This is a genomic window from Mycobacterium sp. Panama NTM2 (assembly GCF_054355555.1).
Map to the genome: position 1 here is coordinate 57,672 of NZ_CM135953.1, position 225,015 is coordinate 282,686.

At 69.0% G+C, this 225,015-nt stretch carries 210 protein-coding genes and 4 pseudogenes (1 of these 214 cut by a window edge); 118 read left to right on the forward strand and 96 right to left on the reverse strand.

Annotated features, from left to right (window positions below):
• Positions 1-6 precede the first annotated feature (6 nt).
• The gene (locus tag ACXYX3_RS00295; RefSeq protein WP_241204325.1) at positions 7-516 is read left to right on the forward strand and encodes a hypothetical protein; all 510 of its coding nucleotides are present in this window, start codon (positions 7-9) and stop codon (positions 514-516) included.
• Positions 517-527: 11 nt separating this feature from the next.
• Positions 528-1,694, forward strand: coding sequence for a zinc-dependent alcohol dehydrogenase (locus ACXYX3_RS00300; RefSeq protein WP_241204324.1), 1,167 nt, complete (start codon positions 528-530; stop codon positions 1,692-1,694).
• 1 nt (position 1,695) lies between these two features.
• On the opposite strand, the gene ACXYX3_RS00305 is transcribed toward ACXYX3_RS00300, so the two are convergent.
• Positions 1,696-2,412 carry a cutinase family protein gene (locus tag ACXYX3_RS00305; protein ID WP_458612250.1) on the reverse strand — a complete coding sequence of 239 codons (717 nt, stop codon included), beginning with the start codon at positions 2,410-2,412 and terminating at the stop codon, positions 1,696-1,698.
• Positions 2,413-2,477: 65 nt separating this feature from the next.
• Here ACXYX3_RS00305 and ACXYX3_RS00310 point away from each other — a divergent pair, with 65 nt between their 5' ends.
• Positions 2,478-3,086 carry a hypothetical protein gene (locus ACXYX3_RS00310; protein WP_458609689.1) on the forward strand — a complete coding sequence of 203 codons (609 nt, stop codon included), beginning with the start codon at positions 2,478-2,480 and terminating at the stop codon, positions 3,084-3,086.
• Positions 3,087-3,093: 7 nt separating this feature from the next.
• Here ACXYX3_RS00310 and ACXYX3_RS00315 read toward each other — a convergent pair whose 3' ends face one another.
• Positions 3,094-3,300 carry a DUF3072 domain-containing protein gene (locus ACXYX3_RS00315; protein WP_241204321.1) on the reverse strand — a complete coding sequence of 69 codons (207 nt, stop codon included), beginning with the start codon at positions 3,298-3,300 and terminating at the stop codon, positions 3,094-3,096.
• A 188-nt stretch (positions 3,301-3,488) separates the two neighbouring features.
• On the opposite strand from ACXYX3_RS00315, the gene ACXYX3_RS00320 reads away from it, so the two are divergent.
• Positions 3,489-3,986: a pyridoxamine 5'-phosphate oxidase family protein gene (locus tag ACXYX3_RS00320; protein ID WP_458609690.1), complete on the forward strand. Its 498-nt coding sequence runs from the start codon at positions 3,489-3,491 to the stop codon at positions 3,984-3,986.
• Between the two features lie 2 nt (positions 3,987-3,988).
• Here the strand turns inward: ACXYX3_RS00320 and ACXYX3_RS00325 are convergent, their stop codons facing one another.
• The 4 genes from ACXYX3_RS00325 to ACXYX3_RS00340 are packed head-to-tail and all read right to left on the reverse strand — an operon-like array spanning position 3,989 to position 6,042.
• Positions 3,989-4,321: a GNAT family N-acetyltransferase gene (locus ACXYX3_RS00325; RefSeq protein WP_458609691.1), complete on the reverse strand. Its 333-nt coding sequence runs from the start codon at positions 4,319-4,321 to the stop codon at positions 3,989-3,991.
• On the reverse strand, positions 4,318-4,620 hold the full coding sequence (locus tag ACXYX3_RS00330) for a GNAT family N-acetyltransferase (protein WP_241204318.1): 303 nt from the start codon (positions 4,618-4,620) through the stop codon (positions 4,318-4,320). Before ACXYX3_RS00330 ends, ACXYX3_RS00325 begins: the two co-directional genes overlap by 4 nt.
• A 7-nt stretch (positions 4,621-4,627) precedes the next feature.
• Positions 4,628-5,602 (reverse strand): pirin family protein, encoded by a 975-nt coding sequence (locus ACXYX3_RS00335; protein ID WP_458609692.1) that lies wholly within the window; start codon positions 5,600-5,602, stop codon positions 4,628-4,630.
• Entirely contained in the window at positions 5,602-6,042 is a 441-nt protein-coding gene (locus ACXYX3_RS00340; protein ID WP_458609693.1) for an EVE domain-containing protein, read from the reverse strand. Before ACXYX3_RS00340 ends, ACXYX3_RS00335 begins: the two co-directional genes overlap by 1 nt.
• 80 nt (positions 6,043-6,122) lie before the next feature.
• Here ACXYX3_RS00340 and ACXYX3_RS00345 point away from each other — a divergent pair, with 80 nt between their 5' ends.
• Together ACXYX3_RS00345 and ACXYX3_RS00350 are read left to right on the forward strand one after the other, a co-directional pair.
• Positions 6,123-6,266 (forward strand): DivIVA domain-containing protein, encoded by a 144-nt coding sequence (locus ACXYX3_RS00345; RefSeq protein WP_458609694.1) that lies wholly within the window; start codon positions 6,123-6,125, stop codon positions 6,264-6,266.
• Positions 6,259-7,803 (forward strand): acyl-CoA carboxylase subunit beta, encoded by a 1,545-nt coding sequence (locus ACXYX3_RS00350; RefSeq protein ID WP_458609695.1) that lies wholly within the window; start codon positions 6,259-6,261, stop codon positions 7,801-7,803. Before ACXYX3_RS00345 ends, ACXYX3_RS00350 begins: the two co-directional genes overlap by 8 nt.
• Positions 7,804-7,954: 151 nt before the next feature.
• Here the strand turns inward: ACXYX3_RS00350 and ACXYX3_RS00355 are convergent, their stop codons facing one another.
• Positions 7,955-8,248, reverse strand: coding sequence for a WhiB family transcriptional regulator (locus ACXYX3_RS00355; RefSeq protein ID WP_458609696.1), 294 nt, complete (start codon positions 8,246-8,248; stop codon positions 7,955-7,957).
• Positions 8,249-8,562: 314 nt separating this feature from the next.
• Here ACXYX3_RS00355 and ACXYX3_RS00360 point away from each other — a divergent pair, with 314 nt between their 5' ends.
• Positions 8,563-9,291 (forward strand): transcriptional regulator, encoded by a 729-nt coding sequence (locus ACXYX3_RS00360; RefSeq protein ID WP_458609697.1) that lies wholly within the window; start codon positions 8,563-8,565, stop codon positions 9,289-9,291.
• A 264-nt stretch (positions 9,292-9,555) separates the two neighbouring features.
• On the opposite strand, the gene ACXYX3_RS00365 is transcribed toward ACXYX3_RS00360, so the two are convergent.
• The gene (locus ACXYX3_RS00365) at positions 9,556-10,053 is read right to left on the reverse strand and encodes a transposase (protein WP_458609698.1); all 498 of its coding nucleotides are present in this window, start codon (positions 10,051-10,053) and stop codon (positions 9,556-9,558) included.
• Positions 10,054-10,173: 120 nt separating this feature from the next.
• On the opposite strand from ACXYX3_RS00365, the gene ACXYX3_RS00370 reads away from it, so the two are divergent.
• Complete coding sequence (locus ACXYX3_RS00370; RefSeq protein WP_458612251.1) at positions 10,174-11,484, forward strand: IS256 family transposase; 1,311 nt, start codon at positions 10,174-10,176, stop codon at positions 11,482-11,484.
• A 456-nt stretch (positions 11,485-11,940) separates the two neighbouring features.
• On the opposite strand, the gene ACXYX3_RS00375 is transcribed toward ACXYX3_RS00370, so the two are convergent.
• Positions 11,941-12,249 (reverse strand): hypothetical protein, encoded by a 309-nt coding sequence (locus tag ACXYX3_RS00375; protein ID WP_458609699.1) that lies wholly within the window; start codon positions 12,247-12,249, stop codon positions 11,941-11,943.
• Positions 12,250-12,502: 253 nt separating this feature from the next.
• Here ACXYX3_RS00375 and ACXYX3_RS00380 point away from each other — a divergent pair, with 253 nt between their 5' ends.
• Both ACXYX3_RS00380 and ACXYX3_RS00385 read left to right on the forward strand, forming a co-directional pair.
• Positions 12,503-13,513 (forward strand): methylenetetrahydrofolate reductase, encoded by a 1,011-nt coding sequence (locus ACXYX3_RS00380; protein WP_458609700.1) that lies wholly within the window; start codon positions 12,503-12,505, stop codon positions 13,511-13,513.
• A 4-nt stretch (positions 13,514-13,517) separates the two neighbouring features.
• On the forward strand, positions 13,518-14,285 hold the full coding sequence (locus ACXYX3_RS00385; protein WP_241204557.1) for a class I SAM-dependent methyltransferase: 768 nt from the start codon (positions 13,518-13,520) through the stop codon (positions 14,283-14,285).
• Here the strand turns inward: ACXYX3_RS00385 and ACXYX3_RS00390 are convergent.
• The gene (locus ACXYX3_RS00390) at positions 14,267-15,412 is read right to left on the reverse strand and encodes a MinD/ParA family ATP-binding protein (protein ID WP_458609701.1); all 1,146 of its coding nucleotides are present in this window, start codon (positions 15,410-15,412) and stop codon (positions 14,267-14,269) included. The genes ACXYX3_RS00385 and ACXYX3_RS00390 overlap by 19 nt on opposite strands.
• A gap of 289 nt (positions 15,413-15,701) precedes the next feature.
• Between ACXYX3_RS00390 and ACXYX3_RS00395 the strand changes: the two genes are divergently transcribed.
• The 3 genes and pseudogenes from ACXYX3_RS00395 to ACXYX3_RS00405 all read left to right on the forward strand — a co-directional run.
• Positions 15,702-16,805 carry an EspA/EspE family type VII secretion system effector gene (locus ACXYX3_RS00395; protein WP_458609702.1) on the forward strand — a complete coding sequence of 368 codons (1,104 nt, stop codon included), beginning with the start codon at positions 15,702-15,704 and terminating at the stop codon, positions 16,803-16,805.
• Between the two features lie 23 nt (positions 16,806-16,828).
• Complete coding sequence (locus ACXYX3_RS00400; RefSeq protein ID WP_241204309.1) at positions 16,829-17,131, forward strand: type VII secretion target; 303 nt, start codon at positions 16,829-16,831, stop codon at positions 17,129-17,131.
• A pseudogene (locus ACXYX3_RS00405) lies at positions 17,131-17,481 on the forward strand (ESX secretion-associated protein EspG); the annotation flags it as partial. The gene ACXYX3_RS00400 and the pseudogene ACXYX3_RS00405, both read left to right, overlap by 1 nt.
• On the opposite strand, the pseudogene ACXYX3_RS00410 reads toward ACXYX3_RS00405, so the two are convergent.
• From ACXYX3_RS00410 to ACXYX3_RS00430, 5 genes and pseudogenes are all read right to left on the reverse strand, one after another.
• A pseudogene (locus tag ACXYX3_RS00410) lies at positions 17,477-18,088 on the reverse strand (S8 family serine peptidase); the annotation flags it as partial. The pseudogenes ACXYX3_RS00405 and ACXYX3_RS00410 overlap by 5 nt on opposite strands.
• A 191-nt stretch (positions 18,089-18,279) precedes the next feature.
• On the reverse strand, positions 18,280-18,537 hold the full coding sequence (locus ACXYX3_RS00415; RefSeq protein WP_241204308.1) for an HPr family phosphocarrier protein: 258 nt from the start codon (positions 18,535-18,537) through the stop codon (positions 18,280-18,282).
• A 41-nt stretch (positions 18,538-18,578) separates the two neighbouring features.
• Positions 18,579-20,609 (reverse strand): PTS fructose transporter subunit IIABC, encoded by a 2,031-nt coding sequence (locus ACXYX3_RS00420; protein WP_458609703.1) that lies wholly within the window; start codon positions 20,607-20,609, stop codon positions 18,579-18,581.
• Positions 20,610-20,632: 23 nt separating this feature from the next.
• Positions 20,633-21,610: a 1-phosphofructokinase family hexose kinase gene (locus ACXYX3_RS00425; RefSeq protein WP_458609704.1), complete on the reverse strand. Its 978-nt coding sequence runs from the start codon at positions 21,608-21,610 to the stop codon at positions 20,633-20,635.
• A complete protein-coding gene (locus tag ACXYX3_RS00430; protein WP_458609705.1) occupies positions 21,607-22,386 on the reverse strand; it encodes a DeoR/GlpR family DNA-binding transcription regulator in 780 nt (259 codons plus the stop codon). Before ACXYX3_RS00430 ends, ACXYX3_RS00425 begins: the two co-directional genes overlap by 4 nt.
• A 42-nt stretch (positions 22,387-22,428) precedes the next feature.
• On the opposite strand from ACXYX3_RS00430, the gene ptsP reads away from it, so the two are divergent.
• Positions 22,429-24,198, forward strand: coding sequence for a phosphoenolpyruvate--protein phosphotransferase (gene ptsP, locus ACXYX3_RS00435; RefSeq protein ID WP_458612252.1), 1,770 nt, complete (start codon positions 22,429-22,431; stop codon positions 24,196-24,198).
• On the opposite strand, the gene ACXYX3_RS00440 is transcribed toward ptsP, so the two are convergent.
• Positions 24,195-24,419, reverse strand: coding sequence for a hypothetical protein (locus tag ACXYX3_RS00440; RefSeq protein ID WP_241204303.1), 225 nt, complete (start codon positions 24,417-24,419; stop codon positions 24,195-24,197). The genes ptsP and ACXYX3_RS00440 overlap by 4 nt on opposite strands.
• Positions 24,420-24,544: 125 nt before the next feature.
• Between ACXYX3_RS00440 and ACXYX3_RS00445 the strand changes: the two genes are divergently transcribed.
• Positions 24,545-25,519 carry a pirin family protein gene (locus ACXYX3_RS00445; RefSeq protein WP_241204302.1) on the forward strand — a complete coding sequence of 325 codons (975 nt, stop codon included), beginning with the start codon at positions 24,545-24,547 and terminating at the stop codon, positions 25,517-25,519.
• On the opposite strand, the gene ACXYX3_RS00450 is transcribed toward ACXYX3_RS00445, so the two are convergent.
• The 3 genes from ACXYX3_RS00450 to ACXYX3_RS00460 form a co-directional block, all read right to left on the reverse strand.
• Positions 25,508-27,631, reverse strand: coding sequence for an FUSC family protein (locus ACXYX3_RS00450; protein ID WP_458612253.1), 2,124 nt, complete (start codon positions 27,629-27,631; stop codon positions 25,508-25,510). The two genes, ACXYX3_RS00445 and ACXYX3_RS00450, sit on opposite strands and share 12 nt — an antisense overlap.
• Before the next feature lie 44 nt (positions 27,632-27,675).
• Positions 27,676-28,140 carry a hypothetical protein gene (locus ACXYX3_RS00455; protein WP_458612254.1) on the reverse strand — a complete coding sequence of 155 codons (465 nt, stop codon included), beginning with the start codon at positions 28,138-28,140 and terminating at the stop codon, positions 27,676-27,678.
• A gap of 69 nt (positions 28,141-28,209) precedes the next feature.
• Positions 28,210-28,773 carry a TetR/AcrR family transcriptional regulator gene (locus tag ACXYX3_RS00460; protein WP_458609706.1) on the reverse strand — a complete coding sequence of 188 codons (564 nt, stop codon included), beginning with the start codon at positions 28,771-28,773 and terminating at the stop codon, positions 28,210-28,212.
• Between the two features lie 141 nt (positions 28,774-28,914).
• On the opposite strand from ACXYX3_RS00460, the gene ACXYX3_RS00465 reads away from it, so the two are divergent.
• From ACXYX3_RS00465 to ACXYX3_RS00505, 9 genes are all read left to right on the forward strand, one after another.
• Positions 28,915-29,547 (forward strand): TetR/AcrR family transcriptional regulator, encoded by a 633-nt coding sequence (locus tag ACXYX3_RS00465; RefSeq protein WP_458609707.1) that lies wholly within the window; start codon positions 28,915-28,917, stop codon positions 29,545-29,547.
• A 15-nt stretch (positions 29,548-29,562) separates the two neighbouring features.
• The gene (locus tag ACXYX3_RS00470; RefSeq protein WP_458609708.1) at positions 29,563-30,492 is read left to right on the forward strand and encodes a class I SAM-dependent methyltransferase; all 930 of its coding nucleotides are present in this window, start codon (positions 29,563-29,565) and stop codon (positions 30,490-30,492) included.
• A gap of 76 nt (positions 30,493-30,568) precedes the next feature.
• Complete coding sequence (locus tag ACXYX3_RS00475) at positions 30,569-31,987, forward strand: aldehyde dehydrogenase family protein (RefSeq protein ID WP_458609709.1); 1,419 nt, start codon at positions 30,569-30,571, stop codon at positions 31,985-31,987.
• Between the two features lie 19 nt (positions 31,988-32,006).
• On the forward strand, positions 32,007-32,870 hold the full coding sequence (locus ACXYX3_RS00480) for an SDR family oxidoreductase (RefSeq protein WP_458609710.1): 864 nt from the start codon (positions 32,007-32,009) through the stop codon (positions 32,868-32,870).
• Between the two features lie 7 nt (positions 32,871-32,877).
• Entirely contained in the window at positions 32,878-33,840 is a 963-nt protein-coding gene (locus tag ACXYX3_RS00485) for an NADPH:quinone oxidoreductase family protein (RefSeq protein WP_458609711.1), read from the forward strand.
• Positions 33,841-33,865: 25 nt separating this feature from the next.
• Positions 33,866-34,567, forward strand: a complete 702-nt coding sequence (locus ACXYX3_RS00490; RefSeq protein ID WP_458609712.1) for a haloacid dehalogenase type II — start codon at positions 33,866-33,868, stop codon at positions 34,565-34,567.
• A 12-nt stretch (positions 34,568-34,579) separates the two neighbouring features.
• The gene (locus ACXYX3_RS00495) at positions 34,580-34,987 is read left to right on the forward strand and encodes a PPOX class F420-dependent oxidoreductase (protein WP_458609713.1); all 408 of its coding nucleotides are present in this window, start codon (positions 34,580-34,582) and stop codon (positions 34,985-34,987) included.
• Positions 34,988-34,993: 6 nt separating this feature from the next.
• On the forward strand, positions 34,994-35,479 hold the full coding sequence (locus tag ACXYX3_RS00500) for a DUF456 domain-containing protein (RefSeq protein ID WP_458609714.1): 486 nt from the start codon (positions 34,994-34,996) through the stop codon (positions 35,477-35,479).
• Between the two features lie 158 nt (positions 35,480-35,637).
• Entirely contained in the window at positions 35,638-35,985 is a 348-nt protein-coding gene (locus ACXYX3_RS00505; RefSeq protein WP_458609715.1) for a hypothetical protein, read from the forward strand.
• On the opposite strand, the gene ACXYX3_RS00510 is transcribed toward ACXYX3_RS00505, so the two are convergent.
• The 3 genes from ACXYX3_RS00510 to ACXYX3_RS00520 form a co-directional block, all read right to left on the reverse strand.
• The gene (locus tag ACXYX3_RS00510; protein WP_458609716.1) at positions 35,982-36,782 is read right to left on the reverse strand and encodes a tyrosine-protein phosphatase; all 801 of its coding nucleotides are present in this window, start codon (positions 36,780-36,782) and stop codon (positions 35,982-35,984) included. The genes ACXYX3_RS00505 and ACXYX3_RS00510 overlap by 4 nt on opposite strands.
• On the reverse strand, positions 36,782-38,005 hold the full coding sequence (locus tag ACXYX3_RS00515; RefSeq protein WP_458612255.1) for an acyl-CoA dehydrogenase family protein: 1,224 nt from the start codon (positions 38,003-38,005) through the stop codon (positions 36,782-36,784). The genes ACXYX3_RS00510 and ACXYX3_RS00515 overlap by 1 nt, the downstream gene beginning before the upstream one ends.
• A gap of 72 nt (positions 38,006-38,077) precedes the next feature.
• The gene (locus ACXYX3_RS00520) at positions 38,078-38,746 is read right to left on the reverse strand and encodes a phosphodiesterase (protein WP_458609717.1); all 669 of its coding nucleotides are present in this window, start codon (positions 38,744-38,746) and stop codon (positions 38,078-38,080) included.
• A 78-nt stretch (positions 38,747-38,824) separates the two neighbouring features.
• On the opposite strand from ACXYX3_RS00520, the gene ACXYX3_RS00525 reads away from it, so the two are divergent.
• Positions 38,825-40,342, forward strand: a complete 1,518-nt coding sequence (locus tag ACXYX3_RS00525) for an FAD-dependent oxidoreductase (RefSeq protein ID WP_458609718.1) — start codon at positions 38,825-38,827, stop codon at positions 40,340-40,342.
• Position 40,343: 1 nt separating this feature from the next.
• Here the strand turns inward: ACXYX3_RS00525 and ACXYX3_RS00530 are convergent, their stop codons facing one another.
• A complete protein-coding gene (locus ACXYX3_RS00530) occupies positions 40,344-41,300 on the reverse strand; it encodes an AraC family transcriptional regulator (protein WP_458609719.1) in 957 nt (318 codons plus the stop codon).
• Between the two features lie 125 nt (positions 41,301-41,425).
• On the opposite strand from ACXYX3_RS00530, the gene ACXYX3_RS00535 reads away from it, so the two are divergent.
• Both ACXYX3_RS00535 and ACXYX3_RS00540 read left to right on the forward strand, forming a co-directional pair.
• Entirely contained in the window at positions 41,426-42,076 is a 651-nt protein-coding gene (locus ACXYX3_RS00535) for a response regulator (protein WP_458609720.1), read from the forward strand.
• Positions 42,077-42,083: 7 nt separating this feature from the next.
• Positions 42,084-43,280 carry a sensor histidine kinase gene (locus ACXYX3_RS00540; RefSeq protein WP_458609721.1) on the forward strand — a complete coding sequence of 399 codons (1,197 nt, stop codon included), beginning with the start codon at positions 42,084-42,086 and terminating at the stop codon, positions 43,278-43,280.
• 46 nt (positions 43,281-43,326) lie between these two features.
• Here the strand turns inward: ACXYX3_RS00540 and pntB are convergent, their stop codons facing one another.
• Both pntB and ACXYX3_RS00550 read right to left on the reverse strand, forming a co-directional pair.
• A complete protein-coding gene (gene pntB, locus ACXYX3_RS00545) occupies positions 43,327-44,766 on the reverse strand; it encodes a Re/Si-specific NAD(P)(+) transhydrogenase subunit beta (RefSeq protein WP_458609722.1) in 1,440 nt (479 codons plus the stop codon).
• A 5-nt stretch (positions 44,767-44,771) separates the two neighbouring features.
• Positions 44,772-46,295, reverse strand: coding sequence for a Re/Si-specific NAD(P)(+) transhydrogenase subunit alpha (locus tag ACXYX3_RS00550; RefSeq protein ID WP_458612256.1), 1,524 nt, complete (start codon positions 46,293-46,295; stop codon positions 44,772-44,774).
• A gap of 201 nt (positions 46,296-46,496) precedes the next feature.
• On the opposite strand from ACXYX3_RS00550, the gene ACXYX3_RS00555 reads away from it, so the two are divergent.
• From ACXYX3_RS00555 to ACXYX3_RS00575, 5 genes are all read left to right on the forward strand, one after another.
• Positions 46,497-47,585, forward strand: coding sequence for a zinc-binding dehydrogenase (locus ACXYX3_RS00555; RefSeq protein WP_458609723.1), 1,089 nt, complete (start codon positions 46,497-46,499; stop codon positions 47,583-47,585).
• 66 nt (positions 47,586-47,651) lie between these two features.
• Entirely contained in the window at positions 47,652-48,521 is an 870-nt protein-coding gene (locus ACXYX3_RS00560; protein WP_458609724.1) for an ABC transporter permease, read from the forward strand.
• Complete coding sequence (locus ACXYX3_RS00565; protein WP_458609725.1) at positions 48,518-49,555, forward strand: taurine ABC transporter substrate-binding protein; 1,038 nt, start codon at positions 48,518-48,520, stop codon at positions 49,553-49,555. The genes ACXYX3_RS00560 and ACXYX3_RS00565 overlap by 4 nt, the downstream gene beginning before the upstream one ends.
• Positions 49,539-50,315 (forward strand): ABC transporter ATP-binding protein, encoded by a 777-nt coding sequence (locus tag ACXYX3_RS00570; protein WP_458609726.1) that lies wholly within the window; start codon positions 49,539-49,541, stop codon positions 50,313-50,315. The genes ACXYX3_RS00565 and ACXYX3_RS00570 overlap by 17 nt, the downstream gene beginning before the upstream one ends.
• Before the next feature lie 94 nt (positions 50,316-50,409).
• Positions 50,410-50,763, forward strand: coding sequence for a hypothetical protein (locus ACXYX3_RS00575; RefSeq protein WP_458612257.1), 354 nt, complete (start codon positions 50,410-50,412; stop codon positions 50,761-50,763).
• Here the strand turns inward: ACXYX3_RS00575 and ACXYX3_RS00580 are convergent.
• A pseudogene (locus tag ACXYX3_RS00580) lies at positions 50,760-50,876 on the reverse strand (CAP domain-containing protein); the annotation flags it as partial. The gene ACXYX3_RS00575 and the pseudogene ACXYX3_RS00580 sit on opposite strands and share 4 nt — an antisense overlap.
• Positions 50,877-51,026: 150 nt before the next feature.
• Between ACXYX3_RS00580 and ACXYX3_RS00585 the strand changes: the two are divergent.
• From ACXYX3_RS00585 to ACXYX3_RS00600, 4 genes are all read left to right on the forward strand, one after another.
• Positions 51,027-51,677, forward strand: a complete 651-nt coding sequence (locus tag ACXYX3_RS00585; RefSeq protein WP_458612258.1) for a TetR/AcrR family transcriptional regulator — start codon at positions 51,027-51,029, stop codon at positions 51,675-51,677.
• 41 nt (positions 51,678-51,718) lie between these two features.
• Entirely contained in the window at positions 51,719-52,474 is a 756-nt protein-coding gene (locus tag ACXYX3_RS00590; RefSeq protein ID WP_458609727.1) for a DUF72 domain-containing protein, read from the forward strand.
• A gap of 11 nt (positions 52,475-52,485) precedes the next feature.
• Complete coding sequence (locus ACXYX3_RS00595) at positions 52,486-52,617, forward strand: hypothetical protein (protein WP_458609728.1); 132 nt, start codon at positions 52,486-52,488, stop codon at positions 52,615-52,617.
• Positions 52,618-52,681: 64 nt separating this feature from the next.
• Positions 52,682-53,122 (forward strand): SRPBCC family protein, encoded by a 441-nt coding sequence (locus ACXYX3_RS00600; protein WP_221353008.1) that lies wholly within the window; start codon positions 52,682-52,684, stop codon positions 53,120-53,122.
• Here ACXYX3_RS00600 and ACXYX3_RS00605 read toward each other — a convergent pair.
• Positions 53,088-53,837: a GntR family transcriptional regulator gene (locus ACXYX3_RS00605; protein ID WP_458609729.1), complete on the reverse strand. Its 750-nt coding sequence runs from the start codon at positions 53,835-53,837 to the stop codon at positions 53,088-53,090. The genes ACXYX3_RS00600 and ACXYX3_RS00605 overlap by 35 nt on opposite strands.
• A gap of 141 nt (positions 53,838-53,978) precedes the next feature.
• On the opposite strand from ACXYX3_RS00605, the gene fadD5 reads away from it, so the two are divergent.
• The 14 genes from fadD5 to ACXYX3_RS00675 all read left to right on the forward strand — a co-directional run bounded on the left by fadD5 (position 53,979) and on the right by ACXYX3_RS00675 (position 69,513).
• Positions 53,979-55,616, forward strand: a complete 1,638-nt coding sequence (fadD5, locus tag ACXYX3_RS00610) for a fatty-acid--CoA ligase FadD5 (protein WP_458609730.1) — start codon at positions 53,979-53,981, stop codon at positions 55,614-55,616.
• 218 nt (positions 55,617-55,834) lie between these two features.
• On the forward strand, positions 55,835-56,632 hold the full coding sequence (locus ACXYX3_RS00615; protein ID WP_221353011.1) for an MlaE family ABC transporter permease: 798 nt from the start codon (positions 55,835-55,837) through the stop codon (positions 56,630-56,632).
• A gap of 1 nt (position 56,633) precedes the next feature.
• Positions 56,634-57,503: an ABC transporter permease gene (locus ACXYX3_RS00620; RefSeq protein ID WP_221353013.1), complete on the forward strand. Its 870-nt coding sequence runs from the start codon at positions 56,634-56,636 to the stop codon at positions 57,501-57,503.
• A gap of 2 nt (positions 57,504-57,505) precedes the next feature.
• Positions 57,506-58,723, forward strand: coding sequence for an MCE family protein (locus ACXYX3_RS00625; protein ID WP_221353015.1), 1,218 nt, complete (start codon positions 57,506-57,508; stop codon positions 58,721-58,723).
• Positions 58,720-59,751 (forward strand): virulence factor Mce family protein, encoded by a 1,032-nt coding sequence (locus tag ACXYX3_RS00630; protein ID WP_221353017.1) that lies wholly within the window; start codon positions 58,720-58,722, stop codon positions 59,749-59,751. The genes ACXYX3_RS00625 and ACXYX3_RS00630 overlap by 4 nt, the downstream gene beginning before the upstream one ends.
• Entirely contained in the window at positions 59,748-61,331 is a 1,584-nt protein-coding gene (locus ACXYX3_RS00635) for a virulence factor Mce family protein (RefSeq protein WP_221353019.1), read from the forward strand. The genes ACXYX3_RS00630 and ACXYX3_RS00635 overlap by 4 nt, the downstream gene beginning before the upstream one ends.
• A gap of 16 nt (positions 61,332-61,347) precedes the next feature.
• On the forward strand, positions 61,348-62,982 hold the full coding sequence (locus ACXYX3_RS00640) for a virulence factor Mce family protein (protein WP_458609731.1): 1,635 nt from the start codon (positions 61,348-61,350) through the stop codon (positions 62,980-62,982).
• Positions 62,983-62,993: 11 nt separating this feature from the next.
• Positions 62,994-64,130 carry a virulence factor Mce family protein gene (locus tag ACXYX3_RS00645; RefSeq protein WP_221353023.1) on the forward strand — a complete coding sequence of 379 codons (1,137 nt, stop codon included), beginning with the start codon at positions 62,994-62,996 and terminating at the stop codon, positions 64,128-64,130.
• Between the two features lie 3 nt (positions 64,131-64,133).
• Positions 64,134-65,696, forward strand: a complete 1,563-nt coding sequence (locus ACXYX3_RS00650) for an MCE family protein (RefSeq protein WP_221353025.1) — start codon at positions 64,134-64,136, stop codon at positions 65,694-65,696.
• The gene (locus ACXYX3_RS00655) at positions 65,666-66,313 is read left to right on the forward strand and encodes a hypothetical protein (protein WP_221353027.1); all 648 of its coding nucleotides are present in this window, start codon (positions 65,666-65,668) and stop codon (positions 66,311-66,313) included. The genes ACXYX3_RS00650 and ACXYX3_RS00655 overlap by 31 nt, the downstream gene beginning before the upstream one ends.
• Positions 66,310-67,317, forward strand: coding sequence for an RDD family protein (locus tag ACXYX3_RS00660; RefSeq protein WP_458609732.1), 1,008 nt, complete (start codon positions 66,310-66,312; stop codon positions 67,315-67,317). The genes ACXYX3_RS00655 and ACXYX3_RS00660 overlap by 4 nt, the downstream gene beginning before the upstream one ends.
• Complete coding sequence (locus ACXYX3_RS00665) at positions 67,314-67,865, forward strand: mammalian cell entry protein (protein ID WP_458609733.1); 552 nt, start codon at positions 67,314-67,316, stop codon at positions 67,863-67,865. Before ACXYX3_RS00660 ends, ACXYX3_RS00665 begins: the two co-directional genes overlap by 4 nt.
• Entirely contained in the window at positions 67,832-68,740 is a 909-nt protein-coding gene (locus ACXYX3_RS00670; RefSeq protein WP_458609734.1) for a mammalian cell entry protein, read from the forward strand. The genes ACXYX3_RS00665 and ACXYX3_RS00670 overlap by 34 nt, the downstream gene beginning before the upstream one ends.
• A 5-nt stretch (positions 68,741-68,745) precedes the next feature.
• Positions 68,746-69,513: a fructosamine kinase family protein gene (locus tag ACXYX3_RS00675; protein WP_458609735.1), complete on the forward strand. Its 768-nt coding sequence runs from the start codon at positions 68,746-68,748 to the stop codon at positions 69,511-69,513.
• Here ACXYX3_RS00675 and ACXYX3_RS00680 read toward each other — a convergent pair.
• Positions 69,506-70,588 (reverse strand): phosphodiester glycosidase family protein, encoded by a 1,083-nt coding sequence (locus ACXYX3_RS00680; protein ID WP_458609736.1) that lies wholly within the window; start codon positions 70,586-70,588, stop codon positions 69,506-69,508. The two genes, ACXYX3_RS00675 and ACXYX3_RS00680, sit on opposite strands and share 8 nt — an antisense overlap.
• Positions 70,589-70,748: 160 nt before the next feature.
• Entirely contained in the window at positions 70,749-75,980 is a 5,232-nt protein-coding gene (locus ACXYX3_RS00685; RefSeq protein ID WP_458609737.1) for an Ig-like domain-containing protein, read from the reverse strand.
• Positions 75,981-76,986: 1,006 nt separating this feature from the next.
• Here ACXYX3_RS00685 and ACXYX3_RS00690 point away from each other — a divergent pair.
• On the forward strand, positions 76,987-77,442 hold the full coding sequence (locus tag ACXYX3_RS00690) for an SRPBCC family protein (RefSeq protein ID WP_458609738.1): 456 nt from the start codon (positions 76,987-76,989) through the stop codon (positions 77,440-77,442).
• Here the strand turns inward: ACXYX3_RS00690 and ACXYX3_RS00695 are convergent.
• Both ACXYX3_RS00695 and ACXYX3_RS00700 read right to left on the reverse strand, forming a co-directional pair.
• On the reverse strand, positions 77,418-78,728 hold the full coding sequence (locus ACXYX3_RS00695) for a PQQ-dependent sugar dehydrogenase (protein ID WP_458609739.1): 1,311 nt from the start codon (positions 78,726-78,728) through the stop codon (positions 77,418-77,420). The genes ACXYX3_RS00690 and ACXYX3_RS00695 overlap by 25 nt on opposite strands.
• A complete protein-coding gene (locus ACXYX3_RS00700) occupies positions 78,706-79,473 on the reverse strand; it encodes a pirin family protein (protein WP_458609740.1) in 768 nt (255 codons plus the stop codon). Before ACXYX3_RS00700 ends, ACXYX3_RS00695 begins: the two co-directional genes overlap by 23 nt.
• Before the next feature lie 93 nt (positions 79,474-79,566).
• Between ACXYX3_RS00700 and ACXYX3_RS00705 the strand changes: the two genes are divergently transcribed.
• Positions 79,567-80,007: a MarR family winged helix-turn-helix transcriptional regulator gene (locus ACXYX3_RS00705; protein WP_458609741.1), complete on the forward strand. Its 441-nt coding sequence runs from the start codon at positions 79,567-79,569 to the stop codon at positions 80,005-80,007.
• 33 nt (positions 80,008-80,040) lie between these two features.
• On the opposite strand, the gene ACXYX3_RS00710 is transcribed toward ACXYX3_RS00705, so the two are convergent.
• The 3 genes from ACXYX3_RS00710 to ACXYX3_RS00720 all read right to left on the reverse strand — a co-directional run bounded on the left by ACXYX3_RS00710 (position 80,041) and on the right by ACXYX3_RS00720 (position 81,939).
• On the reverse strand, positions 80,041-80,328 hold the full coding sequence (locus ACXYX3_RS00710; RefSeq protein WP_458612259.1) for an ArsR/SmtB family transcription factor: 288 nt from the start codon (positions 80,326-80,328) through the stop codon (positions 80,041-80,043).
• 68 nt (positions 80,329-80,396) lie between these two features.
• The gene (locus ACXYX3_RS00715) at positions 80,397-80,876 is read right to left on the reverse strand and encodes an SRPBCC family protein (protein WP_458609742.1); all 480 of its coding nucleotides are present in this window, start codon (positions 80,874-80,876) and stop codon (positions 80,397-80,399) included.
• 70 nt (positions 80,877-80,946) lie between these two features.
• Entirely contained in the window at positions 80,947-81,939 is a 993-nt protein-coding gene (locus ACXYX3_RS00720; RefSeq protein WP_458609743.1) for a sigma-70 family RNA polymerase sigma factor, read from the reverse strand.
• Between the two features lie 83 nt (positions 81,940-82,022).
• On the opposite strand from ACXYX3_RS00720, the gene ACXYX3_RS00725 reads away from it, so the two are divergent.
• The 5 genes from ACXYX3_RS00725 to ACXYX3_RS00745 all read left to right on the forward strand — a co-directional run bounded on the left by ACXYX3_RS00725 (position 82,023) and on the right by ACXYX3_RS00745 (position 85,868).
• Positions 82,023-82,862: an alpha/beta hydrolase gene (locus ACXYX3_RS00725; protein WP_241204258.1), complete on the forward strand. Its 840-nt coding sequence runs from the start codon at positions 82,023-82,025 to the stop codon at positions 82,860-82,862.
• Positions 82,859-83,857, forward strand: a complete 999-nt coding sequence (locus tag ACXYX3_RS00730; RefSeq protein WP_458609744.1) for an alpha/beta hydrolase family protein — start codon at positions 82,859-82,861, stop codon at positions 83,855-83,857. The genes ACXYX3_RS00725 and ACXYX3_RS00730 overlap by 4 nt, the downstream gene beginning before the upstream one ends.
• A gap of 79 nt (positions 83,858-83,936) precedes the next feature.
• The gene (locus ACXYX3_RS00735; protein WP_458609745.1) at positions 83,937-84,689 is read left to right on the forward strand and encodes a DUF2786 domain-containing protein; all 753 of its coding nucleotides are present in this window, start codon (positions 83,937-83,939) and stop codon (positions 84,687-84,689) included.
• Positions 84,686-85,174 carry a TIGR04338 family metallohydrolase gene (locus ACXYX3_RS00740; protein WP_458609746.1) on the forward strand — a complete coding sequence of 163 codons (489 nt, stop codon included), beginning with the start codon at positions 84,686-84,688 and terminating at the stop codon, positions 85,172-85,174. Before ACXYX3_RS00735 ends, ACXYX3_RS00740 begins: the two co-directional genes overlap by 4 nt.
• 34 nt (positions 85,175-85,208) lie before the next feature.
• Complete coding sequence (locus ACXYX3_RS00745; protein WP_458609747.1) at positions 85,209-85,868, forward strand: O-methyltransferase; 660 nt, start codon at positions 85,209-85,211, stop codon at positions 85,866-85,868.
• A gap of 52 nt (positions 85,869-85,920) precedes the next feature.
• Here the strand turns inward: ACXYX3_RS00745 and ACXYX3_RS00750 are convergent, their stop codons facing one another.
• From ACXYX3_RS00750 to ACXYX3_RS00775, 6 genes are read right to left on the reverse strand one after another with little or no spacing between them, the layout of a single operon-like run.
• A complete protein-coding gene (locus ACXYX3_RS00750; protein ID WP_241204253.1) occupies positions 85,921-86,706 on the reverse strand; it encodes a TauD/TfdA dioxygenase family protein in 786 nt (261 codons plus the stop codon).
• Positions 86,703-87,710: a D-alanine--D-alanine ligase family protein gene (locus ACXYX3_RS00755; protein WP_458609748.1), complete on the reverse strand. Its 1,008-nt coding sequence runs from the start codon at positions 87,708-87,710 to the stop codon at positions 86,703-86,705. Before ACXYX3_RS00755 ends, ACXYX3_RS00750 begins: the two co-directional genes overlap by 4 nt.
• A gap of 1 nt (position 87,711) precedes the next feature.
• Complete coding sequence (locus ACXYX3_RS00760) at positions 87,712-89,073, reverse strand: ATP-grasp domain-containing protein (RefSeq protein ID WP_458609749.1); 1,362 nt, start codon at positions 89,071-89,073, stop codon at positions 87,712-87,714.
• Between the two features lie 7 nt (positions 89,074-89,080).
• On the reverse strand, positions 89,081-89,878 hold the full coding sequence (locus tag ACXYX3_RS00765; RefSeq protein WP_458609750.1) for an O-methyltransferase: 798 nt from the start codon (positions 89,876-89,878) through the stop codon (positions 89,081-89,083).
• Complete coding sequence (locus tag ACXYX3_RS00770; RefSeq protein ID WP_458609751.1) at positions 89,871-91,088, reverse strand: sedoheptulose 7-phosphate cyclase; 1,218 nt, start codon at positions 91,086-91,088, stop codon at positions 89,871-89,873. Before ACXYX3_RS00770 ends, ACXYX3_RS00765 begins: the two co-directional genes overlap by 8 nt.
• 20 nt (positions 91,089-91,108) lie before the next feature.
• Complete coding sequence (locus tag ACXYX3_RS00775) at positions 91,109-91,774, reverse strand: HAD family hydrolase (protein WP_458609752.1); 666 nt, start codon at positions 91,772-91,774, stop codon at positions 91,109-91,111.
• Positions 91,775-91,975: 201 nt separating this feature from the next.
• Between ACXYX3_RS00775 and ACXYX3_RS00780 the strand changes: the two genes are divergently transcribed.
• A complete protein-coding gene (locus ACXYX3_RS00780; protein WP_458609753.1) occupies positions 91,976-92,536 on the forward strand; it encodes a TetR/AcrR family transcriptional regulator in 561 nt (186 codons plus the stop codon).
• A gap of 3 nt (positions 92,537-92,539) precedes the next feature.
• Here the strand turns inward: ACXYX3_RS00780 and ACXYX3_RS00785 are convergent, their stop codons facing one another.
• Positions 92,540-93,253, reverse strand: a complete 714-nt coding sequence (locus ACXYX3_RS00785; RefSeq protein ID WP_458609754.1) for an IclR family transcriptional regulator — start codon at positions 93,251-93,253, stop codon at positions 92,540-92,542.
• Between the two features lie 71 nt (positions 93,254-93,324).
• On the opposite strand from ACXYX3_RS00785, the gene ACXYX3_RS00790 reads away from it, so the two are divergent.
• From ACXYX3_RS00790 to ACXYX3_RS00840, 11 genes are all read left to right on the forward strand, one after another.
• On the forward strand, positions 93,325-94,665 hold the full coding sequence (locus ACXYX3_RS00790) for an FAD-binding oxidoreductase (RefSeq protein WP_458609755.1): 1,341 nt from the start codon (positions 93,325-93,327) through the stop codon (positions 94,663-94,665).
• Positions 94,665-95,435 (forward strand): DAPG hydrolase family protein, encoded by a 771-nt coding sequence (locus ACXYX3_RS00795; protein WP_458612260.1) that lies wholly within the window; start codon positions 94,665-94,667, stop codon positions 95,433-95,435. Before ACXYX3_RS00790 ends, ACXYX3_RS00795 begins: the two co-directional genes overlap by 1 nt.
• A gap of 25 nt (positions 95,436-95,460) precedes the next feature.
• Complete coding sequence (locus ACXYX3_RS00800; RefSeq protein ID WP_241204244.1) at positions 95,461-95,844, forward strand: SRPBCC family protein; 384 nt, start codon at positions 95,461-95,463, stop codon at positions 95,842-95,844.
• A 41-nt stretch (positions 95,845-95,885) separates the two neighbouring features.
• On the forward strand, positions 95,886-96,170 hold the full coding sequence (locus ACXYX3_RS00805) for a GlsB/YeaQ/YmgE family stress response membrane protein (protein WP_221353068.1): 285 nt from the start codon (positions 95,886-95,888) through the stop codon (positions 96,168-96,170).
• Positions 96,171-96,611, forward strand: coding sequence for an SRPBCC family protein (locus tag ACXYX3_RS00810; protein WP_458609756.1), 441 nt, complete (start codon positions 96,171-96,173; stop codon positions 96,609-96,611).
• Between the two features lie 120 nt (positions 96,612-96,731).
• Positions 96,732-97,754 (forward strand): substrate-binding domain-containing protein, encoded by a 1,023-nt coding sequence (locus ACXYX3_RS00815; protein ID WP_458609757.1) that lies wholly within the window; start codon positions 96,732-96,734, stop codon positions 97,752-97,754.
• Positions 97,751-98,761, forward strand: a complete 1,011-nt coding sequence (locus ACXYX3_RS00820; protein ID WP_458609758.1) for an ABC transporter permease — start codon at positions 97,751-97,753, stop codon at positions 98,759-98,761. Before ACXYX3_RS00815 ends, ACXYX3_RS00820 begins: the two co-directional genes overlap by 4 nt.
• Positions 98,758-99,546 carry an ATP-binding cassette domain-containing protein gene (locus tag ACXYX3_RS00825; protein ID WP_458609759.1) on the forward strand — a complete coding sequence of 263 codons (789 nt, stop codon included), beginning with the start codon at positions 98,758-98,760 and terminating at the stop codon, positions 99,544-99,546. Before ACXYX3_RS00820 ends, ACXYX3_RS00825 begins: the two co-directional genes overlap by 4 nt.
• Positions 99,524-100,426 (forward strand): PfkB family carbohydrate kinase, encoded by a 903-nt coding sequence (locus ACXYX3_RS00830; RefSeq protein WP_458609760.1) that lies wholly within the window; start codon positions 99,524-99,526, stop codon positions 100,424-100,426. The genes ACXYX3_RS00825 and ACXYX3_RS00830 overlap by 23 nt, the downstream gene beginning before the upstream one ends.
• Positions 100,426-101,079, forward strand: a complete 654-nt coding sequence (locus tag ACXYX3_RS00835; RefSeq protein WP_458609761.1) for a nucleoside/nucleotide kinase family protein — start codon at positions 100,426-100,428, stop codon at positions 101,077-101,079. Before ACXYX3_RS00830 ends, ACXYX3_RS00835 begins: the two co-directional genes overlap by 1 nt.
• A gap of 5 nt (positions 101,080-101,084) precedes the next feature.
• Entirely contained in the window at positions 101,085-102,077 is a 993-nt protein-coding gene (locus tag ACXYX3_RS00840) for a LacI family DNA-binding transcriptional regulator (protein ID WP_458609762.1), read from the forward strand.
• On the opposite strand, the gene ilvD is transcribed toward ACXYX3_RS00840, so the two are convergent.
• Positions 102,074-103,786, reverse strand: a complete 1,713-nt coding sequence (gene ilvD / locus ACXYX3_RS00845) for a dihydroxy-acid dehydratase (RefSeq protein WP_458609763.1) — start codon at positions 103,784-103,786, stop codon at positions 102,074-102,076. The genes ACXYX3_RS00840 and ilvD overlap by 4 nt on opposite strands.
• 78 nt (positions 103,787-103,864) lie before the next feature.
• Here ilvD and ACXYX3_RS00850 point away from each other — a divergent pair, with 78 nt between their 5' ends.
• Both ACXYX3_RS00850 and ricR read left to right on the forward strand, forming a co-directional pair.
• A complete protein-coding gene (locus tag ACXYX3_RS00850; protein WP_458609764.1) occupies positions 103,865-104,443 on the forward strand; it encodes a DUF305 domain-containing protein in 579 nt (192 codons plus the stop codon).
• A complete protein-coding gene (gene ricR / locus ACXYX3_RS00855) occupies positions 104,440-104,754 on the forward strand; it encodes a copper-sensing transcriptional repressor RicR (RefSeq protein WP_458609765.1) in 315 nt (104 codons plus the stop codon). The genes ACXYX3_RS00850 and ricR overlap by 4 nt, the downstream gene beginning before the upstream one ends.
• Here ricR and ACXYX3_RS00860 read toward each other — a convergent pair.
• From ACXYX3_RS00860 to ACXYX3_RS00875, 4 genes are all read right to left on the reverse strand, one after another.
• Positions 104,751-105,950 carry an HNH endonuclease signature motif containing protein gene (locus tag ACXYX3_RS00860; RefSeq protein WP_458612261.1) on the reverse strand — a complete coding sequence of 400 codons (1,200 nt, stop codon included), beginning with the start codon at positions 105,948-105,950 and terminating at the stop codon, positions 104,751-104,753. The two genes, ricR and ACXYX3_RS00860, sit on opposite strands and share 4 nt — an antisense overlap.
• Positions 105,951-106,071: 121 nt before the next feature.
• A complete protein-coding gene (locus ACXYX3_RS00865; RefSeq protein WP_458609766.1) occupies positions 106,072-106,377 on the reverse strand; it encodes a protein UsfY in 306 nt (101 codons plus the stop codon).
• 68 nt (positions 106,378-106,445) lie between these two features.
• Positions 106,446-107,669 (reverse strand): esterase/lipase family protein, encoded by a 1,224-nt coding sequence (locus tag ACXYX3_RS00870; RefSeq protein ID WP_458609767.1) that lies wholly within the window; start codon positions 107,667-107,669, stop codon positions 106,446-106,448.
• An 80-nt stretch (positions 107,670-107,749) separates the two neighbouring features.
• Positions 107,750-108,049, reverse strand: a complete 300-nt coding sequence (locus tag ACXYX3_RS00875; protein ID WP_458609768.1) for an MTH1187 family thiamine-binding protein — start codon at positions 108,047-108,049, stop codon at positions 107,750-107,752.
• Between the two features lie 174 nt (positions 108,050-108,223).
• On the opposite strand from ACXYX3_RS00875, the gene ACXYX3_RS00880 reads away from it, so the two are divergent.
• The 7 genes and pseudogenes from ACXYX3_RS00880 to ACXYX3_RS00910 all read left to right on the forward strand — a co-directional run bounded on the left by ACXYX3_RS00880 (position 108,224) and on the right by ACXYX3_RS00910 (position 114,254).
• On the forward strand, positions 108,224-109,243 hold the full coding sequence (locus ACXYX3_RS00880; protein WP_458609769.1) for a L,D-transpeptidase: 1,020 nt from the start codon (positions 108,224-108,226) through the stop codon (positions 109,241-109,243).
• A gap of 70 nt (positions 109,244-109,313) precedes the next feature.
• On the forward strand, positions 109,314-110,246 hold the full coding sequence (locus tag ACXYX3_RS00885; protein ID WP_458609770.1) for a DUF4129 domain-containing protein: 933 nt from the start codon (positions 109,314-109,316) through the stop codon (positions 110,244-110,246).
• A complete protein-coding gene (locus tag ACXYX3_RS00890) occupies positions 110,243-110,725 on the forward strand; it encodes a hypothetical protein (protein WP_458609771.1) in 483 nt (160 codons plus the stop codon). The genes ACXYX3_RS00885 and ACXYX3_RS00890 overlap by 4 nt, the downstream gene beginning before the upstream one ends.
• Complete coding sequence (locus ACXYX3_RS00895; protein ID WP_458609772.1) at positions 110,722-111,687, forward strand: AAA family ATPase; 966 nt, start codon at positions 110,722-110,724, stop codon at positions 111,685-111,687. The genes ACXYX3_RS00890 and ACXYX3_RS00895 overlap by 4 nt, the downstream gene beginning before the upstream one ends.
• Complete coding sequence (locus ACXYX3_RS00900; RefSeq protein ID WP_458609773.1) at positions 111,684-112,895, forward strand: DUF58 domain-containing protein; 1,212 nt, start codon at positions 111,684-111,686, stop codon at positions 112,893-112,895. Before ACXYX3_RS00895 ends, ACXYX3_RS00900 begins: the two co-directional genes overlap by 4 nt.
• Before the next feature lie 5 nt (positions 112,896-112,900).
• Positions 112,901-113,332, forward strand: a complete 432-nt coding sequence (locus ACXYX3_RS00905; RefSeq protein WP_458609774.1) for a hypothetical protein — start codon at positions 112,901-112,903, stop codon at positions 113,330-113,332.
• A gap of 71 nt (positions 113,333-113,403) precedes the next feature.
• Positions 113,404-114,254: pseudogene (locus ACXYX3_RS00910) on the forward strand (Vgb family protein).
• Between the two features lies 1 nt (position 114,255).
• On the opposite strand, the gene ACXYX3_RS00915 reads toward ACXYX3_RS00910, so the two are convergent.
• Positions 114,256-116,229, reverse strand: coding sequence for a M13 family metallopeptidase (locus ACXYX3_RS00915; protein ID WP_458609775.1), 1,974 nt, complete (start codon positions 116,227-116,229; stop codon positions 114,256-114,258).
• Between the two features lie 40 nt (positions 116,230-116,269).
• Here ACXYX3_RS00915 and ACXYX3_RS00920 point away from each other — a divergent pair, with 40 nt between their 5' ends.
• Together ACXYX3_RS00920 and ACXYX3_RS00925 are read left to right on the forward strand one after the other, a co-directional pair.
• Positions 116,270-116,881, forward strand: coding sequence for a hypothetical protein (locus tag ACXYX3_RS00920; protein ID WP_458609776.1), 612 nt, complete (start codon positions 116,270-116,272; stop codon positions 116,879-116,881).
• Complete coding sequence (locus ACXYX3_RS00925) at positions 116,878-117,567, forward strand: hypothetical protein (protein WP_458609777.1); 690 nt, start codon at positions 116,878-116,880, stop codon at positions 117,565-117,567. The genes ACXYX3_RS00920 and ACXYX3_RS00925 overlap by 4 nt, the downstream gene beginning before the upstream one ends.
• Positions 117,568-117,941: 374 nt before the next feature.
• On the opposite strand, the gene ACXYX3_RS00930 is transcribed toward ACXYX3_RS00925, so the two are convergent.
• The 3 genes from ACXYX3_RS00930 to ACXYX3_RS00940 form a co-directional block, all read right to left on the reverse strand.
• Positions 117,942-119,021, reverse strand: a complete 1,080-nt coding sequence (locus ACXYX3_RS00930; RefSeq protein WP_458609779.1) for an IS110 family RNA-guided transposase — start codon at positions 119,019-119,021, stop codon at positions 117,942-117,944.
• A gap of 117 nt (positions 119,022-119,138) precedes the next feature.
• The gene (locus ACXYX3_RS00935; protein ID WP_458609780.1) at positions 119,139-119,624 is read right to left on the reverse strand and encodes an XRE family transcriptional regulator; all 486 of its coding nucleotides are present in this window, start codon (positions 119,622-119,624) and stop codon (positions 119,139-119,141) included.
• Entirely contained in the window at positions 119,621-122,536 is a 2,916-nt protein-coding gene (locus ACXYX3_RS00940; protein WP_458609781.1) for an MMPL family transporter, read from the reverse strand. The genes ACXYX3_RS00935 and ACXYX3_RS00940 overlap by 4 nt, the downstream gene beginning before the upstream one ends.
• Before the next feature lie 280 nt (positions 122,537-122,816).
• On the opposite strand from ACXYX3_RS00940, the gene ACXYX3_RS00945 reads away from it, so the two are divergent.
• From ACXYX3_RS00945 to ACXYX3_RS00960, 4 genes are all read left to right on the forward strand, one after another.
• On the forward strand, positions 122,817-123,332 hold the full coding sequence (locus ACXYX3_RS00945; RefSeq protein WP_458609782.1) for a hemophore: 516 nt from the start codon (positions 122,817-122,819) through the stop codon (positions 123,330-123,332).
• Between the two features lie 124 nt (positions 123,333-123,456).
• Positions 123,457-123,846 (forward strand): heme-binding protein, encoded by a 390-nt coding sequence (locus ACXYX3_RS00950; RefSeq protein ID WP_241206830.1) that lies wholly within the window; start codon positions 123,457-123,459, stop codon positions 123,844-123,846.
• A gap of 5 nt (positions 123,847-123,851) precedes the next feature.
• Entirely contained in the window at positions 123,852-124,598 is a 747-nt protein-coding gene (locus tag ACXYX3_RS00955; protein WP_304654338.1) for a response regulator transcription factor, read from the forward strand.
• A 22-nt stretch (positions 124,599-124,620) separates the two neighbouring features.
• On the forward strand, positions 124,621-125,973 hold the full coding sequence (locus ACXYX3_RS00960) for a sensor histidine kinase (protein WP_458609783.1): 1,353 nt from the start codon (positions 124,621-124,623) through the stop codon (positions 125,971-125,973).
• On the opposite strand, the gene ACXYX3_RS00965 is transcribed toward ACXYX3_RS00960, so the two are convergent.
• Genes ACXYX3_RS00965 through ACXYX3_RS00975 form a run of 3 tightly spaced genes read right to left on the reverse strand, consistent with a single transcriptional unit; the run spans position 125,962 to position 128,748 of the window.
• The gene (locus tag ACXYX3_RS00965) at positions 125,962-126,318 is read right to left on the reverse strand and encodes a DUF3054 domain-containing protein (protein ID WP_458609784.1); all 357 of its coding nucleotides are present in this window, start codon (positions 126,316-126,318) and stop codon (positions 125,962-125,964) included. The genes ACXYX3_RS00960 and ACXYX3_RS00965 overlap by 12 nt on opposite strands.
• On the reverse strand, positions 126,305-127,570 hold the full coding sequence (locus tag ACXYX3_RS00970; protein WP_458609785.1) for a M23 family metallopeptidase: 1,266 nt from the start codon (positions 127,568-127,570) through the stop codon (positions 126,305-126,307). The genes ACXYX3_RS00965 and ACXYX3_RS00970 overlap by 14 nt, the downstream gene beginning before the upstream one ends.
• On the reverse strand, positions 127,567-128,748 hold the full coding sequence (locus ACXYX3_RS00975) for a lysylphosphatidylglycerol synthase transmembrane domain-containing protein (protein ID WP_458609786.1): 1,182 nt from the start codon (positions 128,746-128,748) through the stop codon (positions 127,567-127,569). Before ACXYX3_RS00975 ends, ACXYX3_RS00970 begins: the two co-directional genes overlap by 4 nt.
• 77 nt (positions 128,749-128,825) lie before the next feature.
• Between ACXYX3_RS00975 and ACXYX3_RS00980 the strand changes: the two genes are divergently transcribed.
• Positions 128,826-129,974 carry an AI-2E family transporter gene (locus tag ACXYX3_RS00980; RefSeq protein WP_458609787.1) on the forward strand — a complete coding sequence of 383 codons (1,149 nt, stop codon included), beginning with the start codon at positions 128,826-128,828 and terminating at the stop codon, positions 129,972-129,974.
• On the opposite strand, the gene mmpL3 is transcribed toward ACXYX3_RS00980, so the two are convergent.
• From mmpL3 to trmB, 3 genes are all read right to left on the reverse strand, one after another.
• Positions 129,975-132,956 carry a trehalose monomycolate exporter MmpL3 gene (mmpL3, locus tag ACXYX3_RS00985; RefSeq protein WP_458609788.1) on the reverse strand — a complete coding sequence of 994 codons (2,982 nt, stop codon included), beginning with the start codon at positions 132,954-132,956 and terminating at the stop codon, positions 129,975-129,977.
• A 75-nt stretch (positions 132,957-133,031) separates the two neighbouring features.
• On the reverse strand, positions 133,032-133,718 hold the full coding sequence (locus tag ACXYX3_RS00990; RefSeq protein WP_241206836.1) for an NYN domain-containing protein: 687 nt from the start codon (positions 133,716-133,718) through the stop codon (positions 133,032-133,034).
• Entirely contained in the window at positions 133,715-134,503 is a 789-nt protein-coding gene (gene trmB / locus ACXYX3_RS00995) for a tRNA (guanosine(46)-N7)-methyltransferase TrmB (protein WP_458609789.1), read from the reverse strand. The genes ACXYX3_RS00990 and trmB overlap by 4 nt, the downstream gene beginning before the upstream one ends.
• 160 nt (positions 134,504-134,663) lie before the next feature.
• Here trmB and ACXYX3_RS01000 point away from each other — a divergent pair, with 160 nt between their 5' ends.
• The 4 genes from ACXYX3_RS01000 (at position 134,664) to fadD4 (ending at position 140,423) form a co-directional block, all read left to right on the forward strand.
• Entirely contained in the window at positions 134,664-135,638 is a 975-nt protein-coding gene (locus tag ACXYX3_RS01000; protein ID WP_458609790.1) for a hypothetical protein, read from the forward strand.
• Complete coding sequence (locus ACXYX3_RS01005; RefSeq protein WP_458609791.1) at positions 135,631-136,722, forward strand: hypothetical protein; 1,092 nt, start codon at positions 135,631-135,633, stop codon at positions 136,720-136,722. The genes ACXYX3_RS01000 and ACXYX3_RS01005 overlap by 8 nt, the downstream gene beginning before the upstream one ends.
• A 208-nt stretch (positions 136,723-136,930) precedes the next feature.
• Positions 136,931-138,760, forward strand: a complete 1,830-nt coding sequence (locus tag ACXYX3_RS01010; RefSeq protein ID WP_241206840.1) for a phosphoenolpyruvate carboxykinase (GTP) — start codon at positions 136,931-136,933, stop codon at positions 138,758-138,760.
• 142 nt (positions 138,761-138,902) lie between these two features.
• On the forward strand, positions 138,903-140,423 hold the full coding sequence (fadD4, locus tag ACXYX3_RS01015; RefSeq protein ID WP_458609792.1) for a fatty-acid--CoA ligase FadD4: 1,521 nt from the start codon (positions 138,903-138,905) through the stop codon (positions 140,421-140,423).
• A 4-nt stretch (positions 140,424-140,427) separates the two neighbouring features.
• On the opposite strand, the gene ACXYX3_RS01020 is transcribed toward fadD4, so the two are convergent.
• From ACXYX3_RS01020 to ACXYX3_RS01030, 3 genes are read right to left on the reverse strand one after another with little or no spacing between them, the layout of a single operon-like run.
• Positions 140,428-141,156, reverse strand: coding sequence for an SDR family oxidoreductase (locus ACXYX3_RS01020; protein WP_458609793.1), 729 nt, complete (start codon positions 141,154-141,156; stop codon positions 140,428-140,430).
• Between the two features lie 56 nt (positions 141,157-141,212).
• A complete protein-coding gene (locus ACXYX3_RS01025) occupies positions 141,213-141,941 on the reverse strand; it encodes a GntR family transcriptional regulator (protein ID WP_241206843.1) in 729 nt (242 codons plus the stop codon).
• A complete protein-coding gene (locus ACXYX3_RS01030) occupies positions 141,942-143,102 on the reverse strand; it encodes an acyl-CoA dehydrogenase family protein (protein WP_458609794.1) in 1,161 nt (386 codons plus the stop codon).
• A gap of 38 nt (positions 143,103-143,140) precedes the next feature.
• Between ACXYX3_RS01030 and ACXYX3_RS01035 the strand changes: the two genes are divergently transcribed.
• Positions 143,141-144,160: a MaoC family dehydratase gene (locus tag ACXYX3_RS01035; protein WP_458609795.1), complete on the forward strand. Its 1,020-nt coding sequence runs from the start codon at positions 143,141-143,143 to the stop codon at positions 144,158-144,160.
• Positions 144,161-144,163: 3 nt separating this feature from the next.
• Here ACXYX3_RS01035 and ACXYX3_RS01040 read toward each other — a convergent pair whose 3' ends face one another.
• Positions 144,164-145,078, reverse strand: a complete 915-nt coding sequence (locus ACXYX3_RS01040) for an alpha/beta hydrolase (RefSeq protein WP_458609796.1) — start codon at positions 145,076-145,078, stop codon at positions 144,164-144,166.
• Positions 145,079-145,237: 159 nt separating this feature from the next.
• Here ACXYX3_RS01040 and ACXYX3_RS01045 point away from each other — a divergent pair, with 159 nt between their 5' ends.
• Both ACXYX3_RS01045 and ACXYX3_RS01050 read left to right on the forward strand, forming a co-directional pair.
• Positions 145,238-146,461 (forward strand): alpha/beta hydrolase, encoded by a 1,224-nt coding sequence (locus ACXYX3_RS01045; protein WP_241206847.1) that lies wholly within the window; start codon positions 145,238-145,240, stop codon positions 146,459-146,461.
• A gap of 27 nt (positions 146,462-146,488) precedes the next feature.
• Positions 146,489-147,904, forward strand: coding sequence for a WS/DGAT/MGAT family O-acyltransferase (locus ACXYX3_RS01050; RefSeq protein WP_458609797.1), 1,416 nt, complete (start codon positions 146,489-146,491; stop codon positions 147,902-147,904).
• Positions 147,905-147,907: 3 nt separating this feature from the next.
• Here ACXYX3_RS01050 and ACXYX3_RS01055 read toward each other — a convergent pair whose 3' ends face one another.
• The 4 genes from ACXYX3_RS01055 to ACXYX3_RS01070 all read right to left on the reverse strand — a co-directional run bounded on the left by ACXYX3_RS01055 (position 147,908) and on the right by ACXYX3_RS01070 (position 152,362).
• Positions 147,908-149,143, reverse strand: a complete 1,236-nt coding sequence (locus ACXYX3_RS01055; RefSeq protein ID WP_458609798.1) for an alpha/beta hydrolase — start codon at positions 149,141-149,143, stop codon at positions 147,908-147,910.
• The gene (gene fadD12 / locus ACXYX3_RS01060) at positions 149,136-150,770 is read right to left on the reverse strand and encodes an acyl-CoA ligase FadD12 (RefSeq protein ID WP_458609799.1); all 1,635 of its coding nucleotides are present in this window, start codon (positions 150,768-150,770) and stop codon (positions 149,136-149,138) included. The genes ACXYX3_RS01055 and fadD12 overlap by 8 nt, the downstream gene beginning before the upstream one ends.
• On the reverse strand, positions 150,770-151,513 hold the full coding sequence (locus tag ACXYX3_RS01065) for a 1-acyl-sn-glycerol-3-phosphate acyltransferase (RefSeq protein ID WP_458612262.1): 744 nt from the start codon (positions 151,511-151,513) through the stop codon (positions 150,770-150,772). Before ACXYX3_RS01065 ends, fadD12 begins: the two co-directional genes overlap by 1 nt.
• 168 nt (positions 151,514-151,681) lie before the next feature.
• Positions 151,682-152,362 carry an SDR family oxidoreductase gene (locus ACXYX3_RS01070; RefSeq protein WP_241206851.1) on the reverse strand — a complete coding sequence of 227 codons (681 nt, stop codon included), beginning with the start codon at positions 152,360-152,362 and terminating at the stop codon, positions 151,682-151,684.
• 233 nt (positions 152,363-152,595) lie between these two features.
• Here ACXYX3_RS01070 and ACXYX3_RS01075 point away from each other — a divergent pair, with 233 nt between their 5' ends.
• The 4 genes from ACXYX3_RS01075 (at position 152,596) to ACXYX3_RS01090 (ending at position 156,434) form a co-directional block, all read left to right on the forward strand.
• Entirely contained in the window at positions 152,596-153,507 is a 912-nt protein-coding gene (locus ACXYX3_RS01075; RefSeq protein WP_458609800.1) for a helix-turn-helix domain-containing protein, read from the forward strand.
• A 1-nt stretch (position 153,508) separates the two neighbouring features.
• On the forward strand, positions 153,509-154,030 hold the full coding sequence (locus tag ACXYX3_RS01080) for a dihydrofolate reductase family protein (protein WP_458609801.1): 522 nt from the start codon (positions 153,509-153,511) through the stop codon (positions 154,028-154,030).
• 33 nt (positions 154,031-154,063) lie between these two features.
• The gene (locus ACXYX3_RS01085) at positions 154,064-155,899 is read left to right on the forward strand and encodes an acyl-CoA dehydrogenase (protein WP_458609802.1); all 1,836 of its coding nucleotides are present in this window, start codon (positions 154,064-154,066) and stop codon (positions 155,897-155,899) included.
• Between the two features lie 139 nt (positions 155,900-156,038).
• The gene (locus ACXYX3_RS01090; RefSeq protein ID WP_458609803.1) at positions 156,039-156,434 is read left to right on the forward strand and encodes a YybH family protein; all 396 of its coding nucleotides are present in this window, start codon (positions 156,039-156,041) and stop codon (positions 156,432-156,434) included.
• A 68-nt stretch (positions 156,435-156,502) separates the two neighbouring features.
• Here the strand turns inward: ACXYX3_RS01090 and ACXYX3_RS01095 are convergent, their stop codons facing one another.
• Together ACXYX3_RS01095 and ACXYX3_RS01100 are read right to left on the reverse strand one after the other, a co-directional pair.
• Positions 156,503-157,975 carry an aldehyde dehydrogenase gene (locus ACXYX3_RS01095; protein WP_458609804.1) on the reverse strand — a complete coding sequence of 491 codons (1,473 nt, stop codon included), beginning with the start codon at positions 157,973-157,975 and terminating at the stop codon, positions 156,503-156,505.
• Positions 157,976-158,030: 55 nt separating this feature from the next.
• Positions 158,031-158,798 (reverse strand): class I SAM-dependent methyltransferase, encoded by a 768-nt coding sequence (locus ACXYX3_RS01100; protein ID WP_241206857.1) that lies wholly within the window; start codon positions 158,796-158,798, stop codon positions 158,031-158,033.
• A 36-nt stretch (positions 158,799-158,834) separates the two neighbouring features.
• Between ACXYX3_RS01100 and ACXYX3_RS01105 the strand changes: the two genes are divergently transcribed.
• Positions 158,835-159,992, forward strand: a complete 1,158-nt coding sequence (locus ACXYX3_RS01105) for a glycosyltransferase family 4 protein (protein ID WP_458609805.1) — start codon at positions 158,835-158,837, stop codon at positions 159,990-159,992.
• Here the strand turns inward: ACXYX3_RS01105 and ACXYX3_RS01110 are convergent.
• Both ACXYX3_RS01110 and pgfA read right to left on the reverse strand, forming a co-directional pair.
• Positions 159,976-161,613: an MmpA family trehalose lipid delivery protein gene (locus ACXYX3_RS01110; protein ID WP_458609806.1), complete on the reverse strand. Its 1,638-nt coding sequence runs from the start codon at positions 161,611-161,613 to the stop codon at positions 159,976-159,978. The two genes, ACXYX3_RS01105 and ACXYX3_RS01110, sit on opposite strands and share 17 nt — an antisense overlap.
• A 41-nt stretch (positions 161,614-161,654) precedes the next feature.
• Entirely contained in the window at positions 161,655-162,860 is a 1,206-nt protein-coding gene (gene pgfA, locus ACXYX3_RS01115) for a cell envelope lipid trafficking protein PgfA (RefSeq protein ID WP_241206867.1), read from the reverse strand.
• Between the two features lie 226 nt (positions 162,861-163,086).
• Between pgfA and ACXYX3_RS01120 the strand changes: the two genes are divergently transcribed.
• From ACXYX3_RS01120 to ACXYX3_RS01135, 4 genes are read left to right on the forward strand one after another with little or no spacing between them, the layout of a single operon-like run.
• The gene (locus ACXYX3_RS01120) at positions 163,087-164,229 is read left to right on the forward strand and encodes a VOC family protein (RefSeq protein WP_458609807.1); all 1,143 of its coding nucleotides are present in this window, start codon (positions 163,087-163,089) and stop codon (positions 164,227-164,229) included.
• Complete coding sequence (locus ACXYX3_RS01125) at positions 164,226-165,170, forward strand: fumarylacetoacetate hydrolase family protein (protein WP_458609808.1); 945 nt, start codon at positions 164,226-164,228, stop codon at positions 165,168-165,170. The genes ACXYX3_RS01120 and ACXYX3_RS01125 overlap by 4 nt, the downstream gene beginning before the upstream one ends.
• Entirely contained in the window at positions 165,167-166,705 is a 1,539-nt protein-coding gene (gene mhpA, locus ACXYX3_RS01130) for a bifunctional 3-(3-hydroxy-phenyl)propionate/3-hydroxycinnamic acid hydroxylase MhpA (protein WP_458609809.1), read from the forward strand. The genes ACXYX3_RS01125 and mhpA overlap by 4 nt, the downstream gene beginning before the upstream one ends.
• Positions 166,706-166,727: 22 nt before the next feature.
• A complete protein-coding gene (locus ACXYX3_RS01135; RefSeq protein WP_458609810.1) occupies positions 166,728-167,900 on the forward strand; it encodes an acyltransferase family protein in 1,173 nt (390 codons plus the stop codon).
• A gap of 21 nt (positions 167,901-167,921) precedes the next feature.
• On the opposite strand, the gene ACXYX3_RS01140 is transcribed toward ACXYX3_RS01135, so the two are convergent.
• Genes ACXYX3_RS01140 through ACXYX3_RS01150 form a run of 3 tightly spaced genes read right to left on the reverse strand, consistent with a single transcriptional unit; the run spans position 167,922 to position 173,746 of the window.
• Positions 167,922-169,379, reverse strand: coding sequence for an AMP-binding protein (locus tag ACXYX3_RS01140; protein ID WP_458609811.1), 1,458 nt, complete (start codon positions 169,377-169,379; stop codon positions 167,922-167,924).
• Position 169,380: 1 nt separating this feature from the next.
• Entirely contained in the window at positions 169,381-173,535 is a 4,155-nt protein-coding gene (locus ACXYX3_RS01145; RefSeq protein WP_458609812.1) for an alpha-(1->3)-arabinofuranosyltransferase domain-containing protein, read from the reverse strand.
• A gap of 37 nt (positions 173,536-173,572) precedes the next feature.
• A complete protein-coding gene (locus tag ACXYX3_RS01150) occupies positions 173,573-173,746 on the reverse strand; it encodes a DUF2613 domain-containing protein (RefSeq protein WP_143816679.1) in 174 nt (57 codons plus the stop codon).
• A 148-nt stretch (positions 173,747-173,894) separates the two neighbouring features.
• Between ACXYX3_RS01150 and ACXYX3_RS01155 the strand changes: the two genes are divergently transcribed.
• Both ACXYX3_RS01155 and ACXYX3_RS01160 read left to right on the forward strand, forming a co-directional pair.
• Entirely contained in the window at positions 173,895-175,091 is a 1,197-nt protein-coding gene (locus ACXYX3_RS01155) for a glycoside hydrolase family 3 N-terminal domain-containing protein (protein ID WP_458609813.1), read from the forward strand.
• 58 nt (positions 175,092-175,149) lie between these two features.
• Positions 175,150-175,785 carry a TetR/AcrR family transcriptional regulator gene (locus ACXYX3_RS01160; protein ID WP_458609814.1) on the forward strand — a complete coding sequence of 212 codons (636 nt, stop codon included), beginning with the start codon at positions 175,150-175,152 and terminating at the stop codon, positions 175,783-175,785.
• Between the two features lie 5 nt (positions 175,786-175,790).
• Here ACXYX3_RS01160 and ACXYX3_RS01165 read toward each other — a convergent pair whose 3' ends face one another.
• A complete protein-coding gene (locus ACXYX3_RS01165; protein ID WP_241206876.1) occupies positions 175,791-176,642 on the reverse strand; it encodes a MaoC/PaaZ C-terminal domain-containing protein in 852 nt (283 codons plus the stop codon).
• Position 176,643: 1 nt separating this feature from the next.
• On the reverse strand, positions 176,644-177,996 hold the full coding sequence (locus ACXYX3_RS01170) for a 3-oxoacyl-ACP reductase (protein WP_458609815.1): 1,353 nt from the start codon (positions 177,994-177,996) through the stop codon (positions 176,644-176,646).
• A 150-nt stretch (positions 177,997-178,146) separates the two neighbouring features.
• Between ACXYX3_RS01170 and ACXYX3_RS01175 the strand changes: the two genes are divergently transcribed.
• On the forward strand, positions 178,147-179,448 hold the full coding sequence (locus ACXYX3_RS01175) for an acetyl-CoA C-acetyltransferase (protein WP_458609816.1): 1,302 nt from the start codon (positions 178,147-178,149) through the stop codon (positions 179,446-179,448).
• 71 nt (positions 179,449-179,519) lie between these two features.
• Here ACXYX3_RS01175 and ACXYX3_RS01180 read toward each other — a convergent pair whose 3' ends face one another.
• A complete protein-coding gene (locus tag ACXYX3_RS01180) occupies positions 179,520-180,476 on the reverse strand; it encodes a D-2-hydroxyacid dehydrogenase family protein (protein ID WP_458609817.1) in 957 nt (318 codons plus the stop codon).
• A gap of 139 nt (positions 180,477-180,615) precedes the next feature.
• Here ACXYX3_RS01180 and ACXYX3_RS01185 point away from each other — a divergent pair, with 139 nt between their 5' ends.
• Positions 180,616-181,551, forward strand: a complete 936-nt coding sequence (locus tag ACXYX3_RS01185) for a TIGR03564 family F420-dependent LLM class oxidoreductase (protein WP_458609818.1) — start codon at positions 180,616-180,618, stop codon at positions 181,549-181,551.
• Between the two features lie 123 nt (positions 181,552-181,674).
• Here the strand turns inward: ACXYX3_RS01185 and ACXYX3_RS01190 are convergent, their stop codons facing one another.
• Entirely contained in the window at positions 181,675-183,510 is a 1,836-nt protein-coding gene (locus ACXYX3_RS01190) for an acyl-CoA dehydrogenase (protein WP_458609819.1), read from the reverse strand.
• A gap of 280 nt (positions 183,511-183,790) precedes the next feature.
• Between ACXYX3_RS01190 and ACXYX3_RS01195 the strand changes: the two genes are divergently transcribed.
• On the forward strand, positions 183,791-184,837 hold the full coding sequence (locus ACXYX3_RS01195; protein WP_458612263.1) for an NAD(P)H-dependent amine dehydrogenase family protein: 1,047 nt from the start codon (positions 183,791-183,793) through the stop codon (positions 184,835-184,837).
• Here ACXYX3_RS01195 and ACXYX3_RS01200 read toward each other — a convergent pair.
• The 3 genes from ACXYX3_RS01200 to ACXYX3_RS01210 all read right to left on the reverse strand — a co-directional run bounded on the left by ACXYX3_RS01200 (position 184,834) and on the right by ACXYX3_RS01210 (position 197,131).
• Positions 184,834-185,625 carry an SDR family oxidoreductase gene (locus tag ACXYX3_RS01200; protein WP_458609820.1) on the reverse strand — a complete coding sequence of 264 codons (792 nt, stop codon included), beginning with the start codon at positions 185,623-185,625 and terminating at the stop codon, positions 184,834-184,836. The two genes, ACXYX3_RS01195 and ACXYX3_RS01200, sit on opposite strands and share 4 nt — an antisense overlap.
• Before the next feature lie 12 nt (positions 185,626-185,637).
• Positions 185,638-186,132, reverse strand: coding sequence for a TspO/MBR family protein (locus ACXYX3_RS01205; protein WP_458609821.1), 495 nt, complete (start codon positions 186,130-186,132; stop codon positions 185,638-185,640).
• Positions 186,133-186,202: 70 nt separating this feature from the next.
• Positions 186,203-197,131 carry an SDR family NAD(P)-dependent oxidoreductase gene (locus tag ACXYX3_RS01210; RefSeq protein ID WP_458609822.1) on the reverse strand — a complete coding sequence of 3,643 codons (10,929 nt, stop codon included), beginning with the start codon at positions 197,129-197,131 and terminating at the stop codon, positions 186,203-186,205.
• Positions 197,132-197,248: 117 nt separating this feature from the next.
• Here ACXYX3_RS01210 and ACXYX3_RS01215 point away from each other — a divergent pair, with 117 nt between their 5' ends.
• The 4 genes from ACXYX3_RS01215 to pe all read left to right on the forward strand — a co-directional run bounded on the left by ACXYX3_RS01215 (position 197,249) and on the right by pe (position 204,652).
• Complete coding sequence (locus ACXYX3_RS01215; RefSeq protein WP_458609823.1) at positions 197,249-198,670, forward strand: condensation domain-containing protein; 1,422 nt, start codon at positions 197,249-197,251, stop codon at positions 198,668-198,670.
• A 30-nt stretch (positions 198,671-198,700) separates the two neighbouring features.
• The gene (locus tag ACXYX3_RS01220; RefSeq protein WP_458609824.1) at positions 198,701-201,700 is read left to right on the forward strand and encodes an MMPL/RND family transporter; all 3,000 of its coding nucleotides are present in this window, start codon (positions 198,701-198,703) and stop codon (positions 201,698-201,700) included.
• Between the two features lie 78 nt (positions 201,701-201,778).
• Positions 201,779-203,503, forward strand: a complete 1,725-nt coding sequence (locus ACXYX3_RS01225; RefSeq protein ID WP_458609825.1) for an AMP-binding protein — start codon at positions 201,779-201,781, stop codon at positions 203,501-203,503.
• A 30-nt stretch (positions 203,504-203,533) separates the two neighbouring features.
• Positions 203,534-204,652, forward strand: coding sequence for an acyltransferase PE (gene pe, locus ACXYX3_RS01230; RefSeq protein WP_458612264.1), 1,119 nt, complete (start codon positions 203,534-203,536; stop codon positions 204,650-204,652).
• On the opposite strand, the gene ACXYX3_RS01235 is transcribed toward pe, so the two are convergent.
• Positions 204,649-205,296, reverse strand: a complete 648-nt coding sequence (locus ACXYX3_RS01235) for a GAP family protein (protein ID WP_458609826.1) — start codon at positions 205,294-205,296, stop codon at positions 204,649-204,651. The genes pe and ACXYX3_RS01235 overlap by 4 nt on opposite strands.
• Positions 205,297-205,379: 83 nt before the next feature.
• Here ACXYX3_RS01235 and ACXYX3_RS01240 point away from each other — a divergent pair, with 83 nt between their 5' ends.
• Positions 205,380-205,877 carry a flavin reductase family protein gene (locus tag ACXYX3_RS01240; RefSeq protein ID WP_458609827.1) on the forward strand — a complete coding sequence of 166 codons (498 nt, stop codon included), beginning with the start codon at positions 205,380-205,382 and terminating at the stop codon, positions 205,875-205,877.
• 8 nt (positions 205,878-205,885) lie between these two features.
• Here ACXYX3_RS01240 and ACXYX3_RS01245 read toward each other — a convergent pair whose 3' ends face one another.
• The 7 genes from ACXYX3_RS01245 to ACXYX3_RS01275 form a co-directional block, all read right to left on the reverse strand.
• Positions 205,886-206,029, reverse strand: coding sequence for a hypothetical protein (locus tag ACXYX3_RS01245; protein WP_458612279.1), 144 nt, complete (start codon positions 206,027-206,029; stop codon positions 205,886-205,888).
• A 93-nt stretch (positions 206,030-206,122) separates the two neighbouring features.
• Positions 206,123-207,859: an acyl-CoA dehydrogenase family protein gene (locus tag ACXYX3_RS01250; RefSeq protein ID WP_458609828.1), complete on the reverse strand. Its 1,737-nt coding sequence runs from the start codon at positions 207,857-207,859 to the stop codon at positions 206,123-206,125.
• Between the two features lie 30 nt (positions 207,860-207,889).
• On the reverse strand, positions 207,890-208,267 hold the full coding sequence (locus ACXYX3_RS01255) for a hypothetical protein (RefSeq protein ID WP_458612265.1): 378 nt from the start codon (positions 208,265-208,267) through the stop codon (positions 207,890-207,892).
• 52 nt (positions 208,268-208,319) lie between these two features.
• Positions 208,320-209,075: a succinate dehydrogenase/fumarate reductase iron-sulfur subunit gene (locus tag ACXYX3_RS01260; RefSeq protein WP_046361589.1), complete on the reverse strand. Its 756-nt coding sequence runs from the start codon at positions 209,073-209,075 to the stop codon at positions 208,320-208,322.
• Between the two features lie 3 nt (positions 209,076-209,078).
• The gene (locus tag ACXYX3_RS01265; RefSeq protein WP_241206893.1) at positions 209,079-211,010 is read right to left on the reverse strand and encodes a fumarate reductase/succinate dehydrogenase flavoprotein subunit; all 1,932 of its coding nucleotides are present in this window, start codon (positions 211,008-211,010) and stop codon (positions 209,079-209,081) included.
• A gap of 50 nt (positions 211,011-211,060) precedes the next feature.
• Positions 211,061-211,897, reverse strand: coding sequence for a hypothetical protein (locus ACXYX3_RS01270; protein ID WP_241206894.1), 837 nt, complete (start codon positions 211,895-211,897; stop codon positions 211,061-211,063).
• A gap of 50 nt (positions 211,898-211,947) precedes the next feature.
• The gene (locus ACXYX3_RS01275; RefSeq protein WP_046361586.1) at positions 211,948-212,244 is read right to left on the reverse strand and encodes a hypothetical protein; all 297 of its coding nucleotides are present in this window, start codon (positions 212,242-212,244) and stop codon (positions 211,948-211,950) included.
• Between the two features lie 109 nt (positions 212,245-212,353).
• On the opposite strand from ACXYX3_RS01275, the gene ACXYX3_RS01280 reads away from it, so the two are divergent.
• Positions 212,354-213,112, forward strand: coding sequence for an isocitrate lyase/PEP mutase family protein (locus ACXYX3_RS01280; RefSeq protein ID WP_241206895.1), 759 nt, complete (start codon positions 212,354-212,356; stop codon positions 213,110-213,112).
• Positions 213,113-213,123: 11 nt separating this feature from the next.
• On the opposite strand, the gene ACXYX3_RS01285 is transcribed toward ACXYX3_RS01280, so the two are convergent.
• From ACXYX3_RS01285 to ACXYX3_RS01295, 3 genes are all read right to left on the reverse strand, one after another.
• Positions 213,124-213,573, reverse strand: a complete 450-nt coding sequence (locus ACXYX3_RS01285; protein WP_241206896.1) for a universal stress protein — start codon at positions 213,571-213,573, stop codon at positions 213,124-213,126.
• An 82-nt stretch (positions 213,574-213,655) separates the two neighbouring features.
• Positions 213,656-214,093, reverse strand: coding sequence for a hypothetical protein (locus ACXYX3_RS01290; protein WP_241206897.1), 438 nt, complete (start codon positions 214,091-214,093; stop codon positions 213,656-213,658).
• Positions 214,084-214,653, reverse strand: a complete 570-nt coding sequence (locus tag ACXYX3_RS01295) for an RNA polymerase sigma factor (protein WP_458609829.1) — start codon at positions 214,651-214,653, stop codon at positions 214,084-214,086. The genes ACXYX3_RS01290 and ACXYX3_RS01295 overlap by 10 nt, the downstream gene beginning before the upstream one ends.
• Positions 214,654-214,789: 136 nt before the next feature.
• On the opposite strand from ACXYX3_RS01295, the gene ACXYX3_RS01300 reads away from it, so the two are divergent.
• From ACXYX3_RS01300 to fdxA, 5 genes are all read left to right on the forward strand, one after another.
• A complete protein-coding gene (locus tag ACXYX3_RS01300) occupies positions 214,790-215,221 on the forward strand; it encodes an Asp23/Gls24 family envelope stress response protein (RefSeq protein ID WP_458609830.1) in 432 nt (143 codons plus the stop codon).
• Entirely contained in the window at positions 215,218-215,514 is a 297-nt protein-coding gene (locus tag ACXYX3_RS01305; protein WP_458609831.1) for an Asp23/Gls24 family envelope stress response protein, read from the forward strand. Before ACXYX3_RS01300 ends, ACXYX3_RS01305 begins: the two co-directional genes overlap by 4 nt.
• Positions 215,515-215,609: 95 nt before the next feature.
• Entirely contained in the window at positions 215,610-218,129 is a 2,520-nt protein-coding gene (gene nirB, locus ACXYX3_RS01310) for a nitrite reductase large subunit NirB (RefSeq protein WP_458609832.1), read from the forward strand.
• On the forward strand, positions 218,126-218,494 hold the full coding sequence (gene nirD, locus ACXYX3_RS01315; protein ID WP_458609833.1) for a nitrite reductase small subunit NirD: 369 nt from the start codon (positions 218,126-218,128) through the stop codon (positions 218,492-218,494). The genes nirB and nirD overlap by 4 nt, the downstream gene beginning before the upstream one ends.
• A gap of 110 nt (positions 218,495-218,604) precedes the next feature.
• The gene (gene fdxA, locus ACXYX3_RS01320) at positions 218,605-218,958 is read left to right on the forward strand and encodes a ferredoxin (RefSeq protein ID WP_458609834.1); all 354 of its coding nucleotides are present in this window, start codon (positions 218,605-218,607) and stop codon (positions 218,956-218,958) included.
• On the opposite strand, the gene ACXYX3_RS01325 is transcribed toward fdxA, so the two are convergent.
• The 5 genes from ACXYX3_RS01325 to ACXYX3_RS01345 form a co-directional block, all read right to left on the reverse strand.
• On the reverse strand, positions 218,955-219,638 hold the full coding sequence (locus ACXYX3_RS01325; RefSeq protein ID WP_458609835.1) for a sirohydrochlorin chelatase: 684 nt from the start codon (positions 219,636-219,638) through the stop codon (positions 218,955-218,957). The two genes, fdxA and ACXYX3_RS01325, sit on opposite strands and share 4 nt — an antisense overlap.
• On the reverse strand, positions 219,635-220,777 hold the full coding sequence (locus tag ACXYX3_RS01330) for a uroporphyrinogen-III synthase (RefSeq protein WP_458609836.1): 1,143 nt from the start codon (positions 220,775-220,777) through the stop codon (positions 219,635-219,637). The genes ACXYX3_RS01325 and ACXYX3_RS01330 overlap by 4 nt, the downstream gene beginning before the upstream one ends.
• A 117-nt stretch (positions 220,778-220,894) precedes the next feature.
• Positions 220,895-221,431: a GNAT family N-acetyltransferase gene (locus tag ACXYX3_RS01335; RefSeq protein ID WP_458609837.1), complete on the reverse strand. Its 537-nt coding sequence runs from the start codon at positions 221,429-221,431 to the stop codon at positions 220,895-220,897.
• A 10-nt stretch (positions 221,432-221,441) separates the two neighbouring features.
• A complete protein-coding gene (locus ACXYX3_RS01340) occupies positions 221,442-222,350 on the reverse strand; it encodes a 5-oxoprolinase/urea amidolyase family protein (RefSeq protein WP_458609838.1) in 909 nt (302 codons plus the stop codon).
• Complete coding sequence (locus ACXYX3_RS01345; protein ID WP_241207435.1) at positions 222,347-222,994, reverse strand: 5-oxoprolinase subunit B family protein; 648 nt, start codon at positions 222,992-222,994, stop codon at positions 222,347-222,349. The genes ACXYX3_RS01340 and ACXYX3_RS01345 overlap by 4 nt, the downstream gene beginning before the upstream one ends.
• A gap of 39 nt (positions 222,995-223,033) precedes the next feature.
• Here ACXYX3_RS01345 and ACXYX3_RS01350 point away from each other — a divergent pair, with 39 nt between their 5' ends.
• Positions 223,034-223,900: an EamA family transporter gene (locus ACXYX3_RS01350; protein ID WP_241207436.1), complete on the forward strand. Its 867-nt coding sequence runs from the start codon at positions 223,034-223,036 to the stop codon at positions 223,898-223,900.
• Positions 223,901-223,923: 23 nt separating this feature from the next.
• On the opposite strand, the gene ACXYX3_RS01355 is transcribed toward ACXYX3_RS01350, so the two are convergent.
• The gene (locus ACXYX3_RS01355) at positions 223,924-224,607 is read right to left on the reverse strand and encodes a queuosine precursor transporter (RefSeq protein ID WP_458609839.1); all 684 of its coding nucleotides are present in this window, start codon (positions 224,605-224,607) and stop codon (positions 223,924-223,926) included.
• 12 nt (positions 224,608-224,619) lie between these two features.
• Positions 224,620-225,015, reverse strand: the 3' end of a protein-coding gene (locus tag ACXYX3_RS01360) for an ABC transporter substrate-binding protein (protein ID WP_458609840.1). It continues 567 nt past the right edge of the window; 396 of the gene's 963 nt are visible here — the last part of the coding sequence; its start codon lies beyond the right edge, outside the window; it ends in the stop codon at positions 224,620-224,622.

Here is a 225,015-nt window from a genome sequence, read left to right on the forward strand (position 1 = left end):
GAGCGCATGAGCGTTGTCGACAAGGCCCGAGAGCAGGCCAAGCATCTCGTCACCAAAGTCACCGACCGGGTGGCCGAGGTCATCAGCACGGATTCACCCGTCCAAGCCGTCACCATCGGGCGCCCGCGGCAGGAAGTCGTGCGGGTGTTCACCGATCCCGGCCTGCTCTCCGTCGTGTTCGGCGACGTCGCCGACGTCGAGAGCGTCGGCGCGGACCGGCTGCGTTTCGCGTTCGGCACCGACGGCCCCGCGTGGGAGTGCGTGGTCGATGTGCACGACGACCAGGTGAGGTTCGTCGATGTGCATCCGGACGGCGCGACGCAGATGGTGCTGATGTTCCGCGACGCTCCGGGGGAGCGGGGCACGGAGGTGATCGCCCGGCTCAGTAGCCCCGGCCCGGGAACGCTGACCGGCGCGCTGACCTTCAAGGCGCTCTACCGGGCTCGCGCCCTCCTGACGACCGGCGAGGTACCCACCATCGCCCGCAACCCGAGCGCTCGCCCGTCGGCGCGCTGAGAGGACATGACATGAAGGCACTCGTATGGAACGGCGTCAACGACCTCGCGGTCGAGACCGTCGACGACCCCGAGATTCTCAACCCGCACGACGTCATCGTCGCGGTGACATTGAGCACCACGTGCGGATCGGACCTGCACTTCATCGACGGCTACCTCCCCGGGATGCGCGAGGGCGACGTGTTCGGCCACGAGTTCATGGGGGAGGTGGTCGAAGTGGGGCGTGAGGTCACCGGGATCAGCGTGGGCACCCGGGTGGTGGTGCCGTCGTTCATCGCGTGCAACAGCTGCTGGTACTGCGACCACGACCTGTACTCGTTGTGCGACACCACGAACCCCAACGCCGAACTACAGGCCCCGCTGCTCGGGGCGCCCACAGCGGGCATCTATGGCTACACCCACGAGTTCGGTGGTTACGCGGGCAGCCACGCACAGTTCGTCCGGGTCCCGTTCGGCGACGTCAACTGCTTCGCCGTACCCGAGTACGTCACCGACGAGCAAGCGCTGTTCATGTCCGATGCGGTCCCGACCGGCTACATGGGAGCTGACTTCTGCGACATCTCCGCCGGTGACGTGGTTGCGGTGTGGGGAGCCGGCGGAGTGGGCCTGATGGCGGCACGCAGCGCGGTGCTCAACGGAGCAGGTCGCGTCATCTCCATCGATCGCATACCTGAAAGGCTCACTCTGGCAGAGCAATTGGGTGCCGAGACGATCAACTACGCCGAGGTGCACAGCGTGGCAGAGGTGCTGCGCGAGAAGACGGGTGGCCGCGGCCCCGACTCGGTGATCGAGGCGGTGGGTATGGAAGGCCACAGCACCGGCATCCAACAGATCTACGACCGCACCAAGCAGGCACTGCGGTTGGAGACCGATCGCGCGGCGAGTCTGCGGGAGGCGATCCTGGCATGCCGCAAGGGCGGTGTGGTCTCCGTTCTCGGCGTCTACGGTGTCACCGACAAGTTCCCGATGGGCGCGCTGATGAACAAGGGCCTGACGTTGCGTTCGGCTCAGCAGCACGGGCAGCGCTACATCCCTCAGTTCTTCGACTACGTCGAGCAGGGCGACCTCGATCCGTCGGTGCTCATCACCCACGATCTACCGCTGTCCGACGGTGTGCGCGCCTACGAGATGTTCAAGAACAAGACCGACGGGTGCATCCGAGTGGCTCTGCGACCCTGAGTCAGCGCGCGGGCTCGGACTCCGGATGTTCGGCGACCTTGCTGGCCGCGAAGTCGGCGGCCTGATCCACCAGACCGTCGGAGATGTATCGGGCGTGGGCGCCGATGTCGTTGCCGGGTGAGCAGACGAAGTCTCCGGGCACGCACAGCTCGACGGTCTTCGGTTGATACAGCGAGCCGATCTTGATGGTGGGCTGGTTGATGACGCCCATGAAACGGTCCGATGGCGTGCCGAGCAGCGCGACCGCGGCGATGTGGTCGGCGACGGCCGGCGGCATCACCGGCGGCACATCCGCTGCGGTCACGCCGTCGGGGATCACCTCGGAGGTCACGAAACCCATGACAGCCGCGCCCTGCGAGTACCCGCCGAGCACCATCGAGGTCTTCGGGCAGGCGTTCGCGGTGTTCTGGATCTGGGTGCTGGCGTCGACGACACCCTGCAGTGCGGTCGGGAAGTCCGGACTCGCCGGATAGTTCACCGGGTAGACGGCGACCGACTTCGGCGCGACGCGCGACTTCAGATCGTCGACGAAGGCATCGCCGACCGCCCCGAGTCCTGGCGGCTCCGTTGTCCCGCGCGCGAACAACACCTGCACATCGGGACACCCCGGCGGCGGGGGAGCGGGCGGTACGCCGGGTTCGGCGGTCGCCGATGCGGCGGGACCGAGGATGACGCAGGCGGCGATCGTGACGGCAACGCGGAACACGTGAACGGAGATCACCTAACAATCGTGGCACGGATGGCGCCGCTTCGCGCCCGCTACGGCCCGGGTATGAAGGGACCATGGGTATCGCCGAACCACCCGACCTGATCGCCGGCGCCCGCGCCGTGCGCGACACGGCAACGGCAGCGGTCGGTTTCGCCGGAGAGGTCTTCGGTGTCGACGGTGAATACTTCACCGCGACGTTGACCATCGACCACGACGCTGCCGTACCGGCTGTGGAGGTGCTGCGCCCGGGCGCGGCGCATGACGCAGTCGTGCAGGCGGGTCCCGATGATCGCGGACAGGCGGCGAGAAAGTTGTGTATCTCGCTGCCGGATGTCTATGGGCCCGGGCGCAACCAGGACTTCCTGCTGGCGTCCTCCGCGGACGGCGCGCCGCTGCACCACGCAGTGGTGCCGGGCGATCCGGTGGCATCGCTCTACTCGTCGCTGTGGTTGTATCTCGCCGGGCTGCAACCAGTTCTGTTCGGCGCGCGCCCACGGACCACCGGTCGGGATCTACGGTTCGCCCCGGGCAGCGAGCTCAGCTTCATGATCAGTGCACCCGTCGGACGCTTCCGTCCCATCGGCACACTGACGCTGACGGGACCGTTCCGTGGCACGGTCCGCTTCGCCGGGAGCCACAGTGGCGGTGGCATCCGCCCGCTGCCGCCGGTGGCGTTCTACTGAGCCGCCCTCACGTGCCGCGGCCGGTCTTGTGCTGCAGCTGGTCGATCATCTCCGAGGCCTGCGCCTTGGTGGCGTCCTCGGGGATCTCGGTGTCGGCCTCCTGGGCCAGTGTGTGCAGATAGCTGCGTTGCGCTCCCGTCATGGGCTCATCGCCCGTCACCCACTGCGACGGTTCTTTCTCGGGATTCTCCTGTGGCGCTTGGTTGTCACTCATGCACGCGGAATGCCCATCGCACAGACGTTCGAAACCTGCTGAAATGGAGGCGGCCCCACGGGCTGCTGCTCAACCCGCGAGGCCTTGGGACTACGGCCGCCCCGTAGCTACCCCGCAATTTCGGTACCACCTCCGCACTGGATCAAACCCGGCCGTCGGCGTCCCGGGTGAGGTGGAAGTATGCGAGCGTGGGCAAGAACGAACGCGCGAAGATCGTGATGAGCGACGACGAGATCACCGAATTCATCGACCACAGTCGCACAGCCACGCTGGCGACGGTGTTGCCGAGCGGCCGTCCGCATCTGGTGGCTATGTGGTACGCCGTGATCGACGGCGAAATCTGGTTCGAGACCAAGGCCAAGTCGCAGAAGGCGGTCAACATCCGCCGCGACCCGACCGTCACGGTGATGATCGAGGACGGGCTGACCTACGACACGCTGCGCGGGGTGTCGATCGACGGGACCGCGGAGATCCACGACGATCCGGACACGAACCTACGGATCGGGATCAGCGTGTGGGAGCGCTACACCGGGCCCTACACCGAGGACATGCGCCCGTTCGTCGATCAGATGATGAACAACCGGGTCAGCGTGCGGGTGGTGCCGTCCCGGATGCGCAGCTGGGATCATCGCAAGCTCGGTATGGGGGCCATGCCGGTCGCCGGCAGCACCGCGCAGTACCTCTGAGGTCACCGGCGCGACAGCACTCGCTTCACGTCGGTCGTGATCGGGTCGACGATGTCGTTGAACTCCGGATTCTTTTCGATGAATCCGGCGACCATCGAACACACCGGCACGATGCGGAGTCCCGCGTCGCGGGTGGATTCCAGGGCCTCGCGAACCAGGATGGTCGCCAGGCCGCGCCCGGAGAACTCGTCGTCGACGACGGTGTGCGGGAAGATGCGTTGACCGTCGTGGTCGATGAACTCGGTGAAGCCGGCCGTGCGCCCGTCGACGGAGATGGTGAAGCGATCCTGCTCGGCCGCGACCTCTGTGGGTGCGCCCGTCTTGTCGGTGGTCACGAAGCGTCTCCTGTCATGTCGGCGAATTCGGGGTTCTTCTCGATGAATTCGGCGACCATCCAGCACTGCGGGACGACGCGCAGCCCCGCTGCGCGCGTGGCCGTCAGCGCTTCCCGCACCAGGATGGTCGCGAGTCCGCGGCCCTGATAGCGCGGGTCTACCTCGGTGTGTGGGAACACCCGTGCGCCGTCGCGGTCGTAGAAGTCGGCCAGACCGACTTGGTGGCCGTCGACGGAGATCGTGAAGCGATCCTGCTCGGCGACGACCTCTGTCGGTGCGCCGGTTCTGTCCTGGGTCATGACCCCTCTATACCCCGGGTCGGGGCCGTGGCTTCAAGGTGGCGTGCGGCAAGGGTGGCGCCGGCAACCGGGTCCCGGCACCGTCGTACCCGGCCACCGCGCCGAACCGGACGTCGTGGCTCTGCCACTGCTCCCGGTAGTCGGCGATCTCGTCGTGGCTGCGGCCGACGAAGTTCCACCACATCACCAGCTCTTCGGTGAAGGGCACGCCGCCGAGTAGCACGACCCGGGCGGGCTCGTCGCCGCGGTTGGTCAGGTGGAGGGTGTCGTGCCCGGTGCCCTGGAATCCGAGATCGGCGACGGCGAGCTCCGCACCACAGGCGTCGACCCGGCCCTGGTCGACGAGGACACCGTGTTCGAAGGCCGCATCCACGTCGAGCGCCACCCGCGCACCGGGCTCCAGATCGAGCTGAGCGCCGACCAACGCGGTGAAGGTGTGCACCGGCGACCGATCGCCCTCGAGTTCACCGAGGAAGACCCGCGCCGTGACCCCGCCGCGGCTGCGGGGGCGAGGTACATGATGGGCGAAATCGCGGGCGGTGTCCCGGTCGGAGTCGGGCAGCGCCACCCACAGCTGCACGCCGTGCAGGATCGGACTGCTGGGCACCGACACCTCGGAGTGGCAGATCCCCGCTCCAGCTGTCATCAGGTTCAGCTCGCCGGGCCGCACCATCGCGTACACACCGGCGCTGTCCCGGTGTTCGATCAACCCGCTGAACAGCCAGCTCACGGTCTGCAGCCCGGTGTGGGGATGCGGCGGGACGTCCATCCCCTGCCCGCCGCGCAGATCATGCGGGCCGTAGTGGTCGGCGAAGCACCATGCCCCGATCAGCGACCGTTCCCGCTGCGGAAGCGTTCGGCGCACCCGGATGGCACGCGGACCGCCAAGAGGCACATCGCGCGGGTGCAGCACCCCGAATCCGGCACCCAATGCCGAAGGGACGCAATCCACTTCGGCGGGCGCCGCGTCGGTGTTGCTCATCAGTTCACCGTAGTCTCCTCCCGCAGCGGCTGGACCATCGCCGAACGGATGACCTCGAGGTCGTGATCCTCGATACGGAACACCCCGAACCGGAACTTGTAGCCCCACCGCGACTTGTCCTCGATGAAATCCAGGTGCTCGATCAGAGGCCGGATGGGGACCTCGCTGCAGTCGAGGAAGTCGACATTGCGCCGCCACGGTGTGAAGCCCTCAGGCAGCTCCACCTGGTAAGGCTCGTCGTCGGCGATCTGACCGATGGCCGTGAACGCCTGAAGCGGCGGGCCATCGGGATAGACCGTCCTGGGCGAGTAGAACACCAGCCAATCGCCCCGAGCCATCTTGCGCAGCATGTGCGGTTTGCCGTGGTTGGCCTGCGTGAAGCGCCCGCGCACCCCGCGCTCGACGTGGTCACGGCTGACCGTGTTGATCCAGTTCGTCATGGGGCCAACCTAAGGACACCCACCGACGGCCGACGGGTTTGTGCACAGTCCCTGTGGATAACTCGCTAGAGTCGGACGCCATGGGCGAGCAAGGCCTGACGGCCGACGAACTCCGCAACGTCACCTTTAGCAAACCACCCTGGGGTAAGCGCGGGTACGACGAGAAGGCGGTCGACGCGCTGCTCGACGAGATCGCCTCGGCACTCGCCCATCTCGATGGCTGACCCCGGCGAGATTCGGCCCGATCTGGCGGAGATGTTGCGTCGGCGTGCGCTGACCGAAGACGCGGCCCGCCCCGATGCCGTCGCACGGCGGCACGCGCGCGGGGGCCGCACCGCGCGGGAGAACGTCGCCGACTTGGTCGATGCGGGGTCGTTCGTCGAATACGGGCGCTTCGCCGTCGCCCCGCAGCGCATGCGGCGCGATCTCGACGATCTGATCACCCGGACCCCGGCCGACGGCCTGATCGGCGGCACCGCGCGCGTCGCGGGCAGCCCATGCGCTGTGCTCTCCTACGACTACACGGTTCTCGCGGGAACCCAAGGGGCACTGGGGCATCGGAAGAAAGACCGGTTGTTCGAGCTCATCGAGCGGATGCGGTTGCCGACAGTGCTCTTCGCCGAGGGCGGCGGCGGCAGGCCCGGCGATACCGACTACCCCGTGGTTTCCGCGCTGGACACGCGCGCATTCGCGTTGTGGGCACGGCTGTCAGGGATCGTCCCGCGGATCGCCGTGGTGAAGGGACGCTGCTTCGCCGGCAACGCGGTGCTCGCCGGGACGTCGGACTTGATCGTGGCGACGCGTGACGCGTCGTTGGGGATGGGCGGGCCGGCGATGATCGCCGGTGGTGGCCTCGGCGACGTGGCACCCGATGACGTCGGCCCGATGAGCGTCCAGGAACCCAACGGCAACGTCGACGTCCTCGTCAACGACGAAGCGGCAGCCGTCGACGTGACCAAGCAACTGCTCAGCTACTTCCGGCCGGGCCGCACCGAATGGACCGCCTCCGATCAGACCGGGCTGCGCACCGCCGTCCCGGAGCGGGAGCGCCGCGCCTACGACGTGGCTCCCATCATCGAGACGCTCGCCGACACCGCCTCCGTGACATTCCTGCGCCCGCGGTTCGCACGCGAATTGGTCACCGCGCTGGCCCGGATCGAGGGTCGCGCAGTCGGGATCCTGGCCAACGACACCAGGTTCATGGCCGGCGCCATCACCGCGGCCGCTTCCGACAAGGCTGCTCGATTCCTCCAGCTGTGCAACGCTTTCGCGCTCCCGGTCGTCTCGCTGATCGACTGCCCCGGATACATGGTGGGTCCGGCCGCGGAGGCGGAGTCGCTGGTACGCCGCGCTTCGCGCATGCTCGTCGCGGGGGCAGCCCTGCAGGTGCCGATGATCTCGGTGGTGCTGCGCCGGGGATATGGCCTCGGTGCTCAAGCGATGGCGGGCGGGAGCCTGCACGAACCGGTGTTGACGGTGGCATGGCCGGGGGCGCATCTGGGCCCGATGGGTCTGGAAGGGGCGGTGCGTCTCGGGTTGCGCAAGGAACTCGAGGCGATTGCCGACGAGACAGAACGGGAGAATCGCGTCCGCGAGGCGACTGCCGCGGCCCAGGACAACGCCAAGGCGCTCAACGCGGCGATGCTGTTCGAGATCGACGATGTGATCGATCCCGCCGAGACCCGATCAGTGATCGCCTCGACCCTCACCGCCGCCGAAACGCCGCACCGCATCAGTGGGCGGTTCGTCGACACGTGGTGAGCGCGGGGCGAAGAAGAAGGGGCGGTACCGGCATGGCGCCTCTCGGCGAGTGGTCGCTCGAAGCGACGAAAGTGGTTGGTGCCCGGGGGCATGTCCGGCACCGCCGAAGTCCTCAACGGGTGGGAAGGCCGGGCTATTCCCCGGCCGATGGTCACGCGATGTCGGCGTAGTAGACGCGGCGTTCGCCGACGGGGTGACCGTTCAGTTCGGCCAGCGATTTGAGCTGGCGGAGCGCGAAAGTGCGGCCCCGGCCCGCCTCGGGCACATAGATTCCCGCCCACAGCCCTTCGGCTCGTGGAGACTCGCACGCCTCCTTCGCGCACAGCCACCGCCGGGGGCAGGACCGGCAGATCGCCTTCGCGTCGTCGTCGGCCGTCGTGGTCCACCGGTCCGGATCCCGGGTGCATTCGCCGATCGGGGTGTCGTCCCATGGTGTTGCGGTCATCGGGTAGCTCCTTGTGCCTGGGCGGCGCTTCCGCCGCGATGCAAGGAAAGCTAACGGACAAACCGTAGCATCGCAACAGTTTGGTCATCGGAACTGTGGCGGGAAGGTGTTGCGCCACCCCGGAGTGGCAATAAAAGGCCATGTCACGTGCCCAATAGGGCAAAGTCAGATGTCACATGAATTCTGTCGCAATGATGCGGTTGGGCGGTTGGAGAAGGTGTAGTTTTACGGGGAAACCGTTGCAGTACCCGCATCAGCCGTAGCGCTGGGCGTCTGCGACATCGAGCTCCAACGACATCGAGGATCGCCGGTACATGACCAACACGGAGTCGGTCGGTGCGCACGCCGATGCGGCCGACACCGGAATGGTCAGGGCGGGCGCCGCGGCGGCCGCGCGCCGACGCGAGCTCGACATCAGTCAGCGTCGGCTGGCGGCCGAGGGCATCATCAACGCGGGCGCGCTGATCGCCTTCGAGAAGGGACGCAGCTGGCCACGTGAGCGCACCCGCGCCAAGCTCGAGGAGGTGCTGCAATGGCCGCCCGGCACGATCGAGCGACTGCGCACCGGTGCACCGGACCGCCGCAGAGAACCGGTCCCTCCTCCCGGCGGCGACGAGTCCTCGCTGATCGCCCAGGCGGTTCTCGCGGCGGTGGGCACGATGGCGGGCACCGTGTCGGCACTGCCCGCCGACGACGATCCGACGTTTCCCATCCGGATCGAGGCGACGCTCGCCGATCTGCGGCAGCTCGAAGCTGTGGCGGCGAGGGCAGCACGCATCGGCAGGGTCACCCCGCCCCTGATCAAGGCGTTGGGCAGGGTGCGCAGCCTCTACGACGATCTGATGCTGCGCGCTGCCCGTGCGCCCGGTGCTGCGCTGGGTCCACGCCTCTACGCCGCGCGCCGTGGGGCCAACCTGACCGTTGCCGAGACGGCGCAGGCCGCCGGCGTCGCCGAGCAGGTGGTGTCCCAGGCGGAGGCCGGTGAACCGGTCGCGCCCAGCGCGGTGGAAGCGCTCGAAACGCTGATCGCGGGGATTGTCTGAGGTCGGCGAGAACAGGGCCGTCGCTGCTGCTTAGCTTTCGCGCTGGCGGTCAAGGGTGAGGGTGGGCGTGGTTGATCGGCCGGGCGGGATGCTCGGCTTTTGGCGCGATACACAGTGCGTCGTTGTTGGTTGGTGGGCCGTCGTGTTCCGGCAGGCTGATTAGTCGCCGTGTGCGGCAGGCTTTCGTGTGCGCCGTGATGGCGGCCCAGGGCGAACGGGCGGCAAGCTAAGTTGCGCCGTCGTGCGGCATAGCGGTCGCAGCCGTCACCGTTCGCCGCTGAACCTTCCTTGACGATAGCGCTGTTCATCGAAGGGTTGTTGGGTTCGAAGTAGTCGGTATGCCAGTCGGCATGCGTGGCGGGCCAGCGCGACGCGGGCCTGGATCGGTGCCATGCCGCGGGCGCGCAGTTGCGCGTTGCGCTCGGCGAATGATGGTGAGGATTGGGATAGTCCCCAGGCGATCCCCATCAGCGCATCGCGGTGTTCGGCCAGCCCCTGTCGAGAGATCCGCCCTCGACGGTTCAGCGTCGCTGACTTGTAGAGGGCTGGCGCCAAACCCGTTGCGGAGTAGAGATGTTGAGCATCAGGGAAGCGTTCGATGGGGAGGCTGTGTGCGGCGAAGGCCGCCGCGCGGATCGAGGCGACGCCGGGAAGGCTGGTCAGGATCTGACCGTCGGTCTCGGCGAGCAACGCCACGATCTCGACGTCAAGAGCATCAATGTCTGTTCGGAGCTGACGGTATCGGCCCAGGTCGCGGTTCAACCGTTGAGCACGTTGGTCGGAGGTGTCAGATGGTTTGTGTAAGGGGTGTGGTGTCCTGACAGGAAGTCGACACTGATGTCTGTGATTGATCCCGAAGCGCGTGAGCGTCGTCGTGAAGAGATGAAGAACGCGACGGAGAAGTTGAAGGCGAGCGGTGCTCTGGATGAGCTGTTCGCCAAGATCGATGCCGGAGAGGTCAAACTCGACGGCCATGACGGCCTCATCCAGCAGCTGATCAAGGCCGGCCTCGAGCGCGGTTTGCAGGCCGAGCTGACCGATCACCTCGGCTACGAACGCGGTGATCCCGAGGCCAGTCTGCTGCCGAACTCGCGCAACGGCTCATACCCCAAGACGGTGGCCACTCAGGTCGGCGAGGTCGACCTGGCCATCCCGCGAGACCGTGACGGTACGTTCTCGCCCACGTTGGTGCCCAAAGGTTCTCGCCGCCTCGGCGGCCTCGACGAGATGATCATCTCGCTCTACGCCGGCGGAATGACACTCCGCGACATCGAACATCACCTGGCAACGACGATCGGCACCGAGATCAGCCGGGAAACTCTGTCCAAGATCGTCGACGAGATCAGCGACGAGGTGATGGCCTGGCAGCGTCGGCCGCTAGAGGCGTTCTACCCGGTCGTCTACCTCGACGCCCTGGTGGTCAAGGTCCGCGACGGCGCCCACGTCCGCAATAAGGCCGCTCACATCGCTGTGGGCGTCGACATGGAGGGCATCAAACACGTCCTGGGCATCTGGGTGCAGACCACCGAGGGCGCGAAGTTCTGGGCGGGGGTATGCGCGGAGCTAGCCAACCGCGGGGTGCGCGACGTGCTCATCGTGTGCTGTGACGGGCTGACCGGTTTCCCGGAGGCGATCGAGGCGACCTGGCCGCAGGCGACCGTGCAGACCTGCGTGGTGCATCTGATCCGTACCGCGATGCGGTTCGTGTCTTACAGCCAGCGCAAGAAGGTCGCGGCCGCGCTCAAGCCGATCTATCAGGCTCCCGACGCCGAGACAGCTCTTGTCGAACTAGATGATTTCGCGAAATCAGAGCTAGGGCAGCAGAATCCGCACACCGTCGCGGCGTTCCGCAACGCGTGGGAGCGGTTCGTGCCGTTCCTGGCGTTCCCGCCGATGCTGCGTCGGGTCATCTACACCACCAATTCCATCGAGTCGCTGAACTACCAGTTGCGCAAAATCATCAAGAACCGCGGACACTTCCCCAGCGACGAATCGGTGGTCAAGCTGCTGTGGCTAGCGATCTGCACTATCGAGGACAAGCGCGCCCGAGAACGCGAAAAGCAGCGAGGCAAACCCGCCAACGAACGCACCGCCCCCAGCCGCCTCATCGAGGGCCAAGTCACGACCAACTGGAAGCAAGCACTCGGCCAGCTCGCCATCGCCTACCCCGACCGAATCAACCCCCACCTCTAACCAACCGAGCACCTGCTTACACAAACAACTTGACAGGCTCCGTTGGTCGGCATCGGCCGGCGGAGGCAGACACTCGCGCCACCGCTGCAGCCAGTAGTGGGCGGTGTTCGTCGTCAAGCGCCCCGGCGCCCGGCACATCAGCGACCGCAGTTGCGGGGGTCGTCCGGAAAACGCGGCCGCGCACGCTAGCACAGCCAGGCCCGTGGGCGTCTCCAGCGCCAGGGATCGCCCAAGACCAGCCGGTGCTGACAACCCCGGACATAGTGCGTTGAGCTGGTCGTGTAACCGCTGCTGAGCGACTTTGCGGTCGGCCACCAACCCGCGACGATGCCGGACCGCGGCACGCAGCGCCTCTACCGAGGCCTGCTCACCATAGCGTCGACCGCCGCCTTGGCGGGCCATGTACGTCAACGCCGCACAGTCACGATCGTCAGTCTTGAACCTGCCCGAACCCAATTACATACGAGCTGATTTCGTCTCCGACGGCGCGAACAGCCGTATTGAACCGGGATGACGACGTTCCAGTTCGGCGACCCAGGATCGATGCAGGCCGCCCGTCGCCTCGATCGCAATCACCGGGGCATCAGGACCATGCTTGTTCAAGGCCAACTCCAGCTGGAAAATGCCTTCTCGCGAGACCGACAACGACATCGGATCAACCAGCGTTCCTGAACCGTTGCTGATCCACACCCGATGGAACGCCTTGCCCGGATCTATCGCAACGATCACCGTCGCCGGATCCAGCGCAATTCCCAACACTGACATGAGTAGCCTCCTCCGAACCGGACCTCCTAAAAGAATCCGCCCAGCGACTACCCATGGCCTATCAGCGGCGGAGTTGCCTCCGGTCGTCGCCTGACGCCGGACTGGAGGCAACCGTCCGTCCTGCGCTTCCTCCCACGGTAGGCAGCGCTGTCGCGGCTCGAAGGGGCCAAAAGTCCCTCCCGCCCCGCCAGAGGACATCACCGGGTTTCGTCCGCGCCAAGGTGGGCACGATGCGAACCGAGACGGAGGTTCGATGGCGGCAGCACGGACAGAGGGCCTCGGCGTGGACGACTGCCCGAAGCACATGCACTATGGCCCGTGCGGGGGTGTGCGCGCCGACGGCCAGTGCGAGATGCGGGCAGGTCCGTGCGCGTTCCCGGCGGCCGTGCCGTGGGACGGGGTGGTGACACATCCGCCCCGCGCGGCGACAGCCCCGCTGGTTCTCACCGATTTCAGCTGCACTCCCTTCGACCCGGTCGATCTGGCCGCCACCGCCGCGGCGCTGGCGGGGTCCTGCGATGCGGTCCTCGTGGGGGAACACCAGAACCGTCCGGATTACCCGCCCGCAGTGATGGCCGCGCTCCTGCAAGAGGCGGGTGCGTCCCCCTGGATCACGCTGTCGTGTCGGGACCGAAATCGGGTGGTCCTCGAACAGGAGCTGCGCGGGTTGTCGCTGCTGGACGTTACGACGGTGCTGTGTGTGACCGGAGACGGGCGCGCGTACGACGTCCGCCCCGACGTCACGCAGACCTTCGACCTGGACGGCCCGCGGCTGGTCGCCCTGGCCGCCTCGTTGGGCATCACCGCGGCCGTCCCCGAAACGGTCACCGCGCCACCGGTTTCGGGTCGGCCTGCGCGCCTGGTCGCCAAGCAGCACGCGGGAGCGGCCCTCGCGGTGCTGAACCACACGCCGACCCCGGGTGTGGTGGGGGACTTCATGGCTGCGGCTCGGGCACAGGGCCTGACCATCCCGGTGCTGGCAGCGGTCGCGGTGGTCACCGACGACGTGTCGGCCGCGGTCCTGCGCGGATTGCCGGGCCTCGAGCTCGACCCCGCCGTCGTCGCCACCATCCTGGACGCATCGGATCCGGTGCAGGCCGGCATCGATGCCGCTGTCGCCGAGGCACGTGCCCTGCTGGCCATCGACGGTGTGGACGGCGTGAACATCTCCGGGTTGGCCTCGGCTGCAGGCACCCGTGCGGGTGCGGAGATCAAGGCCGAGGTCGGTCGACGCGTGCTCGAGGAGGCCGGCCGTGGGCGATGACGCGATGTCGGCGGAGTTCGACACCGTCGCCGAGTGGACCGCGGAGGTCGCCAGGGACCTGGGACCGGATTACCACGTTCCCGCCGGGTGCCGCGGTAGCGGCAATCCCGCCGCGCTCGACTGGCTGATCGAGCGTCTAGGGTTGCGCGCGGGTGAGACGCTGCTGGACTGCGGTGCCGGAGTGGGTGGGCCGGCGGCATACGCCGTTGAGCGACGGGCGCTCCGACCCGTGCTCGTGGAACCGGAGGCGGGCGCGTGCCGGGCCGCCGTGTCGCTGTTCGGCTATCCGACGCTGCAGGGCAGCGCCGACGCCCTGCCGCTGGCTGACGAATCCGTCGATGCCGCTTGGTGTCTCGGCGTGCTGTGCACCATGCGGGCGCACACCGCTGTGCTGGCCGAATTGCGCCGCGTGGTCCGCGCGCCGGGCCGCATCGGGTTGCTGGTCTTCGTCGCGCAGAAGCAACTTGCCGCCGCAGACCGGCCGGAAGGCAATCACTTTCCGACGCAGGCATCTCTGCGCGGCGCGCTGACGGCGGCAGGGCTGGTCGTCGATGCGCGGTTGCAGACGCCGGACCTGCCGGCCATTCCCGACCACTGGCAGACGCGGGTGACCCGCGTCGAGGAGGAACTCGCCCACCGCCACGGCGGAGACCCCGCGTGGGAGACGGCGGAGCGCCAGTCGGCTCAGATGGGTGATCTGCTCTCCGCCCACCGCATCACCGGGGAGGTGTTGAGTCTGCGGCGGGCCGAGGCTCAGCGCGGAGGGAAGTGAGCGGCGAGCGCGGCGCAGATCTCGACGAACTTGACGCGCGCGGCGGCCGACATGTCAGCCGTGCCGTCGATGATGCCGCCGGGCCGTAGATTCCCATCGAAGGGCACCTCGACCACCAGCTGGCCGTGCCCCGAGAATTGTTGAGCGAGAATGGTTCTCGTTCGCTTACCGGCGTGACCGTCGGAGTCGTTGAGCACCACCACGGTGCGCTGCAGCAGGCCGTTCATCCCGCGCGCGGCCAGCCAATCCAGCGTCTGACCCGCCGCGGCGGCGCCGTCCACCCACGGAGAGGACACGACCACGAGCGCGTCCAGATCGCGCAGCGCTTCCTGGGTGACCGGGGCGTCCATCGTGGAGCTGCAGTCGACGACCGCGATCGTGAAGTACCGGTCGAGCCGGGACACCGCCTCGCGGTACAGAGGTGGGTCGAGCACGCGGCGCCGCGCCGGAGTCGCCTCGCCCGCGAGGACGAACAATCCTGCGGCATTGCTGCCGACGCGGTTGCGGACGTCGGCGAAGGTCTCGAGATGCCGATCGGTGGCCAGCTCCCAGAACGAGCCCTGCACACGCGGATCGATCCGGCTGCCCAACTTGCCGAACGCGGTGTCGGCATCGACGGCCACCACCCTGTCGTCCTGCCGGAGTTCGGCGAAGACCGAGCCGATGCAGGCCGAAACCGTGGTCTTTCCGACGCCGCCTTTGCCGAGTACGCCCACTTTGAAGTGGCCGCGCAGCGGCGCGCGGATCGCCGCCTCGAGAGCCGCGATACGTCGCTCGGCCGGTGATGGACCCACGTTGACGGCACCGAAGGTGGCTTTGTAGAGCCATCGCCGCCAGCCCCGTGCCGGCACGCTCTTGCGCGTCGGCAAAAGATCGGCCGGCCGGATTCGTTCGGCGTAGGAATTGGGCTGCGCGGGCAGCACGGTGGTGTCGGGCTCGGGCGGTGCGGCCGGCCACGGCGGGGGCGGCGGGCCCTGGGGGCCCTGCGGTGGCCGCAGAGGAGTGTGAAGTCGCGGCACCGGTCCGGTGTTGCCCTCGTGCGGAGGCTGCGACCCGAAGACGGGCGGCTGGGGCGTCGGCGGTGTGTCGTCGTGTTCTCGGCGCACCACCTCGTCGCGGTCAGTCACAGCGGGTCTCCTCCTCGATGCGGTCCGCGGCAGCTTCTCAGAGTACGGGTCGGCCGCACGAGCAAAGAAGTCCGCGACCGCCGGCCGCTCCGCTGATCGACAGCGCTGCCATCGGCGGCCAGGCCGCCCGCGACGGCCCGGTGTGCCCATGACATCAGGCGGCGAGCGCAGTGTTCTGGCTGGTGGACAGGCTGCCAGTGTAGTGCTGCTGCGCTGTCGCTGGAGAAAATTGGTGTCCGGTCAGGGGGTTGAGCGCTGGTAGGCTCCCCGTGGGAAGGGGTGGTCGAGCATGGTTGTGTCCGATGCCGCCGGTGCGCCGGGCAAATTCACGGATGGCGCGTGCGGCGCGGTTGCCGTTGCCGACATCCTCGGTGCCGGGCAACGCGTGATCGCCGGGATGCGTTCGACGACGGGACACGGCCGGCCCGACGCCGGTGAATCTTTCCGGTACGGCGCGACCGGCTTCCTCGCTGCGGCACGGACGGTGGAATGCGCCTATCCGCGCGACGAGTGGGAGGGCGGCGCCGCTCAGTCGTACACCGTGGCCACCCGTCGCCTGGCCGGCGCCGCCGAGGCGCTCGCAGTGCTGGATCGGGACGTGCACACCGTCATCGACCGGGAGGCCACCCAGATCATCCGCCGCCGCGAGACGTTGGACGATCACGCCCACCAGCTCTCATCGCTGCGCCGCGTGACGGGCTCGCTCGCCGCGATTCCCGGTGTCGGGCCTGCGATGAAGTCATCCATCGAGCTCGCGGCGGTGACCGCGGCCGTGGGCGTGTGCAGTACCGAACTGGGCGATCTGGCAGCAGAGACCGCAGACAACGCGAGTCGGTTGCGACGGATCGCCGGCGAGTACGAAGCGCTCGTCGACGAGGCCGGGCCCATCGACTCGCCTGACAGCGAGGCCGCGTCGATCGACACCGAATCGACCGACGTGCCAGCAGCTCCTGATGACCTTCCCGAGCCGGGTTCAGGGACATCGGCCCCGCTCCTCCCGTCGCCGACGTGCCCGGCCCCCGGTCCGGTCACCACCTCCGAGCAGTCACCGATGCAAGGGGACATGCTGTCGGGGCTGACATCGGCGTTCGGGGCGGTGGGCGGGATGATCGGCACCGCCGTGGCACCCCTAGCCGCGGCATTGGGCGCAGTGGTCACTGCCGTCGGGCAGCTCCCGTCGCCGGCCTCGCAGGCAGCCGCGCCGCAGGCACCCCCGGTGGACGTGCGGGCAGAAGAGAAGGAGAGCCCCGACGACACGGGTGATCCTGCGGCGGAGGCCGAGACCGAACCGGCCGACTCCGAGGACGCGGTGGTGCCTGAGACACCGCCGGAACAGGTGCCGAGTCCGCCACCGTCGCCACCGGCGCCGGCCGCCACCCGCCCACCCCAGTGACTACAGCAGGAGACGAACCGGTCATGTCCCACGTCGAACTCGGAGTGACCCCGGCGCACCTGCATGAGCTGGCCATCCACCAGCAGCGGGTCGCCGCGGAGGTCGTGTCGGCCGGTGGCCGCGTGCGCGACGGCGCCGCCGGGGTTCTGACGTCCCACGGCCCGATCGCATCCGGTACGGCCGGGGCGCTGCAGATCGTGCAGCGTGCCCGCGCCGCCGCCGTCGCGGCGCTCGCCGCCCGGTCGGAATCGTTGGGTGAGCACCTGGTCGGCGCCGCGTACCGCTACGAAGCCACCGACTACGTGTCGGCCCGGCGGCTGAAGTGATGGCCAGCCCCCTCTTCGGCGATGCCGAACCCACCCACTACGACGACGTGGTGGGTGTCGAAGTGACCATCGACGGCATGCTCGTCATCGCGGACCTGCTGCACCTGGTGGACTTCCCGCTGGCGCTCGGGATCCGGCCCAACATTCCCTACGAGGACCAGCGCCGCATCGTCGCCGAGCAGGTCACCCGTGACCTCACCGCCCAGGGCATCCTCACCGCGTTCGGCGATCCGCACCCCGAGGTGGCGGCCATGGCGGACGTACTGAGCCGGCCCGACCGCACACTCGACTGCCGGTGGTGGCGCCGGGACCTCGGCGGAAAGATGGTGCGGTTCGTGGTCTGTCGCAAGCGGCCTCACTGATGTTGATGACCTGCGCACCCAGGTTGGCCGCATGCACGATCGCCCGGGCCAGGCTCCGCAACGACCCCGCGGTCTGGGTCGCGTTGGGATCGTTGGGGTCGGTCCGGGCACCCACCGGCTGGAAGCTGTCGGAGGTCTGGCGCAGCGACAGGAGGCGGGCGTCCGGCGCGACACCGACGAACGCGTCGGTGGGGGCCGGCCGGCCCGCGATCACTGCGGCGGTCAGAGTGCCGTGCGCATCACAGTCGGACATTCCGTTCCCGGCCTGGTCGACGAAGTCACCGCCCGGCTCGGCGGGCACGCGCGGCGACCCGTTGACCCCCGTGTCGATGACAGCAACAGTTATCCCGGCGCCCGTCGCGAACCGCTGCGCATCGGCCAGCCGGAGGTAGTCGCTGGCCCAGGGCCGATCAGCGAAGTTGGAGTTCGGGAACACCGTAGGCGCGGCACACACCCGCCGCTGCTCCATCGGCTGATCCGGACCCGTCTCATCAGGAGGGATCGCGCCCGGGTCGATGACCGGTGGTTCGATCGCCCCTGCCGTGGGCGGAGCGAGCAAAACAACCAGCAGCAAAGCAGCAAACAGAGAAGCCAGTCGCCGCACTACTGGACACCCCCCGTTCGACGGTTACTGACCGGCGCGGTCCGCGCCGACGTCAGCAAACATAGCGCCGCCTCGTTCACGGCGCAAAAGGTCACGTCAAACGGCTGCGGTGCGGACACATGGGCAAGCCTAAGGGCCCGCGGAGGGAGGTCGTTCCGCTTTCTTTTCGGCCCTGGCGCCCCTCAGGCGTCGAGGTCCTTCTGCACCAGCTCGGCGATCGTGTTCACCGCGGATTCGTCGTCGGAGGCGACGGTGACCTGCGCGCCGTTGCCCGCACCCAGCGTCATGATCATCAGCGCCGAACCGGCGTCCACCGGCTCACCGCCCTCGACCGAGAGCGTGACGGGTACACCGGCGTTTACCACGGCCTCGGCGATGATCGCGGCGGGCCGGGCGTGCAGTCCGATGGACGAGCCGACGATGACGGTCTTGGTGGGCATGAACTCTCCTCTTTCGGTGGGTGATGACGGGACGGACTAAATCAGGCCGCGACGAGCTCGCGCTCGGCCTTCGCGGCGCTGGGCTTGATGAACTGCTTGGCGGCGACGACGGCGATGGCGGCCGCGACGGTGCCGGCCAGCAGGGCGATCATGAAGCCGAGCTTGTTGTCGATCGCGAACAGCACGAAGATGCCGCCGTGCGGGGCTCGCGATGTGGCACCGAACGCCATGGACAGCGCGCCGGTGATGGCGCCGCCGAACATCATCGACGGGATGACGCGCAGCGGGTCGGCCGCGGCGAACGGGATCGCCCCCTCCGAGATGAACGAGGCGCCGAGAAGCCATGCGGCGCGGCCGTTCTCCCGCTCGGGCTCGCTGAATAGTCCGGGCCGGACCGTGGTGGCCAGTGCCATCGCCAACGGCGGCACCATGCCGGCGGCCATCACCGCGGCCATGATCTGGAACGAGGCGGTGGTCGAGGCGGCAAGCCCTGCGGTGGCGAATGCGTAGGCGGCCTTGTTGACCGGGCCGCCGAGGTCGAAGCACATCATCAGACCGAGGATGACGCCGAGCAGGATCGCCGAGGTGCCGGACATGCTGCTCAGCCAGTTGGTGAGGCCGGTGTTGATCAGCGCCAGCGGGCGGCCGACGAGGAAGAACATGATCAGGCCGACCACCAGGGACGCGCCGAGTGGCGTGATGACGACCGGCATCAGCCCGCGGAACCATTGCGGCACCTTGATATTGCTGATCCACAGCGCGGCGAACCCGGCGATGACACCGCCGACGATGCCACCGATGAAGCCGCCGCCGACGAATCCGGCGAGCGCACCCGCGGTGAAACCGGGTGCGAGGCCGGGCCGGTCGGCGATCGCGAAGGCGATGTAGCCGGCCAGGGCGGGGATCAGGAAGCTGAACGCCAGACCGCCGAGGCTGAACAGAATGGCGCCCAGGTACTGGGTGAAGCCACCGCTGGGCAGATTGGTCAGCGAGTTGTTCAGCGCGATGATGTTGCCCAGCGACTGTGTCTCGCCCTCGGGCTTGTTCGCGATCTCGTATCCCGCGAACAGGAAGCCGAGCGCGATCAGCAGACCGCCTGCGGCGACGAACGGGATCATGTAGCTCACGCCGGTCAGCAGGATCTGCCGGGTGCGGGTGCCCCACCCGACGTTGCCGCCGGGTGCGGACCCTGCCGATGCCGTCGCCGCGGACCCCTCAACCCGCGGCGCGTTCGGATTATCAGCTGCGGCAACGGCTTCGGCGACCATCTTGGCCGGCTCGTTGATCGCACGCTTGACCCCGGAGGCGATCACCGGTTTGCCGGCGAAGCGGCCGCGGTCCTTGACGCCCACGTCGGTGGCGAAAATGACGGCGTCGGCCTTGGCGATGGTCTCCGCGGGCACCGGGGTGCTGCCGGACGATCCCTGCGTCTCGACCACCATCGTCACGCCCGCCTCCTTGGCCGCGGCGGCGAGCGCATCGGCGGCCATGTAGGTGTGGGCGATGCCGGTGGGGCAGGCGGTGATCGCGATCAGCGTCTTGGCGGACTGCTTCTCGGCGGGCGCCGGTGCCGGTGCGGGCGTGGCCGGGGCGCCGGCGGGCGCCGGGTTCACCACCCCGTCGACCAGGCTCACGACCTCGTCGGCCGACGACGCGCTGCGCAGCGACTCGACGAAGTCCTTGCGCACCAACGCCCGTGCCAGGCTGGACAGCAGCTTCATGTGCTCCTGGCCGCCGGAATCCGGTGCGGCGATGAGGAACGCCAGATCGGCCGGGCCGTCGGGGGCGCCGAAATCGACTGCGGGGCTGAGGCGGGCGAACCCGATGGTCGGGGTGTCGACGTAGGGCGAGCGGCAGTGCGGGATCGCGATGCCGCCCGGCAGACCGGTGGCCGATTGCTGCTCGCGGGCCATCGCCGCCCCCACGAGGCCGTCGGTGTCGGTCGCGCGACCGGCTGCGCCCAGGGCGCCGGCCATCCGCTCGATGACGGCCTGCTTGTCGCCGTCGACGGCGACATCGAGGAGGACCAGATCGGAGGTGATGATCGGCGGAGACGTGGTGGAGCTTGTCATGGGACTACTTTCGTCGTCGAGTGTTACTGAGTGGCGGGAATCGGGGAGATCGGCGCGACGTGTACGGCGGCCAGGTCGATCTGGGACGGCGAGGGCAGGGTGGTTCCGGGCAGGGCCGCGGCGGCGCTGCCGTAGGCGACGGCCATCTGCAGCCGCTGCGGGGCGACGGCGCCACCGACTTCTGCGCGGATGTAGCCGGCCAGCGAGGAGTCGCCTGCGCCGACCGTACTGCGCGGCACGATGGGCGGCGGGGTCGCCATCCACGCGCCGTTGGCGTCGACCAGCACGGCACCTTCGGCGCCCAGCGTGGCGAGCACCGCGCCGACACCACGGTCGACGAGCTGGCGCGCGGCCACCACCACGGGCTCGTAATCCCCCTGTGCGACAGCCTGTTCGAGAACTTCGGGGGAGAGGCCCAGCACGCTGGCCAGCTCTTCCGTGTTCGGCTTGATCAGATCCGGTGCGCCGCGCTCGAGCGATCCCACGAGCGCGGCCAGCGGCGCGTCCGAGGTGTCGACGGCGACGCGGCACCGACGCGAGGCGAGCATCGCCACGACGTCGCCGTACCAGGACGCCGCCATGCCCGGCGGCAGCGAACCGGACATCACCACCCAGTCGGCGTCCTCGGCGGCGGCCAGCACGGCGTCGGTCAGTGCGCTCACCGTCGCCTCGTCGAGCGTTGCGCCCGGTTCGTTGATCTTGGAGGTGGTGCCGTCGGGTTCGGTGATCGTCAAGTTGGTCCGGGCGGGTTCGGCGGAGGGGACGACACGGAAGGACACGGCCGCTGTCTGCAACGCGGTGATCAACGGGTCGTTGGCGGCGGCGGGCAGGACGGCGAGGGCGTCGAGCCCGGCCAGTGTCAGCGCCCGGGCGACGTTGACGCCCTTGCCGCCGGCCTGATCGGTCACCGACGTGACCCGGTGCACCGCGCCGCGGGTCAGCGGCGAGGGCAGCGACGCCGTCCGGTCGATGCTCGGGTTCGGGGTGACGGTGACGATCACAGCTGGTCTCCTGCGCAGACGATTTCGATGCCCTGATCGGTCAGCGCGGACCGGTCGGCGGCGCTGATCTCCGGGTCGGTGATGAGGGTGTCGACACTGGTGATGGGTGCGAAGCTGACGAAGTCTTCCCGGCCCACCTTGGACGAATCGGCTGCGACGACAACGTAATTGGCGGCCCGAACCATGGCGCGCTTGACGGCGGCCTCGTCGCTGTCGGGAGTCGACAGCCCGTGCCGCACGCTGATGGCGTTGGTGCCGATGAACGCGATGTCCACGCGCAAGGTGTCGAGCACCCGCAGCGTCTGCTCACCGACGGCCGCCTGCGTGACACCGCGGACTCGCCCGCCCAGCAGCTGCAGCGAGACCGTCGGCATCGTGGCCAGGCGTGCGGCGATCGGCACGGAGTTGGTGACGACGACGAGCTCGCGATCGGTGGGCAGGTGAGCGGCGATCCGCATCGTGGTGGTGCCGGCGTCGAGCAGCACGGTCGCGCCGCTGAGCGGGAAGAACTCGGCGGCCGCGGCGGCGATCGCATCCTTGTGTTCGGAGCGGGTCACGTCGCGCTCTCCGACCCCGGGTTCCACGAGGTGCAGCGCCCGCACCGGCACGGCGCCGCCGTGCACCCGCCGGACGATGCCGGCTTTGTCCAAGACGGCGAGATCGCGGCGGACGGTTTCGGTGGTCACGTCGTAGGCGGCGGCGAGCTCCGTGACCGAGGCGCGGCCCCTGGCCATCACCAGCGAGGCGATGGCCTGCTGCCGCTCTTCGGGGTACATGGAGCTCCGTTTGTGTGGGGATTCGTGCGATTGGTTGTTGATATGTTTGGTTTTACTCCTGAACGTGTTGACTTGTCAATGGATTCTTGTAACCTGGTTCACATGACCGCGACGTCTCTGTCTAGCTCACAGGCCACCGAAGCGCCGGCAGCCGGCACCGTTCTGCATGGCGTTCCCGTCGTGACCGGGGTGGCCTACGCGCCCGTGATCCGCCCCGGGCGACTGCCCGAGGTGGACGTCTCCGCCCTGCCCGAGATCGCGGAGGGCGACCGGCCGGCTGAGAAAGACCGCTTCGCTGCGGCAGCGGCCACCGTGGCCACCCGGCTGCGCGAGCGCGCCGCCCACGCGACCGGTGCGGCATCGGAGGTTCTCGCCGCGACGGCCACGCTCGCGCAGGATCGCGGGTGGCTCGGCGCCGCCGAGAAGCGCATCACCGACGGTGCGCCCGCTGTCCGCGCCGTCAGCGGAGCGATCGATCAGTTCGTCGAGATGTTCACCAAGATGGGCGGCCTGATGGCCGAGCGGGTGACCGACCTGCGTGACATCCGCGACCGCGTGATCGCCGAGCTCAACGGCCTACCGGAACCCGGCGTGCCGCTGCCCGACGAGCCGTCGGTGCTGTGTGCCGAGGACCTCGCCCCCGCCGACACCGCCGGCCTGGACCCGGCGCTGATCGTGGCGCTGGCCACGACGCTGGGTGGCCCGACCAGCCACACCGCGATCATCGCCCGGCAGTTGGGCATTCCGTGTGTGGTCGCCGTCGCGGGACTGGACGACGTGCCCGCCGCGACGACGGTCCTGGTCGACGGCACCCGCGGCACCGTGACCGTGACGCCCGACGACGCCGAGGCGCGGGCTGCTGTGGACGACGCCGCGCGCGTGGCGGCCGCGGCGGCGGGGTGGACCGGGCCGGGCGCGACGGCCGACGGACACCAGGTCGCGGTGCTGGCCAACGTGCAGGACGGCGCAGCCGCCCGCGCCGCGCGGGAGACACCCGCCGAGGGCGTCGGCCTGTTCCGCACCGAACTGTGCTTCCTCAACACCGACGCCGAGCCCACGGTCGACGAGCAGGCGCACATCTACGGCGAGGTGCTCGAGGCGTTCGCCGGGCGCAAGGTCGTGATCCGCACGCTCGACGCCGGATCGGACAAGCCGCTCAAGTTCGCGGGTCACCCGGACGAGGCCAACCCGGCGCTCGGCGTGCGCGGCATCCGCATCGCCGAGAACAACCCCGGGCTACTGGCCCATCAGCTTGACGCGATCGCGGCGGCCGCGGAGCGCACCGGTCAGCAGCCGTGGGTCATGGCGCCGATGATCGCGACGGCGTCCGAGGCCCAGGACTTCGCGGCCGAGGTCCGAGCGCGCGGGCTGACTCCCGGCGTCATGATCGAGGTGCCTGCCGCCGCGCTGCTCGCCGAACGCATCCTCGAGCACGTCGACTTCCTGTCGATCGGCACCAACGATCTGGCGCAGTACACGATGGCCGCCGATCGGATGTCAGCCGACCTGGCCACTCTCACTGACCCGTGGCAGCCGGCCGTCGTGGCGCTGGTGGCGATGACCGTGCGCGCCGGGACCGCCGCGGGCAAGCCCGTCGGGGTGTGCGGTGAGGCCGCCGCCGATCCGCTGCTGGCCTGCGTGCTCACCGGACTGGGGGTGACCTCCCTGTCGGCGGCCGCTGCGGCAGTCCAGGGTGTCGGTGCGAAACTCGCGCAGGTGACGCTGCAGCAGTGCCGCGAAGCGGCCGACGCCGTGCTGGCCACCGCGAGCGCCGCCGACGCCCGCGCCGCCGCGCTCGAGATCCTCGGTTAGACGGTCCAGCCGGTGGCCTGCGGCCAGGACTCCACCTCGACGCCGCCGCGCGTGAGCGTCACCGCGGAGTAGCCGTGCTCGTCGGCCGAGGAGATCGTGTCGGCGTACACCCGCCGGGCTTCGGCTTCGGTCCCACTCATCACCGTGCTCTGCCGGGTCGCGTGCTCCGGGTCGGCCCGGTCGTACGGTGTCGCGGCGATGACCTGCCAGTGCTCTGTCATGGCCGCCGAGTACCCACGGCGCGAGGGTCTAGTGTGCAGCCAGCGCGCCAGTCCGGCCGACTGCGCGATCTGGTTGCACACCAGGAGTCCGGAATGAATCGGACCGCGGTCCGGTTCAATGAGACATGCCCGCAATCACCGCAGACACCCTGACCCTGCCCCGGCTGTCAGCGCCCTCGCCCGCCGACACCGAACGCCCCGTGCGCTCGGTGACCACCGGCCCCCGCGGTTACGAAGGGGAGGGCTTCCCCGTCGTCCGCGCCTTCGCCGGCGTCAACGCCCGCGACCTCGACCCGTTCGTCCACATGGACCAGATGGGTGAGGTGGAATACCAGCCCGGCGAACCGCGCGGCACCGACTGGCACCCGCACCGCGGCTTCGAGACCGTGACCTACATGATCGACGGCCGCTTCGCCCACCAGGACTCGCACGGCGGCGGCGGCATGATCACCGACGGCGCCACGCAGTGGATGACCGCCGGCTCCGGCATCCTCCACATCGAGACCCCGCCGGCCGAACTGGTTGACAGCGGTGGCCTCTTCCACGGCATCCAGCTCTGGGTGAACCTTCCGCGCAGTGACAAGTTCGCCGCGCCCAAGTACCAGTCGATCGAGGGCCCCCAGGTCGGCCTGGTCGCCTCCCAGGACGGCGGCGCCCTGCTCCGGGTGATCGCCGGCGACATCGGTGGGCACGCCGGCCCCGGCGCCACCCACACCCCGATCACACTGGCCCACGCCACCATCCAGCCCGGCGCCCGGCTCGACGTGCCGTGGAACCGCGACTTCAACGCGCTGGTCTACGTGCTGTCCGGCCGCGGGTCCGTCGGCCCCGTCGGTCACCCGATCGAACAGGGCCAGCTGGCCGTTCTCGGCCCGGGCGACCGCATCGGCGTCGCCGCGGCACCCACCCAGGAGTCGCACCGTCCCGCGCTGGAAGTGCTGCTGCTCGGCGGGCAACCGCTGCGGGAACCGGTGTTCCAGTACGGCCCCTTCGTGATGAACTCCAAGTCGGAGCTCATCGAGGCGGTCGAGGACTTCAACGCCGGCCGGTTCGGCACCATCCCGCCCGGCGCGTTGATGCCGCACCGGTCAGGACGCTGACGCCGGGTAGATCAGCTCCAGCTCGCCCAGCAGCGCCGCGACCGTCAGCAGCGGCAGCGCGGCCGAGATGCCGAGATCGCTGGCGGTGGCCTTCTCGCGCATCTCGGCGCGCCGCTCGCTCCGCAGTGCCAGCACGAAGTCGTCGCTGATCGGCGCGGTCGCGCGCCCGGCGTCGATGCTGCCGACCACCCGCTCACGGATCGCCTCGGCGTGGGATTCCACGACGGCGCGCACCGTCGGGTAGGCCGCCAGCGGCGGTGGAGTCGGGATGTCGGCGATCAGATCGGCCGCGGCGCGCAGCCGGATCGCCCGGTTGAACGAGCGCACCACCGGCGCCCGGAAGTCGGAATCACCGCTGCTCTCCGAAAGGTATTGGCGGACAGCATCATCGATGACACGGGAGGCCGCCAGCGCCTGATGGCTCAGTATCGCCACCTCGTCGTTGCGTTCCTCGAATGCGCCGCGGGTGATGCGCAGCACCGCCGTCCACAGATAGGCGGCGAAGATCGCGCGCGCCGAGTCGATCGCCCGGGTCACCGACGCCGTCGCACCCCGAGGCCAGAGCAGCACCGAGACCACGACCCCGACCAGCGCGCCGACGATCACGTCCTCGACCCGGATCAACCCCACCTGCCAGCCCGTGGGCACGATCAGGTTGAAGAAGATCAGCACCATCATCGTGAACGCGGCTTGTGCCGCGGTGAACGACGCGATCTCGGGAACGTAGGCCGAGCCGAACACCGCCAACGGCATCAGCACCCACAACACGACCGGATCCACCCCGACCAAGCCGATCAACAGGGCGCCCAGCACGAACCCGATCGTCGTCCCCATCACCGCGCGCCACACCCGGGTCCCGGTGGACAACGCGCTGCTGCGCAACACCGACAAAGCGCCCAGCACCACCCAGAACCCGTGCTCGACAGGGAAGATGTGCGTCACGGCCACCGCGATGGCCAGCCCGAGGCCGGTACGCACGCTGTTGCGCACCGCCACCGCGCGATTCGCGACGAAGCCCGACGTGATCTGCGCTGCGGCAACGGCTTCGGGGAGCAATCGGTCCGACGCACCGGTCGGCGGCAGGCGCAACCCCAGGGCGCGGGCCCACACCGGGCGGGCGTCCGCGGCCGCTGCCGCGGCGATGATGCGCCCCGTCGCGCCGATCATCGCGGCGATGGTGCGACGACGCAGTAACTCACGGCCCAACGCGACGGCGCGGTCGTCGTCTGGGGCACTGAGGATCTCGTCCAGGTCCTCCCGCCACCGGCCCCGCGCGGTGGCGCGCAACGTCTCGAGCGCCGCGTCCAGATCCATGCGGGCCACGTCCCTGTCGGTCGGCCGCGAGATCCGGAGCACGGCGGCAGCGCAGCGCAACACACGCACCACCGCATTCCGGTCGCGCAGCGTGACCCCGGTGTCCTGTCCGACCCGATCGGCCACCCACTCCAGGTCGTCGACCACCCGGACCAGTGCCCTGCTCCCCGCGGTCAGCCCCACCGGCCGGAAATCGGCCCCCAGGAACGTCGCCCGCAGTCCGTCCATCGCCCGGCGCACGTCGTCCGCACTCGCCGAGCCGTCGATGCGGTCGGCCAGCGTGCGGCACGCCCGGGCGGCGCGCCGGCGCAACTCACCGTGGTGCCGCGGCGGCAGCACGAACAGCGCGGCAGGTACACACACGGCCAACGCGATCGCCCAACCGGCCAGCCGCTCACCGATCGGACCGGCCGGCGTGCAGGCCGGCAACACGAACGTCAGCAGCGTCGCTCGCTGTCCGGCGGCGATCGTCTCGCTCAACACCCCGGAAAACGTCACCGTCACACCGAGGGCGAACATCAGCGCAACCGCCGGCCACGGATAGGGCGCGATCAGCGTTCCCACGGTGATCAACACGAAGCCGTTGACGCCCAGACCGGCGTAGGCAACCGCACGGTTCTGCCGATTGCCCGGGAAATCGGAGAACACCAGCAGCGCGACGGAACCGAACAACGTGAACAGCGAGGTCTGGGGATTACCGCCGCCGAGCAGGAAGCTCGTGCCTGCCGCGATCGGCACCACGGTCGCCGCCCGCACGGCGCGGCGCAGCGCGTCGTTGTCCGGGTCGCGCTGATGCATCCGCCGGACGATGCGCGCGCGCACGTCGAGGGTCGGTGCGGTCGTCAATGCGCGAGCACCTTCACGGCGATGACGAGCAATCCCACCGTGACCAGGGTGGCGACGGTGGCGATTTGCTGCCACCACGGCAACCGGGTACGGCGCACCGCCAGTAATGCGATCAGGCCGAGCTCACCGACGAGGATCCATTTGGCGACCCACATCGCGGTATCGGTGTCGAGCAGGCCGAGACCGGCGGTCGCCAGCGCCGCCAGCGGCAGCACAGCGGCCTGCAGGATCTGACCCGATGCCTGCATGATCCGCCAGCGCTCCACCCCTTGCGGCGCCTGCTCGTGCACGGCCAGATGGGCCACCCAGTCGGCCAGCAGGCTGGCGGCCCACAGCCCGCCCATGGTCACCGCCACATCGAGCATCCGGGCCCAGCCGCTGGTGTCGTCTTCGGTGTAGCGCGTCAGGACCACCAGCGTGGCCAGACACGAGATGGCCCCGTAGAGGCGCTCCCGCAGCATCGCCACGACGTGCTCGACGGGCGCCGCCTCGGCCTCGCTCCCCGCCGTGTCAGTCACTGTCAGTCACCGTCAGTCACCGTCTGGCACCGACGCGAACCGCCCGGCGTCCAGACTGTCGAGCAATTGGGTCACCAGCCACTCCAATCCGTCCGGGTTGCGCGGCAACAGCGCCTGCTCGTACCCGACGAGCAGGTAGATCGACCACGACGCGAACATCTCAGCCTGCCGTCTGTTCCCCAATACTTGCAAAGCCGCCGCGAACACCGCGTCGAAACGGTGCCGGTCGACCGCCGCCTGCGCGTCCCGCACGTGCGGATCGATCGAGCCCCAGACGCGGATGGCCGCCTCGGCCCCGTGCGGCAGTGCCAGCCCACCCTTGATGATCTGGTCCAGCCGGCGCCTCGGGTCGGGTTCCTCGCCCACCTCCTCGACCCGCGCCGTCATCTGGACCTGCCAGTGTGTGACGAGCTGGCGCGTGTACTCCGACCAGCTCGCGAAGTGGTGGTAGAACGATCCACTCGTGACGCCGAGCCGACCGCACACCGACGCGAGCTTGAGCCCGCCGTATCCGGCTTCGGCCAGCACATCGAACCCCGCCTGAAAAAACAACTCCCGTGACCCCACAGCCCCCATGTCGAAACTGTAATTCGGCGGGCCCGCGCGCGACTGCCGTGCTCCCTGGGAATTCGGTCCGAGGTTTGCTCGAATCCACGCCTCGGAGGTCGGAAACGACAGCGTGCAGGAGCTCCCGGTGACGTGTGGCACAATTTCGGGGTGCCGTACACGGCGAGTAGAGGCCCAGGTCGACCCCCCGCGGCGAAGGCTGCCGAGACGCGGGAGCGCATTTTGCTCGCTGCGCGCGAGGTGTTCAGCGAATTGGGGTACGACGCCGCGACGTTCCAGGCGATCGCCGTGCGGGCCGATCTGACCCGCCCCGCCATCAATCATTACTTTGCCAGCAAGCGTGTGCTGTGGGGTGAAGTCGTCGAGCAGACGAACACGACGATCATCAGCACCGGCGTGTCCCGCGCCCGGGAGCGAACCGGACTGGTCGACCGGCTGGCGACCTTCCTGGCGGCCACCACACAGGTCGACACCGACGACCGCTCCGCGGCGGCGTTCCTGGTCACGTCGGTGCTGGAGACCCAGCGGCATCCCGAGCTGGTCAGCGACGAGCACGATCCGCTGAAGAACTCCCGCACCTTCGTCGCGTGGGCGGTCAACGATGCGATTGCTCGCGGTGAGCTCAGTTCGGACACCGATGTCGACCATCTGGTCGAGATGCTGGTCGCGGTGCTGTGGGGGATGGGCTTCTACGCCGGGTTCGTCGGGGATCGCGCCGCGCTGGGCGCCGTGGTCCACAAACTCGAGCTGCTGCTGGCCAACAAGCTGTGGCACCTCGGTTAGTTAGACTCCCGAAGTATGAGCTCTTCGCGCACGGATGACGACACGTGGGACATCAGCACCAGTGTGGGCAGCACGGCCGTCATGGTCGCCGCCGCCCGGGCGGCCGAGAGCAATCGCGACGACGCTCTCATTCAGGATCCCTACGCCAAGATCCTGATCGCCGACGCCGGGACCGGGGTGTGGGAGTTGATGCTCGACGACGGGTTCCTCGACACCGTGGCCGCCTCAGACCCCGAGGTCGCGGCGATGTTCGAGAACATGAACAACTACCAGGCGGTGCGTACGCGATTCTTCGACGCCTTCTTCGCCGAGGCGGTCGACGCCGGTATCCGACAGGTGGTGATCCTCGCCTCGGGTCTGGACTCGCGGGCCTTCCGGTTGGCCTGGCCGGCGGGCACCACCGTCTACGAGCTCGACCAGCCGAAGGTGCTCGAATACAAGGCGCACACGCTGGCAGCGCACCAGGTCGAGCCGAGCGCTGACCGGCGCGCGGTGCCGATCGATCTGCGGCAGGACTGGCCCGCCGCGCTGCGTGACGCCGGTTTCGACTCCAACCAGCCCACAGCGTGGCTGGCCGAAGGACTGCTGATGTATCTGCCGTCCGAGGCGCAGGACCTGCTGTTCGAGCGCCTCACCGAGCTCAGCGCCCCCGGCAGCCGCGTCGCGGCCGAATCGATGGGCCTGCACGCGGCCGACCGGCGTGAGCGGATGCAGGAACGGTTCTCTCGCATCATCGCCCAGTTCGGTAAGCAGCCGGCCGACATCACCGACCTCACCTATGAGGATCCTGACCGGGCCGAGGTCGCCGAGTGGCTCGGCGCGCACGGCTGGCGCGCACAGGCGATTCCCTCGCAGGACGAGATGAAGCGGCTCAACCGGTACGTCGAACTCGAGGACAGCGACGAGGAGTCGTTCTCCACGTTCACCACCGCCGTGCGGGACTGACCGGAGCGCCTGTTCACCAACTGGATGGTTGGCTACCATTCGGGGTACTCCGCCGGTCAGAACAAGGAGACCCTTCATGACCACCGATTCCGCCGTACCCGTCGCCGTCGGCGATGACGTCGCCGGTTCCCCCGACATCGCCGCGACCGTCCGCCGGCTCCGGGAGACCTTCGCCAGCGGCCGCACGCGCAACATCGAATGGCGCAAGCAGCAGCTGCGTGCCCTCGAACGGCTGATGTTGGAGAACGAGGCCGCGATCGCCGACGCGCTCGCGAAAGACCTCGACCGCACCCCGTTCGAAGCGTGGCTCGCCGACGTCGCGAGCACCGCGGGCGAAGCCAAGTCCGCAGCCAAGAGCGTCGGCCGATGGATGAAGCGCAGCTACCGGATGCTGGAGCTCTCGCAACTGCCCGGCCGCGGGTGGGTGGAGTACGAGCCCTACGGGACCGTTCTCATCATCGGCGCGTGGAACTTCCCGTTCGCCCTGACGCTGGGCCCCGCCGTCGGCGCGATCGCCGCCGGAAACACCATGGTGCTCAAGCCGTCTGAGGTGGCTCCGGCATCGTCGGCGTTGATGGCCGAGCTCGTCCCGCGCTATCTCGACAGCGACGCCATCGCCGTGATCGAGGGGGACGCCGCGGTCAGCCAGGAATTGATCGACCAGGGCTTCGACTACCTGCTCTTCACCGGCGGCACCGAAGTCGGCCGCAAGGTCTACGAGAGCGCAGCCGCCCACCTGACCCCGGTCACGCTCGAGCTCGGTGGCAAGAGCCCGGTGATCGTGTCGGCAGACGCCGACATCGAGGTCGCCGCCAAGCGCATCGCGTGGACCAAGCTGATCAACTCCGGGCAGATCTGCATCGCTCCCGACTACGTGCTGGCCGAGGCCCCGATCCGCGACCAGCTCGTCGACAAGCTGCGCGACGCCGTGGCCGAGTTCGAGGCGAACAACCCGAGCGGTAAGCGCATCGTCAACGAACGGCATTTCAACCGGCTGGCCAATGCGCTGGCGGCCACCAAAGGCACAGTCGCCGTCGGCGGTGACTCCGATGCGGTGAACATCAGGATCCAACCCACCGTCGTCGTCGACCCCGACCCGGCCGAACCACTGATGACCGACGAGATCTTCGGCCCGATCCTGCCGGTGGTGACCGTCGAGAACCTCGACGAGGCAATCCGTTTCGTCAACGCACGGCCCAAGCCGCTGGCCGCCTACCTGTTCACCAAGACCAAAGCGGTGCGTGAGCGCGTGGTCCGCGACATCTCCTCCGGCGGCATGGTGATCAACCACCTGCTCTTCCACTTCGCCACGCACAAGCTGCCTTTCGGCGGGGTGGGCCCGTCCGGCATGGGCGCCTATCACGGCAAGTTCGGCTTCGAGACGTTCAGCCACAAGAAGAGCGTGATGACGAAGTCGACCCGACCCGACGTCGGCGGCTTCATCTACCCCCCGTATACAGAGAAGGCGTGGAAGCTCGCCAGACGGCTTTTCTGAACAACGGGAAGGGATAGTCATGCCAGGAGTGCAGGATCGGGTCATCGTCGTCACCGGTGCCGGAGGGGGTCTCGGTCGCGAATACGCGCTGACGCTGGCCCGCGAGGGCGCCAGCGTGGTCGTCAACGATCTCGGCGGGGCGCGTGACGGCACCGGTGCGGGCCACAACATGGCCGACGAGGTGGTCAAGGAGATCACCGACGCCGGCGGCCGGGCAGTGGCGAACTACGACTCCGTCGCCGAGCCCGAGGGTGCGGCCAACATCATCAAGACCGCGGTCGACGAGTTCGGCAAGGTCGACGGCGTGGTCAGCAACGCGGGCATCTTGCGTGACGGCACCTTCCACAAGATGGAGTTCGCCAACTGGGACGCCGTGCTGAAGGTGCACCTGTACGGCGGCTACAACGTGGTCCGCGCGGCGTGGCCGCACTTCCGCGAGAACGGTTTCGGCCGCGTCGTGGTCGCGACCTCGACGAGCGGTCTGTTCGGCAACTTCGGTCAGGCCAACTACGGCGCGGCCAAGCTCGGTCTCGTCGGCATGATCAACACGCTGGCCCAGGAAGGCGCGAAGTACAACATCAAGACCAACGCGATCGCCCCGATCGCAGCCACCCGCATGACGCAGGACATCCTGCCGCCGGAGGTCTTCGAGAAGCTCACCCCCGAGTACGTGGCACCCGTGGTCGCCTACCTGTGCACCGAGGAGGTGCCCGACACCGCGTCGGTGTTCATCGTCGGCGGCGGCAAGGTGCAGCGCGTGGCCCTGTTCCAGAACAAGGGTGTGACGTTCACCGAGGTGCCGTCGGTCGACGACGTCGCGGGTAAGTGGGGCGAGATCACCGACCTGTCGGCCGCCGAGCGCGCGTCGTTCAACCTCGGCTGACCACTGCATGAAAGCGCTTGCCGCGCAGGAGTTGTCCGGGCCCGCGGGGTTGTCCTACATGGACATGCCCGATCCCGCGGGTAACGGGCAGGTGGTGATCGACGTGCGTGCCGCCGGGGTGTGCTTCCCGGATCTGCTCCTGCTGCGCGGGGAATACCAGCTGCGGCTCGATCCGCCGTTCGTACCCGGCATGGAGGTCGCGGGCACGGTGAGGTCCGCGCCTGCGGGGTCACCGTTCGATGTGGGACAACGGGTTTCGGCGTTCACGATGCTCGGTGGGTACGCCGAGCAGGTGGCGGTCGACCCGGGCAGCGTGGTGTCCACGCCGCCTGACGTGGACGATGCGTCCGCGGCGGCACTGCTCGGCAACTACTACACCATGTATTTCGCGCTGCAGCGGCGGGCGGCCCTACGCCCCGGCGAGACGGTACTGGTGCTCGGCTCGGGCGGTGGAGTCGGCACCGCAGCGGTGCAGATCGCCAAAGGCCTCGGCGCGCGCGTGATCGCGATGGTGCACCGGCCCTCGGCGGTCGAGTTCGTCGAATCCCTCGGTGCCGACGCGGTTCTACCGTTGTCCGACGGGTGGCTGGATGCGGTCAGAGAGCACACCGATGGCCGCGGCGTCGACGTCGTGGTGGACCCGATCGGCGGATCGGCGTTCGACGACGCGATCCGCGCGCTGGCGACCGAGGGGCGGCTGCTGGTGATCGGGTTCGCCGCCGGTGGCATTCCGACCGTGAAGGTGAATCGGCTGCTGCTGCGCAACGTGAGCGTCGTCGGGGTCGGCTGGGGCGAGTTCGTCAGGCGCACTCCCAGCGCTCAGGCCGAGGTCGGCGCCGGGCTCGGCGAATTGGTGAGGCAGGGTCTGAGACCCCCTGAGCCGGTGCGGTTCCCGCTCTCGAACGGGGCCGAGGCACTGCAGAAGCTCGCCGACGGTGAGATCAAAGGGAAGCTGGTCCTCGAAACGTGATGAGCGCTCGCGCGAAGAACAGCCGATGACGATCCGGGCGCTGGCGTTCGACGTGTTCGGCACCGTCGTCGACTGGCGCTCCAGCGTGACCCGCGACCTCGCGGCATTCGGCGCGCGGCACGGAATCGAGCGGGATTGGCCTGCGTTCGCCGACGATTGGCGGGCCGGGTACGTCCCGGCGATGGACCGTGTTCGACGCGGCGACCTGCCGTGGACTCGTCTCGACGATCTGCACCGCGGGCGACTCGTCGAGCTCCTCGATGACCGCGGAATCACCGTCGACGACGCAGAGATCGACGACCTGAACCGGGCATGGCATCGCCTCGATCCGTGGCCGGACGCCGTCGCCGGGCTGACGCGGCTCAAAGAGCGGTTCGTCATCACCACGCTGTCCAACGGCAACGTCTCGCTGCTGACGAACATGGCCAAATACGCGAGTCTGCCGTGGGATTGCGTCCTCTCCGCTGAGATCTTCCGGCACTACAAACCCGATCCCGAGGCGTACCTCGGTTGCGCGGACATCCTCGACGTCGCTCCCGACGAGCTGATGCTGGTGGCCGCGCATCCATCCGACCTGCGCGCCGCGCGCGACGCCGGCCTGCGGACCGGGTTCGTGTTCCGGCCCACCGAGTACGGCCCGGAGCGTACCCGCCACCGACCTGCCGAGTCCGAATTCGACGTCATGGCAGATGATTTCGGCGATCTCGCCGAGCAACTGGGCTGCTGAGAGGATTGACCCATGGCTGTTGCGCTACCCGATGATCTGATCGAGCTGCTGAACAAGCCGAGCCCGTGCTTCGTGGCGACGCTGATGGCCGACGGGTCGCCCCAACTCACCGAGACGTGGGTGACGACCGATGGCACCAACGTCGTCCTCAACATCGTCGGCGGCATGCAGAAGGAGAAGAACCTGCGCCGCGACCCGCGCATCGCGGTCAACATCGCCGACGCTGACAACGTCGCGCGCTTCTACGAGGTGCGTGGCCGGGTGACGTCGATGAGCAGCGAGGGCGGCAAAGAGCACATCGACGAGCTCTCGCAGAAGTACCTGGGTATCCCGTATCCCTACTTCAGCGGCAACCCTGACGAAACCCGGCTCATCGTCACGATCGAGGCGGACAAGGTCAACACCCCGATGGCGGGCTGATCGGGGGTGAGCAGCGCCGGCATCGTCCTGGTCGGGCTCGTGATCGCGGTGGGCCTGGTGGGCATCCTGGTGCCGATCCTGCCCGGTGGGATCCTGGTGATCGCGGCGATCGGTGTGTGGGCGTTCATCGAAGGCGGCGCGACCGCGTGGGTGACGTTCGGTGTTGCGGCGGCGTTCTTCGGGGCGGCTGCGGTGGTCAAATACACCTGGCCGGCGCGGCGAATGCGGGATGCGCAGGTGCGCACGTCGGTTCTGGTGGTCGGCGCGCTGGCGGGCATCGTCGGGTTCTTCGTGATCCCGGTGGTCGGGCTGGTGATCGGATTCGTCGGTGGGGTGTTCGTCGCTGAATTGGCGTCGCGGGGGGATCTGAAGCGCGCGTGGGCGTCGACGGTGCACGCGGTCAAGGGGGTCGCGCTGTCGGTGGGCGTCGAGTTGACGGGAGCGCTGCTCGCGACGGTGGCGTGGGCGGTGGGGGTGTATCTGACGATCTGAGCGCCATGTGCGGCAGCGGCCCACCATGAGCGACTCTGTCGGCGTCCGGGTAGCGGGGCTAAGCAACCGCCGACTGTGTCGCTGGGGGTGGGCCGGTGAGCAATGCAATCCCGCGTCCGGCGCGGCGCGATGTCGGTGCGCCGTGCGAGCCTTCCGTCATGTCCGAGCTCTACGAGATCCGAGGGATCGGTCTGCGATCCGTGATCACCGACCACCTGTTCCGCGTCGGCCCCCAGACCATCCCCGATCTCCTCGACGCGCTCGAGCACCAGGGCTTCACCGTCACCGGCCGGCCGGCCAAGACGGTCTCCGATGCGCTGCGGTGGGAGCGCGAACGCGGCCGCGTTCGCCGACTTCGCCGCGGTAAGTACGGTCCCGCGGAGATGCCGCGCACCACCGAGCAGCGCATCCGTCGTCGCGCCATGGAACTAAGGGCCCGCGCCGGAATCGCCGCCGGCCGCGACGATGAACACTTCTGGGACCGAGTGGCGCTCTATTTCGACTAGTCCGTCAGCTGAGCGCGCAACCGATCCAGATCCGCCGCGGTGAGCCCGCTGGCCTCCAAATAGCCTGTCAGAGAACCGTAGTGCTCATCCACCGTGCGCAGCGCTGCGGCCAGATACTGCTCCCGTACCCCCAGCACCGAATCGGTGAGTCGTGCCTCGGCGAGCTCGAGCACCTCCGGTGCCTCCGCCGCCCGCTGCCGCAGGTTGGCCAGGATGCTCTCCCGCAGCCGCGGCACCGCGTCGTTGCTGCGCAGGTAGTCGGCCATCACCGCGTCACGGTCCACCCCGGCCGCCTCCAGCACCACCGCCGTGGTGAACCCCGTACGGTCCTTCCCGGCGAAGCAGTGCGCCAACACCCGTCGTCCCGAACCCAGCAGCGTGACCACCTCGCGTACCACCCGCTGCGCGAGTGGCGCGCTCGCGATCCGCCCGTACTCCTCGGTCATGTACCGCGCCGCCGCCTCGGCGACCGACTCACCGTCCGGCTTGTCGGTCATCATCCGCTGGAATGCGTGTTCGTGCGGCGCCTCGCCATCCGATGCCGCCGTCTCGACGAACGGCAGATGGTGGATGTCCACCCCGTCAGGCACGAGCCCCGGACCATGCCGCTCCACTTCGCGCAGCGTCCGCAGATCGGCGACATCTGTCACTCCGAATCCACGCAACGCGGTGCGTCCCGCGTCGTCGAGCTTGGACAGCTCACTGGCACGGAAGAACCGGCCGGGCACGATCGGCGTCTGCTCGGCGACATCGCGGAAGTTCCAGGCGCCCGACAGCTCGTCGCCGGAAAACGCCACTAGCCGGCCACCGCCGCCGCGGCCAGAGCTGATTTCTCCCTGCCGAGCTCGGCGCGGGCGATGGTCCGCATGTGCACCTCATCGGGTCCGTCGAACAGCCGCATCGCGCGGTGCCAGCCGTACATGCGGGCCAACGGGAAATCGTCCGAGATGCCCGCGCCGCCGTGCACCTGAATCGCCCGATCCAGGACGTCGCACGCCATCTTCGGTGCCACCGCCTTGATCTGCGCCACCAGCACCTGCGCGTCCTTGTGCTTGTTACCGTGCTGATCGATGGTCCACGCTGCCTTGTGGCACAACAGGCGTGTTTGATCGATCTGATTGCGAGACAACGCAATCGACTCCCGGACCACGCCCTGCTCGGCGAGCGGCTTGCCGAACGCGACACGCGTCTGCACCCGGTCGACCATCAGAGCCAGCGCCCGTTCGGCCACGCCGATCGCCCGCATGCAGTGGTGGATGCGGCCCGGGCCCAGACGAGCCTGGGCGATCGCGAACCCGCTGCCCTCGGAATCGAGCAGGTTCGACGACGGCACCCGCACGTTGTCGAACGTGACCTCGCAGTGGCCGTGCTGGTCCTGCCAGCCGAACACCGGCAGGGACCGCTCGATCGACACCCCGGGAGTGTCGACCGGCACCAGGATCATCGACTGCTGCTGATGGCTGGCCGCATCGGGGTTGGTGCGGCCCATCACGATCAGGAGCTTGCAGCGCGGATCGGCGGCCCCGGAGATCCACCACTTGCGACCGTTGATGACGTAGTCGTCCCCGTCGCGCAGCATCGTGGTCTCGATGTTGCGCGCGTCGCTCGAGGCCACCGCGGGCTCTGTCATCGCGAACGCACTGCGAATCTCGCCGGCGAGCAACGGCTCGAGCCACTGCGTGCGCTGCTCCGGCGTCGCGAACAGATGCAGCGTCTCCATGTTGCCGGTGTCGGGAGCCGCGCAGTTGGTGACCTCTGGACCGATCTCCATGCTCCAGCCCGTCAACTCCGCCAGGGGCGCGTACTCCAGGTTGGTCAACCCGGATTCGTCGGGCAGGAAGAGGTTCCACAGCCCACGGCTCTTGGCTTCGGCTTTCAGCTCCTCGATCACCGGCGGCACAGTGTGGTCGTCGGGGCCCGCCTCATGCCGGTACCGCTCGTAGGACTCCTCGGCCGGGATGACGCGCTCGACCATGAAATCGGTCAACCGCTGGTGATAATCGGCCGCCTTGGCAGACATCGCGAAGTCCATGCCCGCCACGATATGACACCTGTAAAAGCAGGCAGCGTCGAGGCGGTCAGGACCTGCCGGTCACTGCGCGCCGCGGCCCTCCCGGCTGTTGCGGTATGCGGCCTTGCGAAGCGAGGTCAGCCAATGCGGCAAGAGCACCACCTCGGCCCCGCTGCGTTGCGTCGGGTCGAACGGCTGATCGCACTCGGGCTCGTCGCCGCACAGCGCGCGATCGAACCGCAGCGTCGCCAACGGCGTGAAGGCGCCGCCACCGCGGGCCTGCTCGACGCTGAATTCAATCGGCCCCGAGGCCAGCCGGGTGCGCACCGCGTCCACGGACAGGCCGTCGTCGTCGAGCGGGGTGACCATGTGGGCCCGCAACCAGAACACGCCGCCGCGGTAGCCCAACGGCATCAGCGTGGAGTACTGCGCGGCCGGCCACGTCCGGATGGGCCGCAGCACGATCCGTGCCGTCGACGACACCATCAGCACGTCCCACGGCACCTGTGCGTCGGCGTCGCGTTGCATGCGCCAGGCCAGACCGGCGAAGTCAGGCAGCGAGCCGGGGGTGCCCGCGCCCTTGGAGATCCGGCCGACCACATCGCCGGACACCAGCGGCAGGCCCTGACCGTCGGGGGCGACCCGCGTGACCGTCCCGGCGCACAGCACCCCGGTGGGGTGGAAGACGCGTCGGTCGCGTAGGGCCGATCCGGCCTTGAGGGGAAGCGTGGTCAGGTCGGAAATGCTCACCTGACGATGTCTGCCCAGATCCGGGGCGTCCAAACGCGGCATCGTTTGACCGGAAGGGCCGCGGGTATCCGGCGCGCCATGCCTTCTCTGTGGACCGACGGGCGTCTGGAAGCCCCCACCTCGGCCAGCGTGATCGACGACGTCTCCACCGCGGACGTGCTCGTTGTGGGTGCCGGCATCACCGGCCTCACCACCGCCGCACTGCTCGCACGAGCCGGCAAGTCGGTCGTCGTCGTGGAAGCCCGCCACGTGGGCGCCGCGACCACCGGCAACACCACCGGCAAGGTCAGTGTCCTGCAGGGCAGCAAGCTGGCCAGCATCGCAGGCAAGCACGGCAGCGACACGCTGCGCGCCTACGTCACCGGCAACACCGAGGGCCGGGATTGGCTGGTGCGGCACTGCGAGGAGCACGGGCTGAGCTTCCAGCGCGAAGACGACCATGCGTATGCGCAGAACGCGCAGGGCCTCGGTACGGCGCGGGATGTGATGTCCGCCTGCCGGGAGGCCGGACTGGATGCGCAGTGGGTCGACGAGGCCGACGTGCCGTTTCCGTTCGCGGGCGGCGTGCGGCTGCGCAACCAGGCGCAGATCGATCCGATTCCGTACCTGTCCAGCCTGGTCACCGAAATCGAACGCTACGGCGGCACACTGCTGCAGGGGGTGCGCGCCACCTCGGTTTCCGGCACCGGGCCCCTGCGGGTGAGCCTGCGGCGCACCGCCGACGAGCAGGACACCCGCGCCGCCGAGCACACCGTCACCGCGCAGCGCGTGGTGCTGGCCACCGGGATCCCCGTGCTCGATCGAGGCTTCTTCTTCGCCCGCATGGAACCGAAACGCTCCTACTGCATGGCTTTCGACGTGCCGGGGGACATCACCCGGTCGATGTACCTGTCGGTCGACTCGCCGAGCCGCTCGGTGCGTTACGCACCCAGCGACGCCGGTGACAAACTCATCGTCGGCGGCGCGGGCCACACTGTCGGGCGGTCCTCCCATCCGAAGGACGCGGTCTCGGAGTTGGCCCGCTGGGCGGGGCTGCACTACCCCGGCGCGGTGCAGACCCACTACTGGTCGGCGCAGGACTACCACCCCATCGGCGAACTGCCCTATGTCGGCCCGCTGCTGCCCAAGATGGAGAACATCCTCGTGGCAACGGGATTCGACAAGTGGGGCATGACCAACGGCGTGGCCGCGGCGCTCGCCCTGTCCTCCCGCATCCTGGGCGGACGCATGGACTGGGCGGCGGCCTTCGCCAGCTGGAGCCCGCACGAACTGACGGGCATCCCCACCGCGCTGCAGCTGAACATGGAAGTGGGCTTCCACCTGGCCAAGGGGTGGATCACCCCGGTCACCGCGTCGTCGCAGGTTCCCGAAGAGGGGCAGGGCGTGGTCAGCGGCGTGCCGTGGCGGATGACCGCGACCAGCGTCGTTGACGGCGTGACCCGCACCGTGTCCCCGGTGTGCCCGCACCTCGGCGGCGTCGTCACCTGGAACGACTCCGATCTCGCGTGGGAATGCCCACTGCACGGATCGAGATTCGCCCCCGACGGCGCGCTCCTCGAAGGGCCCGCGACCCGGGGGCTGACCGCATCCGGATAGGTCAGTCCCGCAACGTGTCCGAAGGATTCGTTCCGTAGGTTCGGCGGTACATCGCCGCGAACCGGCCGGTGTGGGCGAATCCCCAGCGGGCCGCGATGATGCCCACCGACGTGTCCGCGGGATCGGAGCGGCGCAGCTCCCGGTGGGCGTGGTCGAGCCGCGCGCGGCGTAGGTACTGCATCGGGGTCATGTCCAGGTGTTTGCGGAACATGTATTGCAGCGCCCGCGGTGTCACGTGGACACTCTCGGCGATATCGGTCACGGCGATGTCGCTTTCCACGCTGCTGTCGATGAAAGCGATTGCGCGCCGCAGGATCTCGGGTTTCGCGTCGAGCCGGTCCGCAGCGGTGGGCTCGAGGACCGCGGTCGTCGGGAACGTGTCGAGGACGACCGCGGCGAGCATCGACTCCGTCGTCGAGGCGACCAGCGGGGTGACCGTCACACCGTCGGATGTCATCACGCCGCGGACGTAGGCGAGCACCCGATCCAGGCGCTGCCGCGCGTCGGCGGACACCGGACGATGACCGGTGAACCGCACGCTCGTGCCCTCGCGGGGTGCCGAGGCGACCCGGTCGAGCAGCGTGGTGTCGAACATCGTCAGGTCGTATCGCGCGCTCAGCACGCGGCCCGAATACGGCAGCTCGGGCGGGGAGAGCAGCGTGACGTCGCCGGGGACGAACACGTCGGTCGGCTCGCCGATGAAGTTCTCCTCGATGCGCCCGTCCCGCATCCGGCACAGACAGATGCGTCCCAACGGATCTGCGTCGTACGACATCGAGAAACCTATGTCGAGTTCGTCGTAACTGATCTCGCCGAGCCAGTGACGTTCGATGCGGGTCGACGCCGTTTCACCGCTACCGGCACCGATCGACATCTTGGTGTAGGCACGGACCAGGAAATCCTCGGTGGCCGCGAGATCCCGGCTCTCGAAGTCCAGATCCTCATGCGCAGCGGTCAACACAGCCTCCCGCCAACAGACAGCGGTGCCGCGGGGCGAATGGCTTTGCCCCCTTAACGTCGCGACAGCCTACTCGGCGCCGGACCCGGGCGGGGAAACAAGGCGCGCAGACCTTTTGCTGTGGAATGCTGATCGCCATGGCGGAGCGGGTCAGTGTGGTGGTCGGCGACGACCACCCGATGTTCCGTGACGGTGTGGTGCGGGCCCTGCAGTCCAGCGGCTCCATCGAGGTGGTCGCCGAAGCCGACGACGGGACTGCCGCGCTGGCCGCCATCCGCGAGCATCGGCCCCAGGTCGCGCTGCTCGACTACCGCATGCCCGGAATGGACGGCGCCGCGGTCGCCGCGGCGGTGGTCCGCGACGCGCTGCCCACCCGGGTGCTGCTGATCTCCGCGCACGACGAGTCCGCGATCGTGTACCGCGCGCTCCAGGACGGCGCGGCCGGGTTCCTGCCCAAGGAGTCGACGCGCAGCGAGCTGGTCACCGCGGTGCTGGACTGCGCGAAGGGTCGCGACGTGGTCGCGCCGAGCCTGGCAGCGGGGCTGGCCGGCGAGATTCGGCGGCGCGCCGAACCGGACGCCCCGACGCTGAGCCCCCGCGAGCGTGAGGTACTGGTGCTCATCGCCGGCGGGGCCAGCATCCCCGCGATGGCCAAGGAGCTGTTTCTGGCCCCGTCCACGGTGAAGACGCATGTGCAGCGGCTCTACGAGAAGCTCGGCGTCAGCGACCGGGCCGCCGCGGTGGCCGAGGCGATGCGTCGCAAGCTGCTGGACTGACCCGGACATGGAGCGGTTGCGCCTCTGGCGAGACTTCCTCGCCGCCGAACCGGTGCGCGTCTCGGCGCTGCTGCGCCTCCCCCTGATCGCCCTGATCGGCGTGCTGGTGTGGATCTGGGACGTCGACCACTGGCTGCCGCAGCTCTACGCCGCGATCCTGGGCTGCTACGCGATCGGCGCCGTGGTGTGGCTGATCGCGGTGGTGCGCGGGCCGGTGCCGCGCTGGGCGGACTGGACGTCGACCGTCATCGACCTGACGGTCATCATCGCGCTCTGCCTCGTCTCCGGTGGAGCAACAGCCGCGCTGCTGCCGGTGTTCTTCCTGCTCCCGATCACTGTCGCGTTCCAGGACCGACCCGGGTTGTCGGCGCTCTTCGGCGGGGTGACGGCGCTCGGCTACCTGACGGTGTGGATCTTCTACTCCAAGCGCGACGATCGCGTCGGGCTACCGAACATGGTCTACACCCACTTCGGCTTCATGGTGTGGATGGCGGTGGCGACCACCGCGCTGAGCCTCGTGCTGGCCTGGCGCGCCGCCCGGCTGACCGCGCTGCAGGAGGTGCGCAGGCAGCTCGTGTCCGAGGCCATGCAGTCCGACGAGCGGCACAGCCGCGAGGTGGCCGAGCACCTCCACGACGGGCCTCTGCAGACGCTGCTCGCCGCCCGGTTGGAACTCGACGAGGCCCGCGAGCGGCACCCCGACCCCGCGCTGGACCTCGTCTATTCCGCGCTGCAGGAGACGGCGGCCGGCCTGCGCTCGACGGTGTCCGAGCTGCACCCGCAGGTGCTCGCGCAGCTCGGCCTCACCGCCGGGGTCCGAGAGTTGCTGCGGCAGTTCCAGACTCGTCACGACATCGACGTGATCGCCGACCTCGAAGAGGTGGGCCACCCGGCGTCGCAGTCACTGCTGTACCGCGCGGCCCGGGAGCTGCTCACCAACGTCGGCAAGCACGCGGCCGCCACGACCGTGCACGTCGATCTGGTGCGTCGCGACGACCGCGTCGTCCTCACCGTTGCCGACGACGGCCGCGGGTTCGACCCCGGGGTGGTCGGCAGGTCCCTGGCTGCGGGCCACATCGGGCTCGGCTCGTTGCAGGCCCGCTTCGACGCCATGGGCGGGTCGATGCGCATCGAGTCCGCAGCCGGACGCGGCAGCCGCATCGTCGCCACGTCCCCGATTGATCGTCGTCAGACGAGGTCTTGATTGTCCGACTCCTCAACGCGGCTCGTCCCTCGCCGCTTGATCGTCGTCAGACGGTCTGAGTGGCTCCCAAAGCCGCGTTGATCGCGTCGACCCGGTCCTTGGCGTCACCGAACAGCATCTGCGTGTTCTCGCGGAAGAACAGCGGATTCTGCACGCCGGCGTAGCCGGAGGCCATGGATCGCTTGAACACGATCACGTTGTCGGCGTTCCACACCGTCAGCACCGGCATGCCGGCGATCGGTGAGCCCGGGTCCTCGGAGGCGGCCGGGTTGACGGTGTCGTTGGCGCCGATCACGAGCACGACGGAGGTGCCGTCGAAGTCGTCGTTGATCTCGTCCATCTCGAGCACGATGTCGTAGGGCACCTTCGCCTCGGCCAGCAGCACGTTCATGTGGCCGGGCAAGCGGCCGGCGACGGGGTGGATGCCGAAGCGGACCTCGACGCCGCGCTCGCGCAGCTTGCGGGTCAGCTCGGCCACGCCGTACTGCGCCTGCGCGACGGCCATGCCGTAGCCGGGCGTGATGATCACCGACGTCGCGTTGGCCAGCAGTTCGGCCGCGCCCTCGGCGTTGATCTCGCGGTGCTCGCCGTAGTCCTTGTCGTCGGCCGGGCCGGCCTCAATGCCGAAACCGCCGGCGATCACCGAGATGAATGACCGGTTCATCGCCTTGCACATGATGTAGGACAGGTAGGCACCCGAGGAGCCGACCAGCGCGCCGGTGATGATGAGCAGGTCGTTACCGAGCAGGAAGCCCGACGCCGCGGCCGCCCAGCCCGAGTAGCTGTTGAGCATCGACACCACGACGGGCATGTCGCCGCCGCCGATCGAGGCGACCAGATGCCAGCCCAACAGCAGCGCCAGCACTGTGACGACGACGAGCAGCCACAGCTGCGGGTCGATGACGAACCACACGGTCAGCGCCGCGAAGAGCACCAGCGCGCCTACGTTGAGGGCGTTCTTGCCGGGCAGCATCATCGGCGCGCTCTTGATGCGGGCCGAGAGCTTCAGGTTGGCCACGATCGAGCCGGTGAACGTCACCGCGCCGATGAACACGCCGATCACGACCTCCGCGGAGTGGATGCCGAGCATGCCCTCGCTGCCGAGCTGCACCGCCTCGGCGCCGGCGAGGTCCCGTTCGACGTGCAGGTAGCCGTTCCAGCCGACCAGCACGGCGGCCAGGCCGACGAAGCTGTGCAGCAGGGCGATCAGCTCCGGCATGCCCGTCATCTCGACGACCTTGGCGCGCCACAGCCCGATCGCGGCGCCGATGGCCATCGCGACCACGAGCAGCGCCAGCCCGAGCGGCTCGATGTGACGGGCCAGCGCCAGCACGATCGTCGCGACGAGCGCGATCGCCATGCCGGCGATGCCGAACGAGTTCCCCGCGCGCGAGGTCTCGTGTTTGGACAGGCCGGCCAGCGCGAGGATGAACAGCAGCGCGGCGACGACATAGGCGGCAGTAGCCGCGGTTTCGAGAGTGAACATGGCCTTTAGCTCCTCGAGAACATGGCCAGCATGCGGCGGGTCACCGCGAAGCCGCCGAAGACGTTGATGCTGGCGAGCAGGATCGCGGCGAAGGCCACCGCGGTGATGACGGGATTGCCGTGCCCGATCTGCAGCAGGGCGCCGACGACGATGATGCCGGAGATCGCGTTGGTCACCGACATGAGCGGGGTGTGCAGCGCGTGGTGCACATTTCCGATCACGTAGTAGCCGATCACGATCGCGAGTGCGAACACCGTGAGGTGGACCTGCAGCGCGGCGGGGGAGAGAGCGATCAGCGCGAACAGCACGGCTGCGGCGGCGAACGTGATGCCCAGCCGTCGGCCCATCGTCATCGGTTGCTTGGCGGGCTTCTGAGCGACCGGCTCGGCCGCCTTCGCCGCGGGTGCGGCCGAGACCTGCACCGGTGGGGGCGGCCAGGTGACCTCACCGTCGCGCACGACGGTCACCGACCGCTGCACCACGTCGTCGAAGTCCAGGGTGAGCTGGCCGTCCTTCTCGGGGGTGACCAGCTTGAGCAGGTTGACCAGGTTGGTGCCGTAGAGCTGCGACGCGGTCGCGGGCAGCCTTCCGGCGAGGTCGGTGTAGCCGATGATCGTGACGCCGTTGTCGGTGACGACGGCCTGGTCCTTGACGGTGCCCTCGACGTTGCCGCCGTTGGCGGCGGCCATGTCGACGATCACGCTGCCCGGCTTCATCGAGGCGACCATGTCGGCGGTGATGATCCGGGGTGCGGGCCGTCCGGGGATGAGCGCCGTGGTGATGATGATGTCGACGTCCTTGGCCTGCTCGGCGTAGAGCTCGGCCTCGCGTGCCTTGTAGTCGTCGCCCATCTCCTTGGCGTATCCGGTCGCCGAGACTTCGGCCGCGGCCGGATCGACCGCCAGGTACTCACCGCCCAGGGATTTCACCTGATCGGCGACCTCGGGCCGCGGGTCGGTGGCGCGCACGATGGCGCCCAGGCTGCCCGCCGCGCCGATCGCGGCGAGGCCGGCCACGCCGGCGCCGACGACGAGGACCTTGGCCGGCGGCACCTTGCCCGCCGCGGTGACCTGGCCGGTGAAGAACCGGCCGAAGCGGTGCGCAGCCTCGACCACCGCGCGGTAGCCGGCGATGTTGGCCATCGAGGACAGCACGTCGAGCGACTGCGCCCGCGAGATGCGGGGCACCGCGTCCATCGCCAGCACCGTGACGGGCCGTGCGGACAGCTTCTCCACCAGCTCGGGCTTCAGGGCCGGGGAGATCAGGCTGATCAGGGTGGCGCCGTCGCGCAGCAGGGCGATCTCGTAGTCGTTCGGCGCATTGACCTTGAGCACGATGTCGGCGGCCCACGGGTCACCGATCGTCGCGCCGGCCTCGGTGTAGGCCGCGTCGGAGAAGCTCGCTGCGGCGCCCGCGCCTGATTCGACGGCTACCTCATAGCCGAGTTTGAGCAGCTGGGCCACGGTCTGCGGGGTCGCGGCGACGCGCGTCTCCCCGGGCAGGGACTCTCTCGGTATCCCGATGATCATCGATGTCGATCCGATCTTGGCTTCGCGCACCGTGCCGCCGAAGGGCACGTCGCTGGACGTGGAGGATGTCAGTGTAAAGAGACTCCCCGCGCTGCTCACAACCCGATGCGGGGTATCCCCCGGACGGGGGAGGGGCGGGGGATACCCTCGCGCGGTGACGCGTCGTGGCTCCGTTCCCCCTGTTCGACGGACGATGGGCTGATGCCGACGACCACTGCGGCACTGTCCCATGACGCGGCCGATCCCTTCGTCCTGACCGAGGTTCGCATCGACGAACCCCGCGGCGACGAGATCCTCGTTCGCATCGAGGCGTCGGGCATCTGTCACACCGATCTGGTCAATCGGGCTGCCGGAGCGGCGGATCGGCCGGTGCTGCTCGGCCACGAGGGTGCCGGCATCGTCGAGGCGGTCGGTGACTCGGTCGAGGGGATACGGACCGGCGACCGGGTGGTGCTGACGTTCCGGTGCTGCGGCCGGTGCCGCAACTGCCTTGCGCACAGGCCGGCCTACTGTCGTGACGCGTTGCACCTCAATGGTTTCGGACAACGCACGGACGGGTCAGCGCGCGTGACGGCGGGTGAGACCCGGGTGCTCGACGGCTTCTTCGGCCAGTCCAGCTTTGCGGGATACGCGCTGAGCGCGCCCGACAACACGGTGGTGGTCGCCGCCGACGTCGACCCCGTGGTCGCGGCGCCGCTCGGGTGCGGATTCCAGACCGGCGCCGGGGCGGTGCTCAACCTGATGCGACCGCGACCGGGCAGCTCGGTGGTCGTATTCGGCGGGGGCGCAGTCGGTCTCGCGGGGATGCTCGCCGCGCTGACCGTCGATCCGGAGATCGTGGCGGTGGTCGAACCGTCCCCGCACCGCCGCGCTCTGGCCGAGAGCCTGGGAGCGCACGTGAGCCTGGCGCCCGGCGACGACGTGGTGGCCGCCGTGCGCGAGCTCACGGGCGGCGGGGCCGACCACGCCCTGGACACCACCGGCCGGGCCGACGTCCTCGCCGACGCCGTCGCCGCGCTGGCGGTCGGGGGATCGGCGGTGGCCGTCGGACTGGGTGCGGGCGTGCCCGCGATCGATCTGCGGGATCTTGTGCTGCGCGGCAAGACGGTGCACGGGTGCCTCGAGGGCGACTCGGTGCCCGCCACGTTCATCCCGCAGCTGCTCGAGCTCCACGCGCAGGGCCGGCTGCCGATCGACCGGCTGGTCACCGCGTTTCCGCACACGGACGTGAACGAAGCGCTCGCGGCGCAGCGCAGCGGCGCTGTCGTCAAACCCGTCCTCACCTGGTGAGCGGCACTAAAATTCGCGGTGAGTACAGCACTTTCGCAGCCCTGACGTGTCCGTCAGCATCTGCCGGTGTCCGTTTTCGTCGACATCACGCCCGAAGACGCCGCCACCGCGGCGCCCGTCGCTGACGCGCGTCCGCGCGCGGGCCGGTGGCGTTCCGGGCTGAGGCGGGCGGTGCTGCCGCCGCTGTCGGTCGTCGTCTTCGGTGTGGTGTGGCAGCTCGCGGCCGCCAGCGGCATCTGGAACCAGACGTTCGTGCCCTACCCCGCCACGGTGTGGCGGGCCTTCCTCGATGTCTCCACCACCCACGACGGCGCCCGCGGCTATGCCGGATACCTGCTGTGGGAGCACCTCTACATGACGCTGCGCCGGGTGCTCGCCGGCGTCGTGATCGGCGTCGCGCTGGGCGTCGTGCTCGGGCTGCTGATGGGCTCGGTGAGCTGGCTGCGTTCGGTGCTGGAACCGTGGCTGACGTTCCTGCGCGCACTGCCGCCCCTGGCCTACTTCTTTCTGCTCATCATCTGGCTGGGCATCGACGAGGCACCCAAGATCACACTGCTGGCGCTGGCCGCTCTGCCGCCCGCCGCGGTCGCCACCACTGCCGCCGTCGTCGCCGCGCCCGTCGCGCTGCAGGAAGCCGCCCGCGCGCTCGGCGCGACACGGGGACAGGTGATTCGCGATGTCGTCATCCCCTCGGCGCTGCCCGAGACGTTCACCGGTATCCGGCTGGCCGTCGGGATGGCGTACTCGTCCGTGGTCGCCGCGGAGCTGTTCAACGGCATCCCCGGCATCGGCGGCCTGGTCAAAGACGCGAGCAACTACAACAACACCCCCGTCGTGCTGGTCGGCATCTTCGCGATCGGTATCTCAGGCCTGGTCATCGACGGTCTGCTGCGCGCCGCCGAACGGCGCGCGGTCCCCTGGAGAGGAAAGATATGAATCGGAAATGGTCTGTGGCCGTGCTGGTTTCGGCACTCGTTGCGGTGCTGACGCTGAGCGGCTGCTCGGTCGGTAGCAGCGGTCAGGACAGCGCGAAGGAGACGATTCGCATCGGCTACCAGGCCTTCCCCAGCGGGGATCTCATCGTCAAGAACAACAAGTGGCTCGAGGAGGCACTGCCGGACTACACCATCAAGTGGACGAAGTTCGACTCCGGCGCCGACGTGAACACCGCGTTCATCGCCAACGAACTCGACTTCGGTGCCCTGGGGTCGAGCCCGGTGGCGCGTGGCCTGTCGGCTCCGCTGAACATCCCGTACAAGGTCGCGTTCGTGCTCGACGTCGCGGGCGACAACGAAGCACTGGTGGCCCGCAACGGGACCGGCATCGACACCATCGCGCAGCTGAAGGGCAAGCGCATCGGCACGCCGTTCGCGTCCACCGCGCACTACAGTCTGCTCGCTGCGTTGAGTCAGAACGGATTGTCGCCCAACGATGTTCAGTTGATCGACCTGCAGCCGCAGGCCATCCTCGCGGCGTGGGAGCGTGGTGACATCGACGCGGCCTACACCTGGCTGCCGACGCTGGACCAGTTGCGCAAGACCGGCAAGGATCTGATCACGAGCCGGCAGCTGGCCAAGAACGGGAAGCCGACGCTGGACCTGGGTGCAGTGTCCGACGATTTCGCCGCACGTCATCCCGATGTCGTCGACATCTGGCGTCAGCAACAGGCCCGTGCGCTCGCGCAGATCCACCAGGATCCGTCGGCCGCCGCCAAGGCCATCGCCGCCGAGATCGGCTTGAGCCCCGAGGATGTCGCCGGCCAACTCGAGCAGGGCGTCTACCTGACACCCGAACAGGTGACGTCGCCGGAATGGCTTGGCACAGAGGGCAAACCGGGCAACATCGCGGTGAACCTGCAGAGTGCATCGCAGTTCCTGGCCGAGCAGAAGCAGATCCCGGAGGCCGCGCCGCTACAGACGTTCACCGAGGCGATCTACACGAAAGGCCTGCCGGGTGTCCTCGCGCAGTGATGTGATTGCGCTGCAATCGGTGTCGCACCGATACGGCAGTGGGCGCGATGCCGTGACCGCGGTCGGCCCGGTGGACCTGACCGTCGAGCCGGGTTCGTTCGTGGTGCTCGTCGGCGCGTCGGGGTGCGGAAAATCCACGCTGCTGCGACTGCTCGCCGGATTCGAGTCGCCGACCGAGGGTTCCGTCGAGATCGGCGGTGCACCACCGACTCCCGGCGTCAGTGCGGGTGTGGTGTTCCAACAACCGCGGCTGTTCCCGTGGCGGACCGTGGGCGGCAACGTGGAGCTGGCGCTGACCTATGCCAAGGTGGCGCGGGAGCGGCGGGCCGAGCGACGCGACGAACTGCTGGACAGGGTGGGCCTGGCGGGGTTGGCGAAACGCCGCATCTGGGAGATCAGTGGTGGCCAGCAGCAGCGGGTGGCGATCGCCCGGGCCCTCGCGGCCGAGACACCGCTGTTCCTGCTCGACGAGCCGTTCGCTGCGCTTGATGCACTGACCCGCGAGCGGCTGCAGGAGGACGTGCGGGCGGTGAGCGCCGAATCCGGGCGCACCACCGTGTTCGTCACGCACAGCGCCGACGAAGCGGCATTCCTGGGTTCGCGGATCATCGTGCTCAGCCGCCGGCCGGGGCAGGTGGCGCTGGACCTCCCCGTCGACCTCCCGCGCTCGGGCGTCGACCCCGATGAGCTGCGACGCTCCCCGGAGTACGGCCGGTTGCGGGCCGAGGTCGGCCGGGCGGTCAAAGCCGCTGCGGCCTGAGGTCGGTGGGTCTCGAAACGGCACCGAAACCGCATCGAGTGGGACCGTACCGGTGCGCCCGCTGGGCTGTGAGTCGCACGATAACCGCGTGAGCATGGTGGTCGAGCGGGGTCTGGCGAGGTGCCCGCGGTGCGTGTCGATGGCCGATTACGTCTTCATCGAATCCGCACCGCACGGAATGCGATACGAGGTGCGGTGCCGCAAATGCGGGGAGCGCTACTCCGAGGACATGTGGCCGGCGCCGGGTGCGGATCTGGTGCACGTCGAGCCCCGGCTGCTCTGGCCGCCCGACTGTGAGCCGGTGCCGCCGAGGGACTGGGCCGCCGAGATCCGCGGCCACGTGTCCGCCGCGGTGGTGTGGAGCCGTGCCGAGATCGACGAAATGGTGCGTCGCACTCGCACAATCGCGCCCAAACGTCGGTTTGGGCGGATGCTGGCCGCGGACTAGACCGGCGGGTAGGCCGGCGGCGGGTACACCCCGCGCAGGATCCAGGCGAACCAGTTGATGCCGTACTCGAGTTCGTCACTCGCGTCGTAATCGGGATTCGGGTCCACCGCAATACCTCCGTCGGGCCGGGCGTGCACGCTGGTGCCGAGTCTAGACCGGACGCGACCGCGGTCACAGAACAACCACCTAGACTGAACCAACCAGTTAGTGGAGCGCGGACCTGCCGGTCCCTTCTAGAGTGGGGCACCATGTCCGAGACCGCTGTGCCGCCCGCCACGGGCAACGGGATGTCCCGTCGCGAGGAGTTGTTGGCCGTCGCCACCAGGCTGTTCGCCGCCCGCGGTTATCACGGCACCCGGATGGACGACGTCGCCGACGCGGTCGGGCTGAACAAGGCGACCGTCTACCACTACTACGCGAGCAAGGCGCTGATCCTCTACGACATCTACAAAGGGGCGGCGGACTTCACCGTCGACGCACTGCACGACGACCCGTCGGCGTCGGCCCGCGAGACGATCTACCACTTCACCCGGCGCCTGCTGGTCGGGATCGCCAGCAACATCGAACGCGCGGCGGTCTACTTCCAGGAGGGCCCGTACATCACCGAGTGGTTCACCGAGGAGCAGGTGGCCTACATCCGGGAGAAGGAGACCCAGGTCTACGAGCACGTGCGCGACGTCATCGACCGCGGCATCGCCAGCGGCGAGTTCTACGACTGCGATTCCCACGTGCTCGCGCTCGGCTACATCGGCATGACCCTGGGCTCCTACCGCTGGCTGCGCCCGCACGGCCGCCGCACCGCCCAGGAGATCGCGGTCGAGTTCTCCACCGCGCTGCTGCGCGGCCTGATCCGTGACGAGGCCGTGCGGGAGACCACCCCGCTCGGCGTGGACCAGGCCAGCTCCGGCGCCTAGGACTTGCACTGCACGTCACGCGGCGGGGTACTCGGTGCGGTATGGCAACCCACATCGGCACCTCGGGGTGGTCCTACAACCACTGGATCGGGGTGCTCTACGAACGGGGACTGCCGGCCGGGCAGCGCCTGGCCCGGTACGCCGCCGAGTTCGACACCGTCGAACTCAACGGCAGCTTCTACCGGTGGCCGCCGGACGCCTGGTTCGCCCGCTGGGGCGAGCAGGTGCCGCCGGGATTCTCGATGGCCGTCAAGGCGCCACGCGGCCTGACGCATGCGCGTCGGCTGCGCTCAGCCGAGGTGTGGGTCGAGCGTCTGCACCGCGGGTGGAGTGAGCTCGCAGCGCACGCCGGACCGCTGCTGGTGCAGCTGCCGCCGACGTTGGAGCGCGACACGGCGACGCTCGAGCGGCTCGACCATTTCCTCGGCGGCCTGCCCGCCGCGATTCCCGTCGCCGTGGAGTTCCGGCACCCGTCGTGGCACGACGCGGCCGCGTTCGACCTGCTGGAACGCCACGGTGCGGCGTACGTGGTGATGAGCGGTTCGGGCCTGCCGTGTGTGCTGCGCGCCACGACGTCGTTCGTCTACGTGCGGTTGCACGGTCCCGATCCCGATGCGCTCTACGGCGGCTCCTACAGCGACGACGACCTGCGCTGGTGGGCCGACCGGGTTCGCGAATGGGACGACCAGGGCCGCGACGTGCTCGTGTACTTCAACAACGACCTCGGTGGACATGCCGTGCGCAACGCCCGGACCCTCAAGGCCGCCCTGGGTTTGGCGGCGTCGACGTCGGGGTAGTCCCCCAGGCTGTGACGGCCCCGAAGATCCTCGCCCGGATGCGCACCTTCGTGCGCACCGGCTACCCGGCCGCAGCACCGCGGCAGGGCCATATCGCCGCACTCGCGTTACTGCCGCCGGCGACCAGGGGCACTCGGCACTGAGCCGCCCGGCGAGCGAGCAGCCGCGACGGCGGGAGGCCCCACGCGAACTCGCTATGCTTCCCCGATGCCGCTGGTGAGTAAGACCGTGGAGGTCGCAGCCCCCGCCGAGTCGATCATGGCGATCGTCGCCGACTTCGAGGCCTACCCGCAGTGGAACGAGGAGATCAAGGGCTGCTGGATTCTGGCCCGCTATCCCGACGGCAGACCGAGCCAGCTGCGGCTCGACGTGGTGGTGCAGGGCCAGGCGGGCACGTTCATCACCGCGGTGTACTACCCGGGAGAGAACCAGATCTTCACGATGCTGCAGCAAGGCGACCACTTCGAGAAGCAGGAACAGAAGTTCTCCGTGGTCGCCATGGGTCCGACGTCCCTGCTGACCGTCGACCTCGACGTCGAGACGACGCTTCCGCTGCCCAAACCGATGGTCAAGAAAGCCATCGGCGACACGTTGGACTACCTCGCCGACAACCTCAAGGCGCGCGCCGAGCAGCTCGCTGCGACCTAGGTTCGACCTGGGTGGACGGCCCCCACAGACCGATCCGGTCGAGATACTCCAGAAGCCGTGCCAACCCGTCGGCGAACTGACCTTCGGTCAGCCGCACCACGGTTGCGACGTCGCGCCGGCGCAGCGCGTCGATCAGCACCACGTGACCGGCCACCGCGTCGGCACCCCAGCTCGGGTCCGAGGCGAACACGTGCGGCGGTAGGTAGCGGCTGGCGTGCAGCAGAAACCAGGCCAGCTTGATCCGTCCGGAGGCCCGGTTGACGGCGCGGTGGAACGCGAACTCGGCCCGCGCGGCCCCGTCGGCGTCGTCGCGGTGCACGGCATCGGCCAGTGCGGCGTTGAGCTCCACCAGCTCGTCGATCTGGGTGTCGGTGATGCGCCCGGTGGCGGTGGCGGCCAGTTCCTGCGCGATCGTCGACTGCATCCAGAAGATGTCTTCGATGTCGGTGCGCGACAGCGGCATCACGCGGTGGCCCCGATGAGGTTCGAGCTCGACCATGCCCTCGCCGCGCAGCGTCCGCAGGGCTTCGCGCACCGGGGTGATGCTCACGCCGAGGCGGGCAGCGGTCTCGTCGAGCCGGATGAAGCTGTCCGGCCGCAGTGCGCCGGTCATGATCTCGGTGCGCAGCCGGCCGGCCACCTCGTCGGACAGTTGCTCCCGCCGAACCCTGCCGGACGGCTTACCCGTTGACAGCGGCCTGGCCGGAGCTGACATGGCGATGACGCCCTTCCCCCTGCGGGTGCGACGGGTTGTCCCGACGCCACCTGGGCCATAGTGTGACCGCGGCAACACAATGTTTGATCAAATATCAGCACCGCGCAACTCACGACCGCAGACGATGACGGAGCGATCCTGGTGACAACCGAGCTGGAGCAGCCGTACCTGGCCCGGCGGCAGAACTGGGCCAATCAGCTCTCCCGGCACGCGCTGATGCAGCCGCAGAACACCGCGCTGCGGTTCAGCGGCGCCACCACCACGTGGGCCGAGCTCGAACGCCGCGTGTCCGCCCTGGCCGGGGCCCTGCATCAGCGGGGCGTCGGTGCCGGCGACCGCGTGCTGATCCTGATGCTCAACCGGCCCGAGTTCATCGAGACGACGATCGCGGTCAACAAGCTCGGCGCGATCGCCGTTCCGGTGAACTTCCGGATGACCCCGCCGGAGATCGCCTTCCTCGTCTCGGATTGCGGTGCGGCGATCGTCGTGACCGAACCTGTCCTGGCCGGCGTGGCCACCGCGGTGCGCGACCTGGACGCCACGCTGCAGACGGTCGTCGTCGCCGGGACCGAGACGGGCGACGGGGCGCTCGGCTACGAGGATCTGATCGCCGAGAACGCGCCGTGCCCGCCCGTCGACGTTCCCGACGATGCGCCCGCGCTGATCATGTACACCTCCGGCACCACCGGCCGACCCAAGGGTGCGGTGCTCACGCACAACAATCTGGCCGGTCAGGCGATGACCCACCTGTTCACCAACGGGGCCGACCTCAACCACGACATCGGCTTCGTCGGCGTGCCCCTGTTCCACATCGCAGGTGTCGGCAACACGATCGTCGGACTGCTGCTCGGCCGGCCGACCGTCATCTATCCGCTCGGCGCCTTCGATCCGGACCAGCTGCTCGATGTGCTCGCCGCGGAGAAGGTGACCGGCATCTTTCTGGTGCCGGCGCAGTGGCAGGCGGTGTGCGCAGCGCAGCGCGCCCATCCCCGAGAGCTGTCGCTGCGGGTGCTGTCCTGGGGCGCCGCGCCCGCCTCGGACACATTGCTCCGCGAGATGGCCGACACATTCCCGGGCGCGGCGATCCTCGCTGCCTTCGGCCAGACGGAGATGTCGCCGGTGACCTGCATGTTGTTGGGCGAGGACGCCCTGCGCAAGCTCGGTTCGGTCGGCAAGGTCATCCCGACGGTGTCGGCGCGCATCGTCGACGACGACATGAACGACGTGCCGGTGGGTCAGGTCGGCGAGATCGTCTACCGGGCTCCGACGCTGATGGCCGGCTACTGGAACAACCCTGCGGCCACCGCGGAAGCCTTCGCCGGCGGGTGGTTCCACTCCGGTGATCTGGTTCGGCAGGACGGCGACGGTTACATCTGGGTCGTCGACCGCAAGAAGGACATGATCATCTCGGGCGGGGAGAACATCTATTGCGCCGAGGTGGAGAACGCGCTCGCCGCGCACCCCGACATCGCCGAGGCCGCCGTGATCGGCCGCCCGGATCCGAAGTGGGGTGAGGTGCCGGTTGCTGTGATAGCCCTGCGAACTTCGCTGACATCGGCTGGGAACGCGCCGCTGTCGCTCGCCGATCTCGACGCGTTCCTCACCGAGCGGCTGGCCCGCTACAAGCATCCGCGCGCCCTCGAAATCGTCGAGGCGCTGCCCCGAAACCCGGCAGGCAAGGTGCTCAAGACGGAGCTGCGGATCCGGTTCGCCCCCGAGCCGGGGATTGACGCCCGCGAAAGTTCCACGCGGACAACGGTTTCGACGGGGCAGCGGTGACGCGGCGCGGAGGGGGAGCCAGTGCTAACGGTTGAGTGCGCAATACCGCCGATGCGGTACGAAGCGTCGCCACCATCGGGTACAGTCCGGTGGTCCGTCTTACTACCGACCGGTAGTAAGACGTGTCTCACACGTCTGGGGTTGGGGCTGGAAGGGAGCGTGCGACAGGTGCTGCCGGTGCGCTACATCTCCGACGGTTGCGTCGCGGAGACTTCGCGGTGACGACGACTTCCAACCTGACGGGCTACGTGCGCGATCAGGTCAGGCCCGCGCTGACCGCGGTCGGCGGATTCGTGCGCATGTGCGCCCTCGTCGGTAAAGCCCTGCTGCGGCCGCCGTTCCAATGGCGCGAATTCATCCTGCAGAGCTGGTTCCTGCTGCGCGTCGCCTTCCTGCCCACCGTCGCGGTGTCCATCCCGCTGACCGTGCTCCTCATCTTCACGCTGAACATCCTGCTCACCGAGTTCGGCGCGGCCGACATCTCCGGCGCCGGCGCGGCGCTGGGCGCGGTCACCCAGCTGGGTCCGCTCGTGACGGTGCTGGTGGTCGCCGGCGCCGGCTCCACCGCGATCTGCGCCGACTTGGGCGCCCGCACCATCCGCGAGGAGATCGACGCCCTCGAGGTGCTCGGCATCGACCCCATCCACCGCCTGGTGGTACCCCGCGTGGTCGCCTCCACGTTCGTCGCGATGCTGCTCAACGGCGCGGTCATCACGATCGGTCTGGTCGGCGGCTTCATCTTCGGCGTGTACCTGCAGAACGTCTCCGCGGGTGCCTACGTGTCGACGCTGACCCTGGTCACCGGGTTGCCCGAGGTACTCATCTCGCTGATCAAGGCCCTCACGTTCGGTCTGATCGCCGGCCTGGTCGGCTGCTACCGCGGGCTGACGTGCGCCGGCGGTGCCAAGGGCGTGGGAACCGCCGTGAACGAGACCCTGGTGCTGTGCGTGATCGCGTTGTTCGCGGTCAACGTCGTGCTGACCACCATCGGCGTCAAATTCGGAACGGGGAGCTGACATGTCCACTGGCGCCGTCCTACGCTCCCGGTTCCCCCGCGGAGTCGCCACAGCGCAGAAGGTGGCCGGCGCGCCCGCCCGCGGTCTGGATTCTCTCGGACACGTCGCCTGGTTCGTGGTCACCGCGGTCGGTTCCATCGGGCACGCCGTGCGTCACTACCGCAAGGAAATGCTGCGCCTGGTCGCCGAGATCGGCATGGGCACCGGAGCGATGGCCGTCATCGGCGGCACCGTCGCCATCGTCGGCTTCGTCACGCTGTCGGGGTCATCGCTGGTCGCCATCCAGGGCTTCGCATCGCTGGGCAACATCGGTGTCGAGGCGTTCACCGGATTCTTCGCGGCGCTGATCAACGTGCGCATCGCCGCTCCGGTCGTCGCCGGACAGGCGCTGGCCGCCACGGTCGGCGCCGGCGCCACCGCCGAGCTGGGCGCCATGCGCATCAGCGAGGAGATCGACGCTCTCGAGGTGATGGGCATCAAGTCCATCTCGTACCTGGTGTCCACGCGCATCGTGGCGGGCTTCGTGGTCATCATCCCGCTGTACGCGATGGCGATCATCATGAGCTTCCTGTCCGCGCAGGTCACGACGACGCTGATCTACGGGCAGTCGACGGGAACCTACGAGCACTACTTCCGCACTTTCCTGCGGCCTGATGACGTGTTCTGGTCGTTCGTGCAGGCCGTGATCATCTCCGTCATCGTCATGCTCAACCACTGCTATTACGGCTTCTACGCCAGCGGCGGTCCCGTCGGCGTCGGCGAGGCCGTCGGTCGCTCGATGCGCGCCTCGCTGATCGCCATCGTCTGTGTGGTCCTGTTCGCCTCGTTGGCGCTCTACGGCGTCGACCCGAACTTCAACCTGACGGTGTAGCCATGACCGCACCCGTGAACAGCAAGCGCACCCCGCCCTACAAGCTGGCGGGACTCGTCCTGGCCCTGGTGGCGATCGTCGTCCTGGTGTTGGTCTTCCTGCAGTTCCGTGGCGATTTCCTGCCCAGGACGCAGCTGACCATGATGGCGGCGCGCTCCGGGCTCTCGATGGATCCGGGCGCCAAGGTCACCTACAACGGCGTGGAGATCGGCCGGGTCGGCGAGGTCGAACAGGTCACCGTCGGTGACGAACCCCGGGCCAAGATCATTCTCGAGGTCAACCCCAAGTACCTCGACCTGATCCCGCAGAACGTCAACGCCGACATCAGCGCCACCACCGTGTTCGGCAACAAATACGTGTCGTTCTCCTCGCCGAAGGACCCGTCGCCCCAGCGGATCAACAGCTCCGACGTCATCGACGTCACCAAGGTGACCACCGAGTTCAACACCCTGTTCGAGACCGTCGTGTCGGTCGCCGGTCAGGTGGACCCGATCAAGCTGAACCAGACGCTGACCGCGACGGCACAGGCGCTCGACGGACTCGGCGACCGGTTCGGGCAGTCGATCGTCAACGGCAACCAGATCCTCGACGAGATCAACCCGCAGATGCCGCAGCTGCGCCGGGACAACCAGCTGCTCGCCCAGCTCGCGGACGTGTACGCCGACGCCTCGCCCGACCTGTTCGACGGACTGCAGAACGCGGTTACCACCGCGCGCACGCTCAACGAGCAGCAGGGCAACGTCGACCAGGCGCTGATGGCGGCGGTCGGATTCGGCAACACCGGCGGCGACATCTTCGAGCGCGGCGGGCCCTACCTGCAGCGGGGCCTCAAGGATCTGGTGCCCACGTCGGCGCTGCTGGACAAGTACAGCCCCGAGCTGTTCTGCACGATCCGCAACTACCACGACGTCGAGCCGAAGGTCGCCGCGTCGCTGGGCGGCAACGGCTACTCACTGCGCACGCACTCCGAGCTGGTCGGGTTGGGCGCCGGAAACGCCTACGTCTATCCCGACAACCTGCCGCGGGTCAACGCCAGGGGCGGACCCGAGGGCCGCCCCGGCTGCTGGCAACCCATCACCCGCGATCTGTGGCCGTCGCCGTACCTGGTGATGGACACCGGAGCGTCGATCGCGCCGTACAACCACCTGGAACTGGGCCAGCCGCTGCTCACCGAGTACGTCTGGGGCCGCCAAGTCGGGGAGCACACGATCAACCCATGAAAATCACCGGAACCGCGATCAAGCTCGGGGCCTTCTCCCTGGTCCTGCTGCTGTTCACCGCGCTCATCATCGTGGTGTTCGGCCAGATGCGCTTCGACCGCACCAACAGCTACTCGGCGGTCTTCACCAACACCAGTGGCCTGCGCTCCGGGCAGTTCGTCCGTGCGTCGGGTGTGGAGGTGGGCAAGGTCAAGGACGTCAAGCTGATCGACGGCGGCACGAAGGCCCGGGTCGACTTCGACGTGGACCGCTCGCTCGACCTGTTCGACGAGACCACCGCGTCGATCCGCTACCTGAACCTGATCGGCGACCGCTACCTGGAGCTCAAGCGGGGGGACAGCAACACCCGCCTGCAGCCCGGCGGCACCATCCCGGTCGAACGCACCGAGCCCGCCCTCGACCTCGACGCGCTGATCGGCGGCTTCCGCCCGGTATTCCAGTCGCTGGATCCCGACAAGGTCAACACCATCGCGCAGTCGATCGTGACGGTCTTCCAGGGCCAGGGCGGAACCATCAACGACATCCTGGATCAGACGGCGTCGCTGACGTCCGCGCTGGCCGATCGTGACCAGGCGATCGGAGAGGTGATCAACAACCTCAACACCGTGCTGGCCACGACCGTCAAGCACCAGCAGCAGTTCGACGACACGGTCAAGAACTTCGAGACCCTGATCACCGGGCTCAAGAACCGCGCCGATCCGATCGCCAAGTCGGTGGCCGACATCAGTGACGCCGCCGGCACGATCGCCGACCTGCTGGCCGACAACCGGCCGCTGCTGCAGCAGACCACGAGCAAGCTCGAGATCCTGCAGCAGCCGCTGGTCGATCAGAAGGATCAGCTCAATGACCTGCTGGTTCGCGTGCCGACCGCGCTGAAGATCATCGGCCGCGCGGGTGGCATCTACGGTGACTTCTTCAACTTCTACGCCTGCGACGTGACGCTCAAGCTCAACGGGCTCCAGCCCGGCGGGCCGGTGCGCACGGTCAAGGTGTGGAGCCAGCCCTCGGGTAGGTGCACACCGCAATGAGAGTCCTCGAGGGTTCCAACCGCGTCCGCGGCGGTTTGCTCGGCATCATCCTGCTGGTCATCGTGATCGGCGTGGGCCAGAGCTTCACCAGCGTGCCGGTGCTCTTCGCGACGCCGACGTACTACGCGGAGTTCTCCGACACCGGCGGCATCAACGCCGGCGACAAGGTCCGGATCGCGGGTGTCGACGTCGGCCTCGTGCGCTCGACCGAGATCTCCGGCGACAAGGTCGTCATCGGCTTCGGGCTCGGCGGGACCGAGATCGGCACCAAGAGCCGTGCCGCGATCCGCACCGACACGATCCTGGGCCGGCGCAACATCGAGATCGAGCCGCGCGGCGACGAGCCGCTTCGCGCCAACGGCACGCTCCCGCTGGGCCAGACCTCGACGCCGTACCAGATCTACGACGCGTTCTTCGACCTGAGCAACTCGGCGTCGAACTGGGACACCAAGACGGTGCGCGACTCGCTAAACGTGCTGTCGGAGACGATCGACCAGACCTATCCCCACCTGAGCGCCGCGCTGGACGGGGTGGCCCGGTTCTCCGACACGATCGGCAAGCGCGACGACCAGGTCAAGCAGTTGTTGAACAACGCCAACCGGGTCGCCGGCGTGCTGGGCAACCGCAGCGAGCAGATCAACGCGCTGTTCGTGAACGCGCAGACGCTGCTCGCGGCGGTCAACGAGCGCAACTACGCGGTCAGCCAGCTGTTGGAGCGGGTGGGCAAGTTCTCCACCCAGGTCAAGGGCTTCATCGACGACAACCCGAACCTCAACCATGTGCTCGAGCAGCTGCGCACCATCAGCGACGTGCTCAACGAGCGCAAGTTCGACCTCGTCGACGTGCTGACCACGCTGTCGAAGTTCACCGCGTCGCTGGGCGAGGCGGTCGCCTCGGGCCCCTACTTCAAGGTGATGCTGGCCAACCTGGCGCCGTACTGGATTCTGCAGCCCTACGTCGACGCGGCGTTCAAGAAGCGCGGCATCGACCCCGAGCAGTTCTGGCGCAACGCCGGCCTGCCCGCCTTCCGGTTCCCGGACCCCAACGGCACCGGCTTCCCGAATGGCGCCCCGCCGCCGTCGCCGACCCCGCTTGAAGGCACCCCGGACAATCCGGGACCGGCCGTCGTGCCCGGCTCGCCGTGCTCCTACACCCCGCCCGCGGACGGGCTGCCCCGGCCGGGGAACCCGCTGCCGTGCGCCGGTCTGTCGGTCGGCCCCTACGGTGACAACCCGTATGGCCCGAACTACGCAGGCCAGGGACCGAACGTGGCAACGTCGGCACCGAACCCGAACGGCCCGCAGCCGGCTCCGGGTGTGCCTGCCGCCGCGATTCCGGGTCAGCTCTCGCCGAACGTGCCGGGTGCGATGCCTCCGCTGCCGCCCGCCCCGCCCGGGGCGCGCACGGTGCCGCTGTCGCCGCAGCCGTCGCCGCCGGACTTCACGCCCGGTATCGCACCGCTGCCGCCGGCACTCGACGGGCCGCCGCCTCCGCCCGGTCCGGGTCCGCAGCCGGCCCCGGCGGGCCAGCCGCTGCTGCCGGGTAATCCACCGTTCCTGCCGCCGGGCTCGCAAGGTTAAGGGGGTGCAGAGCTAGATGTCGACGATCTTCAACGCACGAAACCTGAAGGTGCCGGGCGTGTCCCGAACGGCACTGGTGATCGGCACCGTGGTGCTGATCGCCGCGATCGTGGCCGCGTTCTTCGGATACAAGGCCTACCAGCGGTTGACGAAGAACACCGTGACCGCGTACTTCACCCAGACCCTTGCGCTGTATCCGGGCGACAAGGTGCAGATCGTGGGTGTGCAGGTCGGCAAGATCGAGAAGATCGAGCCCGACGGCGACAAGATGAAGGTGACCTTCAACTACGACAAGAAGTTCAAGGTCCCCGCCAACGCCACCGCCTCGATTCTGAACCCGAGCCTGGTCGCCTCGCGCACCATCCAGCTCGCCCCGCCCTACACGGGTGGGCCGGTGATGGAGAACGGCGCCGTCATCAATCTGGACCGCACCCAGGTGCCGGTCGAGTACGACGATCTGCGCGACTCCCTGGACAAGCTGCTCACCGATCTCGGTCCCACGCCCGCGCAGCCCAAGGGTCCGTTCGGCGACATCATCGAGTCCGCGGCCGACGGTTTCGCCGGCAAGGGCGAGCAGCTGAACAAGACGCTCAAGGGTCTGTCGGACGCGCTGTTCGCCCTCAACGAGGGCCGCGGCGACCTGTTCAGCGTCGTCAAGAGCCTCGCGTTGTTCGTCAACGCGCTGTACAAGAGCGATCAGCAGTTCGTGGCGCTCAACAACGACCTCGCCAAGTTCACCAACGCGTTCACCAACACCGACCGCGAGGTAGCCGACGCGCTGCAGGACCTCAACCAGTTGCTCACCACCACAAGGGATTTCATCGGCAAGAACGGCGAGGTGCTCGCCCACGATGTCGACAACCTCGCCGACGTGACGAACGCGATCCTGCAGCCGGAACCCCGGGACGGCCTGGAGACCGGTCTGCATGTCTTCCCGAACCTGGGCGCCAACGTGGTCAACATCGCCGCGCCCAACCAGGGCGGCATCATGAGCGTGCCGGTGATCAACAACTTCGCGAACCCGATGCAGTTCATCTGCAGCGCGATCCAGGCCGGCAGCCGGCTGGGCTACCAGGAATCGTCGGAGCTGTGCGCGCAGTACCTGGGCCCGATCCTGGACGCGATCAAGTTCAACTACCTGCCGTTCGGTGCGAACCAGCTGCAGGCGGCGATGACGTTGCCCAAGCAGATCGCGTACTCCGAGCCCCGGCTGCAGCCGCCGCCGGGATACAAGGACACGACCGTGCCCGGCATCTTCTCCAGGGACACCCTGTTCTCCCACGGCAATCACGAGCCCGGCTGGGTCGTCGCGCCCGGCATGCAGGGCGTCGAGGTGCAGCCGTTCACCCAGAACATGCTCACGCCGGAATCCCTGTCGGAGCTGATGGGTGGCCCCGACATCGTCGCTCCGCCGGCTCCGCCCGCCTTCGGTGTGAACAACGGCCGGCTGCCCGGCCCGCCGAATGCCTACAACGAGAACAATCCGCTGCCCCCGCCGTGGTATCCGCAGCCGGGTCCCCCGCCGGCACCCGCACCGGGTGTCATCCCGGGTGATCCTTTGGGGGCGATCTCGCCGGCGGCGTCTGGCCCCGCGCCTGCGCCTGCGGCGGCACCGTCGGGACCATTGCTGCCGGCTGAGTCGGGAGGCTGACCGTGGGACGTATGGCGACTTTGAGCCGGCGCGCTGTGGCGCTGGGCGCGGCAGCCGTGGTGCTGACATCGTGCGGTTCGTGGAAGGGCATCGCGAACGTGCCGCTGCCCGGCGGTCCCGGGACCGGGCCCGACCACACCACGATCTACGTGCAGATGCCGGATACGTTGGCGCTCAACGTCAACAGCCGGGTACGGGTGGCCGACGTGTACGTCGGCCGGGTGCGGTCCATCGAGTTGAAGAACTGGGTCGCGACGCTCACGCTGGACCTGGACAACACGGTGCAGCTGCCGAAGAACACGCTGGCCAAGATCGGCCAGACGAGCCTTCTCGGTTCGCAGCACGTGCAGCTCGATGCACCGCCGGACCCGTCCCCGGAGAAACTCGAGACCGGCGACACCATTCCGCTGAAGAACGCGTCGGCATTCCCGACGACGGAACGCGTGCTGGCGAGCATCGCGTCGATCCTGACCGGTGGCGGTGTGTCGAATCTGGAGACCATCCAGACCGAGATCTTCAACGTCCTCAACGGCCGGTCCGACCAGATCCGGGAGTTCCTGGGCAAGCTGGACACGTTTACCGACGAGCTGAATCAGCAGCGCAACGACATCACCCGCGCGATCGATTCGACGAACCGGTTGCTCTCGATCGTCGAGCAGCGCAACGACACGCTCGATCAGGTGTTGACCGAGTTCCCGCCGCTGATCAAGCATTTCGCCGATACGCGCGATCTGTTCGCCGACGCGGTGGAGGCTCTGGGCCGGATCAGCAACGCCGCCGACGATGCGCTGTCCCCGGCCAGCGGTGACCTGAACACCAACCTGGCCAACCTGCAGCGTCCGCTGCGGGAGCTGGGCAAGGCCGGGCCGTACCTGCTCGGCGCGCTGAAGCTGATCTTCACCGCACCGTTCAGCGTCGAGAACGTGCCGAAGGTTATCCGCGGTGACTACCTCAACGTCTCGATCCTGGTGGATCTGACGCTGTCGGCCATCGACAACGGCATCTTCAGCGGTACAGGCATCTCCGGATTCCTGCGGGCCCTCGAGCAGTCGTGGGGCCGCGACCCGGCCACGATGATCCCGGATGTGCGGTTCACGCCGAACCCGCATGACGCACCCGGCGGACCGCTGGTGGAAAGGGGTGAGTGAGCGATGCTGACCCGCTTCATCAAGATCCAGTTGGTCATCTTCACGGTGCTCACCGTGGCGGCGGTTGCCGTGCTGGGCCTGTACTACCTGCGCCTGCCGAGCCTGGCCGGGGTGGGGCAGTACACGCTCTACACGGAGCTGCCGCGCTCGGGCGGCCTGTACGCCACGGGCAACGTGACCTATCGAGGTACTCAGATCGGCAAGGTCACCGAGGTCGAGCCGACCGAGAAGGGTGCCCGGGCGACGTTGAGCATCAGCAACGACGTCAAGATCCCGGTCGACGTGACGGCCGAGGTGCACTCCGTCTCAGCGATCGGCGAGCAGTACCTCGATCTGGTGCCGGCCGCGGATACCAAGCAGTACCTCAGCCCGGGCCAGACGATCACGAAGAGCACCGTGCCGGCGGAGGTCGGGCCGGCGCTCGACGCGGCCAACCGTGGGTTGGCCGTGCTGCCCAAGGAGAAGATCGATTCGCTGCTGACCGAGACCTCGGCCGCGGTAGGCGGTCTCGGGCCGTCGCTGCAGCGTCTGGTCGAGTCGACGACGAACCTGGCCCAGGGGTTTCGTGACAACCTGCCGCAGGTCAACGACATCATCGCCAACTCCGCGCCGATCCTGAACAGTCAGGTGCAATCGGGTGATGCGATCCAGCAGTGGTCGCGGAACCTGAACATCATCGCGGGCCAGACCGCCGAGCAGGACGGCGCGCTGCGCAGCGGCCTGCAGCAGGCGGCGCCCACGCTGGATCAGGTGGACGCGTTGTTCTCCGACGTCCGGGACTCGTTGCCGCAGACGCTGGCCAACCTGTCGGTGGTCACCGACATGCTCAAGCGTTACAACAAGGGCCTCGAGCAGGCGCTGGTGGTCCTGCCGCAGGGGGCATCGGTGACGCAGGCGGGCACGATCTTCGAGAACGAGGGTCTGATTCACTTCGCCCTGTCGGTCAATCTGCCGCCGCCGTGTATGACCGGCTTCCTACCGGCCTCGGAGTGGCGCTCACCGGCCGACACGTCGATGGCTCCGCTGCCGACGGGTACCTACTGCAAGATCCCGAAGGACTATCAGGGTAACGTGGTTCGCGGCGCGCGCAACTACCCGTGCGCGGACGTGCCGGGCAAGCGCGCGGCATCGCCGAGGGAATGCCACAGCAACGAGCCGTATGTGCCGCTGGGCACCAACCCCTGGTACGGCGACCCGAACCAGATACTGTCCTGCCCCGCTCCGGGCGCCCGGTGTGACCAGGGTGTCGATCCGGGTCGGGTGATCCCGGCGCCGTCGGTGAACAACGGCATGAACCCGTTGCCCGCCGACAAGCTGCCCCCACCGCTGAGCACCTCACCGGTCAGTGATCCGATCAGCCGACCGGGCTCGGGTACCGTCAGCTGCAGCGGGCAACAGCCCAACCCGTGTATCTACACTCCCGCGCAGGGCCCGCCCGGCAGCACCGCCGCGTACAGCCCACAGAGCGGCGAGGTGGTCGGGCCCGACGGGGTGAGATACAACGTGAAGAATTCGAGCAACCCAGGAGATGACGGATGGAAGGAGATGCTGGCACCAGCCGGCTGAACCCCCCCATCGACACCCCCGAGGACGGCGCCGCCGACGAGGAGATGACGGTCGCCGACGAGACGACGGTCGCCGCCGAGGATTCCGTCGGCGAGGTTCCGGCGGATCCGCGCCGACCGTCGCGGCTCGGCACCCGTTGGGTCGCCGGCCTGACCGCGGGGCTGGTCCTGCTGGCCGGTGGTGCTGCGGCAGGCGGCTACTTCGCGTGGAAGGCCAACCAGCGTGCCGCGGCGATCGCCCGCAGTGACGACGCGGCGCTGGCCGCCGCCAAGGACTGTGTCGCGGCCACCAACGCGCCCGACACCGCGGCGATGACGGTGGCGCAGTCGAAGATCCTGGAGTGCTCGACCGGTGACTTCGGGGTGCAGGCCGGCCTGTTCGGCAGCGTGATCGCCGAGGCGTACCAGGCCGCCAACGCCAAGGTCGCGGTCGACGATCTGCGTGCCGCGGTGGAGCGGCACAACCCGGACGGGTCGATCAACGTGCTCGTCGCCGTGCGGGTGAAGATCACCAACTCCCAAGCAGCGAACCAGCAGGTGGGCTACCGGTTGCGCGCCACCATGGCGTTCGACGAGGGCCGCTACCGCATCGCCAAGCTCGACCAGGTCACGTCGTGACGGCAGTCCTGCCGATCGCCGACTCGACTGCGGACACCGACGTGCCGGAGCCCAACCGGGCCCCGTGGTCGTCGCGCGCCGGCGCTCTGCTGGTCGATGTCCTGCCGGGTGCGGCGGTGATCGTGACGACGGCGCTGCTGGCTCTCGCCTCGCCGGCCGACGGGTGGGCGCGCTGGGCGTTCACCGGTGCGGCTGCGGTGGCGTTGTTCGCCATGGCGGTCAACCGGCTGGTCCTTCCGGTCGCGACGGGCTGGACGCTGGGCCGCGCGCTGTGCGGGATCGCGGTGCGCGACCGCGCCGGAACGGGCCGTGCTGCAACGGGCGGCGGCGGGACCGTCGGCCTCGGCCGGTTGATCGTCCGCGAACTCGCGCATCTGCTCGACACCCTGGCCGTCTTCGTCGGGTGGCTGTGGCCGCTCTGGGATCGCCGGCGGCGCACGTTCGCCGACATGCTGGCCCGCACCGAGGTGCTCGTCGTCGAGCGGCCCGCTCGGAACATGCGGCGGGTGGTCGCGCTGGTGCTGATCGCCGCGGCCCTGGTTTGCGCGGCCGCGGCGGGGCTCGGCTATCTCACGGTCTACCGACACGAGCGCGCGGTCGACGCGGCGCGGGCCCAGATCGACGAGCAGGGGCCGCGGATCGTCGAGCAGATGCTCAGCTACAGCGCCGACACGATGCCCGCCGACTTCGCCCGGGCGCAGGCACTGACCACCGACACCTACCGGGAACAGCTGATCGCGCAGCAGCAGGCCGCCCAGAAGGCGGGTGTCACCTCCAACGAGTACTGGGCTGTCAGCCACGCGGTGCTCACCGATCCGCCGGTGACCCCCGATCAGGCGTCCATGCTGCTGGCGATGCAAGGGCAGCGCGGGGACGATCCGAAGACCCTGAAGTTCATCACGGCCACGGTGCGCGTCGACTTCGACCGGGCGCCGAACGGCCAGTGGCAGGTGGCGAACCTGACCGTGCTGAAGAAGCCGCAGATGAATCCGGCGGGCCAATGAGTCCGCGGCGCAAGGTCGACGACACCGCGGCCGACTACTTCGGCAGCCGTCCGCGGCGGCCGCGACGCTGGGGTCTGCCGGTGGTCGCGACCGTGGTGGCGCTGGTGGTCGCCGCGGCGATCACCGCGAGCACGCTGATGCTGATCCGACACGAGCAGGATCGCACCGAGGCGGTGCGGGAGGCGTCAGCGCTGGGGTATGCCCGCGAGTTCATGACCGAGTACATGACTCTCGACCCGTTCCACGCCAACGCCTACGCCGACCGGATCGCCGCCCAGGCCACCGGGGAGTTCGCCAAGACCTTCAAGGAGAAGCAGAACGAGATCCTGCTGCAGGTGGCCCGCGGAGAACCGACCACCGGCACGGTGCTCGCCGCGGGGGTGCAGCGCTGGAACGACGACGGCAGCGCCGACGTGCTCGTCGCCACGAAGGTGACGTCGACGTCACCCGACGGCAAGACGACGGTCGAAAGTGGCAGCCGCTGGATCGCCACGACGATCAAGGAAGGACAGCAGTGGAAGATCAGCAACCTGATTCAGGTGATCTGACCACCGACGAGTCGGCAGCCCCCAGCGATCCTGCCAGCCCGCCACGTCGCCGCCGGTTCTTCCGGCGCTCCCGCGCGGCTGAACCCGCCGCGGAGGATCCCGAGGTGACGGTCGATCGGGTCGAGCCCGAGTCGTCGGCAGTCGAGCAGTCGCCGGATCAGCCGAAGAAGCCGGTCGGCAAGGCGGCTCGGACGCCCACGCCCACACCCGCCGCCGCCGACGTCGTGGTCGACGAGCCGGACGCCGACCACACGTCGGACCTCGAATCCGAGCCTGCGGCCGACTCCGAGGAACCCTCTGAGGAGGACGTGTCCGCTCCGGATGAGATCCGGATGGTCGAGCATCGCCCCGCAGGGCGCGGGCTGGTCATAGCGGCACTCGTTGCCTCGGTGCTGTTCGTCGGTGGGGGCGCATTCGCCGGCGCGATGGTGCAGCCCTATCTGGCGCAGCGGGCGCTGAACACCACCAAGCTCGAGATCGCCCGGACCGCCACCGCAGCGATCACCGCGCTGTGGACCTACACCCCCGACGACATGCCCGCCCTGGCGGACCGGGCGTCGCGGTACCTCGGCGGCGACTTCGCCAACGACTACCGCAAGTACATCGATGCGATCATCGAGCCGAACAAGCAGGCCCAGGTCACCAACACGACCGAGGTGGTCGGTGCGGCCGTCGAGAGTGTGTCGCCGGCGATCGCCCCGACCGACGCCACCGCGATCGTCTACACGAACTCCATTTCGACCAGCCCCGTCACAAAGAACATCCCGTCGCTGCGCTACCTGTCCTACCGCCTGACGATGAAGCGCGACGGCGGGGAGTGGCTGATCACCCGCATGTCGACGGTCACGTCGTTCGATCTGACCCCGCAGCTGTAACTCCGTTGTTCCACGTGAAACGTCACGCGCATGCGCCTGACGGGTTCTTTCGCTGCGAAGCCGTTGGGCTGCAATGGCTTTCGGCTGCGGACGGGGGTGCGCCGGTGGTCCGGGTGGTCGCGGTGGACGAGCACTCGTTGACGCTGGAGCATCTGGCGACGGTGGCACCCGAGCGGGCGGCAGCACGGACGTTCGGCGCTCGGCTGGCCCACACCCATGCGGCCGGCGCGGACGGCTTCGGTGCGCCACCGCCGCAGTGGAACGCGCCGTCGGGGTTCTTCGGCCCACTCGAGCAGCCATTGCCGATGAGCTACAGCCGAGTCGGGTCGTGGGGGCGCTTCTACGCCGAGCACCGGCTGACGCCGATGCTGGCACGTGCACGGGTGACGCCGGACACCCGTGAGGCGGTCGAGGCCGTCATATCCCGTTGTGCAGCAGGTGTTTTCGACGACCCCGCCGAACAACCGTGCCGGCTGCACGGGGACCTGTGGAGCGGCAACGTGATGTGGACCGCCGACGGGGTGGTGCTGATCGACCCCGCTGCGCACGGCGGGCATCGGGAGACCGACCTCGCGATGCTGGCGCTCTTCGGCTGCCCGCACCGGGACGCGGTGCTCGAGGGTTATCAGGAGGTGCGGCCGTTGACCGCAGGCTGGCACGACAGGCTCGGTCTGCATCAGCTCTACCCGCTGCTGGCCCACGTCGTGCTGTTCGGCTCCGGTTACGAGCGGCAGACGCTGGCGGCGGCTCGGAGCGCTCTGGCGATCAGTTGAACGCCAGCCAGGCCGGTTGTGCCCGCTCATGCGAATCGCACAGTACGGCCAGTGTGTCGCAGGACCCCTGCGGCGAGCCCGCGCCCGCCCACATGCCGCCGGTGTCGCGGCGCAGCACGATGGCCGTCGATCCGCCGCCGTCGAGCAGGACCGCAGTGTCGCTGCCCAGCCCGCGGAACAGGTCCTGGATCTGGTCGGGGGTGTAGCTGCCGCCGGAGAACACGTACATCTCGTCGCGGTCGCGCACGTAGGCGAGCGCGGTGCGCGCCGCGCTCGGACCGGGATCGTTCATCTGGCCGGTGTCTCCGGGAGCGAGCAGGTGCATGCCGGCCACGGCGACGAACCGGGTGCCTTTGTCGAGCAGATCGGCGATCACCGGCGAGGCCGCGTCGTAATCGGTGTCGCTCGTGGGCGCTACGACGAACGGCGCGCCCTGCACCGGCAGGATCATCGTCGAGAGCGCCATCCAGTTCTCGTCACCGCCCGAGAGTCCCTGCTTTCCCGCGTACGCCGGCGTCCCGGTGACCGCGGCGTTGGTCCGGCCCAGGCCGCGGGTGTTGTCGACGTAGGCGCCCAGCGGCGAGCTGCATCCGGTCTGTTTCCACGAGGCGCCCTGTTGCCCGCGCACGTCGAAGAAGTTCGCGTTGATCGCGATCGTCGGCTGTCCCAACACCTGCCACGCCTGCAGCGGTGAGTAGGTCTCCGATGCCTGCAGGAGTCCCTCGGAGGTGCGGGCCCGTGGGTCGCGTTCGCAACGGGCCTGGAACCCGGTGTGGGAGTCGGCCAGCAGCCGCGGAGCCAACCTCGACGAGGCAGCCTTGATGATCATCAGCCGGCCGCCGCTGGTCATCTCGTAGGAGCGGCCGGACGCGTCGAGCATGGGCGCGGGGAAGCCGGGACCGAAGTTGTAGACGAGATAGGAGCCCTTGGTGGTGGCGATCGCGGCGGCGAGGAGCTCGCGGGCACTGGCTGCCGCGGCACCCGGCGCACTGATCCCGGCCGCTACCAGGGTGCATGCGACGGCCGCCGCGACACCGCGAAGGCGCCGCCGCATGTTTGCGGCAGGAGTCGGCATCGGCGGCTCCTTCGAACGTGACTTCGACCGGAATGGTCAGGACGTTAACAATAATCGCAGGAGAAACGGTGTCAACTTTCGTCACAGCAGTATCACAGGATGATCCCGCAGAGGTCGCTGCCCCGTTTGCTGTTGCGTCCCGGCAGTTGTGCGAGTGGGCTCAGAGGCTCGTCTGCGCGGGCACGACGTGCACCACCGTGGAGATCCGGCCGTTCTCGTCGCGGGTGCCGACGGTGACATAGAGGGTCCCGTCCGGCGCGAGCGACACCGCGCCCGTCGAGAACTGGTCCAGGATCATCGGAGGTGCACCCTCGGTCACGAACACTTGCCGAGTGCCGTCCGGGCCGGCCGCGAAGACGCGCGTCGTCTGCTGGAAACCGGACGGTCCGTCGTAGCTCTCCTCGTACAGGGTGTAGTAGAACGTGCCGTCGGGTCCGATCTCGACGGGCCCGCTCGGCTGGTAGCCGTCGGAGGGGAAGAACTTGTCGAAGATCGGCGTACCGTCACTGCCTATCGAGAGCAGTTGGGTGCCGTCCGGAGTCTGGCCGACGATGTGCGCGGTGTTGCCGATGACCTCGACCTGGAACGGCGTCACATCCGTCTCGTACAGGGTCTCGGTGATGACGCCAGAGGACGGGATTGCGATTCTGTGTTCTTGGCCGTCGTCGAGGACTGCGAAAAGGGTTCCGTCAGCGGCGAACCGGAGTGAGGCAGTGCTGAACGATGTCCCCAGTTCTGACACCTCGGCCACGCCGTCGGTGACGGCGATGAGTCGGCCGCCGGCACCATCGAACACATACACCGTTGCGCCCCGGCCCGCGAAGATCTCGCCGCCGTATGAACCGACGTCGACAGTCCTGACCGCCCCTGCTGCGTTGACGTACAGGAGTCCGCTTCCGTCGATCGCTAGGTAAGCGCCGCTGCCGTCGGCCGTCGAGACCGGGCCGCCCTGCCATCCTGTGACGAGATGATCGACCCGGTGTCCTTCTGCGTCGACGACCGCGACCCATGCGCTGTCCCTGTCGAACCAGGTGACGACGGCTGAGTTACCGGCGGTCGCGATGCTGTCTGCGCCAGACGGCGTCGGCAGGAACGTGCGATGGACGGACCCGTCGGCAGCCACGACGAGCACGCCGGCCGACTGGTTGAGCCGTCCGTCGGGTTCCACACCAATCGTGTCGGCCAGGACATATGCCGTCCCGTCTGGGGTCAACACCACCGACGTCGCGTAGCTTCGGTCGGTGATGGCGGTGCCGTCAAGCGGGGTCAGCGCGACAACCGATTCGTCTCCCGCCGACGAGATGCGCCACAGCGATGCGCGTTCGGTGTTGTCTGCGCCCAACTGTGATACTGCCACGTAAAGGGTTCCGTCCGGTCCGGCGACGCCTCCGACGGGGTATGCGTTGGCTGCATAACCGCGTGCATGGCTTGAGACCTGCCCTGTGGCAGTGACGCGCCACACGACCACCGTTTCGTCGGTGCTGTCGAGTCCGACGTAGTAGTTCGTGCCCTCGGCTGACCGTATCCACTGCCCGTATACAGGCACCTGCATCGAGGTCAGGTCTGCATCTGGCGTCACGACCACCAGACTCGCGAACCCATCGTCGACATCGGATTGACCTACAGGAACGAATGCGATCCCGCCGTCAGCCAGCGTGACGACGTCGGACGTCACCCGCCTGGACGCCGGACCCGTCACCATGGCGCCGGCCACGGTTCCGGCCACGTCGACGCGCCCATCCGGTGAGGCGACGAGAACCGTTGTGGTGTCTGTGTTCTCGTCGTACACGAACTGATACCCGCGATCACTCGTCCCCACCACAGCCGAGATCTGTGGTACTCCGAACACAGGTGGCTGCGGAACAGCGTTGAGGCTGAGCAGATGGGTCCCGCTCTGATCTGTCACCGAGTACACCCGTGACTGGTCCGGGCTGATCGCCAGTGCATCAATCGAAATGCCGGGCAGGACAACCGATTGCACGGCCTCGGTGATCGTGTCGACCGCCACGAAGGACACCCCGTCGTCCGTGGTGACTGTGCCGAACACCCGTGTGCCGTCCGAGCTGAGGCTCAACCCGCTCAACGAGCCGGGGACCAGGATGTCGTAGGTCGAGTTGTCGTTGTCGTCGATCACCGTCAGGTAGTGCTCGCTGCCATCCTCGAGCTCCGTGCCGACAAAGAACCGACCGTCGTCGGAAACGAGCAGGTCGCTCGTCACCACGTTGCCGAACGCACCCGTCCCTCTGTCGAAGTCCGGGCCCGCGATCCTGATGTAATGCTCCAGGCGCTGCTTTATCGGGTTGTACTGGTTTTCGATGAGGTAGCCCGTGGCGCCGTCACGGCTCAGCTGGATGGAGCCGAGGAAGCCATCGGCGGAACCGCTTCCGCCGCCTGCCGCTTCGTCAGTGTCCAACCTGATGAAGTAGTCCAGGGCGGCGCCTCCTTGTTCATCGGGTATCCGGACCACGAAGTAGGCAGCCTTGCTGTCGGCGCTGTAGCGGACCGGGGTGAGCAACTCACCGCCCTCGTACCACGACCGAGGGACCGATTCGCCGGTGGTCAGATCGATCACCGTGAACGCCGCGGCAGGTTCACCGTACGCCGAGGCCGTCATCACGAAGGCTTGCAACCCATCCGGTGTGACATGGATGGCATCGGTCATGTCGTCGGGAAGGTCGACAGTCCGCACGGCATCCGTGGTCGTGTCGACGATGGCCAGTGCGTAGTCCCCGGACGGATCACTGGTGGTGACGTAGACGCGGTCGCCGATCGCGGAGAACGTCAGGTCGCCGAGGGTGCGTCCAGGCAGCGCGATCGTCCGCGTCGTTGCGCTCGCCGTGTCGATCAGCAGTACATCGGCGCCGCTCGTGGCATAGGCCCGTGCGCCGTCGGCGCTCAGGACGATCGGCCCATCGACCGGGCCGTCCAGCGGCACCAGATACCCGGTGCGGGCCGCCGTGTCGATGACCGCCAATAAGTAGTTGGGCGAGCCGTTTTCGCCGACCTCGACGGTGGACAGATAGGCGCGGCCGCCATTGGCGCTGACAACGATCGGCTGGGTGGTCTTCCCGTTGATTGCGATGTGGCCGTCCGCAGTCGTCGAAAACAGGATCGGAACAGTGATGTCGACGGTCGCGAGACCTCCGTGGCCGTCGTCGACGGAGATCGTGAAGGAGTCCAATCGATCGGCGGCGCCGGCCGTTGCGGCGGACGCGGCAGCGCGCACGGCTGCTGTCGGCGTGTAGGTCCACTGGCCGGTGGACTCGTCGAACGTCACGTCGACGCCCTCGGCTGACGTGCCCACCGAGTAGGTCGGCGGATCACCGTCGGGATCGGTGACTGCGATTGTGCCGATGACGGTTCCGGTCACCGCCGCTGGTGCGCCGCCGGAGACGGATGTGATCGCGGGTTGCTCGTTGGCGGGGCTGATCTGAACGTCGATGACGGTGGTCTGCACTCCGCCGTACCCGTCGCGGAAGGTGAACGTCACCGTGGCGACCGTCGGATCCGTCGCCGCCAGCGCCGCGAAGCGCTTCATCCGCGCTGTCCCGCCGCCCGCCAACGCTGCCGCGGCAGCGTGTCGGGCTTCCGGAGTGGCTTCGAATGTCCAGACACCCGTGGTGATGTCGTACTCGACGGTGCCTTGGGCAGGGTCTACCTCGATGACGGCGTCGACCGGATCGCCGTCGGCGTCGGTGACGATGATGACCCCCGTGGTGACGCCCGTGTCGGCGTCGACCTCTTGCTCGGGTTGCTCGGTGACCACGGGCACCTCGTTGGCGCCGATGATCGACACCGTGATCGGGACGACGGTGGTGTTGCCGTCGGAGTCGGTGACCGTGACGGTGAAGGTGTGCAGCTTGTCCGCGGTGCCGGCATTGTCGGCCGCCGCCTGGTGGCGCGCCGCCGGGGTAGGCGTGTACGTCCATATGCCCCCGTCATCCACGGTGGCTTCGCCGAGCTCGCTGTCGTCGCTCACTTCGTACTCCAGCGGGCCGCCCGACGGGTTGGGCACCGTGATCACGCCGGTGGCCGGCTCGTCGCCGGAGGCGGCCAACGGGCTGACCGCAACGGTGACCTCGAATGTGTCGCCTCCACCGTGGCCGTCGGTGACCGTCACGGTGAACGTGTCGGTGAGGTCGGACTCCGTCGCCTCTTGACGCGCGGAAACCGTTGGGGTGTAGATGAACCCACCATCAGCCGCAATGACGACCCTGCCCTTGGCGGTGGTGGCGGATCCACTGAAGGTGAGCGGGTCGCCGTCGTCATCGCTGGCGGTCAGCGTGCCGCTCACCGCACCGGTGGTGGAATCGGCGTCCCCGGATGTCGCCGACCCACCGACGGGGACGGCGTTCGCAGGGCTGATGGAGACGGTCACCGGAACCGTCAGGGTCCCGCCCTTCCCGTCGCCCACTGTGACCGAGAAGTTGTCGCTGCGTAGTTCGGCACCCACATTCGCTGCCGCGGCGGCGTGTCGCGCCGCTGCGGTCGGGTGGTAGACGAAGCCGCCGGTCGACGTGACGACGACGGTGCCTCGGCTGGGTGGGTCTGCCAACGCGTAGGTGAGGGTGTCGCCATTGGGATCCGCGGCGGTGACGGCCCCGGTGACGAGCCCGTCGCTGTCGGGGTCGTTGACCGTTGCGGCGCCGTCGGTGGGAGCGGCGTTGGGTGGCGGCGGAGCGATCCGGACGTAAACCGTCGTCGTGGCGATACCACCGTGGCCGTCGTCCACGGTCACGATGAAGCTGTCGAGGCGCCGGAAGATGTTGCGGGCGTCCTGGCGCGCCTGCTCGGTGGGTGTGTAGGTGAAACGCCCGTCGGCGTCCACCGTGACGGTGCCGCGCGCGGTGCTGGCCGGCGCGGTGAAGGTGAGTGGATCACCGTCCTTGTCCTTGACCACCACGCTGCCCCGCACCACGCCCGACGTCGGGTCGGGTGCGGCGACTGTGTTCGTAGCCGAAGGTTTTGCGTTGACGGGCCGGATCGCCACGGTGATCGGCACCACGGCGGTGCCGCCGGCGCCGTCGGACACGGTGATCGTGAAGGTATCGGTCCGATTCCCGTCCGGTGCCGCTGCGGCATGCCGGGCAGTGGCGTCGGGGGTGTAGGTGAAAGTGCCGTAGCGGTTGACGGTCACGCTTCCGGCGAGCGGAGTCGATGCGATGTAGGTCAGCCGGTCGCGATCGGCGTCTGAGGCGCGGATATCGCCGACCACCTTGCCGCTGATCGGACTCGGGCTCCTCTGGTAGGCCACACTCGCGGTGGGCGCCGAGTTCGTCGCTGCGGAGTCCCGACGGGACGCGGCAGCGAGCAGCCACATCGCGGGCGCGATGATCGGCGCGCCAGCTGGATCAGGTACGGCGGGTAGCGCGAGGGTTGCGAGGCTCCTCATCGCGGTGACGACGGGGGCGGGCCTCGCAGCGATCTCGACGGGCGCGGCGACCGGCGCGGCAATGTCGGCCGATACGACAGGTGTCGACAGGCCATGTCCCTCGCGTTCGTCGGCGGCCGCGGGGGCGGATCTCGTCCGGCGCAAGGGTGCCGGTTGCGCGCGCTCGCCCTGACCCGCGGTGACGGCATCGGACTCGTCGGCCCTCCGCGCGCGTTTCGTAACGGAGCCTGGGTCGCGTCGCATCGGGCGGTGATGGCCGGAGGTCCTGGGCTGGTCGCGCTCGGCGTCCACCTCGGATGGCTCGGTCTCGGGCTCGCCGACGCCACCGTCATTGTCCGAGACCCGATCGGGCGCTGTGTCGTCCTTCGCCGGTTTTCTGCGTTTCGGTGGTTCGGCGGTGTCTGGGCCTGGCGCCGACCCCTGGGCCGGGCCCTCCGATGACGTCGTCGACGACGCTGTGTCATCCGCAGCGGCAATGGCTGTCGGCGCGGCCAGTCCCACCCCGAGCAAGACCGCCAGAGCCCCGACCCGTCCCACGCATGTTGATGCCTTCATGATCCCCCCTACGACCCGCGAGCACTCGCACATCGGTCCCCGTGTGTGATTCTGGCGAATGTTTTCTGAAATGGTCAGACTTTGGCTGCATCGGTCTCATGGCAGTTCCGGATGGTCATGAAGTGGTTCGAAGTCGATTGAAGGCGTGGCAGCGTCTTTCGCGTAGACGACAGATGTCCTTCACGACAGCAAATTTGCGTGCGCAAACAGACGCACCGACCCCACTACAGGACGAGGGCGGCGGACGCGGCCGGCCGCACTCGCTGCCGAATGTTTGCGGTGGGAATCAACAGTGGCCGGCCGGATGATGCCAGAGCTGAACTGGCTGGTCGGGACGACAGCAGCAATCGCAGCTGAAACGGATGAACGGGCGTAGCAGCAGCACCGTGCGATCACTTCGTCGCGATCACTGAACGGTTTGCTGCGACGAGTCCAGCGGGTACCCACCACCATGCCCACCGTGTCCCGAACCTTCATCGTCAGTCCGCCGCCCACGGTCGTCGTCGACTACCTCAAGGACTTCGCGCACGCCGAGCAGTGGGATCCGGGCACCCAGCGCTGCGAACGCATCGACAGCGGTCCAGTCACCGAAGGCGCGTACTGGCACAACGTCTCGAAGATCCTGGGGGTGACGGCCGAGCTGACCTACACCCTCGACGAACTCACCGACCGCAAGGTCGTCTTCGTGGGGGAGAACGGGTCATCCACCTCGGTCGACACCATCACGGTCGAGGCGGAGGGCGAGGGTTCGGTGATCACCTACGAAGCGGAGCTGCACATGCATGGCAGCGCGCGGCTGCTCAACCCGGTGATGAAGCTGGCCTTCGAGAAAATGGCCGGCGACACCGAGAAGCAGTTGGCGGCCGTGCTGAACGGGCTGGATCAGCGGGGCGGGGTCAGCCGGTAGATCGCGTCGGCGGCGTCGTCGGTGATGTACACCGCGCCGTCCGGGCCGACGACCGCGGCGACGGGTCGGCCCCACCGTGACCCGTTCTCGCCCTGGAAACCGCCGACCAGCGTCTGCTGGTTTTCCAGCCGCCCGTCGCGCCAGGGATAGAACGACACCTCGGGCTCGCGGGGCGGCTGACGGTTCCACGAGCCGTGCACACCGATCAGCGCCCCCTGCCCGTACGGCGCCGGTAACGCCCCGAAGCTCAGTCCGAGCGGCGCCGAGTGCGCGCCCATGCTCTGCTCGACGGGAGGCAGCGCCGCACAGTCCAGCTTGTCGCCGTTCGGATTGGTCTGGACATCCCTGATGAACGGCATGTCAGCGGGTCCACCATCGGGATTGCAATAGGGCCAACCCAATTCGCGGCCCGGTGTCAGGCGGGCGATCTGCTCGCGGGGGTGCTCACCGACGTAGGCGGGATCGACCTGACCGGTGCTCGGGTCGGCGACGTTGTCGCGGCCGTTGTTGGCCGTCCACACCGAGCCGTCGGGTGCGACGGCCAGCCCGGTGCCGTTGCGCACGCCCGTCGCGAACGGTGCGGCGGGCCCTCCGCCGGGCGGGACACGCATGATCGTGGCGCGCGGCGGCGTGGCGGTGCGGTCGGCAGCCGAGATGTTGCCGGTGGAGCCGATCGAGAAGTACACCGCGCCGTCCGGTCCGACCGCCACGCTCTTGAGTGCGTGCGCATAGGCGCCCCGCAGGTCAGGGCTCTTGGCGTCGGGCAAGTCGCCCGCGACCACGCGCGGGTTCGTCGCGGCGCCGTTGGCGTAGTCGTAGGCATCGATCTGATCACTCTGCGCGACGTAGAGCGTCGAGCCGGCCATCGCCAGACCGTGCGGTTGATCCAGGCCGTCGAGCAGCACCGACTCCGTCGCCCCGGCCTCACCCGGGGTGAACCGCAGCACCGTGCCCGCGCTGGGCACCGATACCAGCAGTGTGCCGTCGGGCGCCCACAGCGCCAACCGCGGCCGCGGCGTGCGTGCCCACACCGAGAGCTGCCATCCCGTCGGTACCCGGACCTGTCGCGGCTGGTCGAACGGCGCCTGCGTCATGTCGGGCGGCACGGTGACGTCGACGGTGCTCATCCCTGTTGCGGGCGGTGCCGAGGTCGCTGTCCCCGGCGACGACGGAGACGACGACGGCGACGACGAGGGAGCGGGTTCGGACGCGCCACTGCATCCGGCGACGAGAGCGGCCGCGACGAGCAGCGCGCTGAGGTGGCTAGGCCGCGGCGAGACCGGCATGCATCTCCCAGACGAGGATCTCGGCGGCGTCGGTCGCGGTGACTCGTTGACCACCCGAGGCGGTGAACCGCACGGCATCTCCTTCGCGCAGCGGGCCGGCGCCTTCGAGCACCACCTCGCCGCGCGGGACGAACAGGTGCAGGTAGGGCGCGTCGGGCAGTTCCACGCTCTGTCCCGGCTGCAGCCGCGCGCCGTGCAGTGCGGCGTAGCGGTTGCTGATCGTGATGGCCGCGGCGTCACTGTGTTCGGGCATGCCCGAGGCGATCGTCACGAGACCACCGCGCAGCAGCTCGTCGTCGATTTCGAGTTGCTGGTAGCCCGGCGTGATGCCCGATTCGTCGGGCACCACCCACATCTGCACGAAATGTACGGGCTCACTGTGGGTTTGGTCGCCGGTCAGGGTCCACGAGTCGTTCTTCTCGGAGTGCAGGATGCCGCGGCCTGCCGACATGCGCTGCGCCAGGCCGGGGTAGATCACCCCCGAGTGGCCGGTGGAGTCCTGGTGCACCAGCGAGCCGCGCAGCACCCAGGTCACGATCTCCATGTCGCGGTGCGGGTGGGTGTCAAAACCGGTGCCGGGCTTGACGATGTCGTCGTTGTTGACCAGCAGCAGCCCGTGGTGGGTGTTGTCGGGCTCGTAATGGCCGCCGAACGAGAACGAATGCTTCGAGTCCAACCATGCGATCTTCGTGGTGGCGCGGTCGGCGGCACGGCGAATGTCGATGACGCTGCGGGCGGTGCTCATGGGAATCACTCCTCGGGAGTCCTGGCCAGCCTAGGCGGCTGCTCTGCGTCCGACAACATGTATGACACGTCATGTATTCCGTACAGTGGGGTGATGGAATGGCTCACCCCTGAGCAGCAGCGCATCTGGCGCGACTATCTCGCGATGGCCAGCCGGCTGCACACCGCGATGCACCGGCAGCTGCAGTCCGACTGTGAGCTCTCGCTGTCGGACTACGACGTGCTGGTCGCCCTGTCCGAACGCGGCCCGTTGCGGATCACCGAACTGGGGGAGCTCATCGGATGGGAGCAGAGCCGGCTCTCCCACCAACTGCGCCGTATGCGCGGGCGCGGACTGGTCGAACGCCAGGGCGACGACGACGACCGCCGCGCGGCCACCGTCGCGATCACCCCCGAGGGCCGATCGGCTCTGGAGGTCGCCGCGCCCGGGCACGTCGACCTGGTGCGCAGCGTCGTGTTCGACGGGCTCTCGCCCGCCCAGCAGCGCGCGTTCGGGGCCGCGATCGGCCGGGTGCTCGAGCGGCTCGGTCGCTGAGCTACTCCTCTCTAGCCCTTCTGGTCGGACTCCTCAACGCGACTCGTGCCTCGCCGCTTGATCGTCGTCCTCGACGAAGGCCCGCAAGCGGTCGATGCGGCGGTCCCACCGCTGCGACAGCGTGGCCAGAAGATCCTGCGCCGCGGCGAGTGATGAGGTCTGCACCGTCCAGATGCGTTCGCGCCCACGCTTCTCGCTGCGCACCACCCCCGCTGACTCCAGCAGCGTCAGGTGCTTGGTCGCGGCTTGTCGAGTCACCGGAACCGACTGCGTCACCGCCGACGTCGAACACGGTCCGGTGTCGCAGAGCCAGATCACCATCCGCAGCCGGTGCGGATCCCCCAGCGCATCGAACAGCGGGGCCGCCTTCTCGGGCCTTGCAAGCGCGGTCACGCCCACTGCGGCGCCGCCAGGTACTGCCCGATGAGGCGGAGCTGGGTGGCCCAGCCGCCGCTGTTGTCGGTGAAGGCCGCGGCGCGGCGGGATTCGGGCAGCGCGTCGAAACCCGATTCCACGATCTCGAGCAGCACGCCGCCGTCCGCCTCGCTGAGGGTGAACTCCACCAGCGTGATCAGATCGGCGAACTCGGGCTCGGACAGCGGATTCCACCGGAACGCGAAGTAGCGTGGCGGCGTCACCGACACCACGTGCAGCGGGAACGTCACCCCTGCGAAATCCTCCTGCTGCGCGGCCACCTCGTCGTCGACCGCGGTCGGCGTCATCACCCCGGTCACTGTTTCGCCCGCGACGAACGGACCGTCGACGGTCATGCCGAACCACTTGCCGAACTGATCGGATTCGCTGATGGCCCGCCACACCCTGTCCAACGGGGCTCGCAGCAGGGCACTCTTCTCGATACGGTCTGTCATGATGTGCAACCTCCTGGTTGCCCATCACGCTAGACCGACTCCCGGCATCAGGCAACCTTTGAGTTGCGTTTTACAGGTGTGCCGGCAGACCGAAACGCTCGAACAGATCGTCTTCTTTGAATGCGACCACGTGGACGATGCCCGTGGACCGGATGTCGAGAACGTGCAACTGGAACGCCTCGTGGACACCGGTCTGCGGGTTGCGCATGTACAGCGCGGCGACCGGTTGGCCGTTGGCGGTGGCCCGCAGGAAGCGCATGTCTCCCGGCCCCTCGGCGGGGCAGTGGAACTTCGACAGCGCGATGATGGCGGCCGGACCGTCGTACCAGCCGTCGAAGGGCGGCATCTCCCACACCGCGTCGGCGGTGAAAAGCTCCGCCAGCCGGTCGATGTCGTAGGTCTCGAACGCCGAGATGTAGCGATCGAGCAGGTCGGCCGTCTGGGGCGAGTCGGGTGCCAGCGCCGCGTCGTCCCGCGCGGGGGCCACCTCATCGAGCTGGGCCCGGGCGCGCTGGAGCAGGCTGTTGACCGCCGCGGTGGACACCCCGATCGCCTCGGCGACCTCGGCGGCCCGCCACTGCAGCACCTCCCGTAGCACCAGGACCGCACGCTGTCGCGCCGGCAGATGCTGCAGCGCCGCGATGAATGCCAACCGCACCGACTCGCGGGACTCGACGATCACCGACGGGTCCGACGGATCCGCATGGGGCGCGTCCGGCAGCGGCTCGAGCCATGCGATCTCGTGTCGCTCGTGCAGCTCACCGACCGGATCGGATGCCGGCTGGCCCAACCCGCTGGGCAGCGGCCGGCGGTTCCGGCCCTCGAGGGCCGTCAGGCAGGTGTTGGTCGCGATGCGGTACAGCCAGGTGCGCACCGACGACTTGCCCTCGAAGCCCTTGTAGGCCTTCCACGCCCGCAGATACGTCTCCTGGACCAGGTCCTCGGCGTCGTGCAGCGAGCCGGTCATCCGGTAGCAGTGCGCGAGCAGTTCACGCCGATAACGCTGCGCATCGGCGAGGAACGCGTTCTCGGCGCTGCTGTCATCGACAGCCAACACGGTCACGGTCCCCGAGCTTAACGAGCACCACCGACGAAGTCAGCCATGCTCGGCTGCCGGTCCGGCGGCCGCTCGCTACTCTGCCGTGCATGCCCGTGACGCGAACCGAACGCAGCTTCGACGGAGTCGGCGGCGTGCGCATCGTCTACGACACATGGACTCCGCAGCAGCAGCCCCGCGGCGTGGTGATCATCGCCCACGGCTACGGCGAGCACGCCCGCCGCTACGCCCACGTGGCGGACCGCTTCGGTGACGCGGGTCTGGTGACCTACGCCCTGGACCACCGGGGCCACGGCCGCTCCGGCGGGAAGCGGGTACTGCTGCGCGACATCTCCGAGTACACGGGCGACTTCCACACGCTGGTCGGGATCGCCGGTGACGAACATCCGGAGCTGCCGCGCATCGTGCTCGGCCACAGCATGGGCGGGGCGGTCGTGTTCACCTACGGCGTCGAGCATCCGGACGACTACGCCGCGATGGTGTTGTCCGGACCGGCCGTCGCCGCCCAGTCCTCGGTTCCGGCGGTCAAGGTGGCGGCGGCCAAGCTGCTGGGCCGGATCGCACCCGGCCTGCCGGTGGAGAACCTGCCCGCCAGCGCCGTCTCCCGCGACCCCGAGGTGGTCGCCGCCTACGAGGCCGACCCGTTGGTGCACCACGGCCGGCTCCCCGCCGGCATCGGCCGGGCGCTGATCGGCGTCGGCGAGACGATGCCGCGCCGGGCCGCGGCGATCACCGCGCCGCTGCTGGTGGTGCACGGCGACGCCGACCGCCTCATCCCGGTGCAGGGCAGCCGGACGTTGGTCGAGTGCGTGGGCTCGGTCGATGTGCACCTCAAGGAGTACCCGGGCCTCTACCACGAGGTGTTCAACGAGCCGGAGCGCGCACTGGTGCTCGACGACGTGACGTCCTGGATGGAGTCGCAGCTGTGAAGCGGTTCGTCGCGCTGCTCCTGGGCGTGCTGCTGCTGTGCGTTCCCGCCTGCTCCTCGAAGGCTGCCGAGCCGGCACCGTCGTGGGTCGACGAGGACGTCTCGTTCGACGCCGACGGGTTGACGATCTACGGCACCTACCGGCACCGCAGCGATGACGAGCGAGGGCCCGCGGCGCTGCTGATCTCCGAGAGCGGGAACACCGACCGCAACGGCGACAACCAGGTGGCCGGCCCCATCGGCAACATGCGTCAGCTGGCCGAGCTGCTCTCCGAGCGCGGCGTGGCGAGCTTGCGCTACGACAAGGTCGGCACCGGCAGGACCGGGATCGGGCCGTACCGGGACCATCCCGACGACGTCGTCAGCGCCGTCTACACCGCCGGCGCCAAGGCGGCGCTGCGGTATCTGGCCGGGCGGCCGGACGCCGATCCGGATCGACTGTCGATCTACGCGGTGGGGGAAGGCACCATCCACGCGTTGACGCTGGCGGGGGACACGGCGCCCGAGGCGCCGAAGGTGCACTCGCTGGGCCTGCTGCAGCCGCTGCCGGGGCGCTATCTCGACATCATCACCAGCCGCGTGACGGCGGGCGGTTCGCCGGAGACGGTCGCGGCGTGGAAGGCCGCGGTCCAGCAGATCCGCACGCAGGGCACCGTGCCCGCCACCCTTCCCGACGGGCTGAACGCGATCGTGAACCCGGGCAACATCAAGGCCGTGATCGACGCCGACCGGATCGATCCGCTGGCGCTGGCCGCGAACGTTCCCGCCGGCACTCCGGTGCTGTTGACCTGCTCCGATTCCGACAAACAGGCGACGTGCGCCAACGCCCGACCGTTGATCGACGCGCTCGGCCGCACCGCGCTGACGGTCGTCGAGCTCAAGGGTGTCAACCACGTCCTGCGTGACGACCCGACCGACGACATCGCCAACTACGCGAAGAAGGATCCGCTCTCGCCGCAGTTGGTGTCCGCGCTCGACGGCTTCGTGACGCGCTAGCTGTGGATGAAATCGATTGTGGGGATGGGCGATACTGGTCGGCGATGACGTGTCTGCCACCCGGCCTAGGTTTCTGGGCATGAGTACCGACGAGAAGATGCTGGCCCGGATCGCAGCACTGCTGCGCCAGGCCGAGGGCACCGACAACACCCACGAGGCAGATGCCTTCATGGCCGCCGCACAGCGGCTGGCCACCGCCGCATCGATCGACCTGGCGGTCGCGCGGTCGCACAGCGCCGAGCGCACCGCGGCGCAGGTACCGGTGCAGCGCACCATCACGATCGGCGAGCCCGGCGCCCGCGGGCTGCGCACCTATGTGCAGCTGTTCGTGCTGATCGCCGCCGCGAACGACGTCAAGTGCGACATCGCCTCGAACTCGACGTTCGTCTACGCCTACGGGTTCGCCGAGGACATCGACGCCACCCACGCGCTCTACACCAGCCTGGTGCTGCAGATGGTGCGCGCGTCGACGGACTACATCGCCTCCGGCGCCCACCGGCCGACGCCCACCATCACCGCGCGCATCAACTTCCAGCTGGCGTTCGGGGCGCGCGTGGGCCAGCGCCTGGCCGAGGCGCGCGAGCAAGCCCAGCAGGAGGCCACCCGCGGTCCGGCGAGCCAGCCGGGTACCGCGATCGCGTTGCGCAACAAGGATCTCGAGCTGAAGGACTACTACCGGCAGACGTCGCGGGCGCGGGGTACCTGGCGCGCCACCAGCGCGACGGCGGGCTACTCGTCGGCGGCGCGGCGCGCCGGTGACCGGGCCGGACGGCGGGCGCGACTGGGTGGGGAGACCGAGCTGGCGGGAGCGCGCACGGCGCTGGAGCGGTGAGCCGGGACACCCAACGCGCGAAAGTGTATGCGGCAGAACAGTTCGTGCGGACGATGTTCGACCGGGCGGCCGAGCGCAACACCCGGGTGGTCGACTTCTTCGGTACCCAGCTGACGCTGCCGCCCGAGGCGCGGTTCGCATCCGTGGAGTCGGTCCAGTCTTACGTCGACGGCGTGCTGTCGCTACCCGCCGTTCGCGCGGCGTGGCCGCACGCCGGCACGGTGCGGGTTCGCCCCCGCCGCGGCGCGACCGCGGCGCACTTCGAACGCGAGAGCGCGACCATTGCGGTGCCTGAAGACCGGAGCCGTTGGGCGCTGCGGGAATTGGTGGTGCTGCACGAGATCGCCCACCACCTGTGCGACGCCGAGCCCGCGCACGGCCCGGCGTTCGTCTCGACGCTGCGTGAGCTGGCCGCCGCGGTGATGGGGCCCGAGGTCGCTCACGTGCTGCGGGTGGTCGGCGCCACCGAGGGTGTGCAGGGCTGACCTGTCCATCGGGCGCGCGAGTACCGTCGCGGGCGTGACCGATCCAGACTGGGTGTCTCTCGACGACCTGTTCACCGAGCTGCTGCACAGCGAGGACGATGCGCTGCGGTCGGCGCGCGAGGCCGGCGTCGCGGCGGGCATGCCGGCGATCGAGGTCTCCGCGCAGCACGCGCGCCTGCTGTCGTTGTGGGCACAGGTGGCCCAGGCCCGGCGCGTGCTCGAGATCGGCACTCTCGCGGGCTACAGCACGATCGCGCTGGCCCGTGGCGTCGGCAACGACGGCACCGTGGTCAGCCTGGAGTTCGCGGCCGCGCACGCCGAGGTGGCGCGGGCGAACCTGGAGCGCGCGGGGGTTTCCGACCGCGTCGAGGTGATCGTGGGCGCTGCGCTGGACACGCTGCCCACGCTGACCGACCGCGTACCGTTCGATCTGGTCTTCATCGACGCCGACAAGGAGAACAACGTCGCCTACGTCGAGTGGGCGATCCGCCTCGGCAGGCCCGGAACGGTGATCATCGTCGACAACATCGCGCGGTCAGGCCGGGTGCTGAACCCCCGACCGGACGACGAACAGGCCCGCGCCGTGCGGAACATGCTGGCGATGATGGGAGAACACCCGCGGCTGGACAGCGCCGCTATCCAGACCGTCGGCACCAAGGGCTGGGACGGCTTCGCCGTCGCCATCGTGCGCTGACCATCGTGCGCTGACCGTGGTGCGCTGACCGTGGTGCGATGACCGTGGTGAGCTAAGCCCAGCTCGCCCGATCCAGCACGGTGCCCCGGTGCATCACCCGGTCACCGACCACGCCGCTGTGGTCGGCCTTGTGCATCACGCACCGGTTGTCCCAGATCACCACGTCGTGCGGACGCCACGAGTGCCGAAACACGTTGTCCGGCCGCGTGGAATGCTCCAGCAGCTCGTCGATCAGCTGCGCCGCTGCGTCGGGCGCCATTCCGCTGACCGCGCGGCAGCGCTCCCGCGTCGACAGGTACAGCGCCGTCCGGCCCGTCAGCGGGTGCCGCAGCGCCAGCGGGTGCCGCGCCTCGGTCTCGGCGTCCCCGTCGAGATCCAGACCGGTGACCACGTGGGTGACCACCCGGTTGCGGATCTGCGCCTGCATCTGACGCGGCAGCGTGGCGTAGGCGGCGTACTGGTTGGTGAACAGCGTCTGTCCGCCGCGCTCAGGCACCGTCACCGCCCGCAGCGCCGTGTACGCGGGCGGGTTCCGCAGATAGCTGGTGTCGACGTGGAACGACGAGCGAGGTGTGCGCGTACGGCCCACGTTGGTGATGACGTTGAGCAACGGCGCTTCGGGGACGGGTGTCTCGCCGGTGGTGAACACCACGGTGCCGAAGCTCTCCAGGAACTGGACGAACGCGTCGTCGTCGACACGCTGGTCGGGCAGCACGAGCACGCCGTGCACGGCCAGCAGCGCACGCAGATGCGAAACCACGGTGGGGTTCAACGGGCCCACCTCGACGCCGCGTACCTGTGCGCCGACCGGGTCGCGGGTACTGACCTCCATACTCATGCCGCGGCGATCCTCGCCTCGCTGCACAGGGTGTCGAACAGCTCGAGCACTGAATAGCCCTGTGCGGCAGCCATCTTCGCGATCACACTCGAGGGCGCGAACGAGCAGTAGGGGCCTGCCTCGAGGAACCACGGCCGTCCGGCGGGGTCGATGCGGAAATCGAAGAGGCCGTAGTGGCGGCAGCCCAGCGCCGCGAAGCACGTGCGCGCCGCGTCGAACACGGCCTCCTCGATCGGGTCGCCGGGCGCCACGATCCACGCCCGGCCTCCGTCGCCCGCGGTCAGGCGCAGCTCGCCACCGCCGGCGCGACCCAGCTTGTCGGCGGGTAACCGGATCGGGGCCGCGAGCGCGTACTCCTCCAGCGGCAGGCACACCAGCTCGCCGTCGACATCGAGGACGCCGCAGCGCACTTCGCGTCCGAGAGGCACGAAGGTTTCGACCAGTACGCCGGGACCGTGGTCGGCGGCCCGCGCGATGGCGGCGGGCAACTCGCCCTGATCGGTCACCAGCGACACCCCTACCGAGTTGTCGGAGCGCGCGGGTTTGACGACGAGCGGCAACGGCAGATCCACCTGATCGGGCCCTGTCACCAGTCGGCCCTCGGGCACCGCGACACCCCGGGCCGCGACGAGGGCGCGGGCGACCGCCTTGTCTGCGGTGTTGGCCATCACCTCGGCGGTGTTGCCGAGGAACGGCAGTCCGAGCACGTCGAGCAAGCCCCGGTAGGAGGTCATCCCGGGCAGGCAGAACATCTGCGGCAGCACCACATCCGGCCGCATCTGCGCCATTTGCGCGATACCGGCTGTGGCCGGCATCGGCTCCGCGGCGGCCAGACTGCCGGCATCCAGCCCCCCGGGGAACTGCCAGGTGCCGCCCGGGGCGACGTAGGCGAACCGCACGTCGTGCTGCGGCGCGAGCGCCTCGGCACTGGCCCGCGCATACAGCCGCGACAGTTCGGCGTGGAACTCATCGACGGGCGAGCCCACCAGTTGGACGAGACGCACGTCAATCCCCACCGTTCTCGACGAGCTTGCCGATGTTGAAGTCGATGCGGCGCCAACCCCGGCGCTTACGCAGGTTGCTGATGAGCAGCGCGGGGATCTGCAGGTGGTAGACGCCGAGGTAGGGCAGCGGATCCCACGCCGCGAAGATCGCGTCACGTCCCCGGGCGATCACCCGCAGCCGCCGCAGCCGGTCGGGGCCACGCAGCAGCCGCCACAGTTCGTGATAGATCCAGTAGGTCGGCGTCGCACCGGGCCGCGGCGTGATCGTCGGGTGCCCGTCGGTGAGGTAGGCGCGTGCCACCTCAGCGTGGTCGTGGAACATCGTGATCGCGCTGTGGGTGCGCGGGTTGCACTCGATGGCGTAGGGCGTGCCGTCAGCGCCTTCGATGAAGTCGAACGAGATCTGCCCCGTCACGCCGGTTTGGGCGGCGAATCGCTCTACCCACGAACGGATCTCGGGCTTGTCGACGAATCGGTAGTTCAACTGCACCGCCGAGGACTCGCAGCAGCCGTACACGGTGACGACACCGCCCCGCAGCGTCGCGTGCGTGCAGTACTCCTGACCGTCCACGTACTGCTGCAGCAGCCACGGATCACTCGGTGTGATGTCGAGCGAGCGCGCGAATGCGGCATTGTGTTCCGGCGTTTCGCGGCGAAGCCGGGTCAGGTCGGTGCGTCCGACCGGGTTGTAGGCGAGCCGCTTGAGCACATAGGAGCGGCCGGGGACGAAGTCGAAACGCTCGACGTCGACCGGGTCGGTGATCAGCTGACACTCCGGCACCGAGAGACCGAGTGAGGCGCACAGCGTGCTGAAGTCCCGTTTGTCGTCCAATGTCGCGATCAGCGCCGCCGACCCGTGCAGCACCTCGCAGCGATCGCCGACGAGGTCGTGCAAGGCCGCCTCGGGCACGCTGGCCGCCGGGCTGGACACCGGCACGAAGACGTCCACGTTCTCGCGAAGGATGATGTCTGTCAACGCCTGTGGGTAGCGCGGGTCGGTCGCTTCCGGCGTGCAGTGGAACGCGTCGACGGCGCGGGAGAACCGATGCCCGGTGAAGCGGTACTTGGCGGATTCGGTGAGCACCACCCGGTGTCCGGCCAGATGGAACGCTCGCGCCAGGTGCAGCGCCTTGGTCATCTTGCCGCCGGTGACGAGCACGGTCTTCGGCGTGTCGGCGGCGCGCACGGCCGGGCGCGGTGCCGGGCGCAGTAGCGCTCCGGCGGTGATCGCGAGGTCGACGGGCAGGGTGGCCGTCAGGCCGGCGAGGACGGAGAGGGTGCGGGCGGCGTCCCGTGTCGGGGTGGGACGCCGCACCGCACCCGCCGGGGCGGCCCGGTCTGTGAGATGCGCAGTCAGCGTCATCAGGGCATCATCGGCTCAGTGGCCGGATCAGGGTCAGCCCGTCGCGCACGGGGATCAGCACCTGCTCGGTCCGCGGGTCTGCGGCCAGCGCCCGATTGAAAGCGGCTATGGCCGCGCCGTTCTCGGTCTGCACGCCGGTCCACGGTTGGCCCTGCATGAGCGTGTTGTCGACCGCGATCACGGCGTCGGGGGCCAGCAGAGGGGAGTCGAGGAGTAGATCCACATACGCCTGGTATCCGCCTTTGTCGGCGTCGATGAACACGAAGTCGAACGATTCCTCGCCGGCTGCGGCCAGTCGCCGCAGTGTCTCGAGCGCGGGCCCGGGCTCGATGCGGATGCGGTGTCCGACGTCGGATCGGTCGAATGCCGCACGCGCCACTGCTGCTGCGCCCGCGTCGATCTCGCACGCCACCACCGTGCCGAAGGCGGGCAGCGCCTCGGCCATCGCCAGCGCCGAGTAGCCGGTGAACATGCCGATCTCGAGAACCCGCACCGCCGAGGACATGCGGACCAGGAACTTCAGCAGCTGTCCCTCGACGTGCCCGGAGAGCATCTCCTGTTCCAGCCCGTCGTGCCACGGCTGCGTGCTGGTGTCGCGGGCCAGTTCGGCCAGCGCCGAGGACTCGCCGGTGGTGGCGGCGGCCACGTACGGGTCCAGTCCGGCCGCCAGATCGCGGGCCTCTGAAAGCCGTTGCAGGACGTCGTGATCCACCACGTCGGCCAGCTGGTCGCAGAGCTCGGTGAGCCGCGCCGCGAGGATCGAGGTGGGTGTGACCGGCCGGGGTGCGGCGACGGTGTCAGGCATCGACGGTGGCGTAGGTGAAGGCGTCGACGCCGTCACCGCCGCGGTCGAACTCGGCGCACAGCTTCTTGTGGAGTGTGAGCGTGTCGACCAACTCGTCGACTGTCACGTCGTTGAGGAAGCGGCAGCTGCCGATCGGGTCCGGAACCGCGGCGCGCAGGATTCCGTCACGGGTGCGCAGAATCGCCGCCGTCGCCGTCTCCAACAATTCGGGCGTCAGATACTCCGAGTCCAGCGACAACCCCAGCGCGCTCATCGTCGCGAGAACGCGGTCGCGCTCGCCTGCGGTCAGCAAGCCGCGCCGCTCGGCCAGCGTGACCGACAGGGCCATGTCGATGTTGATCGCGTGGCCGTGGAAGAACGGTGTCGCCGGGGTCAGCTCCAGCGTGGGGCTCCAGGTGTGCCCGAACGCGATCACCCGGTCGAGGTCGATCTCGTGCAGGTTGGGCGCCTCGAGCTCCAGCATCGTCGCGATCGCTTCATAGGTCAGCCGGTGCGCGACCGCGCGCAGTCGCTCGTCGCCGCCGAGGTGGCCGAAGCGGGTGGCGAGCAGTTCCGGGCCGAAACGTTCGAGCATGTCGAAGATCTCGGCGTTGCCGACCACGGAGATCTTGATCAGCTCCGCCATGCCGTTGCGGATCTGGTCCTCGGGCAGAGTCTTGAGGAACGAGAAGTCCAGGAACACCTGTCGCGACGCGTGGTAGGCGCCGAGGCGGTTCTTGTGGTGGCCGTGGTTGACCGCGACCTTGATCGACACGCTCGCGTCGATCAGCCCGATCAGGGTGGTCGGGATGCGCAGGTACGGGGTGTTGCGCCGGTAGCTCGCGCAGGCGAATCCCGCGACGTCGGTGGTCAACCCGCCGCCGACGACCAGCACCGGTTCGGTACGTACCAAACCGAATTCGTCGAACGCGCTGACGATCCGCTCGAACGTCTCCAGCGACTTCGCGGTCTCGTGGATGTGCACCCCGATGACCGTCAGCGCGATCCCGTAGTGGGCGAAGTAGGCGTCGATGCTGTCGCGGTAGAGGTCGTAGACCACCTCGTCGATCACCATCAGCGTGCGGCCGTAGGGCAGGTAGGCCTCGGCCAGTTCGCGGTTGGCCACGTCGAAGACGCCGTCGACGTAGGTGAGGTCATAGGAGATGCGTTCGTAGCCTTCGACGTGGAAGTTGCGCTCGGAGGCGGTGACTCGGGCGGTGAGGTCGCTCATGGAATGTCCGTTCAGGGTGCTCAGGCGGCGGCCAGGGAGACGACGCGGTCGGCGTCGAGCTGGTCGGCGATGTCGGTGGCGTCGGCGAATTCGGCGCCGGCGGTGTTGGCGTTGGGGAAGGCGATGCAGCGCAGTCCGGCGGCACGGGCGGCGCGCACGCCGCCGACGTTGTCTTCGATGGCGACGGCGTCGGCAGGGGTGAGGCCCAGCCAGTCGAGCGCCAGAACGTAGGCCGCGGGTGCGGGCTTGGGCTCCTCGACGTGGTCGTCGTAGACGATGACGTCGAATGTGGAGGCGTCGATCTGCGGATCTAGCGCCGCGAGCAGCGCGTCGACGTTCGCCTTGGAGGTGGTGGTGACGAACCCGAGCTTGTGGCCGGCGGCCTTGGCGTGCTCGATGGTCTCGCGCACACCGGGCCGGAGGATCACCGAGACCTCACCCAGCAGCTGCTGGAACAGTTGCGACTTCGTGGCGTGCACGGCGTCGGCGTCGACGTCCTGGCCGCGCTCGGCTGCGAAGTCGGCGATGCGCTGAGCCCCCCCGTTGCCGCCGAGCATGCTGCGGTAGTCGTCCTGCGACCAGTTCCAGTCCAGCCCGTGCTGGACGAATGCGTCGTTGAATGCCTGACGCTGCAACTCCGAGGTGTCGGCAAGTGTGCTGATCGATCCGAAAAGAATGGCGGGCATGAGAATTCCCTTCTCGCAGAGAGAGTTTCGAGCATGGCTCCCCGGGCGCCCGGTGCTGGACGCGGATCGGAGGAAAGACTGTCGATCGACCGTTTCTGGATCTACAGTTCATTAGTACACAGGCCAGTCACTAATGAAAACCCTGTTCATCGATTCAGATTCTGACGCGTTGGTGACACACCCAGAACGGAAGGTGGCACCGTGCCCAGTAGTGCGGACACGCCCGGAGAGGACGCGCGGGTGGCCCGGACGCGGGCCGATGTGTCGCGCGCGGCGCTGCAGGTGTTGCGGGCAGAAGGTTTCGACGATCTGACCCATGCCCGGGTCGCCGCGCGGGCCGGTTACTCCAAGACCACGCTGTACGCGCACTGGCCGTCGCGCCTGGATCTGCTGCGGCTTGCGCTCGACGCGCTGGGCCGGCTGCCGCACCACCGGCCCACCGGGGATCTGCGCGCCGATCTGGTCGCCGAGCTGACGGCGTTCCGACGTTCCCTGGCCGAGCTGCGCCTGGACCGGGTGCTGTGCGGTCTGGCGGACGAATCCGGCGGCGAGCAGGCCGGCGAGCTGCGTCACCGGATCACCGGCGAGGCTCAGCTCGGACTGCGTGCCCTGCTCGCGCAGCGGTTCGCCGGCACCCAGCTGGACGCGGCCCTGTCGATGCTCACCGGAGTCGTGGCGTGCCCGTCGTTGATGGTCGGGGCCCTGCCTGACGACGCGACCGTCGCCGCGGCGGTGGACCTGGTTCTCCCCGGCGCACGGTGACGCTCAGTCGACCGTGTCCCACAGCGGGGAGTCCGCCGCGGAGCGCAGCGCCGCCACGATAGTGGTTTCCTGCGACCGGAAACGTTCCGTCGGCGCCGGCACGGAGATCGCCAGGACGTGTCCGCCGGCGACCCGCTTGGCGATCCCGGCGGCCGAGATGCCCGCTGTGTGCTCGTCGCGGTCGTAGGCGATGCCGGCGCGGCGTACCTCGCCGATCTCCTCGGACAGGGCCGCCGGTACCTGGTCGTCGTCGAGCAGCGCCAAGGCAGCCTTGCCGTTTGCGGTGTCGGACAGGGGGAATCGAGCTCCGACGGCCGACACCGCCCGCAATCTGTGCCGCGACTCGATCTGGTCGATGAACCACATCTGCCTCCCACGCAGCACCGAGAGGTCGACGGTCTCTCCGGTCGCCGAGGCCACCTGCTCGAGCACCGGGCGCAGGGCGGTCGCCAGGTGCGAACCGTCGGCACTGGCCAGGCCGAGCAGCCGGTCGCCGAGGCGGTACCGGCCCGCGTCGTCGACCCCCGCGAAGCCGACGTCGACGAGCGCAATGAGGAGACGGCGGGCCGTCGATTTCGCGAGACCGAGGTTGGTGGCGATGTCGCCGGGCCGCAGCCGGCCGGGCGCGGTGGCGATCTCGTCGAGCGCCGCGGCCGCCCGGCGCAGCGCCTGCAGGCCGTCGTCGCGGGTTCGGTGATTTCCCTCGTCCGCTGCCATGCCCAGCACTATAGTGATCCGCTGAACGGACCACGCTGATCCGCTGTACGGATCACGGCGGAGGAGGCGGTATGACAGATCTTCCCGGCGGACGGCACTTCTTTCGCGGTGACGACGGCTACGAGCAGGCTCGTGCGCAGACGGTGTGGAACGCGCGCACCCCCGAGCGTTTCCCCGACGTCGTCGTGCAGGCTGCGGACGTCGACGACGTCGTGGCGGCCGTCCGGTTCGCCGCGCGACACGACCTGCGCATCGGGGTGCGGTCGGGCGGTCACAGCTGGGCCGGCAATCACGTGCGTGACGGCGGCATGCTCCTCGACGTCAGCCGTCTGGACGCGTTCGCGGTCGACCCCGACGCCCGGACCGCCGTCGTCGGCCCGGGGATGGGCGGCAGTGTGCTCGCCGCCCGGCTGGACGCGATGGGGCTCTTCTTCCCGGCAGGTCACTGCAAGGGCGTGCGGATCGGCGGGTATCTGCTGCAGGGCGGCTACGGCTGGAACAGCCGGGTGCTCGGTCCGGCGTGTGAGAGCGTGCTCGGCCTCGACGTCGTGACGGCCGACGGGGAGCGGCTTTTCATCGACGCCGACCACCATCCCGAGCTGTATTGGGCCGCACGCGGATCCGGTCCCGGATTCTTCGCCGTCGTCGTCGCCTTCCATCTGCGGCTGTACCCACGTCCGGCGGTGTGCGGCAGCAGCCTCTACGTCTATCCGCTCGGGTGCGCCGAGGAGATCTATCCGTGGGCGCGGACGATCAGCGCCGAGGTCGACCGCCGAGTGGAGCTGCAGATCGTGGCGTCGCGCGCGGTCCCCGGCGCCGGCATCGACACCCCGTCGATCGTCATGGCGTCACCGGTGTTCGCCGATTCCGACGCGGAGGCCGAAAGCGCACTGGCCCTGCTGGAGACGTGTCCGGCGCGCGAGGACGCCACTATCGCCGTGCCGTACGCCCCCTCGGACCTGGAGACCTGGTACGCGGGCGTGATGAGCAACTACCCGACCGGCTACCGGTACGGCACCGACAACATGTGGACCTCGGCGAGCGCGGAGGAGTTGATGCCGGGTATCCGCCGAATTCTCGAGACGATGCCGCCGCACCCGGCACATTTCCTGTGGTTGAACTGGGGCCCGTCCCCGCAACGGCAGAACATGGCGTACAGCCTGGAAGACGAGATCTACCTGGCCCTGTACGGCGTGTGGCAGGACGCCGCCGACGACGACACCTACGGTGACTGGGCGCGGTCGAACCTCGCAGCGATGGAGCATCTGCAGACGGGCATCCAGTTGGCCGACGAGAACCTCGGCCGCCGCCCCGCTCCGTTCGCGACCGACGCCGCGATGGCCGAGCTGGATCGCGTCCGGTCGGTCTACGACCCGGCGGGCCGATTCCACTCGTGGATGGGGCGGGTGTGATGGGCTATCTCGGATACCGCGCCGGCGACGCCGACACCGCGTGGGGTGAGTTCTTCGACCCACTCATGGCGCCGCTACCCGCCCATGTCGTCGAGGCCCTGCACCACGGGCCGCAAGCCGACCAGCTGCTGCTCGACTTCGCCAGTGCCGCAGACCTTCTCGATCCGGGTTGCCACCCCACCGAGACCGGCTACGCGCAGGTGCGCGGCGGCGGCTTCGCCGTGTCGGTCTTGACCGAGATGCCGGGGGTGACACCGGCGATGTGGGACTGGTGGTTCGGCTGGCACGGCAGCGACGCGCGGCGCTACAAGCTGTGGCACCCCCGGGCGCACGTGTCGGCACGGTGGGCCGACGGCGGGGGCGACGGGCACTACGTCGGGCGGACGTCGTTGGTCGAGGAATACCTCGGTTCGGTGTTCACCCGGGCCGCGATCCGCTTCGTGCCGCCCGAGGAATTGGGGCTGGCCGCACGCCGGTCGGGTGACTCGGTGACGGTGTGTGCGCGGCTCGGCTCCTCGGAGGTGCCCGTCGACATCGGTTGGCTGGTGCACCAGGTGCGGCCGCGCGACGGCGGCGCCGAGATGCGCTCGCGGTTCTGGCTGGGCGGCCCGCATGTTCAGCTGCGCCAGGGTAACCGGTTGGCGCACAGCGTTATTCGACCCTTTGCGAGCCGTCAGCTACCCGATCCCCGCGACCTGCTGGTGCACTGCGCCCAGGAGATGAACCACCTCGCCGGCTTCCTGCCGGCCCTCCACGAGCGATTCACGTGACGATCCCGCGGGTACGTTGTGCCCCGTGTGGACAGTGAGCAGGCGGATTGCCGCACCCGCCGACACGGTGTGGCAGCTGCTGGTGGATCTCGACGCCTGGCCCGTCTGGGGGCCGACCGTGGCCGGCGCCGAACTCGACCGTGGCGGCTTCGAACTCGGCGCGACCGGCCGGGTGTTCACGCCCGTCGGCGTCCCTCTGCCGTTCACCATCACCGAACTCGACCCGGGGAGGTCTTGGGCGTGGCGGGTGGCCGGAATCCCGGCGACCAGGCACGGCGTCGAGCCCGCGGCGGGCGGCTGCCGAGCATGGATGAGTGCGCCCGTCTGGGCCCCCGCCTATCTGCCGGTGCTCGCACTCGGGCTTCGCCGCATCGGCGACATGGCGGTTGAATCCGGCGCGGACGGGTAACCCTGCGTGCGGTCGGAACACTGCACCGCGAGGAGAACATCGTGATCGGAACAATCATCGGCGCCATCGTCGTCGGATTGATCGTCGGCGCTCTTGCCCGGCTGGTCATGCCAGGCAAACAGAACATCGGCGTCATCATGACCATCGTGCTGGGCGCGCTGGGCTCGTTCCTGGGCTCGTGGGTGACCTACAACCTGGCGGGTTATTCGAACTCCAACGGTGGCTTCGCGATCATCCCGTTCCTGGTCGGCATCATCGTCGCCATCGTGCTGATCGCCGCCTACCTCGGCATCACCGGCAAGCGCAGCACCGGCCCCCGCGCCTAGATGGCCGTCACCGAGTCGCGCGAGACCGTCATCGAGGCGTCTCCCGCGCAGATTCTCGATGTGCTGTACGACCTCGAATCGTTGACCGAGTGGTCGTCGGCGCACCAAGAGGTCGAGATCCTCGAGTGCGACGACGAGGGACGACCTACCAAGTCCCGGCAGGTGGTCAAGATCGTCGGCGTCAGCGACGAGCAGGTGCTCGACTACTCCGTCCATGACGACGGGGTCAGTTGGACGTTGGTCAGTTCACAGCAGCAGCGCGCCCAGGAAGGCCGCTACACGCTGACTCCCGACGGCGACAGCACGCGCGTGCGCTTCGAACTCACCGTCGATCCCACCGTGCCCCTGCCGGGCTTCCTCATCAAAAGGGGCGCCAAGGGCCTGATGGAGACGGCCACCGACGGCCTGCGCAAGCGCGTACTGGCCGTCAAAGGCGGTTGAGCCAGCGGACCACATCCACGGAATGAGTTTGCGAAAGCGCATGCGCAAGCGCTTGCCTACGGCTTAGGCTCCCGTCCAACGGCGACGCGTCGGGCGTCGCCCGGGGACAAGGGAGTCCACATGGTCGGCATCGCTGGCAGGCGCAAGAGCGTGACGTTCACCGTCGGATCGGTGGTGATGGCCGGTGCGCTGGTCCTCGGCATGACCGGGTGCAGCGGCGGCTCGAACTCCGACAGCGTCAAGGTCGGCCTGATCACCAAGACCGATTCCAACCCCTACTTCGTGAAGGTCCGCGAGGCCGCCCAGGCGCAGGCCGACAAGGACGGCGCCGAATTGATCGCGCTCGCCGGTGCCTTCGACGGTGACAACGAGGGTCAGGTCACCGCGATCGAGAACATGGTCGGTCAGGGCGTCAAAGGCATTCTGATCACCCCGAATTCGTCGACGGGCGTACTCGACGCGATCAAGAGGGCACGCGACGCCGGCGTCATCGTCATCGCGCTCGACACGGCGACCGACCCCGAGGACGCCGTCGACGCCACCTACGCCACCGACAACAAGGCCGCCGGCGTCAGCCAGGGCAAGTGGGTCAGGGCGGCCATCGGCGGCGCACCCCCGCAGGTGGTCATGCTCGACGGCACCCCCGGCGGCACCGTGGACACATTCCGTCACGACGGCTTCCTCGAAGGCTTCGGCATCACCAACGGCTCCCCGGAGATCGTCGGGCAGGAGAACACCAACGGCGATCAGACCAAGGCGCAGACCGCGATGGAGAACATCCTGCAGCGCGCGCCACGCATCAATGCGCTGTACACGATCAACGAACCCGCCGCCGCCGGTGCCTACCAGGCGATCCAGTCCGCGGGCCGCGCCGACCAGATCACCATCGGCTCCATCGACGGCAGCTGCACCGGCGTCGCGGACGTGAAGGCCGGCAAGATCGGCGCAACCGTGATGCAGTTCCCGGCCAAGATGGCCGAACTCGGGGTGCAGGCCGTCGTCAAATTCGCCAAGGACGGCACCAAGCCCAGCGGCTTCAACGACACCGGCTCCCAGCTGATCACCGACAAGCCCATGCCCGGCATCGAGTCCAAGGACACCGCCTGGGGTGAGCAGAACTGCTGGGGCACCGCCGGGTCATGACGGACGGCTTTGTATCCCAAACGACGGCACCACAGACGAAGCCACCGTTGTCGAGCCGGCTGACGGCCTCGAACCTGCTGCGCGAACCGCTGCTGGGCCCGTTGGTCGCGCTCGTGCTGGCGATCATCGTGTTCAGCGTGATCTCGGACTCGTTCCTCGAGCCGCAGAACGTGTCGCTGATCCTGCAGCAGTCGGTGGTCGTCGGCATCCTCGCGGTCGGCCAGACGCTGATCATCCTCACCTCCGGCATCGACCTGTCGATCGGTGCGGTCGCGGTGTTCGGCACCATCGTGATGGCCCAGAGCGCAGGCGCCTCCGGCCCAGTTGTCGCACTCGGTTCGACACTGCTGGTGTGCGTGGTGTTCGGCGCGCTCAACGGCGGGCTGGTCACCATGCTGCGGCTCCCGCCGTTCATCGTCACCCTCGGCACGTTCACCGCGATCCAGGCCGCCACCCGGCTGTTGGCCGGTTCGGAGACCTACCGGGTGACGCCGGGACCGTTGACGTTCCTGGGCACGTCGTTCCGCATCGGCACGTTCTCGACGACGTTCGGTGTGGTCGCGATGCTGCTCGTCTATCTCGTGACGTGGTACGCGCTGTCCCAAACGGCCTGGGGTAAGCACGTATACGCGGTCGGCGGCAACCCGCAGGCGTCCGACCTGTCCGGGATCAAGTCGGGTCGGGTACTGCTGTCGGTGTACATCACCACCGGTGTCATCGCCGCGATCGCGGCGTGGGCGGCGCTGGGGCGCATCCCGAACGCCGATCCGAACGCCTATCAGAACGCCAACCTCGAAACCATCACCGCGGTGGTGATCGGCGGCACCAGCCTTTTCGGTGGCCGCGGCGGTGTGGTCGGAACCCTGGTCGGCACACTGATCGTCGGTGTTCTTCGCAACGGGCTCACCCAGGCCGGGGTCGACAACCTCTACCAGAACATCGCCACGGGCATCCTGGTGATCGTCGCGGTGGCAGTGGATCAGTTCACCCGTAGGAGGTCACGATGACCACCGATAAGCACCCTGTCCTCGAAGCACGCGGTCTGGTCAAGAAGTACGGCAACGTCACCGCCATCAACGGCGCCGACTTCGAACTGCGCGCCGGTGAGGTGCTGGCCGTCATCGGAGACAACGGCGCAGGCAAGAGCAGCCTGATCAAAGCGCTTGCCGGCGCGGTGATCCCTGACTCGGGGCAGATCCTGATGAACGGGCGACCGGTGTCGTTCAAGAACACCCGCGACGCCCGTGCCGCCGGTATCGAGACGGTCTATCAGGACCTCGCCGTGGTGCCGGCCCTCGACATCGCCTCGAATCTCTACCTCGGCAGAGAGGTGCGACGACAAGGCATCGCCGGCAGCGTGTTCCGTCGACTCGACATGCCGCGGATGCGTCAGGACGCCTCGCAGCACCTCGCCGATCTGAAGATCGGCATCAAGGCGGTCAGCCAGGCCGTCGAGACGCTCTCCGGTGGTCAGCGCCAAGGCGTCGCTGTGGCCCGTGCCGCGGCCTTCGGGCGAGGCGTGATCATCATGGACGAGCCGACGGCCGCACTCGGTGTCCGGGAGTCAGGTCAGGTGATCGACCTCATCCGATCCATTCGGGACCGGGGTATCCCGGTGGTGCTCATCAGCCATGACATGCCACACGTCTTCGAGGTCGCCGACCGTATCCACATCCACCGACTGGGCCAGCGTGCCGGCGTCGTCGACCCGAAGGCACGGTCGATGTCGGAAGTGGTGGCCCTGATGACCGGCGCGGAGGAGCCGACCGATGAGGAACGCGCCGGACTCTGAGCCGCGGGGGATCTTCGTCGGCCTGGCCACCCTCGACGTCATCCACCGCATCACCGAGACCCCGGCGGCGAACCAGAAGGTCACCGCGGCAGCGCAATTCGTGGCCGCGGGCGGGCCGGCGGCGAACGCGGCGGTCACCTTCGCCGCACTCGGCGGTGACGCGGTTCTCGTCACCGCGCTCGGCACGGACCCGGTCGCCGATCTGGTGCGCAGTGACCTGGTGGCCCACGGCGTGGAGGTGATCGACGCTGCCGCGGGCATGCCGCGGCCCGTCCCGGTGTCCAGCGTGTCGGTGCTCGACGCGACGGGGGACCGCTCGGTGGTCTCGCTGGACGCGGTGGCCACCGACGTCGCGGCGCCGGCCGCCCTGCACGCCCTTGTCGCCGGCGCCGACGTGGTGCTCGTCGACGGTCATCACCCCGTCATCGGTCTCGCGGCCGCTCGCTCCGCCGCCGCACAACAGGTGCCGTGTGTCGTCGACGCGGGCCGGTGGAAACCCGTGATGGCTGAGTTGATCCCGAGCAAGCCGGACATGGTGTGCTCCGCAGATTTTCGAGTCCCGGGGACAGACGATTCGGCATCGACCGCCGCCGCACTGCTGCGCGACGGGGTACCCACCGTCGTCATCACCGACGGCGGAGCGCCGATCCGGTGGTGGGTGAACAGTGAGTCCGGCAGTGTCGCGGTGCCGACCGTGCCAGTGCGCGACACCCTGGGCGCCGGCGACGTGTTCCACGGCGCATACTGCTACTTCGGTGCGGCCGGTGAAGTCCGCCTGACCGAGCGCATCGAGGCGGCGGCGCGTGTGGCGGCCCTGCGGTGCTCGGTGATCGGACCGCGGGCCTGGCTCGCCGAACTCTCCCGCGAGCGAAGGCGGTAATGGTGACCATCGAACCGGACGTCGAGAGCGTTTCCGTCGAGCAGTTGGTCGCCTGGGCGCGGGAGCTCGTCACGCCCGGCACCCGACGAATCCTCGGGCTGACCGGTGCGCCCGGGGCCGGAAAGTCCACGGTGGCAGAACAACTCGTCGCTGCACTCGGACCGCAGGACGCGGTACTGGTGCCGATGGACGGCTTCCATCTCGCCAACGAGGTGCTGCTCGACCTCGGCCGGCGGGACCGCAAGGGCGCGCACGACACCTTCGACGACGACGGGTACGCGCGGCTGCTCGCGGCGTTGCGCGCGCAGCGCGACGGTGACGCGGTGATCTACGCCCCGCGGTTCCGGCGGGAGATCGAGGAACCGATCGGCTCGTCGATCCCGGTGCACGCGTCGATCCCGCTGGTGGTCACCGAGGGCAACTACCTGCTGCTGAACTCCGGTGCCTGGCCGGCCGCCCGGGCGTGCGTCGACGAGGTGTGGTTCTTGGCTCCCGACAACGACATTCGGCACGAGCGGCTCGTGCGCCGGCACGAGGCGTTCGGGAAGACACCGGAGGAGGCGCAGTTCTGGGCGCTGGGTTCCGACGAACGCAACGCCGCGCTGATCGAGTCGACGGCGGGCCGGGCCGATCGCGTCCTGCGGTTGCCATGACCACGATGGGCGACGTCGCGCGCTTGGCCGGGGTGTCCGCGTCCACGGTGTCGCACGTGATCAACGGGACCCGCCGGGTGGACACCGGGACGCGCCTGCGCGTGGAGGCGGCGATCGCCGAGACCGGCTACCGACGCAACGGGGTGGCCCGCTCGCTGGCGGCCGGGCGCACCCACACCGTCGGTCTGTCCATCTCGGCGCTGACGAACCCGTACTTCGGCAGCCTCGTCCACGCGGTGGAACGCGCGCTGTCGGAGGCGGGGTACGTGCTGATCGTCGGGGACTCCCACGACGACGCGGAATCCGAGAAGCGGGTCACCGACTCGCTGTTGGACCGGCAGGTCGACGCGATGATCGTGGCGCCGGCGGCCGGCTCGGAGCGCACGACCCTACCGGCGATCGTGCGCACCGGCACGCCGCTGGTCCTCATCGACCGCGCCGTCGACATCGACTGCGATCAGGTCGGACCCGAGAATCGGGAGTCGGCGCGCACACTCACCGAGCACCTGATCGAGCACGGGCACCGGCGGATCGCCGTGGTGCGCGGCATCGCCGGGATCTCCTCGACCGTCGAGCGATTCGACGGCTACGCCGCCGCGCTGGCCGCGCGCGGCATCCCACTCGACCCTGGCCTGGTGATCGACGGGGAGTCCAGTACCGACGTCGCCGAACGGGAGGTGCGCGCGGTGATGGCCCGCGAGGATCGGCCCACCGCGGTGGTGTCGATGAACAACGCGATGACCATCGGTACGGTCAAGGCGCTGCGCAGCCTCGACCTGTCGATCCCGTCCGATGTGGCGTTCGCCTGCTACGACGACTTCGAATGGTCGGACCTGTTCGAGCCCAAGCTGACCGCCGCGGCCCAGGACGTCGAGACCATCGGCGCCACCGCCGCGCAACTCCTCCTGCACCGAGTGCGCGCAGAAGCCGCTGCGGCGCAGCGCATCCAGGTGCCGACGACGTTCCACCGCCGCAACTCGTGCGGCTGCCTGCCTTAGCTGCAGACCGCGCCGACGGCCGCCGAGCCGACCAGCTTGGTGTACTTGGCCAGCACACCCGTCTCGTACACCGGCGGCAGCGGGGTGAATCCCGCTTTGCGCGCCTCGAATTCGGCCTCGTCGACCAGGATGTCCAGCGTTCCGTTGGCCACGTCGAGCCGGATACGGTCGCCGTCGCGGACGAACGCGATGGGTCCGGCGTCGACGGCCTCGGGCGCGACGTGGCCCACGCACAACCCCGTCGTCCCACCGGAGAACCGGCCGTCGGTCATCAGCAGCACGTCCTTGCCCAGCCCGGCGCCCTTGATGGCGCCGGTGATGGCGAGCATCTCGCGCATGCCGGGGCCGCCCTTCGGGCCCTCGTAGCGGATCACCACGACGTCGCCGTGGGTGATCGTGCCGTCCTCGAGCGCGTCGAGCGCGGCACGCTCGCGCTCGAAAACCCTTGCGGTGCCCTCGAACACGTCGGAGTCGAAGCCCGCCGACTTCACCACCGCGCCCTCCGGGGCGAGCGAGCCGTGCAGGATCGTGATGCCACCGGTCGGGTGGATCGGGTTGTTCATCGCCCTCAGCACCTTCCCATCGGGGTCCGGCGGCTCGATGTGGGCCAGGTTCTCCGCCATCGTCTGACCGGTGACGGTGAGGCAATCACCGTGCAGCAGACCGGCATCGAGAAGCGCCTTCATCACCACGGGCACGCCACCGATCTCGTCGACGTGCTTCATCACGTGGCGGCCGAACGGCTTCACGTCGGCGAGGTGGGGCACCTTGCCCCCGATGCGGGTGAAGTCAGCCAGTGTCAGGTCGACGCGCGCCTCCCAGGCGATGGCCAGCAGGTGCAGCACGGCGTTGGTGGATCCGCCGAACGCCATGACGACGGCGATGGCGTTCTCGAACGCCTCCTTGGTGAGGATGTCGCGGGCGGTGATGCCCCGGCGCAGCATGTCGACGACGGCGGCGCCGGAGCGGCGGGCGTACTCGTCGCGGCGGGAGTCGATGGCGACCGGAGAAGCGCTGCCCGGCAACGACATTCCGAGCGCTTCCGCGGCCGAGGCCATGGTGTTGGCGGTGTACATGCCGCCGCAGGCACCTTCGCCGGGACAGATCGCGCGCTCGATGATGTCGACGTCCTCGCGCGACATCAGCCCGCGCGCACACGCGCCGACGGCCTCGAAGGCGTCGATGATCGTCACTTCCTTCTCGGTGCCGTCGGTCAACTTCGCGACGCCGGGCATGATCGAGCCGTTGTAGAGGAACACGTTGGCGAGGTTCAGCCGTGCGGCCGCCATCAGCATGCCGGGGATCGACTTGTCGCAGCCGGCCAGCAGCACGGAACCGTCGAGCCGCTCGGCCTGCATGACGGTTTCGACGCTGTCTGCGATCACCTCACGGGAGACCAGCGAGAAGTGCATGCCCTCGTGGCCCATCGAGATGCCGTCGGAGACCGAGATCGTGCCGAACTCCAGCGGGTAGCCGCCCGCTTCGTGCACGCCCGCCTTGACCGCCTGGGCCAACCGCTGCAGGGACATGTTGCACGGCGTGATCTCGTTCCACGACGAACCGACGCCGATCTGCGGCTTGGCCCAGTCGTCGTCGCCCATCCCCACCGCGCGCAGCATTCCGCGCGCGGCCGTCTTCTCCAGCCCGTCGGTGACGTCGCGGCTACGGGGCTTGATGTCTGGTGTGGCGCCTGAGGACTGTGAGGGCATGCGCACGATTATGCGCCTGGCGTTTCACCCGGCCAAACCAATATGGATACCCCCGTGGGGTACGGGTAAGGTGGCGGCATGTCGAAGGTCCTCGGTGCGGTCGCCGCGCTGGCGTCGGTGGCCGCGCTGACCGGGTGCGGGGGACCGGCTGCCGCGCCGGCGACGTCGTCGACGGCGGACGCCCCGGTGATCACCGGCGAGCCGGCCGGCTACAACGACGCCGACGTGACGTTCGCCGACCAGATGATCGACCGGCACCGCGAGTCGATCGCGCTCGCGGACGCGGTTCCCCAGCGCTCCACCAACGCCGAGGTGGTCGCGCTCGCCCAGCGCATCGCCGCCCAGCAGCAGAAAGAGATCAACGTCCTCAACGTCTTCCTCGTGCAGTGGGACAGGCCCCCGAAGATGGGCGTCGCGGTGGACCCCGCGGTGGGGAACCCGGCTGCGCTCACGCAGCTGCAACAGCTGCAGGGCAGCGCTTTCGATCGTCTCTGGCTGCAATCGATGATGGATCAGCACCGGAAGTCGATCGCGGTGGCCAACGCCGAGATCGCGGCAGGGGCCAACGTGGACGCGATCTCGATGGCCAAGACGATGGTGTCGACGCTGACGACCGAACTCGACCAGATGACCACGATGCTGGAGGGCACGCCATGAGCACTGTCGACGACGGTGGGGACACCGGTTCGCACGGGTACTCCGCGCAGAAAGAGAACTACGCGAAGCGATTGCGGCGCATCGAGGGTCAGGTGCGCGGGATCGCGAAGATGATCGACGAGGACAAGTACTGCATCGACGTCCTCACGCAGATCAGCGCGGTCAACAGCGCCCTGCAGTCGGTGGCGCTGGGCCTGCTCGACGAGCATCTGGGCCACTGCGTCTCTCACGCGGTGGCCGCCGGAGGCGACGAAGCGGACGCCAAGCTCGCCGAGGCCTCCGCGGCGATCGCCCGGTTGGTGCGCTCCTAACCAGGCGGTTCGTAGGGCTGATACCACCGCCACTGGGCGCGTTCCCCGGTCGGACCGGGGCAAGGTGCGACGTCAGGCGGTGGTTGGGTGGGTGGTCGAGCCAGCGACGCGGAGGTCAGCGCGTTGCCGGCGGCGTCGGTGACGACGAGTTGGTCGGCGGGGCCGGTGATCGTGATCAGGCCGCGGTGGTGGGCCCGATGGTGATACGGACACAGCAGCGCGAGGTTCCACAGCTCGGTGGGGCCGCCGTCTTCCCAGTGCACCAGATGGTGGGCGTGCAATCCGCGGGTCGCCCCGCAGCCGGGCACGACGCAGACGAGGTCGCGATGCTCCAACGCGCGCCGGAGCCGCCGGTTGACGGTGCGGGTGGCGCGGCCGGCGCCGATCACCTGCCCATCCCGGTGAAACCAGACCTCGCAGGTGGCGTCACAGGACAGGTAGCGGCGGTCGGAGTCGGGCAGTACGGGTCCCAGGTGCAGGGAGCTCAGGCGGGTGGCGACGTCGACGTGGACGACGACGGTGGTGCGCTGCCCGTGGGGGCGGGCCGCGGCCTCGGCGTCCCAACTCATCTCGATCAACCGTAGGAACGCCGCGGCGTTGCCGGGCATCGATGCCCGCTCGTCGGGGTCGGTGGCCTTCCACTCCGCCACGAGCGCATCGCGATGCGAGCCCAGGGCGGCCTCGAACGCCGCGTTCTCGACATGCGGCAAGGTGATCTGCCAGTAGGTGTACTGGTCGTCGCTGCGCGAGGTGATCGACATCTGCGGCCCCGGATCGACGACCTCACCCGCGTCCTCTGACTCGTCAACGGGTTCCGACTCCGGCGCGGGTTTGGGTTGCATCTTCAACGCCGTCCGCAACTGGCTCACCGTCGCACACCGGGCCATCGTGGCGAAGTGCTCGTCCGAGCCGGGCAGGCCGCGCTCGGCGATCACCCCGACCTGATCGACGGAGAACCGGCCCTCCCGCAACCCCTCGATGCAGTGCGGGAATTCGTCGAAGCGGTGCGCGATCCCTGCGATCGAGTGCGCCCGCGACGCCGACACCCCGGCCTTCCACGCCAGCCACCCGGCCGTCGACCGGGCTCCGGCGGCCGCCCACAACTCGTCGCGATCGACCTCGGCCGCGATCTCCACGATCCGCGCGTCGATCGCGTTACGCTGCCCGGTCAGCTCGGCCAACTCCTCATGGAGCATCGACAACCGTTCATCGATGGCGAGAGAACTGACCGGGGGCATGACCCCAATCTCGCACCGCCGACCGACAATTCACCGCGCCGAACCAACGACCTGTGGATGAACACGGATCTGGGGACAACTACGCCGGCGGCACGTCCTCCGGCCGTTCGGCGGCCAGATCCGATGCGCGCCGGCGCAGCCTGCGGTGTTCCACGTACAGCCAGCCCGCGCCGGCGGTCACCGCGACGACGGCGATCACCACCGCGATCACGGCCAGTCCGCTCTTGCCGACGGCGAACCCGCACAGTGAGAGCGCGAAAGCGATCAACCCCACCGCGATCATCGTGTGGCCCGGCCAATTGGCCGCATCCTTCAGAGTTTCACCGGCCACCGGACCCAACGGCGCGGCCCGGTCGGGCGATGCGTGCTTGTCGTATGTGTCCATGGTCGTGAGTCGCTGTGCGACAGGTCAATCCGAACGCCGTTACGGTGTGGCTCTGCTCACGTCGACGATCACTTGCGGGAAAGCCACTGGTGGAGACGGTGATAGATCTCCGGATGGTTGAGCAGATCGAAGTGATGAAGACCGGTCAGCACCAGTCCCGCGTCCTCGTCGAACGGCAGCCGGCGTTTACGGCCGCGACCCGAGGCGCTGGCCGGCCGCACCAGGTGATCGCCGAACACCATGCCGAGCGCCGCCGGTGCGGCCGAGGTCGCGACGAAGTGGTAGCGGGCATGGGGGAGGAACGGCACCTCGCGGCACCGGTCCCGCAGGAACTCGTCGGGGTCCGCCTCGGCCCAGTCGTCGTCCAGGACGGCACCGAAGCGCAGGTCCTTGATGCCGTCGCTGCGCAGGTTGAGCAACTCGGCGATCGACCGAGTCTCGCGGAGCCGGATCATCAGCCAACTCGCGGCGTTGACCCCTTTTTCCAGATCGGCACCGAGATGCGGGGAGCCCAGGCACACCACCTGGCGAGTGGCGCGGCACCAGCGGCGGTTGCGCTCCGCGGCGTAGTGGCAGGCCGAGCGGGCCACCAGCCCACCCATCGAATGGCCGATCAACACGATGCGACTGACCGGTACCGGCCACAGCTCCAGCAGGCGGGTCAGCAGGTCGTCGAGGGCATGCCCGTTGGTCGAGATATGCAGTCCGGTGTTGTAGCGGATCTCGATCGGGGTGTAACCCAGATCGTCGTGTAAGCGTTCGCCGTACCAGGTCGACGGGGCGCCCGTCAAGGGCCGCGGCGGCCGGTGCCACGACGACTCCGTCTGACACAGCCCGTGCACGAACACGGCCAGTTTGTCGGTGGGCTCGGGGAACGCCGCGCCGATGGCGCCCGGGGTCAGCGCCACCGCTCGTCCGTGCGCGCGGATCGCCATGGGAGCGGCGAACTCGTTGCCGCGGTCGGCGAGCTCGTCGCCGTAGATGCCGTTGAGTGCGGCGATGGCCTCTGCGACCCCCGGTCGCTCGTCGAGCGGTGGGTCGTCGTCGAACGCCAGCCCCGCCGCGGCGAGCTCGGCAACCTTCGGGGGGATGCGCGCGCCGGTCACGTCGAGCGCGCTGTAGACCGCGCCGGCGATGGCATCGTGCACGATCTCCACGGGCCGCGCCGCCGGTCCGATCGAGCTGAACACACGGCTCGCGATGCCGGTGTGCACGCCCCGGACCAGCGTGTTCAGTACTGTCAGACCTTCTGCCGCCACCTCGCCGAGGGACTGCATGTCCTGGGTACGCATGCTGACACCCCCTTCGGTGAACAGTTGTACTTACTCCAGGGTAAGGTGTGGGCGACTGCCAGGCAACGGTGTCTGTGCGGTCAGTCCCGCAGCGCATCCTCGATGCGCTGGACCTTGGCCGTGAGCTGGCCGGTGTGGCCCGGCCTGATATCGGCCTTGAGGACCAGGCTGACGCGCGGTGAGACGGCGGCGACCGCATCCACCGCGCGTTTGACCACGGCCATCACCTCGTCCCAGTCGCCTTCGATGTTGGTGAACATGGCGTTGGTCTCGGCGGGCAGGCCCGATGCGCGCACCACCCGCACCGCCTCGGCGACAGCGTCGCCCACCGAACCCGTGTCGTCTCCCGCCAGGGGACTGATGCTGAACGCGACGATCATCATGCGAGCCTACGGCCCGACCCCGGTAACACCTGGCAGTGCGAGAGCGATCATCACTGCAGGTCAGGGCTTCCACGATGGCGGCTGCCCAGGGTCCGTCGGCCCGCTGGCCAGGAGAATCACCCTCGGCGCTGTGCCACACTGGACGCAGTCGCGGGACTTGGAGGTACGTGAATGCGGCAGGCAAACAAGACTCGGTTGATCGCCGTGCTGTCGGTGATGACCGTGGTCGTCGGCATGGTGCTCAGCGCTCCCTCGGCCTTCGCGCAGCCCGACGTGGCCTCGCCGCCGGCGCCCGCGGACCCGTTCGCGCCGCCCCCGCTGCCCAATCCGCTGGCCTTCCCGAACCCGTTCGCGCCGCCCGCTCCTGCCCCGGTGACGCCCACCGCGGCCGATCCGTTCGCCGTGATCCCGGGACAGCCGATGCCCATCCCGGAAGGCACGCCGGCCGGCCAGAACCCGACACCGTTCGTGGGTCAGCCGCCGTTCGTCCCGCCGTCCTTCAACCCCACCAACGGCTCGATCGTGGGCGCGGCGAAGCCGATCTACATCAATTTCCAACGGCCGATCGCCAACCGGCAGATGGCGCAGGACGCCGTGCACATCTCCTCGGTGCCGCCGGTGCCCGGCCGTTTCTACTGGACCTCTGACACGCAACTGCGCTGGCGTCCGCAGGACTTCTGGCCGGCGGGCACCGTCGTCAACATCGACGCCGCAGGCACCAAGTCGAGCTTCACGGTGCCCGAGCAGCTGGTCGCCACCGTCGACGACTCGACGCACACGATGACGATCGTGCGCAACGGTGAGGTCGAGAAGACCTTCCCGGTGTCGATGGGCAAGTCCGACGGCAAGCACGAAACCAAGAACGGCACCTACTACGTGCTCGAGAAGTTCGCCGACATCATCATGGACTCCTCGACCTACGGGGTCCCCGTCGATTCGGCGGAGGGCTACAAGCTCAAGGTGCAGGACGCGGTCCGCATCGACAACAGCGGCATCTTCGTGCACAGCGCACCGTGGTCGGTCGGCGACCAGGGCAAGCGCAACGTCAGCCACGGCTGTATCAACCTCAGCCCCGCCAACGCGCAATGGTTCTACGACAACTTCGGCAGCGGCGATCCCGTCGTCGTCAAGAACTCCGAGGGCGGTCTGTACGACCAGCCCGACGGTGCGTCGGATTGGCAGATGTTCTGACGTTCTGACACTCCGGCCGCTCCCGGCCACCCGCCGTGCCACGATGGGGTGAGGCGAAGGGTGGGCGCGGATGCCCGGTGACGGCAAGGCGGTGGTCCGCACCGTCGGTGTGCTCCTGCTGACGCTGGTCGCCATGGTCGCCTTGCGCGGTGTGCTGCCGGGCGCGCCGCCCCCGACGCCCGACCGCACTCCCGACGGGCCGGGTTCTGAGGCCGCCGTCGTCATCATGCTTGTGCTGTCGGTGACGGCGCTCGCCGTGGCGGTACTCGCACGGGCCCGTACGCCGTGCCCACACCGCGCCAAGGGTGAGCCCCCGCGACGCGATGTCGGCACCGGGGCTGCGATCTCGTGGCGGCTACTGCTGATCGCGGCGGCCGTGCTGCTGGCCTGGCTGCTGATCGTCCTGCTGCTGATGCGGTGGGCGTCGTCGATCGACCCGGCTGACCCGGGTGGCGGCGCAGCGGTTGCCGAACACGCGCGCGATGCCCCGGCCGGCGGCCAGCGGGCCGACGCTGACCGCGGGGCCGGTGGAGGCGTGTTCGAGCTGCTGATGGGTACGGCAGTCGCGCTGCTCCTGCTCTCCGTCCTCGCCTCGCTCACCGCGCGCCGGCGCCGCTTCGCCCCGGCGACGGCCGCCACAGACGGGAGCCTGGACACCCCGCCGCCGCGGCCTGCTCCGGATCTGGCCCGGGCGACCGAGCGGGGACTGGCCGAGGTCGGGGACCGCAGCCGCGATCCACGGGAGGCGATCATCGCCTGCTACGTCGCGATGGAACAGGAGCTGGAGAAGTCACCGACCACCATCCCGCAGGCCTCTGACACCCCGGCGGAAGTGCTGGCGCGCGCCGTCGCCCGACGTGCCGTACACGCCGACAGCGCCGCGCAGCTGGTGGATCTGTTCGAGGAGGCGCGCTTCTCACCCCACGTCATGAACGAGGGCCACCGAGACGACGCCGTGCGCGCGCTGCAGGTGGTGCAGCGCGAGTTGCAGGGCGCCTCGTGACCAGGATCGTCGCCGCCGCGGTGGCGCTGATCGTCGCGGTGGAAGTCTGCGCGTTCGCGCTCGCCGATCGCGCCGTGGTGGTCGCCGTCACCGGTGCCGCCCTGGTGCTCGCGCTGCTGTGGATCCGCTGGCACCTCACCCGTAGCGCCGCCACTGATCCCGACATCTCCGCCGATACGGCCGCAGTGGCGTTGCAGCGCTGGCATTCTCGCACCGAGACACTGATCTCCTGGGCCGACTCGACCCGGGCGGACTGGGATCGTCGGCTACGCCCGATGCTGGCCCGACAGTTCGAGCTCGCGGTCGGCAACCGCATCCGCAAAGACCCGGACAGTGTCGAGACCACCGGGCGGATGCTGTTCGGCGAGCGGCTCTGGCCGTGGGTGGACCCGAACAACATCTCGCGCACAGGCGCCTCCGAGCCAGGGCCCGGCCGCGCCGCGCTCGACGAGATCCTGCAGCGGCTGGCGCGGCTGTGAACGCACCGATGGCCACCACCACCGCGGCGTGCGACGCAGTGCTCGACGAGATCGGCCGGGCGGTCGTGGGTAAGCGCGAGGCGTTGACACTGATCCTGATCACGGTGCTCGCCCGTGGGCACGTGCTCGTCGAGGATCTGCCCGGGCTCGGAAAGACGTTAATCGCCAAGTCGTTTGCGGCCGCCCTCGGGTTGCGCTTCACCCGCGTCCAGTTCACCCCTGATCTGCTGCCGGCCGACCTGTTGGGCTCGACGATCTACGACATGCAATCCGGCCGGTTCGAGTTCCGCGGCGGCCAGATCTTCACCAACCTGCTGCTGGGTGACGAGATCAACCGCACCCCACCCAAGACGCAGGCAGCGCTGCTGGAAGCGATGGCCGAACGCCAGGTGAGCATCGACGGTGTGACCCACCGGTTGCCCGAGCCCTTCCTGGTGCTGGCCACCGACAACCCGATCGAATACGAAGGCACCTACCCCCTGCCCGAAGCCCAACTGGATCGCTTCGCGTTGCGCCTGGAGTTGAAATACCTGTCGGCACAGGACGAGACGACGATGCTGCGGCGCCGGTTGGAGCGCGGTTCGGCGCCACCGGAGGTGACCCAGGTGGTGACCGCACGGGAACTGCTCGCGATGCAGGAGTCCGTCGAAATGGTGACGGTGCACGACGATGTGCTCACCTACGTCGTCACGCTGGCCGGCGCGAGCCGCCACCACCCACAGGTCGCCGTCGGAGCGAGTCCGCGCGCGGAGCTGGATCTAGTGCAATTGGCCCGAGCCCGCGCGCTGCTGGCCGGCCGCGACTTCGTGATCCCCGAGGACGTCAAGGCGCTGGCCGTGCCGGTGATGGCGCATCGGATCAGCCTGCGGCCGGAGATGTGGGTGCGCAAGGTGGCTGGTGCCGACGTCGTCGAGGACCTGCTGCGCCGTACGCCCGTCCCGCGCGCCCGGGGCACGTCGTGATCGCCGTCGAGATGCGCTGGCGTGCATCGCCATTGACGCGGTCCGTCGCGACTTCGGCGGCTCTGGCATTCGGTGCCGCGGTGGTCACCGGCCGCTGGGAGTTGGTCGCCTTCGCCGCGCCGCTGGTGGCGGTGCTCTGCTCGCTGGGATGGCAGCGGCCCGTGCCCGCGGTGACGGTGAGCGGAGATCCGTTGCAGCAACGCTGTTTCGAAGGTGAGCGGGTGCACGTCACGGTCAGCGCGAGCGCCGACGACGGCAGCGCCGTGCGGGTGACCGCCGGCGCTGCGGCAGGGATGAACGTCGAGCGCGGCGCCGGGGCAGGCGTGACCGTGTCGGCGCCGCGGTGGGGGCGCTACCCGATCGAGGCGACCGTGCGTGCCCTCGGCCGCGGCGGACTGCTCGAGGGAGTCGGTACTGCACCGGCCGCCCAGGTCTGCGTCTTCCCCGTCGCGCCGCCGCAGCCGACCGCGCTGCCCCGCACCGAATTGCTGGATCGACTCGGCACCCATCTGACCCGGCACACCGGCCCCGGCGTCGAGTACGCCGACATCCGGCCCTACGTGCCCGGCGACCAGTTGCGCACCGTCAACTGGCCCGTCAGCGCCCGTCGCGGGGCTCTGCACATCACCGAGCGGCTGACCGATCGCGCCGCCGATGTGGTGGTCCTGTTCGACACGTACGCGCAGCCGCCGGGGCCGGCCACCGTCGCGACCGAGCGGACCGCGCGCGGCGCCGCGCAGGTGGTGCAGAGCGCGCTGCGCTACGGCGACCGGGCCGGGCTCGTCGCCCTCGGCGGCCGCACCACCCGCTGGCTGGGCGCCGACATCGGCGCCCGACAGTTCTACCGCATCCTCGACACGATGCTGGGCGCCGCCGGCGGCAGTTACGAGTCGGGGACCGGCACCCTGGCGCCGCGCCCCGCCCTGCCCACCGGCGCGATCGTCGTCGCGTTCTCCACCATGCTGGACACCGAGTTCGCCCTTGCGCTCATCGACCTGCGCCGGCGGGGTCATCCCGTGGTGGCGGTGGACGTCCTGCAGGGCTGCCCCGTCGCCGGTGAGCTCGATCCGCTCGTCGATCGGGTGTGGGCGATGCAGCGCGCGTTCATGTACCGCGACATGGCGACCGTCGGAGTGGACATCGTGGCCTGGCCCGACGACGCCACACTCGACCAGGCGATGGCCCTGCTCCCGGAGCGCCGGGCGTGATGGCCATGAAGCTTCCGAAAGTGTTGCTGCCGTTGGCCTTTGCCTCGGTGATGATCGGCTCGGCGGTGAGCGGCGGGGCAGGGTGGGCGCTGGTGGCGGCCGGCACGGCCGCGGCCGCCGTCGGCGCCGCGATCTGGTGGCGCCCCGCGGCCACCGTCGCGGTGGCGGCAACCGTGCTCACAGTCCTGCTCGCCGGCACCCCGCCGCTGGCCGTGGCCCTCTCCGGCCTCGCGGCCGCCGCCTATCTGGTCACCCGGCACGATGCCGCGACGGTGCCGACGATGACGACGGTGGTCGCATTCGCCGTCACCACTGCTCTCGTCGCCGCGGTGCCCGTCGAGCTGCCGTGGATACCGCTCGCCGCGCCGCTGGTGCTCCTGGTCGCCTATCTGGTTGCGGTGCGGCCGTTCGTCACGCCCGATCGCCCGAGCACCTGATTCCTCGATGCCGGCCGTCGCGGAGCCGGAGGTGCGGGTTCCTGTGCTGAATCGTGCCGTAGCGTCGTGGCGTGAGCCGCGCCCTCGACATCCCCATCCCCGGCGGCCCCTACGCGCTCGCCCAGGGTCCGGACGGCGCCATCTGGGTGACCCTCATCCACAGCGGGGAGATCGCGCGGATCGCACCCGGCGGCGACGTCGACGTCCACCCCGTGCACCCCCAGAGCAAGCCGGCGATCATCGTGGCAGCGCCGGACGCGGCATCTGGTTCACCCGCAGCGGTGACGACCGGATCGGGCGAATCGGGACCGACGGTGCGCAGCGCGAGATCGAACTCCCGTCTGGCAGCGGACCTTTCGGTCTCTGCGTCGGAACCGACGGAGCGCTGTGGTTCACCACGATGACCTCGGGCACGGTGTGCCGGCTCGGCACGGACGACGAGGTGGACGTCGTGGCCGTGCCCAGCGGCACCCCGTCGATGATCACCGCGGGTCCCGACGACGCGATGTGGTTCACCCTGAACGAGAAGAGCGCAGTCGGGCGGGTGGACATGACCGGAAACGTCAGCGTCCGGCCGACACCGACCCCGGCGGCCGGACCTGTCGGCATCGCGGCGACCCACGACGATGCGGTGTGGTTCACCGAGATCCGCGCAGACAGGCTGGGCCGCATCCCGATGAACGAGGCGATCCAGGAACTCGAGTTGCCGGGCAAACCCCATGCGGTGGTGGCCGACCACGCCGACGGGGTCTGGGTCAGCCTCTGGGAAAGCGACCAGATCGTGCGGGTCGGTGCCGACGGGGAGGTCGCGACCATCGACCTGCCCGCAGGCAGCGAACCGCACGGACTCCTGATGGCAGCCGACGGCGGACTGTGGGTCGCCCTGGAGGCGGGCTACGTCCTGCGGCTACCCGTCAGCTGAGTCAGTTCCAGATACGCACGCGCCGTTCGGGTTCCAGGTACAGCTCGTCGCTCTCGCTGACGTCGAAGGCTTCGTAGAAGGCATCCATGTTGCGCACCACGCCATTGCAGCGGAACTCCGGCGGGGAGTGCGGGTCGATCGCCAGGCGTCGGATCGCTTCGGCCTCGCGGGATTTGGTGCGCCACACCTGGGCCCAGCCGAAGAACACGCGCTGCTCGCCGGTCAGCCCGTCGATCACCGGCGCCGGCCTGCCGCCCAGCGACAGCCGGTAGGCCAGGAGTGCGATCGAGAGTCCGCCGAGATCGCCGATGTTCTCGCCGACGGTGAACGCGCCGTTGACGTGATGTGACGGTTCGAGCCCGCGCGGGGTGAACGTCTCGTACTGCTCGATCAATGCCTTTGTGCGCGATCCGAATTCAGTGCGGTCCTCGTCGGTCCACCAGTCCACCAGGTTGCCGTCACCGTCGTACTTGGCGCCCTGATCGTCGAAGCCGTGCCCGATCTCGTGCCCGATCACCGCGCCGATGCCGCCGTAGTTGGCGGCGTCGTCGGCGTCGGCGTCGAAGAACGGCGGCTGCAGGATCGCCGCGGGGAACACGATCTCGTTCATGCCGGGGTTGTAATACGCGTTGACCGTCTGCGGCGTCATGAACCACTCGTCGCGGTCGACCGGGCCGCCGAGCTTGGCGAGGTCGCGGTCGTACTCCAACGTGTAGCCGCGGCGGTAGTTGCCGTAGAGATCGTCGCGGGCGATCACCAGCGAGGAGTAGTCACGCCACTTCGCCGGGTAGCCGATCTTCGGCGTGAACTTGTCGAGCTTGGCGAGTGCCTTCTCCCGCGTCGCCGGGGTCATCCACTCCAGCTCGTTGATCGACACCCGGTACGCCTCACGCAGATTGGCCACCAGCTCGTCCATCCGCGCCTTCGCCTGCGGCGGGAAGTACCGCTCGACGTAGAGCCGGCCCAGCGCATCTCCCATCAGCGACTCGACCACCGACACGCCCCGCTTCCAGCGGTCGCGGATCTGCTCGGTGCCCGAGAGCAGCCGGCCGTAGAACGCGAAGTCCTCGGCGACCAGCTCGTCGGTCAGCAGCGAGGCGCGGGCGTGGATGAGCCGCCAGCGCAGCCACGTCTTCCACGTCTCGAGGGACTCGCTCGACCACAGCGCGGCGAACGCGGTCAGATAGTCGGGCTGTCGTACGACCACCTCGGCCGGGGACGCGCCCAGCGCGCCCAGCCAGCCGCCCCAGTCGAAGCCCGGCGCCTCGGCGACCACGTCGGCCAGCGTGCGCAAGTTGTAGGTGAGGTCGGCGTCGCGGCGCTTGACCACGTCCCAGTGCGCGGCCGCGAGCTTGGTCTCCAGCGCGACGATCGTCGATGCGCTGTCGCTGTGGTCGCCTCCCAGGACGAGGGCGAACATCGCGGCGATGTGGCGGGGGTAGGCGGCCAGGATCTCGGCGTGCTGCTCGTCGCGGTAGTAGGACTCGTCGGGCAGGCCGATGCCGGACTGGGTCATGTGCAGCAGGTAGCGGGTCGAGTCCTTGGAGTCGGTGTCGACGTACACACCGGTGCCGCCGCCGATGCCGGTGCGCTGCAACTCGCCGAGCACCCGGGCCAGCGCCTCGGGGGTGTCGGCGGCGTCGACGAGGGCCAGCTCCTCCAGCAGCGGGGTCAGCCCGCGCTCGCGAATCGTCTCCTCGTCCATGAAGCTCGCGAAGAGATCGCCGATGCGCTGCTGATCGGTCCTTTCCGGCGCGTGCGCCTCGGCCGCCTCGGTGATGAGGTCGCGGATCTGCTCCTCGGCGCGGTCGTAGAGCGTGCGGAACGCGCCATCGGTGGCCCGGTCCGCGGGGATCTGGTACTCGGCGAGCCAGCGGCCGTTGACGTGACCGAACAGATCGTCCTGCGGTCTGGCGTCGCCGTCGACGTAGCGCAGATCGATACCGGACTTGAGGGATGTCGCTTCTACCGTCACCCCGACATCCTTCCAGAACTGCCCGGGTACCCTCACCGGCATGCCCGATGACCAGCCCGGATCCAGCGCGGGCCCCGAACCCGACCGTGAGGAGGGGGCGCCGGACCGCACCGTGAGCGGCTACGGCATCGCCTCGGCGGTCCTGGCCGTCGTCGCCGTCGTCGCTGTCGTCCTGTCGGCGATGATCTGGACCGGCCATCACAACGAGACCGAGGAACGGGCCTACCGCACCCGTGTGCTGCAGGCGGCCGCCGAGTGGACCGGTGTGCTGATCAACATGACCGCCGACACCGTCGACACCGATCTCGCCACCCTGCACGACGGCACCGTCGGCCAGCTCAACGCCGACTTCGAGCGGACCGTCGAGCCCTACCGACAGCTGGTTCGCACACTCAAGTCACGCACCACGGGCCAGCTCAACGCCGTCGCGCTGGAGAGCGTCTACCACGCTGCGCCCGGGATGCCCGCCGCACCGCCGCCGCCCGAGCTGGCCGGGTTCGCCAGCCGGACCGACACGGTGTTGGTGGTCGCCACATCGCTGAGCGAGAACGCAGGCACCGACACACCCCAGACCGTGCGGTGGACGCTGCGCATCGACGTCTCCGATGTCGACGGCAGACTGCTGATCTCCCGGCTGGAGCCCATCCGATGAAGAACCTGCTGCGCGTCGCGCTCTTCGATGTGCTCGCACCGCTGGCCGCCGTGGCCGCACTGATCTACATCGGCATGGCGCTGGCCTGGCCGCTGTGGTGGGTGTCGGTGTGTTCGGTGCTGTGCCTGCTCGTGGTCCAGGGCGTGATCGTCAACATCGTGCTCGCCCGCCGCGACGCGGTGACCGTCGGTACCGACGACGACGGGCCGGGGCTGCGGCTGGCGGTGATCGGGACGGCGGCGGCCGCACTGATCGCCGCGGCGGTGGTCGGATACACGCAGTGGACGGTGCCCGATCGCACGTTGAACTCCGACAGTATCGAGGTCACCGGCATCGCCAGCAGTGTCGCCGAGGCGTCGGCGACGTTCACGCCGCAGGATCCGACCGCCTCGATCGACCGCGCGACGCAGATGATGTCGCCCGAGAGCGCGCAGCGGTTCAAGGCCGATTTCGCCACTGTCGCCAAGGATCTGGGCGGGCGCAATGTGTCGGCGCAGGCCAGCACGGTGTCGGCGGGCGTGGAGGCCATCGGGCCGCAGGCGGCCAGCGTGGCCGTGGTGCTGCGCGGTACGCAGAGCTCGCCGGGCAAACCGACCGACAGCGCGGTGCTCGCGCTGCGGGTGTCGCTGGTCAAGACCGACGGCCGCTGGCTGGTCGAAGACGTCTCGCCGCTGCACTCCCGCTAGGCCGGCGCCGCGCCGCCAGGGGGAAGCCAGGGCTGTGATCAGCCGGCGATCACGACCCGGAACGCTGATATGGAATGCGTTGTGTCAAGTGGGCAGGGTGAAGCGGCGGCCTCAACCGTCGTTGCGGCCGCCGCTTCGTCGGTCAGTGCTGGGTGTCGAGTGTCGGGACTGGCGCGCGTGTCTTGGCGACGGCTTGTCAGTCTGAAATGCGCGGGTTGGTTACCGCAGGACGGTGTTTCGAGTGACGGTGGACCGCTGTCTATTCACGAGCGTGGCCCCGAGGGTGGGGTTGCTCATAGCATTCTCGCGGGTCACCGTCAGCGTGCCCGCCAGTACCCGGCATCGACGTCAGCTACTGAACGTTGTGGGGGGATTTACTCCTCGAGCACGGCCAGTGACCAGCACCAGCCGGCCAGCTCCCGGGCGATGGCCGCGTTGGCCACCGCGGGCCGTTTGGCGCGGGCATCGAACCCGCGCCAGCGGGTGTGCAGGCGTTGGTTGGCTTGTTGGCCGCGTCGGCGGGCGGTCGGGCTGGCGGCCTGCCAGCGCCGCCGCAGCTCGACACCGGGACGATAAGGGCGGCGGTGATGCCAGGCCGCCTCGACCAACAACCGGCGGGCATGAGCGTTTCCGGTTCGGGTGATCGAACCCTGCACCCGCGACACGCCGGAGGAGTACTCGGTGGGCACCAACCCCAGGTAGGCCCCAATAGAACGGCCGGTCAACCGGGACCAGTCCCCGATCTCGACAGCCAACCCGAACGCGGTCAATGTCGAGACTCCACGAAGGCAGCCCAGCCGCCGCACCACCGGGGTGAACTCACTGTCGACCGCCATCGCCGCGATCGCTGCGTCGAGGCGGTCGCGGCGATCCACACACGCCAGCATGGCTTCGAGCGCGGTGTCATAGGCCGCCTGGGCAGGAACGGGGAAGTGCTGCCGACGCAACCACCTCAGGTGTGTGAGCGTCCAGGCAGGGCCGCCGGAGTAGATGATGTTGTGGCGCAACAGCAACGCCCCCACGCGGTGGCGGGCCCGCATCAGATCAGCCCGGGCGTCTTCACGGGCCCGCACCAAATCCCGGGCTGCTTCGCGTTCGACGCTGGGCACACACACCTCTGTGATCTCACCCAGATGCAGCAACCGCGCCAGATGCGCGGCATCACGGGCATCGGTCTTCACCCGATCACCGCACGGACGCACCAACTTCGACGGAGCAGCGACCAGACACGACACCTCGTTGTCCAGCAGTGCCCGGGCCAACCCGAAACCTGTCGGGCCTGCTTCATAGGTCACCGCGACCGGGCCGGGTAACCCTTGTACCCAGTCCAGGATCTCGCGGTGATCGGTACCGAGCCGGCGCGTGAACACCTCACCGGTCTCACCGTCTAACCCACACCCGAATACCGAACGTGCATGCACGTCCAAGCCAACACTCGTACGCTGAATCTTCACTGGGGCCTCCCACAGTTGTGGCTCTACCGGCCAGGACCCAATTCCTGACGGCAACCCACGTTCACATGTGGTGAGGCCCCAGCCTCCCCATAGCGTCTATTCCGCGGCCGGGATCGGTCAGCGCTGGCTGCGCATCTTCGCGAAGCGCTCCGACAGCCGGCCCATCCTGATCATCAGCGACGCCGGCGGGCTGACGGTGCCGCCGAGATACGCGGCGAAGTCGACGGGAGCCACCCCGATCCGCGAGGCGAACTCCTGCTCGCCCAGGCCCGAGCGCTCGAGCAGCAGCCGCACGTGACGGCCCACCTCGGCACATTCGTTGGCCTCGAGATGCTCCCGGGTCCGCACCAGCACCTCCGACATCGCCTTCGACACCCCGTACGGCTCGGCGGTCTCGAGGACCTCTTCGACCTGACGGGCGGTACGGCCATAGGGATCTCGCTTGATGGCCACCACGATGCGCTGCCAGACGGCGAGGTCATCTCGTTCGAGCGCGGCCCGGATGGCAGCCGTCGGCCAGAATTCGACGGGCCGGTCGTCGGAGTGCGTGCCCGGCGACGGCCGCTGTTTCGGCGACGACCGCTGTTCGGACGACACAGTCACCTCGCCTCCTCCAACATCGCCACTGCGACCGACAGGCACCGCTGCCTGGCTCCGGCCCACTCGGTCTCCGCGTCGGGCCCCGAGGCGGCGACGTCGGGCCCGTCGGAAGGCCGGGGATCGGCCAGGCGGCGCACCAACTGGGTGGCCACCCAGTGCTCACGCGCCGGTTGACCACAGTAGTACCGGTCCATGCCGGTGAGTACTTCCGCCGCGGTCTGCGTGTCCATCGAGGCGACGAGTTCGGCGAACTCCGAGTAGTCGCGGGCGCTGTTGCGCTCCATGATCAGGAAGCTCTTCAACCGCAGGGTCTCGGCACCGGTGGGGATCTGCAGCCGGTCCCCGGTGGGCAGCAGCACGTTGGTGGTCTCCATCGGGCTGATCCGCTCCAACTGCGCAGGACCGGCTCTTTCGGTGGCTCTTTCTATGGCCAGGGCGTCGAGCGCCACGTCGAGGCGGCCCCGCCACATGGTGACCGGATGCTTGGGCAGCTTCACTGCGACGGTCTTGCCGTGCGCCCGGTTGCTGATGGCCGCCGGCACCCGTCCCTCGTTCTTCAACCGTCCCGGCACCAACTTGCCGCACGGCTGGCAGCCGCTGAAGGCCAGCGGGTCAGCCACCGTGATCGCCTGTGGCGCAAGGGTTTTGAGTTTCGCCGCCGATTTGACGACGGTGCGCAGGTCGGCCCCCGACGGCGCGAGTGCCGAGATGTCGTCGGGGATGATGATGAGGTCACCGATGTCTGCCTTGGGCAACGGCTTCTCGAAGTCCACCGACGGCAGCACCCGGTCCAGCCAGCGCGGCAGCCACCAGTTCCACTCGTCGAACATCGCCATCAGCGCGGGCACCAGCACCAGCCGCACCACCGTCGCGTCCACGGCGATCGCGACCGCGCACGCCACGCCGAGCTGGGCCACCAGCGGCATGCCGGCGAACGCGAACCCGATGAACACCGCGATCATGATCAGCGCGGCGCTGGTGATGGTGCGGGCACTGGTCGACACCCCGTAGGCGACCGCGTCGCGGGTGTTACCGGTCTGCAGGAACCGCTCCCGAATCCGGGTGAGCAGGAAGATCTCGTAATCCATCGACAGGCCGAAGGTCAGTGCGAGCACCAGCGGCGGGATGGTGCTGTCCAGCGACGAGAGCTGTTTGAAGCCCAGACCCTCCAACCACCCCCACTGGAAGACCGCCACCAGGGAGCCGTAGGCGGCCGCCACCGAGAGCACGGTCATCACCACGCCCTTGAGCGCGAGGAAGACCGAGCGGATCGACACCAGCAGCATCACGAACGCGATGAGCGCGACGAACGCGAACACCGCCGGTTGGATCGCGGCGACCCGGTCGTCGAAGTCCTTGATCAACGCCGTGGGCCCGCCCACCGAGATCGTCGCGTTGCCCCCCGCCACCGCGGGCAGTTGTGCCCGCATCCAGTCGACGGTGTCGCGCGCGCCCATGTCCTCCGGATCGACCGACAGCACCGCGGAGAGCAGCGCGCTGCGGTAGTCGGTGCCGAACACCGCCGGAGACACCGACACCGTGTTCGGCGCCTGGGCCATCTTCTGCCGGATCGCGTCGAGCAGCGGCTGTTTGGCCGGCGCGGACGCGGCGTTGCCGTCGGGGAACGTGACCAGCACGCGGACCGGGCCGAGTGCGCCGGGGCCCAGCGCCTCGGCGGCGGCGTTGACGCCACCGCGGATCTCGTGGGTGGGATCGAACTGTCGCTGCATGCTGTTGCCGAGCGCCATCGAGAAGGCCGGCGCCGCCAGGGCCAGCAGCAGCGCCGCCGCACCCAGCGCCGACAACCACGGCCTGCGCATCACCCCGCCCGTCCAGCGGGTCCAGAACTTCGACTGCGTCGCCTCGATGCCGCGGCCCCAGTGCAGGTACGACGAGCGTCGCGCGGCCCGGCGGCCGAACGTGGCCAGGACCGCGGGAGTCAGCGTCGTCGACGTGAGGACGGCCACCGCGACGGCGAGGATCGCGCCGGTGGCCATCGACCGCAGCACGGGGGTGTTGATCAAGTAGATGCCGGTGACGGACGCGATCACCGTCAGACCCGACAGCACCACCGCCAGCCCCGACGTCGCCATCGCGGCGTCGGCAGCGTCCTGCGGTTCGCGGCCGGCGCGCAGTTCCTCGCGGAAGCGCATCAGGATGAACAACGAGTAGTCGATGGCCACGGCGATGCCGAACATCGAGACGGTCGAGGTCACGAACACCGACATCGTGGTGTACATCGAGAGCCAATAGACCAGGCCCATCGTGACCGCGACGGTGCACACACCCAGCAGCAGCGGCATCGCCGCGGCGGCGAACGACCCGAACACCGCCAGCAGCACGATCAGCACGATCGGCAGGTTCCACCGCTCGGCCTGGGCGATGTCGTGTTTGGTGGCCAGCGTCGCCGCGGCGCCCAACGCGCCCTGCCCGATGACGTAGAAGCGCACCTTGCCGTTCTCGGTCTGGCCCGGGTCTTCGCCGACGATGCCGACTTTCTGGCGCAGTTGCTTGGCGATGTCGACCGCGCCGGTGTTCTCGAACCCGAGCTGCAGCGTGATCACATAGGGCCGGTCGGGCTGGGGTGGTGGCTGACCCGGGTTGGGCATCACGGTGACGCTGGGCACCTCGGCGGCGATCTTCTCCAGATACGCCACCGCGGCGTTCATGTCATCGAAAGAGGCGTCCGGTCGGGGTGCGGCGACCAGCGCCAACGGGGACGCACCTTGATCGGGGAACTGTGCCTCGAGTTGGCGCTGCACGTACAGCGACTGTGAGCCCTCGACCTCAAAACCGCCGCCGGTCAGGTTGCCCGACTGGTTCATCGCGAGGTAGATCGAGGGGACGAGGAGCAGCAGCCACACCGCGAAGACCGCCCAGCGGAATCTGCGCAGGTTGCTGCTCACGCGCATCATGAACTGCTGGATGGGACGTCCCCACTTTCTCCCCGGCCTTTCGTAGCGAAAGGGTACAGCAGTCGGTTGTGAGGACACCTGCGCAAACGCTCCTGCCAGAGATGCCTCATGCAGCTCTAATTCGCGCCCTGCCCGATCGCTCGATTGGGCGTCGGGCGCCGGTGATGGCACGATGGCCTCGAGGTGGGCTAGATGATGTCCGTCGGTCGGGGATCTTTGCTGTTGACCGTAGGAGCGCCTGCGGCGTCACCAGGCGCCCGCGGGCCGTGAGGAGTTCGTCATGTTTGCACGCACGATGTCCACCGCGCGCCGCGTGGGCGCCGCGACCGCGGCCGTAGTCGCCGCCGGTGGTGCCGCGGTGCTGATGGCCGGGCCGGGCGCGCCGGCCGGGCAGGCCGCGCCGGACCCGTGCGCGGCCAGCGAGGTCGCCAAGACCGCAGGTGCGGTGGCCACCGACACCGGCACCTATCTGGAAACCCACCCGCAGACCAACCAGGCGCTGACGCTGATCGCCAAGCAGCAGGGTGGAGCGCAGTCCCTGGGCGCACTCAAGTCCTACCTGGACGCCAACCCTCTCGTTCAGGCCGATCTCCAGCGCCTGCAGAAGCCGTTGACGTCCTTGGCCGCTCAATGTCAGCTGCCGGTGACGTTGCCGCAATTGCTCGGTCTGGTGCAGGCCGCCTCGCCGGGCCCCGCCTCTCCAGCGTCGCCCGTGTCGTCTCCTGCCGCGGCGGGCATGGGGGCCGGGGCGGCCGAAGCCACCCCCGGGGACGCCCCGACGGCGCCGCTGCGGTGAGGAGATTTCTCACCAACCGTTAATTGCTCGGCAGGAAAGTCGGCTACCGGTCTGCTTAGCTTTCTAGGATGGTCGGCAGACCGGCCCGACAGGCGCCGGCTCCACCACTGCTGAAGGAGACTTCATGTTGATCTCGGGCCCCATCCTGCGCCGCGCCGTTGCGGGCGCACTGGGCGCGGGCGCGGTCGCCGGCGCCTCGCTGTTCGGCGCGATGCCGATGGCTTCGGCGCAGCCGGCGCTGCCGCCGAACTGCACGGCGGCCGACTTCGCCGGGGTCGCCTCCGGCGTCTCCGCGTCGACCTCGGCGTACCTGTTCACCCATCCGCAGGTCAACGACTTCTTCTCCGGTCTGCAGGGCTTGCCGATGGATCAGCTCCGCCCCAAGGTGGTCGACTACATGAACGCCAATCCGCAGGTCAAGGCGGAGATGACGGCGATTCGGCAGCCACTGATCGACATCAAGAACCGGTGCGGCTTCTCGGAGCAGGACACCAACGGACCGCTCTTCCCATAGGCGCCATGCGAGACAGGGTGGATGCTTCGCCCACGCGTGGGGGGGAGCTGTCCGCCCAGGACGGCGCGGGTCGGACGGTGCTGATGGTGGACGACGACCCGGATGTCCGGACCTCGGTGGCTCGCGGTCTGCGGCATTCGGGGTTCGACGTCAGGGTCGCCGCGACGGGCAAGGAGGCGTTGCGGCTGCTGTCGAGCGAGTCGCACGACGCGCTGGTGCTCGACGTGCAGATGCCCGAACTCGACGGCGTCGCGGTGGTGACGGCGCTGCGTGCCCTCGGCAACGACATCCCGATCTGCGTGCTGTCGGCGCGCGACACCGTCAACGACCGCATCGCGGGCCTGGAGGCGGGCGCCGACGACTACCTGACCAAGCCGTTCGATCTCGGTGAGCTGGTGGCACGCCTGCACGCGCTGCTGCGCCGTGCCCATCACTCCGATCCGATGTCGGACACGATGACGGTGGGATCGCTGACCATCGACACGTCGCGCCGGCTGGTGTTCGTCGCCGGCGAACGCGTCGAGTTGACCAAGCGGGAGTTCGATCTGCTCGCCGCGCTGGCCGAGAACGCCGGCGTGGTGTTGAGTCGGCAGCGGCTGCTGGAACTGGTGTGGGGCTACGACTTCGACGTCGACACCAACGTCGCCGACGTGTTCGTCTCGTACCTGCGGCGCAAGCTCGAGCGCGACGGCCAGCCGCGGGTGATCCACACCGTGCGCGGCATCGGCTACGTGCTGCGGGAGGAACCGTGAGAAGCCTGGTCCCGGGCGCGCGGTGAGGCTTCCGCGCGCCTTACGGTCGGCATCGCTTCGCACCAGGGTCGCCATCGCGTCGGCGGCCGCCGCGGCCGCGGTGGTCGCGGCGTTCACGATCCTGACCTCACTCGTGCTGGCCAACAACGACGCGGCACAGCTGGATCGCCGTCTCGATGCGATCGTCGATGCCAGCGTGTATCCCGAGCAGCTCACCGATCAGCGCCGCGGCGTACTCCAGACGGGCCGGTCCCGCTCCTCGGGACAGGTGGTCTATCAGCGCGGCTTCCAGCTCCCCGCGTTGCCGCCGGGCACCCAGACCGTCACGGTCAACGGGGTCGAATACCGGGTGCGCACCCTGCCGGTCGACCAGAACGGCGGCGTGCTGATGTCGATCGGCATCCGCGCCGACAGCATCCTGCTCAACCGGGCTCGGGTGCCGCTGGCCATCGCCGTGGCTGTGGTGACGGTGCTGATCGCCGCCGGATTGGGCTGGCTGCTGGCCGGGCCGGCGATCCGGCCGTTGCGCCGGCTCACCGAACACACCAAGAACCTGGGCCAGGGCTCGGAGACGATGCCGGAGGTGCGCGGGGTCCGCGAGGCGGAGGATCTGTCCGAGGCGATGAGCGCGATGCTGGACCGGCTCGCCGCCGCGCAGCGCGCCACCAGCAACTCGCTGCAGGCCGCGCAGGACTTCGCGGCCAACGCCGCCCACGAACTGCGCACCCCGCTGACCGCGATGCGTGCGGACCTGGACACGTTGCGCATTCACGACCTCCCCGCCGATGAGCGCGACGAGGTGGTCGCCGATCTCTCCCGGGCGCAGCGCCGGGTGGAGGGCATCATCACCGCGCTGGGTCAGCTGGCGTCGGGTCAGCTGGCCCAGGCCGAGGACCGCGAAATCATCGACGTGACCGACATGCTCGACCGGGTGGCCCGGGAGAACATGCGGGTCAACCGGGACGTCACGATCGAGGTGCACGCCGCCGACACCCTCGGTTTCGTGCTGGGCTGGCCGGGTGGGCTGCGGCTGGCGGTCGACAACCTGGTGCGCAACGCGATCACGCACGGGCATGCCACCCGGATCGTGCTGGCCTCCTACCGGCGGTCCACAGACGACGGCACCGTCGTGACGATCGTCGTCGACGACAACGGCCGCGGGCTGCCCGTCGACGAGCACGAGAGCGTGCTGGGCCGCTTCTCCCGCGGCAGCAACGCCGCCCCGGGCGGATCGGGTCTCGGGTTGGCCCTCGTCGCGCAGCAGGCGGCGCTGCACGGCGGCGCCATCGAACTGTCCGACGGACCCCTCGGTGGCCTGCGAGCCACCCTCACGGTATCGACACAGCCTGTGCCGCAGGCAGATTCAGCGGACTGACCGGGCGATCGCCCGCCAACCCAACAGCAGCGCCGCGGTGGTGAGCGTGGCGACCACGATGAAGCTGACCGCGGTGCCCTGGCCGCTGATCTTGCGCAGCAGCATCCCGGCGATGACCGTCGCCACCCACACCACGACGCCGGTCGGTACCAGCGCCACCGGGCGTCGCCACGCGCGGGCGAGCACCCAGCCGAGCGCGGTGCCGGCCAGGAACGGCCACGCCGTCTGTGCCACGCCCGCCACCGTCAGTCCCTCGGCGTGGCTGCGGCGCCCGATCGCGCAGAACACCAGGACGCAGACCACGTCGGCGGCCAACGCGGCCGGTGCGCGGCTACCGGCCCGCATAGGTCATCAGGTCGTCCTGCAGCGGCATGACGTCGCGTTGCGGCTTGGCATCCGTGGCGGGCGGCAGCGTGACGGGTCGCCCCGCACTCAGCGGGTCCTGCGAGTCGGGCACCCTGCCCTGCAGGTCGAACGACGAGAACACGAACGGCAGACCGTCCGAGCGCAGCGGATCGGGCGTGCTCATCACGTGGAAGTGCAGGTGCGGGGCGTCGGTGTTGCCGGTGTTGCCGAGGTGGGCCAACGACTGCCCGGCGGTGAGCCGGTCACCCGGTTTGACCGTGATGCTCCCCGTTTGCAGATGCGCATACAGCGCATAGTTGCCGCCGCCGAGATCCTGCACGACGTGGTTGCCCGGGTACTGGTCCAGTGTCAGGCCTTTCGGCGCGGCGAACGGCGTCTCCTCGGCCATCCCGTCGACGACAGCGACCACCGGACCGTCGGCGACGGCGTGCACGTCGGTGCCGTAGTACGGAAAGCCGGTCAGATCCGAGGGCGCGCCGGTGAACAGCTTGCCGTCGGGCATCAGCTGCACGTAGTCGATCGCGAATCGTTCGGCGACCCAAGTGCTTCCGTTGATCGGATTGAGTGCGCCGCGGTGCCCGGAGATGCCACAGCAGCCGTCGCCGTCGAGCCAGTTGGGTCCTGACAGCGGCGGGTCGATGGTGATGGGCTTGCGCTTCTGCACCGCCACCGGCGCCACCTCTTCGACCAACGCCGCCGGGATCAGCGGTGGCTGCGGGCGGCGCACCGACAGCCCCAGCGCGTGGACGAGCCGCTCGGGTGCCGGGCTGTCGGCGGGCAGCGCGACGTCCAGCCACACGTGTGCGGTCTGCGCGGGTCCCAAAACGCCTGTGGGAGCCGGACTTCCGGCCAGTCGCGTGACGGCGGTGAGACGATCGGTGGGCAGTGTCAAAAGGGTCTGGTCGCCGGCGCGCACCTCCAGCGAGGTGAGCGACACCTCCTGCGACAGCGTGTTCGTCAGGGTGAGCTCGTAGACCAGGTGCGTCTTGCCGTCGGTCGCCGGAACCGGAATCGGTTCGGCCACTGCCTGCGCCAGCACCGGGGTGACCACCGACGGTTCGGCCGGGCCGGGGCGGGGTGTGGGGCTCGGCGCCGCGGCGGCCGAGGTCGGCGTCGTACTGGACGCGGACGTCGAGGTGGAGGTCTCGGGGGAGGACGATTGCGAGCAGGCCGAAGAGAGCGCAGTGATGGCAGCCATCGTCAGGACGGCGAGGGTTCGGGGGAACGTCATGAGGCCTGCTGGGTCTCCTCGGGTGGCGGCGGATGCGGCGCATCCGGATCGGGGCTGAACTGCGGACAGATCTCCTCGACGGTGGCCGGCGCGGCCGCGGGCGTCTCGGTGTCGGACGGGATGTCGCTGTCGAGGTCCCCCTCGGTGCGGAACATGAAGAAGAACACCACCCACCCGATCGCGGCGATGAAGATCCAGCTGATCAGCCGGTAGATCAACATCGCCGAGATCGCCGAAGCCAGCGACATGCCGCTGGACACCAGCCCGGGTACCAGGACCGCCTCCACCACCAGCAGCCCGCCGGGCATCAACGGGATGGATCCGACGGCGCGCGCGGCGGCGTAGGCCACGGTCACGCCGGCCAGCGACGGGTGACCCCCGGTGGCGTAGCAGGCGGCCAGCAGACAGCCGACGTCGGCGATCCAGTTGAACAGCGACCAGCTGAACGCGACCGACAGATCGCGGCGGCCCAGCTGCACCGACTCGAGCTGGGAGAGGATCTCGCGCCACTTCGTCAGGCCCGTGTCGGGTGCCCGGCCGCGGGCGGAGTTGAACCAGCTCAGCACCCGCACCCCGATGCCGTCGATCAGCTCGGGGCGGGTCGCCACGGCCTGCGCCAGCAGCACCAGCGCGAGGAAGCCGCCGAGCGAGAAGATCAGCGACAGCGGGTTCTTGCTGGCGCCCAGCAGGAACGCGCCGCCGAGTCCGAGCAGCGCCAGACCCACGACCTGCAGCACACCCGACATCACTAGCTGCCACGACGCCACCAGCGGGGAGGCGCCCCACAGCCGCTGCTGCCGATAGATGAACGTCGCCGACAGCACGGGACCGCCCGGCATCGTGGTCGACAGTGCGTTGCCGGCGTAGAACGCGGCCTCGCTGCGCCACTGGTGCACGCGCACGCCGGCCGAGGCCAGCAGGGTGCGCTGGATCTGGGCGAAACTGTGCATCGACGCCATCGCGGCCAGCGCCGCGACGCCCACCCACCACCAGTTCGCCGAGTACAGGCTCTTCCACGCCTTGGCCAACTGATCGCGCACCAGCACCAGTTCGACGGCCAGCACGATGAGCGCGACGGCGATGAGCACCCATCGCAGCCACCAGTACTTGCCCCGGGCGGGCCGCTCCGGACCGGCGCCGGCCGCGTGCGGCTGCATCGGAGGAGCGTCGTGTGACACGTCCTACAGGGTAAGGCGTTGACCCGCCGGAACCCGCACAGCGAAACCGGTGCCAGAAGTGCCGTTACGCTACCGGAATGTCTGCGCGTCCGTTTGTGGACCCGTCCGCCGATGATTCGGTCAGCCCGCTGGTCCGCAAGGGTGCCGCGTGGGGGTGGCGCCTGCTCGTCATCTTCGGGGCGGTGTTCGCGGCGCTGTGGGTGGTCGTCCAGGTCGAGGTCATCGTCGTCCCGGTCGCGCTGGCCACGCTGGCCGCCGCGCTGCTGATGCCCGCCGTGGACTTCCTGGACCGCCGCGGCGCGCCGCGCGGCGGAGCGGTCGCGCTGATCCTGCTCGGCGGTCTCGCGCTGGTCGGGGGCATGCTCAGCTTCGTCGTCAGCCAGTTCATCGAGGGCACGCCGGCGCTGGTCGACCAGGTCACCCGCAGCATCGACGGGCTGCGGCGCTGGCTGATCGACGGACCGCTGGGCCTGAGCCGGGAACAGATCGACAACGCCGGGAACTCGGCGATTCAGGCGCTGCGCGACAACCAGGAGAGAGTCACCAGCGGCGCGTTGTCGACCGCGGGCACCATTACCGAGATCGTCACCGGCGCCCTGCTGATGCTGTTCACGCTGATCTTCCTGCTGCACGGCGGCCGCAACATCTTCGAGTTCGTGACCCGGATCTTCCCGGCCGGCACCCGGCGGCGGGTCCGCGACGCGGGCCGGGCCGGTTTCCACTCACTGATCGGTTACGTGCGGGCCACGTTCCTGGTGGCGCTGGTCGACGCACTCGGCATAGGCGTAGGCCTGGCGATCATGGGCGTCCCGTTGGCGCTGCCGCTGGCCTCGCTGGTGTTCCTCGGTGCGTTCATCCCGCTGGTGGGCGCGGTCGTCACCGGGTTCCTCGCGGTGATCGTCGCGCTGTTGACCAAGGGCCTGATCTACGCGCTGATCACCCTCGGGCTGATCCTCGCGGTGCAGCAGCTGGAAGGGCACGTGCTGCAGCCGCTGGTGATGGGCCGCGCGGTGTCGATCCACCCGCTCGCCGTCGTGCTCGCGATCGCCGGCGGCGGTGTGCTCGCCGGCATCGTCGGCGCGCTGCTCGCGGTGCCGGTACTGGCGTTCCTCAACAGTGCGATCCGCGTGCTCGTCGCCGACGACCCCGCCGAGGTACAGGCCGCCGCCGAGGCCGACGACGGCCCCATAATCGACGCCGAACCCGACGACGTGGAACCGAAGTAGCTACAGGCGGCCTTCGCGGCGCAGCAATTCCTGCGCGCTCAGCCCGCCGCCGCCGCGCCGGGTGTTGAGCTTCTCGGTCGCCGTGTCCGCATCCGATGCCCGTGCGGTCGGGATCGCGCGGGTGGCGTCGTCGGTGTCCTCGTCCTCGGCTCGCTGCGCGGGGATCGCGGTGGTCGCATCGGCGGCGTCGGGATCGGGCCCGGAGTCACGCCTGGGATCGGGCCCCGAGTCATGCAGGGCCCGGGTCGGCTCGCCGGATGGGCGCGGTGGGGCCGGCGGTGTGGCGGCCGAACCGCCCGTACCCCGCAGGTCACCGAGCCAGGACTCGATCTCCCGGTCGTCGCGCTGAGGCGGGGTCGAGGGCGCCTCGGGCCGCTGCCCGCGCTGGGTGACGGCGTCGGCCGCGCTGCTGACCGCGTTGCGGACGGCGTTGCGGGCCACCGACAGACGGGTGGTCTGCGGTTCGTCGTCGCGCGCGGGCGGACGGACCGGGGCACCCGGCAGGCGCGTCGTCCCGGCGCCGGAGGGCCCTGCTGGTCCGCCGCTTCGCGGCCCGGTGGCGATGCGCGTGGTCACTCCTGCCCGGTCGGGATTGGGATGACCGGGGTCGTGCGGCGGCAGTGGCCGCGGCGCAGCGGCGACCGGTGCGCCGGCGCCGACGAGTGCCTCGGCCGGTGCGGTCTCGCGCACGGTCGGGCGTTTGCGCTCGTCGGGCAGCTCCGTCTCGCCCAGGCCCAACTTCTCCTGGACCCGCTTCATCCAGCGCGGTGCCCACCAGCAGTCGTCACCGAGCAGCTTCATGATCGCGGGCACCAGGAACATCCGGATGATCGTCGCGTCCAGCAGCAGCGCGATCAGCAGGCCGAACGCCAGGTACTTCATCATCACCAGGTCGGAGAACACGAACGCCCCGGCGACCACCGCCAGCACCAGTGCGGCACCGGTGATCAACCGGCCGGTGGTGGCCGTGCCGATCCGGATGGCCTCCGCGGTCGACATGCCCCGTTCGCGCGCCTCCACCATGCGGGAGACCAGGAACACCTCGTAGTCGGTGGACAGACCCCAGATCACGGCGATGATCAGGCCGATCATCGGTGCCATCAGCGGCTGTGGCGTGTAGTTCATCAGCCCGGAGCCGTGGCCCTCGACGAACATCCACGTCAGGATGCCCATCGTCGAGCCGAGCGTCAGTGCGCTCATCAGCGCGGCCTTGATCGGCAGCACCACCGAGCCGAACGCCAGGAACATCAGGATCGTCGTGGTCAGGATCAGCACCACCACCATCAGCGGCAGCCGGTCGAACAGGCTGTGGATGCTGTCCTGTTCGAGCGCCGGGGTGCCGCCCACGGAGATGTCGAGGCCGCGCGGCGGCGTGATCGAGCGCAGCTCCTCGATCTTCTGCGGGGCGTCGTTGCGGCTCACCAGACCGTTCTGGATGGTGCGCACCGACGGATCCTTGGAGCCGCCCTCCTGGACGGACCGTTCCTGCCACATCTTGGTCGGATCGTTGTCCGGGTCGGTGAATCCGCTGATCGTCATCGCCTTGGCGCGGACGTCGGCGAGTTGCTGGTCGGTGACCGGCTGGCCGTCCTGGCGTTCGACGACGATCGTCAGCGGTTCGGTGCGGAAGCCCGGGAACGTCTTGTCGAAGTCCTCCTGCGCGATACGGACCTTGTTGTCCGGTGGCAGGTACTTCTCGCTGATGCCGCCGAGCGCCAACTGACCCAGCGGGATCACCAGCAGGATCATCACGATCAGGATCGGTGCGGCGAACGCGATCGGCCGCTTCATCACGACGTTGACCAACCGGCCCCAGAAGCCCTTCTCGACTTCGGCGCGGGTTTTGGTCTTCTGGGTCTTCGCGGCCAGCCACTCCAGGTAGACCCGCATCGGCTTCCAGTTGCGGAAGAAGGGCACTCGCAACAGCGTGCGCACGCCGAGGGCGTCGACGTTGTGGCCCAGGATGCCCAGGGCGGCCGGCAGCACGCTGACCGACAGGATTGCCGCCAGCATGACCGACGCGATGATCGCGTAGGTGATCGACTTGAGGAAGCCCTGCGGGAAGAGCAGCAGCGGCACCGACGACGCCACCAGGATGACGGCGGAGAACATGATCGTGCGGCCCGACGTCATCACCGCGCGTCTGACCGCGGTCTCGGTGTCGTAGCCCTCGGCGATCTCTTCTCGGAACCGGCTCACCATGAACAGGCCGTAGTCGACCGCGATACCGAGGCCCATCAGCGTGACCACCGGCTGGGCGAAGAAGTGCACCGGCATGAACTCCGCGGTCAACCGCATGATGCCCAGGGCACCCGCGATCGTCAGGCCGCCGATGATGCCGGGCAGCGCCGCTGCGACCACACCGCCGAAGACGAAGAACAGCACCACGCAGACCAGCGGGATGGCAGCCACCTCGGCGCGCTTCTGGTCTTCACCGATGGTGCCGGTGAGTTCGCTGGCCAGCGGGTTGAGTCCGGCCAGCTGGATGTTGCCGCCGTTGACCTTCTCGAGCTCCGGTTCGACGGTCTGATAGTTCTTCAGGATCGTGTCGTCGTCGTCGCCCTTGAGCGGGATGCTGACGAAGGTCTTGGAGCCGTCCTGGGTCTTCATCTGCTGGACGGTCTCGGCGGTGGTGTCGGGCGCCCGCAGCCAGCCGACCCAGCTGACCACCTGATCCTTGTGGTCGTCGACGACCTTGTTGAGCTCGCTGGTGACTTGCTTCTGCCACGCCGGATCGGTGACCTTCTTGCCGTCCGGCGGCGTCAGGATCGCCACCACGTGGCTGGTGCGGTCACGCCCGTACACCTCGTCGGAGATCACCGACGCGTGGACGGACTGACTGCCCTCGTCATAAAAACCGCTCTGGGTGACGTGCTGTCCCAGGCTGATGCCGAAGACGCCGCCACCCAGGCACAGTGCGACCATGACACCGATGACGATGTATCGGTACTGGTACACCGTTCGACCCCACCAGGCGAACACGGTCAGCTCCTCATTAAGTCGTTGTTGAGTCTGTGATCATCGGCGCGCACATCGCGACCAGGCTTACCCACTGTTCTAGACACGAGACGCCAACAGCGAGGACAACGGCCGGAACGGCTGCAGCCACGCGCCCTGCTCGGGTAGCGAATCGAGCCCGATTCGCGGTAGCGGCTCCCGGAAGACACCAGGGATGTCCTCCAGATCGACGAACTCCAAGGTATCCGACGCTAACGCCCAACTGGCATGTTCGCGAAATCCGAGAACCTGGACAGCGATCCCGTCACGAGCGATGTCCTCGAGCGGAAGGCGGAACGCCTGACCGTCGGCCGATGCCACGATCAGCCCGGCCAGCCCCTCCCCACGGCGCAGCGCGATGTGGGCGAGCATGTCGGAGTCGACGTCGCTGTCCTCGTCGATCTTGGGTTTGGCGAAGACGGCGAAACCGACGTTGCGCAACGCCTCGACCCAGGGGCGCACGACGTCGGCGCTGCCGGGCGCGATATTGGTGAACACCGTGGCCTCGGGCTCCAGCGCGGTGCCGGTCGGGTTCTGGGTGGACAGATCGGCGGTACGGGCGAGCAGCCACCGCCCCAGCGCGTCGAAGCGGGGTCGGTGCGCCGCGGTCGGCCGGCCGCCGAGAATCGCGCCCAGGCCCATGTCGAGGTTCGGGGCGTCCCACACCAGCAGCACCCGCGCCGGCGCGGTGGGGGCGGTGCCGTCGTCATCGGCGATGTGATCGGCCATGTCGCTGGTCAGGCTCATGACCTTGCCCACAGCAGTTCGGTGACGACGGGTCCGGCGAGGGCCTTGCGCTCGTACTTGGTCTCGGGCCGGTCCACCGAGATGGGGAGCGAGATGGGTGAGTCGGCATCCGGGCTGACGCGCCGCAACCGGGGCTCGGCGTCGCCGACCTCCGCGATCTGCTCGGCGTAGCCCTGGTGATCGGTGGCGGCATGGAAGATCCCGCCGGGGCGCAGCCGATCGGCGATGAGCGCGACGGTGTCGGGCTGCAGCAAGCGCCGCTTGTGGTGGCGGGCCTTGGGCCACGGATCGGGGAAGAAGACGCGCACGCCGGTCAGCGACCCGGATTCGAGCATGTGGCTGAGCACGTCGACGCCGTCGCCGCGGATCAGCCGGATGTTGCCGACGTCCTCGCGGTCGATGGCGGACAGCAACTGGGCCAATCCGCGCTTGTAGACCTCGACGGCGATCACGTCGAGGTCGGGCTCGGCCTGCGCCATCGCCAGCGTCGAGGTCCCGGTCCCGCAGCCGATCTCCAGCACCAGCGGGGCGTGCCTGCCGAACCAGGCGTCGGTGTCCAGGGGGGCGGGCGGTTCGTCCCCGGTGCGGGCCAGGAGCCCCAGCTCGGGCCAGCGGACGTCCCAGACGGCCTGCTGGCGATCCGAGATCGTGGACCGGCGGGCGCGGAAGCTGGTGACCCGGCGGGGATGGTGCACCGCAGGTGCCGATATGTCCGGTGTGTCCCTGTTCAGGTCGTCATCGACCTCACTGGAACCTGGCACCCGCATCGATCCATCGTCGCTCATCGCGGTGTCACTCCCTGCATCGTGTTACAGATTGATACCCAACAGTTGCCTTCGGCTGGTATGTGCCGGCTCGGGCAGAACTGGTGCGTCGAGCTGGTCGATTCGGATGCCACGATCACTGGACAGGCGGGCGGGGGCCCACCGGAAGGGGGGCGGAGGTATGCCGGGTGAGCTGGCTGAGGTGGTGGCCGCACTGGCCGCCGAGGGACCCGATCCCGATGTCGCCGACGTGGAGCGACTGTTGCGTGCTCCCGTCAGGGTAGCCGTGCGCGGGCGGGCCGGGGTGGGCGTCAGGACGGTGGCCTGCTCTGTCGGTGCTCGGGCCGCCGCTCCGGGCGAGACCGCGGACGTCGACGTGCTCGTCGTCGGGGAGGCGCTCACCGACGAAGACCGTGCATGCGTGACGGACGCGACAGTGGCGGTGCTGAACAAGGCTGATCTGGGTGGCGCCGTCGCGGGTGGACCTCTGCGCGCCGCGCGGACCGCGGCCGCCGAGTTCGAAGTGATGCTGGGTGTACCGGTGGTGCCGACGGTCGCGCTGCTGGCCGGGGTGCGGATCGGCGAGGACGACATCGCGGCGCTGCGCGCGCTGGTCGAGACGCCGGCGGACGTGTCGTCGGTGGACGCGTTCACGTGCTGCGATCACCCGCTGCCGACCGAGGTGCGTCGCGATCTGATCGATCGACTGGACCGGTTCGGGCTGGCGCACGCGATCCTCGCCGTGTCGGCAGGGGCGGCCGGCGACGAGGTGACCGCGCGGCTGCGCGCGCTCAGCGGCGTCGACGCCCTGCGCGCCGCGATCGGCAGGACCGCTGCGGCGGTCCAATACCGGCGCTGCGTGACGGCGGTGCACACACTGCGTCTGCTCGCCGTGGAGCGAGCAGACGAGCAGCTCGCGGAACGACTGGACGGCGACGACGTCGTGGTCGCGGTGATGGCTGCGGCCGTCGAGCTGGTCGAGGCCGCGGGCGCGACGGTGGATCGCGGCGAGCCCGAGGCCGATGCCGGCGCCCACCTGCGCCGGGCGCTGCGCTTCCACCACCTGTCGCGCGGTCCGCTCGACGAGCTGCACCGCCGCTGCGCCGCCGACATCAGGCGCGGCAGCCTCCGGCTGCTCGAGTCGTGCGGTGGCTAAGCCGGTTCGCGTCGAGGCCCGGGCGCCCGTGGTGCTGGTGGCCGGAGCCGCTCGGGCAGGGGTGAGCAGCGTCGTCGAGCGTCTGCGCGAGCGCATGCCGGATCACCGGTTCGTCGAGGTGCACCAGCTTCCCTCCGGCCACGCCCCCGTCGCCGTCGTGTGGGTGGTGTCGGCCACCGCGCCGATGACACCGGCGGAGAGCGGCCTGGCCGCGACCGTCGCGGCCGCCTGCGACGCCGTCATCGCGGTCGTGAACAAGATCGACGACCATCGCGCCTGGCGGCAGGTGCTGGCCGCCAATGCTGCCCGGCTGCCCGCCTTCACCTGGGTGACGGCCGCCGCCGCGCCGCGGCTGGGACCGCCGTGCGTCGGCGACCTCACCGCCGCGCTCGCGGCGCAGCTGGCCGATCCGACGTTGGTGCGGCGCAGCGCTGCACGCGCCCGGGAGACCGAGCGGGCGGCGCACACCCGTCGGCGCTACCAACTCCAGCAGCTGCGTATCGAGCTGACGTCCACGGTTCGGCAGCGGTGCATCGCGGCGCGCGCCGAGCTCGTCGCCGAAGTGTCCACGATGCGGCGCCGTGGACAGGTCGAGGACCGGGTTCACGCCCGCTGTGCGCAGGTGCGGGCCGACGTCGAGACGCAGTTCATGCGTGGGGTCGGAGAGACGACCCTCACGCCGGGTGTGCCGGGGTGCCCGCCGATGCTGCTTCCGGCGGCCGGGCGGCGGCTGGAGACCCAGCTGATGGCGGTGCTGGGCGTGGGCTTCGGTGTCGGGGTGGCGCTGGTGGTGGCCCGGCTGACCGCGACGTTCGCCGTCGGGCCGGGCTGGGCGTCCGCAGCGGGAGGGGTGGCCGGGATCGCGCTGAGTGCCTGGGTGGTGCGAGCCCGGCGTCTGCTGCACGACCGCGCCCACTGGGAGCGCTGGGCGGGCGATGTCGTCGCCGCGTTGCGCATCGAGCTCGAGGACGCGGTGGCGGGCCGACTACTGGCGCTCGACGCCGCCCAGAGCGCCCCCGCGTGGGCAGGAGGCGACGGATTTCGTGGTTACCGATCGGTAGCTGGACGACCCGGGCCGACGTGAGCTCATCTGAATCGTTCCTGTGAGTGATCGGACACGATCCTGGATTTCCCCGGGTATGTCACCCGCGTTAACCTCGAAGGTCAGGAGGGTCGGAACCGGTTTGTCAAGACCACGTCCAGGTCGGTGACGGCGGCGTACGTTCCTCCCAGGATCTTCGATCGGGCCGCACAGGCCGACGCGCCGGAACAGTGCAGGAGACGACACGCCAATGACCGCAGCGACCATTCCGGGACTGGATTCCGCACCCACCGAGCACGAGGGGCTGCTCGCCTGGGTGCGCGAGATCGCCGAGCTGACACAGCCCGATCGTGTCGCGTGGGCGGACGGGTCCGAGGAGGAGTACGAGCGGCTGTGCGATCAGCTCGTCGAGGCCGGCACCTTCCAGAAGCTGAACCCCGACAAGAAACCCAACTCCTACCTGGCGCTGTCCGACCCTTCCGACGTCGCCCGCGTGGAGTCGCGCACCTTCATCTGCAGCGAGCGGGAGATCGACGCGGGACCGACCAACAACTGGATGGACCCCGCCGAGATGCGGGAGCTGATGACCGGTCTGTACCGCGGCAGCATGCGCGGCCGCACGATGTGGGTGGTGCCGTTCTGCATGGGGCCGCTCGACGCCGAGGACCCGAAGCTCGGTGTGGAGATCACCGACAGTGAGTACGTGGTCGTGTCGATGCGCACGATGACCCGGATGGGTGCGGCGGCGCTGGAGAAGATGGGCGACGACGGCTTCTTCGTCAAGGCCCTGCACTCGATCGGTGCGCCGCTGGAACCGGGCGAGAAGGACGTGCCCTGGCCCTGCAACGACACGAAGTACATCACCCACTTCCCCGAGACCCGTGAGATCTGGAGCTATGGCTCGGGTTACGGCGGCAACGCGCTGCTGGGCAAGAAGTGCTACTCGCTGCGCATCGCCTCGGCGATGGCGCACGACGAGGGCTGGCTCGCCGAGCACATGCTGATCCTCAAGCTGATCTCGCCGGAGAACAAGGCCTATTACATCGCCGCGGCGTTCCCGTCGGCGTGCGGCAAGACCAACCTCGCGATGCTGCAGCCCACGATCCCGGGCTGGCGCGCGGAGACCGTCGGCGATGACATCGCGTGGATGCGGTTCGGCAAGGACGGCCGGCTGTACGCGACCAACCCCGAGTTCGGTTTCTTCGGCGTCGCGCCCGGAACCAACTGGGACTCCAACCCCAACGCGATGAAGACGATCGCGGCGGGCAACACCGTGTTCACCAACGTCGCCAAGACCGACGACGGTGATGTGTGGTGGGAGGGCCTGGAAGGCGAGCCCGATCACCTGATCGACTGGAAGGGCAACGACTACATCCTGCGAGAGACCGAAACCAAAGCGGCGCACCCGAATTCGCGGTACTGCACGCCGATCTCGCAGTGCCCGACGCTGGCTCCCGAGTGGGACGACCCGCAGGGCGTGCCGATCTCGGCGATCCTGTTCGGGGGCCGCCGCAAGACCACGGTGCCGCTGATCACCGAGGCTCGCGATTGGCAGCACGGCGTGTTCATCGGCGCCACGCTCGGCTCCGAGCAGACCGCCGCCGCCGAGGGCAAGGTCGGCACCGTCCGCCGCGACCCGATGGCGATGCTGCCGTTCCTGGGCTACAACGTCGGCGACTACTTCCAGCACTGGATCAACATCGGCAAGGAGGCCGACGAGTCCAAGCTGCCGAAGGTGTTCTTCGTCAACTGGTTCCGGCGCGGCGACGACGGCCGCTTCCTGTGGCCGGGCTTCGGTGAGAACAGCCGGGTGCTCAAGTGGGCGATCGAGCGCATCGAGCACCAGGCCGACGGCAAGAGCACCCCGATCGGCATCGTGCCCACCGCCGCGGATCTGGACCTCGAGGGTCTGGACGTGTCGGCCGCCGACGTCGACGAGGCGCTGGTGGTCAAGCCCGAGGAGTGGCGCAAGGAGTTGCCGCTGATCGAGGAGTGGTTCGAGTTCGTCGGCGAGAAGCTGCCCACCGGCATCAAGGACGAGTTCGACGCGCTGAAGACCCGCCTCGCCGAAGCGGAGTAAGCGGAGCCCGTTGTCCCGCGAGAGCGCGCGTCTGCACGCCGACGCGCCGCTCAGCGTGGCATTTTGCGCGCGCTCGCGGGGCCTGAGGGCACGCTCACAGCCTGCTTGACACCTGTCAAGTATCTCGACGTATCCTCTCTGCATGCAGATCCGCGACACCGCTGTTGCCACCCCCGACAAGCCCGCGATCATCATGTATCCGTCCGGCACGGTGGTGACGTTCGGCGAGCTCGAGGCCCGGGCCAATCGGTTGGCGCACCTGTTCCGCGATGCCGGTCTGGTCGAGGGCGATGCCGTCGCGATCCTGATGGAGAACAACCAGCACATGCACGCGGTCATGTGGGCCGCGCGTCGCGCCGGGCTGTACTACGTCCCCATCAGCACCCACCTGACCGCCGCGGAGGCGGCCTACATCATCGACAACAGCTCGGCCAAGGCGATCGTCGGGTCCGGCAAGCTCGCCGACACCCTCGCGGGCCTGGAAGCCGAACTGCCGAACGGTCTGCCGCCGGTGCGCATCGTCACCGACGGTTCGCTGGAGGGCTGGCAGAGCTACCCGGAATGTGTTGCGGGACAGCCGGATACTCCGATCGATGACGAGATCGAGGGCGATCTGCTGCAGTACTCGTCGGGCACGACAGGCCGGCCGAAGGGCATCAAACGCGCACTGCCGCACGTCCCGCCGTCCGAGGCACCGGGTCTGATGGCTGCGCTCGTACAGTTCTGGATGCACCCCGACGCCGTGTATCTGAGCCCCGCGCCGCTCTACCACACCGCGCCATCGGTGTGGTCGATGCAGACCCAGGCCGCCGGCATCACGACCGTGGTGATGGAGAAGTTCGACGCCGAGGGCGCTCTCGACGCGATCGCGAAGCACGAGGTCACGCACGGGCAATTCGTGCCGGTCATGTTCACCCGGATGCTGAAGCTGCCCGAGGACGTCCGCACCTCCTACGACGTCTCCAGCCTGCAGCGCGTGATGCACGCCGCTGCACCGTGTCCCGTCGACATCAAGAAGCAGATGATCGACTGGTGGGGGCCGATCGTCGACGAGTACTACGCCTCCTCGGAGGCGCACGGCTCGACGCTGATCTTCGCCGAGGACTGGTTGACCCACCCGGGGTCGGTCGGCAAGCCGCTGGGCGGTGTCGTCCACATTCTCGACGAGGACGGCAACGAGCTCCCGCCGGGGCACCCTGGAGAGATCTACTTCGAGGGCGGCAACGACTTCGAGTACCTCAACGATCCCGACAAGACCGAGAAGTCACGTGATCCGCGCGGCTGGAAGACGGTCGGCGACATCGGATATCTCGACGAGGAGGGCTTCCTCTACCTGACCGATCGCCGGCACCACATGATCATCTCCGGCGGCGTCAACATCTATCCCCAGGAAGCCGAGAACCTGCTCGTCACACACCCGTTGGTGATGGATGCCGCCGTCTTCGGGATTCCCGACGACGAGATGGGCCAGCAGGTCAAGGCCGTGGTGCAGACCGTCGACCCGGCCGACGCCACGGACGCCTTCGCCGCCGAGCTGGTCGCGTGGTTACGAGATCGGTTGGCGCACTACAAATGTCCGCGATCCATCTCGTTCGAAGCGCAGCTGCCGCGCACCGACACCGGCAAGCTGTACAAGCAGGAGTTGATCGCGAAGTACTCCTGAGCCCTCAGCGCTGGCGTGCCGGCCGGATGATCATCTCGTTGACGTCCACCTCGGCCGGTTCGCCGACGGCGTACGCTATCGCGCGGGCGATGGAGTCCGGCGGGATCGCGGCCGCGCGATAGTCCCGCATGGCGGCGGCTGCGGTGGAATCGGTGATGGTGTCGGCCAATTCGGACTGGACGACGCCGGGAGACACTGTCGTGACCCGGATCGACGGGTCCACCTCGAGCCTCAGCCCCTCGGTGATCGCCCACGCGGCGTACTTGGTGGCGCAGTAGACGGCGGCGGTGGGCACCACCTCGTGGGCCCCGATCGACGCGACGGTGACGAAGTGGCCGGCGCCCTGACGCTGGAAGTGCGGTAGGGCGGCGGCGATGCCGTGGAGCAGGCCACGCACGTTGACGTCGATCATGGTGTTCCACTCGTCGACCAACAACGCGTCGAGCCGCGACAGCGGCATCACCCCGGCATTGTTGACGATGACGTCCAGGCGGCCGTGCGCGTCGACCGTCGCGTCCACGAAGGCGCCGACCGCGGACCGGTCGGTGACGTCGAGAGTGCGGGCCTCGATGCTGCCGCCGTTCGCCCTGACGCGCTCGACGAGCGCCTCCAGGCGGTCGGCCCGCCGTGCGCCGGCCACCACGTGATGGCCCTCGGCGGCAAGGCGTTCGGCCACGGCCTCGCCGATCCCGCTGCTGGCACCGGTGACGATGATGATCTTGGAATCGCTCATGAGACGAGCTTTACGGGCCGCGTGACCGGGATCCAGGGTGCGGTGCACCCAGGCACCTAGCTCGAACGGTGCAGGGTGACTCGATAGGTGTACTGCTCGGGGAGGAAATGGCTGACGGCCAGTTCGACTGCGCGGCCCTCGGTGTCGCGATAGAGCCGGTCGACCCGCAGCATCGGATGTCCCGTTTCGCATCCGACAGCCGTCGCCGACCCCGCGTCGGCGGCACCCACCGTGATGGACTGCGCCGCCTCGGCGATCGGGCTGCTCAGGTGTGGCTCGAGCAGCCCGATCACCGTGTGCCTACTTCGTGCCCCGGTGCGTAGGTCGGCCGATGCCGTGACCATCGACGCCACCTCCGGCGGCAGATGAACGACGGTGTGACCGAACGGTATCCCGTCGTGCAGTCGGCGGAAGACGACCGTGTGGACCACGTCGCCGTCGAGACGTAGCCTGCTGGCCGCGTCGATGTCGACGCGGCGGCGCAGTCCGTCGAGCACTTCCATCGTCGTGTCGTCGGACAGGCTCATCAGATCGTCGATCGAGCCGAGGCTCCGTAGGTAGCGGCGGCGGTCCCCACCCGCGTAGGTGCCCCGGCCGGGCACTCGGTACACCATGCCGTCGGCGACCAGATCCTGGAATGCGCGCCGCACGGTCTGACGCGAAAGACCGTGCAGCGCAGATAGTTCCGACTCCGTCGGCAGCCGCGCACCCCCGGCGTACCGGCCGCTGCGGATCTCGTCGCGCAGCCGGTCGCGCAGTACCCGATAGGCCGGCGCGGGCTTCATCTAGATGCCGCCGCGGGCGACGAGTTGGGCGGCGATGACGTTGCGTTGGATCTCGTTGGTGCCTTCGCCGACGATCATCAGGGGGGCGTCGCGGAAGTAGCGTTCGACGTCGTATTCGGTCGAGTAACCGTAACCACCGTGGATGCGGACGGCGTTGAGAGCGATGGTCATCGCGGTCTCGGAGGCGAAGAGTTTGGCCATGCCTGCCTCCATGTCGGCGCGGGCCCCGCTGTCATAGCAGTCGGCCGCGTGCAGGGTGAGTTGACGGGCGGCGGTGAGGTGCGTGGCCATGTCGGCCAGGTAGTGGCCGATGGCTTGGTGTTTCCAGATCGGCTGGCCGAAGCTCTCGCGGTCCTGGGCGTAGGCCAGCGCGTCGTCGAGGGCGGCGGTGGCCACCCCCAGGGCGCGGGCGGCGACTTGGATGCGGCCGGTCTCCAGCCCTTTCATCATCTGGGCGAACCCGTGGCCGGGCTGGCCGCCGAGGATGGCGGTGGCGGGGACGCGGCAGGTGTCGAACGACAGCTCACAGGATTCGACGCCTTTGTAGCCGAGTTTGGGGAGGTCGCGGGAGACGGTCAGGCCGGGCGTCGGGTTGTCGATCAGCACGATGGAGATGCCGGAATGTCGTGGTGTCGCGTGGGGATCGGTCTTGCACAGCAGCGCGATCAGCCCGGAGCGGCGGGCGTTGGATATCCAGGTCTTGGCCCCGCTGATGAGCAGCTCGTCACCGTCGGGGCGGGCGGTGGTGGTCATGTTCTGCAGGTCCGAGCCACCGCCGGGCTCGGTCAACGCCATCGTCGCGCGGAGTTGCCCGGTGGCCATGGCCGGCAGATACCGCTGTTTCTGTTCCTCGGTGCCGAAGAGGGCGAGCAGTTTGGCGACCACGGTGTGGCCGCCCATCGCACCGGCCAGACTCATCCACCCGCGCGCGAGTTCCTGGGTGATCAGCACGTAGCAGCGGGTGGAGACCGGGGTGCCGCCGTAGGCCTCGGGCACGGCCAGGCCGTAGATCCCGAGCTGTTTCATCTGCTCGATCCATGCCTCGGGATAGGTGTTGGCGTGCTCGATCTCCCGAACGCCGGGCTTGACCTCTCGATCGATGAACGACCGCACCGTATCGACCAGCATCGCCTCGTCGGCGTCGAGCATATGTACGGCCATGGCATCGATGTTGACATGCCGAGCGGAGAAGTGCCAGCATGCGGCTTGTGGATTTGTACGGCCAAATCGTAACCGGGCCCTTCTTCGACGATCTGCACGTCGGTCAGGTCTTCGACTCCGCACCGTCGATGACGCTGACTTCCGGTGTGGCGGCGATGCACCAGGCGATCCTCGGCGACCGGATGCGGCTCCCCCTCGATGCGGGGCTCTCGGCCGCCGTGACGGGTGCGGTCGCGCCCCTGGCTCATCCCGCGTTGGTGTGCGATGTGGCGATCGGACAGTCGACACTCGTCACCCAGCGGGTCATGGCCAATCTGTTCTACCGCGGGTTGACGTTCCACCGCTTCCCGGTCATCGGCGATACGTTGTCCACCCGAACGGAAGTCGTTGGTCTGAAGCAGAATTCCGCCAAGCCCGGGCGTCGGGCCACCGGTCTGGCCGCGCTGCGCGTGACGACCACCGACGGTGACGGACGGCTCGTGCTCGACTTCCACCGCTGCGCGATGCTGCCGCTCAGTGCCGACACCGTCAGTACCGGGAACCGCGATGACATGGACGCCATCGGTGCCGCGGCCGGTTCACCCGCCGATCTCGTCGCCCACTGGGACATCGACGCCTTTCGGTCCCGGGTTTCCGGCTCCGGGTCCACCCCGGCGGGCGGCACGGTGCTGCGCAGCTCGGCCGACGTGGTGAGCAGCGCCCCCGAACTGGCCCGATTGACGCTCAATATCGCTGCAACGCATCATGATTCGAGGGTGTCGGGAAAGCGGCTCGTGTACGGCGGCCACACCATCGGCCTCGCGCTGGCGCAGGCCACCCGGCTGCTCCCCAACTTGGTCGTCGTCGAGGGGTGGGAGTCCTGCCGGCACACCGCGCCGGTGCACGAAGGCGACACTCTCTACAGCGATCTCACGATCGAGGCGTCCCAACCGCGTGCCGACGGCAACGGCGTGACGGTGCGGCTACGCTCGGTCGTCTACGCCGTCACCGACGACGTGGACGGCGACGGGGCCGACCGCGCGGTCCTCGACTGGGTGTTCACCGCTCTGGTGGGCTGAGCCTCACACCGCCGAAGCCGCGTAGGCGCTCCGCAGCAGCGCGCACTGACTGGCGAAGAACGACTGCGAGACATCGGCTTTCGGAGCGATGCCGTCGAAGCCGTGGAACGCGCCCGGCACCACCGTCACCTCGCACGGCACCCCGGCATCACGCAGCCGCTGCGCGTAGGCGAGGTCTTCGTCGTGGAACAGATCCAGCGTGCCGACCCCGATCCACGCCGGTGGCAACCCGGCCAGATCGGTGCGCCGGGCGGGGACGGCCACGTCGGGGTCAGCGTCGCGCAGATAGGCCTGCCAGCCGAATCGGTTGCTCGTCTGGTTCCACAGCCGATGGCCGGGATTCTCCAGATCGGCGCGCCCGACGGTGCGGTCGTCGAGCATCGGATACACCAGAAGCTGTGCCACCAGCGGGATCTCGTCGCGATCACGGGCCAGAAGGGCCAGCGCGGCGGCCAAGCCGCCGCCGGCGCTGGCGCCGCCGATCGCCACCCGGGCCGGATCGACCGACGGCAGTTCGCTCAACCACGACAGCGCGGCATAGCAGTCGTCGAGCGGGACCGGGTACGGATGTTCCGGTGCCAGGCGGTAATTCACCGCGGCGACGGTCGCACCGAGTTCCCGCGCGAAGCGCCGGCACAGCTCGTCGTCCTGAGCGGCGTCGCCGATGACGTACCCGCCGCCGTGGATCCACAACAGCGCCGGGCCGGGGGAGGACACGCCGGCCGGCCGGTGCAGCCGGACCGACACGCCGGAGCCCAGCGTGAGCACGTCGACGTCCGCCGGGGCGGAGCGCCACATCAGTCGTGACGCCGCCCGCACGAACGGCAGCGTGACCGGGGTGATCATCTGTTTGGGCAGCAGACGTGCGCTACGGCGCAGTTCAGGGTGGAAATCGATGACGGGTTTGGAGCGGGCCATCGGTTCAGTATGCGCAGTATCGCCGCGGATCCCCTGGGGAGCCCCTGACCTGCAGATTCAGTCGAGATGTCGTCACAGACTGACCACAGCTGGAAAACAGTAGACAACCCTGTGCCGAATGTCAGTTTGAGCAGCAGGGGTGGGGGTACGGTAGCCGCCATGACCGAAAGGCCGGACATCCGGTATCCCGGGCCCACCCTGACCACGCGTTTGCAGTGGTTGATGAAGGCGGGCCCCGGCGATTACCTGCTGGCGGCCAGTGTCGCGAGTGCCTCCCTGCCGGTGATCGGGAAGCACCTCGAACCGCTCGGTGCTCTCACCGCCGCCGGCATCTGGGGTGCCCGCCACGCACCCGAGTTCCTGAACGCCACGGTCAAGGGCCTGCTGACGCCGAATGACGCCGAGTCGAAGCAGCGCGATCGCGACTGCACCAACGAGGTCACCCAGGCGGCGCTGCGCAGTGTGGTGTCGGCCAAGGACCTCGACATCGACTGGCCGGCGGCCGAGCGCACCCCACCGGTCTGGAAGATGCGGGAGCACCGGCGCAATGTCCACCGGACCTCCGTGCGGTACGGTCCGCGCCCCACGCAGCTGCTCGACGTCTGGCGCCGTGACGATCTGCCGGCGCAGCCGGCCCCGGTGCTGTTGTTCGTGCCCGGCGGGGCATGGGTGCACGGCAGCCGGATGCTGCAGGGCTATGCCTTGATGTCCCATCTCGCCGAGAAGGGCTGGGTCTGTCTGTCCATCGACTACCGCGTCGCGCCGCACCACCCCTGGCCGGCGCACCTGACCGATGTGAAGACGGCGATCGCCTGGGCGCGGGCCAATGTGGACAAGTTCGGTGGAGATCGCGATTTCGTGACCATCGCGGGCACGTCGGCAGGCGGGCACCTGGCTGCGCTGGCGGGATTGACGGCCAACGACCCCGAGATGCAGTGTGAGCTGCCCGAGGGGTCGGACACGTCGGTCGACGCGGTGATCGGCATCTACGGCCGCTACGACTGGGAGGACAAGTCCACGGTCGAGCGGGTCCGGTTCGTCGACTTCCTCGAGCGGGTGGTGGTACGTCGCTCGATGGCCAAGCATCCCGACATCTTCCGCAAGGCATCACCGATCGCCCGCGTGCATGCCGAGGCGCCGCCGTTCCTGGTCATGCACGGCACCGGCGACAGCGTGATCCCGGTCGCGCAGGCCCGCAGTTTCGTCGACCGGTTGAAGGAGGTGTCTCGGTCGGTGGTCAGCTACGTCGAGTTGCCCGGTGCCGGACACGGCTTCGACATGACCGACGGCGCCCGCACCGGTGCGGCTGCGACGGCAATCGGCTTGTTCCTCAACCACATCCATCGAAATCGCAGTCTGCTCGGGGCCAAAGAGGTTATATAGACACCTCGGAGGAGAGGTGTCGGGACTGTGAAGAGGCTCCGCGGGTGGGACGCTGTCCTTCTGTACAGCGAGACGCCGAACGTCCACATGCACACGCTGAAGCTGGCGATCATCGATCTCGCCGGGCTCGACGGGGCACGCTTCGGTGTCGAGGAATTGCGCACGGTCATCCACAGCCGGCTCTACAAGCTCGACCCCTTCCGCTACGAGCTGATCGACATCCCGTTCAAGTTCCACCATCCGATGTGGCGGGAGAACGCCGAGGTCGATCTCGACTACCACGTGCGGTCCTGCCGGGTGGACGAGCCCGGCGGCCGCCGCCAGCTCGACGAGATGGTGGGCAGGCTCGCGAGCACGCCGTTGGACCGCAGCCGGCCGCTGTGGGAGATGTATCTGATCGAGGGTCTGGCCGAAGGCCGGATTGCGGTGTTGGGCAAGATCCATCACGCGCTGGCCGATGGTGTGGCGTCGGCGAATCTGCTGGCGCGAGGAATGGACCTGCAGGGTACGCAGGTCGATCGCGATTCGTATGCGACCGATCCGGCCCCCACCCGCGGCGAGTTGGTCCGGTCGGCGTTCACCGACCACCTCCGCCAGATCAGACGGTTTCCGTCGGTGGTGAGTTACACCGCGCAGGGGGTGCGCCGGGTCCGCGAGAGCCAGCACAAGTTGTCGCCCGAACTGACGAGACCCTTCACCCCGCCACCGACCTTCATGAATCACATGCTCGACGCGACCCGCCGGTTCGCGACGGCCACCGTGGCGCTGGCCGACGTGAAGGAGACCGCCAAGCACCTCGGGGTGACGATCAACGACATGGTGCTGTCGATGTCGGCAGGTGCCCTTCGAGAGTTGTTGTTGCGCTACGACGGTCATGCCGATCACCCGCTGCTGGCGTCGGTGCCGGTGAGCTTCGACTTCTCCCCGGACCGGATCTCGGGCAACTACTTCACCGGTGTGTTGGTCAGCCTGCCCGTCGAGGTGGAGGATCCGCTGGAACGGGTGCGCGCCGCGCACGAGGCCGCGGCGGCCGGCAAGGAGAGCAACACCCTGCTGGGGCCGGAGCTGGTCAGCCGCTGGTCTGCCTACTTCCCGCCGGCCCCCGCCGAGGCGATGTTCCGGTGGCTCTCGGCCAAGGACGGCCAGAACAAGGTGATGAACCTACCGATCTCCAACGTGCCGGGGCCGCGTGAGCGCGCGAAGGTCGGTGGTGCGCTGGTGACGGGCCTGTACTCGGTCGGACCGCTCACCGCGGGCAGCGGTCTGAACATCACGGTGTGGAGCTATGTCGATCAGCTCAACATCTCGGTGCTGGCCGACGGCAAGACACTGGATGATCCTCACGAACTGACCGACGCCATGGTTCAGGCGTTCATCGAGATCCGCCGCGCCGCAGGGCTTTCCGAGCAGCTGACAGAGATCGACACCGCTCTCGCGCCCTGACGGTCAGCCTTTCGCGCGGGTGGCCTGCACCCAGGACAGGAACTCCTCGACCGCCTGGGCGGTGTAGTGGGCGCGCGGCGATCCGTAGTAGAAGTCGAACGCGTGCTGCGCGTGGGGGATCTCGGCGTAGACCACCGGTGAGCTGGACACCTCGCGCAGGGCTTCGGCGAACTCCCGCCCCTCCCCGACGGGGATGATCGAATCGTCCTGGCCGTGCAGCACGAAGAACGGCGGTGCGTCGGCGCGCAACCGCAGGATCGGCGACGCGTCACGGTAGACGGCCCGGTCGGTCCGGAACGGCCGCTTGACGACGAACTTCTGCAGGAACGCGATGAACTCCTTGCGGCCGCTGCCTTCTGTGGACACCCAGTCGTAGCGGCCGTAGATCGGGACGGCGGCCGCCACCGAGGTGTCGGCGTCCTCGAATCCGGGTTGCAGCGTCGGATCATCGGCGGTCAGCGCGGCGAGCGCCGACAGATGCCCGCCGGCCGAGCCGCCGGAGATCGCGACGAAGTCCGGATCGCCGCCGTAGTCCGCGATGTTGTCCTTGATCCACGCAAGGGCCCGTTTGACGTCGACGATGTGGTCGGGCCAGGTGTTGCGCGGACTGACCCGGTAGTCGATCGACACGCACACCCAGCCGTGGTCGGCCAGATGGCTGAGCATCGGATAGGCCTGCGGGCGGCGCATCCCGATCGACCAGGCGCCCCCCGGGACCTGCAGCAGCACAGGTGCTTTGCCGTCTCGCGGGAGATCCGAGCGACGCCAGATGTCGGCGCGGTTGGCGCCGCCGTGCGGTCCGTACGACACGGTGGCGGCCTTCTCCACGTAGCGCCGGCGTACGAAGTCGTTGGGCGGAATGCCGATCAATCGGCGCCGACGAGCCTTGGCCTTGTCGGCGATGTCCTGGTAGTCGTCGCCGAGCGCGTCCCGCAGGGGGTCTTCGAAGTGCGGTTGGGACGCCACGTTTCGACGCTGGATGAGCCACAGCAGTGCCCACGCGACGGCGGTCAGCGCCAGCGCGATACGGCCGCGGGTGCCGCGGAACTCGCCGCGCAGGCCGCGGCGTACCGCATCGGCCATGGAACCGGCCATGTAGAGCACCGACATCTCCGAGGTGGGCCAGCCGAACGCGAACACCCCGATGGTGAGGTAGCCCTCGCGGGCCAGCGGCCGGACACCGTTGGCCGCGTTGAGTAGTTCGGCGACAGCCCGCAGCAGCGGGCGGGGTTTAGGCATGGTCGATGAGGTTCTGCAGGTCCTTGCGGGAGATCTTGCCGGTGATGCTGCGGGGCAGCTCGTCGAGAATCGTGATCTGGCGCGGCACTTTGTAATTCGCCAAGTTGTCACGCACGTGCTGCTTGAGCGCGTCCGGATCGGCGGACGAACCCGGCTTCAGCACGACGAAGGCCACCAGACGTTGACCGAACTTCTCGTCGTCGGCGCCGAGCACGGCCGCCTCCGCCACATCGGGATGGCCGGTCAGCGTCTTCTCCACCTCGATCGGGTAGACGTTCTCCCCACCGGAGACGATCATCTCGTCGTCACGGCCCACCACGAACAGTCGGCCCTCGTCATCGAGGTAGCCGACGTCACCGGAGCACATGAACCCGTCGTGGAAATCCTTGGTTGCCCCGGAGGTGTAGCCGTCGAACTGGGTGGAGTTGCGTACGTAGATGGCGCCGGTCTCACCGGCCGGCAGTTCCCGGAAATCGCTGTCCAGGATGCGGATCTCGGTGCCCTCGGCCGGCCGGCCGGCCGTGTCCGGCGCGGCACGCAGGTCGCGCGGCGTCGCGGTCGCGATCATGCCCGCCTCGGTCGCGTTGTAGTTGTTGTAGATCACGTCACCGAACCGGTCCATGAACGCGATGACGACATCGGGGCGCATCCGGGAGCCCGACGCCGCGGCGAACCGCAGGGACCGCCCGCTGTAACGGTCGAGCACCTCGTCGGGCAGCTCCATGATGCGGTCGAACATCACCGGCACCACGCACAATCCGGTCGCACGGTGCCGATCGATCAGATCGAGCGTCGCCTCCGGATCGAACTTGCGGCGGGTGATGATCGTGCACGCCATCGACGCCGCGAACACCAATTGCGAGAAGCCCCAAGCATGGAACATCGGCGCGACCACGACGACGGGCTGTTCGGCTCGCCAGGGGGTGCGGTCCAGGATGGACTTGAGCACGCTCGGATCGCCCCCGGAATGGCTGGCGCCCTTCGGTGTTCCCGTGGTGCCCGAGGTGAGCAGGATGGTTCGGCTCTTGGTCGACGCCCTCTGCGGTTCCTGCCCGGCATGGACCTCGATTATCGATTCCACGGTCTGTTCGTGGTCGTCGGTGTCGGTCCACGCGACGATCCGCGGCGTGTCGGGGTGTTCGGCCAGCGCGCGGTCGACGGTGTCGGTGAATTCCTCGTCGTACACGAGCACCAGCGAGCGGCCCTCGCTCTCGCGCGCCACCACCTCGGCCAGCGCCGGGCCGGCGAACGAGGTGTTGAGCAGCAGCACATCGGCGCCGATGCGGTTGGCCGCGATCATCGTCTCGACGAAGCCGCGGTGGTTGCGGGCCATCAGGCCGACGACGTCGGGCGCGCCACCGGGCAGGGCCTGCAGTGCGGCGGCGAATGCGTCAGCGCGTCGGTCGATCTGGCGCCACGTCAGCACACCGAGCTCGTCGACCAATCCGGCCCGGTCACCGCAACGCTGGGCGGCGGCGGCGAATCCGGAGGTGACCGCCATGTTCTCGCGCTGCATGGCGGCGCCGATGCGCAGGTACTTGTCCGGCCGCATCGGCGCGATCACGCCGGCGCGCACAAGGGTCGACACGAACCCGGCGGTGCTGGTGATCGGATCGAGAAGGCCCATCAGCCGATCACCGGCAGCCGGCGCTGGGCGGCCAGGTCGTCGAGGGCCCGCTGCATCACGTGCCGGACATGTGCGTCGACTTCGTCGATGTCGGGGTCTTCCCCGAACTCGGCGACGATGTCGATCGGCGGCAGCGTCTGCATCGTGATCTTCGCCGGCAGAGGCACATTGAGTGGCACCACCATGGACAGGCCGAACGGAAAGCCGAACGAGATCGGCAGGATCTTGGTGCGGAACGCACGCGCGATGGGGCCGAGGGCCTTGGCGATGTCGGTGCCGCGGGACAGGAACAGCTGAGCTTCCTGTCCGCCGATTCCGACGGTCGGCACGATCGGCACGCCGGCGTTCAGGGCCGCTTTCACGTACCCGGTGCGCCCTCCGAAGTCGATCTTGTTGGCCGACAGGGTGGGCCGGTACACGTCGTAGTCCCCACCCGGGAACACCACGACGACGCCGCCGGAGCGCAGCGCTTCGTCGGCGTTGCGGTGATTGGCCGGGATGAAGCCGGCCTTCTTGAAGAACGCGCCCGTGGGGCCGACCATCAGCATGTCGTGGCTGAGCGTGTAGACGGGGCGATCGAAGCCGAACTTCTCGTAGAACCCGCTGGCGAACACCGGGACGTCCATCGCGAACAGCCCGCCCGAATGGTTGGACACCACCAGCGCCCCGCCTGCGGGAAAGATGTCCAGACCCCGGACCTCGGCTCGGTGGTAGCCCTTCAGGAAGGGGCGCAGCAGCCCCATCACCCGCTCGGTGAGCACGGGGTCCCACTTCGTTATCTCAGACGGCGCGATCTCGGACGGCGTGATGTCGGTCGAGTTCACGGGACCCCCTGGAGCGCGATGACTGGAACGTGTTCTAGTTTTGGCCAGTCTACCCAAGGGATGGCCGGCGCCGTGCCGACCATCCTGTCACTGTGGCGTGCCGGCCAGGTGTGCCTTCACTGTTCGGGTCAGTTCGTCACCGAGGATCTCGTTGTCGCCGGCGAACAGGCCGTCGAGGGCGAGCCGGGCGACGACCGCCGGATCGGTCTTCTGATCTGCGGGGATGTAGCTGACCATGTCGGTGTCCATGTAGCCGACGTGCAGTGCCGCGACGTGGATGCCGCGCGGTGCCAGCTCGGCGCGTACCGCATCGGTGAGCGCCCAGCCGGCGGCTTTGGCCGCCGAGTAGGCGCCGCTGGTTGCGGGGTGGTACCAGGAGAGCACGGACAGCACGTTGAGGATGCGACCGCCACCGTTTCGTTCCAGTACGGGCACGAAGGCCCGGGTGACGCCAAGGGTGCCGAAGTAATGAGTCTCCATCTCCAGCCGGATGTCCTCGATCGGGCCGTCGAGCAGCCCCGCCTGAGTGGAGACCCCGGCGTTGTTGATCACGACGTTGACGTCGCTCGCGGTCTCGGCGGCGCGGCGGACGGATTCGGGGTCGGTGATGTCGAGCTGCAGCGGGATCGCCCCGGGCAGGTCGACGCTCTCCGGGTTGCGCGCTGCGGCGTACACGGTCGCTCCGCGTTCGAGGAGCTGTTCGGCGAAGCGGCGGCCGAGGCCGCGGTTGGCGCCGGTGACGAGTGCGGTGATGTGGTCGGTGGTCATGTCGGGCTCCCTTGATGTCACTGCTGGGTATAGCACACTGAACGCAGGAGGGTCGCCGAAAAGTCCGGCATCGAAAAGAACGCGGGGGAGGGCACCGGACGGTAGGTTGATGCGCAATGTGGCGGGACCCGGTCGGGGGCTCCCGCCACAGGGCTTTCCGGCCTGTTTCGGTCCCGCGGCACAGCAGGAATCGTCATGGTGGCCGCGGCGATCGGCGACGATACTCGGATTCCGTGACGGAACCTTCGGGGCGCGATCGGCTGCGTGAACTCCTCGACGCGGTCACCGCCGCGGACAACGGAGATGTCGGGTCGATGGCCCGCAGTAGCCACGCGTCGGAATTCCACTTCTCGCGGGAGGTGCGGCGGCTCACCGGCGAATCCCCGGCGGCGCTGCGGCGCCGCGTCATGCTCGAACGGGCGGCCTGGCGGCTGCAGCGCGGCGAACCGGTGGCGGCCGTCGCCGCCGCGGAGGGCTGGTCGTCCGCCGAGGTGTTCTCCCGGGCGTTCCGGCGCACCTACGGCCGCCCACCCTCGCAGGCCGCCGATGTGCACTTCCGTCTGCCCGCGCCCAACGGGCTGCACTTCCACCCGCCGCAGGCGCTCTGGATCGACAGCACGCCGTCTCCGTCTGCGACGCCGGATGTGACGGCTCTGATGATCGACCACGACCTCGCCGACACCGAGCACCTGCTCGGCCGCGCGACGCGGTTGAGCCCGCAGCAGTGGACGGCGCCGATCCGGCCGGGCCAGACGGTGCTGGACTGGGATGGTCCCGAACCGAGCGTCGGGGCAGTGCTCGGGGCGATCGTCTGGAGCAAACAGGTGTGGCTGGCCACCATCGCCGGTGAGGACTTCCCGGCGCGGGCCTCTACGCGGTCGGTCGGCGCCGCTGCTCTCGCGGCCTTCCACACCGACATCGGGAAGCGTTGGCGCACAACGATCGCGGACTACGCCGCGGCGGGCAGGCTCGGCGACACCGTCATCGACGCCCTGTGCGAACCGCCGGAATCGTTCCCGCTGTACGGGATCGTCGCGCACGTCCTGACCTATTCGGCGCACCGCCGGGAACTGGCCCGGACGATGCTCGCCGAGCACGGCGTCGACACCGGCCGCGGCGATCCCCTGGACTGGATGAGGACCTGACATGGCATGCATCTACTACACCGCCTCGAGCCTCGACGGTTTCGTGGCCGACGAGCACGCGAGCCTGCAGTGGCTCGTCACCCGCGACATCGACGCCGACGGGCCCTTCGCCATCGACCCGTTCCTGGCGTCGGTGGGCGCGCTCGTGATGGGCGCCGACACCTACGAGTGGATTCTGGCCAACCACCCGGGGGAGTGGATGTACCGCCAGCCGTCCTGGGTGATGACGCACCGCCCGGAGATCGTCGACCCCACCCACCCCGTGCACACGTTCGCCGGCGAGGTCACCGACCTGTTCCCGACGCTCGTCGCGGCGGCCGGGGATCGCCACGTCTGGGTGGTCGGCGGCGGCGAGGTGGCCGCGCAGTTCGTCGGGGCGGGACTGGTGGACGAGATGATCGTGTCGTATGCGCCGTGCACGCTGGGGGCGGGAGCCCGGGTACTGCCGATGCGCTCGGAGTGGACGCTGGTCTCCACGGCCCGCAACGCCGACTTCGTCTGCGCGCACTGGCGTAAAGCCTGACGGGAGCGCTCTTTCGGCATAGTCTGGCCCACCATGGGCCACTACCGCAGCAACGTCCGCGACATCGAGTTCAACCTGTTCGAGACGCTGGCGCTCGAGAAGGTGCTCGCGACGGGTGAGTTCTCCGATCTCGACGGCGACTCGGTGCGGCAGATGCTGCACGAGGCCGCCAAGCTGGCCGAAGGCCCGTTGGCCGAAGCCTTCGCCGAGACCGACCGGACACCACCCACGTTCGATCCGGCCACCCACGTCGTCAGCATCCCGGAGCCGTTCAAGAAGACCTTCCGGGCCTGGCGCGACGGCGAGTGGTCACGTGTCGGCATGGCGTCCGACATCGGCGGCGTACCGGTGCCGTCGATGGTCGAGTGGGCGATCAACGAGTTCGCTCTGGGTGCGCAGCCCGCGGTGTTCCTGTATTCGGCCGGCCCCAAGATGGCCGACATCCTCTACGCGATCGGCAATGAGCAGCAACGGCACTGGGCCTCGCTGATGATCGAGCGGGACTGGGGCGCGACGATGGTGCTCACCGAACCCGACGCCGGTTCGGACGTCGGCGCCGGCCGCACGAAGGCCGTCGAGCAACCCGACGGCACCTGGCACATCGACGGCGTCAAACGGTTCATCACCAACGGCGACGGCGACGACCTGTTCGACAACATCGTGCACATGGTTCTCGCCCGCCCGGAGGGTGCAGGCCCGGGAACCAAGGGCTTGAGCTTGTTCATCGTGCCGAAGTACCACTTCGACCCGCAGACCGGTGAGCTCGGCGAGCGCAACGGTGTCTTCGTCACGGGGCTCGAGCACAAGATGGGGCTGAAGGCCTCGGCGACGTGCGAGCTGACGTTCGGCCAGCACGGCACCCCGGCGGTGGGCTGGCTGGTCAACGACACCCACAACGGCATCGCGCAGATGTTCAAGGTGATCGAGTACGCGCGAATGATGGTGGGCACCAAGGCGATTGCGACCCTGTCGACCGGGTACCTGAACGCGCTGGAGTACGCGAAGTCGCGTGTGCAGGGCGCCGATCTGACCCAGATGACCGACAAGTCGGCGCCGCGGGTGACGATCATCCACCATCCCGACGTCCGCCGGGCGTTGCTCACGCAGAAGGCGTATGCCGAAGGGCTGCGGGCGCTGTACCTCTACACCGCCGCCCACCAGGATCCGGCGGTGGCGGCGGTGGTGTCGGGCGCCGACGCGTCGAGGGCCGACCGGGTCAACGACCTGCTGCTGCCGATCGTCAAGGGGGTGGGGTCGGAGCGGGCCTACCAGTGCCTGACCGAATCGCTGCAGACCCTCGGCGGCTCGGGCTTCCTGCAGGACTATCCGCTCGAGCAGTATATCCGCGACGCCAAGATCGACTCGCTCTACGAGGGCACCACCGCGATCCAGGCGCAGGACTTCTTCTTCCGCAAGATCGCCCGCGATCAAGGGGGTGCGCTGCTGCACGTGGTGACGCAGATCCGGGCGTTCCTCGACGACGGCGCGGCCCGCCCCGAGCTGGCCGACGGCCGCGCGCTGCTCGCGACCGCGGTCGCGGACGTGCAGGCGATGGTCGCGGCGATGACGAAGTACCTGATCGATTCGCAGCAGAACCCGCAGGAGCTGTACCGGGTGGGGCTGGAATCGGTGCCGTTCCTGCTGGCGGTCGGCGACCTGCTGCTGGGCTGGCAGCTACTGCATCAGGCCGAGATCGCGCTGACCGCGCTGGACGGCTCGCCGAGCGCACGCGATCGCGACTTCTACACGGGCAAGGTGGCGACGGCGCTGTTCTTCGCCAAGAACATGCTGCCGTTGCTCACGGCGCGGCGGGCGATCCTCGAAGCGGTCGACCTGACGGCCATGGACGTCCCCGAAGCCGCGTTCTAGGGTCCTGTTTTTTCGGCGACCAGACGCGAACTCGAGCTCTTAACGGCGTGTCGCGCTCGAGTTCGCGTCTTCTCGCGGGAAGAAAGTGAGCCCTCCACGGCCCCGATGAGTTTCCCGCGTCGGGCCGGTCTGCATCCGCATGACCGACGACACCGACATCCGCACCGTCATCGACCGCTGGATCCAGGCGATTCGCGAGCGTGACATCGACGGCGTCATCGCCGCGCACACCGACGACATCGTGCTGTACGACGTGCCGCCACCTCAAGAGGGCGTCTACGGCATCGACGCATACCGGCAGACCTGGCCGGAGTTCTTCGAATGGATCGCCGGCGGCGCGGTGCTCGAACTACTCAAGCTCGACGTCATCGCCGGCGACACCGTCGCCTATGCGCACGGACTGTTCCGCGCCGGTATGCCCGAGGACATCGCGGCCCATCCGGAGAACCGGCTACGCAGCACGTTCGGCATGCGCAAGGTCGACGGCGCGTGGCTGATCGCCCACGAGCACCACTCGATGCCCCACACCCCTTAGCGCGAACAGACGCGAACTCGAGTGGACACGCCGAGAGACCACTCGAGTTCGCGACTGGTCGCCGAACCTCAGGCCGGGGTGTAGCCGAACGGCAGCAGGATCGACTTCGGCTCGCAGTACGCCTCGATGCCCTCGGTGCCGTTCTCGCGTCCGATGCCGGAGTTCTTGAACCCGCCGAACGGCGCCCCCGGGTCGAAGGCGTACATGTTCACCGCGTAGGTGCCGGTGCGGATTCGCCGCGCGATGCGCAGCGCCCGATCGTGATCGGTGGTGTACACCGACCCGGCCAGGCCGTACACGGAGTCGTTGGCGATGCGTACCGCGTCGTCCTCGTCCTCGTAAGGAATCACCGCGAGCACCGGCCCGAAGATCTCCTCCTGGGCGATCGTCATCGAGTTGTCGACATCGGCGAACACCGTCGGCTGCACGTACCAGCCGCTGTCCAGCCCCTCGGGACGCTGACCGCCGACGACCACGCGGGCACCTTCCTCCACACCCTTCTTGATGTAGCCCTCGACCCGTTCGCGCTGCTTCTCGCTGATCAGCGGGCCGATCATCGCGGCCGGATCGGTCGGCAGCCCCGGCAGCATCCCCGACACCGCGGCCGACAGCTTCTCGACCACCTCGTCGTAGCGCGAGCGCGGCGCCAGGATGCGGGTCTGTCCGACGCACGCCTGTCCGGAGTTCATCAGGCCGGAGAACACCAGCATCGGGAGTGTGGAATCCAGGTCGGCGTCCTCGAGGATGATCGCCGCGGACTTGCCGCCCAGCTCGAGCGTGCACGGCTTGAGCTTCTCGGCGGCGATCTTGGCGATCTCCTTGCCCACTGCCGAGGACCCGGTGAACGTGAACTTGTCCAGCTCCGGGTTGTTGGTCAGCGCCCGGCCCGTCTCCGGCCCACCCGGCACGATCGACAGCACGCCTTCGGGCAGCCCGGCTTCGGCGAACGCCTCGGCCATCGCGAACACCGACAGCGGGGTCTCGGCGGCGGGCTTCAGCACGATCGTGCACCCGGCCAGCAGCGCCGGGCCCAGCTTGTTGGCCGCCAGGAAGAACGGCACATTCCATGCGGTCACAGCCCCGACGACACCGATCGGCTCGCGCACCACCAGCGTCTGGCCGTAGATGCCGTCGCGGATCTCCTGCCAGGTGAACTTGTCGGCCGCGCCGGCGAAGTACTGGAACGCCGACATCGCGGCGCCGTACTGCATCATGTCGACGATCGTCGGCGGCTGCCCCGTCTCCGCGGCCAGCAGGAACTTCAGCTCATCGGCGCGCTCCTCGAGGATCTTGACCGCGCGGGCCAGCACCTCTTGGCGTTCGGCAGGCGTCATCTGCGGCCACGGGCCGTCGTCGAAGGCCTTGCGGGCGGCCGCGCAGGCCGCGTCGACGTCCGCGGCAGACGCCAGCGGCACCTTGCCGACCAGCTCACCGGTGGCGGGGGAGTGCACCTCGATGACGTCCGAGGTGGCCGGCTCGACCCATTTACCGCCGATGAACAACTTGTCCCACTCGGTCCGGAATGCGGTGCTCTGTGTCATAGACGTCACACTACCTACGAACAGCGCTAAGTAGAACCTGTTGCAGTTCGCCGATTCAGGACGGCGACAACACCAGCACCAGGTTGCTCACCGCGAACTCCCGCAGCCCCGGCAACCGGACCACGCGCCAGGCCCATCGCGGGTGGTAGCGCGGAAATGCCGCGATGAGCGCGCCGGTGCCGCGCGCCCAGCGCAGGCCATCGCGCGCATGCACGGCGAACAACGACGAGCCGTAGTCGTTCTTGGGTCGGTGGCCGTGCCGGCGGGCGTAGCGGTCGGCGGCGCGCTGCCCGCCGAGGTAATGCGTCAACCCCATCTCGTGGCCGCCGAACGGTCCCAGCCACACCGTGTACGACAGCACCGCGAGCCCGCCCGGCCGGGTGACCCGCAGCATCTCCTCACCCAGGCGCCACGGCTGCGCGACGTGCTCAGCGACGTTGGAGGACAGGCAGATGTCGACGCTGTGGTCGCGGAACGGCAGCGCGGTACCGGAGGCGCGGACGAACGATCCCGCGCGCTCGTGGGTGCGCGGCGCCGCGGCGTGCATCTCCCGCGGGTCGGGTTCCACGCCGACGTAGCGCATCCCGGCCTCGGTGAACGCCGACGCGAAGTAGCCGGGGCCGCCGCCGACGTCGAGGACGGTCCGGCCGGCGGTGACGGCCCCGGTGACGCCGGTCCAGAGGTCGGCGACGAGTGCGACGGTGTCGTCGGCCAGCGCGCCGTAGAACCGGTCCGGGTCGCTCTGCTCGAAGCGGAAGGCCGACAGCAACCGCAGCGAGCGCGCCAGCGTCGCCCGTCGGGCGAACAGTTCCGTAGCGACCACCCGGCCACCCTAGGCACACCGCTAGTCTGAACACCGATGTCCGCCCCCGTGAACTCCGTGTTGCTGCTGTGCTGGCGCGACACCGGGCACCCGCAGGGCGGCGGCAGTGAGACGTATCTGCAGCGCATCGGTACGCACCTCGCCGAGTCCGGGGTGCGGGTCACGCTGCGCACCGCCCGCTATCCGGGCGCCGCCCGCCGCGAGGTGGTCGACGGTGTGGAGATCCAGCGTCGTGGCGGGCCGTATTCGGTGTACGTGCGGGCGGGGTTGGCGATGGTGGCCGGCCGGCTGGGTGTGGGCCCGCTGCGTAGGGCCAAGCCCGACGTCGTCGTCGACACGCAGAACGGCCTGCCGTTCCTGGCCCGCCTGGCCTACGGCCGCCGCGCCGTGGTGCTGGTGCACCACTGCCATCGCGAACAGTGGCCGGTGGCAGGCCCGGTGAAGAGCCGCATCGGGTGGTTCGTCGAATCGCGCCTGTCGCCGCGGCTGCACCGGCGCAACCAGTACGTGACGGTGTCGCTGCCGTCGGCTCGGGACCTGACGGATCTCGGTGTGCGCGCCGACCACGTCGCAGTGGTGCGCAACGGCGTCGATGACGCGCCGCCGGAATCGCTGACGGCGCCCCGCTCGGCGACGCCCCGCGTGGTCGTGCTGTCGCGGCTGGTGCCGCACAAGCAGATCGAGGACGCACTGGACGCGGTCGCGCGACTGCGTGGCCGGATTCCGGACCTGCACCTCGACGTGGTGGGCGGCGGCTGGTGGGCGCAGCCCTTGCTCGATCATGCGGAGAAGTTGGGCATCTCGCACGCCGTGACGTTCCACGGCCACGTGGGCGATGCGACCAAACACGATCTGCTGCAACAGAGTTGGGTGAACCTGTTGCCGTCCCGCAAGGAGGGCTGGGGGTTGGCCGTGATCGAGGCCGCCCAGCACGGGGTGCCGACGATCGGGTACCGCTCCTCCGGTGGGCTGTCCGATTCGATCGTCGACGGGGTGACCGGGGTGCTGGTCGACGACGTCGACGATCTGGTCGACGGACTTCACCGGTTGCTGACCGACCACGTGTTGCGTGAACAGCTCGGTGCGAAAGCTCGGGTGCGCAGCGCGGAATTCTCCTGGGAGCAGAGCGCGGACGCGATGGCAGCTGTGCTCGGCGCGGTGCAGGCGGGCGGCCGGGTCAGCGGCCTGGTCTAGCCGCCTCCGCGCGACGAGTTCGTCTGCGGCGCAACATCATCGCCACCAGACCCGCGCAGAGCTGGAGAAACCACACGCCGTGCGCGGCCAACGCCACGCCGCGGTAGGGCGACGGCCGCCCCACGCCGCCGACTCGGTACACCGTCAAGTCATCGGACCGAAACGCCACGGGCAACCCGAGATTCGCTCCCGCGCCTTCGACCACCACCCAGCCCACCCCGGCGTCGGCCAGCCGGGCCCGATCCGCACCAGCGAGCAGCAGGGCCTGGACCTCCCGCGCCTGGACGCCCTCACCCGGCACCAGACGGCCGCCGATCGACAGGTCGCCGGTGGTCAGCACCTCGGCGCGCAGCCAGCGCGGCAGCGGATCCAGGACCGGCGCCGGCCCGGCCCAGGAAAAGCGCCGCATGCTGTCGACCGGGAGCACGGCCACCGGTGCCGGCTCGGCGTTGATGACGGCCGCCGCCTCCCGCCACGCCGGCGGGTACTGGACGGAATGCACGCGTCCGCCGACCCCCCACGCCAGGTCGGGCAGCGTCGCGATCACAGCGGCGCAGCACACCGCGGCAGTCGCGAGGGCAGGTACGCGCGGGCGCAGCGCGATCGTGGCGGCCGCACCGGCCAGCGCGTACGCCGGCATCGCCAGCGCCATCCACTTCTGACCGTCCCTGATCACTCCCAGCCCCGGCACCGCGTCCAGCAGCGCCGTGACGGCCGTCAGACCGGGTCCTGTCGCCATCAGCGCGGGCACCAGCACGGCGATCAGGGCGACCACCAGCAGCGGCCGGGCGACCCGGTACCGGAGGAGCACCGGCAGCCCTGTCGCCACGACCGCCAGCAGCACCACGGTCGCCACCACCGCGAACGGGGTGGTGCGCGTGGCAGGCACCGCGTCGGCGTTCCAGATTCCGGCCAGCCCGGCGAGGCTGCCCAGCGTGCCCAGCCCGGGCTCCGCGCGCGCAGCGAACGCCGCGACCGCGGGCCCCTGATCGACGCCGGGGGACCACCCGAGCGCCGACGCGACCAGCCAGGGCAACGCCGCGGTCGTCGACCCGGCCAGGCTCACGAGGGCACAGAACCACCGCGAACGGCCCGCGCCCGGGGCGGCGACGCACGCCAGCGCGATCGTCGCCGCCATCATCAACCCGGTCGGCGTCAGCCCGGCCAGCGCGAGCCAGAACAGCAGCGCCCCCACGCCGGTGGCCCCAGCGGCTCGCAGAGACAGCACGGCCGCCGCCACCCACGGCAGCGCGCCGTAACCGACCAGCAGGCTCCAGTGGCCCTGCAGAAGCCGTTCGGCGACATAGGGATTCCACACCGCGACGGTGACGGCCACGAACTGCCCGGGCAGGCCGGCTCCGGGCAGCACCGTCGTCGCCAGATGCGCGGCCCCCCAGCCCGCGAGCCAGAGCCCGAGGATCAGCAATCCCTTGACCAGCACGCCGCCATCGACCACGGCCGAGGCCAGCGCGACGGCGACGTCCTGGGGCAGAGCCCGCGGCGCGGCCTGTGTCAGCCCCAGCGCGGCATCGGTGAGGTAGGACCGCGGTGTCGACACCGCGTCGCGCAGCAGCAGATAACCCGGGGCGAACAGCGGTGCGGTCACCGCCAGCGTGAGCACCAGCGCATAGGCCGGGGCCGCCAGCGGACGGGCGCGGGGGATCAGACCGGTCGGTCCGGGGGTAGATCGGTGGGCCGCTGCGCCGGCAGTTTCTCTGTCTTCGCCTCCGCGCCGGGCACCGGTTCACCCTCGTCACCGCGGCCGCCGTAGAAGCGACTACTGGTGTCGTCGAGGCCTGGATCGATCAGGGTCGACTCCGCGCGCAGGCTGAACGAGCCGAGCAGCGCGCCGCCGAGCAGTGCCACGATGCCCAGCGCGGTGAACGTGATCGGCAGGATGCGGCCCCACAGCGAGACCCGGTCGCGCTCGTCGTACGCGGCGTTGACCTGGCTCTCCACCGACTCGTCGTTGGTGGTGACCGTGTAGTCGGCGAACGTCACCTCGGGTTTGAGGGCCTCACGCGCGTAGTAGTGGTAGCCCCGGTCGGTTTCCTTGACGATCGTGCCCGACACCGGGTCGACCCAGAAGGTGCGCTGGGCGGCGTAGTACCGGGTCATCGTGATCTGTTCCTCGGGATCGCCCTCGAGCCCCCACAGCGCGGCGCGTGCGGTGACCTGGCTGTCGGCGTCGTCGTCGTACAGCGAGGCGTACTTGACGGGTTCGACGAGCTTGCCCTCGTTGTCGAAGCCGACGTTCTGGGTGAACTTGTAGGCGGTCAGTCCGTTGACGTCTTCTTCACCCGCGTAGTTGGCGTCGTAGGCCTTCTGCGCGATCGGATCGAAGTAGGGGTAGGTCTTCTTCTCGGTGTCGAACGGGAAGCGGTAGGCCAGGCCCTCGTGCGGCAGCGCGATGTTGGTGGGCGGGTTCTGGTCCTCGATGGCACGCGGCTTCTGCACGGCGCCGCCGGGGTTGGACTCGCTGGAGACCGCCTCGGCGGTGGTGCGGTCCAGGGTCACGGTGTCCACCATCGCCAGCAGCAGGCCACGGTCGCCCTGCTGGTCCGAGCGCCGCAGCGAGTCGCCGACCTGCAGCGTCACCACATCGGCGTTGGCGGGGGATTCGACGCTGATCTGCTGCTGCATCACCACAGGGACGTCCTGGTCGACGACGAACCGCTGGGAGTTCAGCGAGGCGGGGTCGAAGACGTCACCGGTGCCTTCGCTGACCAGGGTGGTGTCGATGTCCAGGGGGATCTTGGAGATCTTGCCCTTGGTGTAGGTGGTCAGGAGCAGCGCTGCGATGAGCAGCGCTGCGCCGAGGCCCATGAGTCCGCACGCGGCATACCTCAGCGCAACTGCGCGGTTCAATACCGTGTCTCCCTTCGCGCGCGGCAAAACCCGTTTGACCCTAACAGCACAAATTAAGGCCCAACCGGCGACGAGGGATTACGGGGCGCACGCAGGCGGTGCTCGCCCCGGACGGGTGCGCGTGTCGACACCGCTGGTCCTGCCCCGTCATCACTGAGGAATCCGTCAGAAAACCTTGACTGACGGATCGGTCGTATGTGACGATTTCATCAACTAAGGAGGTCAGATGACGATCCCGAAGGTCGACGGGCACCGCGACGCGCACACCGATCTGCACAGCGAGCACGGTGCCCTGCGCGGCGAGCACCCGGGCAGGGCCAGGAACCCGATCATCCGGGTGGCCGACATCGCCTGGCTGGAGTTCGACAAACCCGATCTCGTCCGCGCCGAGGCATTCGCTCGCGCCTTCGGTTTCGGCATCTCGCTGCGCGATCCGCACGAGCTGCACCTGCGCGGGACCGCCGCCGGTGCGCCGTGCGTGATCCTGCGGCGTGGGCCACGGACCCGGTTCGCAGGCGTTGCACTGCGAGCCGCCGACGAGGTCGACGTGCTGCGACTCGCCGAGAAGACCGGCAACCGGGCGCTCGCCCTGCCGGAGACGATCGGCGGCGTGGCGGTCCAGTTGACCGACCCGAGCGGCATGGCGGTCAAGGTCGTCGCCGGCATGCAGGAACTGCCCGCCCATCCCGATCAGGCGCCCCAGGTGTCCAACGTCGGGGCGCTGACCAGGATCAACGCGACGGTACGGCCCCCGCGTGTGCCCGCCCGCGTGCAGCGCCTCGGGCACGTGGTGTTGCAGTCCACCACCTATCTGAAGACGCTCAACTGGTACCTCGACACGTTCGGGATGATCGTCAGCGACTTCCTCTTCTTCCCCGGACAGCGCGAGCGCGGACCGGCGATGAGCTTCATCCGCTGTGACCTGGGCTCCGTGCCGGCCGACCATCACACGCTGGCGCTGGCGCTGGGACCGGCCAACCGCTACGTCCACTCGGCCTACCAGGTCAGCGATCTCGACGCGCTGGCCGCAGGCGGGGAATACCTGCGGGAGCGTGGCTACCACCGCTCGTGGGGGATCGGTCGCCACATCCAGGGCAGCCAGCTGTTCGACTACTGGCGAGACCCCGACGGGTTCCTGGTCGAGCACTTCGCCGACGGCGACATGTTCGACAACACCCTCGAACCCGGCTGGGCCCCGTTCACCGCCTCCGGGCTGGCCCAGTGGGGGCCGCCGGCGACGAAGGACTTCCTCGACGCCGATCCGCGCGCCGCCCGCCACCAGCTCACATCGATGGTCACCGCGCTGCGCGGCGACAACGAGTTCGACCTCAACCGCCTCATCGGCCTGCTGAAAGTAGCGATCTCATGACGACCTCCGTTCTCCGCACCGCCGATGGCTGGTGGGTGCAGACCCCCGCGGGCGCTGCCCGGATCACCACCACGGCCACGACCACCGCCGATCTGCTGGCCGAGCGGTCCGCCATCGAGGCAGCGGCGGCCGGCGGCGGCGACACCGTGCCAGTCGCCGATCTGGCGCTGCTCTCCCCGGTGACCACGCCGTGCCGGGTGATCGCGCAGATGACGAACTTCGAATCCCACGTCGTCGACGCCGGGATGGACCCCAAAACCGTGCCGCTGACCTTCTTCCGCAAGTCGTCGGCCTCGATCACCGGGCCGTTCGGCGAGATCGTGCGCCCGGCGCACGTCACGCTGCTCGACTACGAGGTCGAGATCGGGCTGGTGATCGGGCGCGACGTGCCGGCCGGGTCGACGATCACCGAAACCGCCCTGCCCGGGATCATCGCCGGATTGACCGTCACCAACGACGTGTCCGCCCGCGACATCCAGCTGCCACAGACCCAGTTCTACGAGGCGAAGTCGTATCCCACGTTCACCCCGGTCGGGCCCGCGCTGGTGCTGCTCGACGCCGCCGAACTGGCCCGCTTCGGCGACCTGCGGCTGCGGCTGAGCGTCAGCGGCGACGAACGCCAGAACCGGATCGTCGAGGGTGACATGCTGTACCGCCCGCTGCAGGCGCTGCAGTCCCTCACCAGGTTCCAGGATCTCTCCGCCGGCGACCTGGTCCTCACCGGGACCCCGGCGGGTACGGCGCTGACGGCGCCGCCGAAACCCATCGAGATGATCGGCAACCTGCTGCCGCCCGCAGTGAAATGGAAGGCCTTCTTCTCCCGGCAGGCCAAGAACCCGAAGTATCTGCAGCACGGCGACGTCGTCGAGGCATCGGTGAGCACCGACGACGGGGCGATCGACCTCGGCACGCAGCGGCTGTCGGTGCGCTACGCACGATGACCGCCGAGCACGTTCCGGTGGCCGTGGTCGGAGGCGGGCCCACCGGGATCACTGCCGCCACGCTGCTCGCCCAGTACGGCGTCGACACGCTCGTACTGGACCGGTGGCCGCAGGTCTACCCGCAGCCTCGGGCGGTGCATCTCGACGACGAGGTCTATCGAATTCTGGCCCGGCTGGGCGTCGCCGCGGAGTTCGCCGCGATCTCCCATCCGGCCCAAGGGTTACGCCTGGTGGACCGGGACATGTCGGTGCTGGCCGAGTTCAGGCGCGATACGGCGTTGACGCGCAACGGTTTTCCCGCAGCCAGCATGTTCGATCAACCCCGCCTCGAAGAGTTGCTGCGGGCCAATCTGGCCCGCCATCCGCATGCGCGGTTCCGCGGCGACACCGAGGTGCTCGGCGTCTCCGGGACCGGGCCGCTACACCTGCGGGTGCGCGACCGGGTCAGCGGTGAGGAGTCGCTGATCACCGCGGATGTGGTGCTGGGCTGTGACGGCGCGAACAGCATGGTGCGCGGCAGCGTCGACGCCGCGATGCGCTCGATGAAGTTCGACCAGCGCTGGCTGGTGATCGACATCGCGACCGAGGCCGACCTGCACCAGTGGGACGGCGTGCACCAGCTCTGCGACAGTCACCGCGCCGGCACCTACATGCGGATCGGACCCACCCGTTACCGCTGGGAGTTCCGGCTTCTCGATCACGAATCGGTCGACGACTACGCCACGCTGACCGCGCTGCAGCCCTTGATCGAACCGTGGACCCGGGAGGTCAGCGCCACCGACCTGCAGCTGATTCGCGTCGCGGAGTACACCTTTCGCGCCCAGCTCGCCGGCTCGTGGCGCCGCGGCAACGTCTTCCTGCTCGGCGACGCCGCCCACCTGACCCCGCCGTTCATCGGCCAGGGCATGGGCGCAGGTCTCCGCGACGCGATGAACCTGGCGTGGAAGATCGCCGGCGTGCTGCGCGGTGACCTGTCGCCCGGCGTCCTCGACAGCTACGAGGCCGAGCGCCGCCCGCATGCGCGCCACATGATCAGACTCGCCCTCAACGTCGGTCGCGCCATGACGGCCGGCGGACGGTTCGGTGCCGCTGCGCGGGCGCTCGTACTGCCGCACCTGCACCGGATACCGGGCCTGCGATCGAAGGTCACCGATTCGCAGACCCCGGCGCTGCGTTCCTCGACCCTGGTGAGGCGGACCTGGCGCACCCGCGGCATCGCTGGTCACCTGTGCCCGAACATGTTGTTCGACAACGGCATTCGTCTCGACGACGAACTCGGCCTGGGGTTCGGTGTGCTGACCACGGCGATGCTGACCCCCGCGCAGGCCGACACCGTCGCAGCACGTGGCGCGCGCCTCGTCCGCGCCACGCCGGGAACCGAACTCGCCCGCTGGCTCGAGGACCACCACGTCACCACGGCGGTGGTGCGTCCCGACCGCACCGTGCTGACCGCCGGACGCGACACCGCCGCCGTGTGCCGCGCACTTCCGCTGTTCCGGCTCGAGGCGTCCCCGTCCCATCGACCGGCTCGGTAGGGGGTCGGGCAGACTGGTCGCCGTGACGTCCACCCAGTCGGCGGAAGTCGGCGGCACGCGCAGCTTCCTGCCCGCCGTCGAAGGTCTGCGCGCGTGTGCGGCCATCGGTGTCGTCGTCACCCATGTCGCGTTCCAGACCGGCCACACCACCGGGGTCACCGGCCGGCTGCTGGGCCGCTTCGACCTGGCGGTCGCGGTGTTCTTCGCGCTGTCGGGCTTCCTGCTGTGGCGCGGCCACGCCGCTGCCGCCCGCGGGCTGCGCAAGCGCCCGGCCACCGCGCACTACCTGCGGTCCCGCTTCGTCCGGATCATGCCGGGCTACCTCGTCGCGGTCGTGGTGATCCTCACGTTGCTGCCGGACGCGAAGGCCGACGCCACGGTCTGGCTGTCCAACCTGACGTTGACCCAGATCTACGTGCCGCTGACGCTGACCGCCGGGTTGACGCAGATGTGGAGCTTGTCGGTGGAGGTGGCGTTCTACCTCGCGCTGCCGTTCCTGGCGCTGCTGGTCCGCCGGGTGCCGGTCCGGGCCCGGATCCCGGTGATCATGGCAGCCGCGGTCGCGAGCCTGTTCTGGGTGCGCATCCCGTTCGATCCCGACTCCGGGCACAACCTGTGGAACTGGCCGCCCGCGTTCTTCTCCTGGTTCGCCGCCGGCATGGTGCTCGCCGAACTCACCGTCTCACCGGTCGGGCCGGCGCACCGGCTGGCGCGGCACCGGGTTCTGACGGCCGGCATCGCGGTGGTCGCGTTCCTGGTGGCGGCCTCGCCGCTGGCCGGCAAGGAGGGCCTGCAGTTCGGCACGATCGGCCAGGTGACGATGAAGACCGCGATGGGCGCGATCGTGGCGGGTGCGCTGCTGGCGCCGCTGGTGCTCGACCGCCCCGGCACCGGCCACCGGCTTCTCGGGCATCCGGTCATGGTCACCCTGGGCCGCTGGTCCTATGGCCTGTTCGTATGGCACCTGGCCGCGCTGGCGATGGTGTTCCCGATGCTCGGCGAGTTCGCGTTCAACGGCCACTTCGTGCCGGTGTTGCTGCTGACCGCGGGCTTCGGGTTCGCGATCGCGGCGGTCAGTTACGCGCTGGTCGAGTCGCCGTGCCGCAACGCACTACGGCGCTGGGAGCGGCGCAACGACCCCACCCCGCTGGACAGTGCGGTCGACGACGTCACCGAGCCTGCCGTCGCACGCTAGTCCGATTGCGCGGCCCGCGCGTTAATCCGATTGCGCGGCCCGCGAGATGACCTCGTCGCGCACCGCCGACCTGCGTGCCTTGCCCGCGTCGTCGCGCAGCGGCCGGTCGGTGAACTCGATCGTGCGCGGCCTCTTGTAGGGCGCGAGCCGCTCGGCGAGGAACGCCCGTACCTCGTCGGCGTCCAGCCCGGGCGCCTGCACGAGCACATACGGCACCTGCCCCAGATCCTCGTCCGGGACGCCGACGGCCAGGCTCGACAACACCCCCGGATGCTCCGCCAGCGCCGCCTCGATCTCCGCCGGATAGACGTTGCGCCCGCCGACGGTGAACATGTCCACGCGGCGGTCGGTCAGGTACAGGAACCCGTCGGCATCGAAGTAGCCCAGATCGCCCAGCGATTCCCAGCCGTCGCGGCTCTTCGCGGTGCTGCCCACGTAGCGGTAGGTGGGCCGCGATCCGGCGGCGCGACGCATGTAGATCTCGCCGGGCACCCCGGGCGGGCATGGCGTGCCCTCGTCGTCGAGCACCGTCATCTCCCCTGAGACCACGACCCCGACCGAGCCGGGGTGACTCAGCCACTGCTCGCCGGAGATGAACGTCAACGCCTGCAATTCGGTGCCTCCGTAGAGCTCCCAGAGAACCTCCGGCCCCAGCAGCTCGATCCACGCGCGCTTCACCGCCGGCGGGCACGGCGCCGCGAGATGCCAGAACCGGCGGATCGACGACAGGTCGTACGCGTCCGGCTTCGCCCGTAACACGGGCAGCAGGCGCTGCATGATGGTCGGCACCGTGGTCAGGAACGTCACCCGGTGTTCGGTGACCAGTCGCAGGAACTCGTGGGGCTCGAACCGCGGCATCACGACCAGGTGGTGGCCCTGCAGCAGACCCACCGCGAACGTCGTGAACCCGGTGTTGTGGCTCAGCGGCACCGAGATCAGCGACACGTCGCCGTCCTGGGCGCCCAGCGGGGCGCCGATCGCCGCGGGGATGCGGCTGTCGGTGCCCGCCTCGATGAGTTTGGGCCGCCCCGTGCTGCCGCCCGAGGCCATCGACTTCCACACCGGTGACACGGCCTCCGGCACTGGGCTATCCGAAAAGCCGTGCGCCACAGCGGTCGTAGTGTCAGGAGTGACACCGGCCGGGTCGGCGCGGCCGATCAACACGGCCGGGCGCCGCAGCTCCAACAGCGCAGCCAGCTCGGCGTCGGGCAGCCGAGCAGACAGCGGCTGCGGAATCGCGCCGAGCTTCCAGCAGGCCAGCACCGCGTACACCCAGTCGAGCGAGTTCGGCAGCACGACCGTCACGTAGTCCCCGACCCCCACGCCGAGGGAGGCCAGGCCCCGGGCCAGCCGGTTGGTGACCGTGTCGAGTTCCGCGCGCGTGACGGTGACGCCCGCGCAGGTGACCGCCGGCACGTCCGGGTCTTGCGCGGCGAGCGCCGACACCTGGGTGCTGATCGGCGGGACTGGTGCGCTCATGTCAGCCATCCTGCGGGGTGTGCGCCTGCCCGCGGCGAGGAACGGCGGAGACGGCGACGGCCACCACGGAGATCAGTGCCAGGAACTGCACCCACGGGGAATGGCCGACATAGCCGTCGACCGACCGCCACGGGTGAGTGCTGAGCACCGCACCCGCCATGGTCAGCCCGCCGGCGGCCGCGGCGACGGTGACCGTGTCGCAGAGCGCCTCCAGGCGCCGGAGCAGGTAGTACGCGGTGAACGCACCCGCTGACAACGCCGCGCCGACCGGTCCCGCGATCGCCGTCGCGGCCAGCGTGGTGGCGACGCCGACGGTGACCCGGCCGGGTGACCACGGCTGCGCGGGTGCTCTGGGGGCACGACGTCGCCGCAGCGGCACGACGGCGAGGACGAACAGCAGCGGCAGCAGCGCCAGCCCACCGATCAGCCCGGCCCGGTACGGGGTGTTGGCGGTGAATTCCATGGTGACCGCACCGCCGGCGCCCGGCGGCAGCAGCCAGCCCTGCTGCCAGCCGTTGACGGTGATGGCGCGCAGTTCGGCGCCATCGGGGCCGCGGGCCGTCCAGCCCGGGTTGATGCTTTCGGGCACCACCAGCACGCGCTCGGTGTCCGACGCCGCCACACCCACCTGCCTGCGATCGTTGGCCCAGTGTTCGCTGTCGACGGATTGCGGCGCAGCCGAGCGGATTTCATTGGCCTGGGGCGTGTTCAACACGACACCGTCGACGACGAGCGCCGGCCCGGGGCTGATCACCAGCTCCTGCTGCCCGGCGGGCAGCGGGATCGGCCCTGCGCGACACGGCCGGGCCGGGATCGGGGTGCCGTCCAGCAACGCGCCGACGGTGGTGCGCACTGAGGTCTGGATGAACTGCCCGGCCACGGCGATGATCGGGCCCTGCCCGCAGTCGAGGGTCACGGCGCGGTTCCGGTTGGCCGCCGCATCCGCCGCGCCGATCGGCCGTCCCCGCGGGTCCAGGGCCACCACCTCGGCCAGGCCCGGCGGCTTGAGCTGGTCGAAACCCAGTGCGGTGCGGTCGATCACGTCGTGCCAGTCGAGCAGGGAGATCGTGATGGTGTCGGTCACCCGGGTCGCCAGGCGAAGCGTCTCGGTGCCGTCGGTGAGGCGACGCACCTCGGGGCCACCGCCCAGGTCGACGGCGATCAGCGTCGGATGTGCCGGCAGTGTCGACTCGCTCGGCGTCACTCTCAGGGCCGAAACAGGCTGCTTCGACGGTAGTTTGAGAACCAGTGTGGCGGGGGAGTGGGATTGGGTCACCCGCTGGGGCGCGGTCCACGCGGTGTCGGGATCGCCGTCGGTGGCCGCGTACGCCGACCCTTGGACGTCGATCAGGTCGGCGTCACCGCCGGCGCGAGTGGTGTCCGGCTGGGCGATCAGATCGGCGAGTTTGGGTCCCTGGCGGGCACGCACCCAGACGGTCGGGCTGACCTGTGTGGGGCCGGGCACCGTGAGCGTGCGGCTCAGGTTGACGGGCTCCTCGGAGGCCAGTGCCATCGCGGCCGCGCACCGCAGACCGGTGGCGCTCGACGCACACCCCAGCCGTCCCAGCAGTTCGGTGCCCAGATCCCATTGCGCCACAGCCGAACCGGGCGGTGGACCGGGCACGTCGACGGTGTGGCGCAGGTTCACCGGATGGGCGAAACCGTTCGCGTCGTACTGGGTGACCGACAGGTCGGTGACACCGAACTGCACGCCGGGGGAGCCGTCGTCGGTGGCGACCGCGGTGAGACGCACCCACGGCGATTCGCCGTAGGGCAACGCGACGGTCAGGGGCTTACCCGGCTCGTCGAACCGCACCGTGCTGGTGCCGGTGACCGTCGAGACCTCGATGCGGCGAACCTGCGCTCCGAGTGCGGTGGCGCTCGGGGTGAACGTCAACGTCGCGTTGGTGATCGGGTGGTCGAAATCGATCTGCAGCCATTGGCCGATCGCACTCTGCAGGGAGTTGGACACCCAGCTGGTCGACGAGTCGCCGTCGATCGCGGCGGGTGGCCCCGACGCCGGTGAGACATTCGGCAGCGCAGTGGAATCCGAGGCTGCGCTCGACACCGTGATCCGGCCGCCGCCCCACGCGCCGTGGACGGGGGTGGCACCTCGTGACGGGTAATCGGGCACGCGGTTGAACGTGTTGCGCGCATCGCCGGGGGCGCGCACCGCCGAGCTGTGATCGTCGACCCTGCCGTAGTCGGTCTCCCGCGCCATCGGGGTGTCGGTGACCGTCACCAGCGGGGCGGGCAACCCGGCGCGCAGCGCGTCTTGGGTGAGCAGGGCCGGGCCGAGCGGCGGCCGGCCGGTCAGGCGTCGGCGTTCGTCGAGGCGCAGCAGCGATTCCGGGGCGCCGTCGACGCGGGGCAAGGCGTCGGCGTCGACGACGTAGGGCGCCATCGCGTCGGGTGGCCCGGCGACGCGGTAGATCTCGACGGCCGGGTAGCGGGGCCGCAGCCCGCTGTCGGTGATGAAACCTTCCAGCGTGCCCGGGCCCACCGGATCACCGAACTCGGCGACCTTCGTCAGCCCGGGCGAGCCGTCGACGGCCCGGTGCACCAGGATCGGGCGTGCCGACCGACTGTCCTGGTCCAGGTCATTGCGCACCACCACGTAGGAAATGCCCTGCCGGGCAAGCGTGTCGGCGAGCCCGGCCGAGGGCCGGCCGGCGGCGAAGAGTCGCTGCACAGAATCGAGTGCCCGAATCGTCTCGGGCGGCGTCAGCGGAATCGAGTCGCGCACCCCCCATGCGCTGTCGCCGAGCACCTGCAGAGGCTCGTCGTGGCTGTTACCCCACACCTGCGTGGCGAACGGCGCGCCCGGTGCGACGAGAACCCGGCCCCCGGCGTCGTGGTCGTCCAGCCACGCCGCCGCGTCGTGCCAGTACTGCGGGATCGCGTCGAACGTGCCCGACGGCGCCAACCGCCCTGTCCACGCCAGCGACGTCGCCGCGACCAGCGCCGCCAGCACCACCACGCCGACGGCGACCCGCTTGTCGTCCTCGGGGTGGGCGAACGCGCGTCGCCACACCGGCCGCGGCACGCTGCCCGGCAGCGGGAGACGGCCCAGCAGATGCGCGATGCCCAGCGCCAGCGGCACCCGCAGCAGCGGCTCGAGCTTGTGCAGGTTGCGCAGCGGGGTGCCGTCGCCGTCGAGGAACGCCTGCACCTGCGCCGCGATCGGCGACCCGAGCCCGCCCGAGTAGCCGGCTGCCAGCAGCACCACGCCCACCAGCAGCATCGTCACCAGCCGCCCCCTGGCCGGCATGCTCCGCAGCGCCAGACCCGCGAGTCCGCCCGCCGCGACCAGCGTCGTCGCCAGCACGGCGGCCGAACCCGTCACCAGCGTCGACCCCGCGGTCGCGGTCGGTGCCACATACGGGGTCCACGCGCCGGTGCCGCGCAGCATCTCGGTCAGCGACATCCACTGCGTCGTGACCCCCGAGGACTCGATGAAGTCGAGAAACGGCGGGCTGATGCGGCCCAGCTGCAGCAGCGCGACCACCCACCAGGTCACCGCCAGCGCCACGCACGGCAGCCACCACGCCACGAAGCGCCGCCACGTCGGCCCCGGGCGATGGCACGCCAGCCACACCACGGCGCACAGGCAGGCCGTCAGCGTCGCGACCGCGTTGACCGCGCCCATCAGCGCCACCGCCACCGCAGACCGGGCCGCCAGCAGCCGCACCCGCGGATCCCCGCGGAGAGCGACAATGACCGGCAGCAACACCCAGGGCGCCAGCATCATCGGCAGCGTCTCCGACGAGATCGCCCCGATCGTCGTGAGCACCCGCGGCGACAACGTGAAGGCCAGCGCGCCGATCACCCGCGAGGTGGTGGTGCCGATCTGCAGAGCCTCGGCGACGCGCAGAAGGCCCCAGAAGCCGGCCACCAGCAGCAGTGCCCACCACAGCCGCTGGGTGATCCACCCGGGGACGCCGAGCAGATCGCCGGCGAGGAAGAACGTGCCGTGTGGAAACAGGTAGCCGTAGGCCTGGTTCTGGGCCTGGCCGAAGGGCAGCTCGCTGTTCCACAGCGTGAACGCCCGCGTCAGGAAGCGCAGCGGGTTGGCGGTGAGATCGAGCTTGGTGTCCGGAGAGATCTGGCCCGGGGACTGGGCGAACGTCAGGACCAGCGCCGCCGCGGCGGCCACCCACAACCAGCGCCGCGACAGCGGCTGGGTTGTCTGCTCAGCTACGGTCGCCGTACTCGACCCTGTTGAGCACCGAGGACGCAGGATCGCCCGCCTGCAGAGGGGGCCTGGTGTCCTGCTGGACCATCAACGTGACCCCGAACACGGCCGCCGCGCCCAACAGCAGGCCGACGACGACGCTGGCCGCCGCGGGGACGAGGAACCGATCCATGGGCCACAAACTAGCACGGCGATCTCCACAGCTCCGGGGGCACGATCGGCACCGGCCGGTGCCCGGGGCGCCGCACTCGGTCGCCCTCCTCGCGCGTGTCGCGCTCAGAATATGGCTGGGCGATGTCTTGCGGTTAGGGTCGAGTGCCATGGCTGTCTCGAGAAGCGCGTTCAGGGCCGTGACCGGAATGCTCGCGACATCGGTGCTGTTGGCCGGGTGCGCCTCCTCGGACGCCAACCCGCCCGACGCCGGCCCGCCGGCCTCGACCGTCGCCCAGGCCGCCGGCCCGCTGCCCGGCTCACCGCCGCAGGCCCCTCCGGCCCCCGTTTGTGGCGATCCCGCTGCCGAGGTGGCCGCCATGTCGACCCGCGACAAGCTGGCCCAGCTGTTGATGGTCGGGGTGACGGGCGCGGCCGACGCCCGCGCCGTCGTCGACAGTCAGCACGTCGGCGGCATCATGATCGGCAGTTGGACGGACCTGTCGATGTTGAACGGCCCGCTCGCCGACATCGCCGCGAATGCCGGCCCGCTGCCGCTGGCGGTCAGCGTGGACGAGGAGGGCGGCCGGGTGTCCCGGCTGGCCTCGGTGATCGGACGCCAGCCCTCGCCCCGGGAGTTGGCCGCGACCGACACGCCCGAGCAGGTGTACCAGATCGCCCTGGACCGCGGCCGCAAGATGCGCGGGCTGGGCTTCACCATCGACTTCGCACCCGTCGTCGACGTCACCGACGCCCCCGACGACACCGTGATCGGCGACCGCTCCTTCGGCGCCGACCCCGCCACCGTCACCGACTACGCCGGGGCGTACGCGCGCGGACTGCGAGACGCAGGTCTGCTGCCGGTGCTCAAGCACTTCCCCGGCCACGGGCACGGCTCGGGTGACTCGCACGCCGGCAGCGTGGTCACCCCACCGCTGGCCGATCTGCAGACCAACGACCTGGTTCCCTACCGGACGCTGACCACCCAGGGCCCCGTGGGCGTGATGGTCGGCCACATGGAGGTGCCGGGCCTGACGGGCAGCGAGCCCGCCAGCCTCAGCCCCGCCGCCTACGCGCTGCTGCGCTCCGGTGACTACGGCGGTCCGCCGTTCGGCGGCGTCGTGTTCACCGACGACCTGTCCAGCATGAAGGCCATCTCGGACCGGTTCGGCGTCGCCGACGCGGTGCTGCGCTCCCTGCAGGCCGGCGCCGACGTTGCGTTGTGGATCACCACGACCGAGGTGCCCGCCGTTCTGGACCGGCTGGAGAAAGCCGTCGCGGCGGGCGAGCTGTCCTCCTCGGCGGTCGATGCGTCGGTGACCAAACTGGCCGCCATGAAGGGGCCGTCACCGCGCTGCGGCGGCTGATTCTTCAGCCAATGCTTACCCTGTGTTGGTACGCACGTTGATATGAGGGAGGCGCGCCATGGCAGGTGGTACCAAGCGCTTGCCCCGCGCCGTCCGTGAACAGCAGATGCTCGACGCGGCCGTGCAGATCTTCTCGGTCAACGGCTATCACGAGACGTCGATGGATGCGATCGCCGCTGAGGCGCAGATCAGCAAGCCGATGCTGTACCTGTACTACGGCTCCAAAGAAGAGCTGTTCGGCGCATGCCTCGATCGCGAGCTGCGCCGCTTCGTCGACGAGGTGCGCGACAAGATCAACTTCGACGACGCTCCGAAGGAACTGTTGCGCAGTGCCGTGCTGGCCTTCCTCAAGTACATCGACGAGAACCGCTCGTCCTGGATGGTGCTCTACACCCAGGCGACCAGTTCGCAGCGCTTCGCGCACACCGTGCGCGAAGGGCGCGAGCGGATCATCGAACTCGTCGGACGGCTCCTGCGCTCCGGCACCCGATTCCCCGGCCCCGACACCGATTTCGACATGATGGCCGTGGCGCTGGTGGGAGCCGGTGAGGCCGTGGCCTCACGGGTGAGCACCGGCGACGCCGACGTCGACGAGGCCGCGGCGCTGATGATCGACCTGTTCTGGCTGGGCCTGAAAGGGGCACCCGCGCAATCGGAGTCACCGTCCGACGCGGATGCCGTCTCCCAGGTCTGAGTCCGTCAGGCCGGCGTGACCGTGCCGGTCAGATGCGGATGCCCCTTCGACAGGTGCCGCAACGTCAACTCCCAGCCCTCGCCGCGCCGGTCCACGTAGAGCCCCGCCTTGGCGGGCAGCACGACGGGCTTGGCGAACTTGACCGAGTAGGTGACGGCGTCGGGGAGCTGGCCTTCGATGTTCGCCAGAACCGCTGCAGCGCTCCACATTCCGTGTGCGATCACGGTCGGGAAGCCGAACAGCTTGGCCGCGATCGCATTGGTGTGGATCGGGTTGTGATCACCGCCCACCGAGGCGTAGTGCCGGATCTGGCCGGGCGTCACCGACAGCACCGCGTTCGGCGGCCCCAACTTGGGCTGCTTGGCCGGCGGCGGCTTCGGCTCGTCGGACAGGCTGGTGCGCTGCTGGTGCAGGAACGTGGTGACCTGATGCCAGGCCGTCTCGTTTCCGACCGTGACGTCGGTGATCACGTCGACGAGCAGTCCGCGCCGATGCTCGCGCATGTTCTCGGCGTGCACAGCAGCCGACACGGTGTCCGTCACCGCGATGGGGCGGTGCTGGGTGATGTGGTTCTCCACGTGCACCGAACCCATGGCGGCGAACGGGAAGTCGAAGCCCGTGATCAGAGCCATCACGGTGGGGAACGTCAGCGCGAACGGATAGGTCAGCGGCACGGTGTTGTCGAACCGCAGACCGGTCACGTTCGCGTAGGCCGCCACATGCGCCGGATCGATGGTGAGATCGTCGACCGTCAGCCGCCGCTCGGGCAATGTGTCCCCGCGCGGAATGAACGGCAGTGCGCCCGCCGCGGCCAGGACCAGGTTGCGCAGCCCCGACGGCTGCTCGCCCTCGCTCATGTCATGCCCCCAGCAGTGCTTGGCCGCACACGCGGATCGTGTTGCCTGTCACTGCGTTCGACGCCGGGCTCGCGAAGTAGGCGATGGCTTCGGCCACGTCGACGGGCTGACCACCCTGGAACAGGGAGTTGAGCCGGCGCCCCACCTCGCGGGTGGCCAGCGGGATCGCGTCGGTCATCTTGGTTTCGATGAAGCCGGGTGCGACGGCGTTGATCGTGATGTTCTTCTCGCCGAACTGCGGGGCCAGCGCATCGGTCAGACCGATCATGCCGGCCTTGGTGGCGGCGTAGTTGGTCTGGCCGCGGTTGCCCGCGATGCCGGCCATCGAGGACAGCCCGACGATGCGGCCGCCCTCACCGATCGTGCCGTTGCCCACCAGGCCCTCGGCCAGGCGAAGCGGCGCAAGGAGATTCACTGCGATCACGGAATCCCAGCGGCCCTCGTCCATGTTGGCCAGCAGCTTGTCCCGGGTGATGCCGGCGTTGTTGACCAGGATGTCGAGCGTGCCGCCGTGGTGTTCCTTGACGTGCTCGGTGATGCGGTCCACGGCGTCGGCGGCGGTGACGTCGAGCGTCAGCGCGGTACCGCCGATCTTGGTGGCGACCTCCGCGAGCGGCTCGGCGGCACCCTCGATGTCCACGGCGATGACCTTCGCCCCGTCCCGCGCGAACACCTCGGCGATCGTCGCGCCGATCCCGCGCGCGGCGCCGGTGACCACCGCGACCTTCCCGTCGAGCGGCCGGTCCCAATCCGCGGGCGGGGTCGCGTCGGCCGCGCCGACGCGGAACACCTGAGCGTCGACGTAGGCCGACTTCCCCGACAGCAGGAAGCGCAGCGTCGACTCGAGGCCGGTGGCTGCGGGCTTCGCATCGGGGTGGAGGTAGACCAGGCCGACGGTGGCGCCGTTGCGCAGCTCCTTGCCGAGTGAGCGGGTGAAGCCCTCCAGCGCGCGCTGGCAGGTGCGCTGGTGGACGTCGTCGATCTCGTCGGGGGTGGTACCGATGACCACCACGCGGCCCGAGTGACCGAGGTTGCGCAGCAACGGGGTGAAGAACTCGTAGAGCGCCTTGAGGCCCTCCGGCTGGGTGATGCCGGTGGCGTCGAACACCAGCCCGCCGAACTTGTCGGCCCAGCGTCCGCCGAGGTTGTTCACCACCAGGTCGTAGTCCTCGGCCAGCGCGGCCCGCAGCGGCTCGACCACCCGGCCCTCGCCGCCGATCAGCAGCGAGCCGGACAGCGGGGGCTCACCGGCCTTGTAGCGGCGCAGCGGTTCGGGCTGCGGCACGCCCAACTGCTTGGCCAGGAAGGATCCCGGTCCGGAGTTGACGACTTGGGAGAGGAGATCGGAAGCCACGGCGCTACCTTTCGAGAATCCGGGTACATGTCTGTCGACGGGGTGGGGTTACCCAGCACTGTCGTATCCATCACGAACTTACTCCAGAGTAAGAACGGTGGGTAGTATGACCCTCGACACCTACAACCCTCGCGACGCCGGGAGGCAGACGTGGCCGACAGCAAGACAACCCGACGGGTAGCCGTCCTCGGAGGAAACCGGATTCCGTTCGCGCGCTCAGACGGCGCCTACGCGAACGCGTCCAACCAGGACATGTTCACCGCCGTCCTCGACGGGCTGGCCGAGCGGTTCGACCTCAAAGGCCAGGCGCTGGACGCGGTGATCGGCGGCGCGGTGCTCAAGCACAGCCGCGACTTCAATCTGATGCGCGAGTGCGTGCTGGGCAGCTCGCTGTCGTCCTACACGCCGGCGTTCGACCTGCAGCAGGCCTGCGGCACCGGTCTGCAGGCCACCATCGCGGCCGCCGACGGCATCGCCGCGGGCCGCTACGAGGTGGCCGCCGCGGGTGGGGTGGACACCGCCTCCGACGCGCCGATCGCCCTCGGTGACGACCTGCGCTCGGTGTTGCTGAGCCTGCGCCGGGCCAAGTCGAACGTCGACCGCCTCAAGCTGGTCGGCAAGCTGCCCGCCGCGCTGGGCGTCGAGATCCCCGTCAACAGCGAGCCGCGCACCGGCATGTCGATGGGCGAGCACGCCGCGGTGACGGCCAAAGAGATGGGCATCAAGCGCGTCGACCAGGACGAACTGGCCGCCGCGAGCCACCGCAACATGGCCGCCGCCTACGACCGCGGCTTCTTCGACGATCTGGTCACCCCGTTCCTCGGGCTCTACCGCGACAACAACCTGCGGCCCGACTCGTCGCCCGAGAAGCTCGCCAAGCTCAAGCCCGTCTTCGGTGTCCGCAACGGCGACGCCACGATGACCGCGGGCAACTCGACCCCGCTGACCGATGGTGCGTCGGCGGCGCTGCTGGCGTCCGAGGAGTGGGCGGCGCAGCGGTCCATCCCGGTGCTCGCCTACTTCGTGGACGGGCAGACGGCTGCGGTCGATTACGTCAACGGCCGCGACGGACTGCTGATGGCGCCGACGTACGCGGTGCCGCGGATGCTCGCCCGCAACGGCCTGACCCTGCAGGACTTCGACTTCTACGAGATCCACGAGGCGTTCGCGTCGGTGGTGCTGGCCACGCTGGCCGCCTGGGAGTCCGAGGAGTACTGCAAGGAGCGCCTCGGGCTGGACGCTGCACTCGGCTCCATCGACCGCTCCAAGCTCAACGTCAACGGCTCGTCGCTGGCGGCGGGGCACCCGTTCGCAGCGACCGGTGGGCGCATCGTGGCGCAGCTGGCCAAGCAGCTCGCGGAGAAGAAGGCCGAAACAGGCCAACCGGTCCGCGGCCTCATCTCGGTGTGCGCGGCCGGCGGCCAGGGCGTGACCGCGATCCTCGAGGCGTAACCCCACTACGCCCAAACCGACGTTCGGGCGAGAAAGCGCGAGACGGGATCACCTTTTCGTCGATCTCGGCGCTAACGAGATCGGAGCCACTCGGCGATCGCCGCGACGGCATCGCGGAAGAAGACCCGGTAGGACCGGTCGGCCACGTACCCGATGTGGGGCGTGGCCGTCACGGTCGCCATCGTGCGCAACGGGTGAGCGGCGGGCAGCGGCTCGGTGTCGAAGACGTCGAGACCGGCGCCGGCGATCGAACGAGAGCTCAGCGCGTCGATCAGCGCGGCCTCGTCGACGATCGGTCCGCGTGAGGTGTTGATCAGCACTGCGGTCGGCTTCATCGCGGCCAGTTCCGCAGCGCCGATCAGCCCGCGAGAACGGTCGCTCAGCCGCAGGTGCACGGTCAGCACGTCGGCGGTGGCGAAGAACTCCTCGCGCGGCAGGTAGCGCGCACCCGCAGCGGCAGCGGCGTCGGCGGTGAGATTCTCACTCCAGGCCACAACGTCCATGCCGAACGCGGTCCCGATCTGGGCGATCCGGGATCCGATCCGCCCGAGGCCGAGCACGCCCAACACCCGGCGATCGAGCTCGGTTCCGACCGTCGTCTGCCATCCCCCGGCGGCGATCGATCGGCTCTCGGCGACCAGGTGCCGCGACGCCGCGAGGATCAGTGCCCAGGTGAGCTCCACCGTCGACGCCACGCTGCCGCCGGTTCCGCTGACGTGGATGCCCAGTTCCTGGGCTGCTGCCATGTCGATCGACGCATTGACCGGTCCGGTCGACGCGATCATCTTCAGCCGGGGCAACCGCTCGAGGACCGTGCGCGGCAGCGGCGTGCGTTCGCGCATCACGAAGACGACGTCGAACGGCGCGAGCCGCGCCACCAACTCGTCCTCGTCGGACACGTGGTCGGAGAAGGTGGTGACGTCCGCGCGTGCGGTGACCGGTGACCAGTCTGCCGAGGTCAGCGCGACGCCCTGGTAGTCGTCGAGGACGGCGATGCGGGGCCGCGGGCTGCTCTCGGGGGTGCTCATCCTCCCGACGATATGCCCCACGAAAAATTTTTCGCAGACCGTGTAACGCCCCGGTGCGGGTCGTCGATACACCTCATAGCTCCGTGTTGCCGTCTGACCCCCCGACCCGACGGCAACACGGGGCTCTTACATTTTGAGCATGCAGATCAGCATGTTCGGCCAGCTCTCCGGCCTCCCCATGGACTCCAGTGGCGGATCGCCCATCGACGCCACCATCGCTTATCTGGCGCAGCTACGCGACGAGGGCTTCGGCCGCGTGTGGATGAGCCAGCTGCCCCACGAGCCCGACCTCCTGACGATTCTCGCCATCGCACTGCGCGAGGTCGACACGATCGAGGCGGCCAGCGGCGTCATCCCGATCCAGAACCAGCACCCCATGCACATGGCGCAGGCCGCGCTGACCACGAGCCTCGCCTCCGGCGGCCGCTTCGTGCTCGGTCTCGGCATGACTCACGCCGCCGTCACCGAGGGGATGTGGGGCATTCCGTGGGACAAGCCGGTGCGACGCCTCAACGAGTACCTGGACGGGCTGCTGCCGCTGCTGGCCGGCGAGCACGCGTCCGCACCGGGTGAGACGGTGACGACGCGCGGCGCACTGATGATTCCCGGAGCGCCGCGGCCCGACGTGTACATCGCCGCGCTGGGGCCGCAGATGCTGCGGCTGGCGGGCCGGCGGACGTCGGGCACCTGCACCTGGATGACGGGGCCGGCGACGTTGAGCGGGCACGTCAGCCCGTCGCTGCGCCAGGCCGCCGCCGACGCGGGCCGCACCGAGGATGCGGTGCGCGTCGTCGCCGCGTTGCCGATCGCGGTCACCGACGACGTCGACGCGCTGCGCGCCGAGGCCGCCGAGCAATTCGCGATCTACGGCACGCTGCCGTCCTACCGGGCGATGCTCGACCGCGAGGGGTATGCGGGACCGCAGGACGCGGCGATCATCGGCGACGAGGCGACCGTGCGTGACCGCCTCGCCGAGCTCGAAGCCGCCGGAGTGGACGAGTTCGTCGCGGCTACGTTCGATCCCTCCGAGGAGGGCCGAGCGCGCACCCGCGCCTTCCTCCGCCCCGAGGGCTGAGTTTCTCCGGCGACCAGACGCGAACTCGAGTAGACACGCCGTCAGAACACTCGAGTTCGCGTCTGTTCGCGCAAAAAAAGACGCCCCCGGGAAGAGTCCGGGGGCGTCTCGCGGGCGAGGGGTCTAGAAGGCCGCCTCGTCCAGCTCCATGACCTCGTTGTCGAGGTTGTCGAGGATCGCGCGGGTGCTGGTCAGCATCGGCAGCATGTTCTTCGCGAAGAACGACGCCACCGCGAGCTTGCCCTCGTAGAAGGCGCGCTCGTCACCGGAGGCACCGGCGTCGAGCTTCTCGATCGCGACCGCGGCCTGACGCTGCAGCAGCCAGCCGATCATCAGATCGCCGACGCTCATCAGGAAGCGCACCGAGCCCAGGCCCACCTTGTAGATGCTCGCGGCATCTTCCTGGGCGGCCATCAGGTAGCCGGTCAGCGTGGCGGCCATGCCCTGCACGTCCTCCAGCGCGGTCGCCAGCAGCGCACGCTCGGCCTTCAGCCGGCCGTTGCCGGTCTCCGACTTCACGAACTGCTCGATCTGGCCGGCCACGTGCGCCAGCGCCACACCCTTGTCGCGGACGATCTTGCGGAAGAAGAAGTCCTGCGCCTGGATGGCGGTGGTGCCCTCGTACAGCGAGTCGATCTTGGCGTCGCGGATGTACTGCTCGATCGGGTAGTCCTGCAGGAAGCCGGAGCCGCCGAAGGTCTGCAGCGACTCGGTGAGCTTCGCGTAGGCCTGCTCCGAGCCGACACCCTTGACGATCGGCAGCATCAGGTCGTTGACCTTGACGGCCAATTCGGGCTCGATGCCGTGGATCGCCTTGGCCACCTCGGCGTCCTGGTGCGTGGCGGTGAACAGGTACAGCGCACGCAGACCCTCGGCGTAGGCCTTCTGGGTCATCAGCGAGCGACGCACGTCCGGGTGGTGCGTGATGGTCACGCGCGGGGCGGTCTTGTCGGTCATCTGGGTCAGGTCGGCACCCTGCACGCGCGACTTGGCGTACTCGAGCGCGTTCAGGTAACCGGTCGACAGCGTGGCGATCGCCTTGGTGCCCACCATCATTCGCGCCTGCTCGATGACGTCGAACATCTGCGCGATACCGTCGTGCACCTCGCCGACCAGCCAGCCGACGGCGGGGGTGCCGTGCTGACCCAGCGAGAGCTCACAGGTGGCCGAGACCTTCAGGCCCATCTTGTGCTCGACGTTGGTGACGAAGACGCCGTTGCGCTCGCCGGGCTCACCGGTCTCCGGATCGAAGTGGAACTTCGGTACGAAGAACAGCGACAGACCCTTGGTGCCGGGGCCGGCGCCCTCGGGGCGAGCCAGCACCAGATGCATGATGTTCTCGAACAGGTCGTCCGAGTCGGCCGAGGTGATGAAGCGCTTCACACCGTCGATGTGCCAGGTGCCGTCGGGCTGCTGGACGGCCTTGGTGCGACCGGCGCCGACGTCGGAGCCGGCGTCCGGCTCGGTCAGCACCATGGTCGAGCCCCAGCCGCGCTCCGCGGCGATCGTGGCCCACTTCTTCTGCTCCTCGGTGCCGAGGTGGTAGAAGATGTCGGCGAATCCAGCGCCCATCGCGTACATGTACACGGCGGGGTTGGCGCCGAGGATGTGCTCCTGCAGGGCCCACGACAGCGCGCTGGGCATCGGCGTGCCGCCGAGTTCCTCGCTGACCGACAGCTTGTCCCAGCCACCGTCGGTGACGGCGCGCACCGACTTCTTGAACGCCTCGGGCAGCGTCACGGTGTGGGTCTTGGGGTCGAAGACCGGCGGGTTGCGGTCGCCCTCCTCGAAGGAGGCTGCGACCGGTCCCTCGGCGAGCCGGGAGATCTCACCCAGCATGTCGACGGCGGTCTCGACGTCGAGGTCGGCGTACGAGCCCTGGCCCAGCGCCTTGTCGACTCCGAGAACCTCGAACAGGTTGAACACCTGATCACGAACATTGCTCTTGTAGTGGCCCACTTTTCCTCCTCGTCGAGAACGCCACATGCGGTTGGGTACTCACGGCTAAGTTACCCACCAGTAACTGCGCGCTACTATACCGTCCGGTAACTTCAACGCAAGAACACTGTGAGCAATTTCTGCTCAGCGACCAACCCAGCAGTTGGCCGGGCTCGGTTTCCGGCCCGAAACCTGCCTCTGAGCAGGCCCTATGCACCCCTGTGATGATTGTCACGTTTGGTTGTCTAGGGTGTGATGAATGGCGTCCAGCATCGGTGTCGGGGTATGGGGAACGGGCAATATGGGCGCCACGGCGATCCGGTCGATCATGGCTTTTCCGCGGCTGCACCTGGCGGCGGTGCTGACCTCGTCCGCGGACAAGGCCGGCCGGGACGCGGCGTCATTCGCGGGGGTGGACGCACCGACGGGAATCGACGCCACCACCGACGTCGAGACGGTGCTCGCCGATGCCGACGCGGTGGCCTACATGGCCTCCGGTGACATCCGGCCCGACGACGCCGTCGCCGACATCGAACGCTGCCTGCGGGCGGGCGCCCATGTGGTCACCCCGTCGCTGTACTCGCTCTACGACCCGGCGTCGGCCCCGCCGGAGTGGGTCGAACGCCTGACCGCCGCCGCCGAGGAGGGCCGGGCATCTTTGCTGGTCAGCGGCGTCGACCCCGGCTGGGCCAATGATGCGCTGGCCGTGACGGCCGCCGGGCTGTGCACCCGCATCCGCACGATCACCTGCCAGGAGATCTTCGACTACTCCACCTACGACCAGCCGTACGCGGTCCGGGTGTCCTGCGGCTTCGGCGGGCCGATGGACGAGACGCCGATGATGCTGTTGCCGTCGGTTCCGACGATGGTGTGGGGCGGCAACATTCGCCTCATCGGCCGCGGTCTCGGCATGGAGATCGACGAGATCACCGAGGAGGTCGAGCGGTTACCGCTGGAGGACACCGTGGACACGGTGATGGGCCGCTTCGAGAAGGGCACGCAGGGTGCGTTCTTCCTGCGTGTGATCGGCTGGGCCGGCGGGCAGCAGCGGGTGATCGTCGAGCACATCACCCGCATCCACCCCAGCTGCGCGCCGCAGTGGCCGCAGCCCGATCAGGGGGTCGGCGATCACCGTGTGATCGTCGATGGTGACCCGCAGCTGACGATCGTGACGAGGGCCGACGTGCCCGGCGGCACCCGCGCCGACGGCGGCAACACCACCGCGGCCAACCGTCTGCTGGGCGCCATCGGGTGGTTGGTCACCCAGAAGCCGGGCATCTACGACGGTCTCGACGTCCCGCTGCACCCTCCGCTACCACCGGAGGTCGAGGCGACGCGCTGGGTCTAGTGCCCGGCCAGGCGTTTGTTGACCAGCCGAGTGAGCCACGCCGGGGAGAACCTGGCCCCGGCCGCCAACGCCTTGGCCTGCGTGCCCACCGGGAAGTGCACCTGCCGCAACACCTTTTGAGGCAGCGTCGGTTCGATCGCCGCCGCGATGCCGTCGGCGATGTCCTGCGCGGTCAGCCGGATGCCGAGCGAGGTGGTGGTGCCGGTGCTGACGTCTTTGGTCATCGCGGTGTTCACGTACAGCGGCCACATGTCGATCACTCGGATGTCGTGGCGGCCCCACTCCAGGTTCAGCGCCTCGGTCATCGCACGGACGAAAAACTTGGTGGCGCTGTAGTTGGCCAGTTCGGCCTGGCCGTAGATCGCCGACGCCGAGCCCAGGTTGACGACCACTGCACCCGGGGTGCTCTTCAGATACGGGAAGCCGGCATGCAGCCCGTTGACCACACCCTTGACGTTGACCTCGACCTCGCGGTGGTGCACCTCGAGCGGAATCTCCTCGAAGCGGCCGGCATTGAGTAGCCCCGCGTTGTTGATCAGGACATCGAGCCTGCCGCCGGCGGTCTCGTGGAACTCGGCCAGCCGGCGACCCACCTCCTCGGCATCGGTGACGTCGAGGTGGCCGACGACACCGCGGCCACCCACCGCCTTCAGGTCGTTGTCGAGGACGGCCAGCCGCTCGTCGTCGATGTCGTAGGCGCCGACGAAGTAACCGCGCTGGGCGAGGAGCAAGGCGGTGGCCCGACCGATGCCGGTCGCTCCGCCGGTGATGAACACCGATCTGGTCATGCGTTACTCCTTCTAGGAATTGAGTTGCCAGACAGCGAAATTGAGGCACAGCGCGAACGCCGACCAGGCCAGGTAGGGAACGAGCAGCCACCCGGCGAGCGCGTTTCGCCGGAAGAACAGGACGACGGTGCCGATCAGGATGAGCACGAGCACGCTCAGTTCGGCGAACGCGATGCCGCGCCACCCCAGCCCGAAGAACAGCGGTGTCCACGCGGCATTCAGGACGAGCTGGGTGCCGTACGCGACGAGCGCGGGCCGGGTGTCCTGCCACGGACCGCTGCGCCACACCAGCCAGGCCGCCACCGCCATCATCGTGTACAGCAGCGTCCAGACGGGGCCGAAGACCCACGACGGTGGCGCCCACCCCGGCTGCCGCAGCCGGGCGTAATCCTCGGCGGAGGTGGCCGACGCGAGGCCGCCCAGTGTCGACGCCACGACCACGGCTGCAATCGAGATCGCGAGCGCGATAACGCTTTTCGAGCGCGTGGGCCGATAACTGTCAACCATGCCGAATCACCCTACCGGGCGGGTGTGCGCCGTCGGCCGGCGCGGTCAGGACGTCCCCATTCTGTTCGATTTACCGGGACTGCTCTGCGTCGGCGGCTGGTTCCGCATCGGGCAGTTGGCCCACCAAGTACTCGGCCAGCCCGCCGATGGTCGGATAGTCGAACACCGCGGTGGCGTTGATCGTGAAGGCGCCGCCGAACTGGCTGTGCAATCGGTTCCGCAGCTCGATCGCCATCAGCGAATCCGTGCCCAGGTCCAGGAACCGCGACGACGCCGCCGGGGGTTGCGCCAAACGCAGGAAGTTCTGCACCTCGCGCTGCAGGAACTCGGTGACGAACCCGGCCCGCGCGGGCACCGGGATCTCCTGCAGCTGACGCAACAGCTCACTGTCTCCGGTCACCTCGCCGCCGTCGCGGGGCAGCACCAGATCCAGGATCGGCGGACGCGCCGCACCCAGCACCTTGGCCGCACGCGCCCAGTTGGCCTTGATCACCGTCGCCTGCCCGGTCCCGTTGGCCACCACCTCCGCCAACGCGCTCAACGCCGCCGACGGCTCCAGCGGGATCAACCCCTGGGCGCTGATGTTCGCGCTCGCCGCCTCCGACGACGCCATCCCGCCCCGGCCCCAGGGACCGAAGTTGACCCCGGTGGCCGGCAGCCCGGCAGCGCGGCGCTGAGCGACGAGGCCGTCGAGGTACGCATTGGCGGTCGCGTAGTTGGCCTGGCCGGGAGAACCGAACACGCTCGACACCGACGACGACACGATGAAGAACTCCAGGTCGTCGTCTCGGGTCAATCGATCCAAGTGGGAGGCGCCGAACGCCTTCGGCGCCAACGTCGTCCGGAACCGGTCGACGTCCAGCGCGGAGAGCAGCGCATCGTCGAGCACGCCGGCCAGGTGCAGGACGCCACCGAGGGGCGGCAGCTCGGCGCGGATGTGTGCCAGCAGTCGGCGCACGTCCTCGAAGTCCCCCACGTCGGCGGTGACGACGTGCACGCGGCAGCGGTGCCGGTCGGTGATGTCGTCGATCAGCTGCTGTGCCTGCGCCGAGGGGGCCCGGCGGCTGGTGAGCACCAGATCGCCCGCACCCAACTGGGCCAGGTGCGCTGCGGTGTGCAGCCCGATCGCACCGAGCCCGCCGGTGATCAGATACGTCCGGTCGGGCTGTGGCTGTAGTGGTGCCGGCATCTGCAGCACGATCTTGCCGATGTGGCGGGCCTGCTGCATCCGCCGGAATGCCGACCTCGCCTCGGTCAGCGGATAGATCTCGGCGGGCAGCGGCGTCCACTCACCCTGGGCCAGCCCGTCGGACACCTCGGTGAGCAGGTCGCGGATGCGGTCGGGTTCGGTGAACATGACCGTGTCGAGTGCGACGATCTCGTAGTCGACGTCGGGGCGGGCGGCCGCCATCTGGTCGGCGGTCCAGATGTCGCGCTTGGCGATCTCGGCGAAGCGGCCGCCCTGAGCCGTGGCGCGCAGCGTGGCGTCGATGAACCCCTCGCTCGTCAGGCTGTTGAGCACCACGTCCACCCCGGCGCCGCCGGTGTCGGCCAGGATCTGATCAGCGAATTCCGTTGTGCGCGAGTCGTAGACGTACTTGACGCCGAGACGCCGCAGCGTGTCCCGTTTGAACGTGCTCGCGGTGGCGAACACTTCCCCCCCGCACCGCTGCGCCATCTGGACTGCGGCCAGCCCCACGCCACCGCTCGCGGCATGGATGAGCACCCTGTCGCCCGGCTTGAGCTGTGCCCAGTCGAACGACAGCCGGACCGTGAGCGCAGCGGCGGGAATCGTCGCCGCGTCCACCGCGCTGATGCCGTCGGGTATCGGCGCGAGGAACTGGCCGGGCACGTTGAACCGGCTCGCGAAGGCACCCTGCATGGATCCGTAGACCCGCTGGCCCACGGTCAGGCCGGTGACCCCGTCGCCGATCTGGGTGACCGTGCCGGCGAAATCGCCGCCGATCGGCCCGGGATCGCCGGGATAGAGGCCGAGCACGTTGAGCACGTCGCGGAAGTTCAGCCCCGCGGCCTCCACCCGGACCTGCACGTAACCGTCGGCGGGCGGCTCGACTTCGGTCTCGGTCAGTCGCAGGTTGTCGATCGCACCGCGTTCGGTGGGCGCCAGCACGTAGTCACTCGATCGCGGGACGCTCAGGTGTCCGCTGCGTGACCACGGCAGCAGCCGCGATGCCAGCAGTTTGCCTTGCCGCACAGCCATTTCCGGCTCGTCGACGGGCGCCGACACCAGGCCGGCCAGCAAGCGGACGGCCTCGTCCGAACCGTCGCAGTCGACCAACCGGGCACGCAGCGCCGGTTCCTCGTTGATCGCGGTGCGGCCGAAGCCCCACAGTGCGGCCTGCACCGGGTCGACCGGTTCCCCCGACTCGCAGGCGACGGCCCGCTCGGTCACGATCCACAATCCGCCGGGCAGCTTCACCTCACCGCTCTGCACGGTGTGGACTGCACTCAGAAGTTCGGCGATCTCCTGCTCGAGCCGGACGTCGAGCGCCCCCGCCTGCGACCTGGCGGCACGCCAGATGACACCGGAGACGCCGACGCCACGCTGCTGGGCATCGGCGAGCACCTGCCCCAGCGGTGTCGTGTCGGTGGCGCGGTCGACGGCGATGGCGCCGGGGACCAGGGCCGCGAGCTCCGCGAAGTCGGCGATCAACCAGGTGCCGCTGGGGGTCACCGGCTCTGCCTCAGGCTCGGTGTCCGGGAGGGGCACCTCGTGCCAGCCGACGGTGTAGAGCAGCCGGCCGGTGTCACCGCCCAGCCCGCGCAGCAGCGCCTCGCGGGGCGCACGCTTGACGGTGAACTCGCGGATCCCACCGAGACGGTTACCGTCGCGATCGACGAAATCGAGGTCGAACTCCTGGGTCTCGCTGTCGAGTGCACTCTGATGCCAGGTCGCGCGGCAGTAGAACCGCCGCGGCATCGGCTGCTGCACCGAGACCTGGCCGTATCGCAGCGGTAAGTACAGATCTGAGACGCCCTGCTCGGCGGCCAGCACCGCCGGGAAGGCGGGGAATGCGACGCCGGTGCACAGATCCATCAACACCGGATGCATCGGCTCGCTACCGAGGTGCTCGGCCAACTCCTCGCCGACGAGGATGTCACCGATCGCCTCACCCTCGCCCAGCCACAGCGACTTCAACGAGCCCGACCAGTTCGGCCCCCACGCCAACTCGAGATCGGCGAACGTCTCGAACAGCTCCTGCGGACGCATCCGGGTGAGCCGCTCGAGTGCGTCCTCGACGGGTCCTGTCTCGGAGGCGGCCTCGTCCCGCCCGGCGACGATGGTGCCCTCGGCGTTGAGCGACCACTCCGCACCCTGCTCGCCGTAGGCGCGGCTGTGCACCTGGAACGACCACTGCCCGGCGTCGGCCGCCGGATGCAAGGTCAGCTGAACGTCACGGGAAGCCTTCTCCGGCAGAATGATCGGCTCGTAGAAGAAGACATCGGTGGCGTGGGCCGGGGTGCCGACGGCGGCCAGCGCCATCGCCGCGTAGGTCGCGCCGGGAACGACGACGGTGCCGTAGATGACGTGGTCGGACAGCCACGGCTGCGTCTTGACCGACAGCCTGCTGGTGTAGATCGTGTCGCCGGAGGCCAGTTCGCGTGCGGCGCCGAGGATGCCCGAACCCTGCGCGGCGGTGCCGCCGTCCATCGCGATCGCGGCCGTCTTGGGCCAGAAGCGCCGGTGCTGGAACGGGTAGGTGGGCAGTTCCAGGACCCGTCGTTCGCGCCTGCTCACCGCGGCGAAATCGGGTCGGTGGCCGGCGATGTACACGCCGGCCAACGCGTCTGCGACCTGGCGCTGATCGCCGACACCCTTGCGCAGTGAGGCGATCGCGCGCGGCGCCGGCAGATGCTCGGGCCAGACCTGCACGGCCGCCCCGGTCAACACCGGCTGCGGGCCGATCTCCATGAGGACCGAGCACCCCAACCCGGCCACGGTGCGCACGCTCTCGGCGAACTGCACCGGCTGGCGGGAGTGCCGGCGCCAGTACTCCGCGTCGAGCGTGGCGTGTCCGGTGAGCACGGCGCCGGTGCGGTTGCACACCAGCGGCAGGGTGGGGCTGGCGAAGTCGAGTTGCGCCGCGTACGCCTGGAATTCGTCGAGGACCGGGTCCAACAGCTCCGAGTGGAACGCGTGGCTGGTTTCCAGCCATGTGCACCGGATGCCGTCCTCGCTGAAGGTCGCGACGATCTGCTCCAGATCCTCACCCGGTCCGGACAGCACGGTGTTGGGACCGTTGTAGGCGGCCACCGACACCCGCGGATGCGCGCCCGCGGCCTGTTCGACCCGGCCCGCGTCGGCGAACACGGCCACCATCCGGCCGCCCTCGGGCAGCTCGCCGAACAGCCGACCGCGCTGAGCCATCAGCCGGGCGCCGTCGGCCAGGCTGAACACCCCGGCCACACAGGCGGCCGCGTATTGGCCGACGCTGTGGCCGAGCACGACGTCGGGCTCGATGCCCCACGACTGCCACAACCGGGCCAGCCCCATCTCGATGGCGAACAGCGCGGGTTGCGCGAACGACGTGTGCCGCAGTCGCTTTCCGGCCTGGCCGCCGGTCTCCCGATCGGTGGCGAAGAGAACCTCGACGAGCGGGGTCGGCAGCAGATCCTCGATCGCCGCGGCGCACTCGTCGACGGTGGCGGCGAACACCGGCTGCGTCTGGTACAGCTCGCGAGCCATGCCCGGGTACTGGCTGCCCTGGCCGGTGAACAGCCAGGCCGTCGTCGGGCGGTGCGTGTGCTCACCGCGAACGACGCCGGGACGCAGGCGATTCGCCGCCAGATCGCCGAGCGCGGTGCGCGCGTCGGACACCGACTCCACGACCAGCGCGGCACGGTGCTCGAAGTGGGAGCGACCCGTGCCGGCCGTGCGGCACACGTCGGCGATGTCGGCCTCGGGATGAGCGCTCACCCATGCCTCGTACCGCTGCGCCAGCGCCACCAGCGCCTCGGGTGACCGCGCGGAGAGCGGCAGCACGCTCACGGTGTCGGCAGGGCCCGACGCCGGTTCCGGCACCGTCGTTGGCGGTGCCTCTTCCACCAGGACGTGGGCGTTGGTCCCGGTGAAGCCGAACGAACTGACCCCGGCGCGGCGCGGCCGGCCGTTGGTCTGCCACGGCATCGCATCGCCGAGCACCCGGACCGGCAGCGTGTCCCACGGGATGTGCGGAGACGGGGTGTCGAAGTGCAGGCTCTTGGGCAGCATCTGGTGCTGCAGGGACAACACGACCTTGATCAGACCGGCTGCGCCCGAGGCGGATTCGGTGTGCCCGATGTTCGTCTTCACCGACCCCATCAGCAGCGGCTCCGTGCGGGAGTCGCCGTAGGCGGCCGCGGCGGCCTGCACCTCGATCGGATCGCCCAGCGGGGTGCCGGTGCCGTGGGCCTCGAGGTAGTCGACGTCGCCGCCGGAGAGACCGGCGCGCGCGAGGACCGAGCCGATCAACCGTTGCTGGGCGCCGCCGTTGGGTACGGTCAGACCGCTGGACGCGCCGTCCTGGTTGACGCCGCTGCCCGCGATGACGGCAGCGATCGGATCGCCGTCACGCTGGGCGTCGGACAGTCGCTTGAGCACCAGCACGCCGCAGCCTTCGCTGCGCACGTAGCCGTCGGCCGACGCGTCGAACGTCTTGCACCGGCCCACCGGCGACAGCATCCGGGCACGCGATGCTGCCACCGTGGTCACCGGGCTCAGCAGCACGTTGACGCCGCCGGCGACGGCGAGGTCGCAATCGCCGGAATGTAGAGCCTGGCAGGCCTGATGCACTGCCACCAGCGCGGAGCTGCACGCGGTGTCGACGGCGACGGCGGGTCCCTCGAGGCCGAGTGCGAACGCCACCCGGCCGGAGATCGCGTTCAGCGCGTTGCCGGTGATGAAGTGCGGCTGGATCTTGTCGATCGATTCGGCCGACAGGAGGTGGGCGTACTCGTTGGCGGCGACGCCGGTGAACACCCCGGTGCGGCTGCCGCGTAGCGCGGCAGGGGAGTAGCCCGCTCGCTCCAGGCCCGCCCAGACGGTCTCGAGCATCAGTCGCTGCTGCGGCTCGATCCAGACGGCCTCGCGGGGAGAGATGCCGAAGAACTCGGGGTCGAATCCGTCGATCCCGTCGAGGAATCCGCCGAACCTGGTGTAGATCTTGCCCGGGGCGTCAGGGTCGGGGTCGTAGAACTCGTCGATGTCGAAGCGGTCTTCGGGAACTTCGCGGATCGCGTCGATTCCGCCGGCGAGCACCTCCCAGAACGCTTCCGGATCGGGGGCTCCGGGGAATCGGCAGGACACCGCGACGATCGCGATCGGTTCGTCGGTGCGGGCGGCGGCGACCGTGACCGACCGCGCCGCCGGCGCGTCGGTGAGACCGAGGACGTCGCCGAGCAGGTAGTCGGCGACGGCATCGATACGCGGGTGATCCATGGCCAGCGTGGCGGGGATCTCACGACCCACCCCTGTCTCGATGCGACGGCGCAGCTCGACGGCCATCAGCGAGTCCATGCCGATGTCGAAGAAGCCTGCGTCCTCGCGGATCTCGGCGACGTCGACGCGAGTGACCTCGGCCACCGCATCGCGCAGGTATCCGATGAGCAGCGTGCGGCGCTGCTGCAGCGGGGCGTCGGTGAGGCGTTTCACCAGATCGGTCGGTCCACTGCCGTGCACTGTCGAGACCTGCTGCGGAACCTCGTGATTCAGCTCGGCGAGGAAGCCGCGTCGACCGGTCTGCTCGTAGAGGGGCAGGAAGCGGGACCACTCGACACGGGCCACCACGGCCTGTGCCGCACCGCCGACGACGGCGTCAGTGAGGCCGGCGAGGGCGTCGGCGGGTGACAGTGTCGCGACGCCGCGTTCCTCGAGTCGGGCCCGGGCCTGGGCATCGGCCATCCCCTCGGAGCCGGTTGGCGCCCACGGCCCGAAGTTCACGGCGGTGGCGGCGACGCCGCGGTCGCGCAGGCTCCAGGACAACCCGTCGAGGAACGCGTTGGCCGCCCCGTAGGCCGTCTGGCCGAAACTGCCCCACACCGAGGCGATCGACGACGTGCCGATGAAGAAGTCGAGCGGCAGATCGCGCGCGGCCTCGCTGAGATGCCATGCACCCCAGACCTTCCCGGCGAAGACCCGATCGATCTCCGCATCGTCCTGGGCGCTCATCGGGCTGGCGCCGATCTCACCTGCCGCATGCACGATTCCCGCCAGCGGCGGGCGGTCGGCACTGGGCGCGAGCAGCTTGGCGACGCCGTGGGCGTCGGCGACGTCGGCCCTGGCGACCTCGATCTGGCACCCGTACTGATCGGCGAGCGCGGTGATGCGTGCGCTGACAGCCTCGCTGGGTGCGCGCCGGCTGGTGAGCAGGAGATGGCCGGCCCCGCGGGCGGCCAGGTGGGCGGCGACCTCCAGTCCGATCGAGCCGAGCCCGCCGGTGACGAGATACGTTGCGTCGGAACGGATGGGCAGAGAATCGGTGACCGGTTGGCCCGTGCGCCGGGTGAGCCGCGGCACGTGCACGCCGTCGGCGCGCAGCGCGAGCTGATCCTCGCGGGGGGCCGCGCCGGCAGCCTGGCTGATCTGGCCGATCAGCGTCGACCATTGCTCGGTGGTGCCGGCGCCGAGATCGGCGAGTCCGCCCCACAGCTGCGGCGCCTCGAGCGCGGCGGCGCGGCCGAAACCCCACAGGCAGCTCTGGTCCGGCACCACGACGTCGACGTCGGTGACGCGCTGCGCGCCGCGGGTCAGAATCCACACGGGTGCGCGGACATCGGCGGCCGCCGCGGCACGGAACAGCCGGCGCGTTCCGGGCAGCACGCTGTGCTGCATCCGCAGCAGGGAGCGCATCGAGGGCGGTCCATCCGCGAGGGCGGCGTCGAGCGCGGCGACGTGCAGGATGCGCAGGGTCGGATCGTCGGCGGCCGCGCGGACCGTCTCGGTGAACGCGGCCTCCGCGTCGTCGGAGACGGGCAGCCCGACGACGCGGTGGCGATGTCCGCGGGCGGCGAGCAGGTCGATCAGCGGTCGGATGGCGTCGGTGTCGTCGCCGACGATGAGCCAGGACGGTGCGTGCGCGGGGTCGAGGCGTGCGGGCGGGAGGACATCCCAGCGGATCTGGTAGCGGGCATCGCTGATCGACTGGGCGTCGCGCTGTTGACTGTGTTGGGCAGCAAGCTTGCTCAGGACGTCGCGGACATGTGGATCGTCGGAGCCGAGCAGGGTGGCGAGTTCGTCGATGCGGCCGTCCTCGAGCAACGCGACGGCGGCGGTGCGCGCGCCCCGCTCCTTCGGTGCATCGGTCCGCTCCTGCTCGTCGCGGAACCAGTACCGCCGATGCTCGAACGGATAGGTCGGCAGGTCGAGTAGCCGTGCCGTCGTGGCAGAGACGGCACCGAAGTCGGGCTGGTGGCCCAGCACGTAGGCGTCGGCCAGCGCTTCGGTGATCTGCCTGCGGTCCTCGACAGCAGGCCGCAGCGACGCGATCACCCGGGGTGCGGTGGCAGGGTCGGGCCAGGCGGACAGCGCGGCCGCGGTCAGCACGGGTCGGGGCCCGATCTCGACCAGCAGCTTGCAGTTCATCTCCGCGAGAGTCTCTATGCTCGCCGCGAATTGGACCGGCTGGCGGGCGTGCCGGCGCCAGTAGGCGCCGTCGAGGTTGGTGCTGCGGCCCAGCGCTGCGCCGGTGCGGTTGTCGATCAGGATTCGCTGGGGTGCGCCGAACGTGAATTGTGATGCCGCTGCCTCGAATTCGTCGAGGATCGGGTCGAGCAGCGCGGAGTGGAAGGCGTGGCTGGTTTCGAGCCAATCGCAGCGGATGTTGTCGGCGGCCAGCGTGGCCACCGCCTTCTCGAGATCGGCCGCCGGGCCGGACAGCACGGTGTTGGCGCCGTTGTAGGCGGCCACCGACAGTGTCGGTATCTCGTCGACCACGGCCTCGACCCGGTCGGCGGGCGCGAAGATCGCGGCCATCCGGCCGCCGGCGGGCAGGCTTTGGAAGAGCTTGCCGCGCAACGCGATCAGCCGCGCGCCGGCCGCGACGTCGAGCACGTCGGCCACGCAGGCGGCGGCGTACTGCCCGACGCTGTGGCCGAGCACGACATCGGGTTGCAGATCCCACGACTGCCAGAGCCGAGCCAGCCCCATCTCCACCGCGAACAGCGCGGGCTGGGCATAGCTCGTCTGCCGCAGGGCTTCCTGCGCATCCGCTTCGGAACCGGAACCGTCGAGGGCGAACACGACGTCGAGCAACGGTGTGTCGAGCAGGTCGGCGACGGCGTTTGCGCAGGCGTCGACGGTCTCGGCGAACACCGGTTCGGAGTCGTACAGTTGGCGCGCCATGCCGGGGTACTGGCTGCCCTGGCCGGTGAACAGCCAGGCCGTCTTCGGCACGTCGTGGGCCTCGCCGCGGACCAGTCCGGGCGCGGGACGGTCGTCGGCCACCGCACCCAGCAGTTCCAGTGCGGTCTCGCGGGAGTCGGCCACCAGGGCCGCCCGGTGCTCGGTGTGCGCGCGGGCCACGCCCGCGGTGAAGCACACGTCGGCAAGCGTGGCGTCGGGATGTGCGGCCCACCAGTCGCGGTATGCGCCGGCGAGCGCACGCAGCGCGGTCGGTGTCCGGGCCGACAGCGGAAGCAGATGCGGTCCGTCCTGCGCAACCTGATCGGTGCCGGTCTCGGGCAGGGGGGCCTCTTCGAGGATCACATGCGCATTGGTGCCGGCGAAGCCGAACGAGCTGACCCCGGCGATGCGCGGCCGGTCGCCGCGGCACCAGGGCGTGGCGTCCGTGACGACCTCGACGGGCAGCCGGTGCCAGGGGATGTGCGGCGACGGGTTCTCGAAATTCAGGTGCTTGGGCAGGGATTCGTGCTCGAGCGCGAGGATCACCTTGATCACGCCTGCGATGCCCGCGGCGGCTTCGAGGTGCCCGATGTTGGTCTTCGCCGAACCGATCAGCAGGGGGCGGTCGGCCTCGCGGCCCGCACCGAGTGCGGCGCCGGCGGCCTGCGCCTCGATCGGATCGCCCAGCGAGGTGCCGGTGCCGTGGGCTTCGAGGTAGTCGACGTCGCGCGGGTCGATGCCGGCGCGGCGTAACGCGGCACCGATGACACGCTGCTGGGCGACGCCGTTGGGCACGGTCAGACCGCCCGACGCACCGTCCTGGTTGATCGCGCTGCCGCGAACCACCGCACGGATGTGGTCACCGTCGCGCACGGCGTCCTCGAGCCGCTTGATCACGATGATCCCGCAGCCCTCGCCGCGCGCGTAACCGTCGGCGGCCGCGTCGAAGGTCTTGCAGCGGCCGTCGGGTGCCAGCATGTGCGCGTTCGAGAACGTGATCATCGTGGCCGGCGTCAGCAGCACGTTCGCCCCGCCGGCCAGCGCCAGGTCGCACTCGCCGAGCTGCAGTGCCTGGCAGGCCTGGTGGATCGCCACCAGCGAGGAACTGCATGCGGTGTCGACGGCCACCGCGGGCCCCTGCAGGCCGAGCCGGTAGCTGATCCGGCCCGCCGCCGCGGCGTTGGATGTCCCGATGGCCATGTAGGCCTCGATCTCGGGATAGTCCAGTTCGTCGGACATGATGCCCAGGTAGTCGTGGGTGGCCAGCCCCACGAACACGCCGGTGTCGCTGCCCGCCAGCGTCGACGGCGCGATTCCCGCGTGTTCGAGCGCGTGCCACGAGGTCTCCAGGAGCAGGCGGTGCTGCGGATCCATTTGCCGCACTTCCCGCGTCGACATCCCGAAGAAGGGCGCGTCGAAGCCGATGACGTCGTCGACGAACCCGGCCCGCCGGGTCGCCACCTTGCCCGGGCTGCCGGGCTCTGCGTCGTAGAAGGCCTCGGCGTTCCAGCGGTCCGGCGGCACGTCGGAGATGGCGTCGCGGCCCTGGCTCAGCAGGTCCCAGAACGCGTCGGCGTCGGGCGCCCCGGGCAGTCGGGCTGCGTACCCGATGACGGCGAAGCGCGCTGCCGGCTCGTTCGGATCTGCAGCGGAAACCATGCCGCTTTCCCCCCTCATCAGCGGTGAACTTACTCGGCGGTCAGATTAGCGCGAGGATCGTGCACAATGTCACCCGAACGTCATGTTTGATCTTGGGTCAGTGGGGAGGGCGGCGCAGTGCGCATCGGCACGATCACGGTTGGCGCACTCGACGAGTGGTCGGTCGCCGCGGGGTCGGTGACCTCCTGGCATCCGACACCGGCCTCGATCGACAAGGCCCATCGAGCGCCCGTCAGCCCGGTGCCCGTGAGCTACATGCAGGGCCAGCACCTTCGGAACTACAGCGAGCGGCACGCAGCCGGGCTCAACTTCTCGCGGCAGATCATCGCCAGCTGCGACGTCGCCGGTCAGTGTGACATCGCGGCGATGGACCACGCCGTGAACAACTACCTGCGCCGCCACGACACGTTCCGCAGCTGGTTCGCCCCGACCGGAGACGGCCGATTCGTCCGGCACGCCCTGACCGATCCGGCCGACATCGAGTTCGTCCCCGTCGAGCACGGCCACATGACGATCGAGCAGATCCACGCCCACGTCATCGACATTCCGAGCCCGCTGGAATGGGGCTGCTTCACGTTCGGCGTGATCCAGGGTGAGGACCACTTCAGCTTCTTCGCGGCGATGGATCACGTGCACGGCGACGCGACGCTCATCGGCACCACGATGATGGAAGCCAACGGCATGTACTCGGCACTGAGCCTGGGCGGACAGGCGCTCCAGCTGCCCGACGCCGGCAGTTTCGACGACTTCTGTGTCCGCGAACGCGAGTACACCGATCAGCTCACCGCCGACTCGCCCGGCGTCACGGCGTGGCTCGACTTCGCCGAGAACAACGCCGACGGCTTCCCGGAGTTCCCGCTGCCGCTCGGCGATCCGGAGGCTTCGACGCGCAGCACCATGACGTCACTGATGCTGATGGACAGCGCGCAGACCGAGCGCTTCGAGGCCGCGTGCGCGGGCGCCGGAGCCCGGTTCGTCGGCGGGCTGTTCGCCTGCCTGGCCCAGGTCGAGCACGAGCTGACGGGGGCGCTGACCTACTACGGGCTGACCCCCCGCGATTCGCGTAGCGCGTCGGACAATTTCATGACCCAGGGCTGGTTCACCGGGCTGATCCCGATCGTCGTGCCGATCGGCGCGGCCTCGTTCTCCGACGCCGCCTGGTCGGCCCAGTCGGCGTTCGACGCCGGGCTCGCCATGGCCAAGGTGCCCTATTATCGGGTGCTGGAGCTGGCGCCCTGGCTGCGGTGGCCGCAGGCGAACTTCCCGGTGACGAACTTCCTGCACGGCGGCGCGGCGCCGATGAACGCGATCCTGGCGGCCGGCGAAATGGGGCTCGCCGACAACATCGGCATCTATCCTGACGGCCGGTACTCGTACCAGTTGACGATCTACATCTTCCGCTACGGCGAGGGCACGGCCATGGCGATCATGCACCCGGACAACGCGATCGCCGCGAAGTCGGTCGACCGCTACATGGGGGCGATGAAATCGGTGGCGACGCGAGTCGCCGACAGTGGCCAGTGGGGACGCGTCGCCTAGCGTGCGGTACGGCGAGGGGGTGAGGACGACATGGGGCGGCTAGCCGGTCTGGTGGTGCGCTTTCCCTGGGTGGTGATCGCCGTCTGGGTGGCGCTGGCCGTGGCACTGCCGCTGAGTTTCCCGTCGCTGAACGAGATGGCCCAGAAGCATCCGCTGCAGATCCTTCCCGCGGATGCGCCGTCGAGCGTCACCGCGACCAAGATGGCCGAGGCGTTCAAGGAGCCGGGGTCGGACAACCTGCTGATCCTCGCGTTCATCAACGAATCAGGGCTCACCCGCGCCGACGAAGCCGTCTACCGCAACGTCGTCGACGCGCTGCGCGACGACGTCACCGACGTGGTGTCGGTGCAGGATTTCATCAGCACTCCGCAGCTTCGCAAGTTCCTGACCAGTGACGACAAGACCACCTGGGTGTTGCCCGTGACGCTGGTCGGCGAGTTGGGCACCCCGCGCGCCTACGACTCGTTCAACCGCGTCACCGACCTGATCGCCCATCACGCACCGCCGCGCGGTTCTCCGCTGGTCGTGCACGTCACCGGGCCCGCCGCCACCGTCGCCGACCTGACGGTCGCGGGTCAGCAGGACCGGCTGCCGATCGAGCTCGCGATCGCGGTCCTGGTGCTGACCGTGCTGCTGGTGGTGTACCGCAATCCGCTCACGATGCTGTTGCCGCTCATCACGATCGGCGCATCGGTACTGATCGCCCAGGGCGTGGTCGCCGGCTACTCCCACCTGACGGGCGCGGGGGTGTCCAACCAGTCGATCGTGTTCCTCAGCGCGATCCTGGCCGGTGCCGGCACCGACTACGCGGTGTTCCTGATCAGCCGGTACCACGACTACATCCGCGATGGCGCCGGCGTCACCGACGCCGTCACCCGCGCGATGATCTCCATCGGCAAGGTCATCACCGCCTCGGCGACGACGGTCGGCATCACGTTCCTGGCGATGAGCTTCGCGACCATGGGCGTGTTCAAGACCATCGGCGTGTCCGCGGCGATCGGCGTCGCGGTCGCGTTCCTGGCCGGCCTGACCCTGCTGCCCGCGATCATGGTGCTCGCCGGTCCGCGCGGCTGGATCGGGCCACGCCGGGAACTGACCGCACAGATGTGGCGGCGCTCGGGCATCCGCATCGTGCGCCGGCCGGTGCCGCACCTGATCGCGAGCGTGCTGGTGCTGGTCCTGCTCGCCGGCGCGGCGGCGTTCGGATCGTTCAACTACGACGACCGCAAGGCCGTCTCGCCGTCGGCGCCGAGCTCGGTGGGCTACGCCGCGCTGGAGCGTCACTTCCCGATCAGCCAGTCGATTCCGCAGTACGTGCTGGTGCAGTCGCCGCACGACCTGCGTTCGCCCGCGGCGCTGGCCGACCTCGAGCAGATGGCGTCGCGCATCGCCCAGCTCCCCGACGTGGGGCTGGTCAGCGGCGTCACCCGCCCCCTCGGCGAGGTGCCGCCCGAATTCCGCGCGACGTTCCAGGCGGGGATCGTCGGTGACCGGCTGGCCACCGGCGCGGCGCAGATCGGGGAGCGCCGCGGTGACCTCAGCCGGCTCGCGGGCGGGGCGGACACGCTCGCCGACAGCCTCGGCGACGTGAGCGCCCAGGTCAACGACATCGCCCCCAGCCTCAAGGGTCTGCTCGACAGCATGTCCTCGATCCGCGTCCAGTACGGCGGCGACAAGCTGGTCCGCGACGTCGCGACCGCGGCGAAGCTCGTCGACAGCGTCAACAAGCTCGGTCTCTCGATGGGCGTGAATTTCCATGCGGTCAAGGACATGTTCGCGTGGATCGGGCCGGTGCTGACCGCGCTGCAGGGCAATGCGACCTGTGACGCCAATCCGTCCTGCGTCGACACCCGCGCACAGTTCCAGAAGCTCGCCGCGGCTCGCGACGACGGTCGCGTCGACGAGATCAATCAGCTGGCCGGTCAGCTGCAGGGCGTCGACGACAAGGGCAGCCTGTCCTCGACGGTGAACCAGCTCAACTCGATGTTCACGAAGCTGACCACGACGATCTCCGATCTCGGGCTGGACAGTCCGGCTGGTGCGCGCTCCGGGGTGAACGAGTTGCAGCGCAACGCCAATCGGCTCGCCGACGGCAGCCGGCAGGTCGCCGGTGGCGTGGATCAGCTGGTCGAGCAGATCCAGGTTCTGGCCGCAGGCCTCGACCAGGCATCGACGTTCCTGCTGACGATGCGCAAAGACGCCGCGGCCTCGTCGATGGCGGGCTTCAACATCCCGGCCGAGGTGCTGGCGGCGCCGGAGTTCCAGAAGGCGTCGGCGGCGTACGTCTCGCCCGACGGGCACTCGGCGCGCTACCTCGTGCAGACGAAACTGAACCCGTTCAGCCCCGAGGCGATGGATCAGGTCGACGCGATCAACGACGTCGCGCGCGGAGCGCAGCCCAACACCACGCTGGCGGACGCGACGATCTCGATGGGCGGCTACCCGGCCGCGCTGCGCGACACCCGCGACTACTACGAGCGCGACATCCGATTCATCATCGCGGTCACCCTGATCATCGTGCTGCTGACCCTGATGGTGCTGCTGCGCTCGCTCGTCGCGCCGCTGTATCTGGTTGCCTCCGTGGTGCTGTCGTACTTCGCGGCCATCGGCATCGGGGTGCTGACGTTCCAGTACCTGCTCGATCAACCGCTGCACTGGACCGTTCCGCCGTTGGCGTTCGTGGTGCTGGTCGCCGTCGGTGCCGACTACAACATGCTGTTCGTGTCGAGGTTGCGCGACGAGTCGCCGCACAGCGTGCGCTTCGGCGTGATCCGGACATTGGGGTCGACGGGCGGCGTGATCACCGCGGCCGGCCTGATCTTCGCGGCCTCGATGGGCGGGCTGCTGTTCTCGTCGATCGGCATCGTCGTGCAGGGCGGTTTCGTGATCGGCGTCGGCATCCTGCTCGACACGTTCGTGGTGCGCACCATCACCGTGCCCGCGATCGCTGCGCTGGTCGGACGGGCGAACTGGTGGCCCTCGCGGGTTCGCAAGGCGGCACCCGCCGACGACAAGGTGGAGGCGATCTGACGTGTTCGAGCTTTCGCGCCGACGCGCGCGGTGTGTGACACTACGACGACGCTTGTGCAGCGGCCGGGGGTTGGAATCATGACGCAGACAGGCTCGTCGTCCGTGCTGTCGATGCTGCACGGCCGCGCCGCGATGCGGCCCGACGGCACCGCGTTCACGTTCACCGACTACAGCGATGATCCGGCGGGCCGGGCGCAGACGCTGACCTGGTCTCAGCTGTCGCGGCGCACGATGAGCGTGGCCGCCGACATCGCGGCCCACGGCGCCACCGGCGATCGCGCGGTGATCCTCGCGCCGCAGGGTCTCGAGTACATCCTGGCGTTCCTCGGCGCGATGCAGGCCGGTCTCATCGCCGTACCGCTGCCGCTGCCGCATCGCGGGTCGAGCCACGACCGGGTCAGCGCGGTCTTCGCCGACACGACGCCGGCGGTCGTGTTGACCACGTCCGCGGTCGCCGCGGACGTCGCCGACTACATCGATACCTACGTCGCGCAGTCGCGGCTGCACACTGCTCCCGCGCTCCTGCACGTCGATGCGATCGACCCGCACGCCGCCGGTGCCGTGTTCACCCCGCCGACCGATACGCCCGACACCGCCTATCTGCAGTACAGCTCCGGGTCGACGCGGTTACCGACCGGCGTGATGATCTCGCATCGCAATCTGTCGTCGAATTTCGATCAGCTGATGCGCAGCCTGCTCGGCGGCCGCCAGCTCCCGGACCTGACGGTCGTGTCGTGGCTGCCCTTCTATCACGACATGGGCCTGGTCCTCGGGGTGTGCGCGCCGATCCTGGGTGGCTTCGCGGCCCACCTGATGAGTCCGGTCGCGTTCCTGGAACAACCGGCCCGCTGGGTGCGGGCGTTGGCCACCGCGGACAACGCGTTCTCCGCGGCACCCAATTTCGCGTTCGAGCTGGCCGCCCGCAAGACCACCGACGCCGATCTGGCCGGTCTGGATCTCGGCGGGATCGCCGGCATCATCAACGGGGCCGAGCGCGTCGACCCCGGCACGCTGGCCCGCTTCTCGGATCGCTTCGCGCACTTCGACTTCCGTGACGACATGCTGCGGCCTTCCTACGGCCTGGCCGAGGCCACCGTGTTCGTCGCGTCAGGGGTCTGGGACGACGACGCGGTGGTGGACCGGTTCGACAGTGACGAGCTCTCGGCCGGGCGGGTGCAGCGGTGCCGGACCGGCGGCTCGGCGCTGGTCCGCTACGGGCTGCCGTCCTCGCCCGTCGTCCGCATCGTCGACACCGACACGGGCGCGCAATGCCCGACCGATGTGGTCGGCGAGATCTGGGTGTGCGGTGACAACGTCGCCGCCGGCTACTGGAGCCGCACCGCCGAGGAGCAGCAGTGCTTCGGCGCCACCATCAGCGAGCCATCACCCGGCACCCCCGCGGGACCGTGGCTGCGCACCGGCGATCTCGGGTTCGTCCACGACGGCGCGCTGTTCATCGTCGGCCGGATCAAGGATCTGCTGATCATCCGCGGCCGCAACCACTATCCCGAGGACATCGAGGCGACCGTCCAGGAGATCACGCGCGGGCGGGTGGCCGCGATCGCGGTGCCGGTGAACAGCACCGAGAAGCTGGTTACCGTCATCGAGCTCAAGAAGCCTGCCGACGTGCACGAAGTCAGAAGCACTGTCACATCGGCGATTTCGACAGTGCACGGGTTGAGTGTGGAAGATCTGGTGCTGGTGCCGCCCGGCTCGATCCCGACGACGACGAGCGGCAAGGTGCGTCGCGCGGCCTGCATCGAGCACTACCGGGCCGATCAGTTCGAACGATTGGATGCTTGAGTGACGCAACGAGACAACACGGGAACAGTGGTGCGCAGAGCGCTGGCATCGGTCACGGCACTGATCACGGTCGGGGTGGTCGGAGGATTGGGCCCGGGCATCGCGAACGCCGACGAGCCGCCGCCACCGCCCCCACCCGGCACGCCGGTGCTGGGGACCCCGGGGCGGGCGTATGCCCTGGGTGGTGCGCACGTGCTCGGCATCCCGTACGACGAATACATCATGCGCACCGGCGCCGACTGGTTCCCGGGTCTGGACCGCCAGATCGTCGACTACCCGGCCGGACAGGTGCAGGGTCACACGCTGGAGCGCTTGTTCCCGGGCATCGGCGCGTTCGGGGAGCGCTTCGTCCCGGGCCTCGGGCTCGACGGCCCCAGCATCGGGGAGTCGGTCGACATCGGCACGCCCAATGTCGTCAACGCGGTCCGCCAGGGCGGGCGCGGGACGGCGATCGGGCTGTCGGAGGGCGCGATGGTGCTCAACGACGTCCAGGCCAAACTCGCCTACGATCCCGCCGCGCCGCCCCCGGATCAGCTCAGCTTCGCGATGTACGGCGATCCGGTGGGCAAGCACGCGTTCGGGGAGAGCTTCCTGACGCAGAACTTCCCCGTCGGCAGCGTGGTGCCGTCACTGGACTACCGCATCCCGGCGCCGGTGGAGAGCCAGTACGACACGTATCAGTTCGTCTCGGCCTACGACAGCATCGCGGACTGGCCGGACCGGCCGGACAACTGGATGTCGGTGGCCAATGCGATCGTGGGGCTGGCCACCGGCCACACCGCCGTCGCGTTCACCACGCCGAGCAACGTGCCGCCGCAGAACATCCGGACCACTGTGAACTCTCGTGGCGCGAAGACGACGACGTTCATGATCCCCGAGGAGCACCTGCCGTTGGTGCTGCCGTTCAAGTACCTCGGGGTGGACAAGAAGACGCTGATCGAATTGGACAAGGTGCTGCAGCCCTACGTCGATGCCGGCTACTCCCGTAACGACGATCCGGCGACCGCGCCGATCACGGTCGACCCGGTGAACGGGTACGACCCGGCCGCGGTCACAGCTCCGGCGACCCAGGCGGCGTTCGGTGGCGGCTCAGACCCCGTGTCCCAACTGCTCGCCGGACTGCAGTACGTGGTGAACCACCAGGGTTAGAGCCCGGCCAACCCCACCACGACGAGGACGCCGCCGACGGCGGCGACCAGCGCGGCGACAGCCCGCCGGCCTCCTGCGCGGATGCGTTCGTGCACGCGGGTCAGCGCTGCCCGCGTGGGGTCCGGGGCGATCAGATAGGCCAGCAACGGCACCTCGACCAGTGCGAAGGCCACCACGTTGAACATGAGCAGCGCACCGAGTTGAACGGACGCCTCCGCGCCGGAGGCCACGATCAACGCCAGCGCGGCGAGGTAGTCCACCGACGGCAACGCGATCCCCAGCCCGGCACCGCCGGCGATCCACAGTGAGCGGCCGCCGAGCAGACGCCGCACCCGCGCCATGACGGCTCCGTCCGTGGCGGGCATCCGGCCCATCACGCCGGCCGCGATCAGCGCCGCGTTGGCCAGCACCACGGCACCCACGACGATCTGTACCAGAGGCAGGGTGAAGCGCGCCGAATCCAGCGCGGGCCGCAGGACGAACAGCACCGCCACGCCCACCGCGGTGCCCATCAGGAATCCACCCGCCAGGAACGCGAGCAGCTGCAGTGCAGGCCGCGGGCGGTTCACCATCACGACCGTCATGCCGATCCGGAACGGCTCCAGGCTGACCGCGAGGGCCATCAGCAGGAGCGGGATCCACATGATGGCGTAACTTACCGCGGTGTTGTGCTCAGCCGGATTCTGATCGTGGCGTTGCCGCGAGAACACGTGTCAGGATGGAGGCGATGAGCGGAACCAACGCGGAGATCGATCTGAGTCCGTCGACATTGCGAGAGGCATTCGGCCATTTCCCGACCGGTGTCATCGCGATCGCGGCGGAGATCGACGGCACGCGGGTCGGCCTGGCGGCCAGTACGTTCGTTCCCGTCTCCCTGGAGCCGCCGCTGGTGTCGTTCTGCGTGCAGAACTCCTCGACCACCTGGCCGCGGCTCGTCGACGCTCCCTACCTGGGTATCAGCGTGCTCGGCGAGTCCCACGACGAGGCCGCACGCACCCTGGCCGCCAAGACGGGAGACAGGTTCGCCGGCCTCGAGACCGCGTCCACCGAGCGTGGTGCGGTGTTCATCGAGGGCACCAGCGTGTGGCTGGAGAGCTCCATCGAGCAGCAGGTGCCGGCCGGCGACCACACGATCGTGGTCCTGCGGGTCAGCCGGATCACGGTGCATCCGGAGGTGGCGCCCATCGTGTTCCACCGCAGCACGTTCCGGCGGTTGGGTGCCTGACGGCCGGTTCAGGGCCGGTCGCTGAGTTCCTCGCGATAGTGGCGCACGCGCTGGTCGAGTTCGGCGGCATCAGCCGCCCTGCCCTCGCGGCGAGCGAGGTCGGCGCGGCTGCTGATCTCGCGGATCGCGGTTCGAATGTCGTTGACACTCAACGGTTGATGTAGGGACACGGCGCTGCCTTTCGACGCTGACTGGCTGCTGGCTGCGAGCGTACCCCCGCCGTATGGAGTGAACCAGGGGCTGAGCTAGGGATTCATCTGGTAGGCGCCGTCATAGGCGACGACCTCGGTCCAGATCCGCTCGAATCGCGCGGAGTCGGTGACGGGTTTGCGGATCACCGACAGTGCCCACGCCTGCTGCGCCTCGGTCGAGCTCGGTTTGCCGTGCAGTGCGACGGCATACGCGGAGAAGTCGCGGACCATGACGTCGAAGATCTGATCGGTCAGGTCGGCGTCGAGGTTCGTGATCTCGGCCTGCTCGAGGATCAGCTGACCGTAGACCACCAGCGAGAAAAGGTGGCCGACGACGAGGACGAAATCGAGATCGCTCTGCTGGGCCGCATCGGGCGCAGCAGTGGTCAGGAACTCCTTGAACGCGCCGACCTGCTCGTAGAAGCGGCCGACGTTGCCGATGCCCGCGTGGCGCTCGTACACCGGCGTCCAGTCGGCGAACTGGACCGTCGAGGCGCCGCGGGCCGGGCCCTGCGACCAGAAGAACACGTCGTCGGCCGGGTCGTCGCGGGTGCTTACCTCGGGATAGGTGGCCGGGTTGAACATGTAGTTCGGCATGAACTTCAGGATCTGTGCGACGTTGACGTGCACGGTGCCCTCCAGCCGGGGCAGCGCACCGATCAGGCGCACCACCTGGCTGAAGTAGGTGTTCTTCTCGAATCCCTTGGCGGCCAGCACATCCCACAGCAGCGTGACGACCTTCTCGCCCTCAGAGGTCACCTTCGACTTGGTCACCGGGTTGAAGAGCAGATAGCGGCGGTCCTCGGGGCTCGCGCTGCGGAAGTAGTCGATGGCGCGGTCGCTGAACAATTTCATCGCCAGAAGGCGCGCGTAGGCGTCGACGAAGCTGGCCCGCACGTGCGGGAAGACGGTGACCGGATTGCCGTAGAGGATGCGGTTGTTGGCGTGCGTGATGGCCTCGTAGAACGCGTGCTCGCACATGCCGATCGAGCCGCTGCACAGGTTGAACTTGCCGACGTTGACGGTGTTCAGCGCCGCCGAGAAGGCGTCGGGTCCGGTGACCAGGATGTCCTCCTCGTACACCGGGTAGTCGTGCAGCGCGAACGTGCTGACGAACATCTGGCCGTGCACCACGTTGCCGATCAGCTCGTAGTTCTCGTGTGAGCTGTCCGCGACGAACCAGACGTAGCCGTCGGACCCGTCGACGTCGGTGCGCCGGCCGAACACCGACACCATGCCCGCCACGTTCCCGTTGCCGATGTAGTACTTCTCGCCGGACGCCCGGAACAGCACGCCCTCGTCGTCGTCCGGGGTGGCCGGTGTGAGCACCAGGTCGGTGTTGTAGATGTCGGCGCCGTGCTCGCGCTCCGACAGCGCGAACGCCATCACCTCGCCGGCCTCGAGCTGCGCGGCCGCTTTCTCCTTGGCTTTGACGTTGTCGCTCTGCCAGATCGGGCCGAGGCCGAGGATCGTGACCTGCTCGGCGTACCAGTAGGACAGCCCGTAGAAACCGAGGATCTCGCTGAGCACGGCGTTGCGGGAGGTGTCCCACCGCTTGTCGGGGTCGCCGCCGGCGAACTCCGACGGTGTCAGGAACGTCGCGAACAGCCGCTCACGCTTGACGAAGTCCAGGAAGTCCGACACCCAGGCGGCATCGAGGTCGTCGCGCAGCAGCCGTGTCTTACCGCGCTGCTCGAACCAATCGATCAGCGCCCGCAGTTGGCGGCGGGACTCGGGGTCGAGCCGGTCGGAGTCGAAGGTGTGGGGGTTGAGCAGGCGCGCTGTCGGCATGCGTGCCAACGTAGCGCCCCCGGCTGTCGGTCAGGCGTGAACGTCGCGAAGTCCGACGGCGTTGCGCAGCCCCGAGCAGTTCACGCAGCCCACGCAGCCGATGCAGTCGTTACAGCTGACACAGCCGACGCAGGCCCGGCAGCGTGCGCAATCCACGCACGCCAGGCAGGCGAGACATCCCCGGCAGGCGATGCAGAGCACAGCCAGTACGCATCCGGCGATGGCTGCGCTGCCCGCTGTGGCGATGGACCCTGCCACACCCGCGCTGCCCGCGGTCCCGATCGCCCGGGCGACGGCGACGCTGCCCGCGGTCCCGACCGAACCGACGACGCCGATGCTGCCTGCGGTGCCGATCGATCCAGCGACGGCCGCACTGTTGACGGTGCCGATCGACCCGGCGACGGCCACACTGTCCGTCGTCGAGATCGACCCGGCGACAGCCCGGCCGTCGGTCACGTCGTTACTTCCGCCGGAACAGCTTGTTGCCCAGCCACACCACCGGGTCGTACTTGCGGTCCGCGGCACGCTCTTTCATCGGGATCAGCGCGTTGTCGGTGATCTTGATGTGCTCCGGGCACACCTCGGTGCAGCACTTGGTGATGTTGCAGTAGCCCAGGCCGTTCTCCTCCTGGGCCTGCTCGGCGCGGTGGCCGTGCGTGTCGAGCGGATGCATGTCCAGCTCGGCTTGGCGCATCAGGTACCGCGGACCGGAGAACGCGAGCTTGTTCTCCTCGTGGTCACGGTTGACGTGGCAGACGTTCTGGCACAGGAAGCACTCGATGCACTTGCGGAACTCCTGCGACCGGTTCACGTCCTCCTGTGCCATCCGGTACTCGCCGGGCTGCAGGTCCTTCGGCGGTGTGAACGACGGGATCTCTCTTGCCTTCTCGTAGTTGAAGGACACGTCGGTCACGAGGTCCCGCATCACCGGGAACGTGCGCAGCGGGGTCACTGTGACGGTCTCGTCCTCGCCGAAGGTCGACATGCGCGTCATGCACGCCAGCCGCGGACGGCCGTTGATCTCGACCGAACACGATCCGCACTTGCCGGCCTTGCAGTTCCAGCGCACCGCGAGGTCGCCGGTCTGGGTCTGCTGCAGCCGGTGGATGATGTCGAGGACGACCTCGCCCTCGTTGACCTCGACGGTGTAGTCCTTCAGTTCACCGCCGGAGGCGTCGCCGCGCCAGACACGCATCTTGGCGTTGTAGGCACCCATGGGTCAGCCCTTCCGTTGCGGGTGTTCGAGGAGTTCGTCGTCGGTGTAGTACTTCTCGAGCTCGGAGAGCTCGAACGTCTCCAGCAGGTCGGCCCGCATCGTGGGCTGCCGCTCCTTGGAGACGTTGACGTCGGGCACCACCGGGTCGTCGCCCTCGGACCGGCACACCAGCAGGTGATTGCGCCAGCTGGCGTCCATCGTCGGGAAGTCGTCGCGGGTGTGGCCGCCGCGGCTCTCGGTACGGGTGATCGCCGACTTGGCCACGGACTCGCTGACCAGCAGCATGTTGCGTAGATCCATCGCCAGATGCCAGCCGGGGTTGAACTTCCGCTCGCCCTCGACCTTGACCCGCTTGTAGCGGTCGCGCAGCTCCTGGAGCTTGTCCAGGGCTTCCTGCATCTCGTCGGCCTTGCGGATGATGCCGACCAGGTTGTTCATCGTGTCCTGCATGTCGAGCTGCAGCGTGTACGGATTCTCCGGGGAGCCGTCGGACGGACCGTCGAACACGGCCAGCGCCATGTCCTTGGCGTTGTCCACCGCGTCCTGCGTGACCGCGGGGCGGTCGGACATCGCGCGCACGTAGTCTGAGGCGCCGAGCCCGGCGCGGCGGCCGAACACCAGCAGGTCGGACAGCGAGTTGCCGCCCAGCCGGTTGGAACCGTGCATGCCGCCGGCACATTCGCCCGCGGCGAAGAGCCCCGGCGTGGCGGCCGCGCCGGTGTCGGGATCGACCTCGATACCGCCCATCACGTAGTGACAGGTCGGTCCGACTTCCATCTCGTCGGTGGTGATGTCGACCTCGGCCAGCTCGATGAACTGGTGGTACATCGACGGCAGGCGGCGCTTGATCTCCTCGGGCGTCATGCGGGAGGCGATGTCGAGGTAGACGCCGCCGTGCGGGGTGCCGCGGCCTTCCTTGACCTCGGTGTTGATCGCGCGGGCCACCTCGTCACGGGGCAGCAGGTCAGGGGTGCGGCGCGCCGAGTCGTTGTCCTTGAGCCACTGGTCGGCCTCTTCTTCGGATTCGGCGTACTGGCCCTTGAAGACGTCGGGGATGTAGTTGAACATGAACCGCTTGCCCTCGGAGTTCTTCAGCACTCCGCCGTCACCGCGCACGCCTTCGGTGACCAGGATTCCCTTCACCGACAGCGGCCAGACCATGCCGGTCGGATGGAACTGGATGAACTCCATGTTGATCAGCGACGAGCCGGCCCGCAGCGCCAGTGCGTGCCCGTCGCCGGTGTACTCCCACGAGTTCGAGGACACCTTGTAGGACTTGCCGATTCCGCCGGTGGCGAGCACCACCGCGGGCGCCTCGAACAGGATGAAATCGCCGGTCTCGCGGTAGTAGCCGAACGCGCCCGCGATCTTGTCGCCGTCCTTGATCAGCTCGGTGATCGCGACCTCGTGGAAGACCCGGATGCGCGCCTCGTAGTCGCCGAGTTCGCGCTTGTCCTCCTGCTGCAGGGAGACGATCTTCTGCTGCAGCGTGCGGATGATCTCCAGGCCGGTGCGGTCACCGACGTGGGCCAGCCGCGGGTAGGTGTGCCCGCCGAAGTTGCGCTGGCTGATCTTGCCGTCCTTGGTGCGGTCGAACAGCGCGCCGTAGGTCTCCAGTTCCCACACTCGGTCGGGGGCCTCCTGGGCGTGCAGCTCGGCCATCCGCCAGTTGTTCAGGAACTTGCCGCCGCGCATGGTGTCGCCGAAGTGCACCTGCCAGGAGTCCTTGGTGTTGACGTTGCGCATGGCTGCCGCACAGCCACCCTCGGCCATCACCGTGTGCGCCTTACCGAACAGCGATTTGGTCACCACTGCGACGCGCAGGCCCCGCTCCCGGGCCTCGATCACCGCGCGCAATCCCGCCCCACCGGCACCGATGACGACGACGTCGTAGGTGTGCCGTTCGATCTCTACTTCTGCTTCGTGCGAAGCCATCAACCCTCACTCGTCCTTGATCAGTGAAAAACCTTGTGCGCGTGCACTTCTCAGCCGACGAACCGCAGATCCCATGTCGGATGCATCGAGATGAGCATGACGTAGAAGTCGGTGAACATCAGTGTGCCCAGCGTGATCCAGGCGTAGAGCTTGTGCCGGGTGTTGAGCTTGCTGATCTGCGTCCACATCCAGTACCGGACCGGATGTTTGGAGAAGTGCTTGAGCCGGCCGCCTGCGACGTGGCGGCAGGAGTGGCACGAGATCGTGTAGGTCCACAGCAGGACCACGTTGACGATCAGGATGACGTTGCCCAGCCCGAAGCCGAAGCCGCCGGGACCGTCCTCGGAGTGGAAGGCCTTGATCGCGTCCCAGGTGTTGATGAGCGAGATGAGCGCCGCGATGTAGAAGAAGTAGCGGTGCAGGTTCTGCAGGATCAGCGGGAAACGCGTCTCACCGGTGTACTTGGCGTGCGGTTCGGCCACGGCGCAGGCGGTCGGCGACTGCCACACCGAGCGGTAGTAGGCGCCCCGGTAGTAGTAGCAGGTGATCCGGAACAGCAGCAGGAACGGCAGCGACAGCAGCGCGTACGGCAGCAGCGACAACGGCCCCGACGTGGGCAGGATCTGGGGCCAGAACTCGCTGGCCTCGCCGCAGGCCTTGCTCAGGCAGGGGGAGTAGAAGGGCGTGAGGTAGTGGTACTGCTCGACGAAGAAGTGGTCGCGCATGAACGCACGCACCGTCGCGTAGATGATGAACGCGGCGAACCCCAGGTCCGTGAGGATCGGTGACTTGAGCCAGTTGTCGGTGCGCAGGGTGCGCGCCGCGATCTGCGCTCGGCCTGGGGAGAAGACGCCGGTCGCCTTGCGGTCGGCGGTGGGTGCACTCACGTTTCCCTCTCGATGAATGTTTGCGGGGCCGGACCTGTCCGGCCCCGTGCTCAGCGCGTGCCGCCGAGACCCTCGTCGTCGACCCCGCGCCAGAAATCGGTGTCGTACTGAGTGTCCGGAATCGCGATGCGCTCGCCGACGTGATGGTGCCGGGACAGCCCGCGCGCGAGTTCCAGCTCCTCGGCATCGATATCGAGGCGATCGATATCGTTGAGGATGCGCTCGGCGTCGTTGACGATGCGACGGGTGGCAGGGCTGTCCCCGTATCGCGACGCCAGCGTGGTCACGCATCGCCGCAGGTTCCCGATCAGATCGTGAAGTTCGGCGAGCTCGGTGGTGGTGGACAAGTGACCTCCTTGGGCTGAAGGGTGTCGTGAATCACAGTACGCACTCGATGCTAGCCACATCACCCAGTCAAAGGGTGAGACAAATCACTTTGATGACACGGAGGTAACAATGACGCAGGACGTTCTCAGAGGCCGCGCCCAGACGTTGCTGGCGTTGCACCGGCCCGGCGATCCGGTGGTGCTGCCGACGGTGTGGGACGCGTGGTCGGCGCGGCTGGCCGCCGGTGCGGGGTTCGAGGCGCTGACGGTCGGCAGCCACCCGGTGGCCGACTCGGTCGGCAAGGCGGACAACGAGGGAATGACGTTCGACGATCTGATCACCCGCGTCGCGCAGATCACCGCGGCGACCGAGCTGCCGGTGTCGGTCGACATCGAATCCGGATACGGGGAAGCACCGGCACGGCTCATCGAGGGGCTGCTCGGGGTCGGGGCGGTGGGCCTGAACATCGAGGACACCGTGCACGGCGAGGGCGGTCGGCTGCGCAGCCCCGAAGAGCACGCGGAGCTGGTCGGGGCGCTGCGCTCGGCGGCCGACGAGGCCGGGGTGCACGTGGTGGTCAACGCGCGCACCGACCTGTTCCTGCGTCAGGACGGCGACGAGGCCGATCGGGTGGACCGCGCGATCGCCCGGTTGCGGCTGGCCGCCGATGCCGGGGCCGACGTGCTGTATCCGGTGGGCCTGCACGCGCCGGAGGTCATGCGGCGGTTGACCTCCGAGCTCCCGCTGCCGGTGAACGCGATCGGCGCTCCGGACAAGGCCGATCCTGCGTCGTACGGTCCGCTCGGCGTCGCTCGCATCAGCTTCGGTCCGTTCTGGCAGGCCGCACTCGCCGAGCGATCGAAGGAGATCCTGGCGCGCTGGCGCTGAGAACGGTCCGGTCAGTCGGTCTCGACGACCAGCACCTCGGTCTTGGCCTTGCGTTTGACGATGCGCGGCACCGACCCGACGAGCCGGCCGACCATCGACGTCATGCCCACGCTGCCCACCACCAGCAGGTCGGCGCCCACCTCCTCGGCCACGTCGATGAGCGCATCGGCAGGCACACCCTCCACCGCGCGTTCTTCGACGGTCGGTGCCCCTGCCGCGCGGGCGCGGGCAGCGGCATCACGTAGGAGGCCGTAGACGGCAGCATCACCGGAGGTGCGGTAGTCCTCGCCCTTGGGCTGGTCGGGGTCCGGGCCGGCGGCGTCGTGGTGTGTGGAGGAGTACGCCGTCGCGATGATCAGGCGGCCACCGGACTCTGCCGCCAGCGATGCCGCCTTGTCCACGGCCCGAAGGGAGGTGTCCGAGCCGTCGGTCCCGACGACGATGGTCTGATACGAGGTCACGCGATGCCCCTTTCCCTGGCGTGGCTTGAGCGTACAACTGTTCACTCAGCCTCTACCCGGAATGGGCCGAGGTGAACCGACCTCAGCGGTGGACGTCGGTGATCGCGACATCGATCGCGACGCCGGCGGCGTCGCCGATGACGTCGGTGATCACCGCGACAGCCTGCCTGCGGACACCTTCTGCCGCGGCCGCCAGGTCGGCGCCGTAGCGGCCGCTCACCTCGATGCGTACCTCCCGCAGCACCGCGTCCTCGACCGAGACGGTGATGTCGACCAGCTTGACCTCGGGGAGCGTGCGCAGCACACGGGCCAGGTTGGCCCGCACCACGAGATCGCTGACTTCGATGCGGCCGGCTGCCTGGCCCGGCCGCGGATCGACGACCGCCACCGGCCAGCCGGAGCGGGGCGTGGCCCGGACCGCTTCGATGACGCGGCGCTCGACGGCCGGCCACCCGCGCTCAGGCGCCGCGCGCAGCGTCCGGGACGCCCGGGCCAGCACGTCGTAATCGCCTATCGCCATCGTTGCAACCTCTGTTGGAGGGTGGTTTTGGCGCGGTGATGATGCCCCCGCGCCCCGTCTGGGCTCAGACTCAGGATCGTCCCGATCTGAGGGAAGGTCAATTCCTCCACCTCGCGCAGCATCCAGACCGCCCGTTGACGCGGCGGCAGTTCGGTGAGTGCCTCCTCCAGGGCCGCGAGGAACTCCGTGTTGGACAGCGTGGCGAACGGGTCCGCGGCAGCAGACGGGTCGACGGGGTCGATGAGACGGTCGTCAAGGGGAATGGCGCGCTTCACCCGGTGCGAGTCGGCGACCTTGCGCGAACAGATCGCGAACAGCCACGTCCGTGGGCTCGAATCGCCGCGGAAGCGGTCGATCTGACGCCACGCGGCCACGAACGTTTCCTGGACGATGTCCTGGACAGCGGCCTCGTCGCGCGTCATGCGGCGCGCGAAGCGGTGCAGTGCGGGGCCGTGCCGACGGATCAGGCATTCGAACGCGCTGCGGTCTCCGGCGGCCGCCGCGGCAACCAGTTCCCGGTCGTCGATGTCATCCTCGACCATGGGGTCGTCGACAGGCATCGTCGCTCTCGGTCCTCTCGACTATCCACCACGCGAAGCTGCGTGACGCCGCGAGCCTAGCCATCCGCGCGATCATGATGTGAGCGGTGACACAGAAGTCAGAAATTCGGATTCGCGGCCGAGCCACGACCGACTCATGACGAGGAGCCCGAAAGAAAGGGAGGCAGTGATGAGCACGGAACGGGGCAAGACGACGATCGCCGACACGGTCGTCGCGAAGATCGCCGGCCTGGCGACGCGGGAAGTCGCCGGGGTGCACGCACTGGGCGGCAGCGCGACGCGCGCCGTCGGCGCGTTGCGCGACCGCATTCCCGGCGCCTCGGTGAACCACGCGCAGGGCGTGTCGGTGGAGGTCGGCGAGAAACAGGCCGCGGTCGACGTCGACATCGTCGCCGAATACGGCGTCTCCATCAACGATCTCGCGGGAGGGATCCGGCGTAACGTCATCGCCGCCCTCGAGCGGATGACGGGCCTGGAGGTGGTCGAGGTGAACATCACGGTGCACGACGTGTACCTGGCAGACGATTCCGATGATGCGCGCACCTCCGACGATCTGCGGGTCGTATGAGCACCCGCGACGCCGCCGACGCGGTTGCCGACGTCGTGTTGGCCACCCCGGGAGTGGCGGGGCTGCACGCCGGCATGTTCGGCGAGGTGGGCACCTACCTGCCGGGTCGGCGGGTCGACGGTGTCCGGCTCGGCGACACCGACATCGACGTCCACGTGACGGTGCGGGAAGGGGTGCCGGTGCGCGAGACCGCCGCCGCGGTCCGCGAGGCGGTGGCGAGACGATTCCCGGGGCAGGCTGTCAACGTCACCGTCGAGGACGTCATCGCCGGGGACGCGGCGCCGGCGGACTGACGCTCACAGCGGGTTCCATCGCTCGGTGAGCACACCGTGATGGCGCCTTCACACAGCAGAACACAGCGGCAATATGCGGTTCCTAGCGTGGCCGCATGGCAACTTCACGGGTTGTGGTCGTCGGGCACGGCATGGTCGGCCACCGGTTCGTCGAGGCGCTGCGCTCGCGCGACACCGAAAACCGCTGGCAGATCACCGTGCTCGCCGAGGAGCTCGACGCCGCCTACGACCGGGTCGGCCTGACCAGCTACACCGAACACTGGGAACGTCCGCGACTTGCGTTGGCGGGCAACACCTATGCCGGCGACGATCAGGTGGACCTCCGCCTCGGGCAGCGGGTGGTGGCGCTCGACACGGCCGCGGCGACGGTGACCACCGCCGCCGGCGACCGGTTCGGTTACGACGCGGTGGTGCTGGCCACCGGCTCGTACGCGTTCGTGCCACCGGTGCCGGGTCATGATCTGCCGCTATGTCACGTCTACCGCACTCTCGACGACCTGGATGCGATCAAAGCCGACGCGGTGCGTGCAGTCGCCACCTCCGATGGCGCCGCCGGTGTCGTCATCGGAGGCGGGTTGCTCGGTCTGGAGGCCGCCAATGCACTGCGCGGTTTCGGGATGACGCCCCATGTGGTCGAGATGGCGCCGCGGCTGATGGCGCAACAGCTCGACGAAGCCGGCGGCGCGCTGCTGGCCCGCATGATCGGCGACTTGGGCATCGCGGTGCACGTCGGGGTGGGCACCGAACGCATCGAATCATCGGATGCCGGAGCGCGGGTCACGCTCAGTGACGGCACCGACGTCGACGCCGGGGTGGTCGTCTTCGCCGCCGGTGTCCGGCCCCGTGACGAGCTGGCGCGCGAGGCCGGGCTGGCGATCGCCGAGCGGGGTGGGGTGCTGACCGACACGTCCTGCGCGACGCGTGATCCGCGTGTGTTCGCGATCGGCGAGGTCGCGGCCATCGAGGGCCGATGCTACGGCCTGGTGGGACCGGGGTACACCAGCGCCGAGGTGGTGGCCGACCGATTGTTGGGCGGCGCAGCAGAATTCGGCACCGCCGACATGTCGACCAAGCTCAAACTCCTCGGCGTCGACGTGGCGAGTTTCGGCGACGCGATGGGCGCCACCCCGGGTTGCCTCGAGGTCGTCGTCAACGACGCGGTCGCGCAGACCTACGGAAAGCTGGTGCTCTCCGACGACGCCCGCACGCTGCTGGGTGGCATCCTGGTCGGCGATGCATCCGCCTACGGCTTGCTGCGGCCGATGGTCGGCGAGCAGCTGCCGGGTGACCCGATGTCATTCCTCGCGAAGGCCGGAACCGGTTCGGGCGCAGCGACGCTGGGTGTCGGCGCTCTGCCCGAGGCGGCGCAGATCTGCTCCTGCAACAACGTCACCAAGGGCGACATCACCGAAGCGATCGGCGCCGGGTGCTGCGACGTCCCCGCATTGAAGTCGTGCACCGCGGCCGGCACCTCGTGCGGCTCGTGCGTACCGCTGCTCAAGCAGCTGCTCGAGGCGCAGGGCGTCGCTCAGTCGAAGGCGCTCTGCGAGCACTTCAGCCAGTCCCGGGCCGAGTTGTTCGAGATCATCAGTGCCACCGAGATCCGCACCTTCTCCGGCTTGATCGAGAGATTCGGCAGCGGAAGAGGTTGTGACATCTGCAAACCCGTCGTGGCGTCTATCCTCGCGTCGACGAGCAGCGATCACATCCTCGACGGGGAGCAGGCGTCGCTGCAGGATTCGAACGACCACTTCCTGGCCAACATCCAGCGCAACGGCAGTTACTCGGTGGTGCCGCGCGTACCCGGCGGCGACATCACCCCCGAACATCTGATCCTGATCGGGGAGATCGCCCGCGATTTCGGGCTCTACACCAAGATCACCGGCGGTCAGCGCATCGACATGTTCGGTGCGCGCGTGGACCAGCTCCCCGAGATCTGGCGGCGGCTGGTCGAGGGCGGTATGGAATCCGGGCACGCGTACGGCAAGTCGCTGCGCACGGTCAAGAGCTGCGTCGGTAGTGATTGGTGCCGTTACGGGCAACAGGATTCGGTGCAGATGGCCATCAGTCTCGAGCTGCGCTACCGCGGCCTGCGCGCTCCCCACAAGATCAAGATGGGGGTGTCGGGCTGCGCCCGCGAGTGCGCGGAGGCGCGCGGCAAGGACGTCGGCGTCATCGCCACCGAAACCGGGTGGAACCTCTACGTCGGCGGCAACGGCGGAATGACGCCGCGGCACGCCGAACTGTTGGCGAGCGATCTCGACGACGAGACGCTGGTGCGCTACATCGACCGGTTTCTGATGTTCTACATCCGCACCGCCGACAGGTTGCAGCGCACCGCGCCGTGGGTCGAGGAGAAGGGGCTGGACCACATCCGCGGGGTCGTGTGCGACGACTCCCTGGGTTTGGCAACGGAGTTCGAGGCGGCCATGGATCGGCACGTCGCGGGTTATGCCTGCGAATGGAAGGGTGTGCTCGACGACCCCGACAAGCTGGCGCGTTTCGTCTCGTTCGTCAACGCGCCCGACGTCGTGGATCCGACGGTCACGTTCACACAGAGCGCGGGGCGCATGGTGCCGACCCCGCTGGGAGTGCCGAAGGTGGTGCAGCGATGACGGTTCTCAGTGACATCGGCAGGGTCGGCGTCTGGACGACGGCCTGCCCCTACGACGTCCTACTGCCCAACCGCGGCGTCGGGGTCCTGCTGCCCGACGGTGCCCAGGCCGCGCTCTTCCGCCTCGATGACGGCAGCCTGCACGCGGTCGGCAACATCGACCCGTTCACCGGTGCGGCGGTGATGTCGCGGGGCATCGTCGGTGATCGGGGCGGGCGCGTCGTGGTGCAATCCCCGCTCAAGAAGCAGGCATTCGCCCTCGATGACGGAGTCTGCCTCGACGATCCGACCGTCGGGCTGCCCGTCTACGCCACGCGTGTGACTCCGGCCGGCGACGTCGAGATCGGCTCACCCCCCGCGGAATAGCATCCGGGCTGCTCCCAGGGCGGTATCACAGCCACAGCTACTCTCTGGCGGCACAGGATAGGGACTTTCGGCCCACGACACCGGACGGAAAACTACTTACCGTCGTAGGCATGACGTATGTGATCGGTAGCGCGTGTAGGGACATCGTCGACAAGTCCTGTGTGCAGGAGTGCCCGGCCGACTGCATCTACGAGGGCGCGCGGGCGATGTACATCAACCCCAACGAGTGCGTGGATTGCGGCGCCTGCCGCCTGGCGTGCCGTGTCGATGCCATCTATTACGAATCCGACCTGCCCGACGAGGAACTCGCGCACCTCGAAGACAATGCGGCGTTCTTCAGCGTGATACTGCCCGGCCGCGACGCCCCGATCGGGGACCCCGGCGGTGCGGCCGCCCTGGGCCGGATCGGCGTCGACACCCCGTTGGTGGCAGCACAACCAGCGTCGACGGCCGAGCATCCCTAGCGGGCGAGGCTCGGCGTCCGGGCGCGCAGGAGCCGGCGGGCGATCAATCGGCTGATACCAGGGTGACGGCCCAGCGGCTCGGTCACCACGTCGGCGCCGCTGGCTCGCAGACGATCCTGAAACAAGCCCTCGGACAACAGGTACGAGGCCACCACTACGCGCCGACCACGCCGGCGCAGTGCCGTGACGGCGTCGGCCACCCGCGGTTGGCCGGTCGCGGCGAACGCGAGCTCGACGCGTGAGCCGATCGTCGCCGACAGCCATGCAGCGGTGGTGTGCAGGTCGCGCAGCGCGGCCGGGTCCGATGTGCCGGCGGCCGCGAGGATGACGGAATCTTCCGAGCGCCAACCGGATTCGATGAGTCGGTCGACGATCACTCGCACCAGGGCCGGATCGGGGCCGAGCGCGGGCGTCACCGTGACGGCATCGTGCCCGCTGGCGTTCACATGCGCGGGGATGTCGGTGCTCACGTGATACCCGCGTGCCAGGAACGCGGGCACCAGGATCGCCGGCTCACCGGTGTGGGCGTCGAGTACGTCGGCCGGGGTGGGTCCGATGACGTCGACGAACGCCACATGCACGGGATGCTTCACAAGCTCGGTGACCTGGCCGGCCAGGTCGCCGATCAACTCCACGCCCTGCGGCTTGCGAGTGCCATGGGCCACCAACACGTAACTCATGACGCGTTCGCCTCGTCGACGGGCAACCGGTAGCCGCGTTTGACGACGGTGGCCACCATCTTCTTGTCTCCCAATGCCGTTCGCAGTCGTAGGACGGCGGTTTCGACGGCGTGGGTGTCGGTGCCGCTGCCGGGTAGGGCGCGCAGCAGGTCGGCCCTCGACACCACCGCGCCGGGGTGCTGCGCGAGGGCGCGGATGGTGGCCATCGCCGCCGGTGACATCGCCTTGACCGCCCCGTCGACCAGCACGCAGTTGCCGCGGATCTCCAGCAGATGCCCGGCCACCTGCACGGTGCGGGCCTGCAGCAGCGGCAATTCGTCGGTGATGTGGCGGGCCAAGGCGCCCAACCGCATGCGTTCCGGAGCCGAGGTCGGCACGCCGAGCCGCACCAGCGGTCGGGCGGTCACCGGGCCCACGCACATCGCGTGCACGCTGCCGCGCAGCGCGGCCAGCAACGCGTCCTCGACACCGAGTTCCTGCGCCCTCATCAACACCGAGGCGACCGCGGGCGCGGAGGTGAAGCTGACGGCGTCGAACTTCTCCTCGGCGATCCCGACGACCAGCGCATCGAAGTCACCGTGCCGCGGCGCGGGATGCCAGCGGTACACCCGGATCGGCACGACGTCGGCGCCGGCGGCGCGCAGTTCGTCGAGGAACTCGGGAAACGGGTCCCAGTCGGCGGTCGCACCGTGCAGCTGCACAGCGATGCGGGCACCCTCAATCCCGCCCTCGAGCAGATAGTGCAGGACCTCACGGGACGACTCGGAGTCCGGGGACCACTCCTCGGGCAGGCCGGCCGCCCGCAGTGCTCCGGTGGCCTTGGGGCCGCGGGACACCACGCGGGCCTTGCTCAGCGCGGCGGTGAGCTCGGGGGCCAGACCCCAGCCGTCGGCGGCGGCCATCCAGCCGCGCAGCCCGATGCCGGTGGTGGCGACCACGATGTCGGGTGGCTCGTCGATGAGGGACCGGGTGCGGTGGCGCAGTTCGTCGTCGTCGGGCAGCGGCACCATCTCGATCGCAGCCGCGCTCGTCACCGTCGCTCCACGGCGGGTCAGCAGGGTGGCGAGCTCGTCGGCGCGCCGCGCTGAGGTCACCGCGACACGGAATCCGGTGAGCGGCGACCAGTCCGGCTCACTCATGTCCACTGTCTAAACACGTCGTGTTTCGCTCCGGTTACCACGTCGTTGCGGCGCGGTGTCACCGCCGGGCAGGCCGTGAATTTCCGCTCACCGCAGGTCCGGGGTCATTGTGAGGCCTCACCAGACGTCGCCGTCGCGCCAATCGCAGGCGATGTCGACGGCTGTGTCGAGGTCCACCGCGGAGGTCACCGGCAGCACGAAGACGGTGCCGTCGTCGTCCGGGGTGCGCATGAGGCCGGTGGGTGTCAGCACCGAGGTGGTGCCGGGCCACGGCACCCAGCCGCGACTGCTGTACAGCGGCCGTCCCAGGTCACTGGTGCTCAGTGCGCCGAGGGCGTAGCCGCCGCGGATCACCTGCTCGACGGCCTCCATCAGCGCGTGCGCCAGTCCCTGACCGCGGTGGTCCTCGCGCACCGCGACCGCTTCGACGTAGCCGCACCGCAGCGCCGTGTCTCGGCAGAACAGTCGTCGCTGCACGACGGCGGCGTGGCCGATGATCGCCCCGCGCTGGCAGATCAGCGCGTGCATACCGCCCAGCGCGTGCTCCCAGTCGGTGTCGGAGAACTCGCCGCCGTAGGCGTCGGTGAGCATCCGCCGCGCGTCGGCGCGGGAGTCGTCGTCGAGATCGGAGGTGTGGACGAGGCGGGCACGCACATCTGCAGGTCTACCAGGCGGACCGCTCGCTCGGCGGTGAGAACGGCACCCTCGGTCGCGCCCAGTGCAGTCGTACCGTCTGGCCGGGCCGGGCCTGAGCGATCGCGTCGACGTCGTCGTCGACGACCACGCCGATCACCGGGTAGCCGCCGGTGACAGGATGGTCGGGCCCGAGTATCACCGGAAAACCGTTGGGCGGCACTTGGATTGCGCCACGTGTCATACCCTCGCTGGGTAGCTGACGGTCCGGCCGGCGGTACTCCAGCGGTATGCCGGCCAGCCGCATGCCCACCCGGTCGCTGCGGTCGGTGACCTGCCAGTTCGTGCGGACGAGGACGTCGGGGTCGACGAACCAGTCGTCCCGGGGCCCGGGCACCACCCGCAGCTCGACGACGCCGTCGTCGAGCGCGGCAACCGGCGCCTGCTCGAGTTCGGGGAACTCGTCGGTGTGCTCACCGACCCGCAGCACGTCCCCGGATCGCAGCGGCGGCGGGCCGATCGACGACAGCACATCGAAGCTGCGCGATCCGAGCACCGGTTCGACGTCGAACCCGCCGCGCACCGCGAGATACGACCGCAGACCCGTGCGGGCGGGCCCGAGGGAGATCACCTCCCCGGCACGAACGTGGTGAACGCTGTTGGTGCCGAACGGGATTCCGTTGATCGCGGGATCGGTGTCGGCGCCGGTGACCGCGATGGCCACGTCGCCGCCGCACACGCGTGCGGTGAATCCCCCCAGAGTCGCCTCGACGGTGGCGCGGTCGTCGGGGTTGGCCACCAGGCGGTTGGCCAGCGTGTGGGCACGACGGTCGGCTGCGCCGGAGCGGGTCACGCCGAGATGCGACAGCCCCGGCCTGCCCAGATCCTGCACCAGGGCCAGCGGACCGGGCTGCAGGATCTCCACCGTCATCCCGGTCATGCCGTCACCGCCCGGAACTGCACCCAGCGCCCCGGTGTCAGCAGCGCGGGGTCGTCGCGATCGACGTCCCACAGCACGGCGTCGGTTCGGCCGATCAATTGCCAGCCGCCGGGCGATTCCCGCGGATACACCCCGCTGAACGCGCCCGCGAGTCCGACGGCGCCGACGGGAACCTTGGTGCGGGGCTCGGCGCGCCGGGGAACCGCAAGACGCTCGTCACCGCCCAGCAGGTAACCGAATCCCGGTGCGAATCCGGTGAATCCGACCCGCCAGGGCCGGCCGGTGTGTGCGGCGACGACCTCGTCGACCGACATGCCGGTCAACCGGGCCACGTCGTCGAGGTCCTCGCCGTCGTACGTCACGTCGAGGACGATGTCCGCGGTTCCGGCGGGCGGAGAGGTCGAGTCGGCGATGTCGTCGGCAGGAGGGGCGACCCTGCTGAGGCGCTGCCGCGTGGGGGTCTGCAAGCCCGGGCTCGCGAGGATGATCAACACGGTTCGGGCGGCAGGTACGACGTCGACCATGCCGGGCAGCTCGGCCGCCCGCAGTGTCTCGGTCCACGCCAACACCTCGGTCGTCGTCCCGAATTCCAGCAGCAGAGCCCGATCGCCGTAGTCGTGGATCGCGTCTGCCGTCACCGCCATCTGCCAACGCTACCGTCGCGCGCAGGGTTGAATGCACGGATGGGTGGGGGGTCGGCGCGCGCCGGCGCGCTGATGGCGGTGACCGCGATGGTCTCGGTGCAATTGGGAATGGCGGTTGCGGTCAACCTGATCGAGCACATCGGCTCCGACGGCACGGCGTGGCTGCGGTTGGCCTGGGCGGGACTGATCCTGCTGATCGTGGTGCGCCCGCGTCCGTCGGCGTTCACGGCCAAGACGTTCGGTATGTGTGTGGTACTCGGTGTCGTCAGCGCCGCGGTGTCGCTGTTCTTCATGGCGTCGCTGGACCGGTTGCCCCTGGGAACCGCGACCGCGCTGGAATTCCTCGGTCCGCTCACGGTGGCCGCCGCGCACGGCAGGGGACGCGCGCGGGTGCTGTGGCCGGGTCTGGCCGCGCTCGGCGTGGTGCTGCTCAGCCAGCCGTTCAGCGGCGGCGTCGACCTCAAGGGGGTGGTGCTGGCGCTTGCCGCGGGCGCCGCGTGGGCGCTCTACATCCTGCTGACCCAGAACGTGGGTGATTCGGTCGCCGGTGTCACCGGGTTGGCGGTGTCGATGCCCATCGCCGGGCTGGTGTCGACGTTCACGGTCAGCACAACGGTGTTCGAGCGGATGACGTGGGAAGTCGTCCTGATCGGCTTGGGCATGGCGATCCTGCTGCCGGTGGTCCCGTTCGTCCTGGAACTGCTGGCGCTGCGCCGGTTGACGACGGCGGCGTTCGGCACGCTGATGTGTCTGGAGCCGGCGCTCGCGTTCGTGGTCGGGTTCACGCTGCTGCACCAGGAGCTGGGCGTCTCCGCGATCATCGGCATCTTCGTGGTGGTGATCGCCGGTGTCGGGGCGGCGCGCAGCGGCGGCCGGCAGGCCGACATGCACATCGAGGTCGGCTGAGCCGACGATTCAACAGAAGCGGGTCAAGCCACCAGCTGATACGTGGGCTCCCGGCGCTTGATGGCCGCGATCACCCGGTAGGTGACCGGCAGCATGACCACCTCGATCGCGGTCTTGTAGACCCAGCCGAGCGCGGTGTAAACCGCGAAGTCAGAGAACGTGGTGATGCCGATGGCGCTCGCGGCGATGGTGCAGAAGACCAGGGTGTCGCCGAGCTGACCGACGAACGTCGACCCGACCAGCCGGGCCCACAGGTGCTTCTCCTTGGTGCGCTCCTTGATCGCCACGACGACCCACGCGTTGAGGGTCTGACCGACGATGAAGCCGGCGAGCCCGGCGACGATCAGCTGGGTGTAGGCGTGCACGACGTTCTCGAAGTGCTCCTGATTGGTGTAGAAATCCGCGGCAGGCAGATAGATGGTCACCCAGAACGCGAGGGCGGCGAGGATGTTCATCGCGAACCCGGTGAAGATGGCCCGGCGTGCGGCCTTGAACCCGTACACCTCACTCAAGACGTCGCCGATCACGTACGTCAGCGGGAACACGATGAAGCCGCCGTCGGTGATGATCGGTCCGAACGCGACACCCTTTGTGGCGGTCACGTTGGAGATGATCACCAGCGCGGTGAACACCGCGACGAGGATCGGATAGTAGGCCGAGCCGACGCGCGCGAAGGTGGCGTGCTCTGCGGTCTGGGGCTCGGTCACCGGCCCATTAGATCAGCTCAGCGCGGTCGCGATCATCGGCGGGAGCTTGTCGATCACCACCGGGTAGGACAGCACCGAGGCGTAGGCGATCGCGCCGGCGAGCTCCTTGCCGGTGAAGACGGTGTGCTTGCGGGTGATAGCCCGCGACGCGGCGACGACGGGGTCGGCCAGCAGGGCCGCCTGCTCCTCGTCGCTTTCCGTGGTCCAGATCACCACGTCGGCGGAGTCGAGGACCTGGGCGAGCCGGTCCCGCGCAATGGTGCCGTCGGCATCGTCGGCATCGGCGAGGGTCAGGCCCATCTCGGTGAGGAACTCCCGCCGCCAGGCCGGGCCGGTGACGCGGGCACCGGCGTCATCGACGCGGCCGTCGAGCAGCAGCACCGTCGTGTTCGCGAACTCCGGGTGGTC

What these genes read in the sequence shown, in the direction of transcription:
- mhpA (WP_458609809.1), top strand. Translation starts at nt 165,167, where the DNA reads ATGACCGCCGAGCACGTTCCGGTGGCCGTGGTCGGAGGCGGGCCCACC.
- ACXYX3_RS01345 (WP_241207435.1), bottom strand. Translation starts at nt 222,994, where the DNA reads ATGGCGGTGACGGCAGACGCGATCCACGACTACGGCGATCGGGCTCTG.
- ACXYX3_RS00835 (WP_458609761.1), top strand. Translation starts at nt 100,426, where the DNA reads ATGGTGACCATCGAACCGGACGTCGAGAGCGTTTCCGTCGAGCAGTTG.
- ACXYX3_RS01090 (WP_458609803.1), top strand. Translation starts at nt 156,039, where the DNA reads ATGACCGACGACACCGACATCCGCACCGTCATCGACCGCTGGATCCAG.
- ACXYX3_RS00370 (WP_458612251.1), top strand. Translation starts at nt 10,174, where the DNA reads ATGAAGAACGCGACGGAGAAGTTGAAGGCGAGCGGTGCTCTGGATGAG.
- ACXYX3_RS01155 (WP_458609813.1), top strand. Translation starts at nt 173,895, where the DNA reads ATGGCTGTCTCGAGAAGCGCGTTCAGGGCCGTGACCGGAATGCTCGCG.
- ACXYX3_RS00575 (WP_458612257.1), top strand. Translation starts at nt 50,410, where the DNA reads ATGGTGGTCGAGCGGGGTCTGGCGAGGTGCCCGCGGTGCGTGTCGATG.
- ACXYX3_RS00345 (WP_458609694.1), top strand. Translation starts at nt 6,123, where the DNA reads ATGGGCGAGCAAGGCCTGACGGCCGACGAACTCCGCAACGTCACCTTT.
- ACXYX3_RS00690 (WP_458609738.1), top strand. Translation starts at nt 76,987, where the DNA reads ATGCCCACCGTGTCCCGAACCTTCATCGTCAGTCCGCCGCCCACGGTC.
- ACXYX3_RS00315 (WP_241204321.1), bottom strand. Translation starts at nt 3,300, where the DNA reads ATGAGTGACAACCAAGCGCCACAGGAGAATCCCGAGAAAGAACCGTCG.
- ACXYX3_RS00680 (WP_458609736.1), bottom strand. Translation starts at nt 70,588, where the DNA reads ATGCCGACTCCTGCCGCAAACATGCGGCGGCGCCTTCGCGGTGTCGCG.
- ACXYX3_RS01195 (WP_458612263.1), top strand. Translation starts at nt 183,791, where the DNA reads ATGGGCGCCACGGCGATCCGGTCGATCATGGCTTTTCCGCGGCTGCAC.
- fadD4 (WP_458609792.1), top strand. Translation starts at nt 138,903, where the DNA reads ATGCAGATCCGCGACACCGCTGTTGCCACCCCCGACAAGCCCGCGATC.
- ACXYX3_RS00650 (WP_221353025.1), top strand. Translation starts at nt 64,134, where the DNA reads ATGCTGACCCGCTTCATCAAGATCCAGTTGGTCATCTTCACGGTGCTC.
- ACXYX3_RS00415 (WP_241204308.1), bottom strand. Translation starts at nt 18,537, where the DNA reads ATGCCCACCAAGACCGTCATCGTCGGCTCGTCCATCGGACTGCACGCC.
- ACXYX3_RS01120 (WP_458609807.1), top strand. Translation starts at nt 163,087, where the DNA reads ATGACGATCCCGAAGGTCGACGGGCACCGCGACGCGCACACCGATCTG.
- ACXYX3_RS00395 (WP_458609702.1), top strand. Translation starts at nt 15,702, where the DNA reads ATGGTTGTGTCCGATGCCGCCGGTGCGCCGGGCAAATTCACGGATGGC.
- ACXYX3_RS00375 (WP_458609699.1), bottom strand. Translation starts at nt 12,249, where the DNA reads ATGTCAGTGTTGGGAATTGCGCTGGATCCGGCGACGGTGATCGTTGCG.
- ACXYX3_RS00550 (WP_458612256.1), bottom strand. Translation starts at nt 46,295, where the DNA reads ATGATCATCGGGATACCGAGAGAGTCCCTGCCCGGGGAGACGCGCGTC.
- ACXYX3_RS00865 (WP_458609766.1), bottom strand. Translation starts at nt 106,377, where the DNA reads ATGGACACATACGACAAGCACGCATCGCCCGACCGGGCCGCGCCGTTG.
- ACXYX3_RS00785 (WP_458609754.1), bottom strand. Translation starts at nt 93,253, where the DNA reads ATGGCAGCGGACGAGGGAAATCACCGAACCCGCGACGACGGCCTGCAG.
- ACXYX3_RS00750 (WP_241204253.1), bottom strand. Translation starts at nt 86,706, where the DNA reads ATGAGTATGGAGGTCAGTACCCGCGACCCGGTCGGCGCACAGGTACGC.
- ACXYX3_RS01200 (WP_458609820.1), bottom strand. Translation starts at nt 185,625, where the DNA reads ATGACCAGATCGGTGTTCATCACCGGCGGAGCGACCGGCATCGGTCGG.
- ACXYX3_RS01220 (WP_458609824.1), top strand. Translation starts at nt 198,701, where the DNA reads ATGGGGCGGCTAGCCGGTCTGGTGGTGCGCTTTCCCTGGGTGGTGATC.
- ACXYX3_RS01035 (WP_458609795.1), top strand. Translation starts at nt 143,141, where the DNA reads ATGCGGCTTGTGGATTTGTACGGCCAAATCGTAACCGGGCCCTTCTTC.
- ACXYX3_RS00420 (WP_458609703.1), bottom strand. Translation starts at nt 20,609, where the DNA reads ATGACAAGCTCCACCACGTCTCCGCCGATCATCACCTCCGATCTGGTC.
- ACXYX3_RS00870 (WP_458609767.1), bottom strand. Translation starts at nt 107,669, where the DNA reads ATGCGTACCCAGGACATGCAGTCCCTCGGCGAGGTGGCGGCAGAAGGT.
- ACXYX3_RS00360 (WP_458609697.1), top strand. Translation starts at nt 8,563, where the DNA reads ATGACCAACACGGAGTCGGTCGGTGCGCACGCCGATGCGGCCGACACC.
- ACXYX3_RS00820 (WP_458609758.1), top strand. Translation starts at nt 97,751, where the DNA reads ATGACGGACGGCTTTGTATCCCAAACGACGGCACCACAGACGAAGCCA.
- ACXYX3_RS00840 (WP_458609762.1), top strand. Translation starts at nt 101,085, where the DNA reads ATGGGCGACGTCGCGCGCTTGGCCGGGGTGTCCGCGTCCACGGTGTCG.
- ACXYX3_RS01325 (WP_458609835.1), bottom strand. Translation starts at nt 219,638, where the DNA reads ATGAGTTACGTGTTGGTGGCCCATGGCACTCGCAAGCCGCAGGGCGTG.
- ACXYX3_RS00795 (WP_458612260.1), top strand. Translation starts at nt 94,665, where the DNA reads ATGGGCTATCTCGGATACCGCGCCGGCGACGCCGACACCGCGTGGGGT.
- ACXYX3_RS00600 (WP_221353008.1), top strand. Translation starts at nt 52,682, where the DNA reads ATGCCGCTGGTGAGTAAGACCGTGGAGGTCGCAGCCCCCGCCGAGTCG.
- ACXYX3_RS01020 (WP_458609793.1), bottom strand. Translation starts at nt 141,156, where the DNA reads ATGAGCGATTCCAAGATCATCATCGTCACCGGTGCCAGCAGCGGGATC.
- ACXYX3_RS00330 (WP_241204318.1), bottom strand. Translation starts at nt 4,620, where the DNA reads ATGACCCAGGACAGAACCGGCGCACCGACAGAGGTCGTCGCCGAGCAG.
- ACXYX3_RS01025 (WP_241206843.1), bottom strand. Translation starts at nt 141,941, where the DNA reads ATGAAGCCCGCGCCGGCCTATCGGGTACTGCGCGACCGGCTGCGCGAC.
- ACXYX3_RS00400 (WP_241204309.1), top strand. Translation starts at nt 16,829, where the DNA reads ATGTCCCACGTCGAACTCGGAGTGACCCCGGCGCACCTGCATGAGCTG.
- ACXYX3_RS00710 (WP_458612259.1), bottom strand. Translation starts at nt 80,328, where the DNA reads ATGGTGATCTGGCTCTGCGACACCGGACCGTGTTCGACGTCGGCGGTG.
- ACXYX3_RS00700 (WP_458609740.1), bottom strand. Translation starts at nt 79,473, where the DNA reads ATGAGCACCGCCCGCAGCGTCATCGACATTCGCCGTGCCGCCGACCGC.
- ACXYX3_RS00620 (WP_221353013.1), top strand. Translation starts at nt 56,634, where the DNA reads ATGTCCACTGGCGCCGTCCTACGCTCCCGGTTCCCCCGCGGAGTCGCC.
- ACXYX3_RS01210 (WP_458609822.1), bottom strand. Translation starts at nt 197,131, where the DNA reads ATGGTTTCCGCTGCAGATCCGAACGAGCCGGCAGCGCGCTTCGCCGTC.
- ACXYX3_RS00555 (WP_458609723.1), top strand. Translation starts at nt 46,497, where the DNA reads ATGCCGACGACCACTGCGGCACTGTCCCATGACGCGGCCGATCCCTTC.
- ACXYX3_RS00565 (WP_458609725.1), top strand. Translation starts at nt 48,518, where the DNA reads ATGAATCGGAAATGGTCTGTGGCCGTGCTGGTTTCGGCACTCGTTGCG.
- ACXYX3_RS01350 (WP_241207436.1), top strand. Translation starts at nt 223,034, where the DNA reads ATGGGTGGGGGGTCGGCGCGCGCCGGCGCGCTGATGGCGGTGACCGCG.
- ACXYX3_RS01225 (WP_458609825.1), top strand. Translation starts at nt 201,779, where the DNA reads ATGACGCAGACAGGCTCGTCGTCCGTGCTGTCGATGCTGCACGGCCGC.
- ACXYX3_RS00535 (WP_458609720.1), top strand. Translation starts at nt 41,426, where the DNA reads ATGCTGATCGCCATGGCGGAGCGGGTCAGTGTGGTGGTCGGCGACGAC.
- ACXYX3_RS00490 (WP_458609712.1), top strand. Translation starts at nt 33,866, where the DNA reads ATGACGATCCGGGCGCTGGCGTTCGACGTGTTCGGCACCGTCGTCGAC.
- ACXYX3_RS00640 (WP_458609731.1), top strand. Translation starts at nt 61,348, where the DNA reads ATGTCGACGATCTTCAACGCACGAAACCTGAAGGTGCCGGGCGTGTCC.
- ACXYX3_RS00335 (WP_458609692.1), bottom strand. Translation starts at nt 5,602, where the DNA reads ATGAGCAACACCGACGCGGCGCCCGCCGAAGTGGATTGCGTCCCTTCG.
- ACXYX3_RS00920 (WP_458609776.1), top strand. Translation starts at nt 116,270, where the DNA reads ATGCCCGATGACCAGCCCGGATCCAGCGCGGGCCCCGAACCCGACCGT.
- ptsP (WP_458612252.1), top strand. Translation starts at nt 22,429, where the DNA reads ATGTTTGGTTTTACTCCTGAACGTGTTGACTTGTCAATGGATTCTTGT.
- ACXYX3_RS00460 (WP_458609706.1), bottom strand. Translation starts at nt 28,773, where the DNA reads ATGGGGGCTGTGGGGTCACGGGAGTTGTTTTTTCAGGCGGGGTTCGAT.
- ACXYX3_RS01235 (WP_458609826.1), bottom strand. Translation starts at nt 205,296, where the DNA reads ATGTGGATCCCGCTCCTGCTGATGGCCCTCGCGGTCAGCCTGGAGCCG.
- ACXYX3_RS00655 (WP_221353027.1), top strand. Translation starts at nt 65,666, where the DNA reads ATGGAAGGAGATGCTGGCACCAGCCGGCTGAACCCCCCCATCGACACC.
- fdxA (WP_458609834.1), top strand. Translation starts at nt 218,605, where the DNA reads ATGACGTATGTGATCGGTAGCGCGTGTAGGGACATCGTCGACAAGTCC.
- ACXYX3_RS00825 (WP_458609759.1), top strand. Translation starts at nt 98,758, where the DNA reads ATGACCACCGATAAGCACCCTGTCCTCGAAGCACGCGGTCTGGTCAAG.
- ACXYX3_RS01140 (WP_458609811.1), bottom strand. Translation starts at nt 169,379, where the DNA reads ATGAGCGCACCAGTCCCGCCGATCAGCACCCAGGTGTCGGCGCTCGCC.
- ACXYX3_RS00765 (WP_458609750.1), bottom strand. Translation starts at nt 89,878, where the DNA reads ATGCCTGACACCGTCGCCGCACCCCGGCCGGTCACACCCACCTCGATC.
- ACXYX3_RS00705 (WP_458609741.1), top strand. Translation starts at nt 79,567, where the DNA reads ATGGAATGGCTCACCCCTGAGCAGCAGCGCATCTGGCGCGACTATCTC.
- ACXYX3_RS00815 (WP_458609757.1), top strand. Translation starts at nt 96,732, where the DNA reads ATGGTCGGCATCGCTGGCAGGCGCAAGAGCGTGACGTTCACCGTCGGA.
- fadD12 (WP_458609799.1), bottom strand. Translation starts at nt 150,770, where the DNA reads ATGGGCCTTCTCGATCCGATCACCAGCACCGCCGGGTTCGTGTCGACC.
- ACXYX3_RS00380 (WP_458609700.1), top strand. Translation starts at nt 12,503, where the DNA reads ATGGCGGCAGCACGGACAGAGGGCCTCGGCGTGGACGACTGCCCGAAG.
- nirB (WP_458609832.1), top strand. Translation starts at nt 215,610, where the DNA reads ATGGCAACTTCACGGGTTGTGGTCGTCGGGCACGGCATGGTCGGCCAC.
- ACXYX3_RS00590 (WP_458609727.1), top strand. Translation starts at nt 51,719, where the DNA reads ATGGCAACCCACATCGGCACCTCGGGGTGGTCCTACAACCACTGGATC.
- ACXYX3_RS00455 (WP_458612254.1), bottom strand. Translation starts at nt 28,140, where the DNA reads ATGCTGCGGGAGCGCCTCTACGGGGCCATCTCGTGTCTGGCCACGCTG.
- ACXYX3_RS00300 (WP_241204324.1), top strand. Translation starts at nt 528, where the DNA reads ATGAAGGCACTCGTATGGAACGGCGTCAACGACCTCGCGGTCGAGACC.
- ACXYX3_RS00515 (WP_458612255.1), bottom strand. Translation starts at nt 38,005, where the DNA reads ATGTCTGCCAAGGCGGCCGATTATCACCAGCGGTTGACCGATTTCATG.
- ACXYX3_RS01280 (WP_241206895.1), top strand. Translation starts at nt 212,354, where the DNA reads ATGACGCAGGACGTTCTCAGAGGCCGCGCCCAGACGTTGCTGGCGTTG.
- ACXYX3_RS01040 (WP_458609796.1), bottom strand. Translation starts at nt 145,078, where the DNA reads ATGGCCCGCTCCAAACCCGTCATCGATTTCCACCCTGAACTGCGCCGT.
- ACXYX3_RS00635 (WP_221353019.1), top strand. Translation starts at nt 59,748, where the DNA reads ATGAGAGTCCTCGAGGGTTCCAACCGCGTCCGCGGCGGTTTGCTCGGC.
- ACXYX3_RS00965 (WP_458609784.1), bottom strand. Translation starts at nt 126,318, where the DNA reads ATGCGGGCCGGTAGCCGCGCACCGGCCGCGTTGGCCGCCGACGTGGTC.
- ACXYX3_RS00665 (WP_458609733.1), top strand. Translation starts at nt 67,314, where the DNA reads ATGAGTCCGCGGCGCAAGGTCGACGACACCGCGGCCGACTACTTCGGC.
- ACXYX3_RS00725 (WP_241204258.1), top strand. Translation starts at nt 82,023, where the DNA reads ATGCCCGTGACGCGAACCGAACGCAGCTTCGACGGAGTCGGCGGCGTG.
- ACXYX3_RS01250 (WP_458609828.1), bottom strand. Translation starts at nt 207,859, where the DNA reads ATGCCGACAGCGCGCCTGCTCAACCCCCACACCTTCGACTCCGACCGG.
- ACXYX3_RS00885 (WP_458609770.1), top strand. Translation starts at nt 109,314, where the DNA reads ATGCCCGGTGACGGCAAGGCGGTGGTCCGCACCGTCGGTGTGCTCCTG.
- ACXYX3_RS00760 (WP_458609749.1), bottom strand. Translation starts at nt 89,073, where the DNA reads ATGACGCTGACTGCGCATCTCACAGACCGGGCCGCCCCGGCGGGTGCG.
- ACXYX3_RS00385 (WP_241204557.1), top strand. Translation starts at nt 13,518, where the DNA reads ATGTCGGCGGAGTTCGACACCGTCGCCGAGTGGACCGCGGAGGTCGCC.
- ACXYX3_RS01085 (WP_458609802.1), top strand. Translation starts at nt 154,064, where the DNA reads ATGGGCCACTACCGCAGCAACGTCCGCGACATCGAGTTCAACCTGTTC.
- ACXYX3_RS01300 (WP_458609830.1), top strand. Translation starts at nt 214,790, where the DNA reads ATGACGAGGAGCCCGAAAGAAAGGGAGGCAGTGATGAGCACGGAACGG.
- ACXYX3_RS00430 (WP_458609705.1), bottom strand. Translation starts at nt 22,386, where the DNA reads ATGTACCCCGAAGAGCGGCAGCAGGCCATCGCCTCGCTGGTGATGGCC.
- nirD (WP_458609833.1), top strand. Translation starts at nt 218,126, where the DNA reads ATGACGGTTCTCAGTGACATCGGCAGGGTCGGCGTCTGGACGACGGCC.
- ACXYX3_RS00970 (WP_458609785.1), bottom strand. Translation starts at nt 127,570, where the DNA reads ATGACGTTCCCCCGAACCCTCGCCGTCCTGACGATGGCTGCCATCACT.
- ACXYX3_RS01240 (WP_458609827.1), top strand. Translation starts at nt 205,380, where the DNA reads ATGAGCGGAACCAACGCGGAGATCGATCTGAGTCCGTCGACATTGCGA.
- ricR (WP_458609765.1), top strand. Translation starts at nt 104,440, where the DNA reads ATGAGCACTGTCGACGACGGTGGGGACACCGGTTCGCACGGGTACTCC.
- ACXYX3_RS01260 (WP_046361589.1), bottom strand. Translation starts at nt 209,075, where the DNA reads ATGGGTGCCTACAACGCCAAGATGCGTGTCTGGCGCGGCGACGCCTCC.
- ACXYX3_RS01055 (WP_458609798.1), bottom strand. Translation starts at nt 149,143, where the DNA reads ATGCCTAAACCCCGCCCGCTGCTGCGGGCTGTCGCCGAACTACTCAAC.
- ACXYX3_RS00470 (WP_458609708.1), top strand. Translation starts at nt 29,563, where the DNA reads ATGAGCTCTTCGCGCACGGATGACGACACGTGGGACATCAGCACCAGT.
- ACXYX3_RS00475 (WP_458609709.1), top strand. Translation starts at nt 30,569, where the DNA reads ATGACCACCGATTCCGCCGTACCCGTCGCCGTCGGCGATGACGTCGCC.
- ACXYX3_RS01160 (WP_458609814.1), top strand. Translation starts at nt 175,150, where the DNA reads ATGGCAGGTGGTACCAAGCGCTTGCCCCGCGCCGTCCGTGAACAGCAG.
- ACXYX3_RS01070 (WP_241206851.1), bottom strand. Translation starts at nt 152,362, where the DNA reads ATGACCACCGACCACATCACCGCACTCGTCACCGGCGCCAACCGCGGC.
- ACXYX3_RS01165 (WP_241206876.1), bottom strand. Translation starts at nt 176,642, where the DNA reads ATGAGCGAGGGCGAGCAGCCGTCGGGGCTGCGCAACCTGGTCCTGGCC.
- ACXYX3_RS00925 (WP_458609777.1), top strand. Translation starts at nt 116,878, where the DNA reads ATGAAGAACCTGCTGCGCGTCGCGCTCTTCGATGTGCTCGCACCGCTG.
- ACXYX3_RS00905 (WP_458609774.1), top strand. Translation starts at nt 112,901, where the DNA reads ATGAAGCTTCCGAAAGTGTTGCTGCCGTTGGCCTTTGCCTCGGTGATG.
- ACXYX3_RS01265 (WP_241206893.1), bottom strand. Translation starts at nt 211,010, where the DNA reads ATGGCTTCGCACGAAGCAGAAGTAGAGATCGAACGGCACACCTACGAC.
- ACXYX3_RS01105 (WP_458609805.1), top strand. Translation starts at nt 158,835, where the DNA reads ATGTCCGCCCCCGTGAACTCCGTGTTGCTGCTGTGCTGGCGCGACACC.
- ACXYX3_RS00955 (WP_304654338.1), top strand. Translation starts at nt 123,852, where the DNA reads ATGCGAGACAGGGTGGATGCTTCGCCCACGCGTGGGGGGGAGCTGTCC.
- trmB (WP_458609789.1), bottom strand. Translation starts at nt 134,503, where the DNA reads ATGAGCGACGATGGATCGATGCGGGTGCCAGGTTCCAGTGAGGTCGAT.
- ACXYX3_RS00350 (WP_458609695.1), top strand. Translation starts at nt 6,259, where the DNA reads ATGGCTGACCCCGGCGAGATTCGGCCCGATCTGGCGGAGATGTTGCGT.
- ACXYX3_RS00715 (WP_458609742.1), bottom strand. Translation starts at nt 80,876, where the DNA reads ATGACAGACCGTATCGAGAAGAGTGCCCTGCTGCGAGCCCCGTTGGAC.
- ACXYX3_RS00950 (WP_241206830.1), top strand. Translation starts at nt 123,457, where the DNA reads ATGTTGATCTCGGGCCCCATCCTGCGCCGCGCCGTTGCGGGCGCACTG.
- ACXYX3_RS01045 (WP_241206847.1), top strand. Translation starts at nt 145,238, where the DNA reads ATGACCGAAAGGCCGGACATCCGGTATCCCGGGCCCACCCTGACCACG.
- ACXYX3_RS01185 (WP_458609818.1), top strand. Translation starts at nt 180,616, where the DNA reads ATGCAGATCAGCATGTTCGGCCAGCTCTCCGGCCTCCCCATGGACTCC.
- ACXYX3_RS00445 (WP_241204302.1), top strand. Translation starts at nt 24,545, where the DNA reads ATGCCCGCAATCACCGCAGACACCCTGACCCTGCCCCGGCTGTCAGCG.
- ACXYX3_RS00695 (WP_458609739.1), bottom strand. Translation starts at nt 78,728, where the DNA reads ATGCCGGTCTCGCCGCGGCCTAGCCACCTCAGCGCGCTGCTCGTCGCG.
- ACXYX3_RS00525 (WP_458609718.1), top strand. Translation starts at nt 38,825, where the DNA reads ATGCCTTCTCTGTGGACCGACGGGCGTCTGGAAGCCCCCACCTCGGCC.
- ACXYX3_RS00495 (WP_458609713.1), top strand. Translation starts at nt 34,580, where the DNA reads ATGGCTGTTGCGCTACCCGATGATCTGATCGAGCTGCTGAACAAGCCG.
- ACXYX3_RS00450 (WP_458612253.1), bottom strand. Translation starts at nt 27,631, where the DNA reads ATGCATCAGCGCGACCCGGACAACGACGCGCTGCGCCGCGCCGTGCGG.
- ACXYX3_RS00880 (WP_458609769.1), top strand. Translation starts at nt 108,224, where the DNA reads ATGCGGCAGGCAAACAAGACTCGGTTGATCGCCGTGCTGTCGGTGATG.
- ACXYX3_RS00485 (WP_458609711.1), top strand. Translation starts at nt 32,878, where the DNA reads ATGAAAGCGCTTGCCGCGCAGGAGTTGTCCGGGCCCGCGGGGTTGTCC.
- ACXYX3_RS01180 (WP_458609817.1), bottom strand. Translation starts at nt 180,476, where the DNA reads ATGAGCACCCCCGAGAGCAGCCCGCGGCCCCGCATCGCCGTCCTCGAC.
- ACXYX3_RS00850 (WP_458609764.1), top strand. Translation starts at nt 103,865, where the DNA reads ATGTCGAAGGTCCTCGGTGCGGTCGCCGCGCTGGCGTCGGTGGCCGCG.
- ACXYX3_RS00685 (WP_458609737.1), bottom strand. Translation starts at nt 75,980, where the DNA reads ATGAGGAGCCTCGCAACCCTCGCGCTACCCGCCGTACCTGATCCAGCT.
- ACXYX3_RS00810 (WP_458609756.1), top strand. Translation starts at nt 96,171, where the DNA reads ATGGCCGTCACCGAGTCGCGCGAGACCGTCATCGAGGCGTCTCCCGCG.
- ACXYX3_RS00480 (WP_458609710.1), top strand. Translation starts at nt 32,007, where the DNA reads ATGCCAGGAGTGCAGGATCGGGTCATCGTCGTCACCGGTGCCGGAGGG.
- ACXYX3_RS00630 (WP_221353017.1), top strand. Translation starts at nt 58,720, where the DNA reads ATGAAAATCACCGGAACCGCGATCAAGCTCGGGGCCTTCTCCCTGGTC.
- ACXYX3_RS01080 (WP_458609801.1), top strand. Translation starts at nt 153,509, where the DNA reads ATGGCATGCATCTACTACACCGCCTCGAGCCTCGACGGTTTCGTGGCC.
- ACXYX3_RS01000 (WP_458609790.1), top strand. Translation starts at nt 134,664, where the DNA reads ATGCCGGGTGAGCTGGCTGAGGTGGTGGCCGCACTGGCCGCCGAGGGA.
- ACXYX3_RS00875 (WP_458609768.1), bottom strand. Translation starts at nt 108,049, where the DNA reads ATGATCGTCGCGTTCAGCATCAGTCCCCTGGCGGGAGACGACACGGGT.
- ACXYX3_RS00735 (WP_458609745.1), top strand. Translation starts at nt 83,937, where the DNA reads ATGAGTACCGACGAGAAGATGCTGGCCCGGATCGCAGCACTGCTGCGC.
- ACXYX3_RS01340 (WP_458609838.1), bottom strand. Translation starts at nt 222,350, where the DNA reads ATGACCGGGATGACGGTGGAGATCCTGCAGCCCGGTCCGCTGGCCCTG.
- pntB (WP_458609722.1), bottom strand. Translation starts at nt 44,766, where the DNA reads ATGTTCACTCTCGAAACCGCGGCTACTGCCGCCTATGTCGTCGCCGCG.
- ACXYX3_RS01150 (WP_143816679.1), bottom strand. Translation starts at nt 173,746, where the DNA reads ATGGATCGGTTCCTCGTCCCCGCGGCGGCCAGCGTCGTCGTCGGCCTG.
- ACXYX3_RS00990 (WP_241206836.1), bottom strand. Translation starts at nt 133,718, where the DNA reads ATGAGCCTGACCAGCGACATGGCCGATCACATCGCCGATGACGACGGC.
- ACXYX3_RS00540 (WP_458609721.1), top strand. Translation starts at nt 42,084, where the DNA reads ATGGAGCGGTTGCGCCTCTGGCGAGACTTCCTCGCCGCCGAACCGGTG.
- ACXYX3_RS01205 (WP_458609821.1), bottom strand. Translation starts at nt 186,132, where the DNA reads ATGGTTGACAGTTATCGGCCCACGCGCTCGAAAAGCGTTATCGCGCTC.
- ACXYX3_RS00790 (WP_458609755.1), top strand. Translation starts at nt 93,325, where the DNA reads ATGACAGATCTTCCCGGCGGACGGCACTTCTTTCGCGGTGACGACGGC.
- ACXYX3_RS00940 (WP_458609781.1), bottom strand. Translation starts at nt 122,536, where the DNA reads ATGATGCGCGTGAGCAGCAACCTGCGCAGATTCCGCTGGGCGGTCTTC.
- ACXYX3_RS00860 (WP_458612261.1), bottom strand. Translation starts at nt 105,950, where the DNA reads ATGCTCCATGAGGAGTTGGCCGAGCTGACCGGGCAGCGTAACGCGATC.
- ACXYX3_RS00980 (WP_458609787.1), top strand. Translation starts at nt 128,826, where the DNA reads ATGTCTGCGCGTCCGTTTGTGGACCCGTCCGCCGATGATTCGGTCAGC.
- ACXYX3_RS01330 (WP_458609836.1), bottom strand. Translation starts at nt 220,777, where the DNA reads ATGAGTGAGCCGGACTGGTCGCCGCTCACCGGATTCCGTGTCGCGGTG.
- ACXYX3_RS01095 (WP_458609804.1), bottom strand. Translation starts at nt 157,975, where the DNA reads ATGACACAGAGCACCGCATTCCGGACCGAGTGGGACAAGTTGTTCATC.
- ACXYX3_RS00645 (WP_221353023.1), top strand. Translation starts at nt 62,994, where the DNA reads ATGGCGACTTTGAGCCGGCGCGCTGTGGCGCTGGGCGCGGCAGCCGTG.
- ACXYX3_RS00605 (WP_458609729.1), bottom strand. Translation starts at nt 53,837, where the DNA reads ATGTCAGCTCCGGCCAGGCCGCTGTCAACGGGTAAGCCGTCCGGCAGG.
- ACXYX3_RS00775 (WP_458609752.1), bottom strand. Translation starts at nt 91,774, where the DNA reads ATGCCCGCCATTCTTTTCGGATCGATCAGCACACTTGCCGACACCTCG.
- ACXYX3_RS00355 (WP_458609696.1), bottom strand. Translation starts at nt 8,248, where the DNA reads ATGACCGCAACACCATGGGACGACACCCCGATCGGCGAATGCACCCGG.
- ACXYX3_RS00625 (WP_221353015.1), top strand. Translation starts at nt 57,506, where the DNA reads ATGACCGCACCCGTGAACAGCAAGCGCACCCCGCCCTACAAGCTGGCG.
- ACXYX3_RS01010 (WP_241206840.1), top strand. Translation starts at nt 136,931, where the DNA reads ATGACCGCAGCGACCATTCCGGGACTGGATTCCGCACCCACCGAGCAC.
- ACXYX3_RS00440 (WP_241204303.1), bottom strand. Translation starts at nt 24,419, where the DNA reads ATGACAGAGCACTGGCAGGTCATCGCCGCGACACCGTACGACCGGGCC.
- ACXYX3_RS01125 (WP_458609808.1), top strand. Translation starts at nt 164,226, where the DNA reads ATGACGACCTCCGTTCTCCGCACCGCCGATGGCTGGTGGGTGCAGACC.
- ACXYX3_RS00295 (WP_241204325.1), top strand. Translation starts at nt 7, where the DNA reads ATGAGCGTTGTCGACAAGGCCCGAGAGCAGGCCAAGCATCTCGTCACC.
- ACXYX3_RS00340 (WP_458609693.1), bottom strand. Translation starts at nt 6,042, where the DNA reads ATGACGAACTGGATCAACACGGTCAGCCGTGACCACGTCGAGCGCGGG.
- ACXYX3_RS00770 (WP_458609751.1), bottom strand. Translation starts at nt 91,088, where the DNA reads ATGAGCGACCTCACCGCCCGAGTCACCGCCTCCGAGCGCAACTTCCAC.
- ACXYX3_RS01030 (WP_458609794.1), bottom strand. Translation starts at nt 143,102, where the DNA reads ATGGCCGTACATATGCTCGACGCCGACGAGGCGATGCTGGTCGATACG.
- ACXYX3_RS00945 (WP_458609782.1), top strand. Translation starts at nt 122,817, where the DNA reads ATGTTTGCACGCACGATGTCCACCGCGCGCCGCGTGGGCGCCGCGACC.
- ACXYX3_RS01295 (WP_458609829.1), bottom strand. Translation starts at nt 214,653, where the DNA reads ATGCCTGTCGACGACCCCATGGTCGAGGATGACATCGACGACCGGGAA.
- ACXYX3_RS00830 (WP_458609760.1), top strand. Translation starts at nt 99,524, where the DNA reads ATGAGGAACGCGCCGGACTCTGAGCCGCGGGGGATCTTCGTCGGCCTG.
- ACXYX3_RS01305 (WP_458609831.1), top strand. Translation starts at nt 215,218, where the DNA reads ATGAGCACCCGCGACGCCGCCGACGCGGTTGCCGACGTCGTGTTGGCC.
- ilvD (WP_458609763.1), bottom strand. Translation starts at nt 103,786, where the DNA reads ATGCCCTCACAGTCCTCAGGCGCCACACCAGACATCAAGCCCCGTAGC.
- ACXYX3_RS00505 (WP_458609715.1), top strand. Translation starts at nt 35,638, where the DNA reads ATGTCCGAGCTCTACGAGATCCGAGGGATCGGTCTGCGATCCGTGATC.
- ACXYX3_RS01290 (WP_241206897.1), bottom strand. Translation starts at nt 214,093, where the DNA reads ATGGCGATAGGCGATTACGACGTGCTGGCCCGGGCGTCCCGGACGCTG.
- ACXYX3_RS00310 (WP_458609689.1), top strand. Translation starts at nt 2,478, where the DNA reads ATGGGTATCGCCGAACCACCCGACCTGATCGCCGGCGCCCGCGCCGTG.
- ACXYX3_RS01065 (WP_458612262.1), bottom strand. Translation starts at nt 151,513, where the DNA reads ATGGGGCTGCTGCGCCCCTTCCTGAAGGGCTACCACCGAGCCGAGGTC.